Origin of the sequence: Bradyrhizobium sp. USDA 223 (assembly GCF_044909005.1) — a bacterium.
GTDB lineage: Bacteria > Pseudomonadota > Alphaproteobacteria > Rhizobiales > Xanthobacteraceae > Bradyrhizobium > Bradyrhizobium yuanmingense.
In genome coordinates, this window is record NZ_JBIYDR010000001.1 from 7603445 (window position 1) to 7831465 (window position 228021).

The window sequence follows — 228021 nt, forward strand, 5'->3', positions numbered from 1 at the left end:
GCACGCCGGCATTAGCGCAAAGGATATCGCCGCGATCGGCATCACCAACCAGCGCGAGACCACCGTGGTGTGGGACCGTGCGACGGGCCAGGCCGTGCACCGCGCCATCGTCTGGCAGGACCGCCGCACCGCCGACATCTGCGCCAAACTCAAGGCCGACGGCCGCGAGCCCGTGATCTCTGAGAAGACCGGCCTGATCATCGATCCCTATTTCTCCGGCACCAAAGTCGCCTGGATCCTTGACCACGTCCCCGGTGCCCGCGCCCGCGCCGCACGCGGCGAACTGATGTTCGGCACCATCGACTGCTATCTGCTCTGGCGCCTCACCGGCGGCAAGGTGCATGCCACCGACGCCACCAATGCCTCGCGCACGCTGCTGTTCAACATCCACACCGGCGATTGGGACGACGAGCTCCTGGAGACCATCGGCGTGCCGCGCTCGATGCTGCCCGAGGTGAAGGATTCCTCCGCCCGCTTCGGCGAGAGCACGCCCGATTTGTTCGGCGGCCCGATCGTCATTGCCGGCATCGCCGGCGACCAGCAGGCCGCTACCATCGGCCAGGCCTGCTTCCGCCCGGGCATGATGAAGTCGACCTACGGCACCGGTTGCTTCGCGCTGCTGAACACCGGCACAACGCCCGTCGTCTCCAAGAACAAGCTGCTCACCACCGTCGCCTATCAGCTCGATGGCAAGCGCACCTACGCGCTCGAAGGCTCGATCTTCGTCGCCGGCTCCGCCGTGCAATGGCTGCGCGATGGCCTCGGCATCATCAAGCACGCCGCCGAGACCGGACCGCTTGCCGATCAATCCGACTCCATGCAGAGCGTCTATCTGGTCCCCGCCTTCGTCGGCATGGGCGCGCCTTACTGGAATCCGCGTGTCCGCGGCGCGCTGTTCGGCCTCACCCGCAACACCGGCCCCGCCGAGCTTGCCCATGCCGCGCTGGAAAGCGTCTGTTACCAGACCTTCGACCTCTGGGCCGCGATGCGCGCGGACTGGCCGAGCTCGGAAACCGCCAGCGTCGTGCTCCGAGTCGACGGCGGCATGACGGCGTCGGACTGGACCATGCAGCGCCTCGCCGATCTCCTGGACGCGCCGGTCGATCGCCCGGTGATCCAGGAGACCACGGCCCTCGGCGCCGCCTATCTCGCCGGCCTCCAGGCGGGCGTCTATCCCGAGCCGACCAAATTCGCCGACAATTGGCGCCTCGAGCATCGCTTCAAGCCCAGCATGAGCCAGGCCACGCGCCAGCGGAAACTCGCGGGCTGGGCGCGCGCGGTGAAGGGCGTGCTGGCGAGCGACGAGGGGGAGGGGTAGCACGGACTCCTAGCTCCAACCTCGCGAGGCGCATTCCACTGTCTCGACCGTCATTGCGAGGAGCTCTTGCGACGAAGCAATCCAGACTGCCTCTGCGGAAAGACTCTGGATTGCTTCGCTGCGCTCGCAATGACGGAGTGTGGCGCTGCCGTGGTGCCTCAAACGGCGCCGCCCGCTAGCCCACAACAAAAGAAGCAAGAAACATGATCGTCCCCGACGGCTATTCCGACGTCCCGAACGGCAAGATCGCCGCAATCGTCACCCATCTGGAGATGACCACTCGCCCCGCGCGCCGCGATGATCCGCCCGGCGCCTGGACCTTGCGCAAGGTCGATGCGCCCGCGCTTCCCTGGTACCGCGACCTCTTCCGCCGCGTCGGCGAAGACTGGCTGTGGTTCTCCCGCGCCCGCATGCGCGACGCCGAACTCGCCGCAATCATCCACGCGCCCGGCATCGAAGTCTACGCCCTCGCCCTCGACGGCCGCGACGAAGGCCTGCTCGAGCTCGACTTCCGCGAGGCCGGCCAGTGCGAGCTGACCTATTTCGGCGTCACCGCCGGCCTCATCGGCACCGGCGCCGCCCGTTTCCTGATGAACCGTGCTCTGGAGCGCGCTTGGTCACACGACGTCCGCCGTGTCCGGGTCCACACTTGCACCCTCGACCACCCCTCGGCCGTCGCCTTCTACCAGCGCTCCGGCTTCCGCCCCTTCCGCCGCCAGATCGAAGTGGCGGATGATCCGCGCCTTGACGGCACGGCACCGCGCGATGCGGCGAGACATGTGCCGATCATTGAATAACGCGCGGCCGCTCCCTCACCGTCATTGCGAGGAGCCCTTGCGACGAAGCAATCCAGAATGTCTGTATGGAGAGATTCTGGATTGCTTCGCTTCCCTCGCAAGGAAGGAGTGCTGCGCTGCTGTCAATCTTCCAATTAGCGGCCGTGGATGGGGTAACGGGCTGACCCATTCGGATTGGTGCGCTCCGGACTACTGGAATGCACGAACACTCGGCTCCGGAAGCTCATAAGGAGCGAGACGCCATAATCGCTCGGGGAGCGGCTGCACGGGAGGAGCCTGAAGCTCTCCGTAGCTGGAAAGCAGTGGGAGGCTAGGCATCCACCGATGGATGACGAACACCACGCGATATTGCTTGGCCGCAGGCAGCCTTTGCCTGTAGTCGGTCCTGATCTCCGTCTCGCCGTCTGCCGTCAGGAACATCTCGTTCCACGTCATCTCCGAGTGGTCCTTGGGGTTGGCCGGGTCAATCTGAGCGAAGTCATGGGGATTAAATCGTGGGTCCGGATTCTTCACCAGCACCTCGAGAACCGCGGCGTCGTCCATATAGAAGCGCAGCTCGCTTTCCAGATCCTGTCGCTCCTCAGGAGTCAACGGCACCATCTCGTCACCCCTGCCGCCGAGACGGAGGATATCCTTAACTTCTTCGCTGAAATTAGGCGGATCGTGCGAATCGATCAGCTCCCGGATGAAGCGGGCATAGGTGGCCTTGTCGGCGCTGAACGAGTAGACGCCCAAGATACTGAGCGATGGATTCTCGTCGGCATTCTTGTTGTTCTGGTCGAGCATGCTCAAAACACATCCTGCTTCCCTCGCGCCAGCGAAAACCCCCGCTGCATGGCGTTGAAGCACGTCAGCCCGGTCTGCTCCGACCGGCACGTAAGTCCCCCGCGCTGCCACACTTCGCCATAGGCCAGCACCGGCAGCGAGGGGTCCATCACGGTGTCGCCGGCGCAGATGCGGCCGGCAGCGCCCTTCGCGCTCATCTCGAAGGCGTGGCCCCAGTCGAGCTCGCAATCGGCCGGCCGGCGCGGGCGCGCGTCCATGTTCATGATGTCGCAGCGGAGCACGCCCTGACCGTTGTCGGTGAAGAACTGGCAGGCGATGTTCTTCGACGGCGTCAGAAAGCCGATCGGACGGTCCTGCGCGTGACCAGCGCCGATCATCGGCAGCAGGATGGAGAGCAGGATCAGCCCGCGCGGTCCCGTCATGTCATTTCCCGCTCAGCTGTCGAGATTCACCGCCGTCGTATTCGCCCCGCAGACAAGAATCGCGACGCGTTCGCCGGCCGAGGGACGATAGCGGCCGGAGAGCACCGCGGCAAAGGCAGCGGCGCCGCCGGGCTCAGCGACGAGGCGCAAGTGCGACCACAGCGCGGCCTGCGCCTGGCGGATCGCATCGTCGCTGACCAGGACGACACGCTCCACATGGGCCCGCGCGAGCGGAAACATCAGCTCGCCGACCCGGCGCGGCGCCAGGCTGTCGGCGGCGAGACCGCCGGCCGGCGCATCGACCGGCGCGCCCGCCTCGAACGCGGCGTGCAGCGTTGGCGATTGCTCCGGCTCGACCGCGACGATGCGCGTCCTGCCGGCGTACCACGCCGCAATGCCGCCGATCAGCCCGCCGCCGCCGACGGCCACCAGCAGCGTGTCGATGCCGGGAGCATCCTGCTCCAATTCCAATCCGACGCTGCCCTGGCCGAGCAGGGTTTCGGCCTGATCGAAGGCATGGACGGCCAGCGCGCCGGTCTGCGCGACATGCGCCTCGCTCGCGGCGAGCGCATCGGCGTAGCGGCTGCCTGCGATCACGAGCTTTGCGCCATAGTTCCTGATCCGCTCGGCCTTGGCCGGCGAGGTGATGTCGGGCACGAAGATCGTGGCGGGAACGCCGAGTCGCTGCGCCGCATAGGCGACCGCCGCGCCGTGATTGCCGCCGGATGCGGCGACGACACCTGACTGCGGCACCTGCCGCAGCAACAGATTGGCGAAGGCGCCGCGCGCCTTGAACGATCCGGAATGCTGCAGCATCTCGAGCTTGAACGTGACCGGCGCGGCCGGCAGGCCGAAATCGGCGAGGTCGGCCTGAAGCAGCGGCGTGCGCCTGATATGCGGACGGATGACCGGCTCGGTCGCCGCGATCCGCTCCCGTGTGATGTCCATTGTCGCTGTCATGATGCCGTCCAGGATAGCCCAAGTGAGAGTTGACATCAATTAGGTAATTAGCAAAATGGCTAAATGAAGTTTGCCCTCGCATTGCGCGCGCTCGCCAACGAACGCCGCCTGCAGATCCTGGAATGGCTGCGGGATCCGCGGCGGCATTTTCGCGAGCAGGAAGACGGCGATCTGGTCGAGGACGGCGTCTGCGGATTGCTGATCGCCGAGAAGCTCGGGGTCAGCGCGCCGACATTGAGCGAGCACATGCGGGTGCTGACAGCGGCCAAGCTGGTGCGTGCCAAGCGCATCAAGCAATGGACGATGTACAAGCGCAACGAGACCGCCATCGCCGCGATCAAGCGCTCGATCCAGGACGGCCTTTGAGCGCAATGCCATCGCGGGCGTCGTTGCGGCAGGCGCAATGCTCCCTTTCCGAGATTTTTGTTGCGCCGCGCCGGGCTGGTCGTGGAGACTGATCGGCCCTGCGGTGTTCAATGATCGAGAAGAGCGAGAACCATGTTCCTGATCGGCCAATATGATTCCCCCTTCGTCCGCCGCGTCGCGATTGCGCTCCGGCTTTACGGGCTGGCCTTCGAGCACAGGCCATGGTCGACCTTCGGCGATGCCGACAAGATCGCGCCGTACAATCCGCTCCGCCGCGTGCCGACCCTGGTGCTCGACGACGGCGAGGCGCTGATCGAGAGCATGATCATCCTCGATTATCTCGACGACCTCGTCGGGCCTGAGAAGGCCATGCTGCCACGCGGCGGCACCGACCGGCGCAGGCATTTGCGCATCTGCGCGCTCGCTTCCGGCCTCGGCGACAAGGCGGTGAGCCTGCTCTACGAACGCGTGCTGCGGAAGGAGCAGCTCGCGCTCTGGGTCGAGCGTTGCCAGGCGCAGATCGCGGACGTGCTGAACGTGCTCGAAGCCGAGCGCGCCAAGGTGACGACACCATACTGGCTGGGCGACCGCATCGGCCACGCAGACGTTGCCGTCGCCTGCGTCGTCCGCTTCACCCGCGAAGCGCATCCGCAGCTGTTCGACGCCGCGCGCTATCCGGCGCTCGCGGCCCATAGCGAGCGTTGCGAGGCACTGGCCCCGTTCCAGGAGATCTTGCAGCCGCTGGCCCCGCCAAAGGGATGAGCCCCTCCGTCATTCCGGGGCGCGCCTCTTGGCGCGAGCCCGGAATCCATCGTGCAGCGGATAACGTGGAGAAATGGATTCCGGGCTCGCGCTACGCGCGCCCCGGAATGACGGCGCTGGACTTGGCGAGCTTTGTCAGTCCGCCACAACAGTCCGATGTTGCAATACTACCCCTGTTTTGCCCGACGCCGCAACGAAATTTCGCCAAAACAGAAATAACTCAGCTTTTTCAACCCCATCGCTACTGTGCATGGGGTTGTTTTCCAACTTTCGGTTTTGAACGCCCGCTTAACCCGCCCCCGCGCGCTTCTTCTGCCAGACCAAGTGCACCGCGCAGGTGCAGCCGGGCGGATGCGAGGCGAGGTCTTTCGGCATCTCGTCGTTCGCCGGCTTGGCGGGGAAGGGCTTGTCCTGGGAGGGGATGTAGTTCAGCACCGGCGCGAGCCAGCGCTCGGCTTCGGCCAGGCTCATGCCCTTGCGCGCCGCGTAGTCCTCGACCTGGTCGCGCTCGATCTTGCCGACGCCGAAATAGTAGCTTTCGGGGCTGGCAAAATAGAGGCCGGAGACGGACGAGCCCGGCCACATCGCAAAGCTCTCGGTCAGCTTCACCCCGGCGGTGGCCTCCGCGTCGAGCAGCTCGAACAGCGTCGCCTTCTCGGTGTGATCGGGCTGCGCGGGATAGCCGGGCGCCGGGCGGATCCCAGAGTACTTCTCCAGGATCAGCTCCTCGTTGGAGAGCGCCTCATCCGGTGCATAGGCCCAGAACTCACGCCGCACGCGGGCGTGCATGCGCTCCGCAAACGCCTCGGCGAGACGGTCAGCCAGCGCCTTGCACAGGATCGAGGAGTAATCGTCGTTCGCCATCTTGAAGCGGTCGGCAACGGCATCCTCGCCGATCCCTGCGGTGACGACGAAGCCGCCGATATAATCGGGCACGCCGGCCGGCGCGATGAAGTCGGAGAGCGCAGCGTTGAAGCGGCCCTCGCGCTTCTCCAGCTGCTGGCGCAGCGTGTGCAGCGTCGCGATGCACTTGGTGCGGCTCTCGTCGGCATAGAGCACGATGTCGTCGCCTTGCGCGTTCGCCGGCCAGAAGCCGATCGTCGCGCGCGCCCGGAACCACTTCTCCTTGACGATCGTGTCGAGCATCTTGCGCGCATCGTCATAGAGCGAACGCGCGACCTCGCCGACCTTGGCGTCGTCGAGGATGGCGGGGAATCGTCCGGCGAGCTCCCAGGTCTGGAAGAACGGCGTCCAGTCGATGCAGTCGACGAGCTCGGCGAGATCGTAATCGTCGAAGCTCCTAATACCGAGGAAGGTCGGCTTCACCGGCTTGCTCTTGGCAAAATCGACCGGCACGCGGTTGGCACGCGCGTCAGCCAGCCTCAGCCGCTTCTTGTCGGCCTGCGCGCGCAGATGCGCCTCCGAGATCTTGGCGTATTCGGCCCGCACCTCGGCCGCATAGGCCTCGCGCTTCTCCGGCGAGAGCAGCGCGGAGGCGACGCCGACCGCGCGGCTGGCGTCGTTGACATGCACGACGGGACCGGCGCGATAGCTCGGGTCGATCTTGACGGCCGTATGCACGCGGCTGGTGGTGGCGCCGCCGATCAGGAGCGGCAGCCTCAAGCCTTCGCGCTGCAATTCGCCGGCGAAGAACGCCATCTCGTCGAGCGAGGGCGTGATCAGGCCTGACAGCCCGACGATGTCGGCCTTCTCCGCCTTCACCGTCTCGACGATCTTGGCGGCCGGCACCATCACGCCAAGATCGATCACCTCGAAATTGTTGCACTGGAGCACGATGCCGACGATGTTCTTGCCGATGTCGTGGACGTCGCCCTTCACCGTCGCGAGCACGATCTTGCCGGCGGACGAGGAGCCCTCGGTGCCGATGCCGCTGGCGAGGTTGCGCGCCTTCTCCTCCTCCATGAACGGCATGAGGTAAGCGACAGCCTGCTTCATCACGCGCGCGGACTTCACCACCTGCGGCAAAAACATCTTGCCGTCGCCGAAGAGGTCGCCGACCACGTTCATCCCGGCCATCAGCGGGCCCTCGATGACGTCGAGCGGGCGCGAGGACTTCTTGCGGGCTTCTTCGGTGTCCTGCTCGATGAACTCGGTGATGCCGTGCACCAGCGAATGCGACAGCCGCTTCTCCACCGGCCATTCGCGCCAGGCGAGATCGGCTTCCTTGCCTTCGGTCTTCTTGCCGCGGAACTTCTCCGCGAGCGCGAGCAGCCGCTCGGAGGCGCCCGCGTCGCGGTTGAGGACGACGTCCTCGCACACTTGCCGCAGCTCCGGGTCGATGTCGTCATAAACGATCATCTGACCGGCATTGACGATCCCCATATCCATGCCGGCCTTGATGGCGTGATACAGGAACACCGAGTGCATCGCCTCGCGCACCGGCTCGTTGCCGCGGAACGAGAAGGAGAGATTGGAGACGCCGCCCGAGACATGCGCGCCCGGCAGGTTCTGGCGGATCCAGCGCGTCGCCTCGATGAAGTCGACGCCGTAATTGTTGTGCTCCTCGATGCCGGTCGCGATCGCGAAGATGTTCGGATCGAAGATGATGTCCTCAGGCGGGAAGCCGACCTTGTTCACCAGGATGTCGTAGGCGCGCTTGCAGATCTCGGTCTTGCGCGCGAACGTGTCGGCCTGGCCGACCTCGTCGAATGCCATGACGACGACGGCCGCGCCGTGGCGACGGGCGATCTGCGCCTCGTGGATGAACTTCTCCTCGCCTTCCTTCATCGAGATCGAGTTGACGACCGGCTTGCCCTGCACGCATTTCAGGCCGGCCTCGATCACCGAGAATTTCGAGGAATCGACCATGATAGGCACGCGCGCGATGTCGGGCTCGGCGGCGAGGAGATTGAGGAAGGTCACCATCGCCGCTTCGGAATCGAGCAGGCCCTCGTCCATGTTGACGTCGATGATCTGCGCGCCGTTCTCGACCTGGTCGCGCGCGACCTGGAGCGCGGCCGTGTAATCGCCTGATGTGATCAGCTTGCGGAAGCGCGCCGAGCCCGTGACGTTGGTGCGTTCGCCGACGTTGACGAAGGGGATCGCGTCGGTCAGCACGAACGGCTCGAGTCCGGAAAGCCGCAGGCGCGGGGTGATCTCCGGCACGATGCGCGGCTTGTGCGGGGCCACTGCCGCAGCAATCGCCGCGATATGGTCCGGCGTCGTACCGCAGCAGCCGCCGACGATGTTGACGAGCCCGTCGCGCGCGAACTCGCCGATCAGCCGCGCCATGTATTCGGGCGTCTCGTCATACTGGCCGAACTCGTTCGGCAGGCCGGCATTGGGATAGGCGCAGACCAGTGTGTCGGCGACGCGGCCGATATCGGCGATATGCGCGCGCAGGTCTTCCGCGCCGAGTGCGCAGTTGAAGCCGATGGTGATGGGCTTGGCGTGCCGCACCGAATTCCAGAACGCTTCCGGCATCTGGCCCGACAGCAGGCGGCCGGATTTGTCGGTGATGGTGCCTGACACCATCACGGGCACGTCGATGCCGAGCTCTTCGGTGATCTCAGCGATCGCATAGAGCGCTGCCTTGGCGTTGAGCGTGTCGAAGATGGTCTCGACCAGCAGGAGATCGACGCCGCCGTCGATCAGGCCGCGGATCTGCTCGCCATAGGACTTGCGCAGATCGTCGAAGGTGACGGCGCGGTAACCGGGATTGGAAACATCGGGCGAGATCGAGGCCGTGCGGTTGGTGGGGCCGATGGCGCCGGCGACGAAGCGCGGCTTGCCGTCCTCTGCCGCGACGCGCCGCGCGGCATTGCCGGCGAGGCGGGCGCCTTCACGCGCCATCTCGTAGACGATGTCGGTGAGGTCGTAATCGGCCTGCGCGATCGAGGTCGTCGAGAACGTGTTGGTCGCGACGATGTCGGCGCCGGCGCGCAAATAGGCGGCGTGGATGTCCTCGATCGCCTGCGGCTGCGTCAGGATCAGAAGATCGTTGTTGCCGCGCAAGTCGCGATGGAAGTTCTTGAAGCGCTCGCCGCGGAAGGCTTTCTCGTCGAGCTGCAGATTCTGGATCATCGTGCCCATGGCGCCGTCGAGCACCAGGATGCGCTCGCGCGCGGCAGCGAGGAGGGCGGTTCGCTTGGGCGAAGTGGTCACGGTCATTTTCTCTTACGCCGCCTTCTGCGCGCTCTTGGCGCGAATGCCGAGCAAATGGCTGATCGCGAACACGAGATCGGCGCGGTTCATGGTGTAGAAATGGAAGGTGTCGACGCCGTGCTTGGCGAGCTTCTGCACCTGGCCGGCCGCGACGGTCGCGGCCACCAGCTTGCGCGTTTCGGCATCGTCATCGAGGCCCTCGAACTTCGCCGCGAACCAGTCCGGCACCGTGGTGCCGGCACGCGTCACGAAATTGCGCGCCTGCTTGAAATTGTGCATGGGCATGATGCCCGGCACGATCGGAATGTCGATGCCGCGCGCACGCACGCGGTCGAGATAGCGGAAGTAGAGATCGTTGTCGAAGAACACCTGCGTGATCGCGCGCGTCGCGCCCGCATCGACCTTGGCCTTGAGCGTGTCGATATCGGCATCGAAGTCGCGCGCTTCGGGGTGCTTCTCGGGATAGGCGGAAACCGAGATTTCGATATCGCCGTGCCGCTTCTTGATCCCCGCCACGAGTTCGGCCGAGCTCTGATAACCCTCGGGATGGCTCGAATAGGGCGTGCCGATGCCACCGACGGGATCGCCGCGCAAGGCCACGATGTGGCGGACGCCGACCTCGTGATAGCGGTCGACGATCTCGTCGATTTCGCCGCGCGAAGCACCGACGCAGGTCAGATGCGCCGCCGGCAGCAGCGCGGTTTCTTTCAGGATGCGCGTGATGGTCGAATGGGTGCGCTCGCGCGTCGAGCCGCCGGCGCCATAGGTCACCGAGACGAATTTCGGCTCGAGCGGGGCCAGCCGGTTGACGGTCTCCCAGAGATTGCGCTCCATCTCTTCCGTCTTCGGCGGAAAGAATTCGAAGGAGATCGCAGCCCGCTTCAGGTGCCCGTCCTGCCGGTCGGCTGTCGCAGGCGTGGTCAGGTCAGTCATGGCACCACTCACTCCAATGTAGGCCGGTGATCGGGGTCTAGCCTCGGAGAGCTAAAATACGGCAAAGGCCCCTTGATCGACAGCCCATCATGCATGGGAAGTTGCCCATTCAGGTGCAGTCTGATGGGTAATTCTTGCGAATCATGTTTTGGGTGGGAAGCGCGCTGCACGACATAATGTGTTGAATTTTCAGATATTATCTCTCGTGAACATCTTTTATGGACCATTTTCTTGGTGGGCAGACCAGAATCGTCTGCAAAGTAGCGGCGGTTGTCCCAACTCCAGTGGCTGGCGTGCCCGCCCGTCCGTACACGTCAGGCCTGCGCAGCCTGCCCATTGCCGCTGCGACCGCCTCCATTAGGTTAAGCCGCCATGATCCCGCTCTCCGTCCTCGACCTCTCCGTCGTCACAACAAGCACCAAGCCCGCCGCGGCGCTGCGCAACAGCATCGATTTGGCGCGTCACGTGGATGGCCTCGGCTATGTCCGGTACTGGCTCGCCGAGCATCACAATCTCGCCTCCGTCGCGAGCCCCGCGCCCGACCTGATGATCGGGCAGATCGCGGCGGTGACGAAGCACCTCCGCGTCGGTTCCGGCGGGGTGATGCTGCCCAACCATGCGCCGCTGGTCGTCGCCGAGCGCTTCAAGATGCTGGAAGCACTGTTTCCCGGCCGGATCGATCTCGGTCTCGGCCGCGCCCCCGGCACCGATGGCGCCACGGCGTATGCGTTGCGGAGTCGGCTCGACCGCCGCGAGGGCGACGATTTCCTGGAACGGCTGCACGAGCTGATCCTGTGGGAGACCCGCGAATTCCCCGCAGGGCACCCCTACAACAACGTCGTCGCCATGCCCGACGACACCGCCCTGCCGCCGATCTGGCTGCTCGGCTCCAGCGATTATTCCTCGGAATTGGCCGCGCAGGTCGGCATGGGCTTCGCCTTCGCCCATCATTTCGCGTCCCACGACGCGATCGATGCGATGGTGCATTACCGCAATCGCTTTCAGCCCTCGGCCTGGCGTGCGAGCCCACATGCCATTCTCGCGGTCGCCGTCATCGCGGCCGATACCGACGAGGAGGCCGAAAGGCTCGCCTCGTCCTTCGACCTCAACCGTCTTCGCCGCGACCGCGGTCAATATCTGCCGCTGCCGAGCGTCGAGGAGGCGATGGCCTATCCGTATACGGACGCCGAGCGCACCTCGATCCTGCGTAACCGTTCGCGCCTGTTCGTCGGCAGTCCCGCGACGGTGCAGAAGAAGCTGCAGCCGCTAATCTACGCAAGCAAGCCGGACGAGCTGATGGTGATCACGGCGGTGTATGACCACGAGGCGCGAAAGAAGTCGTATTCGCTGCTGGCGGAGGCGTTCGGGCTGGCGCGAAGAGAAAACGCGTAACCGCTCTCGTGCCCCGGACGCAGCGCAGCACCATGAGCGCGTTTACGCGCGTCTTCGACGCACTACGGTGATGCGCTGCTGAGCCGGGGCCCATCGCAGCCTCGAGTATTGCCGCTCTTGGGTCCCGGCTCGCGCTTCGCACGTCCGGGACACGCCACTAATCCTGCACTTCGCTGAACGTGGCGCGGAACGGATGGCCCGGATAAACGCCGACGATGCGGAATTCGCGCGAGAAGAACTTCAGCTCCTCGATGGCGAAGGCGAGGCCCTTGTCATCGGGATGGCCGTCGACGTCGGCATAGAACTGCGTGGCGAAGAAATTGCCGTCGACCATGTAGCTCTCGAGCTTGGTCATGTTGACGCCGTTAGTGGCGAAGCCGCCGAGCGCCTTGTAGAGCGCCGCCGGCAAATTGCGCACCCGGAAAACAAAAGTCGTGACGAGCGGCCCGGTGCCTTGGGGCGCCCATTTCGGCTCGCGCGCCAGCACCACGAAGCGCGTGGTGTTGTGGGCCTCGTCCTCGATGTCCTCGGCGAGGATGTCGAGACCGTAGATCTTTGCAGCAAGGCGCGAGGCGATCGCGGCCACCGTCTTGTCCTGGCGCTCCGAGATGTCGCGGGCGCTGCCGGCGGTATCGGCATGCACGATCGGCTTGATGCCGAGCTTGCGGATGATGCGCCGGCACTGGCCGAGCGCATGCACATGGCTCTCGACGCTCTTGATGTCTTCGAGCTTGGTGCCCTTCACGGCCATCAGCTGATGCCGGACCGGCAGGAACCATTCGCCGACGATGAAGAGGCCGGACGCCGGCAGGAGGTGATGGATGTCGGCGACGCGGCCGGCGACCGAATTCTCGATCGGGATCATGCCGAGATCGGCCTCGCCCGACGAGATCGCCGACAGCGCGTCTTCGAATGTGGCGCAGGGCATCGGTTCGGCGTCGGGATAGGCCTCGACGATGGCGATGTGGGAATTGGCGCCAGGCTCGCCCTGGAATGCGATCTTCATCTTGCTCATGCTCGGCCTTGTAGCAGCGGCTCAGGATTTGGAAAGGATGCTGCGCGCGGTCTCGAGGTCCGCCGGCGTATCGACCCCGCGGGGCACGGTGTCGACGATGGTGAAATCGATGCGCATTCCGGCCTCAAGCGCCCGGAGCTGCTCGAGCTTCTCCTGCAATTCCAGCGGAGACGGCGGAAGAGAGACGTAGCGCTCCAGCGCGGCGCGGCGAAAGGCATAGAGGCCGATATGGTGATAACGCGGTCCGTCGCCGGTCGGGGCGGTCGCGCGGGTGAAATAAAGTGCGCGCATCCGCCTGCCGCCAACCGAGGTTCCGATCGCCTTCACCACGCTTGGGGCGAGATCCTCTTCCTCGGTGTGGATCCGCGAGGCCAGCGTCGCGATGTCCACGGCCGGGTCTTGCAGCGGCGGCAGCACCTCGCGGATGTTGTCGATCGTGATGGTCGGGAAATCCCCCTGGACATTGACCACGATCTCGGCTTTGCCCTCGGGATCGAGCTTCTGCATGGCCTCGTGGATGCGGTCGGAGCCGGAGGGGTGGTCGCCGCGGGTCATCACGGCCTCGCCGCCATGGGCGGTCACGACCGAGGCGATCTCGTCGGTGTCGGTGGCCACCGCGACCCTGCCGATTGCGGCGGCCTCGGCACGGCGCAGCACATGCACGATCATCGGCAATCCCGCGATATCGGCGAGCGGCTTGCCGGGCAGGCGGGTGGCGGCCATGCGAGCCGGGATCAGCACCAGGATGCGGGGATCGATCATCGGGTTCAAAGGTCTGAGGTCAAGAGCCTGAAAACGGAGCGTTTTCCGCACCGGGACATGGGATGGGGACGGGCCTGAAGCCGGGTCGCTTATACGGGTTGCCAGACCCCGGGCAAACCGATATCTCAATGGCAAAACTCGGGGAAACAATAAGGAACGTTTGATTCTCCGAGGCTCGTCCTGCGGCCATCCGGGCCGCTGTTTCCTTCTTGCGGTGGGGCCTGGCCGGAAATGGACTCTTTCGAACTCAATAAGATTCTCGGCGCCGTGTTCGGCACCTGTCTCTTCCTACTGGTGACGAGCTTCACCGCGAGTGCGCTGTTCTCCCCCAAGATGCCGGAAAAGCCGGGCTTCGAGATCGCGGTCAAGCAAGATGCCGGCTCCGGCAAGGAGGGCGCCGCTGCCGCCGCACCGTCCGAACCGATCGAAAAGCTGCTCCAAACCGCCTCCGTCGAGAAGGGCTCCGCGGCCGCCAAGAAGTGTGGCGCCTGCCATACCTTCGAGAAGGGCGGCCCGAACCGGGTCGGTCCGAACCTCTACGGCGTCGTTGGCGAGCCCAAGGGCCAGGGCCGTGGTGGCTTCAACTTCTCGGCCGCCATCAAGGCCAAGGGTGGCAACTGGAGCTTCGACGACCTCAACAAGTTCCTCGCCAATCCGAAGGGCTTCATTCCGGGCACCGCGATGGGCTTTGCCGGTGTTGCCAAGGATTCCGAGCGTGCCGATATCATCGCCTATCTGAATTCGCAGTCGGAGAAACCTCAGCCGCTGCCGACGGCGTCAAAATAAGGTCCCAAGAACCGGCGCTCGAATACGGCCAGGCTGAAAAGTCTGGCCGTTTCCTTATCCGGGCCTCGCGGCGACGTTATCGGGGCGTTTGGCCGCATCCGATAGGCCGGCCGGGCTTCCAAGATGAGGAAAAAGCAACATATTCGGTCGAAACCTCGCCTATATTGGGAACTTAAAGGAGTAGCCTCCTTCAAGACAGGGATGTTGATTTGGCCATTACCCGACGCGATCTCCTGCTCACCGGCACTGCAGCCGCAGCGCTTCCAGTCCTTGGCTCCGTTGCGGGCGTTCCCGTCGGCGTGGCGCATGCGCAATCAGCAACTGAACTGACTTCCGGCGGGTTGCCTTGGCGCCACGCGCTGTCGCTGTTCGGAAAGGTCAAGTACCCCGCCGACTTCAAGCGCTTCGACTACGTCAATCCGGACGCCCCCAAAGGCGGTGTCGCGCGCCAGATCGCCGTCGGCACGTTCGACAATTTCAACATCGTCGTCTCGGGCGTGAAGGGCCAGGTCGCCGGCGCCGTCGCATTCATCTATGAATCGCTCCTGACGCAGTCGCTCGACGAGGTCTCGACCGAATACGGCGCGCTGGCCGAAGCGGTCAGCCATCCCGACGACTTTTCCTTCGTCACCTATCGCCTGCGCGCGCAGGCGAAATGGCATGACGGCAAGCCTGTTACGCCCGAGGACGTGATCTTCTCGCTCGATTCCTTCAAGAAGAACCACCCGATGTACTCGGCCTATTACAGCCATGTGGTGAAGGCCGAAAAGGTCGGCGAGCGTGACGTGAAGTTCGTGTTCGACGCACCCGGCAACCGCGAGCTGCCGCTGATCGTGGGACAGCTGATCGTCCTTCCGAAACATTGGTGGGAGGGGACGGACGCGCAGGGCCGCAAGCGCGATATCGCCACCACCACGCTGGAAGTGCCGCTCGGCTCGGGCCCCTACAAGGTCAAGGAATTCGTCGCAGGACGCTCGATCGCGCTGGAGCGCGTCAAGGACTATTGGGGCCGCGATCTTCCCATCAATGTGGGCCGCAACAATTTCGACGAGCTGCGCTACGAATATTTTCGCGATGGCACCGTTGCGATCGAGGCCTTCAAGGCCGACCAGGTCGACTGGCGCACCGAGAACAGCGCGAAGAGCTGGGCGACCGCCTACGATTTCCCGGCCGTGACCGAAAAGCGGGTGATCCTCGAGGAATTCGTCAATCGCAGCTCGGGCGTGATGCAGGCCTTCGTGCCGAACCTGCGCCGCGCCAAGTTCAGCGATCCGCGCGTGCGTCGTGCGCTCAACTACGCGTTCGACTTCGAGGAGATGAACAAGCAGATCTTCTACGGTCAGTACAAGCGCATCAGCAGCTATTTCGACGGCATCGAGGAGCTGATGGCAACGGGATTGCCGCAGGGTAAGGAGCTCGAAATTCTCGAGACCGTCCGCGCCCAGGTACCGCCCGAGGTCTTCACGACGCCCTACACCAATCCGGTCGGGGGTAGTCCGGAGGCGGTGCGCGACAATTTGCGTGAGGCGCTGCGCCTGTTCAAGGAAGCCGGCTACGAGGTGCGAGATCGCAAGCTGGTCGACGTCAAGACCGGTGCGCAGTTCTCGCTGGAATTGCTCAACTCGGATCCCAGCTTCGAACGAATTACGCTGTTCTACAAGCCGTCGCTGGAGCGGCTCGGCATTGCGGTGAGCGTTCGGACGGTCGATCCGACCCAGTATGAGAACAGGACGCGCGAGTGGGACTTCGACATCGTGACGAACTCCTGGGGCGAGTCGCAATCGCCGGGCAACGAGCAGCGCGAGTTCTGGTCCTCCAAATCGGCCGACATCGCCGGCTCGCGCAACATCGCCGGCATCAAGAATCCGGCCATCGACAAGCTGATCGAGCGTGTGATCTACGCCACTGATCGCGACGATCTCGTCGCGGCCACCAAGGCCCTCGACCGCGTGTTGCTGTGGAATCACTACGTCGTGCCGCAATGGACCTACAACAAGGTCCGCACCGCGCGCTGGGATCGCTTCGGCCGGCCGGCGGAATTGCCCAGGTATGGTCTGTCCGGCTTCCCGTTCATCTGGTGGTACGACGCAGACAAGGCGGCACGGATCGCAAAGAAATCGTGAAGGACAATCCCCGCATGACGCAGATGTCACGCCGCCATGTGCTGGTCCTGGGTGTTGGCGGCGCCCTCGGGGCGTCCGTCGGCGCGCCGCTGGCGCGCAGCGCGCGAGCATCGGAAGCGGCGACCGAGGCGCACGGCATGTCGGCATTCGGCGATCTCAAATATCCCGCCGACTTCCGTCATTTCGATTACGTCAATGTCGACGCGCCGAAAGGCGGCACGTTCTCGCTGATCCCGTCGGTGCGGGCCTACAATCAGTCCTACCAGACCTTCAACTCGCTCAACGCCTTCATCCTGAAAGGCGACGGCGCGCAAGGTATGGGTATGACGTTTTCGCCGCTGATGGTCCGGGCAGCTGACGAGCCTGACGCAATGTACGGGCTGGCGGCCAAATCCGTGCAGATATCGCCGGACAAGCTGGTCTACCGCTTCACGATGCGGCCCGAGGCGAAATTCCACGACGGGACCAGGCTCACAGCCCACGATGCGGCTTTTTCGCTGACGACGCTGAAGACTAAGGGGCATCCGTTGATCATCGTGCAGATGCGCGACATGATCAGTGCGGAAGCCCTCGACGATGCGATGCTCGTCGTCACCTTCGCCAAGGGGCGCGCGCGCGACGTGCCGCTCTATGTCGCCAGTCTGCCGATCTTCTCGAAGGCGTACTACGCCTCCCGCCCGTTCGATGAATCGTCTCTGGACATTCCGCTCGGCTCGGGTCCGTACAAGGTCGGCAGGTTCGAGGTCAATCGCTACATCGAGTTCGAACGTGTGAAGGACTGGTGGGCCGCTGATCTACCGCCCTGCCGCGGCAGCTATAATTTCGATGTCGTCCGCTACGAGTTCTATCGCGACCGCGATGTCGCCTTCGAGGGCTTTACCGGCAAGAGCTATCTCTATCGCGAGGAGTTCACTTCGCGCATCTGGGCGACGCGCTATGACTTCCCCGCGGTGAAGGAAGGTCGGGTCAAGTTGGAGGTCGTGCCCGACGATACGCCCTCCGGCGCGCAAGGCTGGTTCATCAACACGCGGCGCGACAAATTCAAAGACCCCCGCGTGCGCGAGGCCCTGATCAACGCTTTCGATTTCGAATGGACCAACAAGACCATCATGTACGGCGCCTATGCCCGCACGGTGTCGCCGTTCCAGAACTCGGACCTGATGGCCGGCAATGCGCCGCCGTCGCCGGAAGAGCTGAAGCTGCTGGAGCCGTTCCGCGGCCAAATTCCCGACGAGGTGTTCGCGGCGCCGTTCACGCCGCCGGCCTCCGACGGCTCCGGACAGGATCGCAGCCTGCTCCGCAAGGCCCAGCAATTGCTGACGGAGGCCGGCGTGCCCATCAAGGACGGCAAGCGGGTGCTGCCGAACGGCGAAACGTTCAAGATCGAGTTCCTGCTGGATGAGCCCTCGTTCCAGCCGCACCACGCGCCTTACATCAAGAATCTCGCGACGCTCGGCATCGAAGCGAGCGTGCGCCTCGTCGATGCCGTACAGCACAAGGCCCGGCAGGAAGATTTCGATTTCGACATGACCATCCAACGCTTCAGCATGTCGGCGACACCGGGCGATGCCATGCGCGCGTTCTTCTCCTCGCAGGTCGCAAACACCAAGGGCTCGTACAATCTCGCTGGGGTCGCCAGTCCGGCGATCGACGCAATGATCGAGAAGATCATGGCGGCCGACAGCCGCGAAGAGCTGACCGTCGCCTGCCGCGCCTTCGATCGCCTGTTCCGCGCCGGCCGCTACTGGGTACCGCAATGGTACAACAAGACGCACCGGCTGGCCTATTGGGATCAGTTCGGCCATCCACCGAGGCTGCCGCGCTATGCCAACGGCGTCGGGGCCCCGGATATCTGGTGGTATGAACCGGCCAAGGCGGCCAAGCTCGAGCAGGCAAAATAGCCATGAGCGCCTATATCGCCCGCCGCCTGCTCCTGATGATCCCGACCCTGCTCGGGATCCTCTTCGTGTCCTTTGTCGTCGTGCAGTTCGCGCCGGGCGGCCCAGTCGAGCGCGTGATCGCGCAGCTCTCGGGCGCCGACACCGGCGGCACCTCGCGCATATCGGGCGGCAGCGATTTTGCGCAGCGCGCCCCGGGGCAGGTCGGTGCGGGCGGCGATTCCGTCAACTCGAAATATCGCGGCGCGCAGGGCCTCGACCCCGATTTCATCAAGAAGCTGGAAGTGCAGTTCGGATTCGACAAGCCGGCGCCGGAACGCTTCCTGCTGATGGTGTGGAATTTCGCCCGCTTCGATTTCGGCAAGAGCTATTTTCGCGACGTCAGCGTGCTGCAGCTGATCAAGGAAAAGCTGCCGGTCTCGATCTCGCTTGGCCTCTGGCTGACGCTTCTGACCTACCTGATCTCGATCCCGCTCGGCATTCGCAAGGCCGTGAATGACGGTGCGCGGTTCGACACCTGGACCTCGACGGTGCTCGTGCTCGGCTATGCCATCCCCGGCTTCCTGTTCGCGATCCTGCTGATCATCCTGTTTGCCGGCGGCTCCTTCTTCAACTGGTTCCCGCTGCGCGGACTGACCTCGGATGGCTGGTCGCAATTTCCTTGGTACTGGAAGATCATCGATTATTTCTGGCACCTGACGCTGCCGCTGATCGCCATGGGGTTGGGCGCGTTCACCACGATGACGTTTCTGACCAAGAACTCGTTTCTGGACGAGATTCGCAAGCAATACGTCATGACCGCGCGCGCCAAGGGCTGTAGCGAGAACCGGGTGCTCTATGGCCACGTCTTCCGGAACGCGATGCTGATCGTGATCGCCGGCTTCCCCGGCACTTTCATCCACGCCTTCTTTTCCGGCTCGCTGCTGATCGAGACCATCTTCTCGCTGGACGGGCTCGGACTGCTCAGCTTCGAGAGCGTGCTCAATCGGGACTATCCCGTGGTGTTCGGCACGCTCTACATCTTTTCGCTGGTCGGACTCGTGATCAACTTGATCTCCGACCTGACATATATGTGGATCGACCCCCGGATCGATTTCGAGGCACGGGAGGTCTGATGACGATCACCGCGCCGACGCCGATCGAGACTACCGCGAAGTCGCCGCTTGGCGATGCCGTTCCTATCACGCGCAAAGCCTTCGTGCCTTCACCGCTCAACAAGCGGCGGTGGCAGAATTTCAAGGCCAACCGCCGCGGCTACTGGTCGTTCTGGATCTTCATCGGCCTGTTCGTGATTTCGCTGTTCGCCGAGCTGATTGCCAATGATCGGCCCTTCCTGATCAAATTCGATGGCCGTCTCTATTGGCCGGCTTTCGTCACCTATTCGGAGACGACCTTCGGCGGGGATTTCGAGACGGCGGCCGACTATCGTGACCCCTACTTGCAGAAGCTGATCAAGGAGAAGGGCGGCAGCATCGTCTGGCCGCTGATCCGTTACTCCTACGATACCCACAATCTCGATCTGCCGACGCCGGCGCCGTCGCCGCCGACCTGGATGCTGACGGAGAAGCAGTGCAAGCCGGTGGTGGAGAAGAAGGGACTGAAGAGCTGCCGCGATCTCGAATACAATTGGCTCGGCACCGACGATCAGGGGCGCGACGTGGTGGCGCGGCTGATCTACGGCTTCCGCATCTCGGTGCTGTTCGGTCTTTGCCTCACCATCGTTTCGTCCGTCATCGGCATCGCGGCGGGAGCGGTGCAGGGCTATTTCGGGGGCCGGGTCGATCTGATCTTCCAGCGCTTTATCGAGATCTGGACGGCGATTCCCTCGCTCTATCTTCTCCTGATCCTGTCCTCGGTGCTCGTGCCGGGCTTCTTCGTGCTACTCGGAATCCTTCTGCTGTTCTCCTGGGTGTCGCTGGTCGGCCTCGTGCGCGCCGAGTTCCTGCGCGGGCGTAATTTCGAATACGTCCAGGCGGCACGTGCGCTCGGCGTCTCCAATCCTCTGATCATGTTCCGCCACCTGCTGCCGAATGCGATGGTCGCGACCATGACGTTCCTGCCGTTCATCGTCTCGAGCTCGGTGATGACGCTGACGGCGCTCGATTTCCTCGGCTTCGGCCTGCCACCGGGATCGCCCTCGCTCGGCGAATTGCTCTCGCAGGCCAAGGCCAATGTGCAGGCACCGTGGCTCGGCTTCTCCGGCTTCTTCTCGGTCGCGATCATGCTCTCGCTGTTGATCTTCATCGGTGAAGCCGTGCGCGACGCCTTCGACCCGCGCAAGACGTTCAGGTAAGGCCATGGATGCGATCAACCAGCCCCTGCTCGCCGTTCGCGACCTCTCGGTGGCCTTTCACCAGGGCGGCGCCACCACGCTCGCGGTCGACAAGGTCTCGTTCCAGATCAAGCGCGGCGAATGCGTCGCGCTGGTCGGCGAGTCCGGCTCCGGCAAGTCGGTCAGCGCACTCTCGATCCTGAAGCTGCTGCCGTATCCGAATGCCTCCCATCCGTCCGGCAGCATCCGCTTCAAGGGCCAGGAGTTGATCGACCGGTCCGAGCAGCAGATGCGGGAGATCAGGGGCAGCGACATCTCCATCATCTTCCAGGAGCCGATGACCTCGCTCAATCCGCTGCACACGATCGAGGCGCAGATCGGCGAGATCATCCAGCTGCACAATCCGACCAGCAATGCGCAGGCGCGCAAGCGGACGCTGGAGCTCTTGACCCAGGTCGGCATTCCCGACCCAGAGACGCGGCTGAACAGCTATCCGCACCAGCTCTCCGGCGGCCAGCGCCAGCGCGTGATGATCGCGATGGCGCTCGCCAACGAGCCGGACCTTCTGATCGCGGACGAGCCGACCACGGCGCTCGACGTCACGGTGCAGGCGCAGATCCTGGCGCTGCTCGCCGAGATCCGCGCGCGGCTCGGCATGAGCCTGCTGTTCATCACCCACGATCTCGGCATCGTGCGCCGCATCGCCGACATCGTCTGTGTCATGAAGGGCGGCCTGATCGTCGAGCAGGGTCCGGTCGAGCAGGTCTTCAAGTCCCCAAAGCATCCCTATACGCGTGACCTGCTCGCGGCTGAGCCCAAGCCCGATCCGGCGCCGCCGCAGCCGAATGCGCCGGTGGTGATGTCGGCCAATGATCTCAAGGTCTGGTTCCCGATCAAGCGCGGCCTGATGCGCAAGACGGTCGGTCACATCAAGGCGGTCGATGGGGTCAGTGTCGCCGTACGCAAGGGCGAGACGCTCGGCGTGGTCGGCGAATCCGGCTCGGGCAAGACCACGCTGGGGCTGGCGCTGCTGCGCCTGATCTCCTCGAACGGACGCATCGTGTTCTTAGGGAACGACATCCAGGGCCTGCGATTCAAGGAGATGCGTCCCTTCCGTCGCGACATGCAGATCGTGTTCCAGGATCCGTTCGGCTCGCTCTCACCGCGCATGTCGGTGGCCGACATCATCGCCGAGGGCCTGTCCGTGCATCAGCCGGCGCTCTCGCGCGAGGAACGCGAGGCGCGCGTCGTTAAGGCACTCGAGGATGTCGGACTCAACCCGGAGACGCGCTTCCGCTATCCGCACGAATTCTCCGGCGGCCAGCGACAGCGCATCTCGATCGCGCGCGCGATCGTGCTGGAGCCTGATTTCGTCGTGCTGGACGAACCGACCAGCGCGCTCGACATGCTGTTCCAGGCGCAGATGGTCGATCTGTTGCGCGAGCTCCAGCGCAAGCGCGAGCTCACCTACATGTTCATCTCGCACGATTTGCGTGTCGTCGCCTCGCTCGCCAGCCACCTCATCGTGATGCGCGGCGGCAAGGTGGTCGAGGAAGGCCAGGCTGCCGAATTGTTCAGGAATCCGAAAACGGATTATACTCGAGCGCTGTTCGCGGCCGCGTTCCGGTTGGAGACGGCCGGGAACGGGGCGGTGGCGACGTAGCGCTCCGTCAGAGCCGCTTGATCGCGACGACCTCGCTGCCAGCCGCCTTGATCCGCGCGATCGCTGGCTCGATCGGCTCGATCACCGTTGCCATGTCATGCGCATTGGCGTGAACCATGGTGGTGGCGTCGCGCACGATGGCGACATGACCTTTCCAGAAGATCAGATCGCCCCGCTGCAAGCTGCTCCATTCATGCGGCTCCAGTGTGCGGCCGAGACCGGCGAGCTGCATGTCGCTGTCGCGCGGGCAGCCGATCCCGGCTGATGTCAGCGAGACCTGGACGAGGCCGGAGCAATCGATGCCAAAGCTGCTCTTGCCGCCCCAGAGATAGGGCGTGCCGACGAAACGCTCGGCCACCGCGACGAAATCGGGCTCGCGATGATCGAGCAGAGCGAGATGCGTTCTTGGCAGATATTTGCCGTCGTGCGTCACGGCGAAGCCGCCGTCCTCGCGCACCACGGCGAGCTTCGATCCCATCACGAGCGCATCGGCAGGCGGCAGCTTGATCGAGGGGCCGGGAAACGCAAGCGTCCGCAGCGCGCCGACCACGTGCGTTGGCGCGGCCGACGGCCTTGCGAGCGCCGCATCCGGCAGCCAGCCGACATAGCCATCGTCATTGAGCTGGCCCCATGCCCAACCCTCGCCGTTGCGGTCGTAGATGGTGACGCGTTCGCCACGCAGTGCCTCGGTCATCAGCATCGCGTTCGAGGACGGTTGCTCGCGCACGGAGGCGATCGGCTCGACCACCTCGAATTCCTCGCCCGTGACGAAACGCTCCGCCTCGACCTTGCCTTCGAGATATTTGGCGGCAAGGTCGCCCCGCGCCGGCGTCAGCCTCGGGTCGTGTCCTGGATCAGGCATAGCGCTCGCTCAGCAGTGCGTAGATGGCGCGTGCGGCCTGGCATTCGCCGCCCTCGGGCCGCGCCGGCTTCGCCGACGGCGTCCAGCCATAGATGTCGACATGGAGCCAGCTCTTGGCGTGCTCGACGAAGCGTTGCAGGAACAGCGCGCAGGTGATCGAGCCGGCGAAACCGCCCGACGGTGCATTGGTGATGGTGGCGGTCTTGGAGTCCAGCCAGGCATCGTAAGGCGGCCACAGCGGCATGCGCCACAACGGATCGTTCTCCTTCATCGCGCAGCGCGCGACGTCGGCGGCCAGCGTCTCATCATGGGTGTAGAAGGGCGGCAGATCCGGCCCCAGCGCGACGCGGGCCGCACCGGTCAGCGTGCCCAGGTCGATCAGCAGATCAGGCTTCTCCTCGTCGGCCAGGGCCAGCGCGTCGGCGAGCACGAGGCGGCCCTCGGCGTCGGTGTTGCCGATCTCGACGGTGATCCCTTTGCGCGAGGTGAAGATGTCGAGCGGGCGGAAGGCATTGCCCGCGACAGCGTTCTCCACCGCCGGGATCAGCACGCGCAGCCGCACCTTCAGCTTTGCATCCATCACCATGCGCGCCAGCGCCAGCACGTTGGCGGCGCCGCCCATGTCCTTCTTCATGATCAGCATGCCGCTCGACGGCTTGAGGTCGAGGCCGCCGGTGTCGAAACACACGCCCTTGCCGACCAGCGTCACCTTGGGATGATCGGGATTGCCCCAGACGATGTCGATCAGCCGCGGCGCGCGGCTGGAGGCCATGCCGACGGCGTGGATCAGCGGAAAGTTCTTCGCCAGCTCTTCGCCGATGGTGCAGGAAAAGCTCGCGCCGAACTCGGCGGCGAGCGCTTGCGCGGCTGCGGCGAGCTCACCCGGGCCCATGTCGTTGGACGGCGTGTTGATGAGGTCGCGCGCGAGCATTGCCGCATCGGCAATCCGCTCGATCTCGGCCGCTTCGACCCCGTCAGGCGGCACCAGCCGGATCTCGGGGCGGTCTGCCTTGCGGTAGCGGGCAAAGCGGTAGCAACCCAGTGCGAAGGCGAGCGCGGCCAGCCGCGCATCGTGCGGTGCATTGGCAAACCGATAGGTGCCGGGCGGCAAGAGGCCGGCCAGGGCGCCGGGCCGAAACAGGTCGCGCGATCTTGCATCCTCTTCCTCCAGCCCGAACAGTACCTGCGCAATGGTGCCGTCGGTCGCGGGCAGCGCCAGATAGCTGCCCGGCTTGGCGGCGAAGGCGCTGGCACGCGCGAACTGGCGTTGCGCCGGCGGCAGCGTCTCGGCGACCTGATCCCAGCTCGATTTGGTGACGAAGGTGATCGGGGTGGCGGCGGATGACGTCTCGAAGACAGAAGGCATTGGCGGGTCCGGATCGTCAGTTCAGGCGAGTCATGCGAACGGACGAGACTTCGCAGAGTTTGGCCGCCGCTGCAATCGGCTTTGCCGTCACCGTTCAGCGAGCCGCTACGCGTCGCAAGGTGGGCATGCGGTTCGATGCGCTCGACGGGATCCGCGAGCGGCTTGCCATCGAATATCGACCGGGCGCGACGAAACCGTCCGCGGACAAATCTCGTATCTCGCGCCGAGAGCTGCCGTTCGCAACGCCACGGCCGCAGGGCTTTACTAGCGCTTCGGTTGTGGCATTATCAACGAACATTTTAGATTGTGTCGCTTGCTCTGCATGAACCCGAACGCAGACACGCGGCGGCATGGTGCCCGCCCAGGTTGGGTCGATACGGCTGAATCTGTTCGTCGAAGCATTTTTCTCATTGTTTAGGCGGCGCAGCATGTGCAGATGAGCGGCGCAAAATGGATAGATCGTTCGTTGTTGCGCAGATTTCCGACCTGCATCTGGACGGGTCGGGCCGGCTGCTTCCGGCCATCGAGACGCTCAGGGCCGCGATTTGCGAGAAGATGGCGGCTGCCGCGAATGTTCCCGATCGCATCCTGCTGATCACGGGCGATCTGGTGGACGACCCAACGCCGCGCGCGCTCGACGAGGCGCTCGCCGTCATCGCATCCTTCCGGCAGACAGGGCTGTTCACCGATATCCAGGCCGTGGCAGGCAATCACGACGTCAAGCGGCCGAGCCAGCGTGCGGGCCGTCACGACGCCTACGACTACCTGCACCTGCCGCGGACCGCGAAGAATGTCTATTACCCTCAGGCAGGCCTCGACCTGGTGCTGCTCGATTCCAATCGCGCCAACTTGAAGGCGCTCGCGAGCGGCAAGATCGACGAGAGCGCTTACAAGGCGATGGTCGCCGAGTCCGCCCGGCTGAGCGCCGAGGTCGCGGGAAGCATCGGTTCGACCGGGCGCGCCGACTACGCCGAGCCGGCGGAAAATCTGGTGCGTGTGCTGGCCCTGCACCATCACCCGCTGCCGCAGGCCACCGGCGAAGGAAAGCGCTTTCTAGGCATGCCGGACGAGCCGCTGATGTATCTCGCCGCACCCGCGACCTTCCTCGAGGCCGCCACCTCGCTCAACGTCGATCTGGTTCTGCACGGTCATCGCCATGTCGAGGGGCTGACCCGCTATTCCATCCCCGATCCGCGTGCGACGTCGAGCGAGAGCGGTGAGGCGTTCTGGCGCACGATCTACGTGCTCTCCTGTCCGTCCTCGACCGGGCAAGCCGGCGACGATGCCGGTTTCAACCTCGTTCATTTCGGCCCCGCGGCCGGCCGCAACGAGCACCGCTTCGCGATCACCCGCTACACGAGGCTCCGCAACGATGCGGCCTTCAGGCCGCTCGACTCCAACCTGCCGGGCGGCGTCATCAGGCTGTCGGCGGGGCGGGATTTTTCTCGCGATCCGGCCGTCCAGTCGGCGATCGAGGCGGCCTCGTCCCGCTCACTGAAACGCGACCAGGTCGCGGCGATCGTCCGCCGGCTGTTCATGCGTGGCAGCTTTTACGATGAGGCGGAGCCGAACTGGGCGATAGCGCTCTACACCTACATGGTCTCGGCCCATGCCTGGGCGGAGCTCGAGCGTAAGGCCGCGAGATCCCGGCCGGGATTCGACAGCGACGCGCTCGCCGCGGTGAAAACGCTGCTCAACCGATTGATCGAGCAATCCGCTGACGTGCTCGGCATTGATCGCGCTCGGCTCGATGAGCTCTACGGGAAAGGCCTGATCAATTGTAACGACTTCCTGCGTCAGGTGCCGCGGCTGCCTTGTGATAGTGTCGACGTTCAGCGGCGGGGGCGGCAGCGGCTGCAATTGCTGCGGGAGCTGGATCAGCAGGTGCAGGCGCTCGGCCTCGATCTCGGCCTCGGCGGCAAAGCGCCGCCGCAACCATCGCCGGCGTGAGAGAAGCGCGTCTGAGCGCTGTTAACCGGCCGTTAGGGTTAACATTCTACTGCTGACACGTTCGGCTCGATCGAGCAGCTCGAGAGTCAAAGCGTCATGCGTCAACGGATCAGGCTTACCCGGCTACTTGCTTCGACGTCGCTGGTCGCGACGGTGGCGATGAGCCTCGGCGGCTGCACGGCGATGTCGAAACTCTCGGAGGTGACGGGCTCGGTCGGCCCCCGGGCGGACGCGGCCTCCGCCGATCGCGCGCCCACCGATCCGGCGCGTGCGGTCGAAGCCTATGGCGAGCGCTACCGCGCCAATCCCAAAGATGCCGACGCCGCGCTCGCCTATGGACAGGCCTTGCGCGCCAACGGCCAGCGCGCCCAGGCCGCCGCCGTGCTCGAGCAGGCGACCATCGCCAACCCCGGCAACAAGGCGCTGCTTGCCCAGTACGGCCGCGCACTCGCCGACAACGGCAATTTCCAGCAGGCCTTCGACGTGCTGTCGAAGGCGCATTCGCCCGACAATCCGGACTGGCGCCTGCTCTCGGTGCAGGGCACCGCGCTCGACCAGATGGGCCGTCATGAGGAGGCGCGATCCTATTACGCGAGCGCGCTCAAGATCGCACCGGGTGATCCCGGCGTGCTCTCCAACCTCGGCCTGTCCTACATGCTGTCGAAAGAGCTGCCGAAGGCGGAAGAGGCGCTGCGGCAGGCGCATGCCTCGCCGCGTGCCAGCGCCCGGGTCCGGCAGAATCTCGGCCTGGTCGTCGGCCTGCAGGGCCGCTTCGCGGAGGCGGAGACCATCGTCAAGGCGGACCTGCCGCCGGACCAGGCTGCGGCCAATGTCGCCTATCTCAAGGAGATGCTGAGCCGTAGCGAGGTCCCGCGCGGCGCGCCGAAGCGGATGCCGGTCGCTTCGCTGAGCCAGCCCGGCTGATCATCTGACTTCCTGGCCTTGGTGGCGGACCGTATGGTCCAGCCCGGCTCATTGCATCTCGGTGACCTTGATGGCGGTGGGTCCGAGAATGACCACGAACAGCACAGGCAGGAAGAACAGGATCATCGGCACCGTGAGCTTCGGCGGCAGCGCGGCCGCCTTCTTCTCGGCCTCGTTCATGCGCATGTCGCGATTTTCCTGCGCCATGACGCGCAGAGAATGGCCGAGCGGGGTGCCGTATCGTTCCGCCTGTTGCAGCGCCAGACACACCGACTTGACGCCCTCCAGCCCGGTGCGCCGTGCCAGGTTCTCATAGGCGACCTTACGATCCTGCAGGTAGGACAGCTCGGCCGTGGTCAGGGTGAACTCCTCCGACAGCGCGATTGACTGGCCCACGATTTCGGTCGCAACTTTCCGGAATGCCATCTCGACCGACATGCCGGATTCGATGCAGATCAGGAGCAAATCGAGTGCGTCGGGAAACGCACGCTTGATCGAGAGCTGGCGCTTGGAGATCGCATTTCTGAGGAACAGCATCGGCGCCTGGAGGCCGAGATAGGCGGCGCCGATACAGATGCCGATCTTGATCGGCAACGCCTGTTGCATGTTTCCAATCACGAACACGTAGAGGGCCGAGCCGATCAAGAACACGATCGGGGCGACCATGCGGGCAAACAGGAAGGTGATGTAGGGCGCCTGTCCGCGGTAACCTGCCATGATGAGCTTGTCCCGCGCAGCCTCCTGCGCGAGCCATTTGGTCAGGTTGAAGTCCTCGACCACCTTGGAGACGAGTTGCTTGGGCGTCTGGCGCAGCGAAACCTTCTCGCTCTTGTTGAGACGCTCACGCTCGCGCTGCCGGATGCGTTCACGCTCGCTCGCCACCGCCTTCATGCGCTTGGAGAGGCCCTCGCCGGCGAACAACGGCATCACCAGCGTATAGACGGTGGCGCTCGCGGCGATGGCCGCGAGCAGCATGGTCATGAAACGGACGTCGTGCAGTTTCGAGACGAGGAATTCGACCATGCGACACCGTCAGAAATCGAAGTTGATCATCTTCTTCATCACCAGGATGCCGATCGACATCCAGACGACGCAGCCGACCAGCATCAGCTGGCCGGTGGGATGAGTCCAAAGCACCGAGATGTATTGCGGCGTCGTGAGATAGACCAGGAACATCACGATCGGCGGCAGCGAGCCGATGATGCCGGCCGAGGCCTTGGCTTCCATCGACATCGCCTGGATCTTTTCCTTCATCTTCTTGCGGTCGCGCAGCACCTTGGAGAGGTTACCGAGCGCTTCGGAGAGGTTGCCGCCCGATTTCTGCTGGATCGACACCACGATGCCGAAGAAATTGGCTTCCGGCAGCGGCATGCGCTCGTAGAGCCGCGCGCAGGCCTCGCCCAGCGGCATGCCGATCGCCTGCGTCTCGATGATGGCCAGAAACTCGCTGCGCAGCGGCTCGGGCGAATCGGCGGCTACGACCTTGATCGATTCGAACAAGGGCAGGCCTGCCTTGATGCCGCGGACGATCACGTCGACCGCGTCGGGCAGTGCAGCCAGGAACTTGGTTTCGCGACGCTTCTTGAGGAAGCCGAGTGCCCAGCGCGGCAGGCCGAAGCCGCCGGCAAAGGCAAGACCGGCGGCGCCGATCAGGCCGCCGCCCGCGAACATGGCGGCCGCGAAAAAAACGCCGGCCACCACGGCGGACACGGTCCAGAACTTCTGCGGCGTCCAGTCGAGCCCGGCCTGCGACAGGCGGACGCTGAGCGGGGCGCTCTTCTCCTGGGCGCGCCGCGCCTCGAGGTCCTTCAGCGTGGACTCGACCTGCTCGCGGCGCGAGCGCTGGGTTTTCTCGGCTTGCCGGGCCGTGGGCGCTTCGGCGCGTGCGACCGAGGCACGGCGGCTTTCCGCCTTTCGCTCCCCAGACAGCACCGGATAGAGGAATACCCAGGCGATGCCACCGACTGCTGCGGTGGCGAGGAAGGCGAGGGCGAGGACCTGCATGTTCATGGCGCTGCCGATCTGCTCACGTCTTCGGCGCGACTTCCGCCGCGTCGAGTGCCGCGGCGAGGCGCTTCTCCTCGCCGTAATAACGGGCGCGTTCCCAGAACTTCGGACGGCCGATGCCGGTTGAGCGGTGCCGGCCGATGATCTTGCCGTTGGCGTCCTCGCCGACCATGTCGTAGAGGAAGATGTCCTGGGTGATGATGGTGTCGCCTTCCATGCCCATCACCTCCGTGATGTGGGTGATGCGGCGGGAGCCGTCGCGCAGGCGCGCGGCCTGGATTATGACGTCGATCGAGGCGCAGATCATCTCGCGAATTGTTCGCGACGGAAGGGAAAAGCCGCCCATCGTGATCATGGATTCGCAGCGCGACAGCGCCTCGCGCGGGTTGTTGGCGTGCAGCGTGCCCATCGAGCCGTCATGGCCGGTGTTCATGGCCTGCAGCAGGTCGAAGGCTTCGGGTCCGCGGACCTCGCCGACGATGATGCGTTCGGGACGCATACGCAGGCAGTTGCGCACCAGTTCGCGCATCGTGACCTGGCCCTCGCCCTCGATGTTGGGCGGGCGGGTTTCCAGCCGCACCACGTGAGGCTGTTGCAACTGGAGCTCGGCGGCGTCCTCGCAGGTGATGACGCGCTCGTCGTGCTCGATGTAGTTGGTGAGGCAGTTGAGCAGGGTGGTCTTGCCCGAGCCGGTACCGCCGGAAATCAGCACGTTGCAGCGGACGCGGCCGATGATCTGAAGGATCTCGGCGCCTTCCGGCGTGATCGCGCCGAACTTGACGAGCTGATCCAGCGTCAGCTTGTCTTTCTTGAATTTGCGGATGGTGAGCGCGGGGCCGTCGATCGACAGCGGCGGCACGATGGCGTTGACGCGAGAGCCGTCGGCGAGGCGCGCGTCGCAGATCGGCGACGATTCGTCGACGCGCCGGCCGACCTGGCTGACGATGCGCTGGCAGATGTTGAGAAGCTGCTGGTTGTCGCGGAAGCGGATGCCGGTACGCTGGATCTTGCCGCCGACCTCGATGTAGACGGTGTTGGCGCCATTGACCATGATGTCGGCGATGTCGTCGCGCGACAATAGCGGCTCGAGCGGGCCGTAACCGAGCACGTCGTTGCAGATGTCGTCGAGCAGCTCCTCCTGCTCGGCGATCGACATCACGATGTTCTTGATCGCGATGATCTCGTTGACGATGTCGCGGATTTCCTCGCGCGCGGACTCCGAATCGAGCTTGGCGAGCTGGGCGAGGTCGATGGCCTCGATCAGCGCGCCGAAGATGGTCGCCTTGACCTCGTAATAATTGTCCGAACGCCGGCTCTCCATGGCCGGAGGCGGCGGAGCCTTGGCGGGCGCAAGCGGCGGCGAGGCGACGGCCGGCGGAGGCGGAGCGCGCGACACCGTCGACGCCTGAGCCGGGGCAGGCTCGAGCGACACGGCGCCGGGCTTGGGCGCCCGAAGGTCGGTGTCTGTTCCGCTACGCTTACCGAACACTTAACAACTCCATGCGGCGGCTTATCTTCCCCGCAACTTCTCAATCAGAGGTGAAAGCAGGGACGACTTTTGCTTCTTGGTCTCGCTACGGCCGGTCAGGCGCTGGGCGATCTGCAGGAACATCTCGATCGACCTGTGGTTGGCGGAGATCTCCGCAATCATCTGGCCGTTGTTGGCCGCCGAGCCGAAGATCTGCGGCTCGAACGGGATCGAGACGACCGGTTGGCTCTCGATCGCCTTGGCGAACTCCGCGGCGGCGATTTCGGGCCGTTTCGGCACGCCGACCTGGTTCAGGCAGTAGAGCGGCGGCCGGTCGTTGGGGCGGGCGGCCTTCAATAGATCGAACAGGTTCTTGGTATTGCGCAGATTGGCGAGGTCCGGGGCGGCCACGATCAGGATGTCGTCCGCCCCGATCAAGGCGCGCTTGGTCCAGCCCGACCATTGATGCGGAACGTCGAGCACGATGCAGGGCATGGTGGAGCGTAGCGTGTCGAATACGGCATCGAAAGCGTCAGTGCCGAAATCATAGACCCGGTCGAGCGTCGCAGGCGCCGCCAGCAGGCTGAGATGGTCGGTGCACTTCGACAGCAGGCGGTCGATGAAGGCGGTGTCGACGCGGTCGGGCGAGAACACCGCGTCGGCGATACCCTGCGGCGGATCCTGGTTGTAGTCGAGGCCGGCGGTGCCGAAGGCAAGGTCGAGATCGGCGACGACGGCGTCCATCGCGAGGTCGCGCGCGATCGCCCAGGCGACGTTGTGCGAGATGGTCGAAGCTCCGACGCCGCCCTTGGCTCCGACCACTGCGATGATGCGGCCGACTGCCTTGGCTTCGGGGGCCGAGAACAGGTTGCAGATCGAGCGTACGACGTCGATCGCGCCAACCGGCGCGAGCACGTAATCGCTGACGCCGCGGCGCACCAGCTCGCGATAGAGCGTGACGTCGTTGATGCGGCCGATCACCACCACGCGGGTCCCGGCATCGCAGACGGTGGCGAGCTGGTCGAGTCCGCCCAGCAGGTCGTTGCGGCCGTCGCTCTCGAGCACGATCACGTTCGGCGTGGGAGCCGAGCGGTAGGCTTCGATCGCGGCCGCCATGCCGCCCATCTGGATCTTCAGGTGAGCCTTGCCGAGACGGCGATCCTCGCCGGCCGACTGCACCGCGGCGGCCGTCTCCACGGTTTCGCAGAAGGCCTGAACCGAGACGCGCGGCGCAGGCGCAATATGCTCCTCGACCGGCGGAGGAGCTGCTGCCGGCTGCTCTTCGTGTGTCTGGCGCGCGTAACTGATCATTTGCCGGTGTCGCTGAGTTTGGCCCTGTCGGCCTCGGGATAGGTGGTCGCCGTCGTCGTTCCCTTGCGATACTTCTCGAACCCGGTGATGCGCCGCGGCGTGTATGACGGAGTTTCGGGCCGCGGCTGCTCAAGATCCGACGGATTGTCGACCATGGCCGCGAGGTTGCGCTGATAAGCGCAGCCGTAATTGTAATAGTCTTTGTTCTCGAACCAGCGCTTGTTCTTCATCGAGGGTCCGATGTCTTCCGGCCACAGGCCGCAGGGACCGGCGACTGCGGCAATCCTGGAATAGGTGAGCCGGATCGGGGGGAGGAAGCGCTTGTCTTGCGGCTGGTAGGGGTGAAGGCTGACGCCGCGCGGCGGAACGCCTGCCGCCGCCAGCATCGCCTGGATCTCACGCATCGTATCGGCGACCGGGCGAGCATTGGGCGTATTGGAAGGCACGTCGATGCGAATCGCGCCGGTGCCTTCTTGCAACCACGCCGATGCCACGCCCATCACGTCAGCGCGCTGGGCAGCGGTCAATCCCCCGCGGGCATGACCCACGAAGACGACGATCGAGCGATTCTGCTCCTCGACCGCGATCGGATGGCGCTGCTTGTAGTCGTCGGGAATGGACGCCGTGAGGACTTCGTCGTGCTGGCAGCCCCCGACCGCGAGCGCGAGGCCGATGAGCGCGCCACCGAGGCTGATGGCGCGCTTGCGAAGCTGGGGTGGTCTCGTGATCATCGTGAAATCCCCGTTCCGCCTCAGTCGGTAATGAAGCCGTAGGTGCCGCGGTAGTTCTTGGCCGGTTCGGTCCGGCCCGGCACGCCATAGATCCGATTGATATTACCGATCAGCTGCGCCTGCGGATCCGCAGGCGGGGCGAAGCCGTCATCCGGCCGCGACAGGTCCTTCGGCGCCACCGCGCGGACCACATAGGGCGTCACGATCACGACCAACTCGGTTGCATTGTTGACGAAGTCGCGGCTGCGGAACAGCGTGCCGAGGATCGGGAGCTGCATCAGCCCCGGCATTCCGTTGACAGCTTGCTTGGTCTGCTGCTGGATCAGGCCGGCCATCGCCATCGCGCCGCCGGACGGAATTTCCAGCGAAGTCTCTGCGCGGCGTGTTTTGATTGAGGGGACCGTCAGCGAGTTGACCGTGTTCGAGGTCACCGCCTGCGACAGCGTGATCGCATTCTCATTGGACAGTTCGGAGACCTCGGTCATCACCCGCAAGCTGATCTTGCCTTCGCTCAGGACCACAGGCGTAAAGTTGAGTGAGATGCCGAACTTCTTGAAGCTGATCTGAGTGGTACAGACGCGCGTGACGGGATCGCACGAATAACCTGCAGGCACCGGAAATTCGCCGCCGGCGAGGAAGGTGGCGGACTCTCCGGAGATCGCGGTCAGGTTCGGCTCGGCAAGCGTCCTGATCACGCCCGCGCTCTCCATCGCACGCAGGGTCGCCTGCACCGAAGGCGTCGCGCCGAAACTCGCAGTGAGATTGTTGCCATCCACCAGATTACGGCCGAGGGCCGTGAACGGGTTGGAGTTGCTGAAGCTCACCACCGAGGTGCCGTAGTTGAGGTTGGCGGTGAGGTCGATACCGAGCTGCTTGACGATCGTGCGCGCGACTTCGGCAACGGTCACCTTGAGCATGACTTGGTCGCGGCCGCGGACCACGATCGAGTTCACCACCTTGTCGACGCCGCCGGCCAGGCGCGCAGCGAGCTCGTTGGCCTGCTGCGCCTCCATAGGGTTGGCGGCCGTGCCGGACAGGACGATACCGTCGCCCAGGCCGTCGATCTGGATGTCCGAATTGGGCAGAACCTGCTTCAGCGCAGCCCGCACGCCGTTGAGGTCGCGCTTGACCGCGATGTCGTAGGCCGCAATCTGCTGTCCGGCGGAATCGAAGAACACGATATTGGTCTGGCCGACCGCGGCGCCGATGATATAGGCGCGCTGTGCGGAGCGGACCACCGCATTGGCGATCTTGGGATCGGCGACCAGCACGTCCTTGATGTCGCGCGGCAGGTCGATCACGACCGACTTGCCGATGCCGAGCGATAGGAAACGCGCGTTGATCTGGCCGTCCGCCGCGGCCTGCGGCACGGGGCGGTAATCGGCGGCGACCGCCGGGGCGATCGTCGGGCTGAGCGCCAGCGTGAGGGCGGCCGAAAACGACAGGGCGCGGACCAGTGAGGTCCGCATCGTCGCCGAATCTGCCCTGTATTTGATGTCGACTGTCTTCATCGTGCCTTAGCCGTCTGACTTGGAATGCCGTAGCGAATGATCGAGACACCCTCGCGCTTCTGCGCGGAGTCATCGAGCGTGATCTCGCTCATCTTGACGTCGACGATGCTGCGCAGCGCCAGCGACAGCGTGCCGCTCTGACGCGCCGCGGAGAGCGTTGCGGTCTGCGCGGGATTGAGCTCGAGGGTAACGGTCTTGCCGATCACCGCGTTCTGCCCGTCCTTCTCCTTGGGTGCCTGGTCGATGGCCAAGACCCGGATATTGGCCAGGATGATCTCGGAGGTGACGATGTCGGGAGCGCCGCTGCTCTGATCCGGGTTCTTCAGCCGGCGGGTGAGCAGGACGTCGACGCGGTCGTTGGGCAGGATGAAGCCGCCCGCGCCGGTCTCCGGCGAGATCTCGGTCGAGATCGCCCGCATGCCGGTGGGCAGGATTGCCGCCATGAAGCCGGAACCTTCGGCCTTGACCAGCTTCTGGTCGCGGATCGGCTCACCCTGGATGAAGGGCGCGCGCGCGATCGAGCCGGTCACCTGGGTCGCACCGTCGGGGCGCTCGTTGCGTCGGATGAAGGTGGCGCTGGCGGTCGCGGTCGGCCAGGTCTGCCATTGCACGTCTTCGGGCTTCACGGTCTGACCGAGGCCGATGTCGTTCTTGGCCACGAGGACGTCGACGGTCGGAAGCTGCGCGACCGGAACCGGAGGCGGCGCAGAATTGTCGGAGCCGCTCGCCAGGTACGCGGCGACGCCGCCGGCGCAGATGGCGACCGTCAGGACGACAATGCGTGCCCTATTCATACGCTTCAACTTTCCAACAATACGCCGCGACGCTGCCGCCGCCGTGATCGGCAGTTGACCAGCTATTCGTCAAAGCATGGTTAATGAGGCGTATCTAAATCGCCTTAACGCCGGGTTTACCCGGAGCGTTCAGCGCAGCGCGAGGCGAGCGAGGTCGATCGCCTTCACCCATTCGGTCTCCGGGTAGACCATCAGCGCGCTCAGCGCGAGCGCGATGCCGTAGGGAATGCCGGTCTCCTTGGCGTGCAGCCGTGCGAGCCAGGCCTGTCCTGCCAGCCCGTAAGGCAGCGGCCACTGCCGGAACTGCAGCAGGAGCAGCGTCAGCGCGCCGCCGAACAGCGAGGCGTAGAGCAGGAAGTTCATCAGATGGGGGAAGCCGAACCAGAGCGCGACGGAGGCCGCGACCTTGGCGTCGCCGCCGCCCACCCAGCCCATGGCGAAGCAGGTGAAGGCCACGACCAGAACGAGCGCACCGGCGCCGACATGACTCAGCATCTCGTAAGGTGCCATGCCCCCGGCGAGGGCGAGCGCGAAGAAGCCCGCCACCAGCGCCAGCGATACGCGGTTCGAGATCGTCATCGTGAAGAGATCGCTCGCGGCGGCGAACGCCATCAGGGCCGGGAAGAGCAGAAGGCGCGCAAGGTCGAGAATCATGGGCTGCGTCTTGAGGCCTGGGTTTGTCGCGGGAGCTGCTTCGGGCGATGCTAGCGCGCGATGCTAAACAAACCGACAACGGCGGCACGGGCGCGCCCGGGCCTCGGCCGACGAACGCGCTTTCACCAGAAGCTGGCAATACGTGCGGCGAGCGCGACCGTCGCAACCAGCAGCGCAAGGCAGATCCAATAGACCGGCGAGCCGGCCTGCGCCGCTTCCGCCTCGTGCGCCGCGACTGCGGCATCGGTTCTGAACTCGTGCAACGCCACTGGAACTCGCCGTCTTCAGAAAAACAAACGCCCCGGAGGTCCGGGGCTTTTGCCGTCGTTCGTGGACCCGCTTACTTCAGCGAGGTGCTGATCGAGCTGAACTTGGCGTTCAGCGTGGTGCCGAGATTGTTGACGACGGTGATGATGGCCAGCGCGATGCCGGCGGCGATCAGGCCGTATTCGATGGCGGTGGCGCCGGATTCATCCTTCGCGAAACGCGCAATCAAGTTCTTCATGAACAAAACTCCGTCTGGGTGGGGACCGCCTCGTTCGGCGCTGTCGTTGACGCGACGACCATGAGAGCCGAGCTCTTTCGGGAGAGTTAATTCGATCGGGTAATCCCACGTCCGGCGCGATGCTTTTGCCCAGAGTGAATTTCACCTTAAGACGGCACCTGCAAATTCGCTTCTGTTCCGGATGCGCCGACAACGCGACGCGCGCTTCACCCTCCCTTAAATTTCGCGGAGTAGGCCTTAAGCTACAGCGGAATTCGCGGAGAGAGGCGACGATGTCGAGCCTGCCCATGCAAGTTGCCTTGATGCTCGGCGAGACCATCGTCAAGGTGATCCCGGTCACCTTGGTGCTCGCGGCGGTCTTCACCGTGCTGGAGCATTTCTGGGCCTGCAATCCCGGCGCGCCGTGGTGGCGCAAGCGGGAGATCGTCACCGACATCTGCTACTGGTTCTTCGTTCCGGTGTTCGCCCGCACCATGCGGATCGGGCTGCTGGTCGTCGGCGCCAGCGTCGTCTTCAACATCCACGACGCCGACGAGCTCATCGCCTTTTACGACAATGGCCACGGTCCGCTGGCGCAGCTGCCGCTGTGGCTGCAGGCCCTGCTGTTCCTGGTGCTGTCCGATTTCATGCTGTACTGGCTGCACCGGCTTTTCCACGACGGCGGCTTCTGGAAATATCACGCCATCCATCATTCGTCGGAGGAGATCGGCTGGATCTCCGCGGCGCGCTTCCATCCGGTCAATCTCTTGCTCGGGACGATCAGCGTCGACGTCGTGCTGCTGATGGCAGGCATCTCCCCGAACGTCATGGTCTGGGTCGGCCCCTTCACCACCTTCCACTCGGCCTTCGTGCACGCCAACCTGAACTGGACTTTCGGACCGTTCAAATACGTCCTGGCGACGCCGGTCTTCCATCGCTGGCACCACACCTCGCTCGAAGAGGGCGGCGACACCAATTTCGCCGGAACGTTCCCGATCTGGGACGTGCTGTTCGGCACCTTCCGCATGCCGGAGGGCAGGCTGCCGCAGGATTACGGCAAGGACGAAGCGGCCATGCCCAAGGAGATCGGGGGCCAGCTCGCCTATCCGTTCCGGCACTAAAGCATGATCCGGAAAAGTGCGAAGCGGTTTTCCGGAAAGATCATGCGTAAACAACAACCTAAATCGCGATGACGATTCATCCAAAACTCATCGCGCTTTAGGGGCGAGCCCGCAAATGTCCGTCCGTTCAAACAATACTCGGCGAGTTTGCGGAACGTTCACGAATTAAAGGCAGGTTAGCCGGGTCGGGCACCGGCTCCGCTGTATTCGGTCGCTTCTGCCGGTCTGTGACGTCCCGGGGGTAAGAGTATGCGTAAAGAAATGCTGCGCCGTCATGTGCGCGTCTGTGTACTGGTTGCCGCTGCGGTGCTGGCCTCGCCGGCCGCCGGCCTCGCCGAGCCTGCCGCCGATACCATCGCCGTCAATGTCGACCAGGCCAAGCTGGTGCGGCTGCCCGGCAAGGTGGCGACCATCGTGGTCGGCAATCCCCTGATCGCCGACGTCACGCTCCAGCCCGGCGGCATGATCGTCGTGACCGGAAAGGGCTACGGGGCCACCAACTTCATCGCGCTCGACCGCGGCGGCGAGATTCTGGTGGACCGCCAGATCCAGGTCGAAGGTCCGAGCGACCGGCTCGTCACCGTCTATCGCGGGGTCGAGCGGGAGTCCTACAGCTGCGTGCCGCTTTGCCAGCGCCGCGTGACGCTCGGCGACAGCGACACCTATTTCAACAACGCGATGAGCCAGGCCGGTACGCTGAGCAGCAGCGCCAGCGGAGGTGCGGGTGCCGGCGCGGCTGCCAAGCCAAACTAGCCGACCGGCGGGCCTCGATCCTGCCAAGCCGCTCTATTCGAGGGCGGCACCTCGTTGCATGCCGTGCTTCCTCCCGCTTGCGGGCGCGCCTGGTTAACACGGTGTTAACGGCGCGGACCGCCGGAAGCGGATCGTCTGAAACACTTAGACAATCAGTTTCCGCTATTGAACGGGCAGATGATCGCCGGTCGCTGGGGAATTTGACGAGATGCCATCGCCTGCACCTACGAGGTTCACGCTCCGGAAAGCGCTGCTCCGGTTTCGCGGCAACCGCCGCGGCTCCGCAGCCGTCGAATTTGCGCTGGTCGCACCGATGTTCTTCGCGCTGCTGTTCGCGATCCTCGAGACGGCTCTCATGTTCTTCTCCAGCCAGGTGCTCGAGACCATCGCGCAGGACTCCGCGCGTGCGATTCTAACCGGCCAGGCTCAGGCACAGGGCGGCTCGGTGGCGGCCTGCCAGTCCGCGCCCAACACCGTCGCTGCATGCGATCAGACGACGTTCAAGACCTTCGTCTGCAGCAAGATTCCGGCGCTGTTCGATTGCAGCAAGCTGTACGTCGACGTCGTCAGCACCAGCTCGTTCGGGACGCTCAGCCTCACCAATTTCGGCAATTCCTGCACCTTCAATCCCTCCGGGATGCAGTACAGTGCCGGAACCTCCGGCCAGGTCGTCGTGGTGCGCCTGTTCTATCAATGGCCGCTCATCGTCACGGGCCTCGGCTACAACGCGGGATGCAGCAACAAGCGGCTGATGGTGGCGACGGTGGCTTTCAAGAACGAACCCTTCTGAGGCAGATGGATCTGGGCGGACCGATGCGGGCGATTGCGAACATCTGGAGGAATGCACGCGGCTCCGTGCGCGGCTTCGTCGCCGACAAGCGCGCGCTGGCGGCGACCGAATTCGCGATCATCGTCCCGCTGATGCTGGTGATGTTCTTCGGCACCGTCGAATTTTCGTCCGCCGTGGCGATCGACCGCAAAATCACGTTGATCGCGCGGACATTATCCGATTTGACCTCGCAGTCGACGACGCTCAACGATGCCGGCATGAAGGATACGTTCACGGCAAGCATCTCCGTCGTCATGCCTTACGACGCTGCGCTCGTGAAGGGCACGATCTCCCAGATCTACATCGACGCCAACAGCATCGCCAAGGTCCAGTGGAGCAGGGCCGGCACGATTGCGAGCGGCGCGACGCAAGCCACGCTTGCGACCTCGGCTCGGAACGCCGGCGACACGGTCACGACGATGATTCCCCCGGCACTCTTGATTCCGTCGAGCTATCTCATCCTGAGCGAAGCCAACTACACTTACACGCCGACTATCGGCTACGTGTTGAAGTCGAGCGTAACCCTGAGCGATCTCTCCTACACGCGGCCGCGTCAGGTCACCTGCGTGCCCTACAACAACGTGCCATCGACGTGTTGAGATTCGTCAGCCGTCGGTGACATGAAAAAAAGGCCGTGCGTCTCGCACGGCCTTTTTGCTTTGGCTCGCTGATCGGGCCGGCGCCCGGCGGGCTCAGCTCGCAGCGCGCAGGTTGTCCGCCGCCGACTTGCCGGAACGGCGGTCGGCCACGATCTCATAGGAGATCTTCTGGCCCTCGCGGAGCGAGCCGAGGCCGGCGCGTTCCACGGCGCTGATGTGAACGAACACGTCCTGGCCGCCATCGTCGGGCTGAATGAAGCCATAGCCCTTGGTTGCGTTAAACCACTTCACGGTTCCCATGCTCACGGGGGTAGTCCCTCTCAGATAACACTATGTCGGAGCCCGCTCGCGCGGGCAGGGTTAGATCGAATTTCTGGAAGGGTCGTCAGCGTGTCTGAACCGGCTGTACCGGTGGATGCCAATGTCGTCCGGCCGAAAATCGATTAATTCATTTTATCGGAAGCAACGGTTCGAAACAATCCGGACACGCACGATTTTTTGATCCGCCGTGATGTCAACGGCGGATCAATCTACAGATCGGAATTCGAACCCGCGCCGCAGCCGACTAGCGGCGGCGGAATTGGCCGCCGCGCTGTCCGGGACGGGGCGGTCCGCCCGGCGTGCTGGGACGTTCGTCCTTGTGGCGGAAAATCAGCCGGCCCTTCTCGAGGTCATAGGGCGACATCTCCACCGTCACACGGTCGCCCGCGAGCGTCTTGATGCGGTTCTTCTTCATCTTGCCGGCGGTATAGGCAACGATCTCGTGTCCGGCGTCGAGCTGCACGCGGTAGCGGGCATCGGGGAGGATTTCGGTGACCAGTCCTTCGAACTGGATCAGCTCTTCCTTAGCCATTGATATCTCCAGGTCGTGGACGGCTAGTGCGAATAGGGTTTGCGGTTCGGTTGGCTGTTTGGCCGACTCTGGCGGCGCAAAAAGGCAACGCCTTGTATCCCATCAGGGGTCCCGGCGCTATGCGCGGAACGCTGTTCCGGACGGTCGACAGGCGCTGAATGCATCTTACCACCGGAGCGGCGGCGGCGAGAACCCTTGGAGGCATTCGGGCCACTGCCGGGCCGTCCGTCGGCATGCCTTGCCTCGGCGTGGCGTCCCTCACCGTGCCTGCCGTCGCCTTGCTTGCCCGCACTATGGTGGCGCCCGTCGGCATGCCGTTCGTCGGCGCGACGTCCGTCACCGTGCCGTGCGCCTTGCGGGCGCTGGCCCGGACGACCGCCCGGCCGGCCCTGTCGTTGCTGCGACGGGCCGGGACCGGGATCGCGGCGGCCGGCGTCGGTGCGGTGGTCCTCCCGCGGCAGGGCGACGCGAATCAGCCGCTCGATGTCGCGCAGATAGCCGAGCTCCTCGCCGCCCGCGACCAGCGAGATTGCGGTGCCGTCGGCTCCGGCGCGCGCGGTGCGGCCGATGCGGTGGACGTAGGTCTCCGGCACGTTCGGCAGGTCGAAATTGATGACGTGGCTGATGCCGTCGACGTCGATGCCGCGGGCGGCGATGTCGGTGGCGACCAGGGTGCGGATCTCGCCCGAGCGGAACTGGGCGAGCGTGCGCTCGCGATGATTCTGCGACTTGTTGCCGTGGATGGCGTTGGCGGCGATGCCGGCCTTGGCCAGCGTCTTCACCACCTTGTCGGCGCCGTGCTTGGTGCGGGTGAAGACCAGCGCGCGGTTGATCGCCTCGTCCTGCAGCAGCTTGGTCAGGAAGGCGGGCTTGGCCGCGAAGTCGACCTGCAGGATGCGCTGGTTGATCCGCTCGGCGGTCGAGGACACCGGGGTTACCGCGACACGGGCGGGGTCGCGCAACATGGAATCGGCGAGTTCGGCGATGTCCTTCGGCATGGTGGCCGAGAAGAACAGCGTCTGCCGCTTGATCGGCAGCTTGGCGACGATTTTGCGGATGTCGTTGATGAAGCCCATGTCGAGCATGCGATCGGCTTCGTCGAGCACGAGGAACTCGACGTTTGAAAGCTTCAAGCCGTTGCTCTGCACGAGGTCGAGCAGGCGGCCGGGGGTGGCGACCAGCACGTCGACGCCCTGCATCAGCGCACGGACCTGGCGGCCCATCGGCACGCCGCCGATCGCGAGCGTCGAGGACAGGCGGATGTGGCGGCCGTAGGCGTTGAAGCTGTCAAGGATCTGGCCGGACAGCTCGCGGGTCGGCGACAGCACCAGCACGCGGGCGGTCTTGGGCTGCGGCTTGATGCGGTTCTCAAGCAGACGATGCAGGATCGGCAGCGCGAAGGACGCGGTCTTGCCTGTACCGGTCTGGGCAATGCCGACGACGTCGCGGCCGGTCAGTGCCAGCGGGATGGTTTGGGCCTGGATCGGGGTTGGGGTGACGTAATTCTCTTCACGAAGAGCGCGCGCGATGGGTTCGGCGAGGCCGAAGTCCTGAAACGAAGTCAAAAGAGGGGTTCTTTCCATGTCAAAAGCGAACGCCCGGCGCATCAGCGCGGCGCGCGCAAAAGGGTGTCGAGAAGACACCTGCGTGTTTGGGGTGTCGGATGGCTTGGATGATATGGGGCAAGCCAGAGGCCCGTAGAGGGCTTAAGAACACGCGGCTCGCTACGACCCCTTGATTCGCAAGAGGTCTCGGACGCTCATATGGAACATCGAGGGGGCGCTTTCAAGGCACTTGCCTCCGAAACAGCGGGTGCGGTGCAAAAATACTGCTGCCAGAAATTTAGCCAACATTGGCGATTTGCTTAGAAAGTAGTCTGACTGCCGCTTTCGCATACATTTATGTTGCCTATGATTTAGGCTGCAAGACTGCGGAGAAACTTCGATTTCTGCCAATTAGCTTTGCAAATTCAATCAGTTGATGGGTGCCCAGCCCATGGCATGGTTCTTGCGATTCCATTAACCGCAGGCGGCCGTGGGGCCGTTTCGCAGCGTTTTTCACGTCTGCGTCAGGGAGATGAGGCACTCATGTTTAACAAATCCACTCACGATATAGCGGCGTCATTTAGCCGCCGCGGCGTGCTCGCTGCGACCGCCGGACTGATGCTCGGTCTGGCTTCATTGACTGGCGCAAAGGCCGCCGACGACACCATCAAGGTGGGTGTACTCCACTCCCTGTCCGGCACCATGGCAATCAGCGAAACCACGCTGAAAGACACCATCCTCTTCCTGATCGACGAACAGAACAAGAAGGGCGGCGTGCTCGGCAAGAAGCTGGAAGCCGTCGTCGTCGATCCCGCATCGAACTGGCCGCTGTTCGCCGAAAAGGCGCGCGAGCTGATCACCAAGAACAAGGTCTCGGTCGTGTTCGGCTGCTGGACCTCGGTGTCGCGTAAGTCGGTGCTCCCGGTGTTCAAGGAGCTCAACAGCATCCTGTTCTACCCCGTGCAATACGAGGGTGAGGAGAGCGAGCGTAACGTGTTCTACACGGGGGCTGCGCCGAACCAGCAGGCGATCCCTGCCGTCGACTACCTCATGAAGGACGAGAAGGTGAAGCGCTGGGTGCTCGCGGGCACCGACTACGTCTATCCGCGCACCACCAACAAGATCCTCGAGGCCTATCTGAAGTCCAAGGGCGTCGCCCAGGAAGACATCATGATCAACTACACGCCGTTCGGTCATTCCGACTGGCAGACGATCGTGGCAGACATCAAGAAGTTCGGCTCGGCCGGCAAGAAGACCGCGGTGGTCTCGACCATCAACGGCGACGCCAACGTTCCCTTCTACAAGGAGCTCGGCAACCAGGGCATCAAGGCCAAGGACATCCCGGTGGTGGCGTTCTCGGTGGGTGAGGAAGAGCTCGCCGGCATCGACACCAAGCCGCTGGTCGGCCACCTCGCCGCCTGGAACTACTTCCAGTCGATCAAGTCGCCGGAGAACGAGAAGTTCATCAAGGCGTGGCAGGCCTACACCAAGAATCCGAAGCGCGTGACCAACGATCCGATGGAAGCGCACGTGATCGGCTTCGACATGTGGGTCAAGGCGGTCGAGAAGGTGAAGTCGACCGATCCCGACAAGGTCATCGACGCTCTCCCGGGCATCGAAGCCAAGAACCTGACCGGCGGCACCTCCAAGATGCTCCCGAACCACCATATCACCAAGCCGGTGTTCATCGGCGAGATCAAGGGCAACGGCCAGTTCGACGTGGTCTGGAAGACCCCGAGCCTCGTCCCCGGCGACGCCTGGTCGAAGGAGCTCGACGGCTCCAAGGACCTGATCGGCGACTGGGTCGGCAAGAAGTGCGGCAACTTCAACACCAAGTCCAACAAGTGCCTCGGCTCGGGCTCCTGATCCCGATCTGACGCTCCATTGCAAGACCGGAGAGGGCGGCGATCCCGCCGCCTTCTCCACTCATTTCTGCCGGGGTCATTCACAGTGCCAGCCCATTTGTCTGCTCGTCTCTGTTCGCTTGCACTCTCGTTGTTTCTGATTGCGTTCGCGCTGCCGGCCTTCGCCGGTCCTTTCGAGGATGCGGTCGCCAAATTCGCCAACGATGATTTTTCCGACACGGAAGAGGCGATCGGTGTGATCGCGGGCAGCGGCAGCAAGCTGGCTTTTCCGATCATCAATGCGCTTCAGGACGGTCGCCTCATGGCCGATCCCGACAGCAAGAAGGTGTACGTCACTGATGGAGACGGCAAGTCGATCGACGCTGCGACCGGCGAGGCCGTTGCCAGCGTTCCCGACAGTGCGAGCGCGGTTCGCCTCAACAACCGCCTGCGCCGCAGCGTCGATGCCGCGCTCGGCAGCCTGACGCTGCAGTCTCCGGACGTCGGCACGCGCCTGCAGGCCGCGCAGTCCGTCTTCAAGTCGCACGAGGAGACCGCGCTCGAGGCGGTCGATGCCGCGCTTGCCAAGGAAGCCAACAAATCCGTCAAGGTGGCGCTCGCTGAGGCCCGCGCCGCGATCCTACTGTTCAAGTCCGACGCCACCGAGGTCGAGAAGCTCGAAGCGGTCGCGACCCTCAAGGCGCGGGGCGACCAGGATGCGCTGGCGCTGCTCACCGGCATGGGCGACCAGCCGGCCTCGGTCACCAAGGCCGCCGCGAGCGCGATCGGCTCGATCCAGAATTCGCTCGCGGTCTGGTCGATGGTGCAGAATGCCTGGTACGGCCTCTCGCTCGGCTCGGTGCTGCTGCTCGCCGCGATCGGGCTCGCCATCACATTCGGCGTGATGGGCGTCATCAACATGGCGCACGGCGAGATGGTGATGATCGGAGCCTACACCACCTTCGTGGTGCAGGAGGTGATCCGCACCCGCTATCCCGGCCTGTTCGACTATTCGCTCTTGATCGCCGTGCCGCTTGCCTTCCTCGTCGCCGGCGCGATCGGGGTGCTGATCGAGCGCAGCATCATCCGCTTCCTCTACGGCCGCCCGCTCGAGACGCTGCTCGCGACCTGGGGCCTCTCGCTGGTGCTGCAGCAGGCGGTGCGCACCATGTTCGGCCCGACCAACCGCGAGGTCGGCAACCCCTCCTGGATGAGCGGCGCGTTCGAGCTCGGCCAGATCACCATCACCTATAACCGGCTCTGGATCCTTCTCTTCACGCTCGCCGTGTTCGCGATCCTGCTCGCGATGCTGCGCTACACCGCGCTGGGCCTCGAAATGCGCGCGGTGACGCAGAACCGCCGCATGGCGGCTTCCATGGGCATCGCCACCTCGCGCGTCGACGCGCTGACCTTCGGCCTCGGTTCGGGCATTGCCGGCATCGCCGGCGTGGCGCTGTCGCAGATCGACAATGTCAGCCCCAATCTCGGCCAGAGCTACATCATCGACAGCTTCATGGTCGTGGTGTTCGGCGGGGTCGGCAATCTCTGGGGCACGCTGGTCGGCGCCTTCACGCTCGGCATCGCCAACAAGTTCCTGGAGCCGGTCGCCGGTGCCGTGCTCGGCAAGATCGCGATCCTGGTTCTCATCATCCTGTTCATTCAAAAGCGGCCGCGCGGCCTGTTCGCGCTCAAGGGCCGTGCGGTGGAAGCATGACCCCTCACATGCTGACGCGATCGCTGGACCGCAGCGCGGCGATCTTTCTCGCAATCGTCGCCGCCTGCGGCATCCTCATCCCGCTCTCCAACCTGCTGCTGCCCGCGGGCTCGTTCCTGCAGGTGCCGACCTATCTCGTCGCGCTCTGGGGCAAGTATGTCTGCTACGCCATCCTGGCGCTGTCGATCGACCTGATCTGGGGCTATTGCGGCATCCTCTCGCTCGGCCACGGCGCCTTCTTCGCGCTCGGCGGCTACGCCATGGGCATGTACCTGATGCGGCAGATCGGCACCCGCGGCGTCTACGGCAATCCGATCCTGCCGGATTTCATGGTGTTCCTGAACTGGGAGAAGCTGCCCTGGTACTGGTACGGCTTCGACATGTTCTGGTTCGCCGCGCTGATGGTGCTGGTCGTGCCCGGCTTGCTCGCCTTCTGCTTCGGCTGGCTCGCCTTCCGCTCCCGTGTCACCGGCGTTTATCTGTCGATCATCACGCAGGCGATGACCTACGCGCTGCTGCTCGCCTTCTTCCGCAACGACTTTGGTTTTGGCGGCAATAACGGCCTGACCGACTTCAAGGATATCCTGGGCTTCAACGTGCAGGCGGAGGGGACGCGCGCCGCGCTGTTCGCGCTGAGCTGCCTGGCGCTGATCATCGGCTTCCTGATCTGCCGCGCCATCGTCTCCTCCAAGCTCGGCATGGTCTTGATTGCCGTGCGCGACGCGGAATCGCGCACGCGCTTCCTTGGCTACCGCGTCGAATCCTACAAGCTGTTCGTGTTCACGGTGTCGGCCTGCATGGCCGGCGTCGCCGGCGCGCTCTACGTGCCGCAGGTCGGCATCATCAATCCGAGCGAATTCGCACCGGGCAATTCGATCGAGGCGGTGATCTGGGTCGCGGTCGGCGGCCGCGGCACGCTGGTCGGCGCGGCGCTCGGCGCCGTCGTCGTCAACTACGCCAAGACGTTCTTCACCTCGGGCGTGCTCGCGCCGTACTGGCTGTTCATGCTGGGCGCATTGTTCATCCTGGTGACGCTGCTGCTGCCCAAGGGCATCGTCGGCACCTTCAATGCCTGGTGGGATCAGTCGAAGGAAAAACGCACCCCCGCGACCTCCGTGAGCGCTGCGGCCGAAGACGGCGTCACCGAACCCAAGATGGCGGAGTAAGCGGTCATGAACGTCATGGACACCCGCGCGACCTCCGCGATGCTCTATCTGGACGGCGTGCACGTCTCCTTCGACGGTTTCCACGCCATCAACAATCTATCGCTGACGCTCGAGCCCGGCGAGATGCGCGCCATCATCGGCCCGAACGGCGCCGGCAAGACCACGATGATGGACATCATCACCGGCAAGACCAAGCCGGATGAAGGCACCGTGCTGTTCGACGGCGTCACCGACCTGACGCGGCTCGACGAGACCCGCATCGCCGAGCTCGGCATCGGCCGCAAATTCCAGAAGCCGACCGTGTTCGAGAGCCAGACCGTGCAGGACAACCTCCTGCTGGCGCTCAATGTCGACCATTCGGTCCGCGGCACGCTGTTCTGGCGCGGCAGCAAGGCGGAGTCCGAGCGTATCGACAAGGTGCTGGAGACGATCCGCCTCACCGAGGCTCGCAATCGTCTCGCCGGCAGCCTCAGCCACGGCCAGAAGCAATGGCTGGAGATCGGCATGCTGCTGGCGCAGGATCCGAAACTGCTGCTGGTCGACGAGCCCGTCGCGGGAATGACCGACGTCGAGACGCATCTCACCGCCGAGCTGCTGAAGGAAATCAACAAGACCCACACCGTCATGGTGGTCGAGCACGACATGACCTTCGTGCGCGAGCTCGGCGTCAAAGTCACCTGCCTGCACGAAGGCACGGTGCTCGCGGAAGGGACCATCGACCAGGTCTCGTCCAACGAGAGGGTCATCGAAGTGTATTTGGGAAGGTAGCGAATGGCGAATAGGGAATGGCGAATGGACTGGCCGCTTCTCCTATTCGCTACTCGCCATTCGCTATTCGCCCGCAAAGGTGTTTCCGATGCTTGAAGTGAAAGACATCAACCTGTTTTACGGTGCTGCCCAGGCGCTGCGCGGCGTCTCGATCTCGGCCAAGCCCGGCAAGGTCACCTGCGTGCTCGGGCGCAACGGCGTCGGCAAGACCTCGCTGCTGCGCGCGATGGTCGGGCAATATCCGATCTCCTCGGGCGCAATCGTGTTCGACGGCAGCGATATCACCGGCCTCAGGCCGTACGAGCGGGCGCGCAAGGGCATCGGCTTCGTACCGCAGGGCCGCGAGATCTTCCCGCTGCTGACAGTCGAGGAGAACCTCAAGACCGGCTTCGGCCCGCTCAAGCGCGAGGACAAGCACATTCCGGACGACGTGTTCTCGCTGTTTCCGGTGCTGCAATCCATGCTCGGCCGGCGCGGCGGCGACCTCTCCGGCGGCCAGCAGCAGCAGCTCGCGATCGGCCGCGCGCTGGTGATGCGGCCAAAACTGCTTTTGCTCGACGAGCCCACCGAAGGCATCCAACCCTCGATCATCAAGGACATCGGCCGCGCCATTTCCTATTTGCGCAATCTCGGCAACATCGCCATCGTGCTGGTCGAACAATATCTCGACTTTGCCTGCGAACTCGGCGACAGTTTCGCGGTGATGGATCGCGGCGCGGTGAAGTTCACCTGCGACCGCTCCAATCTCGATCCGGCCGAGATCAGCCGCCAGATGGCGCTGTAGGCCATTCTGCCGCGACCGGCTGGGGGAGGCGGATGCGCAGCGAATTGTCGGCCACGTCCACGCTGTTCGAGGCCAACCGCGCCCGTGGCGCGGTGCGCTTCGACGTGCATGCGCGCGACGGCGTGACGCGTCGCGGCGCCTTGCATGAATCCGGTTCGCTCCGCGTCCGCTTTCCCTCGCCGGAAGATCAGGGTCTGTCCGGCGTGTTCGTCAACACGGCCGGTGGGGTCGCCGGCGGGGACAGTTTTGATATCAACATCGCGGCGGCGGATGGCGCGCGGCTGACACTGACCACAGCGGCCGCCGAAAAGGTCTATCGCACACCCGGAGCGGCAGCGCAGCTCAACATCGCCCTGAAGGTCGGCGCGGGCGCGCATCTTGCCTGGCTGCCCCAGGAGACGATTTTGTTCGACCGTGCCCGCGTCCAGCGCCGCTTCGATATCGATCTCGACGAGGCGGCCTCGCTCCTGCTGTGCGAGATCGTCGTGTTCGGCCGCACCGCCATGGGCGAGCGGATGCAGCAGGGCGAGTTCGTCGACCGCTGGCGGCTACGCCGCGGCGGGCGGCTGGTGTTCGCCGAGACGGTCCGGCTCGACGGCGATATCGGTGCCAAGCTTGCACGGCCCGCGGTCGCTAAAGGTGGCTCGGCGATCGGCACAGCCCTGATCGTGCCCGGCGACGAGGCTCTGGTCGAGCGTATCCGGGAGGCGTCGGAATCGTTCTCCGGCGAGGTCGGAATCTCGGCCTGGAATGGCTTTGCAATGGCGCGGTTCTGTGCCCAAGATGCGGCGCGCTTGCGCGCCGACATGATGACGGTGCTGGCGCGCACCGGTGCGGCCCTGCCGCGGCTCTGGCTGAACTAGACTGGTTGAATTGACGTGTTGAACGGAAGAGATGTCGCATGAATCTGTCTCCCCGCGAAAAGGACAAGCTTCTGATCTCGATGGCCGCGATCGTGGCCCGCCGCCGGCTGGACCGCGGCGTCAAGCTCAACCATCCCGAGGCGATCGCGATCATCTCCGATTTCATTCTGGAAGGCGCGCGCGACGGCCGCACCGTCGCCGAGCTGATGCAGTCAGGCGCGCAGGTGCTGACCCGCGACCAGGTGATGCCGGGCATTCCCGAGATGATCCACGACATCCAGGTCGAGGCAACTTTTCCTGACGGCACCAAGCTCGTCACCGTGCACGAGCCGATCCGTTGAAGCGCGAGATTGTATCAACATCGTCATGCCCGGGCTTGTCCCGGGCATCCACGACTATCAAACCAGACGCCAACACGTGGATGGCCGGGACAAGCCCGGCCATGACGCAGCGGAGCAAGACGAGGTAGCACATGATCCCCGGCGAACTCTTCATCCAGGACGGCGAGATCGAGCTCAACGCCGGCCGCAAGACCGTGACGCTGACGGTCGCCAATACCGGCGACCGCCCGATCCAGGTTGGCTCGCACTACCATTTCTTCGAGACCAACCCCGCGCTGAAGTTCGACCGCAAGAAGGCGCGCGGCATGCGCCTCGACATCGCCGCCGGCACCGCCGTCCGCTTCGAACCCGGCCAGACCCGCGACGTCCAGCTCGTCGCCATGGCCGGCAAGAAGACGATCTACGGCTTCCGCGGCGATGTGATGGGGAAGCTGTGACCTCCGCAGGAACGAGCACGCCGCGGCATGGTTGAGGCGGAAACGGAGGTATTTCCATGCTCTCACCAATCCGCCTCGTCTCGGAAGCTGCCGAGCTCGCCGCGCAGCGCCATAACGGCATGGCGCGCAAGGGCCGCGGCAACGAACCCTATATCAATCATCTCGCCGAGGTCGCGAACCTGCTCGCGACTGCGACCGACGGCGCCGATGCCGAACTGGTCGCGGCCGGCTGGCTGCACGACACGATCGAGGACACCGACACCACGCGCGAGGAACTCGCGCAGAGATTTTCCGATCGGGTCGCGTCCCTCGTTGCCGAGTGCACCGACGACATGAGCTTGCCGAAAGCGAAGCGGCGGCAGAAGCAGATCGAGGACGCGCCCCACAAGTCGCCGGGCGCCAAGCTGATCAAGATCGCCGACAAGATCAGCAATACGGGCGCGCGCATTCAAACCGATCCGAGTGCTGGGGAGCGCGAAGATCTCGCCGACTATATCGCCTGGGCCACGAAGGTCGTGGCTGGGTGCCGCGGCGGCAATGCGTGGCTCGACGAAAAATTCGATGACGCCGTGAAAGCAGCAAAGGCCTTGCTGTGACCAACCAGACATTCAATCGCAAACGGGGCTTGTGATGTCCGTCAAGATGAAGCGTTCCGTCTATGCCGACATGTTCGGTCCGACCACCGGCGACAAGGTGCGGCTGGCCGACACCGACCTCATCATCGAGGTCGAGAAGGATTTCACCACCTATGGCGAGGAGGTGAAGTTCGGCGGCGGCAAGGTGATCCGCGACGGCATGGGGCAGTCGCAGGTCACCAACAAGCAGGGCGCCGCCGATACGGTCATCACCAATGCGCTGATCGTGGACCATTGGGGCATCGTGAAGGCCGACGTCGCCATCAAGGACGGCATGATCGCTGGCATCGGCAAGGCCGGCAATCCCGATATCCAGCCGGGCGTCACCATCATCATCGGTCCCGGCACCGACGTGATCGCGGGTGAGGGCAAGATCCTCACCGCCGGCGGCTTCGACAGCCACATCCATTTCATCTGCCCGCAGCAGATCGAGCACGCGCTGATGTCAGGTGTCACCTCGATGCTGGGCGGAGGCACAGGACCGTCCCATGGCACTTTCGCGACCACCTGCACACCGGGGCCGTGGCACATGGGGCGGATGATCCAGTCGTTCGACGCCTTCCCGGTCAATCTCGGCATTTCCGGCAAGGGCAACGCGTCGCGCCCCGCCGCGCTGGTCGAGATGATCAGGGCCGGCGCCTGTGCGCTGAAGCTGCACGAGGACTGGGGCACCACGCCGGCCGCGATCGACAATTGCCTGTCGGTGGCCGACGATCACGACATCCAGGTGATGATCCACACCGACACGCTGAACGAATCCGGCTTCGTCGAGGACACGATCAAGGCCTTCAAGGGCCGCACCATCCACGCCTTCCACACCGAAGGCGCCGGCGGCGGCCATGCCCCTGATATCATCAAGGTGGCCGGGCTGAAGAACGTGCTGCCGTCGTCGACCAACCCGACGCGGCCCTTCACCCGCAACACCATCGACGAGCATCTGGACATGCTGATGGTGTGCCACCATCTCGATCCCTCCATCGCCGAAGATCTGGCGTTCGCCGAGAGCCGCATCCGCAAGGAGACGATCGCGGCCGAAGACATCCTGCACGACCTCGGCGCGCTCTCGATGATGTCCTCGGACTCGCAGGCCATGGGCCGCCTCGGCGAGGTCATCATCCGGACCTGGCAAACCGCGGACAAGATGAAGAAGCAGCGCGGCTCGCTGCCGCAGGACAAGGGCAAGGACAACGACAATTTCCGCGTCAAGCGCTACATCGCCAAGTACACGATCAATCCGGCGATCGCGCACGGCGTGTCGAAGCTGATCGGCTCAGTCGAGAAGGGCAAGCTTGCCGACCTCGTGCTGTGGTCGCCGGCCTTCTTCGGCGTCAAGCCGGATTGCATCGTCAAGGGCGGCACGATCGTCGCGGCGCCCATGGGCGATCCCAACGCCTCGATCCCGACGCCGCAGCCGGTGCATTACCAGCCGATGTTCGGCGCGTTCGGCAAGGCGCGTACGGCATCCTCGGTGGTGTTCACCTCCAAGGCCGCGATCACCGGTGGCCTCGCGCGCAAGCTCGGCATCGAGAAGAAGCTCTATGCAGTCCAGAACACCCGCGGCAAGATCTCCAAGAAGAGCATGATCCACAACGACGCGACGCCCAATATCGAGGTCGATCCGGAGACCTATGAAGTGCGCGCGGATGGCGAGTTGCTCACCTGTGCGCCGGCCGAAGTGCCTCCCGATGGCGCAGCGATATTTCATGTACTGAAATAGCGCCTCGACGCATGTCCCCGGCGGTGTCCGGGGACGGCTTTTTGCGGTTTTGCGTTCGGTCCCGCCTGGTCTAATGTCCCGCCCGGTATCGTAACCCTCAGAAGAAAAGCCGGGAGGATTTCTCGTGATCTACGTCGTTGCCACCCTGACCATCAAGCCCGAGACGCGCGCCGAATTCATCGCGGCCGCCACCGCCTGCATCAAGGAGACGCGGAAGGAGCCCGGCAATATCGCCTACGATTTGCATGAGAGCGTCACGGACCCCGCCAAGATGGTGTTCGTCGAGCAGTGGGAGAATATGGAGGCGCTGGGGCCGCATCGCGCTGCCGAGCACATGAAGACGTTCGGCCGCGTTGCGGTGAAATGCTTCACGGCGCCGCCGAAGATCGAATACATCACGCCCGAGAAGGTCGAGACACGGTAAAGAGGTAAGACGCATGATCCGGGCGACGCAGGTCAGGGGACAGCACCGCTTCACGGAAGCACCAGTGGACACGGTTGTGCTCGATTTCGACGACCGGCACCGCCGCCGCATGACGATGACCGGAACGCGTGGTCTCGAATTCCTGCTCGACCTGGAACATGCCGTCGCGCTGCGCGGCGGCGATGCGCTGGTGCTGGAGGACGGAAGGCTGATCGAGGTGGTCGCGGCGCCCGAGCCGCTGCTCGAAATCCGCGGCCGCGATCCGCACCACCTCGTGCGCGTCGGCTGGCATCTCGGCAACCGTCATCTGCCGACCCAGATCATGGCCAAGGCCCTGCGCATCCGCCGCGATCACGTCATCGAGGCGATGGTGAAGGGCCTTGGCGCGCGTGTGATCGAGATCGAGGCGCCGTTCGATCCCGAAGGCGGCGCCTACGCCGATGCCGGCCACGCGCATGGACACGACCATGCGCATCACGATCACGGCCATCATCACCATGACCATGGCCACCACCATGATCATGGCTCGCATGACCATGGCCACGAGCACCACCATCACCACGACGAGCATTGCGATCATCCCGATCATCACCACGGCCACAAGCATGCTCATGACCACAAATGAGCCGGTCGGCGCCGGTGATCTTGCCGAGGGCGAGGCGGCGGCGTTGTACCGGCTGATGACCTGGCTTTCGCCGGCATTTCCCGTCGGAGGCTTCTCCTACTCCAGCGGCATCGAATGGGCGGTCGAGGCGGGCGACGTCACCGACACGACGACGCTGGCGGATTGGCTCGATGCGATGCTCGGCGACGGCTCCGGCTTCTGTGACGCCACGTTTCTGGTCCACGCCTATCGCGCCACGGAATCGGGCGAGACGGCCGCATTGAACGAGATCGCCGAGCTCGCGAGCGCCTTCGTGCCGTCGCGCGAGCGGCAGCTGGAGACGACCTCGCAGGGTCGCGCCTTCATCGACATCTCGCGCGCCGCGTGGGATGCCGACGGACTGGATGCCACGGTCGCGGCATGCAGCGCGCCGCTGGTCTATCCGGTCGCGGTCGGTGTGGTTGCCGCGATGCACGCCGTGCCGTTGGCGCCGACGCTGCACGCCTTCCTGCATGCGCTGGTCTCGAACTGGATTTCCGCCGCTAGCCGGCTCATTCCGCTCGGCCAGACCGATAGCCAGCGTGTGCTGGTGAAGCTGGAAGCCGCCGTCGCCGCCACCGCCAATCGCGCGCTGAATGCGACCTTGGACGATCTCGGCAGCGCGACGTTCCGGGCCGATCTCGCCAGCTTGCAGCACGAGACGCAATATACCCGCTTGTTTCGGTCGTGAGCGGTGCGGCCGTCAAGTCATCAGGAGAGAACAAGTCACATGGCGAAATCTCACGGTCCCCTGCGTGTCGGTGTCGGCGGTCCGGTCGGATCGGGCAAGACCGCGCTGATGGACCTGCTCTGCAAGACCATGCGCGAGCGCTATGACATTGCGGCGATCACCAACGACATCTACACCAAATGGGATGCGGAGTTCCTGGTGCGTTCGGGATCGCTGACGCCGGATCGCATCGCCGGCGTCGAGACCGGCGGCTGTCCGCATACGGCGATCCGCGAGGATGCCTCGATGAATCTCGCTGCGGTCGCGGACATGCGCGCCAAGTTTCCCGGACTTGACCTCGTGCTGATCGAATCCGGCGGCGACAATCTCGCTGCCACTTTTTCCCCGGAGCTGGCCGACCTCACCATCTACGTCATCGACGTCGCCGCCGGCGACAAGATCCCGTCCAAGGGCGGCCCGGGCATCACCCGGTCCGACCTCCTGGTCATCAACAAGACCGACCTTGCGCCCCATGTCGGGGCGTCCCTGGAGAAGATGGAGACGGACGCCAGGCGCATGCGCGGCGAGCGTCCCTTCGTCATGACCAACCTCAAGAAGAGCGAGGGGCTCGACCGAATCGTCGGCTTCATTGAGGCCAAAGGCGGCCTGAAACGGGCGGGCTGACCGGACGCGACCAGTTGGCGCAGGCGTTTTTCGCCGTTAACGCCTGGGCCGTGCCGCAACCGCGGAACAAATTTCGGACACGGCGATTAACTACCTCCGGCGCCCGGGGCGAATTCATCCCGGCCAGACCATCGGCCGGACGGATTAAGCTTTCCAGGCGACCCAAGTTGCGTACTGATGCCTCCTCCTTCATTATCTCCGCCACTGGGATTTACCCTGCTTCGGCCTCTGGCCGTTCGAGCGGCGTTCATGTGCTCCGTGTTCATTGCCGACTTCCTGCTTTCGCCTGAGTAATCGCGTGGTCAGGCTGGGTTTCATCATCGGCTTCATCGCTCTGCTCGGGGCCTTGCTCTCCGGGCTTGCGGCTTATCGCGTCCACGACCAGGAGCTGGCGCTGGACCGGATCGCGCTGGCGCGTGCGATCGACGTGCATGCGAGCCTGGTTCAGGACCGCCTGACCGAGCGGGAGCTGCTCGCGCGTGTCGCCTCGGGCCTGTTCCGCGCGCCGTCGGTGATCAAGCCGAACATGCTGGAGCCGCTGCGCTCGGCGATCTACGCCTTCAAGACCGACTTTGTGGTGGCCGGCTGGATCGCCCGGCTGAAGCCGAACGAGCTTGCGGACGCGCAAGCCGCCATCGCCAGCGCCGGCTTCCCGAATCCGCAGATCCGCTCGTTTGACGACAAGCCGATCAATCCTGCCGATGTCACCCAGCCGATCGACGTGCTGTTGGATCTCGAGCCGCGCAGCAACGAGACCACGGCCTTGCCCGGCCGCAGCTACGATCAGGATCCGGTTCGCAGCGCGATGCTCACGCGGGCGCGCGCCCAAAAGAGGTCGGTTGCCTCCGACCCGGTGCCGTTGATCCGCGGAAACGGTCCGATCGGCATCATCGTGGCCGCGCCAGTCGTTCCCGAGGGTGCGACGGAGCCGGCCGGCTTCGTCACATTTTCCTACGAGCTCGCCTCGCTGATGCTGGCCAATGACGACATGTCGCTGTTCGCGGTGGCGCTCAGGGATCCGCGCAAGGACGGCGGCGAGCTGATCGCCAATGATCAGGGCGTGGTCTCGACGCGGATCGCGGCGGCGGACGGGGCGCCGTCGGCGACGCGCACGGTGAGCTTCGGTGGCCGCGATTGGCAGCTCGGCTATTACGCGAAGACCAATTCGGTGCGCCGCGCCGAGCAGACCGCCATCATCGTGGCGGCGATCGGCTTTGCCATCACCGCAATGGTGTGCGGCCTGTTCGGTTACGTCGCCTACAACAATCTGCGGCTCAGCCGGGAGATCCAGGTCAGGATCGGATTCGAGCGGCGGTTGACCGCGGTGATCGACGAGCTCAACCACCGCGTCAAGAACATCCTGGCGGTGATCCAGTCGATCGTGACGCGCACCTTGCGCCACGGCTCGGACATCGACATCGCGCGCGAGCTCCTGATCGGGCGCATCCACGCCATGTCCAATGTGGTGTCGCTGCTCAGCGAGAGCCAGTGGCAGGGCGTCAAGCTCAAGGGTCTGTTCGAGGCGCGCGCGATTCCGCATGCCGATCGCATCGCCGTCACCGGCCCCGACATCGCGGTCAGCGCGCGTGCCGCACAAAGCCTGTCGCTGCTGTTCTTCGAGCTCGCCTCGCATTCCGACGAGGGCCTGTCGCTGGTCGGCAAGCATCCGCACATCACCGCCAACTGGACGGTGACCGGCGAGGAGGGCGATGAGGTCTTCCATTTCCGCTGGGAGGAGTTCAACACCAGCGAGGCGACGCGCCGGCCCGATTCCGATTTCGGCCTGATCTTGCTCGACCGTGTCGCGCCCGAGGCGCTGGGGGGGACCGCCAAGCGCTTCTTCACCGACGTCTCCTACGTCTATGAATTGACCGCGCCGATGGAGACGGTGGTCGACATGACCGAGCGCGACCGCACGGATAAAATCTCGGCGCCGGTCAGGCCGGTGCGAAGCTAGCCCTTCGGCCGTAACACCAGATCGACGAGGCTGCGCGCGTAGCCGGGTGTGATCGGCGCGATGCCGAAGATATAGCGGTAGAACAGGCTGCCATAGATCGCGTCGTATAGATTCTCGGGGGGACCCTCGGCCTGAATGCTGCCGTCCTTCTGGCCGGCGGCGATCATGTCCACCAGCGCGTCGCGGCGGAATTGCAGGTACCGGGCGTAGAACAGCTCGGCCGACCCGGTCTTGGAGATGCATTCGGAGACGACGGCGAGCTGGACCTTGCCGAACTCGCCCTGCAGCGCCTCGGCATAGGCAGCGGCGTGGCGCCGCGCGCGCGCCGCGGGCGTGCCGGCGCTCGCGGGCGGCAGCGGCAGCATCTGCGACGCATGGAGGAGGAAGGCGTCGATCAATAGCGCTTCCCGCGACGGCCACCATTTGTAGATCGTCATCTTGGACACGCTGGAGTGCCGTGCGATCGCATCGATGGTGGTGGCGGCAAGGCCGGTGACCGCCATCAGCGCATAGGCACTTTCGAGGATGGCGTTGGTGGTCTCGATCGACCTTGGCCGGCCGCGCCGGGGCGCGTTCTCCGCCTCTTCACGCCCGTCTTTCGCCATCGCCACGCCCGGTCTCCTCACGCAGGGTCCCGGCATAGCGCAGGGGCGCCATTCGGCCTAGCAGAATCGCACGATTCGTCGCGAGAAGCGCTCAGCTCCGGGCCCGCTGCCGCAGGGCTGCCGGCAGATCCTGCCGTTTCGACCAGGCGATGTAGTAGGCGAGCCCGGTCATCGCCGCGAAGCCGGTGATGCTCACCGCCACCTGCATCACCACCAGGTTCGGCCCGGTGATTAGGATGAGGTGGCCAGCGAAGGATAGGAACACGGCGACGCAGAATACCGCGAGCCATTCCTCACCACATGCGATCACCGCTTGCAGCGGTTTCCATCTCAGGCCGGGGTGATCCGCCGGAATGAGATGGGTGGCAATGAACGCGAGGGCGAGGAAGTGGACCACCCGATAGGGAGCGAGGTTTTCCTTGTCGGTCGGAGCGATGCTGTTGAGGAGCAGATCGGGCAGGTAAGCGGACAGCGCCGGCGAATGGCGCATCAAGGTGACGGCCATCGCGAAGACCAGGTAGGCGCCGGCGAGGATCCGCAGCCAGGACATGCCATGCAGCGCACGCCCCGGCGCCCCCGTCACGGCGAACCAGCCGCCCAGCACCATCAGCATCTGCCAGCACAGCGGATTGAAGGTCCATTCTCCGTCGGGATAGATCCGAAAATTCCAGCCGAACCAGCGTGCGGCGAGATACAGCGCGACCGATGCTGCCAGCGTCAGGTTCGGTCCTCGCAGCAGACCCCACAGCACCAACGGAAAGAACGCCATCAGCGGGACCATCAGCTGCAGCAGGTCGAGGTTCAGCGGCTCTTCCTGGAGCACGAGACCGCGGACAAGGATGCGCAGCGGGTGCTCGAGAATTCCGGAGATGTTGTATTGGTGGATGATCTCCGGCGCCATCGATTGCCTGGCGACATAGGCGATGGCATCGATATAGATCACGAACAGCACGACATAGGCGGCATAGAGCCGCCAGACCCGGCGAAAGATGCGCGTCGCCGCGACCAGGTAGCCGCGTTCCAGCGCCATCCTGCCATGGATGATGGCAACCCCATACCCTACCACGAACACGAACAGGTCCGCCGCGCCGCTGAAGCCGAAATTGCGCAGCGTCAGCAGGTTGACGACGTTGTTGGGAATATGGTCGACGAATATGGACCAATTGGCGATGCCGAGCGTCAGATAGAGCCTGGCATCATGCTGGAATGCGGCGAGGTTCGCCTTGACGGACGGTTTCATTGAGCAAAATAGCTTTGGGAATCAGGATGATGCTTTTAACGGCAACCGCCTGCTCGTCCGAGTAGCGTTTGCGTGAGCGGGGAAGAACCGCGCCAAACGGCGTCAAATGTGCCGCTTGCTCGATGAAATGCAGATAGACGCGCGCGCAGTAATTATAATGCCGGACCTTTACTCGGCAGGTTCGGCCGACACCTCGTCGGACACGCCGGCGCGGCTCGCCAGGATGCCAAGGGCGACGCCCCCGATCGCCAGAATCGGCAGCAGCCGCTTGACGCCGATGGCACGAACGATTTGGAGCCCGGTGGCGAGGAGCATCGGGTCTGCAAGCATGCTCTGCGCGGCCGATTTCGCGGCGCGCTCGGCCGCGATCTGGGCGCGCTTCTGCACCTCGCGCTTGTAGCTCCAATAGGAGCCTGCCGCGGCCAAGGTCAACAGAAAGAAGATGCCGGCGCCGGCAAGACAAGCCTGCACCGGGCCATATTTCTGCAGCACCCAAATGAAGACGGCGGCACAGAGGAAGCCTGTGGTCACGAGCAGCGCGAAGGCAGCGCCCGCGGCAAGGGAGGTCAGCCGAACCGTCGTGCCGGTTGATGCGCTGATGCCGTCGATGATGCGCTGAAACATGACCTTGCTCCTCAATCCCCGCCAGCCGAATGGTCACGAGCCGGCAGCGGCGGCGTGCCGCCGCCGTAAATGGGCGTCGACATCCTTAGCGACGCCAGGCGACGCCGATCAGGAAGCCGATGCCGAGCGCCAGCCCGACGGTCGCCAGCGGCCGCTGCGTGATCGCCTCTTCCAGCGTCTCCTCGATCGAGCCGTAGGCGTCATGTGCAGCTTCCATCATCGCGCTGCCGCGCTCGGACATGTCGTCCATCGCGGAGTCCATGTTCTCGCGCGCCTGGCGATAGCCGCGGCGAGCCTGCTTGCTGGTGGAGTTGGCGAAAGTATTGAGCGCGTCGGTGATCTGGTCGGTGAGGGCGGCGATATCGCTTTTCACGGCTGCTACATCCTTTTCGAGGCGGTCTCGGGTGGCTTTGTCGGTCCAGTCTCTCATCCCGTCTTCGGCATTGGGCGTGGACATCGGGAGCTCCGAACTGTTGACGGCTGAGATGGGCGGAGAACGTTTCGTCGCCGGGTAAGTTCCGTTCGCTGAAACCGGTCAGGCTTGCGGCAGCTGCGGCGAATTCTCCGGCAGCAGGTGGTCCTTCAGGATCAGCGCGACGATCAGGAGCGGCGACGACAGGAACGCGCCCATCGGCCCCCACAGCCAGGTCCAGAACGCGAGCGCGAGCAGCACGGCGAGCGCGTTCAGGGCGAGCCGCCGCCCGATGATCGTCGGCGTGATGAAGTGACCCTCGAGAAAGGTGAGGCCACCGAAGGCGAGCGCGGCCATCAGGCCGCCGCCGAGGGTCGGGAAGGCGATCAGCCCGACTACGACCAGCACCACGAACATCGCCACGGGCCCGATGATCGGGATGAAGTTGAGCGTGGCCGCCAGTGCGCCGAGCCCGGCCGGATTGGGCATTCCGGTGAGCGCGCAGATCAGGCCGGTGGCGACGCCGACGCCGACATTGATGAGGGTGACGGTCAGCAGATAATTGCCGAGATGGACCTCGATCTCGTTGAGGATCCGGAGCGTGCGCAGCCGCGCGTCGTGATCGCTGAAGGTCATGATCATGGCCCGCCGCAGGTCGCGCCAGCTTGCGATGAACAGGATCAGGGTGACGAAAAACAGCAGGAATTCGGTAAAGGTCGGTGACAGGAATTCCAGCGTCGGCTGCACCCACTCGATCTTGGGCATGTGGAGGCTCGGCAATCCCTCCGAGCCGCCGAGCATGGCTTGCAGCTCCCGCCAGAGCGCAAGCGGCCGGTCGAATACGTGCAGCTTGTCCTTCAATTGCGCGCCGAGCTCCGGCAGGCGCGTGCTCCACGCCATGACTGGCGAAGCGATCAACGCGACGGCGAAAGCGACCACCGCGCTCACCGCGACCACGATCAGCACGGCGCCGACGCTGCGTGGGACCTTGCTTCGCTCCAGGAAGGTGGCCGCCGGAGACAGCATGGTCCCGATGACGAACGCCATAACGACCGGCAGGAAGAACGCCCGGCCGACATAGAGCACGGCGACGATGGCGATCAGCAACAGGCCGGCCAGCGCGAACGCGACGAATTCAGTGCGGCGGATAACCGGCGGCAGCTCGACATGGCTCTCGGGAAGCGGATCGCCTTCGCTGTTGCCGGAAATCAAACGTTCACTGGGTAGGACGCGCACAATCTCTCTCCCGCACGGAATCCGTGATCCGCGCGCCCATTGATGACCTGACTAATGCTTGGGCGGCGGGCTGGTTCCATCGCGGCCTCGTGAACAGGTGCTCGCTTGACTGTGACGTCGCTGCCGCACGCTGCGCCGGAACTTCGATCGACCCGGCGGAGTTTGTTGAGGCAGCGCATCACCTGATGCACATCCAACGGGGCAGCTCATGACAAAGTTGTTTGCAGTCCGTCGCAGCTTCTCGCCGCGCGCCGTCGGCGCGTTCGCCTTCGCAACCGCTCTTCTCGCAGTGCCGGTGGGCACCGCGAGCGCGCAAACCTTCGGCTATGCGCCGATGCAGCGGGTGTACCCGCAGGACCTTTACTCGCAGGGCCAATACTTGCAGGATCAAGGCTATTCGCAGGCTGACATCAACGAGGCGCCGCAGGTCGCCGATGAGGATGCCCAATTGCCCGACCGGCTGCGCAGGCAGATCGTCGGCTTCGACCGGAGCGAGCCGGCCGGTACCATCGTCATCGATACCAACAGCACCTATCTCTATTACGTGCTCGGAGGCGGCCGCGCGATCCGCTACGGCGTCGGCGTCGGCCGCGAGGGCTTTACCTGGTCGGGCGTGCAAAGCGTCAGCCGCAAGGCCGAGTGGCCGGACTGGCATCCGCCGGCCGAGATGATCGCGCGCCAGCCCTATCTGCCGCGCTTCGTCGCCGGCGGGCCCGGCAACCCGCTCGGTGCGCGCGCGATGTATCTCGGCTCGAGCCAATACCGCATCCACGGCACCAACGATCCCTCCACCATCGGCAAGTTCGTCTCGTCCGGCTGCATCCGCATGACCAACGAGGACGTCATGGATCTGTACAGCCGCGTCAATGTCGGAGCCAAGGTCGTGGTGCTGCCGAAGAACGTGCCGCTAATGGCGAAGGGAGGTGATCCCGTGCGCAAGCGTCCGGCCGTGACGACGCTGCCTTCGGGTCGGCAGGCGCTGAACATGACCACGTCGGCCGTGAATTAGTCTGCGAGGTCCTATGGCGAGACGGCTGATTGACAAACTGGCGGGCGGAGCGGCGATTGTCGTCGTCGTCTCCAGCGGGCTGGCGATGGCGCCGTCGGCGCATGCGCAGGATTTCTTCTCGGGCCTGTTCGGCGGCTTTCGGATGCGGCCGCCGCCGGAAATCCGGATGCCTTTCCCCACCGGCGATATGCCGCGCTATGAGGCGCCACGCCAGCGCGCGTCCTACGGCGGCGGCACCGCCTATTGCGTGCGCAGCTGCGACGGTCGCTACTTCCCGGCACAAGGCAATGATGCGGAGAGCAAGGCGCAATCTTGCAAGAGTTTCTGCCCTGCCTCGGAAACCTCGCTGGTCTACGGCGGCAACATCGACGATGCCACGACGGAGAAGGGAAAATCCTATTCGGATCTGCCCAACGCATACCGCTATCGCAATGAGATCGTCGCGGGTTGCACCTGCAACGGCAAGGACCCGGTGGGGCTCGCATCCGTCAAGGTCGAGGACGATCCGACCCTGCGCAAGGGGGATATCGTCGCCGGCGCCAATGGTTTAGTGGTCGCCAGCCGCAATGCCAACGACCGCCGCGGCGTTGCGATGAATTTCTCGCCGCTGCCGGATTCAGTGCGCGCGAGATTCCGCCAGGTCCCCGTGGTGGCGAAAGAGTAGGGAGCGCCGCATCTTCGGCCTCCGAACCTTGTCGGACGGCAAATGCCGGATTGGCCTGCCGCGGAGGCCTCATGAGATCGCGCGGCAGGGTTTCCGAGATGGAACCGGCTTGGGTGCAGCGCGTTAGAACAGCGTAGCAATTGCCTGAAGGGGGCCTCGCGATGCTGGTCGGCGTACTCGTCACCTTTCTCGTCGTCATTCTTGTGCTTTATCTCATCAACATGCTGCCAATGGACGGCCGCGCCAAGCAGATCGCGCGCGTCATCGTCATCATCATCGGCATTGTTTCGCTGCTGAAATACCTGGCGGTGTTCTAGCAATCGCAGCCCGGACAAGCGAAGCGGTATCCGGGCCGCAACGAAGGTCCCGGATCGCACTTCACGCCATCCGGGGCTACACCTTAAATCAAAAGCCCCGGCTTTCGCCGGGGCTTCGTTCGTGCTGCTTCAGTGCAGCGACTTCAGCCAGTCGTCGACATCCTGACGGACCTGGTCCTTGGCCTTGCCGTAACGCTCCTGCAACCGGCCCTCAAGCTGCTCGCGGCGGCCCTCGATCAGTTGGAGGTCGTCGTCAGTGAGCTTGCCCCATTTCTCCTTGGCCGATCCCTTGAACTGCTTCCAGTTTCCTTCGATCCGATTCCAGTCCATGACCATCTCCCGTTGGTTGATGGCCCGACAACGCAAGGCGCACGCAGCCTGTTCCGTGACACAGCGGGACGTTTCGCCCAACAAAAAGCCCCGGGTTCGGCCGGGGCTTTCGATGTTCCCGTGACTTTGCTCAGCCGAGCGCGCTTATCCAAGCGCCTCTCTATCCAAGAGCCTCTTTATGCAAGAGCCTTGGCCTCGCGGCGGCGCGCGGTGAGGATGTATTCGGTGTAGCCGTTCGGCTGCTCGCGCCCCTTGAAGATGAGGTCGCAGGCGGCCTTGAAGGCGACGCCGTCAAAGGCGGGTGCCATCGGCTTATAGATGGGATCACCCGCGTTCTGCTTGTCGACGACGACGGCCATGCGCTTGAGCGATTCCATCACCTGCGCCTCGGTGATGACGCCCTGATGCAGCCAGTTGGCAAGGTGCTGGCTGGAAATGCGCAAGGTGGCGCGGTCTTCCATCAGGCCGACATCGTGAATGTCGGGCACCTTGGAGCAGCCGACGCCCTGGTCGATCCAGCGCACGACATAGCCCAGAATGCCCTGGCAATTGTTGTCGATCTCCTGCCTGACGTCATCGGGCGCCCAGTTCGACTTCGACACCGGAATCGTGAGGATGTCGGACAGTTTTGCGCGCGGTCCGCCCTTGGCGAGCTCCTCTTGGCGCGCGATCACGTTGACCTGGTGGTAGTGCAGCGCGTGCAGCGTCGCCGCGGTCGGCGAGGGCACCCAGGCGGTGGTGGCGCCGGCCTGCGGATGGCCGAGCTTCTGCACCAGCATGTCCGCCATCTTGTCGGGGGCGGCCCACATGCCCTTGCCGATCTGGGCGTGGCCGGGCAGGCCACAGGTCAGGCCCATGTCGACGTTCCAGTCCTCATAGGCCTTGATCCAGGCCTGCGCCTTCATCTCATTCTTGCGGATCATCGGGCCCGCTTCCATCGAGGTGTGGATCTCGTCGCCGGTGCGGTCGAGGAAGCCGGTGTTGATGAACATGATGCGCTTGGAGGCGCGCTGGATGCAGGCCTTGAGGTTGACGGTGGTGCGTCGCTCCTCGTCCATGATGCCGACCTTGAGCGTGTTCTCGGGCAGGCCGAGCACCTTCTCGACGCGGTCGAAGATCTCGCAGGTCAGCGAGACCTCGTCCGGGCCGTGCATCTTCGGCTTGACGATGTAGGCAGAACCGGTGCGGCTGTTCTTGACCTTGGAATGGCCCTTGAGGTCGTGGATCGCGAGCAGGCCCGAGACGGCGGCGTCCAACAGGCCTTCCGGAACCTCTTCGCCCTTCTCGTCGAGCACGGCGTCGGTGAACATGTGGTGACCGCAATTGCGCATCAACAGCAGGCTGCGGCCGTGCAACTTGAGCTCGCCCTTGCCGTCCGGCGTCTTGTAGAGGCGGTCGGAATTGAGCGAACGCGTCAGCGTCTTGCCGCCCTTGTCGAAATCGGCCGACAACGTGCCGTTCATCAGGCCGAGCGTGTTGCGGTAGACCAGCACCTTGTCCTCGGCATCGACCGCGGCGACCGAGTCTTCCATGTCCAGAATGGTGGAGACCGCGGCCTCCATGATCATGTCGGCGACGCCGGCCGGATCGTCCTTGCCGATCGCGCTGCTGCGGTCGATCTTGACCTCGATATGCAGGCCGTTGTTGACGAGCAGCACGGCGCTCGGCGCGGCTGGATCACCCTGGAAGCCCGCGAACTGCGCGGCATTCTTCAGCGCGGTGGCGTTGCCGCTCTTCAGCTTCACCGCGAGCTGGCTCGCGACGACGCTATAGCCGGTCACGTCGGTGTGGCTGCCGGTCGCGAGCGGCACGGCGTTATCGAGGAACGCCTTGGCCTTGGCGATCACCTTGTCGCCGCGCGCCTTGTTGTAGCCCTTGCCGCTCTCGGACGGATCATGCGGAATCGCATCGGTACCGTAGAAGGCGTCATAGAGCGAACCCCAGCGCGCATTCGCCGCGTTCAGCGCGTAGCGCGCATTGGTGAGCGGCACGACGAGCTGCGGGCCGCAGATCTTGCCGATCTCCTCGTCGACATTGGCGGTCTCGACCTTCTGCGTCGCCGGCTCCGGGACGAGATAGCCGATCTCCTTTAGGAAGGCGGTATAGGCATCGAGGTCGAACGCCTTGCCTTTATTGGCGCGGTGCCAGTCGTCGATCTTGGCCTGCAGATTGTCGCGGAATGCGAGCAGCTCACGGTTCTTCGGCCCGAGCTCCTTAATGATGGCGGCGAGCCCAGCCCAGAACGCATCCGGCGCGATCCCGGTTTTCGGGGCCGCTTCCTTGGCGATGAAGTCAAACAGAACAGGGGCGATCTTCAATCCGTGGGCGTCGACGCGTTTCATGATGGGCTTTCTTGTTGGAAATGGCTGTTTTTGGCTGCTTTTGACCCGACAGCAGCAAAATGCGCCCGCGCGGGGCAGCTTTCCGGACCTATTAGCCCCAAAAAAGAGGCCGTGAGAAGACCCCCGGGGGCTTGTCAAAATGTCAAGGAGAGGGGAAGGCCCCACGCACCGGTGTCATTCCCCGCGACCCGGCTACGCTAAGGCTTCGCCGAGGTTGAGGTCTAGGGGCGCCGAAGCTTTAGCGAAGGCGGCAAGCGGGGAATCCAGTACGCTGCGGCTTCTACGCTGTCTCTGGAATACTGGGTCGCCCGGCCGAGCCGGGCGACGACTAGGGCGGCCTCAAATATTCGCAGCGAGGTCCACGAGCTCGTCGAACAGCACGCCTGATGCCTTCAGCATCTGCTCGATCTCGTCGGCCGCTTCCGCAACCGTTCGCTTCGACGTATCGATCACGAGCTCGGCGGCCTCAGGCTTCTCGTAGTCGTTGCCAATGCCGGTGAACGAGGCGAGTGCGCCGGCGCGGGCTTTCTTGTAATGGCCCTTGGGATCGCGCTCCTCGCACACCTCGGCGGGCGTCGCGACATGGATCTCGCGAAACACGGTGTCGGCGATGCGACGCGCGGCGGCGCGATCTTCGCGCGCGGGCGAGACCGCCGCGACGATGGCGATGTGGCCGTTGCGGGCGAGATGCGTCGCGACCTCGGCGAGGCGGCGGATGTTCTCGCTGCGATCAGTGGCGGAGAAGCCGAGATCGCTGTTGAGCCCGGCGCGCAGCGTGTCGCCATCGAGCAGGATCGGCGAGCCGCCATTGGTGAACAGGCGCCGCTCCAGCGCCCGCGCCAGCGTCGACTTGCCGGAGGCCGGCAGGCCGGTGAGCCAGACCACGGCGCCATTGTGGCGGTAGCGGGCCGAGCGCTCATCGCTACGCAGCGCCGATTCCACCGGCACGATGTCGACAGGCACGGCACGCTGACCGGCATCGACCGACAGCACCAGGCCACCGCCGGCGATGCGCCCGGACACCTCGATCACGAGGCGGCCGGTGCGCGGATTTTCGGTGTAGGGATCGGTCGCGATCGGATTGGACAGGGAGATGTCGATCTCGCCGACATGGTTGCGGCCGATCGCCTTGTTCTCGCTGCTCGAGAGCTCGCCGGGATCGACCGCCTTCTCGATGGCGACCACGGTGGCGCGGCTTTCCTTTGGCCCCGACCGCACCAAAAGCTGGTCGCCCTTGGCGAGCGGCTTGTCGTGCAGCCAGAAGATGCGCGCGCGGAGCCGCCGCGTCTCGCGCGGCGCAGTGCCGGCATGTGCGATGATGTCGCCGCGCTCGACGAACAATTCACGGTCGAGCGTGATGCCGACCGAGCGGCCGGCGCCCTGACGGCCCGCTACCGGCGTCGCCGGCCAGCTCTCGACCGTCTTGATCTTGGCGATCTTGCCGGCCGGCATGATCACGATCTCGTCGCCGGCAATCAGGCTGCCGGATTCAATGCGGCCGGCGACGATGCGGCGGTCGTCGAACTTGTAGATCGCCTGCACCGGGAGCCGCAGCGCCAGCGCTTCCAGCGGACGCGCCGGCTCAAGGTGATCAAGCGCCTCGACCACGGTCGGTCCCTTGTACCAAGAGATGCGGTCGGTGCGCATTGCGACGCCGTCGCCGTCACGCGCGGAAATCGGGATCACGGCCGTGGGCGTCACGCCGAGGCCGTTCAGATGCGCGGAGATCTCGTCGCTGATGTCCTTGAAGCGTGCGGCGGAGAAATCGACGCGGTCCATCTTGTTGACGACGACCGCGACCTGCTTCACCCCAAGCAGATGCAGGAGATAGCCGTGCCGCCTGGTCTGGTCGCGCACTCCCTCCAGCGCGTCGATGATCAGCACCGCACCGTCGGCCTGCGAGGCGCCGGTGATCATGTTGCGGAGGAATTCGGCGTGGCCGGGCGCATCGATCAGCACGATGTCGCGCGAATTGGTGCGGAAGCGGATTTGGGTGGTGTCGATGGTGATGCCCTGGTCGCGCTCGGTCTGCAGCGCGTCGAGCAGGAACGACCATTCGAACGGCATGCCGCGCCGCGCGCTGACGGCCTTGAGCATTTCGAGCTTGCCCTCGGGCAGGCTGCCGGTTTCATGCAGGAGGCGGCCGACCAGGGTCGACTTGCCGTGGTCGACATGGCCGACGATGACGATGCGGACCTGGGGACGCGTGGTGCCGTTCGGCGTGCCGGGCGAGGCTGACGTGACGAACATGTTCATGGCCGCGTCCTTGATCAGAGATAGCCGGCGACGCGAAGGCGCTCGAAGGCGTCCTCGGTCTCGTGGTCGAGTGCGCGGCCCGAGCGCTCCGGCACTTTGGTCTGCTCGAGCTCGATCAGGATCTCGTCGATGCTCGCAGCGTTCGAGGCAACCGGATTGGTGATGTCCTGGTCACCCAGCGAGCGATAACGCTTGCCGTCCTTGGCGAGGTACAGCGGAATGATCGGGATGTTCTCGCGCTTGGTGTAGGCCCAGATGTCGGCCTCGGTCCAATGCAGGATGGGATGGATGCGCAGATGCGCGCCTTGCGGCGGCGAGGCGTTGAAATGATCCCAGAACTCCGGCGGCTGGTCGCGCACGTCCCAATTGCCCTCCAAGCCGCGCGGCGAGAACACCCGCTCCTTGGCGCGCGTCGCTTCCTCGTCGCGGCGGATACCGGCGATCAGGCCGTCGAAGCCATACTTGGCGAGCGCCATCTTGAGGCCCTCGGTCTTGCGCGCGGCGGACCGGGCGGCCGGCGGCAACGTTGGGTCGACGGCATCGATCGGCGGGCAGGGCTCGACGCGCAGATCGAGATCCCATTCCTTGCCGTAATGATCGCGGAAGCGATACATCTCCGGAAACTTCTTGCCAGTATCGACGTGAAGGGCCGGGAACGGCATCTTGCCGAAGAAGGCTTTCCGCGCCAGCCAGATCATGACGTTGGAGTCCTTGCCGAGCGACCACAACAGGGCAATCTTCTTCAGCCGGGCAAAGGCCTCACGGAAGATGTAGATGCTCTGCGCTTCGAGCTGGTCGAGATGGTCCATGCTCGGGGCAAGTTCGGCAGAAAATTCTTGGGCGCGCACGCGCTCAGCCAGCGCCGGATTGCTCAGTCGATCAGCAGCGGAATCGTCCTTGAGAAGATGCATCTCTGCCACTTTGCGTTTGGAGGCGAAAATTCTATAGTTGCGGTGCGGAAGAGAAGAAAAAATTTTCTCTTTGCGCGCTCGAAACGAGACATATATAGAAAATAATTCCAGTCAACCCCGTTTGTGGGGAAGCGAGTATCACATGCGGTTCTTGCCGGTGTTTCTCGATCTCAAGGCCGGCCCGGTGGTCCTCATCGGGGCGGGCGAGCTTTTGCGCGCCAAGCTGCGCGTGCTCGCCGCTGCCGGCGCGCGCCTGCGCGTGCATGCGATCGATGGCAATCATGACCTCGGCTTGGGCTCCGAAGACGGAGCGCGCATCGAGATCGCGGCGGGCGATCCGCTCACGGCGGATCTTTCCGGCGTCATCGCCGTCGTCTGTGCGGGCGCAGGCGATGTCGGTGTCGCCATGTCGGCTCGCGCCAAGGCGGCTGGCCTGCCCGTCAACGTCATGGACGACCTCGAGCATTCCAGCTTCATCTTTCCGGCCATCGTCGATCGCGGCGATGTCGTGGTCGCCGTCGGCACCGGCGGCACCTCTCCAGTGGTGGCGCGGCGCGTGCGCGAGAAGATCGAGGCGCTGCTGCCGGCGCGCATTGGCGAACTCGCCGAGTTCATCGGCACCTTCCGCAAGTCGATCAACGAGCGCATCGCCGAGTTTCCGCTGCGCCGCCGCTTCTGGGAGCGCGTCATCGACGGTCCGATCGGCGCCGCCGTGCTCGCCGGCCGCAACAGCGAAGCCGATGCATCGCTCAAGGCGATTGCCGATCCCACCGCATTCGCGCGCGCCGACAAGACGGAAGGCTCCGTCGCACTGGTCGGCGCCGGCCCCGGCGATCCCGATCTGCTCACCATCAAGGCGCTGCGCGCGCTGCAGGACGCCGACATCGTCTTCCATGACGAGCTGGTCTCGCCCGAGATTCTCGACCGCATTCGCCGCGACACCACGCGCGTTGCGGTCGGCCGCCGCGTCGGCAAGCCCGGCATCGGCCAGGACGCCATCAACGAGCGCATGATCGAGGCCGCGCAATCGGGCCAACGCGTCGTGCGGCTGAAGGGCGGCGATCCCTTCGTGTTCGGCCGCGGCGGCGAAGAGGTGGAAGCGCTGCGCGCCGCCGGCATCGCCTATTCGATCATTCCCGGCATCACCGCAGGGCTCGGCGCCGCCGCCGATTTCGAGGTGCCGCTCACTTATCGTCACGAAGCGACCCGCATCACCTTCCTCACCGCACACAAGGCCCGCGATGCCGAGAACGTGGATTGGTCGACGCTGACCGACACGAGGATGACGGTCGTGGTCTACATGGGCATGACCGCAGCGCCCGCCGTGCGCGCAGGCTTGTTCGCGGCCGGCCGCTCGCCGGAGACGCCGGTCGGCGTGTTCGCCCGCGTCACGCGGCCGGATGCGCAAGGCGCAATTGGCACGCTGCGCGATCTGCCGGAACTGGTGCGGCGGATCCATGGCGGTCCCGCCATCCTCATCATCGGCGACGTCGTCCGGCATGCCGGCTCGCTTCGCCGCCAGACACCCAAACAAATCATCTCTGACCTATTGGATGCAGCCGAATGACCTCTCCGCTCGAACAAAAGAAGATCCGTATCGCAGGCCCCTCGGTCGTGACTGCCAACCGTACCTGGGACGGCATCGTGGTCTACCGCACCGCCGCCAAGAGCTGGTCCGCCGAGCTGTCGGAAGCCGCCATCGTGCGCAACTCCGACGAGGCCAGGGCGTTGCTTGCGGAAGCCGTGGCCGATGACGTCGGCGCCATCGGCCCCTATATCGCGCCGGTGCAGATCGGCGACGATGGCAAGGTCCTGCCCGGCAATCTGCGCGAACAGATTCGCCGCACCGGCGTCACAATCGGGCAGCCGGCCCAGGTTTAAGGCACCCACTTATGTATGCTTACGACGAAATCGATCGCACGCTCGTCAACGAGCGCGTCTCGGAGTTCCGCGACCAGGTGAAGCGGCGCCTTTCCGGCGAGCTCACCGAGGACGAGTTCAAGATTCTGCGGCTGCAGAACGGCGTCTATCTGCAGCTGCACGCCTACATGTTCCGCGTCGCGATTCCCTATGGCACGCTGGCGACGAACCAGATGCGGGCGCTCGCCCATGTCGCGCGCAAATACGATCGCGGCTACGGCCACTTCACCACGCGGCAGAACATCCAGTTCAACTGGATCAAGCTCGCCGAGCTGCCGGATGCGCTCGAAGACCTCGCCAAGGTCGGCATCCACGCGATGCAGACCTCCGGCAACAACATGCGCAACGTCACCTCGGACCAGTGGGCCGGCGTCGCGCCGGGCGAGATCGAGGACCCCCGCATCTGGTCGGAGCTGATCCGCCAGCACACCACGCTGCATCCGGAATTCTCGTTCCTGCCGCGCAAGTTCAAGATCGCGATCACCGCCTCGGACCACGACCGCGCCGCGATCAAGATCCACGACATCGGCCTGCGGCTGATCAAGAACGAGAAGGGCGAGACCGGCTTCGAGGTGCTGGTTGGCGGCGGTCTCGGCCGCACGCCGTTCATCGCCAAGACCATCAAGCACTTCGTGCACGGCCGCGACATCCTCAGCTATATCGAGGCGATCTTACGCGTCTACAACCAGTATGGCCGCCGCGACAACATCTACAAGGCGCGCATCAAGATCCTGGTGCACGAGCTCGGCATCGAGAAATTCTCGCGCGAGGTCGAGGACGAGTGGCAGCAGATCCGCAACTCCTCGCTCCAGATCGACGACGAGGTGATCGAGGACATCCGCTCGCGCTTCACCTACCCTGCTTACGAGAAGCTGCCGCACATGCCGGACGAACTGCGCCAGGCCGCGGCCGACCCTGATTTCGAGGCATGGCGCAAGAACTCGGTGGCCCCGCACAAGGTGCAGGGTTACTCCATCGTCACGATCTCGCTGAAGCCGACCGGCGGGCCTCCGGGCGATGCCACCGCCGAGCAGATGGACGCGCTGGCAGATCTTGCCGACAAATATTCCTTCGGCGAGATCCGCGTCGGCCATGAGCAGAACCTGGCGCTGCCGCACGTCGCCAAGCGCGACCTGCCGGCGCTGTGGAAGGCGCTCGACAAGCTCGGGCTGGCGACGCCCAACGTCAACCTGATCACCGACATCATCGCTTGCCCCGGGCTCGATTATTGCTCGCTGGCGAATGCGCGCTCGATCCCGATCGCGCAGGAGCTGACGCGGCGCTTCGCCAATCACGAGCTCGCCAACCTGATCGGCCGCCTGCACATCAACATCTCCGGCTGCATCAATGCCTGCGGCCATCACCATGTCGGCCATATCGGCATTCTCGGCGTCGAGAAGAACGGCGAGGAGGTCTACCAGATCACCATCGGCGGCCGTGCCGACGAGAACGCCGCGCTCGGCACCCTGATCGGTCCCGGCGTCAAGTTCGACGAGGTCGCCGACGTGGTCGAGGACATCGTGGAAGCCTATCTGGCGCTGCGCGAGCGGCCTGAAGAGCTGTTCATGGACACGGTGAAGCGCCTCGGCGTCGAACCCTTCAAGGAGCGCGTCTATGCCACTCGTTAATGGCGGAAAGATCACGGACGACCGCTTCGTCAAGCTCGCCGTCGACACGCCGCTGCCCGAGGGCGGCGACATCCTGGTGCCCGCCGAGCGCTTCCTCGGCGAGGCCGAGGGCTTGCTCAAGCGCGCCGGAAAGGTCGGCGTGATCTGGCCCAACAATCGCGACATCGCCGAACTCGTGCCGTATCTCGGCCAGATCGCCGCCGTCGCGCTGGTGTTCCCGACCTTCCGTGACGGGCGCGCCTACAGTCAGGCGCGGCTGCTGCGCGAACGTTACAATTATCGCGGCGAATTGCGCGCGACCGGTCAGGTGCTGCGCGACCAGTTCGTGTTCATGCTGCGCGCCGGCTTCGATGCCTTCGAAGTCAAGAAGCAGGCCGACGCGGAGGCCTTCATGCAGACCGCCAAGCGCTATTCGGTGTTCTACCAGCCGACCGGCGATGGCCGCATCACCGCGCTGCACCGGCGCATGCAGCTGCGCCATTCCGAAGGGGTCGGCACGTGAACGCGATCGCGCCTCAGGTTTCGCCCGTGTCTGCGCTACCTTCGGCGGACGAGCTCGATCGCGCCTTGCGCGATGCCTCGCCCGCGGAGGTCATTGCCGCGGCGCTGAAGACGGTCGGGCGCGAGAAGCTTGCGCTGGTGTCGTCCTTCGGCACGGAATCGGCGACGCTGTTGAAGGTCATGTCGGATGTCGATCCCGCAATCCCCGTGATCTTTCTCGACACCGGCTGGTTGTTTGAGGAGACGCTGGCTTATCGCGATACGCTGATTGCGACGCTGGGCCTGAAGGACGTTCGCTCGATCAAGCCGGCCGAGGAGACGCTGTTGCGCGAAGATCCCGACCGCGACCTCTGGTTCTCCGATCCCGACGCCTGCTGCCGGATCCGCAAGGTCGAGCCGCTGGCGCGTGCGCTGAAGCCGTTCGACGCCTGGCTCAACGGCCGCAAGCGCTTTCAGGGCAATGCGCGCGCCGACATTCCGGTCGTCGAGGACGACGGCGCGCGGCTGAAGTTCAATCCCTTCGCCAACGTCTCGCGCGAGGAGATCGAGGCGATCTTCACCCGCGCCAAATTGCCGCGGCACCCTCTGGTTGTGTCAGGATTCCTGTCGGTTGGGTGCATGCCTTGCACCAGCAGAACGACTGAAGGTGAGGATGCACGCGCCGGCCGGTGGCGCGGCCGGGCCAAGACAGAATGCGGCATCCATACGATGAAGACTTCGTAGCACAGTCACGCTGCGAGCTAGCGAACAAGAAAATCGGGTTCCGTTGACACAAGAGCGTTTCGCCAGGAGTTATGCCTGCCGTCGACGACGCCGATGTCGTCGAGGTGAATGGAGATGGACATGATGCGCCGTATCGTTCCGCTCGCCGCAGGATTGCTCGCGACGGGGCTCTGGGCAGGCTCGGCTCTGGCCGCCGAAATCAATCTGCTGAACGTGTCGTACGATCCGACGCGCGAGCTCTATGTCGAGTTCAACAAGGCGTTCGCGAGCGCCTACCAGAAGGAAACCGGCAAGAGCGTCGAGATTAAGCAGTCGCACGGCGGCAGCGGCTCGCAAGCACGCGCGGTGATCGACGGCTTGCAGGCCGATGTGGTGACGCTTGCGCTCGCCTATGACATCGACGCCATCGCGAACAAGCGCCTTACCGCGGCGGATTGGCAGAAGCGGCTGCCGCAGAATTCATCACCCTATACCTCGACCATCGTTTTCCTGGTGCGCAAGGGCAATCCCAAGGGCATCAAGGACTGGGACGATCTGATCAAGCCGGGCGTTGCCGTCATCACGCCGAACCCGAAAACGTCGGGCGGCGCGCGCTGGAATTATCTTGCCGCCTGGGGCTTTGCGCAAAAGAAATACGGTTCGGCCGACAAGGCCAAGGACTTCGTCGGGAAGCTCTTCCAGCAGGTGCCGGTGCTCGATACCGGCGCCCGGGGCGCCACCGTGACCTTTGTCGAGCGCGGCGTCGGTGACGTGCTGCTCGCCTGGGAGAACGAGGCGTTCCTGGCCCTGAAGGAATTCGGTGCGAACAAGTTCGAGATCGTTGCACCGCCGCAGTCGATCCTCGCCGAGCCGCCGGTCGCGATCGTGGACAAGGTTGCCGACAAAAAGGGCACCCGCAATGCGGCTGACGCCTACCTTCAATACTGGTACACCAAGGAAGGGCAGGAGATCGCCGCGCGCAATTTCTACCGTCCGCGCGATGCCGAGACCGCCAAAAAGTATGAAAATTCCTTCGCCAAGGTCGAACTGTTCACGATCGACGACGTCTTCGGCGGCTGGACCAAGGCACAGAAGGAACATTTTGCAGACGGCGGCGTTTTCGATCAGATTTACAAGAACTGATCGGGCGCTGTCGTAGGGGGCTTTAGCAGGGGGCCTGGTGAGCGCACTCGCAGCACGACGCCGGACATTGCCGGGCTTCGGTCTCACCATGGGACTGACGCTTTCCTGGCTGTCCGTGATCATCTTGATTCCACTGGCCGGCCTGTTCCTGAGATCGCTCGAGCTCAGCCCCGAGCAGTTCTGGAACATCCTCTCCAGCCGCCGCACCCTGAACGCGCTCCGAGTCTCGTTCGGCCTCGCCTTTGCGGCGGCCTGCGTCAATCTGGTGATGGGCAGCATCATCGTCTGGGCGCTGGTCCGCTACCGCTTCCCCGGTCGCCGCATCTTCGATGCCATCGTCGACGTGCCGTTTGCGCTGCCGACGGCGGTGGCCGGCGTCGCGCTGACGGCGCTGTTCGCCGAGAAGGGCTGGTTGGGAGCTCCGCTCGCCGCGCTCGGCCTCAAGGTGGCGTTCACGCCGGTCGGCATCTTCGTCGCCATGATCTTCATCGGCATTCCCTTCGTTGTCCGCACCGTGCAGCCGGTGCTGCAAGATCTCGACCCTGAAATCGAGGAGGCCGCGGGCAGCCTGGGGGCCAGCCGCTTGCAGACCATCGTTCGCGTGATCCTGCCTTCGCTCGCGCCGGCGCTGCTCACGGGCCTCGCGCTCGCCTTCGCCCGCGCGGTCGGTGAATACGGCTCGGTGATCTTCATCGCCGGCAATCTGCCCAACGTCTCCGAGATCGCGCCGCTCTTGATCGTGATACGCCTGTCCGAATTCCGTTACGCCGATGCGACCGCGATTGCGGTGGTCATGCTGGTCGTCTCCTTCGTCATCATCTTCGCGGTCAATCGGCTCCAGCGCTGGGCGCAGAGCCGGATCCCGGCGCGCTGAGGGCGGACCATGACGATGCAGATCGCAGATTCCGTGTCGCTCTCGGCCTCCGACTCGCAGGCACGCGCGCACGCGGCGGCGGCGCGGAACAATTTGCGCACAGAGCCGCGCGCCGTCCGCATCGTCATCATCACGCTGGCGTTGCTGTTTCTCACCGTCTTCGTCGTGCTGCCGCTGGTCGTCGTGTTCGCGCAGGCATTTTCGCGCGGCATCCTCGCCTATTTCGCCGCGCTCGCCGAGCCGGAGGCGATGGCGGCGATCAAGCTGACATTGATCGTCGCGGCGATCTCGGTCGGGCTCAATCTGGTGTTCGGCCTCGTCGCCGCCTGGGCGATTGCAAAATTCGAGTTTCCGGGCAAGACCTTCCTGATCACGCTGATCGACCTGCCGTTCTCGGTCAGCCCGGTGATCTCGGGCCTCGTCTTCGTGCTATTGTTCGGCGCGCAAGGCTATTTCGGCAGCTGGCTGCGCGAGCACGACATCCAGATCCTGTTCGCGGTCCCCGGCATCGCGCTCGCCACCACCTTCGTAACCTTCCCCTTCGTGGCGCGCGCGCTGATCCCCCTGATGCAGGAGCAGGGCACGCAGGAGGAGGAGGCCGCGATCTCGCTCGGCGCCTCCGGCCTGCAGACCTTCTTCCGCGTCACCCTGCCCAACATCAAATGGGGTGTGCTCTACGGCGTCCTGCTCTGCAACGCGCGCGCGATGGGCGAGTTCGGTGCGGTCTCCGTCGTCTCCGGCCACATCCGCGGCGAGACCAACACCATGCCGCTCTTGGTCGAGATCCTCTACAACGAATACCAGTTCGTCGCCGCTTTCGCGATCGCCTCGCTGCTCGCAATGCTGGCGCTGATCACGCTGATCGCAAAAACCGTTCTCGAACGTCATCTCGACGAAGGACAAGACGCCAGTGACCATTGAAGTCAAGAATCTCGTCAAGAAATTCGGCAGTTTTGCAGCCCTCGACGGCGTCGATCTCAAGGTCAATGACGGTGAGCTGCTGGCGCTGCTCGGCCCGTCCGGCTCCGGCAAGACTACCTTGCTGCGGATCATCGCCGGCCTCGACTGGCCGGACTCAGGCGAAGTCTCCTTCAACGGTGAGGACGCGCTGGCGCAAGGAGCCCGCGAGCGCCACGTCGGATTTGTGTTCCAGCATTATGCGCTGTTCCGCCACATGACGGTGTTCGAGAACGTTGCCTTTGGCCTCCGCGTGCAGCCGCGCGCGGTCCGAAAGGATGAGGCTGCGATCCGCTCGCGCGTCAAGGAGCTGCTCGATCTGGTGCAGCTCGACTGGCTCGCCGACCGCTATCCGAGCCAGCTCTCCGGCGGCCAGCGTCAGCGCATCGCGCTCGCCCGTGCGCTTGCGATCGAGCCGCGCATTCTGCTGCTCGATGAACCCTTCGGCGCGCTCGACGCCAAGGTGCGCAAGGAGCTGCGCAAATGGCTGCGCTCGCTGCATCACGAGATCCACGTCACCTCGATCTTCGTCACGCACGACCAGGAGGAGGCGCTGGAAGTCGCCAACCGCGTCGTGGTGATGGACAAGGGACGGATCGAGCAGATCGGCTCGCCCGACGATGTCTACGACAATCCGGCGACGGCGTTCGTGCACGGCTTCATCGGCGAATCCATCGTGCTGCCGATCCAGATCGGCGATGGTGCGATCCGGCTCGGCGACCGGCAGCTCGATCTCGCGGCCGATGGGCTTGCGCCTGGCGCGTCGAAGCTGTTCGTGCGGCGACATGACATGCTGGTCGGCCCGCCCGGCAGCGGCGCCTTCGAGGGCGCGGTCCAGCACGTCCGTAATTTCGGCCCGGTGCAGCGGGCGGAAGTAGCCCTGTCCGGCGGCGAGACCATCGAGATCGACGCCCCCCGCGACAAGGAACTGCGTGCCGGCGACACGATCGGCCTCAATCCGCGCCGCTACCGGATTTTTGCGGGCTAGGCCCGCCGTCATTCCGCCCCCGGAATGACGGCTCAAATTCTCTTCAAAATTCACCTTTCAGCCATTGTTGGTATGCAACAACAGCCCCTCATTTGGGGGCCCCGATTCATGCGCGCTGCGGCCGCAATTCTCATCATGTTGCTGCTTGCCGGCTGTGCCGGCAACGAAGCTCCGGTCCAGCAGCCGTCGATGTATGCCGACATGGCGGTCCCGGGCTCCAAGCTCGACGTCCAGGCAGCTGCGATCATGATCTCGCAATACCGCCAGAACAACGGGCTCGGTACGGTCGTGGTGGACCCGGATTTGACTCGGCTCGCCGAATCCCAATCGGGCGCCATGGCGGCGGCCAACAAGATGGACCACGACGTCCGCGCGCCGCTCGCCAAGCGTCTGGCCTCTGGCGGTTATCCTGCCACCGTGGCGGTCGAGAACATCTCGGCCGGCTATCATACGCTGGCGGAAGCGTTTTCCGGCTGGCGCGACTCGCCTCCGCACCGCGCCAACATGCTCAAGAGCGGTGTCACAAAATTAGGCATCGCGGCGAGCTATGCTCCAGGCACCAAATACAAGGTGTTCTGGACCATGATCCTGGCCTCCACGGAGCCTCGATAAGCCAGACTTGATCCCGGGGATGCATTGACGTCGCGGCGGAGTGTCGCCACGGTGGCCAGCCTTTTGCTATTGTTCCCGCATGAGCGATCACAGTCCGGAAACCGCAACAATCCCCACGAATGCGCAACGCGTCCTGGTCCTCCAGGGCGGCGGCGCGCTCGGCTCGTACCAAGCGGGCGCCTTCCAGGCGCTGTGCGGCTACGGCTTCGATCCGGAATGGGTCGCCGGCATCTCGATCGGCGCGGTCAATGCCGCCATCATCGCCGGCAACGAGGGGCACACCCGCGTCGAGCGGCTCAAGGAATTCTGGGAAATGGTGTCGGCCCCGGTGCCGTGGAAGCCGGTCGGCAAGAGCGACCGCAGCCGCGAGCTGTTCAATTCCACCAGTGCCGCGCTGATTGCGACGTTCGGCGTGCCCGGCTTCTTCACGCCACGCATTCCGCCGGCGCCGCTGTGGCCGCCGGGGCATCCCGAGGCCGAAAGCTATTACGATACCTCGCCGCTGAAGAAGACGCTGGAACGTCTCGTCGATTTCGACCGCATCAACGATCTGAAGACACGCCTGTCGGTCGGCGCGGTCGGCGTCACCTCGGGCAATTTCAGATATTTCGACAATTACGCGTTCAAGAAGCTCGGCAAGAAGATCGGCCCCGAGCACATCATGGCCTCCGGCGCGCTGCCGCCGGGCTTTCCCTCCGTCGTCATCGACGGCGAGCATTATTGGGACGGCGGCATCGCCTCCAACACTCCGCTCGACTACGTGCTCGATGCCGAGGTCGAACGCGACATGCTGATCTTTCAGGTCGATTTGTTTTCCGCGCGGGGCGACCTGCCGAACTCGCTGCTGGAGGCGGCCGAGCGCGAGAAGGACATCCGCTATTCCAGCCGCACGCGGATGAACACCGACAAGAACAAGCAGCTGCACAACGCCCGCAGGGCCGTGCGCGATCTGATCGGCAAATTGCCGGACTATCTCAAGAATGATCCTTCCGTCGAATTCCTGGCGAAAGTGTCGCGCGAAAGCACCGTCACCGTGGTGCACCTGATCTATCGCAGCAAGAACTACGAATCCTCGTCCAAGGATTACGATTTCTCGCACATTGCCATGGTCGAGCATTGGGAAGCCGGCGTGCGCGACGTGCATCTGTCGATGCGCCACAGGGACTGGCTGGAGCGGCCGCAGTCCGGCGAGACCATGGTGACCTACGATCTCACGGGGGACGTCACCGCGCCCCCGGCAAAAAGGAGCGAATAGAATGGGTACTCTGTCAGGCAAGAACGCCGTCGTGACCGGATCGACCAGCGGCATCGGGCTCGCTTACGCGCGCGCTTTCGCCGGCGCCGGTGCCAACGTCGTCATCAACGGTTTCGGCTCGCCGGAGGACATCGAAAAGGAGCGCGCCAAGATCGAATCCGATTTCGGCGTCAAGGCGGTCTACTCGCCCGCCGACATGACCAAGCCCGCCGAGGTCGCCGGCATGATCGCGCTCGGCGAGAAGACGTTCGGCTCGGTCGACATCCTCGTCAACAATGCCGGCATCCAGTTCGTCTCGCCGATCGAGGAATTCCCGCCGGAGAAATGGGACCAGATCATCGCGATCAATCTGTCCTCGGCCTTCCACGCCATCCGCGCCGCGGTGCCCGGCATGAAGAAGAAGGGCTGGGGCCGCATCATCAACACGGCGTCGGCGCACTCGCTGGTGGCCTCGCCATTCAAGTCGGCCTACGTCTCGGCCAAGCACGGCATCGCCGGCCTCACCAAGACCGTGGCGCTGGAAGTCGCGACCCACAAGATCACCTGCAACTGCATCAGCCCCGGCTACGTCTGGACCCCGCTGGTCGAGAAGCAGATCCCCGACACGATGAAGGCGCGCAATCTGACGCGCGAGCAGGTCATCAACGACGTGCTGCTCGATGCGCAGCCGACCAAGGAGTTCGTCACCTCCGAGCAGGTCGCCGCGCTCGCCCTGTTCCTGTGCAGCGACGACGCCGCCCAGATCACCGGCACCAACCTCTCGATCGACGGCGGCTGGACCGCGGAGTAATTCGTGCCGACCTGACAACTCTCGGTCATGCCCCGCGAAGGCGGGGCATCCAGTACACCGCGGCCTCTCGGTTAATCACAGCCGCCTCGAAGTACTGGATCGCCCGGTCAAGCCGGGCGATGACAGTGAGAGTAGCGCGGCCTTTTCGATCGTCGCCTATTTACCGAACGCCAGCACGTGCAGCCCGAGCCGCTGCCGCACGATCCAGAACAGCAGCACCGTCTCGAAGGTGAGGGAGATCGAGGTCGCGGCCGCCGCGCCATGGCCGCCGTAGCGCGGGACCAGCGCGATGCAGAGCACGAGGTTCATCACGAAGGCTAGCGCATAGGCAAGCGCGCAGATCTTCTGCTGGCCAAGCATGTTGAGAAGGCGCTCCACCGGACCGATCGCGGCGCGCACGACGAGGCCGATCGCGGCCACGAACATGATGTCGTAGCCGATCACGAATTGTGGTCCGAACAGCCAGAGCAGCGGCTTGCCGAGCGCGAGCAGCACGATGGTCGCGGCCAGCGACGGCCAGAACGTCCAGGTGATGGCATGCGCGACGTAGGCCGACAGGCGCGCCTTGTCGCCGCTGGCATTGTATTCGGCGAAGCGGTGTGCCGTCGTGGCTGACATCGCGTAGTGGATGAACGAGACCAGCGCCAGCGTCTTCACCACGGCGAAATAGACGCCGACCTCGTCCGAGGGACGGAATTGCTGCAGCACCAGCACGTCGGTGTAGGACAGGAGCAGGTAGAAGCTCTCGACCAGCAGGATCGGTAGCGAGACGGCGAGCCAGCCCTTGACGTCATAGGCCTTCGGTCCCGGTGTGATGTGATCGGCGAGCTTGCGGTTCAGCACCACCATCTGCCCGGCCATTGCGATCCATACCGCGCAAAGGCTTGCCACCATCGCGGCGACCGCGCCGAGGTGATAGCCGAGCAGGAAGGCGAGCGCCGTGATGCCGATGATCAGCGCCTGACGGATGATGAATTGCGGCATCAGGCCGAGTTGCATCCAGTCGTGCGAGCGCGCGATGCCGTCCTGGGTGTTCGCGACGACGAAAGCGGGCAGCGTCATGCAGCCGATATAAAGCGGCAGCACCTCGGCCGGATCGATCCAGGGCGACAGCAATTTGACGATGCCGGCAAGGCCGAGCGACACCAGCGTGGACACGGCAAAGGTCAGCCAGCGGCTGCCGGACAGGAAGCCGCGCAGCAGGGCGTGCGCGCCGCTGGCGCGGTACTCCGGAATGATTTTTTGCGCGGAGGCCGAGATGCCGAAATCCATCATGCTGCCGAGCAGCAGCACCCAGGTCCAGACATAGACGTAGATGCCGTAATCGGACGTGCCCATCCAGCGCGCGAGCAACACCTGCGAGACATAAGCGAGGCCGGCGCTGATGACGCGAATGATGAAGATGGTGCCGGCGAGCCGCCGGGTCAGCGACGCCTCGCTCGATCCGCCCGCGAGCTTGGCGCGCAGCCGCGCGACCAGCCCGGCCGGTCGGGTCGTTGCGGGTGGTGCATCCATCACGGCCAATTCGAACAATCCCCAGCGACCTGCGGCGGCAGGCGAGGGATTAGCAACCATTCGTTAAGATTCGGTTGGGCGGACGCTAGTTCAAATTCGTGTTGAACTCGTACGCCTTCTCCGGCCCGACCAGCGTGAACTTCAGCGCGGCGCCCTCGGGCTTGGCGCCCGGCGGCAATCCGTCGAGCTCGAACGAGAAGCGCACGACTCCCGGCGCGCCGTGCTGCACCGGCGCCGGAATCGGCAGCGCCCAATCGGGTGTCGGGCCTTCCACGAACAGATTGACGTTGCTTCTGTCCGGCGCCACCACGTCGACCACCACGTTCTTGGGCCCGTCACGCTTGACGTCACGAATGGTGAGCGGATTGGGATCGCCGATATTGGCGGGCTTCGGCACGGTGTCGAGCGCGGCTCGCAGGTTCGCGTCCTCGGTCGAGGCGACGCTGTTGAAGCCGAGCTCGGCGCTGGCCTCCACGGGAATGCAGAGCTTCTCGCACACCGCGTAGTTGATCTCCGCGCGCAAGGTCACCGGCTTGTCCGCGGCCTTGGCGACGATGCGCAGGGGCAGCACGACCTGGTCGCGATAGCCGATCGAATGGCCGCCCGCGCCGTCGTCGAACTTCAGCGGGGCCGGCCACATCACCGTCACCGCCTCGACATTGTCGGACTTGGAGAAGTCGAACCGGGGTGGAACGCCGGAATCGCCGGGCGACCGCCAGTAGGTCTTCCAGCCGGGCTGCAGCTGGAAGGCGATACCGCCGAGCAAAACCGCTCCGCTGCGCGATCCCGCCAGGAGCCGCACCGCGGAATGTCCATCGCGCTGCCAAGGCGATGCGTCATCGGCACGGGCGGCGATGGCCAACGACGACGCGAGCAGGGTTGTCGCGACGCCAATCGCCGCACGCAGGGGAACAATGCTGGACATGGCACGTCTTTACAGGGTCGCCCAGGGCCAAACCATTGAATTGCTTGTGATGGATGCACTCGAATCAAGTCGCCGCAAGCCTTGATTTGACAGCCGCCCGGCCCGACATCAGGATAGGAATTGAAACCGGAGTGCTCGAGCGATGGCTCCCACAGGCAAGAGGACGGGCGAAAGCACCCGCAGCTCGGGCGCCGCGCTGCCCAGTTCCGGCGGCTATCTCGACGGCCGGCTCCTGATCGCAATGCCCGTGATGGGCGATTCCCGCTTCGAGCGCTCGGTGATCTATCTCTGCGCCCATTCGGCGGAGGGGGCGATGGGCATCATCGTGAACCATCCCGCCGGCAGCATCGACTTCCCCGAGCTCTTGCAGCAGCTCGGCATCATCAAGAAGGGCGAGCACATCAAGCTGCCGGAGAACGCCGAAAGCATGAAGGTGCTGCGGGGCGGGCCGGTCGACACCGGGCGCGGCTTCGTACTGCATTCCAGCGACTTCTACATCGAGAACGCCACGCTGCGGATCGATGACGGCGTCTGCCTGACCGCGACGGTCGACATTCTGCGCGCCATCGCCAACGGCTCCGGCCCCAAGCACGCCATCCTCGCGCTCGGCTATGCCGGCTGGGCGCCGGGCCAGCTCGAGACGGAGATCCAGAGCAACGGCTGGCTGCATTGCGACGCGGACGCGGATCTGATTTTCGGCGACGACGTCGACGACAAGTACAACCGTGCTTTGCAGAAGATCGGCATCGACCCCGGCATGCTCTCGAACGAGGCCGGGCACGCGTAGGGGGTGTGGCATCCTTCCGATGTCGTACATCCTCTCCGCTGTCATGCCCCGGCTTGACCGGGGCATCCAGTACGCCGCAGCCTATCGTTTCGATCACGACCATCACGGAATACTGGATCGCCCGGTCAAGCCGGGCGATGACACCATTTGCTGAGCGGAGCTGTGCGGCGCCTACTCCGCGGCCTGCTGCTGCACCGTCGGCTCCGTCCCCGCCACCGTCGCGCGGCGCATGTCGCGGGGCTGGGACTGGTCGTAGCGGCGGACGCGGTGCATGGTCTGGCGGTTGTCCCACATCACGAGGTCATGCAGCTTCCATTTGTGCACGTAGACGAACTCGGGTTGCGTGGCGTGCTCGTTCAGATCGCGCAGCAGCAGCCGCCCCTCGGGCACGCTCATGCCGACGACCTTGCCGGCATGCGATGACAGATACAGCGACTTGCGGCGGTGCACGGGGTGCGTGCGCACCAGCCGTTGCAGCACCGGCTTGAACATCTCCTTCTCTTCGTCGGTGTATTCGGTGAAGCCGAGCGATCCCCGCGAATACATCAGCGAATGCTCGCAGACGAGATCCTCGATCTCCGCCTTGGTCTCATCGTCGAGCGCGTCATAGGCCGCGCGCATGTCGGCGAACTCGGTGTTGCCGCCCTTCGGGTTCACCACCCGCGCCGACAGCAGCGAGAACTTTGCGGGGATAGGCCGGAACGAGCTGTCCGAGTGCCACAGGCAATTGCCGAGGTTGAACAGATTGGCACGGCTGTCCTTGGGCAGCGGCTTGCCGTCCTTGCCGAGATTGGAGACGTCGTTCAGACCCGAGGTGAGGCGGTACTCGTCCGCCTTGGTGATGTTGCCGCCGCGCACCTCCTCCCGCTGGCCGAAATTCAGCGCGAACGCCATCTGCTGCTCGTCGGTGATGTCCTGATCGTGGAAGACGAGCACCGCGTATTTGTCCATGGCAGCCTCGATCTCGCGCGCCTGATCCGGCGTGAGCGCCTTGCGCAAGTCGAGGCCGGACACCTCGCCGACGAAATGTTTCTGAAGCTGCCGGATGGCGATGGTCATTGCGTTCCTCCCGCATCTACGAGCGGTTTCCCCGCTCTGTTTGTGGAAAAAATGACTCCCGCATCCGGCGATGTCAACGCGCCGCGCGCATGCCTCTCACGCGTTCCGCGCCATCAGCCCGCCATCGACCGGGATCACCGCGCCGGTGAGGAAGGACGCCGCCGGCAGGCACAGGCTCAGCGTCATATGCGCGACCTCTTCAGGGTCGCCATAACGGCCGAGTGCGGTGCGGCGCTTGGCGTAGATGGTCTTGTGCTCCTCCGGGATGCGGTCGGTGATTCCCGTGCGGATCGGTCCGGGGCAGATGCAGTTGACGGTGATGCCCTCACGGCCGAGCTCCACCGCCAGCGAGCGGGTGAGGCTCACGACGCCGCCCTTCGCGGCCGAATACGGGCTGTGCAATGCGGTGGCGCCGAGCGCCTCGGTCGAGGCGATGTTGACGATGCGCGGGCTCTTCGACTTGCGTAAGTAGGGCAGCGCGGCGCGGATGATGCGTGGGTGCGCCGTCAGCATCACGGCGATGCCCTTCGCCCAGGCGTCCTCAAAGCCCTCATCGTCGATCGCGACGCGCACGGAGATGCCGGCATTGTTGACGACGATGTCGAGGCCGCCGAAATGCGCGGCGACGTCGCCGACCACGCGCTTGATCTCGCCGCCGTCGGCGACGTCGAGCTTCCACGCCCTTGCCGCGCCACCGCTTGCCGCAATCTCCCTGGCGACGTCCTGCGCGCCTTGCTCGTCGAAATCCGTGACGGCGACGTTCGCACCTTCGTTTCCGAACACACGCGCAGTGGCGCGCCCCATGCCGCTGGCTGCGCCAGTGACGAGTACGGTGAGCCCCTTCACGGACCGGCTGAGCTCCCTGACGTCGGACATGCTGTTCCCTCGCGCCGAGCTGGTTCTTATTGTGATTGACAAGGCTGGCATCGATCCGCAGACAGGTCAAACAAGCAGAAAACAAAAGGGGAGGCCGACAATGGCAAACGAGCTCGATTTCTCAGGCAAGCAGGTGCTGGTGGTCGGCGGTTCCAGCGGCATCGGCAACGGCATCGCGCAGGCCTTTCGCGCCAAGGGCGCAGCTGTTGCCGTCTGCGGCACGCGTGCTCGCGCAACGGAATATTCAGCCGACGAAGGCTCCGATCTCGAAGGTCTTGCTTACGCGCAGCTCGACGTCAGCAATCCCAATGCCATCGAAGCATTCAGGCCGCCGTTCGACCGTCTCGACATCCTGGTGCTCGCGCAGGGCGCGGTGATCTACCGCCGCGGCGAATTCGAGATGGCGGGTTTCCGCAAGGTCGTCGAGGTCAATCTGATGAGCCTGATGGCCTGCGCGACGCGCTTTCATTCCATGTTGCGGGACGCGAAGGGCGCGCTGATCATCGTGTCCTCGACCGCGGCCTATCATTCCACCATGGGCAATCCGGCCTACAACGCCTCGAAGACCGGTGCGGTCGGATTGACGCGCACGCTGGGCGAGGCCTGGGCCGAGGACGGCATCCGCGTCAACGGCATCGCGCCAGGGCTCGTCGACACCAAGATGACGAAGGTGACGACCGACAATCCGAAGCGGCTCGAAGGCGCGCTCGCGCGCATCCCGCTGCGGCGATTGGGCACGCCGGCCGACATGGCGGGCGCGGCGCTGTTCCTGGCCTCGCCGCTGTCGTCCTACATCATCGGCCAGACGCTGGTCGTCGATGGTGGCCTGATTCTATAGGAGAGCCTAAGGAACCGCGCTGCGTCTGATCGGTTACTTCGGCTGACCACCGAGGAGGATCATCATGGACACGGATCGGATTGTTGGATCGGCGAAGGAATATGCCGGACGCGCGGAAGGCGCGATCGGAGACATGGCAGGCGATGCCAAGACGCAGGCGTCGGGCAAGGCGCGGGAAGCCGCGGGCACGGTGCAGAATCTCTACGGCCAGGCCAAGGATGCCGTGCGCGACGCCACGGACACCGCCGCGGGCTATGCCAAGGACGCCTACGAGAACAGTGGTGAGACTTTCCGCGACGGCTCGAAGGCCATTGCGCAGAAGGTGCAGGACAATCCGCTCGGCGCGCTGCTGGTTGCCGGCGGCATCGGCTTCGCGCTGGCGCTGCTGATGTCGCGTCCCGCCCGCCGCCCGCCGTCACGCTGGCGCTATTAGGGCTAGTTGCCGAACGCCTGTCACGCGTGCCCCGGCTCAGCGATGCTGCGTGAGACGCTGCATCGCTGAGCCGGGGCCATCTTTTCTGAATGCCGCACGAATTGGGTCTCGGCTCTGCGCCGCATCACCAGAAGGTGCTGCGTCGCGTCCGGGACACGAGATCTTACCTTACCGGAACACCTCGGCGGAACGGCCGACGTTAGCCGGCGGACGCGGGATCCCAGGATTGGGATTCGGATTGCGCGGCCCGGGCGGCGGCGCCATTTGGCGCGGCGGCGGGGGCTGCGGCGAGCCGAAGCCGAAGAAATCACGGAATGTGGGCGTTGCCTGGGCCGGCAGTTGCGGGGCGACCTGCGGCTTCTTCGGCGCGAGCTTTGGCGGCGCGATTGCAGCGGCCGCGCCCGGTGCGCCCTGAGCCGCCCCGCCGTCCGGCGTCGTTGCCGCCATCGGCGTATCGCCCTTGGCCTGCTCGCGGCCGACTTCCCGGCGCGGCCAGGCATAATCGTCGGCGCGGCCGGCAGGAGCTGCCAGCGGCTCACCCTTCACCATCGTCTTGGCGGCGAGCGCATCGACGGCGGCGGGACGCGTGCCCGGTCCGCCCAGCAATTGATCGGTCGAGATCGAGGCTGCAACCAGCGGCACGATCGGCCCGGCCAGCGGCCGCGGCGCAGGCTTGCCCGGCTCGGCGCTGGTGTCGGGCGTCGCGGGCTCGCTCGGCAGCGCGATCGGGCCGGAGCGTCCGGCAAGCAGGCGCGTGATCTCGCGCTCGACATAATGCGCGAGCTTGCGCGCGCCGGCCTTGGTGAAATAGATGCCGTCGGAGCTGCGCAGCTGGCGGATCTGGCCTTCGAAGTCCGGGCCCTTCTGCAGGAAGCGGCCGGCTTCGTCGACGAAGCCGTCCCAGACGTCGACATAGGTGATGCCGGCCTTGGCCGCGCCTTCACGGTACAGCGAATCCAGGAACAGCGTGTCCGCGGTGCCCTTCGGTCCGCGGACCGCGGGCAGGCCGACCCAGAGCACCGGCACGCCCTTGGTTTTGAGGACGGCCGCGAGCTCCTCGATCTTCTTGCCGTAGAGCTCGACCCAGCGCTCGTCACGGAATTCGTAGAGGCCGTTCGGATTGCGCGCGGTCTTTTCCGGGGCGGCCGCCGGCGTGTCGGAATTGTCGGCGTCGTCCTGCGGCAGGTCGGCATCGGCAGGCTTGTCGTCCGGCTTGGCGGCGCTGTCGCCGGGTTTGGCGTCGCCCGGCTTGCCAGGCGGCTTGGCGCGCGCACCCTTGTCGTTCTTCTTGTCCTTGTCCTTTTCCGCGGCCTGCTTGTCGGGTTTGTCGGCGGCCGGCTCGCGGATCGCGACGCGGTCGTTGAGGCCGAGCATGACGACGATCACGTCCGGCTTCTCTGTCTCGAGAATGCCCTTGGCCGCCGCGGCCCAGTCCGCGGGCTCGCCCTTGGGCTGATACCTGATCAGGCCGGACGTGGTCTTGTGCTTGCGGATCACGCCCATGTCGGGCTGCTCGGCGTAGGCGTCTTCTAGGCCATAGGCGAGCCAGTCGGCCATGGCATCGCCGATCACCAGCACGTTCTTCTCGGGAATCGTGTCGCGCTTGGCCGGTGCCGGCGCGCGCGAAAAATCCTGGCGCGGCGCCTGCGGCGGTGGCTGGAATGGTGAGAAGAAGTCGCCGCCGAACCAGCCGCCACCTCCGCCGCCCCGTGGTGGCGGTGGTGGGGCCGAACGCTGCGGCGGACCGCCGAAGCCGGGGAAGTTGAAGAACTGCGCCGAAGCGGGTGCCGCCACCGACACCAGGATCGCAAGCGCCGTCCCCAGCGCGATCAACGGGCCGGTCTCGGTTAGCGCCTTGAACAGGGACTTCTTCGACATGCGATCTCGGGCACGCGCAATGGGGGATCGAAGTTAGCTCAATATAATAACGGAATCAGGCGCCAAACGGGCAAATTCCATCTCAGATTCTTGTCCATAGACCGGGGAACACCAGTCCCGGTCAAGGCTATCAGCCAAAATCCCCCTTCAAGATTACTTCAGGCGCGATTTTACCGCCCGCGCAGCCGGTCCAGCACGTCGGAGGAGGCAAAACCGTCGGCGGGGACCCCGATCGAGGCCTGGAAATTACGCAGGGCCTCCCTGGTCAGGCCGCCGAATTGGCCGTCCGGGGTGCCCTTGTAGTAGCCGCGCTGAGCCAGCAGCTGCTGCAGCTCCAGCCGTTCGGTACGGGACAGCTCGCGCTCTTGCCGCGGCCAAGGCTGCACGAAAGGCTGTCCCCCGCGCAGCCGGTCGGCGAAATGGCCGATCGCCAGCGCATAAGCCTCGGCCGGGTTGTACTTCATGATGACGCGGTAATTCTGCAGCATCAAAAAGCCCGGTCCCTGCGCGCCGGCGGGTGCCAGCAGGTAAGCCTTGTCCGCAGGATGCGGGAAGGCCTGGTTGTTCGGACGCTTGAGCCCGAGCTTCTCCCAATGCGCGATCGGCATCGCCTTGGCACGGTCGGCCAGCATGTAGTTGAAGCCTTGCGGCACCACGACCTCGTAGCCCCAGGTCTGGCCGGGCTGCCAGCCGTCCTTCTTCAGATTGTTGGCGGTCGACGCGATCAGGTCGGTCGGATTGTCGACGACGTCGCGCCGGCCGTCGCCGTCGCCGTCCACCGCGAAGCGCTTGAACGCGGTCGGCATGAACTGGGTCGGGCCGAAGGCGCCGGCCCAGGAGCCGCGCAGCTGCTCCGGACGCAAATCGCCGCGGTTGAGGATCTCCAGCGCGGAGAGGAATTCGTCCTTGAAATAGGCTTGGCGGCGGCCGATGCAGGCGAGCGTCGCGGTCGATTGCAGCACGCTGCGATCGCCGATCTGCGTCGAGTAATTGGACTCGATGCCCCAGATCGAGGCGATGATGTAGCGGTCGACACCGGTGGCCTTTTCGGTGGCGTCGAACTGCGTCTTGTATTTGGCGAGGACCTCGCGGCCCTTGGCGAGGCGGTTGTCGTTCACCAGGATGTCGAGATAGGCCCAGATCGACTTGGTGAATTCCGGCTGCGAATCCATGAGGTCCATGATGCGCAGGTCGGGCGAGAGTCCGGCGGTGAAGCGCTGAAAGTTCTCCTGCGTAACGCCGCGTCGTGCGGCATCGGGCCACATCGCAGCGACGCAATTGTCGAAATTGCCGGCAGCCTCGCGGATCGCGGCGGCCGTCATCAAGGGATGGCCGGAGGCGCCATCCTCGCCGCTCCACGGCAATGGACCCGTCGGCGCGCCGCTCGGGCCAGGTGTGGGTTGCGCCGGTGCCGGGTTCGATCCCGAGAAGATGCCGCCGAACAGGTTGGACAGGCCGTTCTGCGCCTGGGCGTGCGCGCCAGCCGGCAGCAGCAAAGCGGCCGCAACGATTGCTCCGCCAGCCCGTCTCGCCAGTCCTGCCATTGATCGCATCATATTCCACCCGTCGGCCTAAAAACCCGCCACAGGAGGCCTGGTTAGCGTTGCCAATAGCTTAACAAAGGTGAAATTTTGGTGGCGGCCTTTTTCTTAACTCCGTCGGGGCGAGGCCCCACATCCGCCTTTGTTGGCGGCTGCAAACAGGCTAGCAAGGATGCCATTGCTCCCGTCCCATGTGCCCCCAAGGTATTCGATCGATCCCATGAAGATTCGCAAAGCCGTATTCCCCGTCGCCGGCCTCGGCACCCGCGTTCTGCCTGCCACCAAGGCGATGCCGAAGGAAATGCTGACCATCGTCGACAAGCCGCTGATCCAATACGTCTATGACGAGGCGAAGGAAGCCGGCATCGAGCACTTCGTCTTCGTCACCGGCCGCAACAAGGCTGTCATCGAGGATCATTTCGACCGGATGTTCGAGCTCGACGCGACGCTTGCCGCGCGCGGCAAGAAAGCGGAGCAGGACATCCTGGCGCAGAACCAGCCCGAAGCCGGCGCGGTCAGCTTCACCCGCCAGCAGGCGCCGCTCGGCCTCGGCCACGCGGTCTGGTGCGCGCGCGACATCGTCGGCAACGAGCCGTTCGCCGTCGTGCTGCCGGACGAACTCGTGCTCAACACGCCCGGCTGCCTGAAGCAGATGATCGAGATGGCGTCCTCGCTCGGCGAGAAATCCAACCTGATCGCGGTCGAGGCGGTGCCCGATCACCTGACCCATCAATACGGCATCTGCGGCGTCGGCAAGCGCAACGGCAAGATGTTCGAGGTCGATGGCATGGTCGAGAAGCCGGCCAAGGGCACCGCGCCCTCCAACCTTTCGATCACCGGCCGCTACATCCTGCAGCCCGAGATCTTCAAGATCCTGGAGACCCAGGAGCGCGGCGCCGGCGGCGAGATCCAGCTCACCGACGCCATGATCGGGCTTGCCAAGACGCAGAAATTCTACGGCGTCGAATTCGAAGGCGAGCGCCATGATTGCGGCTCCAAGCCCGGCTTCCTGCGCGCCAACATCGCCTATGGCTTGAAGCGCCCGGAATTGCGCGACGGCCTGGTCGCGGAGATGAAGAAGTATCTGGGGCAGTAGCGGGCCGCTCGTCATTGCGAGCGAAGCGAAGCAATCCAGAATCCTTCCGCTGAGGAAGTCTGGATTGTTTCGTCGCAAGAGCTCCTCGCAATGACGACGGGGAGAGACCGCCTCACGCCACCAGCGACAGCTGCGGCAGGCTCGCCACCACCGACTGGTTGCGCCCGCCGGCCTTGGCGGCGTAGAGCGCCTTGTCGGCGGCGGCAACCAGCATCGGCCAATCCATGCCGGCATCCGGGACCAGGCTGGCGATGCCGCAGGACACCGTCGACGTCGCTTGCTCGTCGGACCAGCCCTGCACCTTGCGGCGGATCGTCTCCGCCACCTTGAAGGCCTCGGCGGAGGAGGTGTTCGGCAGCAGCACGGCGAATTCCTCGCCGCCATAGCGCGCCGCGCAATCGCCGGCGCGGCTCACCGAATCGGAAATGCAGATGGCGATGCCGACCAGCACCTGATCGCCGGCCTGATGGCCGAACGTGTCGTTGTAGGCCTTGAAGTGATCGGTATCGATCATGAGCAGCGCGATCGGCGCCTTCTGGCGCATGGCGCGTCGCCATTCGACGTCGATGACGGAATCGAACTTGCGGCGGTTTTTCAGGCCCGTGAGCGCGTCGGTCGTCGCCAACTCCTCGAGCTTGCGCTCGGCCTCGGCGCGCCGGCCGATCTCGCGCGCGAGCACGAGGGTCGATCCCAGCACGAACAGGATGAGCGCCAGCACCACGGTGCCGATGCGGAGCGCCTCCCTTTGCCAGAGTGCGAACACCGCGGCCAAAGGCTTGCCGGCGACCACGAACAGCGGACCATTGTTCTTGCTGCGGACATAGAGCCGCGGCGTCGCATCGACCGGGCCCTGTCCCGAATAGGCGGCGCCGACCCTGAGATTGTCGGCCTTCCAGTTCTGACGGTCGTTCAGGTTCGTGCCGATGATGTCGAGATCGAACGGTCGCCGCATGATGATGGTGCGGTCGCGCTTGAGCACGGTGATGGTGTCCTCAGGGTCGAGGGTGAGCCGATCGAACAGCTCGTGGAAATAGCTGAAGCGGATCGAGCCGGCGACGACGCCCATGAAGCCGCCGTCAGCGTCACTGATGCGCCGGCTCAGCACGATCGAGTAGGCGCCGCGAAACAGCATGGGACGGCTGATGAACAGGCCTGCGCCGGGACTGTCCCGGTGAACCCTGAAATAATCCTCCTCACTGCGGTCCTCGGGCAGGGGATCGAGCGTGGAGGCATCGATGGTCAGCCGGCCCTCGGCGTCGAACACCTGGATGGCGCCGAAATGCTTGGCGGTGGTCGCGTGGTCGAACAGGATCAGGTGACGGATCGTCTTTGAGACCGTCGCCAGCTCGGGCAGCAGCATGTTGCTGGCGACCGCCTTCAGCGACAAATCGTAGATCTCGACGTTGCGGCTGACGTCGGACTCGATCGTGGTCGCGAGGTTCTCCAGCGTCTGGCGGGCGAGTGCCTCCTCGCCGCGGCGCATGTCGAGCATGACGTTGACGCAAATGGCGGAAAAGCCGATCACCGTCACCACGGACGAGATGATCAGCAGCTTCGCCGAAATCCGCAACGGCCGGCGGGCCGCAACGTCGCGCCATCCAGAGAACATTGTTCGCTCCTGTCCATAGTGGATGCGCCCGAAAGCTTGCGTAGTGTTTAAGCCGCGACGGCGCTGCCGCAATGAGTTAAGAATCGGTTTATGCGGCTGACGGTTTTGAGCAACCTGACATCGCCCCTGACGAGAGGACGAGTGTGAACGACTACGACGCGTTGCGCGATTATCTGCTGCGGCAGAAGCAGGAGGAGCTCGTGCTGAGCTTCGAGCAGATCGAGGAGATCATCGGCGCGGCGCTGCCGCGCGCGGCCCAGCGCGCCTCATGGTGGGACAGCCTGCGCAGCCCCGACATCCAGATGCCGCAACGCGAAGCCTGCCTCGCCGCCGGCTTCGTGGCAACGCGCATGCCGGACGGCCAGAGCGTACGGTTCAGGAAGCAGAAGGGCGAGCGGCGGCGATAGTATCGTAGGGCACGCCGTCCACTCTCCCCCTCCAGGGCAGGGCGATCGCATATGACTTGTCGCGGCGCCGGTGCGCACGCCTCGTCCTTCGAGACGGCGCTTACGCGCCTCCTCAGGATGAGGCTAATCTACCGTCAGTGCTCGTTGAAACTGTTGCCGCGAACTCCGCCCTCATCCTGAGGGCCCGCCAACGGCGGGCGTCTCGAAGGATGGCCACAGGCGAGTTCGCCTATATGCGATCGCCCTGCCCTCCAAGAGAGGGTAAGAGAGCCTAGCTCGCCGCTTCCAGCCGCACTTCCGTGAGCAGCCGCATCGCCGCGTCCGCGTCCATCGGCTCGCCGAAGGCAAAACCTTGCGCGTATTCGCAGCCCATCTGGTAGAGCTCGACGGCGTCCGAATCGGTCTCGGCGCCTTCGGCGACGACGTCCATGCCGAGATCGTGGGCGAGCGCGATGATCGACTTCAGGATCACGGGGCGGGTGCCGCGGCTGGTGGTGCGCACGAACGACTGGTCGATCTTGATGGTGTCGAACGGGAAGCGCTGCAGATAGGCCAGCGAGGAGTGGCCGGTGCCGAAATCGTCGAGCGACAGCCCGGTGCCGAGCTCGCGGATCCGGGTCAGCATCTGGGCCGCGTGCTCCGGATTCTCCATCACCAGCGATTCCGTCAGCTCGAGCTTGAGCGTGCCGCGCGCCACCGAGGAGCGCGACAGCACGGTACGGACATCGTGGATCAAATCGTGGCGCAGCAGCTGCCGCGAGGAGACGTTGACGGAAGCGAAGATCGGCTCGCGCGAGCGCATCGCCCGCTGCCACACCGAAAGCTGCTTGGCGGTCTGGTCGAGCACGAACATGCCGAGGTCGACGATCAACCCGGTCTCTTCGGCGATGGTGATGAACTCCGAGGGCGCCATGCGTCCGAGCTTCGGGTGGTCCCAGCGCGCCAGGGCCTCGAAGCCGGCGATGGAGCGATCCTCCAGCCGCACGATCGGCTGGTACAGGATCGTGATCTCCTGGCGCTCGATGGCGCGGCGCAATTCGCTCTCCAAGGTCAGGCGGTCGGTCTTGCGCGCCCGCATCGCCGGCTTGTAGACGTCGATGCGGTCGCCGCCGATCCGCTTGGAGTGATACATCGCCAGCTCGGCGTCCTTGATGATCTCGTCCGTGAGCTGGGTTTGCGGATCGGACAGCGCGAGGCCGATCGACGCCGTGAGGAAGATCTCGCGGTCGTTGAAGGCGATCGGCGCGCGGATGGTCTTGCGGATGGTCTCGGCGAAAGCGGTGATGCGGGCCGGGTCCTGCTCCGACAGCAGGATCAGGCCGAACTGGTCGCCGGCCATCCGCGCCAGCGTGTCCTGCGGCTTCAGGATGCGGGTGAGGCGGCGCGCCAGCGTGAGCAGGATGGAATCTCCGACCGCGATCCCGACGGAATCGTTGACCTGCTTGAAGCGGTCGAGGTCGATCACCATCAGCGTCGGCCGCAGCGTCGGCATGGTCTTGGCGAAATGCGCGACCGCGCCCAGCCGGTCCATGAACAGTTTTCGGTTGGGCAGGCCGGTGAGATTGTCATGCACGGAATCGTGCAGCAGGCGCTCCTCGGCGTTGCGCAACTCGGTGACGTCGGTCAGCGTGCCCACCACGCGCGAGACCTCGCCGTCCGAGCCGACCACCGGGCGCGCCTTGAGCGCGAACCACATGAAATGACCGTCCGGCGTGCGCAGACGGAAATCCTGCACCAGGCGGCCGCGGCGCTGGTCGAGCACGCTGTCGAGCGCGGCGCGGAAACGGTCCTGGTCGAGCGGATGCAGCACCTCTAGCCAGGACGCCGCCGGGCCTTCCAGCGTGCCGCGCTTCAGCCCGAGCAGGGCTTCGGTCTCGGGACTGGTGAACACCTTGTCGGCGGAGACGTCCCAGTCCCAGATCAGGTCGCCGGAGCCGGCCAGCGCCAAAGCGCGCCGCTCGATGTCGGAGACGACGCCCGTGCTGGCACCGCCGCCGGCAAAGGCGTGCTGCATCACCGTGAAGCCGATCAGCATCACGATCAGCACGAGGCCGCCGAGCAGGGCAGGGCCGACGATGTCGTTGGTGACCGAGCCCGCCACCGTCATGCCGGCCGCGACCACCCAGACCACCAGGAGGAACCAGGTCGGGATCAAGAGCACGGCGCGGTCGAAGCCGTGGGTGGAGAGATAGACGATCAGCGCGAAGCCGGCGAAGGCGATCAGCACCAGCGAGATGCGTGCGATGCCGGAGGCCACCGCCGGGTCGAACAGCGCGAGCGCGACCAGCGAGCCGAGGAACGCGAGCCACCCGACCGTGATGTGCGAATAGCGCACGTGCCAGCGGCTGAGATTGAGATAGGCGAACAGGAACACCAGGAGTGTCGCCGCCAGGATCGCCTCGCCCGCCGCGCGCCAGATGCGCTCGGCGTTGTTCGACATGTCGAGCACCTTGCCCCAGAAGCCGAAATCGACGCCGATATAGACCAGCACCGCCCAGGCCAGCGCCGCCGCGGCCGGGAACATGATGCTGCCCTTCACCACGAACAGGATGGTCAGCACCAGCGCGAGCAACCCGGAGATGCCGATCACGATGCCCTGGTACAGCGTGAAGGAGTTGACCTTGTCCTTGTAGGCTTCCGGCTCCCACAGATAGAGCTGCGGCAGCTTGTCGGTGCGCAGCTCCGCAACGAAGGTGACGACGGCGCCGGGGTCGAGCGTGATGCGGAACACGTCCGCGGTGGCGCTTTCCTGCCGTTCCGGGCGGTCGCCGATCGAGGGCGTGATGGTCGCGATGCGTGACAGGCCGAGGTCGGGCCACAGCAATCCCGAGGAGACGATGCGGTAATGCGGAGCGACGATCAGGCGGTCGAGCTGGTCGTCGGTGTTGTTGGCGAGCGCGAACACCACCCAGTTCTGTCCGCCCTCGCGGGCGCGCACCTCGATGCGGCGGACGATGCCATCGGTGCCGGGTGCGGTGGAGACCTGGATACGATCGGCATCGCTGCGCTGATGCTCGAGCACGCCGGTGAGGTCGATCGCGGGCGCGTCGCTACGGACGCTGACGGCGTCGAGCGCGCGCGCGGGATACGCGGCGACAAGAATCATGAGGCCCAGCGCGATGGGCGCGAGGCACCTGATCAGACGCAAGGTCAGTTCTCCGCGTTCGACGCAAACTCGTCAGTGCAAGGCAAATCTAGAAGACGATTCAGACCGGACCGATATGGTTCGGTGCGTCGCGATAGATGCCACGAAAGCGAGGAAAATCAAAGGGTTTCCGGCTTGCCCTGTGGGCCAGCGGCCTAGGCCTCCAACACAATTTTGCCAATATGTGCGCTCGTTTCCATGCGCCGGTGGGCGTCTGCCGCCTTTTCCAGCGGGAAAGTGCTGTCCATCACCGGCTTGACGCGGCCTTCGCGCAAAAGCGGCATCACTTTCTGCTCGATCGCGGCCACCATCGCCGCCTTGTCCGCATTACTACGGGGGCGCAAGGTCGAGCCGGTATGGGTCAGGCGCTTGACCATCACCTTGGCGATGTTGACGCTGACCTTGGGGCCGTTGAGGGTCGCGATCTGGACGATGCGGCCGTCGACCGCGGCGGCATCATAGTTGCGATCGACATATTCTCCGGCGACCATGTCGAGGATCAGGTTGACGCCAACGTTGTTGGTCTCCGCCTTCACCACGGCGACGAAATCTTCGGTCTTGTAGTTGATGGCGCGGTCGGCCCCCAGTTTGAGGCAGGCGTCGATCTTGTCCTGCGATCCCACGGTGACGAACACTTTCGCACCGAAGGCTTTGGCGAGCTGAATGGCCATGGTGCCGATGCCGGACGAGCCGCCATGGATCAGCAGCGTCTCGCCGGCCTTGAGGCCGCCGCGCTCGAACACATTGTGCCAGACCGTCATCAGTGTTTCCGGCAGCGCGCCGGCTTCCTTCATCGACAGCGCCGGCGGCACACTCATCGCCTGGGCGTCCTGGGCGATGCAGTACTGCGCATAGCCGCCGCCGGCGACCAGCGACATCACCTTGTCGCCGACCTTGTGCCGCTTGGCGTTGCTGCCGACCGCGACGACTTCGCCTGATATCTCGAGGCCGGGCAGGTCGCTGGCGCCGGGCGGCGGCGGATAGGCGCCGGAGCGCTGCGCCACGTCGGGCCGGTTGACGCCGGCAGCTTCGACTTTGACCAGGATCTCGTCGGGCCCGGGCTGCGGAACACTGCGTTGCTCCGGCACCAGCACCTCCGGCCCGCCGGGCTTGGAGATGGCGACCACGGTCATTTGCGCGGGCAGCTTGTCCATGATGTGTCCTTGAGCAAAAGTGCGGGGGGAAACGAGGCCCTTGCTTAGCCAGCGCGGTGCAGGCTGGCAACCGCCTCAGCCATGTGGTCCGACCCGCGGACGGAGAGGAGGAACGACGATGCCGATCGAAGACGACGACCGCCCGCGCAAGAAGATCAGTCATGAAATTGGGCAGGACCTCTCACTTTTGTCAGTGGAGGAACTGACCGAGCGCGTGGCGCTGCTCAAGACCGAGATCGCAAGACTGGAAGAAGCCGCCGCCAAAAAGCGCGCCTCGCGCGATGCGGCGAACAGTATTTTCAAGTCGTAGCAGTCGCCACACAGCGACTGTCGTCCCGGACGCGTGGGCCGGACTTTCTCCGTCTCGTCATTCCGGGGCGGCGCGTCAGCGCCGAGCCCGGAAATCCATAATCACAGGCTCTGCAAAAGGGCGCGCTAAGAGAGCCGGGCCGTTCCATCCGCTCGTGGTTATGGATTCCGGGCTCGCGACTTCGTCGCGCCCCGGAATGACGACGGAGACGTCTGTTCCCGCAGCACACTCGGCCACTGGCTCACATGACTAATGAACTCTGAAAAAATTAGCTCGTTTACTTCAGATTAAGCTTTCGGGTTTATGACTGGAACTGTCCTCGTTTGGACACCGAGTGGCTCCTGTCCACTCTGTTTGACGCCTCCCTGTTATCAACTTTCAAAGCCGCCGGTCTCCGGCGGCTCTTTTTTGCGTTCACTTGACCGGTTTGGGCCTCTCATCCCGGTTGCATTTGAAAGGATTGACCCGCGGAAACCATATCCGCGCTTGTCACTGGACTCCGCGTCCCGCCCGCGCAATGATTTGTTCATCATAAGCCGGCGCTAAAGCCGGGCAGTCAAACAGTTGCGTAAGAGGCGTTAACCATGGAACGTTTGCAGGCCGACGGCGCGCTCGTTCAGCTCAGTGAGCGATTCACCAATTCTGCGGCGTTCGGCAATTTGTTCCGTGAGGGCATGGACCTCGTCGAGGAGACCGCCGCCTATCTCGACGGCGCCGGCCGCGTCGAGGCCAAGGCGCTCGACCGCGCCGTCAGCCTCACCTATGCGACCGAGAGCATGCGCCTCACGACGCGCCTGATGCAGCTCGCCTCCTGGCTGCTGCTGCACCGCGCGGTCAAGGAAGGCGAGATGACGCTGAGCCAGGCCAATCGCGAGAAGACCAAGGTCAAGCTCACCGCCGCCGATCCCGGTCCCGCCGACACGATCGAGAAGCTGCCCGCGCAGCTTCAGGACCTGATCCATCGCTCGATGAGCCTGCAGACGCGCGTCCGCCGCCTCGACAGCACGATCCACACCCCGCCGGCCGAGCAGGCCACGATCGGCAACCCGCTGGTGCCGCACCTCAACGCGCTGAAGGCCGCGTTCGAGCGGTAAGTCTATCTGCCGTCATTGCGAGCGAAGCGAAGCAATCCAGAATCCCCCGCAGGGGCAGTCTGGATTGCTTCGTCGCAAGCGCTCCTCGCAATGACGGTGGCCCAAAAACAAAAACGCCCCCGGTCTCCCGGGGGCGTTTTCGTCTCCAGCCTTGCGGCCGGCTCAATCCTTCTTGAGGAAGCCCGAAAACTTCTTCTGGAAGCGCGAGACGCGGCCGCCGCGGTCCATGATCTGGGCGGAGCCGCCGGTCCAGGCCGGGTGCGACTTCGGATCGATGTCGAGGTTCAGCGTGTCGCCTTCCTTGCCCCAGGTCGAGCGGGTCAGGTACTCGGTTCCGTCGGTCATGACGACCTTAATCGTATGATAATTCGGGTGAATTTCGGCTTTCATGGCAATTCCTCGGCGCTCCGGCGCCTTCTTGGGTGGCTCGCGAATGACGGATTTGGGCGGCTCTATACCTCACGAAACCCCGCAAAACAAGCCATGCCGGCGCGCTGGACCGGGTTTGCCCTTAAGGGACTTCCCGGATTTGCCACTACTCCTGCACCGGCCTATTGGGAGCAGATCAATGCAACGGGTCGGATCTCATGAGCGCAGTGGAACGGCTGGATGACCACGATGTCGAACGGCCCGCAATGAACGCCGCAGACACTCCCTCAATCGAGGCCGAGCTGATCGAAGCGCCGGCCAAGGGCCGCGCCAAGTTGCGGCCGCTGCTCGCGCTCGCGCCTTATGTGATCCGCTATCGCGGCCGGGCGGCGCTGGCCTTCGTCGCACTCACGATCGCGGCGTTGACCACGCTGCTGGTGCCGGTCGCGGTGCGCCGGATGATCGATTTCGGCCTGACGCCCGAGGGCATCGAGCTGATCAACAGCTACTTCTCGGTCATGCTCGCGGTCGTCGCCGTGCTCGCGATCGCCAGCGCCGCGCGCTACTACCTCGTGATGACGATCGGCGAACGCATCGTCGCCGATCTCCGGCGCGACGTCTTCGCCCATCTCTTGTCGCTCTCTCCCGCCTTCTTCGATTCCGCCCGCAGCGGCGAATTGATCTCGCGCCTCACTGCCGACACCACCCAGCTGAAATCGGCCGTCGGCGCCTCCGTCTCGATCGCGCTGCGCAATCTGATGATGTTCCTGGGCGCGACGGCGATGATGGTGATCACGAGCCCGAAGCTGTCGGGCTTCGTGCTGCTGGCCATCCCTTTGATCGTGCTGCCGCTGGTGGCGTTCGGGCGCTGGGTGCGGCGCCTGTCGCGTAATGCGCAGGATACGCTCGCCGATGCCTCCGCCTATGCCGGCGAATTGGTCGGCGCGATCCGCACCGTGCAGGCCTATACCAGCGAGCAATTTGCCGAGAAGCGTTTCGGCGGCGAGGTCGAGCAGGCCTATGAAGCCGCGCGCACCTCGACCCAGGCCCGCGCCGTGCTGACGGCGATCATCATCTTCATCGTGTTCGCAAGCGTGGTCGCGATCCTCTGGATCGGCTCGCATGACGTGCTCACCGGCGCGATCACGCCGGGCCGGCTTGGCCAGTTCGTGCTGTATGCCGTGTTCGCGGCAGCGGGCCTCGGCCAGCTCAGCGAGGTCTGGGGCGAGGTCTCGGCAGCATCGGGCGCGGCCGAGCGCCTGTTCGAGATCCTCCACGTCGAGCCCGAGATCACCGCGCCTGCGACGCCGCTTGCGCTGCCGGTGCCCGCGCGCGGCGAGGTCGGCTTCGATCGGGTCAGCTTCGCCTATCCGGCGCGGTCCGACGTCAAGGTGCTCGACGCGGTGTCGTTCACCGTGCGCCCTGGCGAGAAGGTCGCGATCGTCGGTCCCTCCGGCGCCGGCAAGAGCACCATCTTTCATCTGCTGCTGCGCTTCTACGATCCGCGCAGCGGGACGATCTCGCTCGACGGCGTGCCGGTCAAGTCCGCCGCCCCGGGCGGCTTCCGCGCGCGCATCGCTCTGGTGCCGCAGGAATCCGTGGTGTTCGCCGCGAGCGCCCGCGAGAACATCCGCTTCGGCCGGCCCGATGCGACCGATGCCGAGGTCGAGCGCGCTGCCGAGCTCGCCCATGCCGCCGAATTCATCCGCCGCCTGCCCGAAGGTTTCGAGACCGCGCTCGGCGAGCGCGGCGTGACGCTATCCGGCGGCCAGCGCCAGCGCATTGCGATCGCACGCGCCATCCTGCGCGATGCGCCACTGTTGCTGCTGGACGAAGCCACCTCGGCACTCGACGCCGAAAGCGAGACGCTTGTGCAGACCGCGCTGGAAGAGCTGATGCGCCACCGTACCACGCTCGTCATCGCCCACCGCCTCGCCACCGTGCTCTCCTGCGATCGCATCCTGGTGATGGACCAGGGCCGGATCGTCGAGCAGGGCACGCATGCCGAGCTCGTCGCGGCGAACGGGCTCTATGCGCGGCTGGCGCGGCTGCAATTCGAGGGCGCGTGAGGGGCAGAGCGGCGTGAGGTCCTCGATTGCCGTCCCAATCACGGTGTCATTCCCCGCGAAGGCGGGGAATCCAGTACGCCGCGGCGTCTCGGTTCGATCACTGCCGTCTCTGGAATACTGGATTACCCGCCTTCGCGGGTGATGACAGCTCAGTTTGCGTTTGGCGATTACGCCCGCCACACCATCTTCAACACCGGCCGCCCCGAGGTGGGGTTCACATCGTCGCCCGCATGGGCGAAGCCGTTGCGCTCGTAGAAGCGGATCGCGCGGGCATTGTCCTTGTTGACGAGCAGCGTGACGCCCGAGGGCGACAGGCGCTTGGCCTCGTCCACCAGCAGCCTTGCCGCGTCGGAGCCCCAGTGCGCGGGATCGACGACGAGCTGGTCGAGATAGCCTTCGCCGTCGATGGTGACGAAACCGACCAGCGCGCCGTCCTGCTCCGCCACCACGATCTGGGCCTTCGGCACCAGATCCCTCAGCCAGCGCTCGCGCCACCATTCGAGCCGTGCGGCGAAGTCGATCTGCGGATAGGCCTGCTGCCAGGTGCGATGCCAGAGATCGATCGCGACGGCTTCGTCTTCGGGTCGGTAAAGGCGGAGGTGGAGCGCGCTCATTTTACGAAGGTCGTCATGCCCGGGCTTGTCCCGGGCATCCACGCCTTTCTGTCGCGGCGGGCCAAAGATCGTGGATGGCCGGGACAAGCCCGGCCATGACGTTGAGGTCGTGTGTCCCTCACCACTACCGCTCCGTCAGCTTCAGCTCGATGCGGCGGTTGCGCTTGTAGGCCTCTTCCGTGTTGCCGGTATCGAGCGGCTGAAATTCGCCGAAGCCGGCCGCGACGAGGCGCTGGGCGGGCACGCCGAGCGAAACCAGATATTGCACCACCGAGATCGAGCGCGCTGCGGACAGGTCCCAGTTCGACTTGAAGTTCGCGCCGCTCACCGGCCGCAAATCGGTATGGCCGTCGACGCGCAGCACCCAGGGGATGTCGCTCGGGATCTTCTTGTCGAGCTCGATCAGCGCCGCTGCCAAGGTGTCGAGCTCGGCGCGGCCCTCGGGCAGCAGCACCGCTTGTCCCGTGTCGAAGAACACTTCGGACTGAAACACGAAGCGGTCGCCGACGATGCGGATGTCGGGGCGGTTGCCGAGGATGGCGCGCAGGCGGCCGAAGAATTCCGAGCGGTAGCGCGACAATTCCTGCACGCGCTGCGCCAGGGCGACGTTGAGGCGAGAGCCGAGGTCGGCGATGCGGTTTTGCGATTCCTTGTCGCGCTTCTCGGAGGCATCGAGCGCCTCCTCCAGCGCCGCCAATTGCCGGCGCAGCGCGCTGATCTGCTGGTTCAGCACCTCGATCTGCGCCAGCGCCCGCGCCGAGACCGCCTTCTCGGAGTCCAGCGCCTTGCCGAGCTCGGCGGTCTTGCCTTGCGCGTCGTTGCCGGCGGCAGCCAAGCCGTCATAGAGGCCCTTGATGCGGTCGCGCTCGGATTCGGCCGAGGCGAGCCCGGCTTTCAGCGACGAGACCTGGTCGTCGAGGGTGAGCTTGCCGAGCTTCTCCAGCGACAACAGCTCGTTGAGCTGGGCGATCTTGGCGTTGAGCTGCTCCAGCGCCTTGTCCTTGCCGGTGACCTCCTGCGACAGGAAGAACTGCACCACGAGGAACACCGACAGCAGGAACACGATCGACAGCACCAGCGTCGACAGCGCGTCGACGAAGCCGGGCCAGTAGTTGAGACCGCCTTCGCTGCGGCGGGCGCGGGCAAGGGCCATTTAGTTCTCCGCTTCTGCTCTCGTGTCCCGGACGCGGTGCAGCGTGCAACGCTGCTGCGCAGAGCCGGGACCCATTCCTCGTTTCTCTGGGCCCCGGCTCAGCAGCGCATCACTACGTGCTGCGCTGCGTCCGGGGCACGATGGTTCGGCGAGCCCTCAACTCTTCTCGGGCTGGCGCGCGATCCGCTCCAGCAGGCGGCGGATCTCGCGATTCTGCTCGCCCTGGCCGTCGGCCCATTCGCGGATCATCTGCTGCTCGGTGCGCATGTGCGAGACCAGCGCCTGGATGGCTTCGGCAAGGCTCGCCATCGCCGCGGTGGTGCCGCGGCCGGCGCTGCCTTCCTCGAGCACGGACCGCAGCCGTTCGACCGCGGCCTGAAGCTCGCCGCTGGCGACGCCGCCGCCGGTCGCGACAGGCGCCTCGCCGTTGCCATACTCGCGCACTGTGGTGGCGAGCCAGTCCTCGAGATCGGTGTAGAAGCGGTTCTGCGCCTGGCTCGATTGCAGATCGAGGAAGCCGAGGATCAGCGAGCCGGCAAGGCCGAACAGCGAGCTGGAGAAGGAGATGCCCATGCCGCCGAGCGGGGCGGCGAGGCCTTCCTTCAGCGTGTCGAACAGCGCCCCGGAATCGCTCCCGACCTTGAGCCCGTCGATCACCTTGCCCACCGAGCCCACCGTCTCGATCAGGCCCCAGAAGGTGCCGAGCAGGCCGAGGAAGACCAAGAGGCCGGTCATGTAGCGGGAGATGTCGCGGGCCTCGTCCAGGCGGGTCGCGATCGAATCGAGCAGGTGCCGCATCGTGGTCTGGGTGATGGTCATCCGCCCCGAACGCTCCCCGCCGAGGATCGCAGCCATCGGCGCCAGCAGCTTGGGGTGGCGGGCCGGCGCCAGGCCGGGATCGGCGACGCGGAAATTGTTGACCCAGGAGACTTCGGGATAGAGCCGGATGACCTGGCGGAAGGCCAGGATGATGCCGATGAACAGCACCCCCCCGATCAGGGCGTTGAGCCCGGGATTGGCGAAGAAGGCCTGGACGATCTGCTTGTAGAGCACCACGCTCACCAGCGTGCACAGCACCAGGAAGACCAGCATCCGCACCAGGAAGACGCTGGGCGAGGACAGTTTGGTGTACTCGATGTCCATGGTGGATCGGGAAGTGCCAGACCGCATGCCGGTATCATCCGTTACGTAAAGCTTGCTTGCGGCGCGCACTATGGCACAGCGCCGGCCCAAAAAAAGCGCCGGATGCGCCGATTTCGGGGACAGCTCGGGAACCCGGACCGGAAGCGGCGCTTTGATAGCCAAGTCTCTGCAGAAGTTCGCCATTCGGGGGGCGCATGAGCGTCGTTTCCGCGATCATCGGGACTGCCGAGCGCGTGCCGCTGCCGGACGTGGTGGTCCGCGCCGCGATCCAGCGCCTGTGCTCCCGCATGGCGACGCGCCTGTCCGGGCTCGGCCCCGGCGACGATGCCGCCTTCGCTGGGCGGATGATGCTACGGCCGATCGCCGAGGGCGCGGCAGCGGGCCATGACGAGGTGCCCGCGGCCTTCTTCGCCGACTTGCTCGGCCCCAAACGTAAATTCTCCTCCTGCTTCTACAAGACCGACGCGACCACCTTGCGGGAGGCGGAGGAGGAGGCGCTGCGCCAGACCGTCGAGCATGCCGGCCTGGCCGACGGCCAGGCCATCCTGGAGCTTGGCTGTGGCTGGGGCTCGCTGGCGCTGTGGGTGGCACGGCAGTTTCCGCACGCGACGGTGACGGCGGTCGCGGCCTCACAGGCTCAGCGTGCGTATGTCGAGGAGGAGGCGCGGCGGCGCGGACTGCTGAATCTGCGCGTGGTCACGGCCGACATGAACGTGTTCGCGCCCGAGGGCCAGTTCGACCGGATCGTCTCGGTCGAGATGTTCGAGCGGATGTGCAACTGGCGCAAGCTGATGACACGCGCGCGGTCATGGCTCGCGCCGGAGGGGCGGTTCTTCATGCACGTCGTCACCCACCGGTCCGGCTCGCATCTGCCTGACCCGGCCGATCGCGACGACTGGATCGCGCAATACGTCTACACGGGCGGGCTGATGCCGAGCCATCACCTCGTCAGGCAGTTCGACGATATCTTTGCCATCGAGAAGGAATGGTGCTGGAGCGGCACGCACTACCAGCGCACCGCCGACGACTGGCTGGCCAATTTCGATGCGCATCGCGACCCCATCGAAGTCTCCTTGCGCAGGGTCCACGACGAGGAGACCGCTCTCTGGATGCGCCGCTGGCGCTGGTTCCTGCTCGGGACCTCGGGCCTGTTCGGTCACGCCGACGGAACGGAATGGGGCGTCAGCCATTACCGGATGAAGGCCGCCGAGTAATTGCGATGTTCGGCCGCACACGCGGCGGTGGAACTTAGATTCACAATCAAGTTACACCGCAAAAGATCTCTGATTTCAACAGGATAAGCTGTGTGACAATGAGCCGCCCGCGCCATGCGTTGCATCGCAGCAGATGCATTCTATCTTGGCGGCATCAGCCGCGTGCAAAAGGTCCAGAACGGGCTTCGCGCGAGCATGATCAGTTTCAACAATCGGGGCATCCCACTTCATGTTTGGAATTCGAGCGCGATCGGCATGCGTTGCAATGATGCTCGCGGCCCTTGCGCCGCTGCTGGGTGCTTGCGAGGAATCCAGTTCCGCGGTGTCCGCCGCCCAGCCGCCTGCCCCTGACGTCAGCATCGTTATCGTCAAGCCGCAGCCGCGCGCCGTAGTGCGCGAGCTGCCGGGCCGCATCGCCCCGACCCGGGTCTCCGACGTGCGGCCGCGCGTGTCCGGCATCGTGGTCGAGCGCCTGTTCCGCCAGGGCAGCGAGGTCAGGGCCGGCGATCCGCTCTACCGCATCGATCCGCGCCCGTTCGAGGTCGAGGTCATGGCCAACGAGGCCGCGCTGGCCAAGGCCGAAGCGGCATTGGCGCAGGCCAAGCAGCAGGCGCATCGTATCGCCACCTTGACCAGGGATCGCGCCGCCCCCGAAGCCGAGAACGAGAAGGCGATTGCGGCCGAACGCCAGGCCCATGCCGAGGTCGAGGGCCGCAAGGCCGAGCTCGCGCGGGCCAGGCTTAATCTCGACTACGCCACCGTGCGTGCGCCGATCGACGGCGTGGTCGGCGCGGCCCTCGTCAGCGAGGGCGCGCTCGCCGTGCAGAACGAGACCAATCTCGCCACCATCCAGCAGCTCGATCCGATCTATGCCGACTTCACCCAGTCGGTGACCGAGCTCAACCAGCTCCGCCGCGCCTTCGAGACCGGCGACCTCGATCGCATCGCCGCCGATGCCGCCAAGGTGCGCCTCGTGCTCGACGACAACACCATCTATTCGCTCGACGGCAAGCTGCTGTTCTCCGACGCCAAGGTCGACGCCCACACCGGGCAGGTGACGTTGCGCGGCGAGTTCCCCAATCCCAAGCGCGAGCTGCTCCCGGGCATGTATGTCCGGGTCCGCATCGACCAGGGTCTCGATTCCGACGCGATCGCGGTGCCGCAGCAGGCGATCCAGCGCAATGGCGGCGGCGGCAGCGAGGTGTTCGTCGTCAAGGACGACAATCACATCGCGGTGCAGCCGGTGCGCACCGGCTCGGTGCAGGACGGCCTCTGGTTCATCACCGAAGGCCTGAAGTCCGGCGACAAGGTCGTGGTCGAAGGCTTCCAGAAATTCGCGGCCGGCGACAAGGTCAAGCCGCAATCCTGGTCGGAGGCGGAAGCGACCGCAGACAACCGGCACGCTCAGCAGCTCACGCGGTAACGCTCCGCGCAGCAAGTGTCGTCCTTAACCTGAGGAGCCCGCTGCAAGCGGGCGTCTCGAAGGATGGCCGCGGGAGAGAGCCGGGCCTTCATGGTTCTCGCGGCGATGCGCGGCATCGTCCGGAGCGCGCGTTCCGCGCTCCTCACCATGAGGGTCTAACCGAACAACGAGGATAAAACGGCCAATGCCGAGTTTCTTCATCGACAGGCCGATCTTCGCCTGGGTGGTCGCGCTGTTCATCTGCTTGATCGGCGCGATCGCGGTGCCGCTGCTGCCGATCGCGCAATATCCGATCATCGCGCCGCCCTCGATCTCGGTCTCGACCAGCTATCCCGGCGCCTCGCCGGAAAACCTCTACAACAGCGTCACGCGGCTGATCGAGGAGGAGCTCAACGGCGCCGCCAACATCCTCAATTTCGAATCGACCAGCGACTCGCTCGGCCAGGTCGAGATCATCGCCAACTTCCAGCCGGGCACCGACACCAGTGCCGCCTCGGTCGAGGTCCAGAACCGCATCAAGCGCGTCGAGGCGCGCCTGCCGCGCGCGGTGATGCAGCAGGGCATCCTGATCGAGGAGGCCTCGAGCGCAGTGCTGCAGATCATCACGCTGAACTCGACCGACGGCAGCCTGGATGAAGTCGGCCTCGGCGACTTCATGATCCGCAACGTGCTCGGCGAGATCCGCCGCATTCCCGGCGTCGGCCGCGCCACACTGTACTCGACCGAGCGCTCGCTTCGTGTCTGGGTCGATCCGGCCAAGCTGGTCGGCTATGGCCTGACCGCCGACGACGTCAACAAGGCCATCACCGCGCAGAACGCGCAGGTCGCTTCCGGCAGCATCGGCGCCGAGCCGTCGACCTCGAACCAGCGCACCTCTGCGCTGGTGCTGGTCAAGGGCCAGCTCTCCTCGCCGGACGAGTTCGGCGCCATCATCCTGCGTGCCAATGCCGACGGTTCGACCGTGCGCCTGCGCGATGTCGCGCGCGTCGAGGTCGGCGGCCTCAGCTACCAGTTCAACACGCGCCTCGACGGCAAGCCGACGGCGGGCCTGTCGGTCCTGATGTCGCCGACCGGCAATGCGCTGGCGACCGCCAGCGCGGTCGAAGCGAAGATGAAGGAGCTGTCGCGCTTCTTCCCGGCCAACATCACCTACGAGATCCCCTACAACATCACGCCTGTGGTCGAGGCCTCGATCGAGAAGGTGCTGACGACGCTGGTCGAAGCCGTGGTGCTGGTGTTCGTGGTGATGTTCTTGTTCCTGCAGAACATCCGCTACACCATCATTCCGACCATCGTGGTCCCGGTGGCGTTGCTGGGCGCCTGCTCCACGCTGCTGCTCGCCGGCTATTCCATCAACATGCTCTCGATGTTCGGCATGGTCCTCGCGGTCGGCATCCTCGTCGACGACGCCATCGTCGTGGTCGAGAACGTCGAGCGCATCATGGCCGAGGAAGGCCTGCCGCCGAAGGAAGCGACGCGGAAAGCCATGTCGCAGATCACCGGCGCCATCATCGGCATCACGCTGGTGCTGATGGCGGTGTTCGTGCCGATGGCGTTCTTCCCGGGCTCGGTCGGCATCATCTATCGCCAGTTCTCCGTCACCATGGTCGCCGCGATCGGCTTCTCCGCCTTCCTGGCGCTGTCGTTGACGCCGGCGCTGTGCGCGACGCTGTTGAAGCCTGTGGCAAAGGGGCACGGTCATTCGACCAACTTCGTGTTCGGCTGGTTCAACCGCATGCTCGAAGGCGTCAAGGAACGCTATTCGCGCACCGTCGGCTTTTCGCTGAATCGCACCGGCCGCTTGATGCTGGTCTATGCCGCGCTGCTGGTCGGCCTGTCCTGGGCCTTCGTCAACCTGCCCGGCGGCTTCCTGCCCGTCGACGACCAGGGCTTCATCACCACGGACGTGCAGACGCCGTCGGATTCGTCCTATGCCCGCACCGAGGCCGTGATCGAGAAGGTCGAAAAATATCTCGCCGCGCGGCCGGGCGTCGACAACGTCACCTTCCTCACCGGCTTCAGCTTCTCCGGCCAGGGCATGAACACCGCCCAGGCCTTCATCACGCTGAAGGACTGGTCGGAGCGCGGGCCGAAGGACTCCGCTGCCGCGATCGTCAACGACGTCAACCGCGACCTGGGCTCGTCGATCCGCGACGCAAAAATCTCGGCGCTGCAGCCGCCGCCGATCGACAATCTCGGCAACTCCTCCGGCTTCTCGTTCCGCCTCCAGGATCGCGGCCAGAAGGGCTATCAGCAATTGATGCGCGCCGCCGACCAGCTGATCGCGGAGGCCAATGCCAGCCCGGTGCTGCAGAAGGTCTATATCGAAGGCCTGCCCGAGGCGGGCGTGGTCAATCTCATGATCGACCGCGAGAAGGCCGGCGCGTTCGGCGTCACCTTCGAGGACATCAACAACACCATTTCGACCAATCTCGGCTCGAACTACATCAACGACTTCCCGAACCGCGGCCGCATGCAGCGCGTCGTGGTGCAGGCGGACGCGCGCGACCGCATGCGGGCCGAGGACATCCTCAACTACAACGTCAAGAACAGCCGCGGCCAGCTGGTGCCGCTCTCGTCCTTCACCACGATCGAATGGGCGCGCGGCCCGACGCAGATCGCCGGCTTCAACTATTATCCGGCGGTGCGCATCTCCGGCGAGGCCAGGCCCGGCTTCACCTCGGGCGATGCGATCGCCGAGATGGAGCGGCTCGCCGACCGATTGCCGCGCGGTTTCGGCTATGAATGGACCGGACAGTCGCTGCAGGAGAAGCTGTCGGGCTCGCAGGCGCCGTTCCTGCTCGCCCTGTCGGTGTTCGTGGTGTTCCTGTGCCTCGCCGCGCTCTACGAGAGCTGGACCATTCCGCTCGCGGTGCTGCTCACCGTGCCGCTCGGCATCGTCGGCGCGGTCACTGCCGCTATGCTGCGCGGCCTGCCCAACGACGTCTATTTCACCGTCGGCCTGATCACGATCATCGGCCTCGCCGCAAAGGACGCGATCCTGATCATCGAGTTCGCGAAAGATCTGCGGAAAGAAGGCAAGCCGCTGGTCGAAGCCACCATCGAAGCCTGCCGCCTGCGCTTCCGCCCGATTTTGATGACCGGCCTTGCCTTCATCTGTGGCGTGCTGCCGATGGCCATCGCCCACGGCGCCGGCGGCGCCAGCCAGCAGGCGCTCGGCAGCGTGGTGATGGGCGGCATGATCGCCGTGGTGATCCTGGCGCTCTTGATGGTGCCGGTGTTCTTCGTCTCGGTGCAGCGCGTGCTGGCGGGGGATCGCGAGCCGGCGCCGGCGCGGGACGCTGAAGCGCATGGCCGGCCGGCGCGGGCGCACACCGGCCACTGACGCTTCTCTCTGTCATTCCGGGGCGTGCGAAGCACGAGCCCGGAATCCATCGGGCCGCGTTCACGGTCGATGAATGGATTCCGAGCTCGCGCCAAGAGGCGCGCCCCGGAATGACGGGGAATGTGGAGTGCGAGCTTCCGCCTTACGCCGGTTTCCGCAAAATCTTCACCAGCTCCCCGTGCACGTACTCGTTGCCGCACACCACATGCCCGGTGATCAGCGGATCCCCCGGGGTCGCGATATCGCTCACCGTGCCGCCGGCTTCCTTCACCATGATCTGCCCGGCCGCGATGTCCCAGGGCGACAAATTCCGCTCCCAATACCCGTCAAGCCGGCCGGCCGCGACGAAGGCGAGATCGAGCGAGGCGGCGCCGAAACGGCGCAAGCCGGCGACGCGGTCCTGGATCGCGGTCATCTCGCGGCGGAATTCCTCGTGGTCGCCGCGGCCGATATGGGGCAGGCCGCAGGCCACCACGCATTCGCTCAGCTGGCGGCGGCCGGCGACGCGCAGGCGCTGGTCGTTGAGGAAGGCGCCCTTGCCGCGCTCGGCGATGTAGAGCTCGTCATTGGCGGGATTGTAGATCACGCCCGCGATCACGGTGCCCTCGCGCGCGAGCCCGATCGAGATCGCAAATTGCGGGATGCCGTGCAGGAAGTTGGTGGTGCCGTCCAAGGGATCGACGATCCAGGTGTGGCTCTTGTCGGTGCCCTCGCGGGTGCCGCCCTCTTCGCCGATGAAGCCGTAGCCGGGCCGGGCCTTGGCGAGGTCCTGGTAGAGGATCTCCTCGGCGCGCTTGTCGGCGAGCGAAACGAAATTGGCGGGCCCCTTCAGCGAGACCTGGAGATGCTCGATCTCGCCGAGATCGCGCTTGAGGCTGCGGCCGGCGCGGCGCGCCGCCTTGACCATGACGTTGATAGTGGCGGAATACAGCATATGCTTTTTGGTCTTGATCGGGGGGAGGGGCGCGGAAACGCGCCTGTTTGGGGGATTGGGTGCCCCGTGAGGGGCCCCGCGTCAAGTCATTTGGACCCGAGCCACTTCCTGGCGGCGGCCTCGGCCTTGGCGCGCTCATCCGCCGGCAGATCGGAAAGCTGCTTGTCGAGCTCGGGGTCGCCCTTGCCAGCCGTCTTGGCCACCAGGTGCCATTTGAAGCCTTCGATCTTGTCCACGGGCGTGCCGACGCCGTTGATCAGCACCCAGGCCAGCCGGTTCTGCGCGATCGCGCTGCCCTGGCGGGAGGCCTTGCGAAGCAGGGCGACGGCTGCCGGCTGGTTCTTCGGCGTGCCGGTGCCGTTGAACATCGCGATGGCATATTCGACCTCGGCATCGACATTGTCGGCGATCGCGGCGGCCTGAAGCAGCCGCACCGCGCGTTCGGGGTCCTTCGGCACACCGGTGCCTTCCTTGTAGAAGGTCGCGAGCGCGTATTGCGCTTCGGGCAGGCCTGCATCGGCGGCCTGGCGCAGCAGTTCCGCCGAACGCCGGACGTCCTGCGGCAGCGTCTGGCCGTCCAGGTAGAGCAGAGCGAGGTTATAGGCCGCCTTGGGCTCGCCGAGCTTGGCAGCCGAGGCCATCAGCCTGACCGCCTCGTTTTTGTCGACCGGGCCGCCGCGGCCGGAGATGCGCAGCATGGCGAGCGCGAACATCGCCTCGCGATCGCCGGCATCGGCGGCGCGCTTGTACCATTCGGCCGCCTTGGCGTAATCGCGCCGGATGCCCATGGCGTTGGAATAGAGCTCGCCGAGCATGGTCATCGCCTTGGCATCGCCGGCTTGCGCGCGCACGGTGGCGAGCTCGAACGCGGTCTTGTACTGGCCGCGCTGATAGGCGCCGAACACGAGGTCGACGTTGGGATCGTCGGACGGCGGCGCGGGGATCACGGTTGCCGGCTTGGGCGAAGCGGACGGCTTGGGAGATGCCGTAGGCTTCGGCGCCGGCGCCGCCTCCTTCTTCTTGGCAGGTGCGGGCGGCTTTGGCTTCTGCTTCTCTGCCGGTGCGCTCGGCGTCGTCGCCGGCGGGGTGATCTGCAGCTGCGCGGCCGCGGGCACTGTCAGCAGCAGCGTGGCCAGCATGGTGATGCACGGGAGCTTCATGTCGGGCGCTGGCCGTGCTCCTGGCCCGCAGGATCCTGGCCGGCCAGCGCCGTCGCATGGGCCTTCTTGATCGCGGCATCGACCTCGATCAGTGCGGCCTTGGGCCCGCGCGGATCGGCCCAGATGAAGTCGCCGACCAGCACGAAATCGGCGCCGCTGGCGGCGAAATCGTAGGCCTCGTCCAGCGTGGTAGCAAAGCCGACGCAAGGCGGCTCGAACAGCTCGGCCCACCAGTCGAGCCGCTCGGCGATCGCCTGCGACGACGGCCGCTGGCCTTTCGCATCGGGCTCGCCGAACAGCACGTAATCCGCGCCCATCTCGCCCGCATCCATGGAATGGTGCCGCGTCGTCAGCCCGCCGACACCGGCGATGCGATCTGGCTTGAGCGACGGCAGCGCCTCCTTCAGCGCGGCGATGCCGGGCAGGTGCGCGCCGTCGGCGCCGCCGCGCGCGACGATATCAGGATGGCCGTCGACGAGGAGTGCCGCGCCCGCCTTCTGCACCGGCGGCGCCAATGCCTTGACGCGCGAGATCATGCTGCGCTGATCGGTCTCCTTCAGCCGCAGCAGCACGGCGGCAATGTCGGCGGACGCGATCAGCCCCGGCAGCTCGGCGACCAGCGTCGCGGGATCATCGACGACGGGCGTCGCGAGATAGAGACGCGGCGCCGGGCGCGGCGGAGGCGGTTTGTTCGACAAGGTCTAGGCTGCCTTCTGTTCCAAGCTGCTTTGCCATTCGCCCTTGGAGGCGAGGCCGTTCATGCGGGCGCGATGACTGAAGGCGCGCTGGCCGGCCGCGACGTTCTCAGGCTTGCCCGACCAGGCCTTCTGCGGCGCGGCCTGCAGCGCGCGGCCGTAGGAGAAGGTCAGGCCCCAGGGCAGCGGCCCAAGCTTGTGCATGGCGTTGAGATGCGCGGTCGCCTCTTCGTCCGACTGGCCGCCGGACAGGAAGGCGATGCCGGGCACCGCCGCCGGCACGCAGGCCTTCAGCAGCCGTATCGTCTTCTCCGCGACCTCCTCGACTGAGCCCTGCTTCGGACATTTCTTGCCTGATATCGCCATGTTCGGCTTCAGCACCATGCCTTCCAGCGCCACGCGCTGCACGCGCAGTTCCTGGAAGGTCTTGTTGAGCACGCGGCTCGTCACCTCGTAGCAGCGCTCGATGTCGTGGTCGCCGTCCATCAGCACCTCCGGCTCGACGATCGGCACGATCTGCGCGGCCTGGCACAGCGCGGCGTAGCGCGCCAGCACGTGGGCATTGACGCTGATCGCCGTCATCGAGGGAATGCCGCTGCCGATGTCGATCACCGCGCGCCATTTGGCAAAGCGCGCGCCGCGCTCGTAATATTTCTTCAACCGCTCGGCGAGCCTGTCGAGCCCGACCGTGACGAGCTCTCCGGGACACATCGGCAAGGCCTGCGTGCCTTCGTCGACCTTGATGCCGGGAATGGCGCCGGCCTGCTCGATCAGCTTGACCAGCGGCGTGCCGTCCTTGGCATTCTGCCAGATCGTCTCGTCATAGAGGATCACGCCGGAGATGTACTGGCTCATGGCGTCCTTGGCTCGGAACAGCATCTCGCGATAGTCGCGGCGGTTCTCCTCGGTCGATTCCACGCCGATGGCGTCAAAACGCTTCTTGATGGTGCCGGAGGATTCATCGGCGGCAAGGATGCCCTTGCCCGGCGCGACCATGGCGGTCGCGATCTTGTTGAGCTCAGTCAGATTCATCGAGAGGTCCTCCCAAAACGATTCTGCCCTTGCCCGTGAAAATAGACCGTTCTCGGGCAATTGCCGAGTTATCGTTCGTCGCAGGGGGTCGGGGAGGTCTGTTGGGTAAAATGGCTGGCCGGGCTGGGCGGACCTTCACCTCGCCCCCGCTTGCGGGGAGAGGTCGGATTTTACGCAACGCGTAAAATCCGGGTGAGGGGGTACAAGTCTGTCGATAGGGCACAACTCGCGGAGAGAGCCCCTCACCCCGACCCTCTCCCCGTAAGAACGGGGAGAGGGAGGAGAGATCACGCAACCTCGCGATCGCTTACGCGACGCGGGGATCGCTTACGCCACCTTCGGATCCAGCTCGCCCTTGGCGTAGCGCTTGGCCATCTCGGCGGTGGTCAGCACCTTCTTGATCTTGGAGGCCTGGCCTGCGGTGTTGAACTCCTGCAGGCGCTGCTTGCACAGCTTGGTCATGGCTTCCATCGCCGGCTTCAGGTACTTGCGCGGATCGAACTCTTCCGGGTTGTCCTTGAGAACTTTCCGGATCTGGCCGGTCATCGCCATGCGGTTGTCGGTGTCGATGTTGATCTTGCGCACGCCGTTCTTGATGCCGCGTTGGATCTCGGCCACCGGCACGCCCCAGGTCGGCTTCATCTTGCCGCCATAGGCATTGATGATGTCTTGCAGGTCCTGCGGCACCGAGGAGGAGCCGTGCATGACGAGATGCGTGTTCGGCAGCTTGCGGTGGATCTCCTCGATCACGTTCATGGCGAGGATGTCGCCGTCGGGCTTGCGGGTGAATTTGTAAGCGCCGTGAGACGTCCCCATCGCGATCGCGAGCGCGTCGACCTTGGTCTCCTGCACGAACTTCACGGCTTCGTCCGGATTGGTCAGCAGCTGGTCGTGGCTGAGCTTGCCTTCGGCGCCGTGGCCGTCTTCCTTGTCGCCCATGCCGGTTTCGAGTGAACCGAGCACCCCGAGCTCGCCTTCCACCGAGATGCCGCCGAGATGGGCCATGTCGGTCACGGTCTTGGTGACGCCGACATTGTAGCCCCAGTCGCCGGGGGTCTTGCCGTCGGCCTTGAGCGAGCCGTCCATCATCACCGAGGTGAAGCCGGCCTGGATCGCGGTCATGCAGGTCGCCGGCTCGTTGCCGTGGTCGAGATGCACGCAGACCGGAATGTGCGGATAGATCTCGGTCACCGCGTCCATCATGTGCTTGAGCATGACGTCGTTGGCGTAGGAGCGCGCGCCGCGCGAGGCCTGAATGATGACGGGCGCGTCGACCTGGTTGGCCGCGTCCATGATGGCCAGCGCCTGCTCCATGTTGTTGATGTTGAAGGCCGGTACGCCGTAATCGTTCTCCGCCGCGTGGTCGAGCAATTGACGTAACGTGATCCGAGCCATCTGTCTTTGTCTCCCGTTGGGGCCTCAAAGGCCGCTTGATTACTTGCTACGCAGAAACTTCAACGCCGGGCAGGGGTTTGCCTTCCATCCATTCAAGGAACGCGCCACCGGCGGTCGACACATAGGTGAAGTCTCCGGCCACATGGGCCTGGTTGAGCGCCGCGACGGTGTCGCCGCCGCCCGCGATCGAGATCAGCTTCTTGGCCTTGGTGCGCTCGGCGGCATGCTTGGCCGCCGCGACCGTGCCGCGGTCGAACGGCTGCATCTCGAACGCGCCCAGCGGGCCGTTCCAGACCAGCGTCGCGGCATCGTCGATCGCGGCATGGACGCGCGCGATCGATTGCGGGCCGACGTCGAGGATCATGCCGTCGGCCGGGATCGCGTCGAGCCCATAGGCATGCGAGGGCGCGTTGGCCTGGAAATGATAGGCAACCGTTGCGTCCACCGGCAGGATGATGGCGCAATTGGCGGCTTCCGCCTTCTCCATGATGCGTAGCGCGGTCGCGGCGAGATCCTTCTCGGCCAGCGACTTGCCGACCGCAACGCCCTGCGCGTGCAGGAAGGTGTTGGCCATGCCGCCGCCGATCACGAGCGCGTCGACCTTGGTGACGAGGTTTTCCAGCAGGTCGATCTTGGTCGAGACCTTGGCGCCGCCGATGATGGCGATGACGGGCTTGCTCGGCGAGCCCAGCGCCTTCTCCAGCGCGTCCAGCTCGGCCTGCATGGTGCGGCCGGCATAGGCCGGCAGCTTGTGGCCGAGGCCTTCGGTCGAGGCGTGGGCGCGGTGCGCGGCCGAGAACGCGTCATTGACCCAGATGTCGCCGAGCTTCGCGAGTTCCGCGACGAAGGCGGGATCGTTCTTTTCTTCCTCTTTGTGGAAGCGGGTGTTTTCCAGGCACAGGATGTCGCCATCCTTCAAGCCGGCGACGGCCTTGGCCGCGGGCTCGCCGATGCAATCCTCGGCAAACGCGACGGGCTTCTTCACCACCTTCGCCAGCGCCTCCGCGACGGGCCTCAGCGAGTCCTTGGCATCGCGTCCCTTCGGGCGGCCGAAATGCGCGAGCAGGATGACCTTGCCGCCCTTGTCGGCGAGCTCGGTGATGGTCGGTGCAACGCGCTCGAGCCGGGTGGCGTCGGTGACGCGCCCGCTCTCCATGGGCACGTTGAGGTCGACGCGCAGCAGCACGCGCTTGCCCTTCACGTCGACGTCGTCGAGGGTGCGGAATTTGTTCGTCATCTCACGCTTCCTTGTCCCGGGCGCGCTGCGGCGCAGGGCGCCGCTGCGCTGAACCGGGACCCACGTCACGGCGAGCCCCGCGGTTAAGATGGGTCCCGGCCCTGCGGAGCAGCGCAAGCGCGCTGCACCGCGTCCGGGACACGAGACTCTGGTCAGATCACCTTCGCCATCGCAACGGCGGTGTCCGCCATGCGGTTCGAGAAGCCCCACTCGTTGTCGTACCAGGACATCACGCGCACCAGCGTGCCGTTCTGCACCTTGGTCTGGTCCTCGTGGAAGGTCGAGGAGTGCGGGTCGTGGTTGAAGTCGATCGAAACGTTGGGCGCGCTCGTGTAGCCGAGGATGCCCTTGAGCTGCTGCTCGCTGGCGCGTTTCATCGCCGCGTTGACTTCCTTGGCGTCGGTTGCGCGCTTGGCGACGATCTTGAGGTCGACGACCGAGACGTTCGGGGTCGGCACGCGGATCGCGACGCCGTCGAGCTTGCCTTTCAGCTCGGGCAGCACGAGGCCGATCGCCTTCGCAGCGCCGGTCGAGGTCGGAATCATCGACATCGCCGCGGCGCGGCCGCGGTACAGATCCTTGTGCAACGTGTCCAGCGTCGGCTGGTCGCCGGTATAGGCGTGGATCGTGGTCATGAAGCCGGTCTCGATGCCGACGAGATCGTTCAGCACCTTGGCGACCGGGGCGAGGCAGTTGGTGGTGCAGCTGCCGTTGGAGACGACGAGGTGGTCCTTGGTCAGCGTGTCGTGGTTGACGCCGTAAACGATGGTGGCGTCGGCGCCGTCGGCGGGCGCGGAGACCAGCACGCGCTTGGCGCCGGCCGTCAGGTGCGCGCTAGCCTTGTCCTTCGAGGTGAAGATGCCGGTGCATTCCACCGCGATGTCGACGCCGAGATCCTTCCAGGGCAGCTTCGAGGGATCGCGCTCGGCGGTCACCTTGATCTTGCCGTTGCCGAGGTTGATGGAGTCGCCGTCGACGGTGACGGTGCCGGGAAAGCGGCCGTGGACGCTGTCGAAGCGGAGGAGATGGGCGTTGGTCTCGACCGGGCCGAGGTCGTTGATGCCGACGACCTCGATATCCTTGCGGCCTGACTCGGCGATAGCCCGCAGGACGTTGCGGCCGATGCGGCCAAAACCGTTAATTCCGACGCGGACTGCCATGTTTCGTCTCCTTCAATGACCGTTGTCATCCCGCACAACGCGCTTTGCACGCCTGCGAGGTTTTTTAGGGGCGGGCGCCCGGTTCGGCCGGGCGGTGCTTGATCATATGGGAGATTAGGTAGTCCTTTTTTGCGGCAAGCTCAACTCTCAGGAAACGCGCTTCAGCACAGCGTTAACCGCGGCCTCGGCGGTAATGCCGAAATGCTTGTAAAGCTCCTTGGCAGGGCCGCTTTCGCCGAACGAATGCATGCCGATGAATTCGCCATCCTGGCCGATCACGGCATCCCAGCCCCAGCGCACGGCGGCCTCGATCGCGATCTTGACCGGCGCGTTGCCGATGATGGCGGCGCGCTTGGCCTCTGGTTGCGCTAACAACAGCTCGAGCGAGGGAACGGAGACAACGCGCGAGGCGACGCCGCGTTCCGCCAGCTGCTTCTGGGCCGCGACCGCGATCTCGACCTCGGAGCCGGAGGCGAACAGCGTCGCCTTGGCTTCGCCCTGGGCGGCGACCAGTTCGTAGGCACCGACGGCGCAAGGATTGTCGTTCGGTGCCGTGGTCCGCAGCTGCGGCAGGTTCTGGCGCGTCAGCGCCAGCACGGTCGGGCCGTCGACGCGGTTGAGCGCGAGCTCCCAGCACTCGGCGACCTCGATGGCATCGCAGGGACGGAATACGCGCATGTTGGGAATGGCTCTGAGCGCGGCGAGATGCTCGACCGGCTGATGGGTCGGGCCGTCTTCGCCGAGGCCGATGGAATCGTGGGTCATCACGTAGACGACGCCGGCGCCCATCAGCGCGGCAAGGCGCATCGCCGGACGCGCATAATCGGTGAACACGAGGAAGGTCGCGCCATTCGGCGCAAAGCCGCCGTGCAGGAAAATGCCGTTCATCGCGGCGGCCATGCCGTGCTCGCGGATGCCGTAATGGATGAAGCGGCCCTTCGGCGTCTTGGCCGAGAAGGCGGTCGCCGACTTCGCCTTGTTGTTGTTGGAGCCGGTGAGGTCGGCCGAGCCTGCCAAAAATTCCATCGGCATTGCGGCTGCGATCGCCTCGATCGCTGCCTCCGAGGATTTGCGCGTGGCAGCCGTCAGCGGCTTCTCCAGCAGCTCCTTCTTGTGCGCCTTCAGCGCCTTTGCCAGCGAAGCCGGACGCTCATGGCGCAGGCGGCGCTCGAACTCGGCGCGCTTCCGGCTGCCGAGCTCACCGAGCCGGGCTTCCCATTCCTGCCGTGCCGCGGCGCCGCGGCTGCCGGCAGCGCGCCATGCCTTCAGCACGTCGTCGGCGACCGCGAACGGCTCAAGCGAAATGCCGAGATTTTCCTTGGCGGCCTTGAGCTCGTCGGCGCCGAGTGCTTCGCCGTGCACCTTCGAGGTGCCTTGCTTGTGCGGCGCGCCGAAGCCGATGGTGGTGCGGCAGGCGATCAGCGTCGGCTTATTGGATTTCTTCGCGCGCGTGATGGCGTCGGCGATCGCAGCCTGGTCATGGCCGTCGATCTTTTCGGCGGCCCAGCCCGCCGACTTGAAGCGCTTCACCTGGTCGACGGAATCGGAGATCGAGGTCGGGCCGTCGATCGAGATGCCGTTGTCGTCGTAGAGCACGATCAGCTTGTTGAGCTTCCAGTGCCCGGCCATCGCGATCGCTTCCTGCGACACGCCTTCCATCAGGTCGCCATCGGAGGCGAGCACATAGGTGTGGTGGTCGACGATCTTCTTGCCGAATTCGGCGGCGAGCATCTTTTCGGCCAGCGCCATGCCGACCGCGGTCGAGATGCCCTGGCCGAGCGGGCCGGTGGTGGTCTCGATGCCTTTGGTGCGGAAGTTCTCGGGGTGGCCGGGGGTGAGCGAGTCGACCTGGCGGAACTGCTTGATCTGGTCCAGCGTCATTTCGGAATTGCCGGTCAGATACAGCAGCGAATAGAGCAGCATCGAGCCGTGGCCGGCCGAGAGCACGAAGCGGTCGCGGTCCGGCCAGGCGGGCGCGGTGGCGTCGAATTTCAGGAACTGCGTGAACAGCACGGTGGCGATGTCGGCGGCGCCCATCGGCAGGCCGGGATGCCCCGATTTCGCCTTCTCGACAGCGTCCATCGAAATGCCGCGGATCGCGTTGGCCATACGGGTGTGATCGACCTGCGTCATGTCTGAAATCCGTCTGAAATGAAGCGCTTGGCGATGGTTGCCCGCGCGGGGAGAAGCCTGGCGGCCACTGAAGGTTGGCGCTGGGATAGCACCTCGGTTCCGGGAGTCCAAGGCAATCGAACGCCGGTTTGGCCGCAAAAGTTGCCGGTGTGGACATCGGTTTTCCGCCGGAATCGCACCGTGCGGAAGCGACGCAGCGGCACGCCGCCCCGATTGATCGGTGCATAGTTTTGCGGCGGCGTTGCGCTTGGCTAGCTTGCTTTGTAAATTTCTGCTTCTAACCGCTTGCCGAACCGAGTCTTTTGCCGGACGGCAAGCTCCAGGGAAAGGCCACTGGGCAAAGGCCGCCAGGTTCCGCCGCTGACTGCATGAACGATCGCGTATCCAACAGTTCCGCCATGACGGAGTCGTCCGCCATCGAGATCGAGATTGCGACCCGCAGACTCACGGCGGCGCTCGACGCGCTCGAAAGTGCGGTGGAGCGGCGGCGCGACGCCGATCGCGACGAGAACGAGCTTGCGGCGCGAATCCAGGCGCTCGGCGCGGATCGCTCGCGTCTTGCCGACGAACTCGACGGCGCGCTGGTGAAGGCACGCAAGCTCGAGCGCACCAATCGCGAGATCTCCGACCGGCTGGATTCCGCGATCGTCACGATACGCTCGGTGCTCGATACCGGAGAGGACGGATGAGCCACATCAACGTCACCATCAACGGCCGGCAATATCGCATGGCCTGCGAGGAGGGCCAGGAGGTGCGGCTGCTCAAGCTCGCCGAGACGCTGGAGACGCGCATCCAGTCGCTGCGCGGAAAGTTCGGCGAGATCGGCGATGCGCGCCTCACCGTCATGGCTGCGCTCACCGTGTGCGATGAGCTGATCGACACCAGCAACCGCGTCCGCACCCTGGAGCAGGAATTGATCGAGCTCAGGGATTTCCGCAACGCCGCCGTCGAGCGCGCCCGCATGACGCAGACCGCCGTGGTGAATGCGCTCAACGCCGCCGCCGAACGCATCGAGAAATCGACCCAGGTCCTGAACCGCACCGTCGGCAATGGGATCGCGATCGGCTGAAGCTCGATAGTAGCCACGCGGCCAGTGCGCTCCCTCCCCCGCTTGCGGGGGAGGGTTGGGGAGAGGGTGTCTCCGCTGGGCGAGAACCCCCAAGAGGTGAGAGCCCTCTCCCCAACCCTCTCCCGCAGGCGGGAGAGGGAGTTCACCTCCGTCGTGGCTCGCCGCCCGCTTCACTACACCGAAGCTCGGCACTCTCGCCGCACTGGCGATTCGTCAGTATCGTTGTTACATTGCCTCCGCGAGGCTGCGACGTGCGTCAGGAGCCATATATCCCCGGGGCCTTATCGATCCTTTAGGGAACTGTCCCTGGCCGGGCCCGTGGGCTCGGACATATGGTGCCCACCTACTTTCGTAGGGAACTCCGGGATCGAGTGCTTCAACGGCGTTCGCGGCTTCGCACTTTTGTTTGCTTGCAGTTATGTTTGCTTGCAGTGCGTTCTTGTCGAGTGGGGTCTACGACAACCGGCAGTGTCATGTCCCGCCTAGTGCGCAATTGCGCACGGGGGGCGGGGCATCCAGTACGCCGCGGCGTCGAGGTTTTTGCACTAGCGTCTCTGGAATACTGGATCACCCGCCCCAGTGCGCAGGGCGCACAAGGCGGGTGATGACAGCGGAGCAAAGACTTCGCCTTCGGGGGAAAACGCACATGCCCAACACCAAAGCCGAGCTCCGTGCCAAGGCCCTCGCCAAGCGCGACGCGCTGAGCGAGAAGAAACGCATCGCGGCCGCCGCAAAGCTCGCCAAGCGTGGCCTGCCGTTCAAGCTGCTGCCCGGCAGCATCGTCTCGGGTTATTCGCCGATCCGCAGCGAGATCGATCCGATGCCGCTGTTGAAGGTGCTCGCGGAGCAGGGCGCGCGGCTGGCGCTGCCTTGCGTCACCGCGCGCGGCCAGTCGCTGATCTTCCGTCTCTTCCATCCCAACGACCGCCTGATGCTCGGCCCGCTCGGCATTCCCGAACCTTCACCTGCTGCGGCCGAAGTCATTCCCGACATCATGCTGACGCCGCTCGCCGCCTTCGACCGCCTCGGCCATCGCATCGGCTATGGCGCGGGGCATTACGATTTCACCTTCGCGCATCTGCGCAAAACCAAGCAGATCGTCGGCATCGGGCTCGCATTCGCCGTGCAGGAGATCGAGGCGGTTCCGGCACTATCCCACGACGTGGCGCTGGATTATGTGCTAACGGAATCGGACGTGTTCGATTTCCGGAGTTCTGAAGTTGCGCATTCTCTTCGTGGGTGATGTCGTCGGCCGTAGCGGGCGCGAGGCCGTCTCCGAATATCTTCCCGGCATGGTCAAGGACTGGTCGCTCGATCTCGTCGTCGTCAACGGCGAGAATTCGGCCGGCGGCTTCGGCATCACGGAAGCGATCTACCAGGAATTTCTCGAGGCCGGCGCCGATGCGGTGACGCTCGGCAATCACTCCTGGGACCAGCGCGAGGCCCTCGTCTTCATCGAGCGCGCCGACCGCCTGGTGCGCCCCGCCAATTATCCGCGCGGCACGCCCGGCCGCGGCGCCGCCCTGGTCGAGACCAAGAACGGCAAGCACGCGCTCGTCGTCAACGCGCTGGGCCGCGTCTTCATGACCCCGTTCGACGATCCCTTCGCCGCGCTCGAGCGCGAGTTGGGCGCCTGTCCGCTCGGCGTTGCCGCCGACGCCATCGTGGTCGATTTCCATTGCGAGGCTTCAAGCGAGAAGCAGGGCATCGGCTTCTTCTGCGACGGCCGCGCCAGCCTCGTCGTCGGCACGCACACCCATGTGCCGACCGCCGACCACCAGATCCTGTCGGGCGGCACCGCCTACATGACCGACGCCGGCATGACCGGCGATTACGATTCCATCATCGGCATGCAGAAGGAAGAGCCGCTGCGGAGGTTTACATCGGGAATCCCGTCGGGCCGCTTCGAGCCGGCTGCAGGCGCGGCAACGCTCAGCGGCGTCGCGGTGGAAACGGATGACGCGACGGGCCTCGCGCTCCGCATCGCACCGGTGCGGATGGGCGGAAGGCTGGAGCCGACGACGCCGAAGTTCTGGTTGAGCTGAAGCGCGAAGCCAAATCACCCGGTGTCGTCCCCGGGCGATTATATCAACTTTGCCTCAGCAGCGGACATTGGCGGGCAACCAAGGGACATCCGCTTTGGGCCAAAAACGGAAATCACATTCTTCGCCCAATCGTCCACTGCGGTGCGCTGCACTAGTCTCGCGGCTTCTTGAAAATGAAGTCTAACGTTGACGAAGCGTCTTGCTTGCTCTTCCAGTCAGCAAGTTTTTCCTCTTCCGCGTGCAATTGACGATACAGTTTGGACATCCTACCAAATATCGAGCGAAGTGTCGTGTCGCTCGTGGTCTGCGAAATTTGAGCACACCGCTCGGCCATGTCGAGATTTTCGTTCATGAACACTGCCTCTACGCTTCCGCTAGAGCCGACCGATCGATACAGTTAGAAATGACCAACCTTGATCTGCCTGTCGAGAGCTTTGTCATCGAGCGTCTGGTCGAGGGCGGCTGGCGGGTTAGTGAGCGTCGCCCCGACCGCGAGGACATTCCTGTTGCGGACTTCGTGTCCCTTCGTGACGCCGAAGAATGGGTGAACTGGAAGCAGGGCGTTCCGAAGCTCAACCCTTATGCCGTTGAATAGGCCAAGAGGAGCGACTTCGGGTTTAGGTCAAAATGCGAAGAACTCAACCCGAGCAAATCTGGTCCGCCATGCTTCACCCTCAACGAGGGGGGCTGCTACTTCGCTGATGGGCCTTTGGACTAAACCGCTCGCGCTCTGGGTTGATTAAATGTGTGGTTGTCGCTGCACTTCATGAGTCCGGTTGTGGCCTGTGGCTGACGTTAGCCTCGTCGGCCAATGGTCAGCACACATCGCCGACTGAGATAGTGAAGTCGCGCTGGGTCACGTTGTCCGATCGCGTGGTTGAGCAGTCCCCGCGGTTGGGGTGCCCCAGCTCCAACATAGGCCCAGAGGGGCCGCCCCCAGAGGTTGGACCTTCAAGCCTTGAACAAAGTCGCAACATAGAACACGCCAGCCAAAACGATGCTGGTACCGATCACCGTGAAGGCGGCCTGTCTGGTTGAGAGCGCGCATGTCAACGCCTCCTCTAGTTGGACACGCCTAGCACCGTCAACGACCGCTTGTTGTGCCCCGGCGTTTGGAACTCAATGGTTTGGCCAACCGTCAGGCCGATCAACGCAGCTCCGACCGGCGTAAGAACTGAGACGCGCTTTAGCGTTATGTCTGCTTCGTGTGGATAAACCAATACCACGTCCCGGACCTCACCCGTCTTGTCATCGCAGTACCGGACCTTCGAGCCCATGCGGACTACGCCGGGAAGATCGGAATTGTCCGCCACCACGTTTGCACGCTCTATCTCCTGCGCAAGGAAATGGGCCACGCGCGGGAAGAGCACCGCGCTCGAACTGGCCAGAGCGTTGAGACGCCGCGCCTCATCCTCCATCACTGTGATGGGCGGCAACACGATTTCAGGTTTGCCTTTGCGATTGGTCTTGCTCATTACCTTCTCTCCTTTCCTAAGCGGCTGATGGTCCTGGATCGCCGTCATCAAAGAGCTTCTTGCCCTTGACCTCTCGATTGCTAAACAGAACCCTGACAACATCGTTCGGATCACCTCGGCTGACACGTTCGACCTTGACAACGTTGGTGCGCCCAACGGTGAAGAAGGGGATTTCGCTTCCGACCTTCAGCCCGACCAACGCTGCGCCCAACGGCGACATCACGGGGATTTGGGTTCGCTCGGACGTGTAGTCTTCGGGGTACACCAGTTGCCTTGTCTCGCGTGGGAAGCCCCAGGTGGTCCAGAACGTCACCCACGAACCCATGGTGACGATGCTGTCCAATCTGGCTGCGCGATCAGGGACGACTTCCGCACGGTTGAGTTCACTCAACAGAAAACGTGCGTCCACGTCGCCTTGATCTGCGCCCGCCTGCGCGAGCCGTTGCAAGCGATGATGATCAGACGCTGGAAGAGTGACGTTTGGGAAAAAGGGGGTGTTCACGACATGCCTCCTTGCTTGGGCTTCCCTCGCGGGAGCGCCACACACCAAATCTTTGATGAAGGAAGGGGTAATCCGGACGGCAGCAACTACCGTCCGGCTAAGCTCCTGCTTGGAGCCGTCCGGCGTGCAAGCAACGCCGCGCAATGCGCGGATCGATGTCGAGGACGTGGATCATGTCGCGACCATCATAGGATCTTCCGCTGTCCCCGTAACGCGACTAAAGAGCACACACGTAGCAAGAGAGCTAAAAGGATTGTCAACGTTCCGGATGGGGTCACGAGCGGCCCTCAGCGGGTCGAGACCGAATGTCTGCAACGGGCCAGCAACGGGCGCATGCACCACAGCAACCTACGCCGTCATTCGATCACTTCGTCGGCGCGGGCGAGCAGCGATGGCGCCATGGTCAGCCCGAGCGCCTTGGCAGCGCTGAGATTGACAATAAACTCGAACTTGGTTGGCTGTTGAACTGGAAGATCCGCAGGCTTGGTGCCCTTCAGGATCTTGTCTACGTAGGTCGCAGCGCGCCGGGACAAATCCGATAGGCTCGCGCCATAGGCGATGAGGCCTCCAGCCTCCACAAATTCCCGAACGCCGTGGATGGCAGGCAAGCGATTTCCCGCTGCGAAGTCTACAATCTGTTTTCGATAACCAACGGTGAGTGGGTCTTCGACCGTAATCAGGCCCTCTGGACGTCGGACTTTGGCAGCCTCGAATGCTGTATCAAAATCATCGAGACTGCGCACCTCAAGCGATTGGAGCGTAATTTGCAATGTCCGGGCGGCACGGTCCGTCTCTCTGAACACATCCGCCGCATAGGGATTGGCAGCATTCCACAGGATGGCCGCTCTGGAGACGTCGGGCAGAAGCTCCTTGAGTAGCTCCAACCGCTTCCCGCCCAAATCCGGAGCCATTAGGCTCAAACCTGTGACATTGCCGCCTGGGTGCGCCAAACTCCGAACAAGCCCGCTCCCGAGTGGATCGCCAGCAGGCGCCGTGACAATGGGGATCGTCGAGGTGGCTTGCTTGGCGGCGAGTGATGCCAATGTTCCGTTTGCAACGATGACATCGACCTTGAGATGCACCAGCTCTGTGGCCATGCCGGGTAGCCGATCCGAATGACCTTCTGCGAATCGGTACTCGAAGGCAATATTCGTCCCTTCCATCCAGCCCAACTCACGGAGGGCTTCAGCGAAAGCTCGTTCGAGTCCGACGCCACCCTGCGCAGCTGCGGCGCCCGCGTTGAAATAACCAATACGGTATAACTTGCCCACCGGCTGCGCTCCGGCACTGAGCGGCCAAGCAAGTGCAACGCCGCCAATGAATTTAACAAATTGCCGCCGCCGCATGGCTGTCTCCCGGACCAGGAGAACGTTAGTCCCAATTTCAATTATCGCACTGAACGGGGTTCGGGGATAGCGTCAGCCGCGGTCGGCGCGAGATGGCTGATGTCTCAAACGGGTCATTTGCAGTCGTTCCCAGCCGGGCAAGCCACGTCTGCTCGTCCCTTGGAAACGGGCAGTCCCGAATGATGAGTGTACGCCTTGGCCCGCAATTGCGAACGAGGGGCCAGAACCATGATTCCGAGCGCGAGCGCGCAGTTGTTTTGCGAAGCTTGTCACTCCGCGTTTTCGCCAAACCAATGCTGCGGCGCATGGGTCTTGGATCTGTGCTTCGCTTGTCCGTGGCAATGGCGGAGATCGGCGCGCGCAATCACGCGTCAATCTCAGGTGATCGCGCCCCGCGCCGCGACTGGCCAAAGTGCCTCCACGCGGGCATCCGGCGTGTTGAAGCCGCGCACGCCGACATACCAGTCGTAGAGATTGACGGTTGGGTCGCAATGGCCGGGGATCAGCGTCACCTTGTCGCCGATCGCCAGTCGCGACGAAGCGCTGTCGAAATCGAGCAGGCCATGCTCGTCGGAGGGCCGATGATAGCGCAGGTCGGGCCGGCCGAGCACGACCGGAAATCCGCTGTCGTTCGACAGGGCCTTGTGGCCCGCATCGATGACGGCGCGTTCGCCGGCGCCGGTGCTCATCACGGTCGCGATCACGAACAGCGCATGCTCGAACGGATTGGCGTTGCGCGTCCCGTCGGCGAGGTTCTTGGCGTAGTCGGCGTCCATGAAGATATAGGAGCCCGCCTGCAATTCGTTCCAGATGCCGCTCGCGCCTTCGAGCTCGAACGTGCCGGTTCCTGCACCTCCAATCGTCCGGCACTGAAAGCCCGCGTCCTTGAGCACGCGCAATGTTTCCGAGGTCGCATCGGCGGCGCTCGCGATGGCAGCGCGCCGCTCCTCCGGCGTGCGCAAATGCTGGGCAGAGCCGTGATAGGCCTGCAAGCCGCCGAACGACAGGAAGCGCGAACCCGCCACCTGCCGCGCCAGGGTGGCCGCCGCCGGCCCCGGCCTGACGCCGCAGCGACCGGCACCGACGTCGATTTCGACCAGGACTTCGATTTGCGATCCTGCCCGCTCCGCGGCGTGCGACAGTTGCTCGACCATGATCGCATCGTCCACGCAAACGCTGATGCGTGCGTGGCGCGCGAGGCCTGCGAGACGTTCCAGCTTCCGCGGGCCCACCACCTCATTGCTGACGAGCACGTCGCTCACCCCACCCGCAACCAGGATCTCGGCCTCGGCGACCTTCTGGCAGCACATGCCGATTGCGCCGCGCGCGATCTGCTTGGCCGCAATGATCGGCGACTTGTGGGTCTTCGCATGCGGACGCAGGCGAACGCCGAGCTTGCCGACCCGTGCCGCCATCGTATCGAGATTGCGCTCGAAGGCGTCGAGGTCGATGATCAGCGCCGGTGTGTCAATCTCGGAAAACGGCGCGCCGATTTGGGCAGGTGGACAGGACATCAAAAAACCAGCTTGCTGTGTTCGGGTTCGAATGCGCGGCGGCACTTCTACGGCAACGTCGGCCGCCGCACCAGTGCAGGCGCGGGGCGAACCGAATGCCTTCCAATTTTCGGAATATTAGCATTCTACCCCTGTTTTGCCCGACGAGTCAAAGCGCGCCACGGTCTGCCGGCGCAAGCCATTGATTCCACACACCCGGGCTACTGTGCATGGGGTTGTTTTCGAGCTTTTTGTTTTGAGGACGTCGGAGCGCCCTCGTCAGCCCTGCCGGAATCCCATCCGGAAAGCGCCCCAGTGCTTGCCGCGGATCATGATCGGCGAGGACAGGTCCTTCATCAGCACGAACTGCCCGCCGCCCATGTCGCGGCGATAGGTCTGGAGCAGGAAGGGCTTTGTGCTGGCCGCGACCTTCTTCACCGCGCGGTCGGTGAACAGGCGGCGGTTGCGGCAATTGGCGTTGTTCCAGACCGGGTCCTTGCCCTGCGGCAGGCGGTAGTTCGGATTGTGGGTCGGAAGGTACCCGCCTTTGGCCCAGGCGACGCAGAACACGATGCGCGGATCGGACTTCTGGATCGGGTCCTGGATCGCGGGCAGCACGCGGTCGGTGAACGCGACGTAGTTGGTCAGGTACTGCTTCGGATCGGTGCCCGGGATCTCGCGGTAGGTCTCGTCCATGAGCTGGTCGAGCGTGATCTCGCCGCGGTCGATCGCAGCTTCGAACTCGGCCGAGATCCGCTTCGCGGTGTCGACGACGATGCGGATCAGCGGCGCGTCCGACGTCTCGACGCCGCTGTCGGCGATCAGCGCAATCAGGCCTTCGGAGGCGTCTAGCAGCTTCGCCACCCGCTCGTCGGCGCTCCGGAGGTCGCGCGAGGAGAGGTCGACGCCCTTGGCGAGCTCGTTGAGCTCGCTGATCACGGTGTCGCAGTGGCCGAGGTTGGAGGTCGCCGCGCGCGCGACGCCGTCGATCTCGGCTTCGACCGAGGCGAAGCCCTGCTGGACGCGCGAGATGATGCCGGAGATCGCTTGCGCGCCTTCGCCGGCGGTCTTGGCGCGCTGCGAGGCGTCGCTGCTCTCGCCGATCAGGCCTTCGATCTGGCCGTCGAGATCGCGCACTGTGTCGGAGATCTCATGCGTGGCCTGGCGCGTGGCCTCCGCGAGGTTCTTGACCTCGCTTGCGACCACCGCGAAGCCGCGGCCGGCAGTGCCGGCGCGCGCCGCCTCGATGGTGGCGTTGAGCGCGAGCAGATTGGTCTGCTTGGCGATCGCCTCGATCGAGCCGGAGACCTTCGCCACCTGCGCCAGCGCCGAGCCGACGGCGGACAGGCGCGCCTCGATCCGCTCCACCGCGGCGACGAGTTCGGAGATGTGGCTGACCGCGGTGTCGACGGCGCCGCGCGACTGCGCGATCTCGCCGACCGCGGCCGACGTCGTGGTTTGCACCGCCTGCGAGGCGTTGGCGATGTCGTGGTTGGTCGAGACCATCGTCTCGGCCGTCTTCTGCAGATGGTGAAACCGTTCCGACTGGCTCGCGACGCGGTTTGCGACGTCCTGGACATTGCCGGCGATGTCGGCGAGCTCAACGCCGAGACCGCCGATGCGGTCAGCGAGCTGGTCGATCAGGCGTTCGGCGAGCGTCCGGTTGGATGCGGTGTCCAATACGGCAAGTTGTGCAGAGGACATGTACGGGCTCTCTCCAGTCGGAGCCGTTGATCGGCTCCTTGGCGGCATTCCGATTCCAGGTCCGACCTTAGAGGATGATTCGCGCCCGGCGTCTTGCCCAGGAGTGCAGGTGCGTGCAGGTGCGTGCACGCGTGGGGGCGCTACAGCTTGTAGGCCGTGCGGAAGCCGCCCCAGTGCCGGCCCTGCACGCGGATCGGGACGTCGATCTCGCGCATCATCACCGTGTTCCCGTTGCCCATGTCGCGCGCATAGCTCTGGACCAGGTACGATCGCAGGTTGCGCGCGGCAGCTAACCCCGCCGGATCGTTGAAGATGCGCCGGTTGCGGCTGTTGGCCGTGTTCCAGGCGACGTCGCCCGGCCGCTGCGGATGCGAATAGATCTTGTTGTGCACCGGCAAAAAGCCGTTGCGGTCGACCATGGCGCAGAACGCCATCCGCGACTCCCGCGCCAGAAAGGCTTCCTGGAACGGCGGCAGGGCGCGATCCGCCCAGTCGAGATATTTGGTGCGGTATTGCTGCGGATTGGTGCCGGCGATTTCCAAATAGTCCGTGTCGAAGAGGTCGTCGAGCTTGACCTCGCCGCGCGCGACCGCCTGCTCGAATATCTGCGTCAGTGCATTGCCCGCTTCCATGGCGCGGGTGACGAACTCGGTGTTCTCCTCATGGATCGACCAGAGCTTGTCCTCGATCTTCTCGCTGAGCGCAGCGGTGGCGCCTACGAATTGCGCGCGGGCGCCGGCCTTGGATTGTTCGATCACGCGCAGGCGGCAGGCGCCGATGTCCTCCAGGCTGCCTTCGATCGTAGACTGCGCGGCGAGCCGGCTTGCGTCCGCGCCGCCGATCAGCACGCCCTCCATCGCGATTTCATAGACCGGCATCACGCCGCGCGCGGTCTCGAATTTGAGGTGGCAGGGCAGCCGCTCGGTCTTGCGGCGGTCATCGTGCTCGCTTTGGCGCAGCAGCACCGCGCAGCGCGATTTCAGCTTGCGGGCGAAGGTGGTGACGGCCTTGCCGGCGCTGGCGACGCTCTCGCCATGGGACTCGGCGGCTTTGGTCGCCGCGTCGATCTCGGCTGCGCTCTCGCCGACCGAGATGATGAACTCCGAGGCGCTGGCGGCATTGCCGGAGACTTCGCTGGTTGTGGCATTCTGCTCGGCGACCGCGCCGTTGACGGTGTCGAACACCGGGCGGATCGCCTCGATCGCCTGCGAGATGCGGTGCACGGCGTCCGCCGAGCCGGCGGCGTCGCGCTGGAGCGCATCGATCTTCTTCGTGATCTCTTCGGTCGCGCTCTGGGTCTGCACCGCGAGCGCCTTGACCTCGGTGGCGACGACGGCAAAGCCTTTTCCGGCTGCGCCCGCGCGCGCGGCCTCGATCGTCGAGTTGAGCGCGAGCAGCGTGGTCTGCCGCGCGATCTGCGCGATCAGATTGACGACGTTGCCGATCGCGGCGGAGGATTCGCGCAGGCGGTCGACATTGGCGCGGGCTTCCTGGGCGGCGGCGCTGGCCTCGTCGGCGAGCTTGCCGGCTTCCCGGACCTGCGCGCCGATCCCTTGCGCGGACTGGGTGAACTTGTCGGCGGCATGGGCGAAGGTGGAGGCGGTGGATTGCGCCGCGTTGGTCCGGCCGGTCAGAGCGTCGGTGCGGTCGCGAATGGCGGCAAGGGTCGCCGCGGTCGCCTCGGCGCCGCCGGCCACCGAATTGGCGGCGCGCTCGAGCTGGCGGATCATGGCGCCGAGCTCGAGTTCCAGCAATTCCAGGATTTCCCGGGCCGAATCACTTTCGGCGGTCGGGGCGGGTGCGGCAGGGGCTGCCGGCTGCGCAGCCTCCGGGGCTGCCGCAGGCGCGGCCGTGTCCGGCAGACGCTTCCGAAATAGTCCGAACGCCATCGGGTCTCTCTTGTCGGGGAACGGTCGGGCGCTATTTTCGCAGTCCGGAATGAAATCAGGGTTAACGGTGCCTGACATCTAGGCGGGCGCCATTGCGGCGGTTACCTTTACAGGGCTACCTCAGGACAAGCCGAGCCCTTTGATTCCGGTGGGTGGGCGGCCTATAAGGCCGCGCTTCCCGCATTTGCCTTGACGCACGCTTCCATCACGAGACCACGCATGGCCGGACATTCTCAATTCAAGAACATCATGCACCGCAAGGGGCGGCAGGATGCCCAGAAGTCGAAACTGTTCGGCAAGCTGGCGCGGGAAATCACCGTCGCTGCCAAGCTGGGCACCCCCGACCCCGCGATGAACCCGCGCCTGCGCGCCGCCGTGATCGCGGCGCGCCAGGAGAACATGCCGAAGGACAATATCGAGCGCGCCATCAAGAAGGCGCTTGGCAGCGACGGCGAGAACTATGACGAGATCCGCTACGAGGGCTACGGCCCCGGCGGCGTCGCGGTCATCGTCGAGGCGCTGACCGACAACCGCAACCGCGCCGCCTCTGACATCCGCTCCTTCTTCACCAAATCCGGCGGCAATCTCGGCGAAACCGGCTCAGTCTCCTTCATGTTCGACCGCACCGGCATCATCGAATACGACCGCAGCGTCGCCTCCGACGATGCGGTGCTGGATGCCGCGATCGAGGCCGGCGCCGACGACGTCGTCTCGGGCGAGAACCGTCACGAGATCTACGCTTCGACGGAAAGCTATCGCGATGTCGCCAAGGCGCTGGAAGCCAAGTTCGGCGAGCCGCGCAAGGCCGCGCTGATCTGGAAGCCGCAGAATACGGTTACCGTCGACGACGAGACCGGCGAGAAGCTCCTGAAGCTGATGGACTTGCTCAACGAGCACGACGACGTGCAGAACGTCTACGCCAATTTCGAGGTGTCGGACGCGCTTGTTGCGAAGATGGGCGGGTAGGGCTCGACGGCCCTACTTCCCTTGTTACTTCCGTTCTGTTTCTGTTTCCTCCAGGGCAGCCAGCCGCTATCACTGGCGCATGACTGCGCTCCCGATTCGTGGCCCCGTTCGCATCATCGGCATCGATCCCGGCCTGCGCCGCACCGGCTGGGGCGTGATCGAGGCCGAGGGCAATCGCTTGGCCTACGTCGCCTGCGGCTCGGTGGAACCGCCCGACGATTTGCCGCTGTCGAGCCGGCTGCTCGCGATCCATGAAGGGCTCGCTTCCGTCTTGTCCAATCACCAGCCGGTGGAAGCCGCGGTCGAGCAGACCTTCGTCAACAAGGACGGCGTCGCGACGCTGAAGCTCGGCCAGGCCCGCGGCGTTGCCATGCTGGCGCCCGCAATGTTCGGCATCTCTGTCGCCGAATACGCGCCGAACCAGGTCAAGAAGACCGTGGTCGGCGCCGGCCACGCCGACAAGCAACAGATCGCGATGATGCTGAAAATCTTGCTGCCGAAGGCCGAGCCGCCGTCCGCGGACGCAGCCGACGCGCTCGCCATCGCCATCACCCACGCCCATCATCGCCAGAGCACCGCTCTCAGGCTGAAGGTGGTGGGGATATGATTGGTCGTCACGCGTTCTCGCCGTCATGCCCGGGCTTGTCCCGGGCATCCACGTTCTTTCTTGTCGGCGTTGAAGGCGTGGATGGCCGGGTCAGGCCCGGCCATGACGATGGAGAAGTCTCTGCCGCGAATGAGGTCTTGATATGATCGGCAAGCTCAAGGGCTTGATCGATTCCTACGGCGAGGATTTCGTCATCCTCGACGTCGGCGGCGTCGGCTATCAGGTACATTGCTCCTCGCGCACCCTGCAGCATCTGCCTTCGCCGGGCGAGGCCGCCGTGCTGTCGATCGAGACTTATGTCCGCGAGGACCAGATCAAGCTGTTCGGCTTCCGCACCGATCAGGAGCGCGAATGGTTTCGCCTGCTCCAGACCGTGCAGGGCGTCGGCGCCAAGGTCGCGCTGGCCGTGCTCGGCACGCTGTCGCCAGCCGATCTCGCCAATGCGATTGCGCTGCGCGACAAGGCCGCGGTGGCGCGCACGCCGGGCGTCGGCCCCAAGGTCGCCGAGCGGATCGTCACCGAATTGAAGGACAAGGCGCCGGCCTTCGCCAGTGTCGATCCCGCCGTCGTGCATCTTGCCGGCGCCGTAGACGACCAGCGCGCGCCGCGCCCCGTCGCGGATGCGATCTCCGCCCTGGTCAATCTCGGCTACGGCCAGCCGCAGGCCGCCGCCGCGATTGCCTCGGCCTCGCGCAGTGCGGGTGAGGGCGCCGAGACGGCGCAGCTCATTCGCCTTGGCCTGAAGGAGCTCGCGAAGTGAGCGACCCCAAGGCCAGCCGCATGGTCTCGCCCGAGCGGCGCAGCGACGATGTCGGCGACACCGCGCTGAGGCCGCAATCGCTGTCCGACTTCGTCGGCCAGCAGCAGGCGCGCAAGAATCTCTCGATCTTCATCGAAGCGGCGCGCAAGCGTGGCGAGGCGCTGGATCACGTGCTGTTCGTCGGCCCGCCCGGCCTCGGCAAGACTACGCTGGCGCAGATCGTCGCAAAGGAGCTCGGCGTCGGCTTCCGCGCCACCTCGGGGCCTGTCATTGCCAAGGCCGGCGACCTCGCTGCGCTGCTGACCAATCTCGAAGAGCGCGACGTGCTCTTCATCGACGAGATCCATCGCCTCAGCCCCGCGGTGGAAGAGGTGCTCTATCCCGCGATGGAGGATTTTCAGCTCGACCTCATCATCGGCGAAGGACCGGCGGCGCGCTCGGTGAAGATCGAGCTGTCGAAATTCACCCTGGTCGGCGCCACCACGCGCGCCGGCCTTCTCACCAATCCCTTGCGCGACCGCTTTGGCATTCCGGTCCGGCTCAACTTCTACACGATCGAGGAGTTGGAGAGCATCGTCAGCCGCGGCGCGCGCGTGCTCAACGTCGGCATGAGCGCGGACGGCGCCAACGAGATCGCGCGCCGCGCCCGCGGCACCCCGCGCATCGCCGGCCGCCTGCTCCGCCGCGTGCGCGATTTCGCCTCCGCGGCCGATGCCGACAAGATCGACCGCAAGATTGCCGACCACGCGCTGAGCGCGCTCGAGGTCGACGCCGCCGGCCTCGACGCCATGGATCGCCGCTATCTCTCGACCATTGCGACGAACTACGGCGGCGGCCCGGTCGGCGTCGAGACCATGGCCGCAGCGCTTTCCGAGCCGCGCGATGCCATCGAGGACATCATCGAGCCTTATCTGATCCAGTGCGGCTATCTCCAGCGCACCCCGCGCGGCCGCCTGCTGACCTCGCACGCCTTCCGCCATCTCGGCCTCGCCGAGCCCACGCGCGATGCGGCGGCGCAGTTCGGCCTGTTCGGCACGGATGACAGCGACGAGTGATCTGCTGAACCGCTCGCCGTTCCGCCTATGATGAATTTCCGTTAATCTCGTGCAGACGATCTGCACGAACGCACCCCAATTCCGCTCCAATCGGATATCATCAAGACGCCGCATCACCATCGGGCTTCCATGATCACGCGCCGTCATCTCATCCGTTCCATCGGCGGTCTGTCCGCCCTCGGCGTCTCGACCGCCGCCTACGGCGTCGGTGTCGAGCCGGTGCTGCGCCTCCGCGTCACGCGCTATCATCCCACGCCGCGGCAGTGGCCGGCGGATTTTCCGCTGAAGATTGCCGCCATCGCCGACATCCATGCCTGCGATCCCTGGATGTCGCTGGAGCGCATCGAGGGCATCGTCGACCGGACCAACGCGCTCAACGCCGATCTCATTGTGCTGCTCGGCGACTATGTCGCCGGCCTTCACCATGTCACGCGCTTCATTCCGTCGAGCGAATGGGCGAGGGTGCTGGCGCGCCTGAAGGCGCCCCTCGGCGTCCATGCCGTGATGGGCAACCACGATTATTGGGATGACAGAACAGTGCAGCGGGCAGGGCAAGGGCCGACCATCGCGCATCGGGCGCTGGAGGCGGCCGGCATCCCCGTCTACGAGAATGATGCCGTCCGCCTCACCAAGGACGGACGTCCGTTCTGGCTTGCCGGCCTCGGCGATCAGCTCGCCTTCCTGCCGGCGCGGCGCTTCCGGAGCATGGCGCACTTCGGTGCCGACGATCTCAACGCCACGCTGGCCAAGATCACCGACGATGCACCGGTCATCCTGCTCGCGCACGAGCCCAATATCGCACCGCTCGTGCCTGCGCGCGTCGCACTGCAACTGTCCGGCCATACTCATGGCGGCCAGGTCCGCCTGCTCGGCTGGTCGCCGGCCGTCGCGCCCAGGAACGGCCTGCGGCTCGCCTATGGCCATTTCCGTCTGAAATGCGATCTCATCGTCTCCGGCGGCCTCGGTTGCAGCATCATGCCGCTCCGCTTCGGCGTGCCGCCCGAGATCGTCGAGGTGACGCTGGGAAGGTCAGGGCTGGTTGTGTCCTAACACGCTTGCGCGTCCGGCTGTTTTTGCGCACAACGAGCCGGTTACCGACCAGTGAAGAGGCTCGCGACGTGACAGCTCATCTCGACGGCGAGATCCGCGACGGCCGCCACCACATGCAGGTCCGCGTCTATTACGAGGACACGGATTTTTCCGGCATCGTCTATCATGCCAATTACCTGCGCTACATGGAGCGCGGACGCACCAATCATCTCAGGCTGATGGGCGCCGAGCAGCAGGTGCTGTTCGAGCAGGCCGAGACGGACGGCGCCGGCTTCGCCTTCGTGGTGCGCTCGATGCATCTGGACTTCCTGAAGCCCGCGCGAATGGACGACGTGCTCGACGTCGTGACCTGGCCGGTCGCGGTGAAGGGGGCATCCATCATGCTGGCGCAGGAGGTGCGGCGCGGTGATGACGTGCTGGTGAAAGCCGAGGTCCGCGTTGCCTTCATCAGCGGCGGCCGCGCCCAGCCGATCCCGAAATCGATCCGCCAATTGATGAAGGCCGATCTGGTTTCGTGATCGCTCGATAGTGGATGGCCTATCGACTCCGCTGATTGCGACGATACATTCGCGGTCCCGATCAACCGATGAGGCCATCATGTCGCGCCCGCCACTTCCACCCTTCACCCGCGAGACCGCCGCGCAAAAGGCCCGCATGGCCGAGGACGCCTGGAATTCACGCGATCCGGTGCGCGTCTCGCTCGCCTATACCGAGGACAGCCGCTGGCGCAACCGTTCGGAAGTGTTTCAGGGCCGCGAGGCCATCGTCGCCTTCCTCACCCGCAAATGGGAGAAGGAGCAGGATTACCGCCTGATCAAGGACCTCTGGGCCTTCGACGGCAACCGGATCGCGGTGCGCTTCCAGTACGAATGGCACGATGCAAGCGGCCAGTGGTACCGCTCCTACGGCAACGAGCAATGGGAGTTCGACGAGCACGGCCTGATGAAGCGGCGCGAGGCCTCGATCAACGACATCGCCCTTGCGGAGAAGGATCGCCGGTTTCACTGGGCGGCGCCGGGCCCGCGACCGGCCGATGTGCCGGGATTGGGAAGCGATCCGTTCTGAACCGCTTCCTCTCCCTCTCCTCGTTCTTACGGGGAGAGGGGTGGGGTGAGGGGCTGTCTCAGCAAACTCGATGGCAGACGGACTCGCGGAGAGTCCCCCTCACCCGGATTGCGCAGACGATGCTTCGCATCGCCGCGCGCAATCCGACCTCTCCCCGCAAGCGGGGCGAGGTGAACTCACCGTTTCGTCAGGAATCTTGTAATCGCCCCGCCGAGCTTCGCATTATCCATCGGCTCCGCCAGCGACGCCCTCGCGGTGGCGACGACTTCATCAGGTGCCTTGCCGTCGCGCAGATCGCAGCACACTTGCGCGAACCCGACATCGAATTCCGGATGCGGCTGCACTGTCAGCGTCGCGCCATTGGCATAGAGCAGGCCGGCATGCGGGGTGAACTCGGAGGAGAGGATCGTCAGCGCATCGCTTGGCGGCTCGATCACCTGGTCCTGATGCGAGGCGGCGACCGCAACCGCTTCACCGTCGATGAGGCCGTTCTCCGGCAGCACCTGATAGACATGCCGGCCGATGCCCCAGCCATGCTCCGATTTGCGCACGGTGCCGCCGAGCGCCTGCGCGATCAGCTGGTGGCCGAAGCAGACACCGACCATCGGTGTCTTGTTGGCGTAAGCCGTCCGCACGAAATCTTCCAGCGGCGCGATCCAGTCGAGCCCGTCATAGACCCCGGCCGCCGCGCCGGTGATCAGGACGGCCTCGAGCTTGCTCGGATCGGGAAGTGCATCGCCGTTGGGGATGCTGACGACCTCGATCGTCGCGGCCGGCTCCTCGGCGCGGATCATGCGCGCGAACATGTCCGGAAATGAACCGTGGCGCTCGCGGTATTTTTGCGGCACCTCTCCGGTCTCGATGATGGTGATGCGTGCCATGGGCCTCCCGCTCAAAAGGTTGCGAAGCTCAGCCGCTTTCTGCCCCATGTTGCTGGTGCGGCGCTGCGCGCTCGAGCAGAGCGCTCTCCTTGCGGATCTCGTTGAGAAAGGCCTTGGCCAGACGCGACAGCGGCTCGGCTTCAGACCATAGCATATAGGCGACCGCCTGCGTCGTCGGCGTGAACGGACGGACGACGAGGCCGCTGCCGCCGTTCTGCCGCGGCGAGAAGGGATCGACCACCGCCGCGCCGACGCCGGCGGCGGCCAGCACGCAGGCCGTGTTGCAGTAGCGCACCTCGACCGTCGGCCGGAACGGCGCACCGGCACGGGCAAAGCTGTCGCGCACGGCTTCGCCCAGCCGCGTGCCGCGTTCGAGCCCGATGAAGGGCAGGCCGGAGAGATCAGCGGCCGAGATCACCGGTCGTTCCGCGAGCGGATGCTGTGGCGGCAGCACGCAGACCATCTCGCCGGTGTGCACCACCTCATGCGCGATGCCGGGATGATGCGTGAGGCCGAGCGCGAAGCCGAGCTCGGCGACGCGGCTCAGCACACCCTCGATGATGCCCTCATAGCGCCGTACGTCGAAGAACACCCGCGTCTCCGGGCGGCGGCGCAGGAAGCCCGACAGCGCGGACGGAATGATGCTGTAGGCGAGCGGCGGCGTCGCCACGATGGCGAGATGCCCGGCGCGGTTCTCGCGCAAATCGCGCATGCGGTTCTCGAGCTTGGCGTGCAGCGCAAAGATCGCCTCGCTCTCCTTGTAGAGCGCCATCGCTTCGGCGGTTGGAAACAGCCGGTTGTTGACGCGCTCGAACAGCGCAAAGCCCGCCTGCGCCTCCATCGTCTTCAGCGCGTTGCTGACCGCCGGCTGCGACAGCGCCAGCTCGTCCGCCGCCGCCACCGTGGTGCGGTGGCGGATCACGGCGCGAAGGATCTCGAGCTGACGCAGGTTCATATCACTGCCGATTATAGTCAGGGCCAAAACATCATAGCAACGCGAATTGATTTTGCAGCAGCGCTTGCCCGTAATGGCAGCGGATTTGCGCGTCGCATCAAAGGGTTCGTTCGCCCATTGAGGCGGCAACGCGCACAGATTGGAGGCAAACTTGGTTCGTGTCCTTCGCGCCGCCGCGGCTCAGATGGGGCCGACGCAAAAAGCCGATACGCGCGAGCATACGTTGTCGCGGATGCTCGACATGCTGGAGGAGGCGGCCGGTCGGGGTGCGAGCCTCGTGGTGTTTCCGGAGCTCGCCTTCACCACCTTCTTCCCGCGCTGGCTGCTCGAAGGCGAGGCCCTCGACCGGTATTTCGAGCGCAGCATGCCGAACCCCGCGGTGGCGAAGCTGTTCGATCGCGCACGTGCGCTCCGCGTCGGCTTTTACGTCGGCTATGCCGAGCTGACGGCGGAGGGGCGGCGCTACAATTGCGCCATCCTGGTCGATCGCGACGGCGAGGTTCTCGGCCGCTATCGCAAGGTGCATCTGCCGGGCTCGGTCGAGCCGCGTCCGGGCGCGCGCTACCAGCAACTCGAGAAGCGCTACTTCGAATATGGCGACCTCGGCTTTCCCGCCTTCCGCGCCGGCTCGTCCTGGGCCCATGCCATCATGGGCATGATGATCTGCAATGATCGTCGCTGGCCGGAATCCTGGCGCGTGCTCGGTCTGCAAGGCGTCGAGCTCGTCTGCATCGGCTACAATTCGGCGGCCTACGATCCCAACGGCGGCACGACCGAAGACGGAGCCTTGCGCACCTTCCACTCGACGCTGGTGACGCAGGCCAACGCCTACATGAACGCGACCTGGGCGATTTCGGTGGCGAAGGCGGGCGAGGAGGACGGCTCCGGCCTGATCGGCGGCTCCTGCATCGTCGATCCCAACGGCCGCATCGTCGCGCAGGCGCAGACGCTGGCCGACGAGGTGATCGTCGCCGACATCGATCTCGACCTCTGCCGCCAGGGCAAGGACAAGATGTTCAACTTCGCCGCCCATCGGCGGCCCGAGCAATACAGGGTGATCACCGAGCGTGCCGGCATCATCGAGCCGGCCGTTCTCGACGCAGATTGACCAACGGCCGGTCGCGGCGTTGGCAAAAGGAGCTGACATGACACGCCTCTCGTATTTGCTTGCCTGCGCGGCGCTGGCCGCGGTGACGTCGGCGCGAGGCGCCGAGCTCCCGGCGGAGATCAAGCAGGCCGGCACGCTGAAGCTGACAGTCAACTCCACCTACGCGCCGATGGAATATCGCGATCCCGCAACCAACGAGCTGGTCGGGCTCGACATCGATCTGGCGAAAGAGCTCGCCAAGCGGCTTGGCGACCTCAAGATCGTCTGGAGCGAGACGCCGTTCGCCGAGTTGATCCCCTCGCTCCAGACCAAGCGAGCCGACTTCATTATTTCCGGCATCTCCGATCGTGCCTCGCGGCGCGAGACCGCCGACTTCGTCGATTACCTCGCAACCGGCCCGCAGTTCTTCGTGATGGCGGAGAGCGCGGCCAAGGACGCCCCCGATCTCTGCGGCAAAAAGGTCGGCACCACCCGCAGCACCAGCTTCCCGGTCGAGATCGAGAAGTGGAGCAAGCAAAATTGCGAGCCGGCCGGCAAGCCCGCGATCCAGTACGTTCCGGGCGAGAATTCCATCGACGTCCGCAACCAGCTCAAGCAGGGCCGCATCGACGCCGCCGTGCAGGGCAGCGAGACGTTGCCTTATGCGCAGCAACAGGAGCCCGGCAAGTATCGCATCGTCGGCGAGCCCTTTGCCAGGGGCTATCAGGGCATCATGTTCCGCAAGGACGATGCGGTCTTGCGCGAGGTCGTGACGGAGAAGCTCGCGGCGATGATCGCTGACGGCTCGTACAAGGCCATTCTCGACAAATGGGGCTTGGGGACCAATGCAGTCGCCCAGCCCATGCTGAACGCGGCGCCGCAATGAAGCAGGCGCCGGCACTCGCGCAAGGATTTCCCGATCTGTCGGGCATGCGGATCGCGCGCGAACCGCACTGGTTTCGCTGGATCAGCGCGGCCCTGATCGTCCTCGTGCTGGCGGCGATCGCGCGCGCCTTTGCGAACGGCCAGATCGAATGGTCCTATGTCAGCCGCTTCCTGACCGCAAAGGTCATCCTCGAAGGCATCGTCAACACCATGGTAATGGCGGTGCTGGCGATGATGCTCGGCATCTTCCTCGGCATCGTCGTCGCGATCATGCGGCTGTCGCCCAATCCGGTGCTGAAGTCGGTCGCCGCCGGCTACACCTGGCTGTTCCGCGGAACGCCACTGATCCTGCAGCTGCTGCTGTGGTTCAACCTCGCGCTGGTGTTCCCGACCATCGGTATCCCCGGCCTGTGGTCCGCGCGCGCCGTCGACGTCATGACGCCGTTCCTTGCCGCGCTGCTCGGGCTCGGCATCAACCAGGGCGCCTACACCTCCGAAGTCATGCGCGCCGGCATGCTGTCGGTCGATATCGGGCAATATGAGGCGGCGCAGGCCATCGGCATGGGACGGCTGCGCGCGCTGCGCCGGATCGTGCTGCCGCAGGCGATGCGCGTGGTGATCCCGCCGCTCGGCAACGAGTTCATCGGCATGGTGAAGGCGACCTCGCTCGCCAGCGTGATCCAGTATCCGGAGCTGCTGCACAATGCCGAGAACATCTACTACGCCAACTCCCGCGTCATCGAGCTCCTGATCGTCGCCGGGCTCTGGTACCTGCTCGCGGTTTCGATCCTGACCCCGCTCCAGATGTTGCTCGAACGCCGCTTTGCGCGCGGCACATTGCGGCTGGCGCGATGACAAAACCGCTCGTCGCGATCCGCTCCGTAGCCAAGAACTTTGGAGAGTTTCAGGCTCTCAACAACGTCTCGCTCGACGTCTGGCCCGGCGAGGTGATGTGCCTGATCGGCGCCTCCGGCTCCGGCAAGACGACGCTGCTCCGCTGCATCAATCAGCTTGCCACGATCGATGCCGGGGGCATCTGGCTCGACGGCGAGCTGCTCGGCGTGCGCGAGCAAGGCGGAAAACTCCATCGCCTCAGCGAGCGCGAGATCGGGCGGCAGCGGCTCAAGACCGGCATGGTGTTCCAGCGCTTCAACCTGTTTCCGCACAAGACCGCGCTGGAGAACATCACGGAAGGTCCGATCCAGGTTCAGGGGCGCAAGCCGGACGAGGTGCGCGCCGAGGCGATCGAACTGCTTCGTCGCGTCGGGCTGGCGGCCAAGGCGGATTCCTATCCGGCGCAGCTCTCCGGCGGCCAGCAGCAGCGTGTCGCGATCGCGCGGGCGCTCGCCATGAAGCCGATGCTGATGCTGTTCGACGAGCCCACCAGCGCGCTCGATCCCGAGCTCGTCGGCGAGGTGCTCGCGGTGATGAAGGAACTGGCGCGAAGCGGCATGTCCATGATGGTGGTGACGCACGAGCTCGGCTTCGCCCGCGAGGTCGCCGACCGCGTCGTCTACATGGATCAGGGCGCGATCGTCGAGCAGGGCCGCGCCTCCGACGTGTTGGGCGCGCCGCGCGAGGAGCGCACCAAGGCATTTCTATCGGCAGTGATCTGACATTGGGGGTATGTGATGAAGAGACTTTTGCTTGCGGCGGCGTTCCTGGGCGTCATGAGCGCGTCGGCAATGGCGGCCGAATTGCCGCCTGAAATCGCAAAGCGCGGCAGCATCAAAGTGGCGGTCGTGCCGAATTATCCGCCGATGGAGTTCCGCGATCCCGCCACCAACGCGCTCTCCGGCTTCGACGTCGATCTCGGTGAAGCCATCGGCCGCAAGCTCGGCGTCAAGATCGAATGGACCGAGACCAGTTTTGCCGAGTTCATGCCCTCGATCTCGACCGGGCGGGTGGATGCCATCCTGTCCGGCTTCACCGACTATGCGAGCCGGCACGAGGTCGCGACCTTCGTCGATTATTTGCGCAGCGGCCCGCAGTTCTTCGTGCAGGCGTCGCGCAAGCCGGAATTCAAGGGTGCGACGTCACTGTGCGGCAAGAAGGTCGGCTCCAGCCGCCGCACGATGTTCCCGGCCCAGATCACCGCGTGGAGCGAGAAGAACTGCGGCAGCAATCCGATCCAGGTCGTCGGCACCGACGGCTCGGCCGACGCGCGCACCCAGCTGAGGCAAGGCCGCATCGATGCCGCTGCCCAGGGCAACGAGACGCTGCCCTACATCATGGACCTCGAGCCCAACACCTATGCGACCGTGGGCGAGCCCATCGCACAGCAATTCACCGGCATTGCTCTGCCGGTGAAGGAGAAGGCATTGCAGCAGGCAATGCTGGAAGCCGTCGACGCACTGATCGCGGACGGCACCTACAAGACGCTGCTGGCGAAGTGGAAATTGAGCGACAACGCAATCGAGAAGGCGACCATCAATGCTGGACAGTAAGGCACTCCAGAGCATTCCGCTCGTTCCGGCCAACACCGCGGATCCCGCGCCCGAATATCCCTGGCCGAAGCCGTACACATCCGCGATGTTCCTGTCGTTCGACGTGGACGCCGAGAGTGCCTGGACCAGCAAGGACGCGGCGCATGCGCAGCGGCTCATCACCATGAGCTATGGCGGCTACGAGGCGCGCGTCGGCACGCCGAAGCTGCTGGAGCTGCTCGGCCAGCTCGATCTCAAGGCGACGTTCTTCGTCACGGGGTGGTCGGTCGACGCGCATCCGGCGATGGCGGAATCCATCTTGAAGGCCGGTCACGAGATCGGACATCACGGCTATCACCATCTGCTGCCGGATCCCGGCGATCCCTGGATCGAGGAGGAGCTGGAGCGCGGTTTCGAGGCTTTGAAGCGCCGGCTCGGCGTCAAGCCGACCGGCTATCGCGCGCCCTATGGCGAGTTCACGGAGGAACTGCGCGTCGCGCTGGTGCGGCACGGTATCGTCTATACGTCCTCGTTCCGCGACGACGTCAGGCCCTATCGCCATCGTCTCGCCGACGGCAGGCCCGGCACGATCGAGCTGCCGGTCACCGCGAGCTATGACGACTGGATGCACGGCCTGTCCGCGCGCTTCAGTCCGCGCTCGATTTTCCCGAAGGAGCACGTGCTCTCGATGTGGAAGGACGAGCTGGACGAAGTCCGCGACTGGGGCGCGATGGTGACGACCGTGCTGCATCCGCAATGCAGCGGGCCGCCCGATGCGGCTGCGTCTGCTGCGCGAGTTCCTGAGCTACGCAAAGTCGTGCCCGGATGTCTGGATCACCACCGGCGAGAACATCGCGGAAAACTTCCTGCGCCACGAAGCCGGTCACCGCTGATGTCCATCTCCCGCCGTTCGCTCCTCAAGGCCGGCGCGGCGCTGCCGGCGCTGTCGCTGCCGGGCATCGTCCGCGCTGAATCGCAATCCACGCTGCGCTTCATTCCCGTCATCGATCTCGCCTTCGTCGATCCCATCTATTCGACGGCACAGGTGTCGCGAAACCACGGCTTCATGGTTTACGATACGCTGTACGGCATGAGCTCCTCGCTCCAGGTCTCGCCGCAGATGCTGTCGGGCCAGGCCATCTCCGCCGACCAGCTGCAGTGGGACCTCACGCTTCGTGATGGTCTGTTCTGGCACGACGGCGAACGCGTGCTGGCGCGCGATTGCGTCGCCAGCATCCGCCGCTGGGCCGCGCGCGACGGCTTTGGCGGCGAGCTGATGGAGGCGACCGCCGAGCTCACCGCTGCCGACGACCGCACCATCCGCTTTCGTCTGAAGCGTCCTTTTCCGCTGCTGCCGCAGGCGCTCGGCAAGGCCGCGATCAACGCTTGCTTCATGATGCCGGAGCGGCTGGCGAGCCAGGATCCGTTCAAGCCGCTCACCGATGTCATTGGCAGCGGCCCGTTCCGCTATCTCGCCGACGAGCGCGTACAGGGCGCGCGCAACGCCTATGCCAAATTCGAGCGCTACCAGCCGCGCACCGACGGCAAGCCGGATTGGACCGCGGGGCCGAAGATCGTGCACTACGATCGCGTGGTCTGGACCACTACGCCCGATGCCGGCACCGGCGTCGCCGCGCTGCAGACCGGCGAGCAGGACTGGCAGGAGACCACGCCGCACGATCTCTTGCCAGTGATCAAGGCGGCCGGCGATATCGAGACGCGCATCCTCGATCCCAGAGGCTACGCCTGCATGCTGCGCCTCAACCACCTGCAGCCGCCGTTCGACAATCCCGCCATCCGCCGCGCGCTCCTGGGTGCGATCGATCAGTCCGCGTTCATGACCGCTGTCGCCGGCACCGATCCGGCGTTCCAGGTCTCGCCGGTCGGCTATTTCGCACCCGGCACCCCGATGGCAAATGAGGTCGGCCTCGACGTGTTCCGCGGCCCGCGCGACTACGCCAAGGTCAAGGCTGACCTCAAGGCCGCCGGCTATAACGGCGAGAAGATCGTGCTGCTGGTCCCCACCAATTCGCTGGCGCAAAAGCCGCTTGGCGAGATCGCGGTGGACTCGTTGCGCAAGGCCGGCATGAACGTCGAATATGCCGGCCTCGATTTCGCCGTGGTGCTGCAGCGCCAGCTGAAGAAGGATCCGCTTCCGCAGGGCGGCTGGAGCGCCGCGGTCGGCAACTGGCAGGGCATCGACTGGCTCAACCCGGCCGGCAACACCAACATCCGCGGTGAAGGCAAGGTCGCCGGCTGGTACGCGAGCACGAAGATGGGCGAGTTGCGCAGCCAGTGGCTGGCGGCCTCCGAGCTCGCCGAACAGCAGCGCATCTGCCGCGAAGTCCAGAGGGTGGCGTTCGAGGAAATCCCCTATATTCCGATCGGCCTCTACAAGCAGCCGACGGCCTATCGCAAGGCCATCACCGGCATTCTCGACGGCACCGCCGTGTTCTGGAACGTGCGCCCCGCATGAGCACCACAGCAATCTTCGGCAGCTATGTGCTGTCACGCAAAGACGGCGCGCAGGATGTCTTGCGCGACCACTGGGTTCTCGTCCAAGGCAAGAAGATTGCAGCGATCACGCGCGACAAGCCGCGCGCCGATCAGGTCTATGATCGCCCAGGCCGCTTCGTCCTGCCGGGCCTGCTCAACCTGCACAATCATTGCTTCTCGGAAGCAGTGGCGCGCAGCCACACCGAGGACGGCAACGGCCGCAAGAACAACCAGAGCATCGTCTACACGGTGCTGCTGCCGCTGACCAAGCGCGGCGCCGATATCCTCTCCGCAGAAGAGCGGCTTGCGGTGGCGCGGCTCGGCATCCTCCAGCTGCTCAAGGGCGGCGCCACCACGGTGATGGAGCCGTTCCGCAACTCGATCCCCGAGATGTTCGACGCGGCGGAGGAGATGGGCATCCGCTTCTACGGAGCGCCCTATCTGTTCTCGACCTCCGACGCCAAGGCCGGGCCTGACGGTGTGGTCCAATATTCCGGCGATGACGGCGCTGCTGATATGGCGACGTGGGACGCGCTCTATCAGCGCTGGAATAGTCGCGGCGACGGCCGCATCAAGCTCGCCATGAGCCCGCATGCGACCGACACCTGCGGCCCCGATCTGCTGAAGGCCTGCGCCAGCCGGGCGCGCGAGCTCGGCGTTCCCATCACGACGCACATGGCGCAGAGCCGCGCCGAGGTCGAGACCATCGCCAAGCGCTATGGCGGCCGCACCCCGGCGCAATATCTCGATTGGCTCGGCCTGCTCGCGCCCGATCTGATGGCGGCGCATTGCATGTTCTCGAGCGACGACGATCTCAGGCTGATGGCCGCGCGCGGCATGACCGTCTTGAACTGCCCGCGCGTGTTCGCGCGTGCCGGCATCACCGCGCCGTTCAGCCGCTTCGCCGCGCACGGCGTGCGCACCGTGGTCGGCACCGACGGCTACAACATGGACCTGCTCGGCGAGCTCAATGCGGCGTCGCTGATCTCCAAGATCATTTCGGCGCGCCCTGACGTCGCGAACTCACCCGAGCTGATCGAGGCGAACACGAGGGTCGCCGCCGACGTCATCAAGCGGCCCGATCTCGGCCGCATCGAGCCGGGCGCGACCGCCGATCTCACTATCGTCGATCTCACCCATCCGCATCTGCAGCCGCTGTTCGACCCGCGCCGCGCGCTGATCGCACTCGCCAACCGCGCCAATATCGATCAGGTCATGGTCGACGGCCGGGTCCTGGTCGATGAGGGGCGCTATCTCGGCGCGGATGAAGCTGCGATCATTGCGGCGGGCACCGCCGCGATCGGCAAGATCTGGGATCTGCCGGAGGCGCAGGCGGCGTTCAGTGGTTGAGCGCTACTGGCGCCACGAAGACGGTGCGCTCCCTCTCCCGCTTGCGGGAGAGGTGGCAGCGAGCATGGAGCTGCACTGTTCGAACCGAAGCCCTAATCCTCGAACTCCACCAGCGCCTTGCGCATGGTCTCGACCAGGTCCAGCGCCACCGGTGATGGACTGCGCTGCGCCGGAAAGACCGCGGAGAATTCGAAGTCGATGCGCGGCAGGAAGCGGCGCACGACGACGCCGCGCGTTGCAAATTCCTGCGCCGTGAAGGGATCGCAGATCGCGACGCCAAGGCCCGACGACACCATGCCGCACATGATCTCCGACAGCGTGGTCTCGACGCGCAGCACGCGGCGGACATCGTGGCGGTGGAAGACCTGGTCGACGAGATGCCGGCTCGAGGATCCCGCCGACAGCGAGATGAAGGTCTCGCCCTCGAAATCGCGCGGCTCCAGCACTTCCTTCTCCGCGAGGCGATGACCGGTCGGCAGCACTGCGACGCGCGCTGGCGCCGGCAGTCTCTGGCTCGGCAGACCGGAATGCGCGATCGGCACCTCGGCAAAGCCGACGTCACATTGATTGTTCAGCACCCAGTCGACCACGATCGGCGAGATGACACCGAAGAAGGCCAGGTTGAGGTTGGGCCGCTCCTTCAGGAAGTGACCGGTGAGCCGCGGCAGATAGCCGTTCGACAGCGCCGGCAGTGCTGCGATGCGTAGCGAGCCCGTGCGGCGTCCGCGGATTTCTTCCGCCGCCGCCGTGATGCGTTCAAGGCCGACGAAGGAACGCTCGACCTCGGTGTAGAGCGCCATCGCCGCGGCGGTCGGCACCAGACCGGTGCCGCGCCGCTCGAACAGCTCCATTTTGAGCAGGGCCTGGAGGTCGCGCAGCAAGCGGCTGACGGCCGGCTGCGTCACCTTCATCAGCGCCGCCGCCTCGGTCACGCTGCCAGTCAGCATCGTCGCGCGGAAGGCCTCCACCTGCCGCGAATTGATCCGCGCCATCCCCAGTCCCATCCATAACATTTCGGCATGCAGAGGGTGCCATTATTCATTGGACGATGGAAGCTTGGGTCTGCGATCTTTTTCATCAGGACTGGAGACAGCCCGCTTTTTCGGCAGATTGGAGGGGTTCAAACCTCCAGATCGCGCCAAAACCCACCGAATGGGGGCCGGAGCCCTGATCGGAGAGGGATTCGCGCGGAAGGGAATGCGGCAACGCGCTTCAGCCAAGCGAGACTCGTCGGCACGTCACCTCATTCCGGTATTGGAGATCGGTCCACATGAAGACTTTTCGCCTTCTGACCGCGGTCAGCATCGCAGCGCTCATTGCCGCTCCCTCGGCCGCCTCGGCCCAGCAAAAGACGCTCTACGTCGCCGGCTATGGCGGCTCGTTCGAGAAGACCATCCGCGACGAGGTGATCCCGGCCTTCGAGAAGGAGAACGGCGTCAAGGTCGAATACGTCGCTGGCAACTCCACCGACACGCTGGCCAAGCTCCAGGCCCAGAAGGGCAACCAGCAGATCGACGTTGCCATCGTCGACGACGGCCCGATGTACCAGGCCATCCAGCTCGGCTTCTGCGGCAAGCTCGACGGCCTGCCCGCCGATCTCTACGACACCGCGCGCTTCAAGGACGATCGCGCCGTCGCGATCGGCATCGTCGCTACCGGCCTGATGTACAACACCAAGGTGTTCAAGGAGAAAGGCTGGGCGCCGCCGACCTCGTGGAACGATCTGAAGGACACGAAATACGCAAAACAGCTCGTGATCCCGCCGATCAACAACACCTATGGCCTCGAAGCGCTGGTGATGCTGTCGAAGATGAACGGCGGCGGCGAGACCAACGTCGAGTCCGGCTTCAAGATCTTCAAGGAGCAGATCAATCCGAACGTGCTGGCCTATGAGCCGTCGCCGGGCAAGATGACCGAGCTGTTCCAGTCCGGCCAGGCCGTGATCGCGGTGTGGGGCACCGGCCGCGTGCAGAGCTTCGCCAATACCGGCTTCCCTGTCGACTTCGTCTATCCCAAGGAAGGCGCAGCGACGCTGCTGACCACGGCGTGTCCGATCAACAAGCCCAATGCTTCGCCGCTCGCTGCGAGCTTCGTCAAGATGCTGCTCGATCCGAAAACCCAGCTCGTGATGCTGAAGGATTACGGCTACGGCCCGGTGCTGAAATCGCTGGTGATCCCGCCCGAGCTCGGCAAGATGGCGCCGATCGGCGAGCGCGCGGCCAAGCTCTACAATCCGGACTGGACCGTCATCAACGAGAAGCGCGAGGAGTGGACCAAGCGCTGGAATCGCGAGGTCGAACGCTGATCGGTCGCCGCGGAGACAGCGTCATGGCCTATCTCGAGCTCGATCGGGTCGCAAAGCAGTTCGGCACGCAGACCGTGGTCGATGACTTCAGCCTGTCGGTGGGAAAGGGGGAGTTCATCTCCTTCCTCGGCCCGTCCGGCTGCGGCAAGACCACGACGCTGCAGATGATCGCGGGCTTCCTCGATCCGACACGCGGCGCGATCCGGCTCGAGGGCAAGGACCTGACCGCGATCCATCCGGCCAAGCGCGGCCTCGGCATCGTGTTCCAGAGCTACGCGCTGTTTCCGCACATGACCGCGGCGGAGAACGTCGCCTTCGGCCTGGAGATGCGTGGCGTGCCGCGCGCTGAAAGGTCCGAACGCGTCCGCGCCGCACTCGCGATGGTGGGCCTCGCCGGATACGAGGACCGTCACCCCCGCCGCATGTCCGGCGGCCAGCAGCAGCGCGTGGCGCTGGCGCGTGCGCTGGTGATCAAGCCGAGCGTGCTGCTGCTCGACGAGCCGCTGTCCAACCTCGACGCCAAGCTGCGCGAGGAGATGCAGATCGAGCTGCGCCAGATCCAGCGCACCGTCGGCACCACCACGATCCTGGTCACGCACGACCAGAACGAGGCGATGTCGCTGTCCGACCGTATCGTGGTGATGAGCCAGGGCAAGATCGAGCAGATCGGCACGCCGCAGCAAACCTATGAGAAGCCGGCCTCGGCCTTCGTCTCGCAATTCCTCGGCAAGACCAACGACTTTGCCGGAATGATCGACCGGACCGTGGCGCCGACGCAACTGGTGGCCGGCTCCTGGCGCGCACCGGCGCCGGCCGGGCTTGGCGGTCCCGTGACCGTCAGCGTGCGTCCCGAAAGAATCGGCTTCGGCGATACGGGGCTCAGCGCAAAGATCATCACGCGCATCTTCCAGGGCAATCACTGGCTGTTCCAGTGCGACAGCGAATGCGGCCCGGCGATCGTGATCCGCCAGAACGACGGCAAAGCGCAGCCGGCCGAAGGCGACGCGGTTCGCCTCACCTGGCGGCCCGAGGACATGAGCGTGCGCGCGAGGGCCGGCGCATGAGCATGGCGGCCGAGGAGCGCAGCCTGCGCGCGCCGTGGGTGCTGACCGCGCCCGCTTTGATGCTATTCGTTGGCGTGCTGCTGATTCCGCTGGCGATGACGGTGATGCTGTCGTTCCACGATTGGGGCCAGTACAAGGGCATCGAGCCGGTCTTCATCCTCAAGAACTGGCACGAGATCGCGACCGATCCCTATTACGCCGAGATGTTCTGGCGGACCTTCCGCATCGCGATCCTGACCACGCTGCTCACCGCACTGCTCGGCGCGCCCGAAGCCTATATCCTCAACCGCATGAGCGGCCGCTGGAAGAGTTTTTTCCTGCTGGTCATTCTCGGGCCGCTTCTCATCTCGGTGGTGGCGCGCACGCTGGGCTGGGCCCTGCTGTTTGGCGGCAACAACGGGCTGGTCAACAAGCTCCTGATGTCACTCGGGCTAATCGGCTCCCCCATTCCCTTCATGTTCACCGAAACAGGCGTGGTGATCGCGCTCGCGCATGTGATGATGCCGTTCATGGTGCTCTCGGTGTGGGCGGCGCTGCAGCGACTCGATCCGCAGATCGAGAATGCCGCGATGTCGCTCGGCGCGGGCCCTGCGACCATCATCCGCCGCATCATCATGCCCCAGATCATGCCCGGCGTGCTGTCGGGCGCGATCATCGTGTTTTCGCTCTCGGCCAGCGCGTTCGCAACACCCGCGATCATCGGCGGGCGCCGGCTCAAGGTCGCGGCAACGCTCGCCTATGACGAATTCCTCAACACCCTGAACTGGCCACTCGGTGCCGCCGTCGCGACGCTGCTGCTGGCCGCACTGGTGCTGATCGTCGTCGGCAGCAACGCGCTGATCGAGCGCCGCTATGCGGAGGTGTTCCGATGAGCCGGAACGGACCGCTCGCGCTGATCTTCCACACCGTCTTCGTCATCGTCATGGTGGCGCCAATCTTGGTGGTCTGTCTTGTCGCCTTCACGCCCGAAGGTTTTCTGTCGCTGCCGACCAACGGGTTTTCGCTGCGCTGGTTCAGGACCATCGCGAACTACCCCGAGTTCATCCATGCGTTCTGGGTCAGCCTCGGCCTTGGCGCGCTGTCCTCGCTCGTGGCGCTCCTGTTCGCGGTGCCGGCGGCGCTCGCAATCGCGCGCTATCGTTTCCGCGGCCGTGATGCGCTGGCGGCGCTGTTCCTGTCGCCGCTGATGATCCCGCACGTCGTGCTCGGCATCGCCTTCCTGCGCTTCTTCACCTCGGTGGGACTAGGCGGAGGCTTTGCCGCGCTGATCATCGCCCATGTCATCATCGTGTTCCCGTTCGCGCTGCGGCTGACGCTGGCGGCGGCGATCGGCATGGACCGCACGGTCGAGATGGCGGCGGTCTCGCTCGGCGCCGGCGGCTGGACGCTGTTTCGCCGCGTGACCTTGCCGCTGATCCTGCCCGGCGTCATCAGCGGCTGGGCGCTCGCCTTCATCCAGTCCTTCGACGATCTCACCATGACCGTCTTCCTTGCTGCGCCAGGGACCGAGACGTTGCCGGTCCGCATGTTTCTCTACATCCAGGACAACATCGATCCGCTTGTGACGTCGGTCTCGGCCTGCGTGATCGCAATCACCATGGCCGCCCTCATTCTGCTCGACCGCTTCTACGGGCTCGACCGTGTGCTCGCCGGCAAGGGCGATACGGGACGATAGGAGAACTCATGCCAGGAGAATACGACGTCGCCGTCGTCGGCGGCGGATTGCTCGGCTCCGCCATTGCCTGGGGCCTCGGCCGGCTCGGCAAGAAGGTCGCCGTGCTCGACGAAGGCGACATCACCAAGCGCGCCTCGCGCGCGAACTTCGCGCTGGTGTGGGTGCAGAGCAAAGGGCTCGGCATGCCTGCCTATACGCGGTGGACCGTGCAGGCCTCGCAAGCGTGGGGCCGGCTGGCCTCCGAGCTGAAGCAGCAGACGGGCCTCGACGTCGCCCTGCAGCAGAACGGCGGTTTTCATCTTACGCTCGGCGAGGACGAATTCGGCCAGCGCACCGAGCTCGTCAAGCGCATGCACAACCAGGTCGGCGCGGCCGACTACAAGATGGAGATGCTGCGGCCGTCCGAGGTGAAGAAGGCACTACCGCTGATCGGCCCCGAGGTCTCCGGCGGCAGCTATTGTCCGCTCGACGGCCACGTCAATTCGCTGCGCACTTTCCGCGCCTTCCACACCGGCTTCATTGCGTTCGGCATCGACTATTTTCCGGAGCGCCCGGTATCGGCGATCAGCAAGAGCGGCGGCGAATTTCGCCTGACGACGCCGCAGGGCGAGCTGCGTGCCGCCAAGATCGTGCTTGCCGCCGGCAATGCCAACCAGACGTTGGCGCCGATGGTCGGCCTCTTTGCGCCGATGGGCCCGACTCGCGGCCAGGTCGTCGTGACCGAGCGCACCATGCCGTTCCTGCCGCATCCGCTGACCACGATCCGCCAGACCGACGAGGGTACGGTGATGATCGGCGACAGCAAGGAGGACGAGCTCGACGATCGCACGTTGAAGCCGTCGATCAGCGGCGTCATGGCCGATCGCGCGCAGCGCATGTTCCCGCATCTGGCGCGGCTCAACGTGGTCAGGAGCTGGTCCGGCATTCGCGTCATGCCGCAGGACGGCTTCCCGATCTACGACCAGTCGGAGACGCATCCCGGCGCCTTCGTCGCCTGCTGCCATTCCGGCGTGACGCTCGCCTCCAACCACGCCTTCGAGATCGCGCGCATGGTGGCACAGGGCGCGCTCGAGCCGGAGCTGGTCGGCGCGTTCTCGGCGAGCCGTTTTGGCGGCGCAGGTGCTGCCAACAGCAGCGGTTACTGAAGATTTTGAGAAGGAGCCAAGAGGCATCCCCATGTTCAAGCGATCCGAACAGGACAACCGGCCAGAGGTGCAGATCTTCGTCGACGGCGTCGCCGTCGCAGCGCGCCAGGGCGACACCGTCTCTGCCGCGCTGCTGGCCTCGGGCTGCGACGCACGGCGTTCCACCGCTGTCAGCGGCGCGCCGCGTCTGCCTTATTGCATGATGGGCGTCTGCTTCGACTGCCTCGTCACCATCGACGGCGTCGGCAACCGGCAAGGGTGCCTTGTGCCCGTCGCCGAGGGCATGCAGATCGAAATTCAGAAGGGCAAGCGGGAGATCGGAAAATGAGCGTGGCTCCCAAGCGCGAAAACTATGACGTCGTGGTGATCGGCGCCGGGCCTGCCGGCCTTGCTGCTGCCGCAACATCCGCTGAGGCTGGCCTCTCGACGCTGCTGCTCGACGAGAACATCGGCCCCGGCGGTCAGGTGTTCCGTGCGATTTCTTCGACTCCGGTCACCGAGCGCAATCAGCTCGGCGCCGATTATTGGGTCGGGGCCGAGCTCGTGCAGTCGCTGCGCGCGAGCAGCGCGGAAGTCATCCAGCGTGCGACTGTCTGGAGCCTCGACCGCAATCTCGATATTGCCGTCTCGATCGGCGGCGCCTCGGCCTTCGTCAAGGCGAAACGCGTGATTCTCGCGACCGGCGCGCTGGAGCGGCCCTTCCCAATTCCCGGCTGGACGCTGCCGGGCGTGATGACCGCGGGCGCGGCGCAGACCATGCTGAAGTCCTCGGCGCTGGTGCCCGACGGACGCACGGCGATCGCAGGGCAGGGGCCGCTGCTGTGGCTGCTCGCCGCGCAGATCCTGCGGCTTGGCGGCCGCATCGATCGTATTCTAAACACCACCGAGCGCGGCAATTATTTCGCCGCGCTGCCGTATGCCTTCGCGTTCCTGACCTCGCCCTATTTCGCCAAGGGCCTGTCGATGATGCGCGAAGTGAAGGCAAAGGTGCAGGTCGTCTCTGGCGTCACCGAGCTTGCGGCTTCCGGTGATGGCCAGCTTGCCAGCGTGAGCTATGTCGCCGGCGGCAAGCGCGAGACCATTCCCACCGATCTGTTGCTGCTGCATCAGGGTGTCGTGCCCAACGTCAATCTGGCGATGTCCGCCGGCATCGAGCATCGCTGGGATGATCTGCAGCTCTGCTGGTCGCCGGTGCTGGACGCGAGCGGCAATTCGTCGGTCGCCGGCATCGCGATCGCCGGTGACGGGGCCGGCATCGGCGGCGCGAGTGCAGCCGTGGTGCGCGGTCGCATTGCCGCGCGCGCCGCGGTCGAAGCACTGGCGCCCGCTTCTGCCGCAAAACTTCCCGCAATGGCGACGCTCCGTTCCGACCTCGCCAAGGCCGAGCGTGGCCGCCTGTTTCTCGACACGCTGTTCCGCCCCGCGCCGCACTTCCGCGTTCCCTCGGGCGATACTATCGTCTGCCGCTGCGAGGAGGTGACCGCGAAGGACGTGCTCGATTCCGTCGCGATCGGCGCGACCGGACCGAATCAGCTCAAGGCCTATCGCCGCACCGGCATGGGCCCGTGCCAGGGCCGGCTCTGCGGCCTCACCGTCACCGAGCTGATGGCGCAGGCGCGCGGCAAGACCCCGCAGGAGATCGGTTACTACCGCCTGCGCGCGCCGGTGAAGCCGATCACGCTGGCCGAGCTCGCCGCCGTTCCGAAGAGCGAGGCCGACGTCAAGGCCGTGGTGCGCGGATGAGCACAAACGTGGATGCGATCGTCATTGGCGGCGGCATCCACGGGTGCTCGACCACGCTGCATCTGTGTCTCGCCGGCCTGAAGCCGGTGTTGATCGAAAAGGACTATGCCGGCCGCCACGCCTCGGGCGTCAACGCCGGTGGCGTTCGTCAGCTCGCCCGGCACATCCCGGAGATCCCGCTGTCGATCCGCTCGATGGGAATCTGGGAGAAGATTTCGGAGCTCCTCGACGACGATTGCAGCTTTGAGAGCTACGGCCAGGTTCTCGTCGCTGAGAACGAGGACGAGCTCGCGGCCTGCCGCGCGCGGGTCGCCGAGCTCAACGCACTGGGCTTCACCCACGAAGAGCTGATCGGCGCCGCCGAACTGCGCCGGCTGGTGCCGGCGGTGGCCGAGACCTGTCCCGGCGGCGTGGTCTCGCGCCGGGATGGCGCGGCTAATCCGGCGCAGACGACGACAGCGTTCCGCCGCAAGGCCGAGCAGTTAGGTGCGACCGTGCGCGAAGGCGTCGCGGCCGGCAACATCCGCCACAACGACGGTCTCTGGCACGTCGATGCGGGTTCGGAGAGCTTTGCCGCGCCGGTGCTGGTTAATGCGGCCGGCGCCTGGGCGGGCAGGATCGCGGCTGATCTCGGCGAGCCGGTGCCGGTCGAGACCGTGGCGCCGATGCTGATGATCACTTCGCGCGTTCCGCACTTCATCGACCCCGTCGTGATCCTGCGCGGCCGGAAGCTGTCCTTCAAGCAGTTCAAGAACGGCACCGTGCTGATCGGCGGCGGCCATCTGGCTACGCCTTATCAGGACCGCAACGAAACGGTGCTGGACTGGAAGAGCCTTGCGACCAGCGCGCAGATCGTGTTCGAGCTGTTTCCGGTGATGCGTAGCGCCACCATCGTTCGCGCCTGGGCCGGCATCGAAGCCAAGATGAAGGACGACATTCCCGTGTTCGGGCCGAGCTCGCGTCACAAGGGCCTCTATCACCAGTTCGGCTTCTCGCTGCACGGTTTCCAGCTCGGCCCTGGCGCCGGCGCCGTGATGGCGGAGCTGATCGTCAACGGCGGCACCCAGACCCGCATCAGTGATCTCGGCATCGACCGCTTCCACCCTTCCGCACTCTAGCATGATCCGAATAGCCGAAAAGATCATGCTCAAACAAAGGAACAAGAGGACATCATGAGCATCACCCGCAGCATCCGCACGCCCATCATGCACCGCGCCGTCGAAGCCAATGGCTTCGTCTTCCTCGGCGGCACGATCGCCGACGACACCTCGGTCTCGATGGGTGAGCAGACCCGCAACATCCTCGGCAAGATCGCCGGCTATCTGAAGGAGGCGGGAACCGACAAGTCGCGCGTGGTCAGCGCCTCGATCTTCGTCACCGATCTCTCCAAGAAGAAGGAGATGGACGCGGCCTGGACCGAATTCTTCGGCGACAATCTGCCGACCCGCGCCACCGTCGGCGTCGCCGATCTCGGCGGCGGCGCGCTAATTGAGGTGGTGGTGACCGCGCTCAAGGGCTGATGGCGCACGGCGAGGAAGGACGACAGCGCCCATCACGCTGTTGCCTCCTCGTGCCGCGCCTTGATCTCGCCCTTTGATGGGACTAGTTAGAGAATTCCTCAATCAGGATCTTCGCAGCCATGGATTTCACCCCGACCGCAACGCCCATCCGCCTTGCTCACGGGGAACTCCATGCCCGCTTCAATCATCCTGTCGAACTTGTCGCTGTCCACGCCTGACGGCCGCTCTCTCTTCTCAAACCTCGATCTGACATTCGGCGCCGAGCGAACTGGTCTCGTCGGCCGTAACGGCGTTGGCAAGACGACGCTGCTTGCGTCGATGCTCGGAGAACATATTCCTCAGTCGGGACGCGTTCTGATCAACGGCACTATCGGCTTGTTACGCCAGGACGTGCAGGTTCTTGCCGGCGCGACCGTGGCGGATATGTTCGGTGTGCGGCCAGCGCTCGAGTTGCTGCGCCGTGCCGAGCGGGGCGACGCCTCCGCCGACGAGGTCGCTGCGGTCGACTGGACGCTCGAGACGCGGCTTGGGGCCGCGCTGGCGCGCCTCGGGTTCGATCCGTCTCCCGATACGGAGCTGTCGTGCCTGTCCGGTGGCCAGATCACGCGGGTTCGTCTCGCCGCGCTGGTGTTCGCTGCGCCTGACTTCCTGCTGCTGGACGAGCCCACCAACAATCTCGACCAGGACGGACGCAAGGCCGTCACCGATCTGCTGGCTGCCTGGCGCGGCGGCGCGATTATCGTCAGCCACGACCGGACACTGCTCGACACCATGGATGCGATCGTCGAGCTGACGTCGCTCGGCGCGACACGATATGGCGGCAATTGGAGCAGCTTTCGAACGCAGAAGGCCATCGAGCTCGCGGCTGTGAGGCACGATCTCGCGCTTGCCGAGAACCGCCTGTCCGAGATCGACGGGAGGGCGCAGGAGGCCGCGGAGAAGAAAGCGCGCAAGGACAGCGGCGGCAGAAAGAAGCGCGCCAAGGGCGACATGCCGCGCATCCTGGCCGGCGCCCGCAAGGATCGCAGCGAGGACACCGGCGGCAAGAATGCGCAAATCGCCGAGCGGCAGCGCGCGGAAGCACTTCAAGCCATCGACACGGCGCGCCGGCGCATCGAGGTTCTTCAGCCGCTCTCGGTCAAATTGCCCGCAACCGACCTGCCGGCGGGGAGGGAGGTGCTTTGGCTTGACGGTGTCAGCGCTGGCTTTCGGCCGGAGCAGCCTGTCCTGCGCGACCTCTCATTTGCGGTGGTCGGGCCGGAGCGCGTCGCGCTGCTCGGGCCCAATGGCTCCGGCAAGACGACGCTGCTGAAGCTCATCGTGGGCGAGCTGCGTCCGCTTGCGGGCATCGTGCGGGTCAGGCCGGATTTCGCGTTGTTCGACCAGAAGGTCAGCCTGCTCGAACCGGCGCGCTCCATCCTGGACAATTTTCGGCGTCTCAATCCGAAGGCCGGTGCGAACGAGTGCCATGCCGCGCTGGCCCGGTTCATGTTTCGCGCCGATGCCGCCTTGCAAATCGTCGGGAGCCTGAGCGGTGGGCAAATGTTCCGCGCGGGCCTCGCTTGCGTGCTGGGCGGGCAGCCGCCGCCGTCGCTGCTGATCCTGGACGAGCCGACTAATCATCTCGACTTCGAGTCCATCGAAGCCGTCGAGGCCGGCTTGCGGGCCTATGACGGCGCTCTGCTGGTCGTCAGCCATGACGAGGCGTTCCTGCAGGCGATCGGGATCACGCGGCGGATCGAACTTGCCGCCAATTTGCCGCGCATCGATGGCGGGATCGTCTGATCCCGCCTGGCGCTCTGGATCTGGCTGTGATTATCAAAAGCCCGACGCCCTGCCCCCAGCGCGTCGGGCGGAAAAAATGAGTATAAATCCGTGATCCCAACGCCAGTGTTGTGACGCGGGCCGCATCGATTTTCTACTCCGGGAAACTACCGCATCGGAACCAGGCTTCGTCTGCTCACCGACTGCGCGGCCTACGAGGCCGCGCCTCCACTCGGCTCCAGCGCCTCGCCGATCTCCAGCGGATGCGCCATGGTCTCGTGCAGCGCGTCGCGGTCGAGCTCGCCTTCGGAGATGCTGATGACCACGCAGGCAACGCCATTTCCAATCAGGTTGGTCAGCGCGCGGCATTCGCTCATGAACTTGTCGATGCCGACCAGGATCGCGATCGACTGGATCGGGATATCAGGCACGATCGACAGCGTCGCGGCGAGCGTGATGAAGCCGGCGCCGGTCACGCCCGAGGCCCCCTTGGAGGTGATCATGGCGATGCCGAGAATGCCGAGCTCCTGCCAGATGGTCAGATGGGTGTTGGTCGCCTGCGCCAGGAACAGCGTCGCCAGCGTCATGTAGATGTTAGTGCCGTCGAGATTGAAGCTGTAGCCGGTCGGGATGACGAGGCCCACCACGGAGCGTGAGGCGCCGAGATGCTCCATCTTCTGGATCATCTGCGGCAGCACGGTCTCGGAGGACGAGGTGCCGAGAACGATCAAAAGCTCGTCCTTGATATAGGCGATGAAGCGCAGGATCGAGAAGCCGGCGAGCCGGGCGATCGAACCCAGCACGATCAGCACGAACAGGATACTGGTCAGATAGAACGTGCCGATCAGCGCGGCGAGATTGAGCAGCGAGCCGAGGCCGTAGGCGCCGACGGTGAACGCCATCGCGCCGAAGGCGCCGATCGGCGCGACGCGCACGATGATGCGGATGATGCCGAAGAACATCTTCGCCGCCTTGTCGATAGCGTCCGCAATAGGCTCGCCGGCCTTGCCGAGAAAGGCGATGGCGAAGCCGGACAGGATCGAGATCAGCAGCACCTGCAAGAGGTCGCCGCGCGCAATGGCGCCGAGATAGCTGTCGGGAATGATCGCCATCAGATGGGCGACGATGCCCTCTTCGTGGGCCTTGGTGACGTAGGTCGCCACCGATTTCGGGTCGATCGTGGTTGGATCGATGTTGAAGCCGTGTCCGGGCTGGAGAATCTCCCCGACCAGAAGGCCGACCGCGAGCGCCACGGTCGAGACCGTCTCGAAATAGATCAGCGACTTCAGCCCGACCCGGCCGACCCGCTTCAGATCGCCCATCGAGGAAATGCCGTGCACCACGGTGCAGAAGATCACGGGCGCGATCATCATCTTGATCAGCGCGATGAAGCCGTCGCCGAGTGGCTTCAAGGCCTTGCCGAGATCGGGATAGACATAGCCGATGAGCACGCCGAGTGCGATCGCGATCAGCACCTGGACGTACAGGATCTTGTACCAGGGCTGGTGCCGGCGCTGGATGGCTGACGGGATCGCAATCTGTGTCATAATGTAGGCTCGGGAACGGATTGATCGTGCATGATTTGCATCATGTGATGGGCGCCGCAGAAGCGACAATCACGTTTTTGTCTGTTGGCACGACCATCGGTCGTTGCGCCGAACTTGGGTGGAAACATGACGATCGCAACAGGCTCGGACGAGCAGAGCTATTTTCCACGTTGGAAGCTCAAGACCTCGGGCGTGATCATGCCGGAGGAGCGGCTGTCCTGGGGCCAGACCATCGTCTCGGGTCTTCAACATTGCGTCGCGATGTCCGGTGCGACGATCATCGCGCCGCTGTTGATGGGGTTCGATCCCAACGTTGCAGTTCTGTTCTCCGGCGTCGGCACGCTGATCTTCTTCGTCATCGTCGCCGGGCGCGTGCCGAGCTATCTCGGCTCGAGCTTCGCCTTCATCGCCGTCGTCATCGCCGCCACCGGCTATGCCGGGCAGGGGCCGAACCCGAACCTGTCGGTTGCGCTCGGCGGCATCGTCGGCGCCGGAGTGCTGTATGGCCTGATTTCGCTGGTCGTGATGTGGTCCGGTGTCGGCTGGATCGAGCGGCTGCTGCCGCCGGCCGTTACCGGCGCCGTCGTCGCCGCGATCGGCCTCAATCTCGCGCCGGTTGCGGTCAAGGCAGTTAGCGCCAATGCATTCGACACCTGGATCGGCCTCGCCACCGTCTTGATCATCGGCGTGGTCGCCGTTGCAGCACCAGGCCTGTGGCGCCGCCTACCGATCATCCTCGGGGCGCTCGGCGGCTATCTCTTGTACCTGCTGTTCGCGAACGGCCTCGGCTTCGGCAAGCCGATCGACTTCACGCAATTGTCGGCCGCGCCGTGGCTCGGGCTGCCGAACTTCACTGCGCCGAGCTTCCATGCCGATGCGATCTTCCTCATCGCGCCGGTTGCCGTCATTCTCGTTGCCGAGAACCTCGGGCACATCAAGGCCGTTGGCGCCATGACCGGCCGAAGCCTCGATTCTTATCTTGGCCGCGCCCTTTTCGCCGACAGCTTAGCTACCATCGTGGCGGCGTGCGGCGGTGGTACCGGCGTCACCACCTATGCCGAGAACATCGGCGTGATGGCGGCGACCAAGGTCTATTCGACACTGCTGTTTGCGTTCGCAGCCCTGGTGTCGATCCTGCTCGGCTTCTCGCCGAAATTCGGCGCGCTCATCTTGTCCATCCCGGGTCCCGTCATCGGGGGGCTTTCGATCGTGCTGTTCGGATTGATCGCGGCGATGGCCGGACGAATCTGGGTCGAGAACAAGGTCGACTTCGCCAATCCTGCGAACCTCATCACGGTCGCGGTGGCGCTGATCGCAGGGGCCGGCGACCTCACGCTCAAATTCGGTGCATTCACGATCGGCGGCATCGGCACCGCGACGTTCGGCGCGATCATCCTCTATCAGATCTTGACCTCGCCGCGCGCGCAGCGAGCCGACTAGATGCCGGCATCTGCGAGGGATGGAACAAAACGCCGGTTCCATCCATGATGATGCATCCCGGAGAAAACACATGCCGCAAACCGAACGCTCGACCCCGTTTCCCTCGCGCCTCGTCGGCCAGTACGCGCTGGTGACCGGCGCCTCACAAGGCATCGGTCGTGCCGTTGCCATCCGGCTCGCCCAGGAAGGCGCGACCGTCGCCATCAATTATTTCGGCAGTCCCGAGGGGGCGGACGAGACGCTCGCGCTCGCACGAGCCGCATCGAGCGATCGCGGCCATGGCAGGCTCGACCATATCGTCGTCAAGGCCGATGTCGGCAATGAGCAGGACATCGCCGCGATGTTCGAGACGGTCCTGGCGCGCTTCAAGCGTCTCGATTGTCTCGTCAACAATGCCGGCTTCCAGCGGGAATCGCCGAGCGAGGCGCTCGACGTCGAAACCTATCGCCGCATCATCGACGTCAACCTGAACGGCGCCGTGCTGTGTGCCCAGAAGGCGCTGGCGCATTTCGTCGCGCGCGGCGCAGGCGGCAGCATCATCAACTGCTCCAGCGTCCACCAGATCATCCCCAAACCCGGCTATCTCGCTTACTCGATCAGCAAGGGCGGCATGGCCAATCTCACGCGCACGCTGGCGCTGGAATTCGCCGGCCAGCGCATCCGCGTCAATGCGGTTGGTCCCGGCGCGATCGACACGCCGATCAATGCGGCCTGGACCGGCGATCCGGAGAAGCGCGGCGTCGTCACCTCCCACATTCCGATGGGGCGCGTCGGCACGCCGGAAGAGATCGCCGCGGTGTTCGCCTTCCTCGCCTCGGAGGACGCCAGCTACATCACCGGGCAGACCATCTATGCCTGCGGGGGCCTGACGCTGTTTCCAGAGTTTCGGGAGAACTGGGCAAGCTGAAAACCGGCTTGGGGTTGCGCGCGCCTCGCGTGGGATAGAGGGGCGCGACCGGTTGGGGGTCTGCGGCGCCGTGTGCTATCGACCGTGGATGGCGCTGCCGCTATTGGCGAGCGCCGACACGTGAAGGGCCCGTGACCACAACCATCAACATCAATGCCTATAGTGACGCGCTGGTGGTCCTCGGCACCGCCGGCGTCGTGGTGCCGATCGTCCGGCATTGGGGCATCAATCCGGTGCTGGGCTATCTCGGGGCCGGCGCCATTCTCGGTCCGCTCGGGCTCGGCTCGCTCGTCAAGGACCTCCCGTTCCTGTACTGGTTCACCGTGACGGACGCGAAGAACGTCGAGGGTATCGCCAATCTCGGCATTGTGTTCCTGCTATTCCTGATCGGGCTCGAGCTGTCTTTCAGACGGCTGATGACGATGCGGCGTCTGGTGTTCGGGCTCGGCGGCCTGCAAGTCCTCGCGACGTCGGCGATGATTTTCGGCGTGGCGCTTCTCTTCGGGCAGAGCTCCGATACGGCCGTGATCCTCGGCGCGAGCCTTGCGCTGTCCTCGACGGCGATCGTGCTCGAGCTCCTGTCCGCCGAGAGGCGGCTTTCCACCTCGGCTGGGCGCGCCAGCTTCTCGGTGCTGCTGGCTCAAGACCTCGCAGTCGTCCCCATTCTGGTTTTCGTCTCGGTGCTCGGCGCGGGAAGCGGTGGCTCGGTCGTGGCGCATATCTCCAGTGCGGTCCTGAAGGCGGTGCTAGCGGTAGCCTTCCTCACGCTGGTCGGACGGCTATTGATGCGTCCGCTCTTCCAGATGGTTGCAGGCACCCATTCGACGGAGTTGTTCGTTGCCGCGACCCTGTTCGTCATTGTCGGCGCAGGGCTTGCCGCCCACCAGGCCGGCCTGTCGATGGCGCTCGGAGCCTTCGTTGCAGGACTGATGCTGGCGGAGACCGAGTATGGCAAGGCCATCGAGGCCACCGTGGAGCCGTTCAAGGGCCTGCTGCTGGGCATCTTCTTCTTCACCGTCGGCATGGCCATCGACGTCCGCGTGTTCCTGCGCGAGCCCGTCTGGCTGCTGGCCGCCGTCGTCGGCATTCTCGTCGGCAAGGCGATCGTGCTCATCATCCTGGGGCGCCTCTTCAGGCTGTCATGGCCGGCGGCGATCGAGATCGGCTTCCTGCTGGGCCCCGTCGGCGAGTTCGCCTTCGTCAGCATCGGAATGGCGGCGGCCGGAGGCATGATCGAGCCCCGCGTGTCGAGCTTTGCCGTCGCCGTGACCGCCGTGACGATGGCCCTGACGCCGCTTCTGAGCATTCTTGGACGAAAATTGGCCGCGAAACTGAGCAGCGAACGCACGCCCGATCCCGAACTCGCGGTGCGGCCGCCCGGCGACCGCGCGCACGCCATCGTGGTCGGCTATGGCCGTGTTGGGAAGGTGGTCTGCTCCCTGCTGACCAGCCATGGCCTGAACTACATCGCAGTCGATCACGCGGCCGTCGACGTGGCGCGTGATCGCCGCGACGGTCACAAGGTCTATTTTGGCGATGCGACAGAGCCGGGTTTCCTCGAAGCCTGCGGCTTGATGCAGACGACCGGCGTGATCATCACCATCCAGTCGCGGCCGGCGATCGATGCCGTCGTCGAGCGGGTCCGGGCGGTGCGGCCGGACGTGCTGATCGTCTCGCGTGCGCGGGATGCCGATCATGCCCGGCACCTCTACGCGATCGGCGCAACCGATGCGGTGCCGGAAACCATCGAGGCGAGCCTGCAGCTCTCCGAAGCCGCACTGGTCGGCCTCGGCGTTGCGGTCGGGCATGCGATCGCCTCCGTGCACGAGAAGCGGGACGAGTTCAGGCTGACGCTGCAGCAGGCCGCGCGGATCGCGGGACAAGAGAAAGCTCGTCCGCTCGATCTCACGGGACGGCGGTCGCCGCGATAACGGCTATGCGGCCGCCATGCGCCGGGATTGTCGTTATCTGGCAAAACGGGCCGGCGCGAACTACATCATGCGCCATGACGAATGCCCCTCCGGCAAAACCTCCGCTCCAGGATTTCATCGGCCGGCACGAACGCCTGTTCGTGCTGACGGGCGCCGGCTGCAGCACCAATTCGGGCATTCCCGACTATCGCGACAGCCAGGGCAACTGGAAACGGACCCAGCCGGTCAATTTTCAGGCCTTCATGTCGGAGGAGCCAACCCGCCGGCGCTATTGGGCACGCAGCCTGATCGGCTGGCGGCGGTTCGGCCAGGCGAGGCCGAACGATGCTCATCGTGCGCTGGCCCGGCTCGAGGCGAACGGCCGGTGCGGGATGCTGCTGACCCAGAACGTCGACCGGTTGCATCAGTCGGCCGGCCATCGGCAGGTGATCGACCTGCACGGCCGGCTCGATCTGGTCCGCTGCATGGGCTGCGGGGCGAAGACGCCGCGCGAGGAGTTTCAGCACGCGCTCGGCCGCGCCAATGAGGCATGGCTGACGCTCGATGCCGCCGATGCACCCGACGGCGATGCCGATCTGGAGCACGAGGATTTTTCCTCCTTCGAGGTGCCTCCTTGCGAAGCCTGCGGCGGCATCCTCAAGCCCGACGTGGTGTTCTTCGGCGAGAACGTGCCGCGTGAGGTGGTGGCCACGGCGCAGGAGCATCTGGCGCAGGCCGATGCCATGCTGATCGTTGGCTCGTCATTGATGGTCTATTCCGGCTTCCGCTTCGTGCAGGCCGCCGCGAAACGGCAGATTCCGATCGCCGCGGTCAATCTCGGCCGCACCCGCGCCGACGATCTCCTGACGCTGAAGGTCGAGCAGCGCTGCGAGGCGGCGCTTGCATTCCTGCTCTGATCGCTCAGGCGCGAACACGCCTTGCCTATTGCATAGGTGCCGCGCAAAATAGCCGGGCACAGCGTTACAGGCATGCGTCATGGCACGGGAATTGCTGCGCTTTTGGACCCGGTCTTGACGACCAGCACGGAGAAATTGGAATGCTCGAGGGAGCCGAGGTACGGCTTGCCGTTGATATCGGTGGCACGTTCACCGACATCGTGCTGGACGTGGGACAAGACCGCAAAACCCGCAAGGTGCTGACGACGCCGCAGCGGCCTGAGCAGGCGGTGCTGGACGGCATGCGGCTCATTCTTGCCGATGCGCGCGCGCATATCAGCGATATCGACGTCTTCATCCATGGCACGACGCTCGCGACCAACGCGATCATCGAGCGGCGCGGCGCCAGGACGGCGCTGATCGCAACCGAAGGCTTTCGCGACGTGCTCGATATCGGCACGGAGAGCCGCTACGACCAGTACGACCTCAGCATCGACAAGCCGAAGCCGCTGGCGCCGCGCGGCCTCCGCTTCACCGTGCCCGAGCGCATCGACGCTCACGGCGCCGTCCGCCTCCCGCTCGACGAAGCTTCGGTGCGGGCGCTCGCGCCGAAATTGCGCGAACTCGAGGTCAAGAGCGTCGCCATCGCCTTCCTGCATTCCTATGCCAATCCCGAGCACGAGCGGCGCACAGCGGCGATCCTGGCCGAGGAGATGCCCGGCATCTCCGTCACATTGTCTTCCGCCGTCTGTCCCGAAATTCGCGAGTATGAGCGCACATCGACTGCGGTCGCGAACGCCTATGTGCAACCCCTGATCGACGGCTATCTCGCCCGCATGGCCGACGCCCTGCAGGTCGAGCAGTTCCGCGGCTCGATCTATCTCGTCACGTCAGGCGGCGGCGTCACCTCGATCGAGACGGCGCGGCGCTTTCCGGTGCGTCTCGTCGAATCCGGTCCTGCGGGCGGCGCGATCTTCGCGGCGCAGATCGCGGCGCGCCTTGGCGAGAGCAAGGTGCTCTCTTTTGACATGGGCGGCACCACGGCAAAAATCTGCCTGATCGAGAAATACCAGCCCGAGACCTCACGCGTGTTCGAGGTCGATCGCGCGGCGCGCTTCCTCAAGGGCTCCGGCCTGCCGGTGCGCATCCCCGTGATCGAGATGGTCGAGATCGGCGCCGGCGGCGGCTCGATTGCCCATGTCGACGCGATGAAGCGCGTCACCGTCGGCCCGGAGAGCGCCTCGTCGGAGCCGGGGCCGGCCTGCTATGGCCGCGGCGGCCAGCGTCCGGCAGTGACGGATGCCGACGTTGCGCTCGGCATGATCGATCCCGATACCTTTGCGGCCGGTACGATCAAGCTCGATCCGGAGCTGTCGAAAGAGGCGCTGCTGCGCGATGTCGGTGCGCCGCTCGGCCTGTCGGCGGAAACCGCGGCTTATGCCGTGCACGAGGTGGTCTGCGAGAACATGGCGAGCGCGGCGCGCGTGCACGCTGTCGAGCGCGGCGCGGTGGTCGGCCAGCACACGCTGATCGCCTTCGGCGGCGCCGCGCCGCTGCATGCGGCCCGTGTCGCCGAGAAGATCGGCGTGTCCCGCGTGATCGTGCCCTCGAATGCCGGCGTCGGCTCGGCGGTCGGATTTCTGGCGGCTCCCATCGCGTATGAATTGGTGCGCAGCCGGCACGTGCGCCTCGATGATTTCGACACCGAGGCTGTCTCCGACCTCTTGCGGGAGATGGCGACCGAAGCGCGTGCGCTGGTCGAGCCTGGCGCCGCTGGCGCGCCGGTGCGCGAGCGCCGTGCTGCCTTCATGCGCTATGTCGGCCAGGGCCACGAGATCTCGGTCGAGCTGCCGAACCGGCCGCTGACGTCGGCCGATCTCGCTGGCCTGCGGCAAAAGTTCGAGGCCGACTATTCGGCGATGTTCGAGCGACCGATCCCGGGCGCGGCGATCGAGGTGTTGAGCTGGTCGGTGCTGGCGACCACCGAGGCGCGCAATCCGCCTGCCGTTGCGGCGGTCGCGCGCAAGCCCGCGGCCAAGGCGTCCGGCAGCCGAAAGTTCTTCGACGGCCGGGCCGGCGAAGTGATCGAGATCCCGCTCTATCGGCGCGAGGACATGGCGCCAGGGGCAACCATCGCAGGCCCCGCCGTGATCGCGGAAGACGAAACCTCGACGTTCGTCTCCACCAGTTTCGACGCCCATATCGACGGTGCCGGCAGCATCGTCATGGAACGAAAGGCGGCCTAATCATGAGCAAGGCAAATGGCGCGAGCCTGATCGACCTCCAGATCATGTGGCACCGGCTGATCGCCGTGGTCGAGGAGCAGGCCCAGGTGCTGCTTCGCACCGCCTTCAGCCCGATCGTGCGCGAATGCGGCGACCTCTCGGCCGGCGTGTTCGACCTCAAGGGGCGGATGCTGGCGCAGGCGGTGACCGGCACACCCGGCCACGTCAACTCGATGGCCGAATCGGTCAAGCACTTCATCGCTCACTTCCCGATCGAGACGATGAAGGAGGGCGATGCCTACATCACCAATGATCCCTGGATGGGCACCGGTCATCTCAACGATTTCGTCGTCACCACGCCCTGCTTCAAGGACGGCAAGGTCGTCGCGCTGTTCTCCTGCACCAGTCATCTCATGGACATCGGCGGCATCGGCTTCGGGCCCGACGCCACCGACGTGTTCATGGAGGGGCTCTACATCCCCATGCTGAAGCTGATCGACCAGGGCGTCGTCAACGAGACGCTGATGGCGATGATCCGCACCAACACGCGCCTGCCGATCGACACCGAGGGCGATACCTATTCGCTCGCCGGCTGCAACGATGTCGGCTGCGAGCGCCTGGTCGAGATGATGAGCGAGTTCGGCATCGACACGCTCGACGAGCTCGGCGACTACATCTGCGACCGCTCGCGCGAGGCCGTGCTGGCCGAGATCGCAAAGCTGCCGAAGGGCAGCTGGCGCAACACCATGGTGGTCGACGGTTATGATGCGCCGGTGACGCTGGCGGCGACGCTGACGATCTCGGATACCGGCATCCACGTCGATTTCGACGGCACCTCGGCGGCCTCGAAGTTCGGCATCAACGTGCCGCTGTCCTACACCACCGCCTATACCGTGTTCGGCCTCGGCTGCGTCGTTGCCTCGCAGATCCCCAACAATGCCGGCTCGCTCTCGCCGCTGACGGTGTCTGCGCCGGCTGGTGCCATCCTCAATGCGCCAAAGCCGGCGCCTGTGGCGTCGCGCCACGTCATCGGCCAGATGCTGCCGGACGTCGTGTTCGGCTGCCTGCGCCAGATCATTCCCGAGCGCGTGCCTGCGGAAGGCACCTCCTGCCTGTGGAATCTCAACGTGCGCGGCCAGACCCGCTCCGGCGCCGGCGGCAATTACGGGTTCTCGATGGCAGTCACCTCCAACGGCGGCACCGGTGCGCGCTTCGGCAAGGACGGGCTGTCGGCGACCGCTTACCCAAGCGGCGTGCGCGGCACGCCGGTCGAGATTGCCGAAACGCAGACGCCGCTGATCTTCTGGCGCAAGGAGCTGCGTCCGGATTCCGGCGGGGCGGGGCGCACCCGCGGCGGCCTCGGCCAGATCATCGAAGTCGGCAGCGGGGTCGATGCGCCGTTCGACATCCTCGCCGCGTTCGACCGCATCGACCACCCGCCGCGCGGGCGGGACGGCGGCCAGAACGGCGAGGCCGGCTATGTCGGTCTCAAATCCGGCAAGAAGCTGCGCGGCAAGGGCTTTCAGCAGGTGCCGCCGGATGACCGGCTGGTCGTGCTGACGCCCGGCGGTGCCGGCATCGGCGATCCCAGGGAGCGCGATCGCGCGGCCGTCAACGACGACGTCGCAAGCGGTCTCGTGTCTTCGGAGAACGCAGTCAAGGTCTATGGGTACGCGCGTTGATGCATCAACACGCTCGGTAAACGGAGGGGAGCAATGATTACGCGACGGAACTTCACTGTGGGCGCAGCGACGCTGCTCGCCGCCGGCCACATCTCGACTCGCGCCCGGGCGGCAACGAGCTGGGATATGTCGACGGTCTGGCCCGACGGCAATTTCCACACCCAGAACGCGATGGCGTTTGCGGAGGAGGTGAAGAAGCAGAGCAATGGTGCGGTCGCCATCACCGTGAAGGCCGGCGGCCAGCTCGGCTTCAAGGGGCCCGAGCACTTGCGGGCCGTGCGCGACGGCCTGGTGCCGCTCGCCGACGTCCTCAACATCCAGCAGGTCGGCGACGAGCCCTTCATGGGCGTCGAGAGCATCCCCTTCCTCTGCGGCTCCGTGGACGAGCTCAAGGTGCTGCACAAATATGTGCGGCCCGAATACGAGAAGATCGCCGCGCGCAACAATCAGAAGATCCTCTACGTCGTGCCATGGCCGACGCAATATCTGCATCTGAAGACGAAGGTCGCCGACGTCGAGGGCCTCAAGAACATCAAGATCCGCGTGCCCGACAAGAACGCGGTCGAGATGCTCAATGCCGTCGGTATGGCGGCGGTGATGATCCCCTGGGGCGAAACAATCCCCGCACTCGCCTCAGGCGCCGTGGCCGGCGTCTCCACCTCGTCGGTGTCGGGCGTCGACGGCAAGTTCTGGGAGTTCCTCAAATACGTCTACCCGACCAACCATGTCTGGTCGTCGCAGATGCTCACCGTCAATCTCGATGCCTGGAAGGCGCTCGGCGCCGATCAACAGAAGCTGGTCGCTGACATCGCGGCGAAGATGGAGCCCGGCTTCTGGGCCAATTCGCTCAAGGCCGACGTTGACAGCCTCAATCGCCTCAAGGAAGGCGGCATGGAGGTGGTGCCGGTCTCGGACGCCATGATGAAGGACATCCGGGCCAAGACCGCGCCGCAGTTGGATGCCTTCCTCAAGCGCGTGCCGGCGGCGGACAAGCCGGTGCGAGCCTATCTCGCTGAAATCAAGCGCGGCTGAGGACGAGGCGTGGTGAGCCTTTCGCCCGAAGCATCGCAAAGTCTCAACGCAGCGGCGCCCGCGCCGCTGCGCATCGTCCTCGACGGCATCGATCGCCTTGGCCGGCTCGACGGCTGGATCGGCGGCTTCTGTCTCCTGATGCTGACGCTGTTGATGCTGTGCGAGGTCGCAACCCGCTTCCTCTCGAACTTCCTGCCGCTCTTCCCGCCGACCATCTCGATCGCGTGGGAATACTCCTCCTATCTGATGGCGGCGGCCTTCACTTTCGGCGCCGCCATGACGCTGCGCGTCGGCGGCCACATCCGCGTCGTGCTGCTCCTGAAGAACGCACCCGTGCCGGTGCAGCGCGCGCTCGAGATCCTCTCGGCGGCGGCCGGCTTCGCCTTCATGGCGTTCCTGACCATGGCCATGGCGAAATTCGCCTGGAGCGCCTTCGTGCGCGGCCAGGTCTCGACCTCGAGCGACACGCCGCTGTGGTTTCCGCAAGCGATCGTCACCTTCGGCATGTTGCTGCTGACGCTGCAGTTCCTGGCGCGTGCGATCCAGGCCGCGCTCGGCCTGCCGCTGGAGGATCATCGCATGAAGGCCTCGCCCGTCGAATGATCGCCTTGCCCGCATCCGGATCCAAGATCGCATGACCATCGAAGTCGTTGCCCTGTTCGCGATCCTGTTTGTGCTGCTGGCTTGCGGCGTCTGGATCGGCCTCACCCTTGCGCTGACCGCGACGCTGCTGCTCGCGATGTTCCGTTCGGTCCCGCTCGACAAGCTGCTGCCGCAATACGCCTGGAACATCCTGACCACGCAGGAGCTGCTGGCGCTGCCGCTGTTCATCCTGATGGGCGAGCTCTTGTTCCGCACCCGCCTGTCGCGCTCGCTGTTTCAGGGATTGGCGCCCTGGGCCGGGCTGCTGCCCGGCCGTCTTCTGCATGTGAACGTGATCGGCTGTACCATCTTCGCGGCGATCTCGGGCTCGTCGGCGGCGACGACGCAGGTGATCGGCCGCATGTCGCTCAACGAGCTCACGCGCCGCGGTTATTCCCGCGACATCGCGATCGGCTCGCTCGCCGGCGCCGGCACGCTCGGCTTCCTGATCCCGCCCTCCAACATCATGATCATCTACGGGGTGCTCGGCGACGTCTCGATCCTGAAGCTGTTCACCGCCGGCGTGCTGCCGGGCTTCCTGCTGGCCGCGACGTTCATGGCCTGGGTGATGCTGCACACCACCCTCAAACCCGCGATGGTGCCCGAGACCGAAGCCAAGCTCTCGCAGGTGCCTTGGAGCGAGCGCTTTGCAGCACTGAAGGATCTCGCGCCGGCGCTGTTCCTGATCGCATGCGTGCTCGGCTCGATGTATGGCGGGCTCGCAACGCCCTCGGAAGCTGCCGCGGTCGGCGTGCTCGGCGCGGCCCTGGTTGCCTGGGCGCAGGGCGCAATGTCGCAGCAGGTGATCCGCGACGTCTTGATCGGCTCGGTCGTCACTTGCTCGATGATCGCGCTGATTGTGCTGGGGGCCTCGATCCTCGGCAATGCCGCGGCCTTCCTCGGCATCCCGCAGGCGGTGGCCGCGTTCGTCAAAAGCCTCGGCCTGTCGCCGTTCATGCTGATCGTGGCGCTGATCGTCTTCTATCTCGTGCTCGGCTGTTTCCTCGACGGCTTCTCGATGATCGTGATGACGCTGCCGATCGTGCTGCCGATCGTGAAGGGTGCCGGCTTCGACGAGGTCTGGTTCGGCATCTTCCTTGTGCTCGCCGTGGAGATGGCGCAGATCACGCCGCCCGTCGGCTTCAACCTGTTCGTCATCCAGGGCCTCACCGATGACGGGCTCGGCTACATCGCGCGTGTCACCTTGCCCTATCTCTTGATCATGATCGGCTTCGTGCTGCTGCTGACGCTGTGGCCGGGCATCGTCACGATACTGCCGAAGGTGCTTTACGGATAAGACGACCTGTTCCGGGATCGGCGGATCGAAAGCAAAAACGGTCAGCGCCGCTGCCGTTTCAAGTCGCCCTGCATCGAATCGGCTTCGGTGCGCATTCCATATTTGCAGGCCCTGTGATCCGTCGTACAGTGTGACGGCAAGCAGAAGTACAACAGCAACCACTCCGGTGAACGTGGCTCCTCGGCGCGATGCGCCGAGGAGGGGAGGTCTGTTGACGATTCGGTCCGATGGAGGACGATCGACGCACACTGAACTGCAAGTACCCCTCGCAAGCCGCATTCACGAGACGCAATCAACAAACACAAGAGCGGGAGGAAGTGCAAATGAGGAAGCAATGGCTCAGCTCGGCCTTGGCTGTCGTTGTCGTTGCGACACTTGCAGCGACGGCGGCATTGGCTCAGTCCGTGGATACGGCCCGTATCGAGGCCGCCGGCCAGAACGATTGGCTCACCTATCACGGTTCGTACAAATCCCATCACTACAGCCCGCTTGCACAGATTAATACGAGCAATGTCGGCAATCTGGGCGTGGCATGGATGCACATTCCCGGGCGATCGACGCGCGGCCTGCAGTCGATGCCGCTCGTCGCCGACGGCGTGCTGTACTATTCGGGCTCTTACAGCCGGGTCTTCGCGCTGAACGGCGCCAGCGGCGAGGTCATCTGGTCGTTCTTTCCGGAGCTGGATGAGGCGCTGATCAGCCGGCAGACGCACTCTCCTTACAACCGCGGCGTCGCTCTCGGCGAAGGCAAGGTCTTCGTCGGCACCATGGACGGTCGTGTCTTCGGGCTGGATGCCAAGACCGGAAAGGTTCTCTGGGAGACCAGGCTGATCGACTCGCAGAAGCTGACTGTCGGCTTCACCGGCGCGCCGCTCTACGCCAAGGGCAGCGTGATCATAGGCGCGCAAGGCGGCGAATGGCCGGGCCGCGGCCCGATCTTCGCGCTCGATGCCGCAACCGGAAAGAAGAAGTGGGAGTTCCTCACGGTCGCAGGCACCGAAGAGGCGATGAAGACCTGGGGCAACGAGTCCTGGCGCACCGGTGGTGGTGGCGGCTGGATGCCGGGCACCTACGATTCCGAGACCAACACCATCCTGTGGGGCACTGCGAACCCGGCGCCGCTCTACGATTGGTCGGGTCCGGACTACAAGACCCAGGGGGCGCGTCCCGGCGACAACCTCTACACGAGTTCGGTGATCGGGCTCGACATCGATACCGGCAAGCTGAAATTCTACCATCAGGAACTGCCGCACGATGCCTGGGACTTCGACAGCTCGGTCGGCGAATTCGTGATGCTCGAGCGTGACGGCCAGAAATACGTCGTCCATCCGAACAAGGGCGGCTTCGTCTTCGTCTACGACCGCAATCTCAAAGTGAAGAACGTCTGGCGGCTGGTCGAGAACATCAACTTCGTCAAGGATATCGATCCCAAGACCGGCGCGCTGATCGGCCGTCGCGATTTCCCGGTCGGCAAGGTCACCGAACCACCGCTGTGTCCGTTCATCGGCGGCGGCATCAGCTGGAACGCCGGCTCCTACAGCCCCAAGACCGGTCTCTATTACAAGATCGGACAGGAATGGTGCATGACGCTGGATATCCAGAAGACGACGCCGGTCACCACGCCGCAGGTCCAGCTCAACATCGGTGCCGATTTCAAGATGGTGCCTCCTCCGGGTGGCGAGATCTACGGACATCTCGACGCGCGCGATCCCATCACGGGCGCGAAGAAATGGGAGGTTCGCTATCCCGAGCCTCCGCTCGGAAGCGTGCTGTCGACCGCGGGCAACCTCGTCTTCGTGCCTGATTCGCGTGGCGTGCTGCACGCCTATGATGCCGAAACCGGCGCCGAGCTATGGAGGCACAACAACGGCACCGGCCATCAGGGCGGCATCGTCAGCTACTCCGTCGGCGGCAAGCAATATATCGCGGTGACGGCGGGCTTCGGCGGGATGCTGGCGGACGAATATGCGCCGAACTTCGGCGGCGTCTACAAGAGCATGCCGCGTGACGACGGCGCCTTGGTCGTCTTCAGCCTGAAATAGTCTGCCGCAGATGTTCTGATCATGGAGCGGGCGCAAGCCCGCTCCTCGATCGATGTCGCGGCCGCGTGGCTCAGGAATGGAGCGTAGCTGTTGAGACTGTCTTGCAAGACGATCTTGGCGGGGCTGGGCGCCTCGTTGCTGTGGGCTGCGATGGCCCAGGCCCAATCCGCCACACCGGCGCCGGAGAACGCGGCGTTCGAGGTCGAGCAGGTGTTCGCCGGGACTTGCGGCTTCTGTCACTCCGACGGCGGCCGGGCCGCGGGCAAGGGGCCGCAATTGATGAATTCGCCGCGCGACGACGACTACATCCGCAATCGCATCAAGCACGGCAAGCAAGGGGCGATGCCGGCGTTCGACGGCGCGTTCACCGACGCCCAGATCGACCAGATGGTCAAGTACATCCGCGCGCTGAAACCGCGCGAGGGTTGAACCGCAGAGAGCGCGGAATGAAGGCATATGTTCCCGTCATCGTCGCTGCCGCCATCGCTCTGTCCGGGCAGGCGGCGGCGCGACCCCTGGAGGCGATCCGATCCAGCGGCGTGATCGGGCTCTGCGCACATCCCAATTCGCTTCCCTTCGCGCACAAGACCGGCGATCCGCCCGGCTTCCAGGTCGAACTCGGTCGGGTGCTGGCACGCGAGCTCGGTGTCTCGCTGAGGCTCGATTGGATCATCACGCAGTACCAGATGCGCAGCGCCGGCTGCGACATTCTTCTGGACGTCATCGCCGATCGCGAAGCGCAAGGCGAAACCCGCCTGAGAATCTCCAAACCGTATTATCGCACAGGCGTCGCGCTCGCCGTGCCCGCATCTAGCACGCTCACGTCCTTCGCCAGCCTCAACGAATCGACCAAGGTGGGCGTGCAGGTTGGATCGATCGCAGCCATGATCATCGCCCGGCGGCGCGTGCCGATATCGACCTTCGGCTTCGAGAGCGACAGCCTGGAGGCCGTGTCGAACCGCGAGATCGACGCCGCGGCGGTGACGCCCACTGCGGCGAGCTATTTCAATCTGACCCATCCGGACAATCCGCTCCGGATCCTGGATCGTGACGAGAGCACGGCCGATCTGAACTGGAACGTCGGCGTCGGCATGGTCCGTCCGGACGATGCGTTCCGCGAAGCCATCGACGCAGCCGTCGAACGGCTGCGCAGCGACGGCACGATCGACCGCATCTATCGCCGCTACGGCATCGCGCTGCAGCCGCCGAGATAGCGCGCAGGTCGAATCGATTGCCACGGCTCGTTCACCTCTCCCGCTTGCGGGAGAGGTCGCGCCGGAGGCGCGGGTGAGGGCTTTCTCCTCTTGGGGATTGTCCCATTGGAGAAGCACCCTCTCTCCAACCCTCTCCCGCAAGCGGGAGAGGGAGCGCACCTCCGTCGGTGCAGCGATCGAGCCTCATTTCGTCATGCCTCAGGCCGCCGCCTTCTTCCGCGCGAGCTCGGCCTTGTACAGCTCGAACTCCTCGGCGATCGCCTTGGCAATCGATGGTCGCTGACGCAGCCGCTCGTGATACGCCTTCAGGTTCGGCCATTTCGCAAGCTCGATCGGCGGCGTCGCCATGGTCCAGTTGATGACCGTGACGAGATAGGCATCGGCCACGCTGAAATGGTCGAGCAGGAACTCGCGTCCTTTCAGGTAATTGTCGAGATAGTCGAGCCGCGACAGGTTCTTCTCCAGGGCATAGGCCTTGGCTTCCTGCGGCGCCTTGCGGTCGAGCATGGGGATGAACAGACCCTTGTGCAGCTCGGTGCCGATGAAGCAGAGCCATTGATGCAGCCGGGTGCGTTCCATGCCGGCGCTCGCGCCGAGGCCGGCTTGCGGGAAACGGTCCGCGACATATTGCAGGATCGCAGCGTTCTCGGTCAGCACCATGCCGTCGTCGGTGCGCAGCGTCGGCACGAGGCCGATCGGATTCACGGTGCGGAAGTCGGAGCCGTCGCTCAGCACCTTCTTGGTCGGCGGATCGACTTCGAGGTAATTCGCCTCGGCGCCGGCTTCATACAGCGCGACGCGTGTCGCCATCGAGCAGGCAAGCGGCGAGAAATAGAGATCCATCTGTAGCCTCCTTGGGCAATTCCTCTTTGGGTGTCGCTCAACCTGGCCAGATTGATTTTTGTACCATCTTGCATAATATGGGTGAGGTCAAGGAATAACTTGCGGAATGGTACAAAAATCGAAGCCGCCAGCTGCTGCCAATCAGCCCGAACGCCACGGCGAACCCGAGGGTCGCGGTGGGCCTAAGCGCCGCGGCCGTCCGCGCGCCTACGAGCCCGATATCGCGCTCGGCAAGGCGCTCGATCTGTTCCGCAAGCAGGGTTTCGCGGCCACCTCGCTCGACGATCTCAGCGCCGCCACCGGCATGAACCGGCCGAGCCTCTACGGCGCCTTCGGCGACAAGCGCGAGCTCTACATCAGGAGCTACCAGCGCTATCGCGACGAGGCGAGCGCGGCGATGGTCGCGATCTTCCGCGAGGAGATGCCGCTGCGCCGGCGGCTGGAGCGCATCTACGCGGCCGCGCTGGACATCTATCTGTCCGGTGACACCGGGCCGCGCGGTTGCTTCACGGTCGTCACCGCGGCCTCCGAGGCGGTCGGCGATCCCGAGATCCGCGCCATGGTGCTGGACGGCCTCACCGGGCTCGACAAGGCCTTTGCCAGTTGCTTCCGCCGCGCCAAGGAGAAAGGCGAGCTGCCGGAGAGCGCCGATACGTTCGCGCTGGCGCAGATCGCATCGGCCACCATCCACACCATCGCCATCCGCTCCCGCGCCCGCGTGCCGCGCAAGGAGCTGGAGGCGATCGTGAAGGGCGCGATCGACGTGATGGTGGGAGCTAAAAGCTAGAGCATGATCCGGAAAAGTGTGCAGCGGTTTTCCGAAAGATCATGCTCAAACAATAGCCTAAAGCGAAGCCTCAATACCCCCTTGCGCGGTCCACCACGTTCTCCAGCGCGCCGCCCGCCTCGAACCGGGCGATCTGCTCGGCGACATAGGCCGAGATCGCATCCGCGTCGGTGTCGGCGGCATTGTGCGGCGTCAACACCACCTTGGGGTGGGTCCAGAACCGGCTGTCCTTCGGCTGCGGCTCCTGCACGAAGACGTCGAGCGAGGCGGCGCCCAGCGTGCCGTCGTCGAGGCAGGCGAGAAGATCAGCCTCGTTCTGCAGGCCGCCGCGGCCGGCATTGATCAGCACCGGCGCGCCGAGCGGGCTGCTGCGATTGAGCTTCTTGAAGACCTCGCGGTTGAGGATGCCGTGCGTGTCTGATGTCAGCGGCAGCAGGCAGACCACGATATCGGTCTTGCGCAGGAACGCGTCCATGCCAGCGGCGCCATGGAAGCATTCGACGCCCTCGATCGTGCGCGGGCTGCGGCTCCAGCCGGCGACGCGAAAGCCGAGCCGCCGCAGCACGTCGGCCGCATCGGCGCCGAGCGTGCCCAGCCCCATGACGCCGACCGTGATCGCGCTCGCCGGCCACTGATATCTGGGCTCCCAGCGCTTCTCGCGCTGCGATTGCCGGAGGTAAAGCTCCTGGCGGTGATGCATCAGAACGTGCAGCACGACATATTCGGTCATGCGGTTGGTGAGATCGGGCACGGCGACGCGCACCAGCGGCACCTCGGGCAGGCTCTTGTCGGCCATCAGCGCGTCGACGCCGGCGCCGAGGTTGAAGATCGCCCGCAGATTTGGGAACGCCCCGAAATCGCCCGGCACCGGCTTCCATACCGCCGCATAATGCACCTCCGCCGGATCGAGTCCGGCGTCCGGCAGCAGCACCACGCGGCGGTCCTCGCAGACGGCTTCGAATCGGGCCTTCCACCGCTCCGGCAGCCAGTTCTGCTGCGTGCTGTTGATCAGGACGGCCAGTGTGCCCATGGTCATTCGAAGTGCCTCTTTCGGGTTCCGCTCGAGAAAGCCCTCCTTGGCACGATCTGCCGGATTTTTCTTGCAAATTTTTTCCGCAGCGCTGTCGGCGCGGGGCATATTGGCGCGTCTTCAGTACAGACGAGGGAAGTGCCGCCCATGCTTTACGCCATACTTTGCTATCACGATGAGGATTTCGTCGGCTCCTGGAGCAAGGAGCAGGACGAGGCCGTGATGAAGAAGCTCGCCGTGGTGCAGGACAAGCTCACAAGGCAGGGCCGGCTCGGGCCGGTGGCGCGGCTGTTGCCGACGACCGCGGCGGCGACGCTGCGCAAGGAGGATCCGCCGCTGGTGCTCGACGGTCCCTATGCCGAGACCAAGGAGCAGCTGCTCGGCTTCTACATCGTCGACTGCAAGAATCTCGACGACGCGCTCGACGTCGCACGCGAGCTGGGTGCCGCCAATCCCGGCGGCGCCTATGAGGTGCGTCCCGTCGGCGTGTTCCGGCCTGGAGGAAACCTGACGTGAGCGAGGCCGATACCGCCTGGATCGAGACTGCGCTGACTTCGGCGCGACCCCAGGCGGTCGGCGCGCTGCTGCGCTATTTCCGCGATCTCGACACCGCCGAGGAGGCGTTTCAGAACGCCTGCCTGCGCGCGCTCAAGACCTGGCCGCAGAATGGGCCGCCGCGCGATCCCGCGGCTTGGCTGATCATGGTCGGCCGCAACGTTGCGATCGACGAAGTGCGACGCGCGCGCAGGCAGCAGCCGCTGCCGGAGGACGACCAGGCGATCTCCGATCTCGACGACGCCGAAGGTGAGCTGGCCGAGCGGCTCGACGGCTCGCACTATCGCGACGACATCTTGCGGCTGATGTTCATCTGCTGCCATCCAGGATTGCCGGCGACGCAGCAGATCGCGCTGGCGCTGCGCATCGTCTCGGGCCTCACGGTGAAGCAGATCGCCCGCGCGTTCCTGGTTTCGGAAGCGGCGATGGAGCAGCGCATCACGCGCGCCAAGGCAAAGGTGGCCGAGGCCGGGACGCCGTTCGAGGCGCCGGGCGCGGTCGAGCGCTCTGAACGGCTCGCCGGCGTCGCGGCGATGATCTACCTGATCTTCAATGAAGGCTATTCGGCGAGCGGTGACACCGCGGAGATCAGGAAGCCGCTGTGCGAGGAGGCGATCCGGCTGGCGCGGCTGCTGCTGCGGCTGTTTCCGAGCGAGCCGGAGATCATGGGCCTGACCGCGCTGATCCTGTTGCAGCACGCGCGCAGCGCCGCGCGCTTTGCCGCGGACGGGTCGCTGATCCTGCTGGACGATCAGGATCGTTCGTTGTGGAACGGCACCATGATCGCGGAGGGCCTCGCGCTGATCGACAAGGCGATGCGCCACCGCCGCAGCGGGGCCTATCAGATTCAGGCCGCGATCGCCGCACTGCATGCGCGCGCGGCGACGCCGGAGGAGACCGACTGGACGGAGATCGACCTGCTTTACGGCGCGCTCGAAGTGGTGCAGCCCTCGCCGGTGGTGACGCTCAACCGGGCGGTCGCTGTCTCCAAGGTGCGCGGGCCGCAGGCCGCGCTCGAGCTGATCGAGCCGCTGGCGCCGAAGCTCGCCAATTATTTTCATTTCTACGGCGTGCGCGGCGCCTTCCTGATGCAGCTCGGCCGCAATGACGAAGCCCGAATCGCCTTCGATCGCGCCATCGCGCTCGCCAACACCTCGGCCGAAGCCGCCCACATCCGCATGCATCTCGATCGCCTGATCCGGGACAGCCAGCCGAAGCGCAGCGATGGCAGCGTGAAGTTGGGTACGAAGGCAAAGTAGGCCCGTCTGCCTCCACATCGTCATGCCCGGGCTTGTCCCGGGCATCCACGGTCTTTCCATCTACGCCAAGAACGTGGATGGCCGGGACAAGCCCGGCCATGACGAGCGGCGGGCAGTGCGCCAAAGAATTTCTCTCCCATTGTCGGCCCCCGCCGTTCCCCTTCGTCTTAATCCCGTACCAGGGGAGTCATCCATGCTGAAAGCCGTTGCCGTCATCGCCATCGTTCTCGCCGCCGGCGTTGCCGCCGTCCTCGTCTTTGCCCTGACGAAACCCGATACCCTCCGTGTGGAACGCTCGCTCGCCGTCAACGCACCGGCCGCTGCGATCTATCCGCTGGTTGCCGATTTCCATCGCTGGACCGCCTGGTCGCCCTATGAGACCCGCGATCCCGCCATGAAGCGGACGTTCGGCGGAACCTCGGCAGGGAAGGGTGCGACCTATGCCTGGGACGGCAACAACAAGGTCGGCGCCGGCCATATGGAGATCCTGGAGGCGACCGGGCCCTCCAAGCTCCGGATCAAGCTTGATTTCGAGCGGCCGTTCGAAGGCCACAACACCGCCGAGTTCACCTTTGTGCCGCAAGGCGATGCCACACTCGTCACATGGGCGATGTACGGTCCGGCCCCGTTCATGTCCAAGCTGATGCAGGTGTTCTTCAACATGGACAGCATGATCGGCAAGGATTTCGAGACCGGCCTCGCCGGCCTGAAGAAGCTCACCGAGAAGCGATAGGTCTCAAGGCAAACGAAGAGGAGAGAAACGATGCTCAATCCCTATCTGTTCTACCAGGACAATTGCGAAGCCGCGTTCAACTATTACGTCAAGGTTCTCGGGGGCAAGATCGATGCGATGATGCGTTCATCGGACGCGCCGCCGGAGGTGCCGGCTACGCCCGGCCGTGAGAAGATGATCATGCATGCGCGGATGTCACTGCCGGACGGCACGGTATTGATGGCCTCCGACTCGCCGGCCGAGCATTTCCAGAAGCCGCAGGGCTTTGCAATCTCGCTTACAGTCAAAGACCCCGCGGATGGCGAGCGCAAGTTCAACGCGCTGGCCGACGGTGGCAGCGTCACCATGCCCTTCAGCAAGACGTTCTGGGCCAAGGGCTTCGGCATGTGCGTCGACAAGTTCGGCATTCCCTGGATGGTGAATTGCCCGGCCGAAGGCATGTGATAGAGCATGATCCGGAAAAGTGTGAAGCGGTTTTCCGAAAAGATCATGCTCAAACAACAACCTAAAGCGCGATGACGATTTATCCTATCGCATCGCGCTTTGGGCGCGACCGTCGCGTTGCGATCCCCTCTCTCCAATGCTGAGGGAGAGGGGACGTACGTTTCGTTACGTCAGGCGCCGATCGGCCGTTTGTCCTCTCACCGGATTGATCCGGTGACGTCCTCGCGCGGCGCTGACGATTCCACGCAGCGAGGGCAGATCACGAGCTTGGCGCCGAGCGTCCTGTCGTTCTCCGCCTGTATCTCGTCCTGGACCGCCCACCACGCCTCGGAATAGGGGCGCAATGTGCCGAGCACTTTTTCGCGCTCCTGATTCGGATCACTTGCAGCCGGCGCGCCGGTCGTGACGCGCCGCTTGGCGACATGCGGACGGTTCGGATCCTTGCCGAGGCCATCCCATGCCATGGCGCGGCGTTCCTGCGCTGGCGCCTCTGCGCATCCGATCAGCGCTGTGCAAAAAGTGAGCACGATCAAGCCGTGTCGAATCATGCCGGGCTTTTGCCTCCATAATCGGCGCGCAGAATCTGCATGAGACACGCGCATCGTCGGTTCAATGGAACTCAAGGCAAAACAAGCTTGCCGGCATGGCCGAATATGAGTCGTGCTTTCGCATCACTTTGCGGACGCAGTGAGGCCGCTTCGTGAAGCGAGCTGCATCGCACAACAATTGGCGCAATATTGGGCTGTGCTCTGCACGCCAGAATCGTTATTGGTGAGTCATAAAAGCTACAAACTGGGATGGACGTCACTTGCAAGGGGAGCGACCGATGGCGGCGGCGCTACAGATCAACTTTGCTCTTTGGGGAATGCTCATTTGCGCCAGCGCGAAGCTGGCGCCAGTGATCCAGACGCTGTTTTGAAAGCGGTTGGCGGCTGCCGGCTGTATCAGCGGCAACGCGGATAGATCGCGGCGAGATCGCGCCCCTTCAACAGCAGCAACCGCGAGGTCAGGCCGCCACGGCGGCTGATCCAGTCGCGCACCGGACCGGGATAGGCGGCAAGCACCGCGACCGATGCTTCCGGCTCGGCATAGAAGCGGCCGCGCCGATCGACCGAGCGTGCGGCATGGAAGCCGAGCACGGCGCGCTTGGTGACGCAGATGCGCTCGCCCGGCACGATGCTCAGCACCAGCGTGCAGGCGGACAGGCAGGGGCCGTCGATCACCACGCGCTCGCCACTGTCGCGGACCTTTTCGAACAGATCGAGGAACGGCCCGACCTGTCCGCCCGGGGACTGGATGATGCGGATCTCGGCCGCCGCGGGCGCGGCGGCGAGCAGCGCGGATGCAAGCATCAGAGCTTTGAGGAAGGTGATGCGTTGCATGAACTCTCCACCAAACCGCTTTCGTGGGGTGGGCAAAGCGTAGCGTGCCCACCATCCGCACCGCAAACTTGCGATAGTGGTGGGCACGGCGCGTTGCGCCTTTGCCCACCCTACAAATCCTGTGCCTACCCGTTGCGCCTCTGCCCGCGCAGCGTCGGCAGGCCGATGCCCGCCGCATCGAAGCCGCCGTCCACGGCCAAAATTTGGCCGGTGATGTAGCTCGCGCGGCCCGAGCACAGGAAATAGATCGCTTCCGCGAGTTCCTCTTCCAGGCCGTAGCGGTTGAGCGGAATGGCGTCGTGATAGTCGGCTCGGATCTCCTTGGTGTGCACCTGCTTCGCCATCGCGGTGTCGACGGGTCCCGGTGCGACCGCGTTGACGCGGATGTTGAGGGAGGCGAGCTCGACCGCGAGCTGCTTGGTGAGGTGTGCAAGGCCTGCCTTGCTGGTGCCGTAGGCCGAGCGCAGCGTCGAAGCGCGCACGGCCGAGATCGAGGTGATGTTGACGATGGCGCCGCCATTGCCGTCGCGCATCAAAGGCACAGCCGCCTTGGTGCAGAGGAACGGTCCGGTGAGGTTGACCTCGAGCACGCGGCGCCAGTCGGCATCCGACGTCTCCATCAGCGGCGCGAACACCGCGATGCCGGCATTGTTGACCAGCGCGTCCAGCCGGCCGAACCGCCGCTCGATCGCCGTCATTGCGGCGCTGACTGCGGCCGCGTCGGCGATATCGCAGGTCAGCGCCAGCGTCGCCTCGCTCTGGCCGATGTCCGCGACCGCGTGGCCGAGCAGTTCGTGCTCGATGTCGAGCAGGGCCACGCGCCAGCCCTCGGCCAAGAATTTCTTCGCGGTCGCAAGCCCGATGCCGCGGGCGGCACCGGTGACGAGGGCGACTTTTTGCGGGGCTTGCGGCATTGGCTGATCTGTCCTGCGTCCGGGAGCGGCGTGCGAGAGCGCCGGCCCCTTTTACTGCGCTTTGGTTCCGGCATGAAAGGCCTCGCCGAGCCGATCGAGCCCGATGCGGCCCAGAATGCGCCAGCCGCGGCTGCGCTGCGGCCTCGAAATAATTTCTGTCCCACTGTCGGCCGGGCAGAATGCCGTTCGTCTTGGAGGTGAGCGCGGGCCAGCCGTTTCCGCCCGCAGGACATATCGGAGCGACTGAGACAGCAAGGAACTCCCATGCGATTCATGATGCTGATGATCCCGCTCGGCTACGAGAACGCGCCGCCGGAGCTTCAACTCGATCCCGAGCGCGTCGCCGCGATGATGCGCTACAACGAGGCGCTGAAGGATGCGGGCGTGCTGATCACGCTCGATGGGCTGCACCCGCCGTCGACCGGGGCGCGCGTCTCGTTCGCGACCGGCAAGCCCGTCGTCACCGACGGGCCCTTTGCCGAAGCCAAGGAAGTCCTGGGCGGCTATTGGATGATCGAGGTCGCCTCGCGCGAGGAAGCGATCGCGTGGGCCAAGAAGTGCCCGGCTTCAGCCAACGAGATCATCGAGGTCCGCCAAGTGCAGGAGATGGCCGACTACTCGCCCGAAGTGCAGGAGATCGTCGCCGGGTTTGGCGACCTGAAGACGTAGACGAGACGGCGGCTGCGCGATTCCCAATCAACCTGAAGGAGAAAACCCATGAGCGCCGAACATAAATTTCTCGCCGTCTATCTCGGCAGCATGAGCGGATCGAAAATGGCGGCGTGGCGGGCGCTGCCCGAGGCCGAGCGGAAGGCGAAGGAGCAGGCGGGCATGGCCGCTTGGCATGGCTGGGTCGAGAAGCACAAATCCGTGATCGTCGAGATGGGCGGCCCGCTCGGCAAGACCCGCAGGATCGACGGGAGCGGCATCACGGAAGTCAGCAACGCGCTGACCGGTTTCACGGTGGTGCGCGCCGCCTCGCAGGAGGACGCTGCAAAGCTGTTCGAGAACCATCCGCATTTTGCGATCTTCCCCGGCGAAGCAATCGAGGTCATGCCCGTGCTGCCGATTCCGGAGATGTAGCCCCGGTCACCCGTCATTCCGGGTTCGATACTCCGTATCGCCCCGGAATGACGTGAAAATACGGGTTAACCAGTCCGGCCGCCGCTAGTGACCTTCACGCCCGGCTCATGTAAAGGTCGTTCACATGAGCTGGCGCAAGGAGCAGCGCCGCGCCGAGCGCGGCTATCACCACGGCAATCTGAAGGAAGCCCTGTTGCAGGCGGCCCTCGGGCTGATCGCCGAGAAGGGGGCGGCCGGCTTCACCTTCGCCGATGCCGCGCGCATGGCCGGCGTCAGTGCGGCGGCGCCCTACCGGCATTTCCGCGACCGTGACGAGCTGCTGTCCTCGATCGCCCAGCGCGGTTTCGAGCAGTTCGAGGCGCGCCTGGCCGCGGTCTGGGACGACGGGCGCCCCGATACGGTCACCGCGTTCGAGCGCGTCGGCAAGGCCTATCTGGCCTTCGCCCGCGAGGAGCCCGCCTTCTACAGCGCGATGTTCGAATCGGGCGTGCCGGTGGATGCCAATCCTGCGCTTCAGGCGGCCAGCGAGCGCGCATTCAACATCATTCGCGCCGCCGCCGAGCGGCTCGCGGCCCTGACGCCGCCGGGCACGCCGCGGCCGCCGGCCATGATGATGGCCTTGCACATCTGGTCGATGGCCCACGGCGTGGCCTCGCTGTTTTCCCGCGGCGATGCTGCGCGCCGCAAGCTGCCGATGTCGCCGGACGAGCTGCTGGAGGCCGAGGTGCTGATCTATTTGCGCGGCCTCGGCTTCCCGACCGACCGTCGTCCCTCAGGCAAGGGCGCCGAGCCGCCGCCGGTGCCACCGGAGGCTTCCTCCGGTTCGGGCCTGCCGCCCGGCAGTCCCTGGGGCAAGCCGAAATAAGATTGCTCGAAGAATCACGCGGGCGTGTCTGGCGGTCGGCTTGACAAAATCGCGGGATAGTCTAGCTATGTAAATGTTATTTACATTCACAACGGCGCTGGTGCCGTGATGGAGATGGGAAATGGCCTATACCGCTGACGTCAATCGCTGGCGCGGCCCTTCGGACCAATACCAACAGTACGAGCGTCCCCGCATGCTCGATACGCCTTGGCATCCGGGCTGGATCGCCGTGACCATCCTCGGCTTCATCATCTGGTGGCCGATCGGACTTGCCCTTCTCTTTTTCACACTCGGGAGCAGAAGAATGTCGTGCTGGAGCCATCAGGACCGCTGGCAGAACAAGATGGAAAAGATGCAGTACAAGATGGATCGCATGCGCGACCGCATGGAGCGCCGCGGCTTCGGCTTTGGCTTCGGGCCGCCGTCCTCCGGCAACCGAGCCTTCGACGAGTATCGCAGTGAGACGCTGCGCCGGCTCGAGGAAGAGCAGGTCGAGTTCAAGAACTTCCTCGACCGCCTGCGTCACGCCAAGGACAAGGAAGAGTTCGACCAGTTCATGGCGCAGCACAAGACGCGCCCGACTCCGCCGCCGACCGACCAGCAGCAGGGCTGATCTGAAGAAGTCCACCTCTCAAGCCTTCAGGCGCATGCCCCCAAAGTCCTGATGGCCTCGAGCCGCCCGTCTGCGCAACCCGCAGGCGGGCGGTTTGGTTTATGTCAAACTTCGATGGTCGTCCTGGCGATGCGAAGCGCCTGCGAGGGCTTTGCGAGGCCCATCACGCAGATGTGCAGGGTCGATAGAACCCGGACCGCGCGAGCACCGACCAAGCCTTGACTGCGCCTCCGCGGCGCCGACGGGCACGATCATGACCAATATTGAACGCAAACAAATCGGCCAGCGCCTCGGATTGTTCGAGCGCGCGGCCGTGTTGTTCGAGCGCTTCGGCCCTGTGGTGCCGGTGGCGATTGCGTTCCTCAGTGGGTGGCCCACGGAAGTTCAGCTCTACCCGGAATGGCAGCTCGGTGAGTCCTGGCGGTTGTTTCTCAGCGCCAATCTATATTGGGGCGCATCGTACGCACTCAGCCGCGCGGTGTCGTTCGCGAAGGGAAGTATCGTCCCATGATCCTGCTCCGCGATTTCGCGCTTTTCGTCCTGCCGGTGCTGATCGCCGCAGGCGGCTGGCTCTATGCGCTCAGCCTCCGCAAGCAGGCTGACCCCGGCCGCGCCCGCGATGGACGCGCCCCGGCAGCATGACCGCTGCCGGCCGGTGTCGCATGGCGTGAAGTTTCAGCGCACTGCGGCGAGTTGCGCGTGAACCGAGGCCAGGAAGTATTCGTAGGCGTGGTCGACGATCTCGTTGAGCGATCGCGTGCGCGCGAACATCGCTTTGGCCTCCGCGAGAAACTCCTCGCGGGTCGGGATCTTCGGCAGATGCAGATGCGTCAGCGCGTCGACACCTTCATGCGCGCGATTGAGAATGTCGTGCAGCGACGGCAGCTGCAACTGGGCGAGATCGGCACGGCGGCGTGCCGACGAAATCGCATGCGCCAGGGTCTGCGCATCGAACCGTCCGGCGAGCTGGCGGGCGGCCCGCTGGATGACCCGCGCGCCGAGCGGCTGCTCGTTGCGCAGCACCTGTTCGGGCGGCGCTTTCATGTTCCAGACGACGCCGATCCACGACAGCAGCGTCAGGATGTAATAGGTCACGTCGACTTCCCACCAGCGAAAGCCCTGTCGCACGCTGCTCTGATAGGCGTGGTGATTGTTGTGCCAGCCCTCACCCAGCGTGAACAACGCCAGCAGCCAGTTGTTGCGGGAATCATCGCCGGTCACGTAGCGCTTGCGCCCGTGCACATGGGCAAGCGAATTGATGCAGAAGGTCGCGTGATAGACCAGCACAGTGCTCCAGAGAAAGCCGACCACCAGACCCGACCATCCTGCGACCAGGAAGCAGAGCCCTGCCAGCACGAACGCCGGCAGCAGCTCCAGCCGATGCAGCCACATCAGCTCGGGATAGGCGGCGAGATCGCCGACCTTCACGAGGTCGGTTGCGTCGTGCTGCCGGTAAAAGATCCAGCCGAGATGGCTATAGAGGAAGCCGCGGTGACGCGGTGAATGCACGTCGTTTTCGGTGTCGGAATGCAGGTGATGGTGGCGATGTTTGGCCGCCCACCACAACACGCTCTTCTGGGCGCTGCTTTGCGCAAGGCAGGCCAGGATGAACTGAAACACCCGGCTGGTCGCAAACGCCCGATGCGAGAAATAGCGATGGTAGCCGGCTCCGATCGCGAACATCCGCAAGCAATAGAGTGAGACGCAGATCGCGACCGCCTGCCAGGTGACGCCCGACCAGATTGCCGCAAGGCAGCCGAGATGGACCAGCAGGAACGGCAGGGCGGATGGATACATGATGTCGTCGTGCTGGTCGTCGGCGGGGGCGTTGGGCGACATATTTGAGCGTGACCTCGGATGACGTGGATTCGGAACTGGATCCGGCAGCTTGACGTCCGGCGGGTACCAAAACCCGCGGATGCCACCGCGGGCTTCGGCCGAAGGGTGGCCGCAGCTCTCTGGCAAGCAAGCCCGTAGCCTTACGGGGAGCATGGCGCACAGGTGGCCGCGCGTGTTGCCGACGCCAATTGGCGCGCAGGCGGCCTGGGTCCTATATTCGACAGCGAGAAGCAAGCGTCAAAACACCGCAGGCGGCAATGCGGACGGAGACTGCGATCATGGCGAGCGACATCCTCTGGCAGGAGATACGCGGCGAGGCGCGGCGCGCCGCAGCGGCGGATCCCGTCTTCGGCAAGGCTGTCGCCGATGCCATCCTTGCCCATGACGATTTTACCGCTGCCTTGGCCGATCTGATCGGGCGTCGGCTGGGCGGCAGCGCCGCCGATCGCGAGCGCTTCACGACGTTTTCCCGCGATGCCTTTCGCGGCCAACCGGATCTGGTCGAAGCGGCCGGCCGCGACCTAACCGCCATCGTGCTCCGCGATCCCGCCATCGCCGGATTGTTGCCGCCGCTGCTGCACTTCAAGGGCTATGTCGCGCTGCAGTCCTGGCGCGTCTCGCACTGGCTATGGCGTCATGACCATCGTGATGCGGCGCTGCTGTTGCAGAACGAGGCTTCGAACGTCCTGCAGGTCAGCATTCATCCGGCCGCGAGCCTCGGCTCGTCGGTTTATCTCGACCATGCCACCGGCATCGTGATCGGTGCCAATGTCGTCATCGGCGACGAGGCGACCATCCTTCAGAATGTCAGCATCGGACGCCATGGCGACCTGCCGATGCGCTCGCCTCGCATCGGTCGCGGCGTGTTCATCGGCTCCGGCGCGACCATCCTCGGCGACATCGAGATCGGCGACTTCGCCAAGATCGGCGCCGGGACTGTCGTGACCGGTGACGTGCCTGGCGGCTGCACCGCAATCGGCAATCCCGCGCGGCTCACCAATTGCCTTGCGGCCGCTTCGTCCGCTTGACTGTCGCTCAGGCGGCGCGGCGGTGGCTTTCGCCGCCATGATGCGGGTTGACCGGCTCCGAGCTGGTCTGGCCCGGCGCGTCCAGCACCGCGACGTGGTGGCGGTAGACCATTTCCCAGCCCTTCCATCCCGTGAACAGGAGGATGCCGACCACGACCAGGGACAGCACGACGCCCCAGGGGTTGATCGCCGCCTCCGCGCCTTGGGCGTAGCGGAGATAGAAATTGACCAGGGCCAGCACCACCGCCGCGAGATTGCCGATCATGTGGTACCAGGCGTCGTTCAGGCGGCGGATGCGCGGCTCGCTGAAGAAGTCGGTAAAGCCGGCTGCGGCGGCAACCAGCGCCATGACGATGCCGGCGCCGATCAGCCACATCGCGGCGCGTGCCCAAAAACCGTCGCCGGTTCCGATGAAGGCGAGATCGGCGATGGGGGCGCCGACCAGGAACGCGACGGGGAACGGGATCAGCATGGGGTGGAGCGGGTGATCGCCGATCGCGGCGGTCGTCTTGGGGTTGATGGACATGGCAGGACCTCGCTGAGAGTGATTTTCCGGACAATTTTTGGCGCGAGAGCAGGTTCCTCCGGCCGGTGCGTCCGGAACACGGGATCCGGGGTCCATCCCCCTGCACGGACTGCCTTTCCTGCAACCAAATGCGCCGCCGGTAACCCCGCATTAACCATCGGCGGGCTCTGGTATGTGCGGACAGGCGTGCCCGGAGCCCGACGTCAAGGCCTGGGGTCGAGGCCCCTTAGTTTTGACATCTTGGCGGGGAATGCAGGCGGCCGGCTTTTGACGAGCCTTTGGACGAGCCCTGCACCCCAGAAAGACAAGGCTTTGAGCGGGCTTGCCCGCCGCGCGGGTCCAGCGCGGCTGTTGGGGAACACCGGCCGCGATTTGCTGGCCGAAGGACATTAGGTAACGATCGCCTTGAGAGGATACTGCTTATGAATCCGGCCGAATTGGCTCAGTCAGCCCTTCCGGTTGCTGCCTCCGCCGACGTGTCGCTGATCGCGCTGTTCTGGCAGGCTCACTGGATCGTGAAAGCGGTGATGCTGGGGCTTCTGGCCTGCTCGGTCTGGGTCTGGGCGATCGCCATCGACAAGATCTTTCTCTACGCGCGCACCCGCCGCTCGATGGACCGGTTCGAGCAGGCGTTCTGGTCCGGCGAGTCGATCGAGGAGCTCTATCGCACGCTGTCGGCCAAGCCGACGCATTCCATGGCGGCCTGCTTCGTGGCGGCGATGCGCGAATGGAAGCGCTCGTTCGAGAGCCATGCCCGCTCGGTCGCAGGGCTTCAGATGCGCATCGACAAGGTGATGAACGTCTCGATTGCGCGCGAGGTCGAGCGGCTGGAACGGCGCCTTTTGGTGCTGGCGACCGTCGGCTCCGCCGGCCCCTTCGTCGGCCTGTTCGGCACGGTCTGGGGCATCATGTCGAGCTTCCAGTCGATCGCGGCCTCGAAAAATACCTCTCTGGCGGTGGTCGCCCCCGGTATCGCCGAGGCGCTGTTTGCGACCGCCGTCGGCCTTATCGCCGCCATTCCTGCCACTATTTTCTACAATAAGTTCACCTCCGAGGTGAACCGGCAGGCCCAGCGGCTCGAGGGCTTTGCTGATGAATTTTCAGCCATTCTGTCTCGTCAGATCGACGAGCGGGGCTGACGGACGGCATGTATAGTGTGAAGGGCAATCTGGGCACGCGATCATGGCCATGAACGTTGCGAGTTCGTCCGGCGGCGGCGGGCGCCGCGGCCGGCGCAAGCCGGTCGTGGCCGAGATCAACGTCACGCCGATGGTCGACGTCATGCTGGTGCTGCTCATCATCTTCATGGTGTCGGCACCGATGCTGACGGTCGGCGTCCCGCTCGACCTGCCCCAGACCAGTGCCAAGAGCCTCGAAAACAACGACCAGAAGCCGATCCAGATGTCGGTCGACATCAAGGGCAAGGTGTTCATCAACGACACCGAGATTGCGCTGAACGAGCTGATCCCGAAGCTGAAGGCGATCACCGATGCGCGCGGCGGCCTCGAGGAACGCATCTATCTGCGCGCCGACAAGAAGGCGGATTACGGCACCGTGGCCAAGGTGATGGGCCAGCTCTCGGGCGCCGGATTCAAGAAGCTGGCGCTCGTCACGGAAGCGGATCAGGGGTCTTGAGGCCGTGAAGGTGAACGTCGACAAGACACTCGTTGCGTCGATTGCCCTGCATGTCCTCGTGCTGGGATGGGGGCTCGTCACCTTCAGCAGCAAGGCCTACATCGCTACGCAGGAATCGCTTCCGATCGACATCATCTCCTCCGATCAGCTCGCCAAGATGATGGCGGGGCAGAAGACCGGCAAGAAGGAGGAGCCGAAGCCGAAGGTCGAGAAGATCGCGGAGCCCAAGCCCGAGGAAGACGCCGTCGGCAAGGTCACCGAGAAGAAAGAGCTGATCAAGACCAACTCCCAGCCGGAGCCGCCGCCGAAGCCGGTCGAGAAGCCGGTGGAGAAGAAGCCGGAGCCGCCGAAGCCCGTGGCGGAGGCCAAGCCGAAGGAAGAGCCGAAGCCGCAGGAAAAGAAGCCTGATCCGGCCAAGGAAGATCCGATCGCCGAGCTGCAGAAGAAGATGGAGACCAAGAAGCCGCCGCCGAAGCCCGTGGAGCAGAAGGTCGCGGCGGTGCAGCCGCAGCAGCAGCCCAAGCCCAAGGAGCGCACGTTCGACCCCGCGCAGATCCAGCGCGACCTCGACAAGCGCGCCGCGACGCGGCACGAGCAGACCGGCGCGGCGCTGAATGCATCGGCGTCGCTGGGAGCAGCAACCGGGACGGCCGCCAACAATGTTGCGACCTGGCAGGGCGCGTTCATGTCGGCGGTCAGGCGCTGCTTCACGCCCACCTACAACGGGCAGGATGCCGACCAATACGAAGTCGACATCGATATTTTTATGAAGATCGATGGAACACTGGCATCCGAGCCGGTTGTCGTTGCAGCGCGTGGACCGTCCAGGTCGATCGCTCAGGCCGTGGCGGAGAGTGGCAAGCGTGCCATCGTCCAGTGTCAAGTCTATTCGTTCCTGCCGAAGCAGCAGTATGACACCTGGAAGACCATTCCGATGCGCTTCGGCCTGAAGGATATGTTGTGACATCCGAACAAAAGAATTTTGCGATGAATGACATTCGATCGATGAACCGCCGCCGCTTCATGACGCTGACCGGATCCGCGCTTGCGACGCTTGGGGCTGGACATGCGCTCGCCCAACCGCAAAAGCGGCTTGAAATCAATCCCACCGAATTCCAGCCGATCCCGATCGCGATCAGCAACTTCCTGCCCGGCTCGCCCTCCGATGGCGACGTCGGCAACGGCGTCACGCAGGTCATCACCAACAATCTGAAGCGCTCGGGCCTGTTCGCGCCGATCGATCAGGCCGCCTTCATCGAGCGCATCAACAACATGGATGTCGCGCCGCAATTCCAGAACTGGAAGACCATCAACGCGCAGGCGCTCGTCACCGGCCGCATGACGCGGCAGCCGGACGGGCGGCTCAAGGCCGAATTCCGTCTATGGGACGTCATCTCCGGCCAGCAGCTCGCCGGCCAGCAATATTTCACCTCGCCGGAATATTGGCGCCGCATCGCCCACATCATCTCCGACCAGATCTACGAGCGCATGACCGGCGAGAAGGGCTATTTCGACAGCCGCGTCGTGTTCGTGGACGAGACCGGGCCGAAGGAGCGCCGCGTCAAGCGCCTCGCGATCATGGATCAGGACGGCGCCAATGTGCGCTATCTGACCCGCGGCTCCGATCTCGTGCTGACGCCGCGCTTCTCGCCGAACTCGCAAGAGATCACCTACATGGAGTTCGGTCAGGGTGATCCGAAGGTCTATCTCTACAACATCGAGACCGGCCAGCGCGAGATCGTCGGCAATTTCCCGGGCATGACCTTTGCGCCGCGCTTCTCGCCGGACGGCCAGCGCGTCATCATGAGCCTGCAGCAGGGCGGCAATTCCAACCTGTTCGTGATGGATCTGCGCTCGCGCTCGACCACGCGTCTCACCGACACGCCGGCGATCGACACCTCGCCGTCCTATTCGCCCGACGGCAGCCGCATCTGCTTCGAGTCCGATCGTGGCGGCAGGTCGCAGATCTACGTGATGAGTGCGGGCGGCGGACAGGCGCAGCGCATCTCCTTCTCCAAGGACGACACCAACGCCAGCTATTCGACGCCGGTGTGGTCGCCGAAGGGCGACTACATCGCCTTCACCCGGCAGGGCGGCGGGCAGTTCGCGATCGGCGTCATGAAGCCCGACGGCTCGGGCGAGCGGCTGCTCACCTCCGGCTTTCACAACGAAGGCCCGACCTTCTCGCCGAACGGCCGCGTGCTGATGTTCTTCCGCGATCCTGGCGGCAATGGCGGACCGTCGCTGTACTCGGTCGACATCTCCGGCCGCAACGAATTGAAAGTGCCGACGCCGGGTTTTGCCTCGGACCCGGCATGGTCGCCACTGTTGTCCTCGACCTCGGGCTGACAACGGCGCAGTTGAAACATCGCGCGTTCAGACGCGCGATGTTTTCGAAAAACCGCGCCGATTTTTTCCGAGTTTGCCGTGAACGGCAACACTTCCTTCACCTTGCGCCCGGCAAGGCTTGCCTACCTGCTTGATATTCCAGCAGAAATCATTTCGCTATTGCCGAAAAACAACCCGACTTTAACGATGTTCCCTCAGAAAAGCTTCATCTCGGCTGGGTAAGACTACGCGCTGAACAGGACGCGCGTACAAACCAAAATGCAGTTCGCAAGCCAGAGCGGAGAGCAGGGGCAGCCGCCGCCGGTCAATCCGGCGGCGCAGATCGATTCGCTCTTTGAAGCGCCCGGACCGCTGCTGGCCGGTCTCATCTTCGTGTCGATCGGTGCTGCGCTGACTGCGCTGAAGACAGGTGAGCCCCTGATTTGGGCGTGCGTGGCGCTGCTTGTCTTGGCCGGAACGGTGCGGGCGATCGATTTGCGGCGCTATCAGGGACGCAAGTCGAGCGTGACCGCCGAGGCGGCCAAACGCTGGCAGGCGCGGTATCAGATCGGCGCGAAGATCCAAGCTGCAGCGATCGGCATCTGGTGCGGCACGACTCTGCTCGCCACCGACGACGCGGTCGCGCATATGATTGCCCTGTCGGTCACGACAGGCATCGCCGCAGGGGGAGCGGGAAGGGCGTACGGACGACCGTCGATTTTCCATCTGCAGGCGCTGCTCATTTTCGCCCCCGCGGTGTTGGCATTGGCGTGGCGCGGCACGCCCTACTACATCGCGATGGCCGTTGTGAGCGCGGCCTTCCTGCTGGCCATCATGCAGCTCTCGGTCAACTTGCACCGGATCTTCATGGGCGCCGTGGTGGCGCGCGAACGCGAAGCCGCACTTGCGGGCCAGTTCGATACCGCCCTCAACAACATGCCGCACGGTCTTTGCATGTTCCATCGCGATGGCCAGCTCGCGGTGATGAATCACCGCTTCGCGGCGATGATGAACCTGCCCGACCATCTGCCTCGGAGCGGCGCCAGTGCGCGCGACATCATCGCGGCGTGCGTGCAGGCAAGATCCATCTCGAGCGCGGACGGCGAGCATATCGTCGCCGGCATCGAAAGTTCGCGAGAGAAGGAGATCATCACCGCCGAGGCGAACCTGGAGCGAAATCGGTCGCTGTGCTGGACCGTTCAGCCGATGGCGGACGGAGGGGCGGTGCTGCTGCTCGAGGACATCACCGAGCGGCGCAACGCAGAGGCCAAGATCACCCATCTTGCGCGATACGACGACCTGACGGCGTTGCCGAACAGGGTCAACTTCCGCGACCAGATCGAGCACCTGCTGGCTGTCTCCCACGATGCGGCGCAGCTCTCTGCGCTGCTGTTCATCGACCTCGACCAGTTCAAGCAGGTCAACGACACGCTGGGCCATCCCTGCGGCGACCAGCTCCTGTGCGCCGTCGCCAACCGCCTGCGCGAGATGCTGCGCCCCGAGGATTTCGTCGCCCGGTTCGGCGGCGACGAGTTCGTCGTGTTCCAGCAGAACCTCACGGCGCCCGAGGACGCCGCGGCACTCGCCCGCCGCATCGTCGAGCGGTTGAGCGAGCGGTACCGCATCGACAATCATCTGGTCGAGATCGGCGCCAGCGTTGGCATCGCGCTGACCTCGCCGGAGGGCACCAGCGCCGACACGCTGCTCAAGAACGCCGATATGGCGCTGTACCGCGCCAAAGCCGACGGCCGCGGCACCTATTGTTTCTTCCGCGACGAGATGGCCGCGACCGTCGAGCAGCGCCGCATCCTCGAGCTCGACCTGCGCAAGGCGCTCGCCAACGAGGAATTCGAGCTGTTCTTCCAGCCGCTGGTCAATCTGAGGTCCGGCAAGATCACCACCTGCGAAGCGCTGCTGCGCTGGAATCATCCGGTGCGCGGCACGGTCTCCCCGGTCGACATCATCCCGGTCGCCGAGGACATGGGCCTGATCGTCGATCTCGGCCGCTGGATCCTGCGCCGCGCCTGCATGGAATGCATGAAGTGGCCGGAGGGTGTCAGCGTCGCCGTCAATTTCTCGCCGCAACAATTCCACCAGCGCGACGTCCTGAACGAAATCCGCTACGCGCTCGAAGTGTCGGGCCTGCCGGCGCATCGTCTTGAGATCGAGATCACCGAGTCCTCGCTGCTGCGCAACACCCAACTCACCCACGACATCCTGTCGCAATTGCATGCGCTCGGCGTGCGCATCTCGCTCGACGATTTCGGCACCGGCTATTCCAGCCTCAGCTACCTGCACAATTTCCCGATGCAGAAGGTGAAGATCGATCGCTCCTTCCTCGAAGGCATCGATTCCGACCGGCCGCTGACGCTGCTGCGCGGTGTCGCGCGGCTGTCCGCCGATCTCGGCATGGCCGTCGTGGTCGAAGGCATCGAGACCAATGAGCAGCTCGAGCTGATCAGCGCCGACGGCACCGTGACCGAAGGGCAGGGCTACCTGTTCAGCCGGCCCGTACCGGCGGTGCGGATCCGGCAATTGCTCAACGCCTCGCATGGTCGTCGCGTGCCCGACGACCAGCTCGCCCTCGTGTCGTCGCGATAGGCCCGATCCCTTCCCGGCAGCTCCGCTCCCGCAATCGGCTCCCATCTGCACCGTAGTCTTGCGGGCTCGCAAAGGTTAACCCTAACGATTCTATAGCTTTGCAATTCCGTTAAGGAACCATTAAGGTCTGGCTACTCGTGGAAGTTGCTTGGAGTCAGAGGTTGCAGATGAAGTCCGGAGCCGAACCGAACACGGCGCTCCTTCCACGAGGCGCCGCGTTGTTTGACCGCATCGATTATCGGCTCATCGAAACGCCCGAGGACAAGGACAACCTGTATCTGATGCGCTACCGCGCCTATCTGCAGGCCGGTCTGATCGAGCCATCACCTTCACTGCGCGTCAGCGATCGTTTCGACGAAACGCCCAACACCTGGAATTTCGGGGTCTACGTTGACGGAGAGCTTTTGCAGCTCTGTCCGCATCCATCTGCTGACGTCGGAATGGCGGATGTCCTATACCACCGAGGTGTTCGGCGACATCCTGCATCCCCGCCTCGATCGCGGCGAGGTTTTTGTCGATCCGTGCCGGCTCGTTGCAGATCCCGACAAGCACCACCGCTTTCCCGAGCTGCCCTATTTGACCGTCCGCCTCGCCTTTGTCGCGTGCGATCATTTCAACGCCGACACCGGCCTTGCCATGATCCGGACCGATCATCAGGCGTTCTACCGCCGCATCTTCCTGCACGAGACCATTTCGCCGGAGCCGCGGGGCTTTCCGGGCTGGCCCACCAAGAAGGCGGTCCTGATGGCGACAGACGTCCGGCGGCAGCGCGACAAGGTGCTGGCGCGCTTTCCGATCATGCGCTCCAGTGCGTTCGAGCGGCGCATGCTGTTTGAACGCAGCATCCCCCGCCAGGCCGCCACGCGGCCGATTCTGCTCACCACGCCGCGGACCCTGGACGTGGCCTCTCAAGCGCTCGGTTCGGTCTAGGCGGGCGCTCCCCAGTCATTTCGGCCCAAAATTCCAGCAAGTGCCGGCTCTTTTGCCGGCCGACGCGGCTTGCCTTCACCCTCGCGCCACATTTACAACCCATTAACCATGACGTTTGCTTTTCGCTGGTTGGGGGCATTTGACCGGCTGAGGCAAGGTTCCGTCAAGGTTGACGGAACGTTCGCTTAACCAACCCCCTGTAGACCGGACAGCAGTGGACTAACGTGAGCGTGGAGGCTCCGGAATGAGACATCCTATGCGTATCCTCCAGGGATTGAAGCTGGCCGCGGTGCTCGCCGTCGCGCTGTCGATGGGCGCCTGCGCCAACAAGAATGCCGCGACGGATGCGATGGCCAATGCGGCGACGCCCGGCAGCCAGCAGGACTTCGTCGTCAACGTCGGCGACCGCGTGTTCTTCGAAAGCGACCAGACCGACCTGACCCCGCAGGCGATCGTGACCCTGGAGAAGCAGGCGCAGTGGCTGCAAACCTATCCGCGCTACGCCTTCACCATCGAAGGTCATGCCGACGAGCGCGGCACCCGCGAATACAACATCGCGCTCGGCGCCCGCCGTGCCCAGTCGGTGCGTTCGTTCCTCGCCTCGCGCGGCATCGACCCGAACCGCATGCGCACGATCTCCTACGGCAAGGAACGGCCGGTCGCCGTCTGTAACGACATCTCCTGCTGGTCGCAGAACCGCCGCGCCGTCACTGTCCTGAACGCCAGCTCCTGACGATCAGTCAGGTCCCCGGCGATCAGTCAGGCCCCGTTCAGCTTTGCAATTGGATGATGCCGGCGCCCTCTCGGGCGCCGGTTTCGTTTCAGCATTCTGTGACTGAAAACCCCTTGGTATCAGTCACATTTTTGGCGTACTCCACTTCAATGTGTGGCGCGTCGAGGGTTCCGTCGCAGGCCATTTCGCTTTCGTCGTCAGGGCAAGATGTCATCCAGATTTAAGGCTTTTACCGGTACCGCGGCGACCGCCGCGCTGCTCTCCTTGTGCTCGCCCGCGCTTGCGCAATCGGTCTACGGGCAGTCGGATGATGCCGACCCGGAGATGCGGATCGAGCGGCTGGAGAACCGGCTGCGCCAGCTCACCGGCCAGAACGAGGAGCTGCAATATCGCAACCGCCAGCTCGAAGAGCGCCTGCGGGCGCTCGAGGGCGGCGCGCAAGGGGCGCCCGGGCAGGCACCCAACGTCGCGGCGATGCCGCCCGCGCAGATCGCACCGAGCCAGATTGCACCAGGTCAGGTCGCGCCCGGCTATCGCCAGCCGCCGCCGCAACAGCAAGCCGCGCAGCCGAGCTACGAGCAGCCGCAGATCGCCGCGCCCGCACCGATCGTTCAGGAGCAGCCGGCGCCCGGTGCACCCGGCACGCGCCGCCGCGGCGATGCCTTCGACCCGAACCAGAACCCGAATGCACCCGGCGCGCCGCGCGCACTCGGCGGCGGGCAGCAGCCGATGCCGGCGGTCACGCCTGGCGGCGGCCGCAATGCGGGCGAGCCGCTCGATCTCGCCAACACCAGCCCGCGCTACCAGCAAGGTGTGCCGCCGGCCGCGCAGCCCGGCTATCCGCCGGCACAATCGGGTTATCCCGCACCGGCCGGTGGCGCTGCTTTGGCCACCCTGCCGCCGTCGGCGACGCCCCGCGACGAGTTCGACCTCGGCATTGGCTACATGCAGCGCAAGGACTACGCGCTGGCCGAGCAGACCATGAAGAACTTCACGCAGAAATTTCCGAGCGACCCGCTGGTCGGCGACGCGCAATACTGGCTCGGCGAGAGCTATTTCCAGCGCCAGCAATATCGCGATTCCGCCGAAGCGTTCCTCGCCGTCACGACCAAATACGAGAAATCGGCCAAGGCGCCGGATGCGCTGCTGCGGCTCGGCCAGTCGCTCGCCGCGCTGAAGGAGAAGGAGGCCGCCTGCGCCGCCTTCGGCGAGATCGGCCGCAAATATCCCCGCGCCTCCGCCGGCGTCAAAGCCACCGTCGATCGCGAGCAGAAGCGGGTGAAGTGCTGATCCGCTGACAAAGCGGATGGCGTTGCGCTAAACATTCGATCCATCCGCGGATGATTGCAGCGTCATGTCAGACGACGACGATTCACCGATCTCGGCGCGCGAGGCGAGGCGGCTCTTCGCGGGCCTGAGAGATGCCCCCGCGCTGGTGCTCGCGGTCTCCGGCGGGCCCGACTCGGTTGCCCTGATGTGGCTCGCGGCGCGCTGGCAGCGCAGCCTCGCGCGAGGCCCGCAAATCACGGTCGTCACGATTGATCACGGCCTGCGCCCGGAGGCCGCCCGCGAGGCGCGCGAGGTCAAGCGGCTCGCCGCAGCGCTCGGATTGCCGCACCGGACCCTGCGCTGGCGCGGTGAAAAGCCGAAGACGGGGCTGCCTGCCGCTGCGCGCGAGGCCCGCTATCGCCTGCTCGCACAGGCCGCGCGTGCCGCCGGCGCGAGCCATGTCCTGACAGCCCACACCCGCGACGATCAGGCCGAGACCCTGTTGATGCGCCTGTTCCGCGGCAGCGGACTTGCCGGACTCTCCGCCATGGCTCCATTCACCGATCGCGACGGAATCGTGCTGGCGCGTCCGTTGCTCGACGTTCCGAAATCGCAGCTGATCGCGACCTTGCGGCGGGCGAGGATCGGCTTTGCCGAGGATCCCACTAACCGCGACACCGCCTTCACACGGCCGCGGCTGCGCGCGCTGCTGCCGCTCCTCGCGGCCGAGGGCGGCGATGCCAGAAATCTGGCCCGGCTCGCGGCAAGGCTGGCGCGGGCCAATGCGGCGGTCGAGGTGCTCGCCGACGGCGCCGAGCGCTTCCTCCGCCTGCGGGCTCGCGGCGATGCGCCGCAGGCGGGCGTCAGGAGCTTCGAGGCCTCGGCCTTTGCGGCCCTGCCGGAGGAGGTGCGGCTGCGGCTCCTGCTGCGGGCCATCGACGCGCTCGGCCATGAGGGGCCGGCGGAACTCGGCAAAGTCGAAACCCTGATGTCCGTCCTTGATCGGGCGATCGCCAGCCCCCGCGCGGCCGCAAATGGCCGGCCGGTCCTGAAGCAGACCCTCGCAGGAGCCTTGATCAGCCTTGCCGGCGGGCGTATCCAGATCGCGCCGGCGCCGGCCCGGCGGCGCAAGGGCAGATGAGCGCGACGAGAGCGGATCATGACACTGGTCAATTCGCGTCCGTGCCGTCAGGCCACCTTAACCAGGCAGGAAAAACCCGGGTTCGGACGCCATGATTTCAGCGGGAATCGCGCTAAGATGGGATAAATAGTCCCATCTCGTTCCCTTGGCAGCGACCGGGGCGGCACCTAAATTGTATCCGTCTAACGATGAGGATTCCTTGGGATTTCCTCGCATTGACCAAATCAACTGCCCAAGGATCACGGCCGCGATCCGCGCGACCACGAAGGAAGATCGATGAACGCCAATCTGCGCAATTTCGCCCTCTGGGTCATCATTGTCTTGCTGCTGTTGGCGTTGTTCACGCTCTTCCAGAATCCGGGTCAGCGGGCCTCCTCGCAGGACATCGCCTTCTCGCAGCTGCTGAGCGAAGTTGACCGCGGCAATGTGCGCGACGTCGTGATCCAGGGGCCGGACATCCACGGCACCTTTACCAACGGCTCCAGCTTCCAGACTTACGCGCCGAACGACCCGACGCTGGTGAAGCGCCTCTATGACAGCAAGGTGCAGATCACCGCGAAGCCGCCCGGCGACAACGTGCCGTGGTTCGTCTCGCTCTTAGTCTCCTGGCTGCCCTTCATCGCGCTGATCGGCGTCTGGATCTTCCTGTCGCGGCAGATGCAGGGCGGCGCCGGCAAGGCGATGGGCTTCGGCAAGTCGCGTGCGAAGATGCTGACGGAGGCCCATGGCCGCGTCACCTTCGAGGACGTCGCCGGCGTCGACGAGGCCAAGCAGGACCTGCAGGAGATCGTCGAGTTCCTGCGCGACCCCGGCAAATTCCAGCGCCTCGGCGGCCGCATTCCGCGCGGCGTGCTGCTGGTCGGCCCTCCCGGCACCGGTAAGACCCTGATCGCGCGCGCGGTCGCGGGCGAAGCCAACGTGCCGTTCTTCACCATCTCCGGTTCCGACTTCGTCGAGATGTTCGTCGGCGTCGGCGCGAGCCGCGTCCGCGACATGTTCGAGCAGGCCAAGAAGAATGCGCCCTGCATCATCTTCATCGACGAAATCGATGCCGTCGGTCGTCACCGTGGCGCCGGTCTCGGCGGCGGCAATGACGAGCGCGAGCAGACGCTGAACCAGCTGCTCGTCGAGATGGACGGCTTCGAGGCCAACGAGGGCGTGATCCTGATCGCCGCCACCAACCGTCCCGACGTGCTCGATCCCGCGCTGCTGCGTCCGGGCCGCTTCGACCGTCAGGTCGTGGTGCCGAACCCCGACGTCGTCGGCCGCGAGCAGATCCTGAAGGTGCATGTTCGCAAGGTTCCGCTGGCGCCCGATATCAATCTCAAGACCATCGCGCGCGGCACCCCGGGCTTCTCCGGCGCCGACCTGATGAACCTCGTCAACGAGGCCGCTTTGACCGCCGCCCGCCGCAACAAGCGGATGGTGACGCAGGCCGAGTTCGAGGAGGCCAAGGACAAGGTGATGATGGGCGCCGAGCGCAAGTCGCTCGTCATGACCGAGGAAGAGAAGCTGCTCACGGCCTATCACGAGGGCGGCCACGCCATCGTCGGCCTCAACGTGCCCGCGACCGATCCGATCCACAAGGCGACCATCATCCCGCGCGGCCGTGCGCTCGGCATGGTCATGCAGCTGCCCGAGCGCGACAAGCTGTCGATGTCGCTGGAGCAGATGACCTCGCGCCTCGCCATCATGATGGGCGGCCGCGTCGCCGAAGAGCTGATCTTCGGCCGCGAGAAGGTGACCTCGGGTGCGGCCTCCGACATCGAGCAGGCCACGCGCTTGGCCCGCATGATGGTGACGCGCTGGGGCCTGTCGGAAGAGCTCGGCACCGTCTCCTATGGCGAGAACCAGGACGAGGTCTTCCTCGGCATGTCGGTGTCGCGCACGCAGAACGCCTCCGAAGCCACCGTCCAGAAGATCGATTCCGAGATCAAGCGCCTGGTCGAGGAAGGCTACAAGGAGGCGACGCGCATCCTCACCGAGAAGCGCGCCGATCTCGAGACGCTGGCCAAGGGCCTGCTCGAGTTCGAGACGCTGACCGGCGATGAGATCGTCGACCTGCTCAAGGGCAAGAAGCCAAACCGCGAGTCGGTGCTCGAGCCGACCACCCCGCGCGCCTCCGCCGTGCCCCCGGCCGGCAAGCCGCGCCCGCGTCCCGATCCGGATCCGGGCCTCGAGCCGCAGCCGCAGGCGTAATTCCAAGCGGCAGTTGAGAATCGAAAAGCGCGGCGGTAACGCCGCGTTTTTTATTGTCCGAGCGCGCCTTCGCGAGCTGGCATGCGCTGGCCCATCCCGCAACGCAGGCGCCGCCGAACCAGAGCGTTCTGTTCCGGCGCATCGTTCGAGCCTGGGCCGTTTTGCCACAGCCATCCGGCTGAATCGGTTGCGGTGGGTCAAGAAGGAGCATCTCGACGGCGTTAGGTTCCGCCTCGTCAAAGGAGGCACACATGGCTTTCAAGGATGTTCTGTTGACCCTGGCGAGCTATCCGGAGCCGACGCCGGTTTCGGTGATCGACGGTGCCGTCTCGGTGGCCGCCGCCCTGGGTGCGCACCTCGCAGCCATTTCCTGCGAGGTCCATGCGGAAGTGCGCGCAAGCCTGCTCGGCGATCTCATCCTGGACATACCCGCGCTTGTTGCTCGCGAGGCCGCCAAGAGCCGCGGGAATGCGAAAGCCCTGCTTGCCGCATTCGAAGCCTCCGCCGACAAATCCGGCGTCCGGCATGAGACCATCTTCGAGCAATGTGCAACCGCCAGCGAGGCCGCGCTGCTGGTCGACTATGCAAGGCTTCGCGATCTCACGATCATGGCGGTGCCGGACTCCCATGATCTGGGATACGCCGAGGAGGTGATCTTCGAATCCGGCAGGCCGACGCTGATCCTTCCCACCGGCCCGCGGTCGCGTCCGTTGCGGCTCGATGCCATCTGCGTGGCTTGGGACTTCAGCCGCACCGCTGCGCGAGCGGTTTCCGACGCACTTCCTTTGCTCGAAATCGCAAGAAGTGTGCGCCTCGTGACTGTCACCAATGAAAAGCCCCTGGATTCCAGACATTCCGGCCAAGAACTGGCGAAGAACCTCGCTCGTCATGGCATCGAGGTTGTGCGCGATGAGATCGATGCCGAGGGCAAGCCGATCGACGAGATCCTTGCATCTTACGTGCTATCCCACGGCATCGACGTCCTCGTGATGGGCGCGTACGGAACGCCGAGGTGGCGGGAATTCGTGCTCGGCGGCGCGACCAGGGGCCTGCTGTCCAAGCCGCCGATCCCGATCCTGTTTTCGCATTGACGGCTGGTGATGCAGGAGGTGGCGCCGCTCGGGTCTACGAAACTGGTCAGATCGCTGACGCTCACGCACGCGGTCCTCTACGGGCTCGGCGTGACGATCGGCGCCGGAATCTACGTCCTGGTGGGCGCGGCCGCCGCCCGGAGCGGAATGCATGCACCTCTGGCGTTCCTCGCTGCCGCGGTCGTGATGGGCGTGACGGCCGGGAGCTTTGCCGAACTGGGCACGCGACTGCCGGTTGCGGCGAGCGAGGCCGCCTATGTCCAGGCCGCGTTTCATCGAAAATGGCTCAGCGGTGCCACAGGGTTGCTCGTGGTGGCTGCAGCGACGATTTCGGGCGCGACCATCACCGTTGGGAGCGCCGGCTACATCAGCGTGTTCCTGCCGCTGCCGGCCAGCTGGATCATCGCCAGCGTCGTGCTCGCGATGGGAGCGATCGCCTGCCTGTCCGCGGTTCAGTCCATCAGCTTCGCCGGCTTGATGACGGTCGTGGAGATCGGAGGATTGGTCCTCATTGTCGGAGCCGGGCTGTTTGAGGGCGACGCCCTGGTCTCCCGGCTGCCCGAACTGTTGGCTCCCTTGAGCGATAAAGCAGCGTGGACCGGGATCGCACAGACGTCGCTGCTCGCCGTGTTTGCGTTCATCGGGTTCGAGCACCTCGTGAACATCTCCGAGGAAATGAAGAATCCGTCCCAAACGTTGCCTTGGGCGCTCTTCATCACCCTCGGCGTGACCGCGCTCCTCTACATGATCGTCGTCTGGGTTGCGGTGGTCGCGGTGCCCCCGGCCGAGCTCGCGCACGCCTCGGCTCCGCTTGCACTTGTCTTTCAGCGGTTGACCGGTCTTCCCCTCTCGGTCTTGAGCGTCATTGCGATCGTTGCGACGGTCAACGGGATCATCGTTCACATGCTGATGATCGGACGTGTGCTGTACGGGCTTGCGGACCAAGGCAGCCTTCCGGCCTTTCTGGCCCGGGTGAACGCCAGAAGCGGCGCGCCGGTGGTTGCAACCCTCTTCGGCGTGGGCGCCATCCTGATCCTCTCCCTTGGCGTTCCCTTGACCGGATTGGCCGAATGGACCTCACGCCTGACGCTCGGGATCTTCGTCCTGGTCAACCTGGCGCTTCTTCGCATCAAGACGAGAGAATCCAAGCCTCCCGCCGGCGTGTTCCTCGTGCCCATTTGGGTGCCGATCGCAGGACTGTTCACAAGCGCCGCATTGCTCCTGATCGATCTCGTGCGATAGCGCCCGCGTGGCGTTTCGGCGGAGGACCCGGGCGTTGCGATGGCGGTTCTCTCGCTTCCGCACGCGCGTTCGGTGAAACATTAAAGAACACCTTAACAATTAAGGCCTAGCTTGGCCCGCCATGACTGATCAGGTCGTCTCCAGCGCGGTTCAACCGTTTTCGGCGCGTGCAGTGCTCCCTTGGGCTGTGGGGCTCGCCGTCTACGCTGTGTTGCTGGCTGTCGGCCCGAAGCTGCTCGGAGATCCCGACAGCTATTCTCACGTCGAGCTCGGGCGCTGGATCATGGCGCATGGGACCCTGCCGACGAGCGATCCATTTTCGTTTTCGAAGCATGGCGCGCCCTGGATCACGTTCGAATGGCTGTCGGAAGTCATCTATGCCGGAGCCTACGTCCTGTCCGGCTGGCCCGGCGTCGTCGTCGTCGCGGCCGCGGCGATCGCACTCGCCTTTGGTCTGCTCACATACTTCCTGCTGCGCGAGCTGTCGCCGACCCAGACGCTGATCATGGTGATCGCGGCCGTCATCCTGACGGCGCCGCACATGCTGGCGCGGCCACACGTGCTCGTGATGCCCATCATGGTGATCTGGGCGGCTGCCCTGGTGCGTTGCATGGATCATGGCAGGCCGCCACCATACTGGGCCCTGCCGCTGCTGGTCGTGTGGGGCAATCTGCACGGCAGCGGAGTGTTGGCGCTTGGCTTGATTGGACCCGTGGTGCTCGAGGCGCTGCTGCGCGAGGAGCGAAGCCAATGGCCACGGGTGCTGCTGCGCTGGGTGCCATTCACACTGCTTGCCGTCGCCGCATCCTGCCTGACGCCGCATGGGCCGGAACCGCTGCTGATGCCGATCACGACACTCGGCCTCGGTCCCGCGCTCGCCTGGATCGCGGAATGGCGGCCGCAGGATTTCAGCCGCATCGGCGGCTTCGAGCTGCTGTTGCTGGGGGGCATCTTCGCGCTCTCGCGCGGCGTCACGCTGCCGGTCGTGCGGACCCTGGTGGTGATCGGCTTGCTCCATTTCGCGCTGGCGCAGATGCGCAATGCGGATCTGCTGGCCATGCTGGCGCCGCTCTACCTCGCGGCCCCGCTGGCCCGGAGGTTCGGCGGGCCGAGCGGGAACGAGACCGACCGCTCCTCGCGCGGCTTGAACCTGGCGGCATTCGGCATCTTGGCCGCGATGAGTGGATTGGCGCTGGCGCGCGACATCCGGCCGGCTCACCTCATTACCCCCGAGGCGGCCGTCGCTCGTGCCGACCTCGCCAAGGCGGGGCCGCTGCTCAACGATTATTCCTTCGGCGGCTATTTGGTCTTTGCCGGCATTCCCACCTTCATCGACGGCCGCGCGGAACTGTTCGGCGGACCGTTCATCGAACGCTACAATCGCGCCCTGGCGCTGATTGACCTCGGAGATTTTCTCAAGCTGCTCGACGACTACAAGATCCGCGCGACGCTGCTCGCACCGAATACGCCCGCCACAGCGATGCTTGACCGGCTGCCGCACTGGCAGCGCGTGTACAGCGACGATGTGGCGGTCGTCCACAAGCGCCGGGAGATGCAGTAAAGCCCGCTCGGCAGCAGCATCGAAGACCAGGTGTTGGCCTCACGTCCGAGATGATTGCGGCGGATCACTCGTTGATTGCGTGCTTGGCAGGTACAGTCGCCGCCTCGTTGCGATCGAAGCCGGCTCGCTTCTGGACCACGTACAGTGGACGGCGCTTTACTTCGGCATGGATGCGGCCGACGTAAAGGCCCACGATCCCCGTCATCAGCATGTTCATTCCACACAACAGCGAGAGGAGGACGATGGTCGAGGACCAGCCGGTCACGAGATGAGTGTCGTTGCTCAGCCACATCACGATGACCCAGCCGCCGTAGAGCAGTGCGAATGCCGAGACGGTCAATCCGCACCAGATCGCCAGGCGCAAGGGCAGATCGGAAAAGCCGAGCGCGGCGTTCACCGCGAGTCGGATCATCTTGAACAGGGGGTACTTGGTCTCGCCCGCGGCGCGCTCGAGACGATGGAAGGCGACCTCGGCTTGGCGGAAGCCGAGCCAGGCGATCATGCCGCGTACGAAGCGATCCTGCTCCGGCATCTGCCTGAGCGCGTCCAGCACCTTGCGATCGATCAGGCGGAAGTCGCCGACGTCGGCGGGGATGCCGACGGAGGACATCTTGCCGAGCAGCCGGTAGAACAGGTGTGCGGTCGCGCGCTTGAATGGGCTCTCTCCCTCGCGCGACAGGCGGCGGGCGTGGACGACGTCATTGCCTTCGTGCCATTTCGCGATCAATTGCTCGATCACTTCGGGCGGATCCTGCAAATCGGCGTCCATGACGATGATCGCGTCACCCTGCGCGGCGTCCATGCCGGCGGTGATGGCGACTTGATGGCCGAAATTCCGCGACAGGCCGATATAGCGAAAGCGGGCGTCGCGCACAGCGAGTGCCTGTAGCACGATCGAGCTGGAATCGCTGCTGCCGTCGTCGACGAAAATCGCCTCTGCCGGCCCGTCGAGCCGGGACAGCAGCAAGTCGAGCCGGCGTAACAATATCGGCAGTACGGCTTCCTCGTTGAACACGGGAATGACGAGGCTGTAGCGGATCGGTCCGGAATTGGCCGCCATGCGAAGGAGTCCAGCTGGGTTGCAGGGGCGGAAGTCTATGGGCAGGTGGTTAAGGTCGCCTTTCTCAGGACTTGCGGCGAATCCTATAGAGGACGAACCGATCCGAGGTCTGCAATAGTTCCAGCAGATCCGGCAGCGGGTTTGCGGCCCGCGGTCCCAGCACATAGAGGTAGTCGAAATCCCGGTACCAGGTGCGGACACAGCGCGGCGAGTCCGCCGGCGGGCGGCCCGCTGCTATCGCGGTGAGAAGGCCTGAGGACACCAATCCGCCATCCGGAGTGGCAAGATGGCGCACGGCCTCGACGGCCCGAACAGGCTGCTTGCCCGCCTCCGTGAAGAGATTGGGCACGAACGCGTTGGCATAGTGCACCGCCAGCGTTGGCGCATAATACATCGGATACGCGGTGAGATCGGCGAAGGGCGGGTCGCCCGCTTCGTCCGCATTGCTGACGAGGACGCGCGAGCCGCGTTCGACCTTGCGGAACGACTCGACAATGGCCGCGTAGTCAGCGCGGTAGGGCAGCCATACCGTGAAGACAACGGCGAGATTGATCAGCGTGATGCCGCTGATCGCAGCGAGTGCAGCCATCCGCCAAGCCCGGCTTGGCAGCGACAGCGAGCAGAACGCCGGCAGGATCAGCGCCGCAGCAGGAAACACGCGGAGGTCGGCGAAAGAGGTCCCGAACAGTCTCGAGGGAATGGCCACGTACAGGAGCGCAAGACCGAGCGCGATCCAGATCCCGGCGGGCTCGAGCCTGAGCACGCCGCGCCTTGCGGCGAACAGCAACGCGGTCATGAGGGTCAGCCCGGTCACCGCCGCGGCCGTCAGGTTGTAGCCGTTCATGATGCGGAGCGGCCAGACCGGCTTGAATGCGAGGAACCAATCGTTGCCTTGGCTTCCGATCGCGCCTGCCGTGACATGCATGATCGCAAGCAGCGCAAGCGCCGGTAGGGCCAGCGCGCCCAGCCGCGCGGCCGCGACGGGATACGCGACCCGCCCTTGGCGGATGCGCGACAGCTCGAAAAGGCCGAGCGTTGCGCCATAGATGCCGAGCGAAAAGAAATGCGCCACATAGAGCGCGGCGACGAAGATCAGATTGGCCATGAAGCGCAGCGGCCAGGGGCCTTCGGCCAGCATCAGATAGACGGCGATGCCCCAGAGCGCGAGGCCGAGCCCGAACTCGAAGTTCACGAAACCCCAGCTGAACGGCAGGCAATAGAGGAAAGCGAGCGCGGCGAAACCGGCGAGATGGATGCGTCCCTTCTTGACCCATTCGAGCAGAAGCGCACCGGTGACGATCAGGCATTGGCTCAGCAACAGAAACAGCCGCGTCGCGTTCTCGACGCTCATCAACCGCGCCAGCTGCGGGACCAGCAGGTCCATTCCGAGGTTGGGATAGAAGGCCCACCTCACCTCGTAGTACGGATTTGCACCCGCGGTGCCGTTCTGGCTCAGAACAGACATGCGGGCGAGGTGATTGGGATAATCGACCATCGCCGGAATGGGCGTCAGCAGCACCGGAACAAACGAGACCACAGCCAGCATCGCAAGCACGATCATCGCCACGGCTCGGTCCGGGTCGGGACGCGCCGGATCTGTCAGGATCGGCTTGCTGGAAGGAACCATCTGATGAAGTCGCTGAGGCCGAAGACGCGCGCTGGAGCGGGTCGTCACTTCGAAGGCGCCTCGGTCGCGCCGTCTGCGGTGTCGCGCACGTGGATCACGGCGATGTCGTCCGCATAGATCCGCTTCCAGCCCTTGAGCTGGTCGAGGATCTGCGGGCCCGGCGCATCCGCGCCCAGCAGTGTCGCATCGATCTTGTGCTCGTCGAGCAGGCGTGGCAGCAGCTCGGGCTTCTTGCCCTCGGTCGCCTTGAAGAAGTCCATGATGAATTTCTCGCCGTAGAGCTCGGCGCGGCCGTCGACGAAAACAGGGATATTGCGCGAGATCAGATAGCCGCCGAACTGGTAGGCGTTGAAGACGCGCTGCAACTTGCGTTGCTCGAGCAGGTCGACCGCCGCAACCGGCGTCTGCGTCATCGTGAAGGTGAAGCGGTGGTGCCCCAGATAGAGCGAGGTCGAGGTCCAGCTTGCCGCCACGATCATCAGTGCGCCGAGCGCCGTGACGTAGCGGCCCGGCCAGCTTTCGGCACCGGCGGCGGCCTCTGGCTGTGGCTGCGGGAACATCTCGCCGAGCGGCTTTGCCAGCACCAGCGGCACCAGGAATGCAAATGCGTCGATGCTCCTGACATGGCTCAACGCGCTCCAGGTCAGGAACAGGATCAGGAAGATCCGGGGTGCCGACAGCACCAGGCCGCGATAATAACCGAATGCGATCAGGGCGAGCAGGGCGCCTTCGAACGGGGTGAACGTGGCGAAGTTCGCCGGCATCCATTCGACGATCAGTGTCAGCAGCTCGCCGAGGCTGAGAATGTTGGTCGCGCCCTGCAGCGTTCGCCAGCCGTACGGCGTGCAGCAGCTCGCGATCAGCGCCCCGATTCCGAACAGCACCCAGCGCATGAACAGGGCAAGCCGCCGTCCCTTCTCGGCATGCTCGACCGCTTCGAGCGAGATCGGGCCGATCAGCGCGAGCCCGAGCACGAAGCCTCCGTGCAGGTTCGCCCACAGCGCCATCAGCGGCAGCCAGGTCCAGGACGGCGCGCTCCTGCGGCTCGCAGCCGCCATCAGCAAGCCGACCCACGCCACCATCACCGGCAGCGCGAGAATATGCGGGCGCGCCAGCACGTGATGAATCGACAGCAGCAGCGCCAGCATCGCGAACAGCACCGCGCGCGGGGCTCCGATGTGCGCCTCGAGCAGATGGACGAAGATCGCGACGGTGAGCGCGACGGCGGCCGCGGTAAGGATGACAGGACCTGCCCAGCCCCATTGTGCATGCGAGAAGGCGAACGCGACCTGCGACAGCCAGGACGTCGAGATCCACGGCGCGCCCGTCCGCGTGAAGGAATAGAAGTCGATCATGGGCATGGCGCGGTGATCGAGGATCCATTGCCCGATCTTGATCTGCCAGAACGAGTCGGAATCCTGAAGCAGCGTGTCGCCGAGAAAAAGGAAGAACAGATAGGCGCCGGCGCCGACGCACAACGGCACCAGGGCACGCGCGCGACCTTGCACCGCGATGCTGTTGGCGAAGGAAAGGGACATGCCGTCTCGTCGTCCTGGTTGTTCTTGCCGGCCCGAGCGGGCGGCATTGGACCACGCCGGTCATAACTTCGGGTAAACCGGCCGCGCTAGGCCGGCGTCAGATGCTTACAATTTAACGGATTGTTTCGAACTTGGATTTACCATGGGCCGATACACGCAATCCGCTCGGTGTTTACGCAGCCGAATTAACTGCGGTGCAATTCTTTGCCTCTACGTTCCGTTGCCATGGTCGGGCGGCGCTGGGAAGCCGAAGAGACCAGATCAGTTGTAGCCTCGTGTACTCATTTGGAGCACTCTATGAAGAACCTCGTTGCGCGTTTCATGAAGGATGAATCCGGCGCCACCGCCATTGAATACGGCCTGATCGCTGCCGGCATCGCGCTGGCGATCATCACCGTCGTCAACAACCTCGGCACCACGCTGAACACGAAGTTCAGCTCGATCTCGACCAGCCTCAAGTAAGGCCGGACGACCAGCGGAATAGCGAAGGGCCCCGTCATCGACGGGGCTCTTTTGCGTTGCCCGGGAATTCGGCGCGGGGCGTTCGACGATCAGGCTTAAGCCTCCTTCAAGTCACTCGGGTGTATGGCTTGGGCGCATCCGCCTCACATCATCGCGCAAGGAAGCCGCATGGCCGAAGCCTCCTCCGTCCCGTCTGCCGTCGGCCGTCACGGTGCGGTCCCCGCGATCCTCGTCAACATCTCCTTCGTGCTGGCGATCGTCACGCTGGCGTATTTTCCGACGGCCTATCTCGCCCATCTCTGGATCTTTGACGCCGACGGGCGCGGCATTCCCACCGATTTCGTCAACGTCTGGGCGGCCGGAAGACTGGCGCTCGAGGGGCATCCCGCGCAGGCCTGGGATTGGGACATTCAGAAGCAGGTCGAGCTTGCGCTGCTCAAGCAGGATTTCGTCGGCCATTTCGCCTGGCACTATCCGCCGCCCTTCCTGTTCGTCGCGTCCTTCCTCGCGCAGTTTCCCTATACGGTGGCTTTCATCGGCTGGGCCGCGTTCAGCATGGTGCCCTATCTCGCCGTGATGCGCGCGATCATCGGGCGCAATGCGGGCCTTGTGATTGCGGTTGGATTTCCGGCCGCCTTCCTCAACATCCTGGTCGGGCAGAACGGTTTCCTCACGGCCTCGCTGATCGGCGGCATGTTGTATCTGCTGCCGACGCGGCCGGTGCTGGCTGGAATCTGCGTCGGGCTGCTGAGCTACAAGCCGCAATACGGATTGTTGTTTCCGCTGGTTCTGCTCGCCGCCGCCGAATGGACCGTGCTGTTCACCGCCGCAATCGTCACCGTTGCGATCGCTGCACTATCCTGGCTCGCCTTCGGCACCGAGAGCTGGCAGGCGTTCTTCCACTGGATCCCGATGTTCTCCCAGGCCTTCCTGACCGAGGGCCGGGCGCCCTGGTTCAAGATGCAGAGCATCTTCGCGCTGGTGCGCTATGTCGGCGGCACCGAGCAGCTCGCATGGATATTCCAATGGGTGTTGACCGCTTCTGTGGCCGTCGCGCTGGTCGTGGTGTGGCGGAGCCGGCTGCCCTACGCCCTCAAGGCAGCGATGCTCGCGACGGCGACGCTGCTCACGACGCCCTATCTTTTTATGTACGATCTGGTTGTGCTGGGCGTCGCGGTGGCCTTCCTCATCCGCGCCGGGCTCGATGAAGGTTTCGCGCGCCACGAAGTGATGGCGCTGGCGCTCGTCTTCGCGCTGCTTGCGAGCTTCCTGTTTCTCGGGCAACCGGTCGGCTTCCCGGCAATCCTGATCGTGTTCGGGATGATCCTCGGACGCTGCGCAGCCTGGCGGAGTGCCGAGGCCGCATCGGCGCAGCTCGCTCTCACGCGAACGAGCTGAGAAGCGCGATCATGCTCTGATCGGGCTCCGGGTGAGACGCTGGGGCGTGTACTCGTTGACGCTCGCCGTCAGCGCGCCGGTGTTTGCTGCACTCTCGATGGCGCCGGACAAGTTGACATTTCTCAACGGCCGCGATGGTCGATGAATGGACATGGCGGAATTATTCGATCACCTCGTCGGCGCGGGCAAGCAACGCCGGGGGCAGGGTCAGGCCGAATGCCTTTGCCGTTTTCAGATTGATCAGGAATTCAAATCTGGTCGCCTGATAAATCGGAATGTCACCCGGTTTGGCACCTTTCAGGACCTTGTGCACGTCGTCGGCCAACCGCCTGAACAGCTCCGAGAGATTGAGAGCATAACCCATCAGCACGCCGGCTTCGACGTAGTCGCGGTACGGACATATCGTCGGCAGGCGTTTTTTCACGGCGAGCTCGGCGATGAATTGGCGATTGGCGTAAAGATCGCCCTCTCCGCTCACAAGCACGGCGTCCGGCCGTTGCTCGGCTATAGCATCGAAGACGCGCTCAATCTCCGAGGGTTTCCCTTCCTGTGGGAAGACAAAGGTCAGTGAGATTCCCAGGCGGGTGGCGGCATTCTGCAAGACCTGGCCCACAGACCCATCCCAACCGCCGCGCATCCCGAGGAATACGGCCTTCTGCATCGAAGGAATCGCTTCTTTCAAGAACTCCAGCCGCTTGCCCCAGATCTCGATGCCGGCATCAAGCGTGATGCCGGTGAGGTTGCCGCCGGGCTGCTGAAGGTTGGTCACCAGTCCCGCCTGCAGCGGATCCAGCATGAAAGCAACGATCGGTATCGTATCGGTTGCCGCCTTGAACATGGTTACGACGGGATTCGTTCCGGTGACGATGACATCCGGCTTGCGGCTCACGATTTCACGGATCACTTCGGCATAACGATCATGACGCCCCTCGGCCCAGTAGCGCTCGATGATCAGATTTTGTCCTTCCAAATAACCCAAATGGCGCAACTCGCCGAAAAAGGCGCGCCATGGGCTGCCTCCGCCCGTTTCAGTCAGGAGCGCCGGCGGGATTGCCGGATGGAACATCGCCAGCAGCGGCGGTCTGGCCGCTTGCTGCGCGTGCGCCGCCAGCGGCCACACCGCCGCGGCGCCTAGCAGAGTAATGAGCTCGCGTCGCCTCACAGCATTGCCTCCGCGCGCTGACCAAAACAATAGCACACCTCGGCAACGTGGGAGAGCGCTGCGCTGCGGAATTCCGGCCCGGCTCGGGACTGGGTTGGGTTATTCTCGACGGTTGGGCCTGGACTCCGTTGCGCCCGGTCTACCCCTCACAGGCGACGTCGAGGCGGCAGACGGTGTTGGCCGCGATGGGCGCCGGCTGAGAGCCGGAGATTGTCGGCCGAGCGCCGGAGATGGAACGCGGCTGGCAATTTACCGAAGCTTAGCGCTCGTTGCTGCACAACCGACAGATGTTGCGCCTTCGCACGAGGGATGTCCGCGCGTGAGAACGCTGCTCAAAATTGCCCTCGTGGCTGCCTGCGCTGCAATCCTCGCCACAGTGCTCCTGGTCATCGTCTTGGCTGGCGTCCTTGGGATGCAATGGAGCAGGACGTCGCAAATACTGAGCTCTGAGACGGGGCTCTATGTTTTGCCGACCATCATCTTCTTCGAGTTCTGTTTCCTCACGAACGACCTTTTGGCCTATCTTTGTGAGAAATACGAGCTGGACTTCGGGCTACGTTTCTCCGAGGTGCCATTCGAGTTCGACCTCGACAACCGTGGCACTCCCATTCCGCTCAGGACGAAGCTCGCTCGGCTGTATCCCCTCTCCATTCTGCTGACTCTGCTTGGGTTCGCTGTCGCGCTGATGACGCGGCAATGAGGTCGGTCCTTCAGGTCCGCAGCGGCTCAAAGGCGGCCCTGGCCAGCTTGCATTGCCTCGTTCGGATCACCATCAGGAAGCCGGCTTCGTGCATTTAGTTGCGCGCGCTCCCGCGGCACTTGAAGGCCGCCTTATCATCTTCCAGCAATTCGATGGTGCATCGGATCATCGCCAGACTAAGCGCGTCCATTCCCGGTGCCATCAACCTGCGGAACTGTTCAATCTCGTTGTCTATCTTGACGCATTTGTTGCACATGTTCATCCCGCGGCTTGGAGGCGGGAGCAACCAGCTCTCAGTCACCGATAGTAGCCCACGGATCCGAAAAGGTGATTAAGCTTAAAGCCGTTCGCCCAGCGGCGTTCCCAGAAAGCCACATGGAAATCACGATCAGCAGCAGGACGTCCCGTCAATGGCATACCAACTCGAGCAAAAACGCCGCCCGCTTAAATGAAGCGCAGGCGGCGGCTTACCAGCCCCGGGAGGGTGAGAGTAAAATCCCGATAGACGTTGGTCTCCACGTGGCATGCTGAAGTTCATCACGCCGCACAAGAGCGAGACTTAAATTCACGAGGGCGCCTGTAGTCCCGGTGAGGACAGCCAATTGTTAATCTCCCCCGCAACATCGATCTGCCGGGCTTTTCGCAGAAGCTCCGTGCGGCGGAGACCAACGGGCATCCCCTCGGCCTGTAGGCGCAGGTTGATCGCCTCTTGCGCGAGGCGGTATTCAAGTGTCGAGAATTGTCCTGGGGACCGTTGAGGCGGCATGTTTGACGCTCCGCTTGGGGTTGAGCGGGAGCGCAACTTTGCGTTCACACCACCGATAGATGCTAAGGGCCGCTCGATGGTAGTGAGACAGTGCGCCTTTATCTGCCGAATAGCGAGCGCTTTGTTCGGTTCCTGGCAGGAACTATTGCGAATTGCTGGAAGCTGACGCCGGGGTCGAGAGGCAACGTGCCGAGGACAGAGACAGCTGCAAACCGAGCGCTTCTATTGGCGTTGCTGATCTCTGAGCGATCGGCTGATCGCTCGTTCAGCTGCGCTGACGGCCTCCGCTCGATTGAAGGCAATTCCCGTTCGGGGTGACCGACCGTCTCGCTCAAACGACCATTTCCAGCCGGGCGGGTTGATCGTCTGGACCACCGTGTATCTAATCCCAAGATGTTCCATGCGTCATCATGACTCCGGGCCGAAGCAACCATGCGCGGTGACAAACCTCGATCACTCAGCATCGTTTGAAGTCTTCTTCGAACGATCGACGCGGACCGCTTTGAATTCCGCTGGCCCCTCAAGCAGGCGCTGCTTTCTGGCCGATTGGTCCTTGGAACTCGCAGAGCGGTCTGCCTTGCCATCCAAAACCGTGCCCGCCAGATGAAGAGCGCGCTTTCGTTGGCGGCCCACTCGGCGATCATTAGCATCGTTCGTCATCTTACAGGGTCTCGTAATGGGCGCGTATGTCGGAAGCGAAGCTCAGCAACCGCGGCAAATATTCTTGAGCTTCGCGGCGGTTCGGGCTTCTTCCGCAAGGAATGGATCCTTGTAGCCTGACGATGGATCGACGCCGGCTTCGGCGGGCTTCCTGGCTTTTGGAGGAAATGCCGCATCGTAACAGGAAAGGCGGGCGCTGGTGCTTTCAATCGCACGGCAATTCGGCTCCGCAGCAACAGCTGCTGGCGTGAATGTGCCCAGTGCGGATGTCAGCAAAAGCGCCGCGGTCAATATGCCGGTTCGAACCATCTTCATGCTGAGCACTCCTAGCTAATTGGTTTTACTCGCCCAGGTGGGACTCTCGCCGGTCCAGGCCGGAAGAGCATCCCATTCGGACCAACGCATCCGGCGCTCCTCACCTCCGACCCTCACGAAAACAAAGGGAGCATCGTCCCGGCCAGTCTTCGAACCAACGAAGATCGCCGGAACCCCGTAGGCATCCCTGATGATTGCCGTGTTTGCCATTTTTGGGCTCCCGTTTGGCTTGAACTGGCGCAACGCCCCGGTTTGCAGTTCTGACGCATGGTGATTGAACGGACTTACCGCTATAGAATGGCCGTGACCGCAATCAGCAGTACGAGGAAGACCGGTACCAACAAAGGTGGTACGAGCCACTCACGAATGTCGAATTTGTCGGAATTTGCCATCTGACCGCCTTCTCTTGGGTTGAGGGCGGGAGCGCAAAGCTCTCAGTCACCGATAACAGCCACGTAGCGCGCGGTGATGCGAACTCTGTAGCAGTCTTCTAAGCAATTAGCGAGATCAATCTCAGCCGGCTGGTACCCAATCGCCCAAGGCGAGCGCTTTACACAAGCTCGTCAGTCCACACCTTGAAGCTGACGAGCGTATTGGGTCCGAAAGTATGGACGATCGGAACATCCGCCGCATCGCGGCCTTGCGCGATCAGGACGCGCCCGATTCGCGGAGTGTTGTTGCGGGCATCGAACGTGTACCAGCGGCCGCCAAGATAGGCTTCGAACCAGCCTGCAAAGTCCCCGGGGGCATGGGGCGGCGGGATCCCGATGTCGCCGAGATAGCCGGTGCAATAGCGCGCTGGAATGTTCATGCAACGGCAGAATGCAATGGCAAGATGCGCATAGTCGCGGCAGACGCCCTTGCCCTCGTTGAATACGTCCCAAGCCGTCATGGTGGCCCGCGCGTGCTCGTAGCCGAACGCGATGTGATTGTGCACGAAATCGCAGATCGCCTGGACCCGTGGCCAACCCGGCGCCGCTTTCTCGAACAGCTTCCATGCGATGTCGGAAAGCCGATCGGTTTCGCAGTAGCGGCTGCCAAGCAGATAAACGATGGTATCAGGTGGAAGATCCTCGACCGCGTATTGTGTCGCGGAAGGTGCGATCACATCAGGCAAACCGTTATCGCGCACTGCACCGTTGGCGGAAAGGCGCATGCGGCCAGCAGGCGCAACGAACCGACTGCACCAGTTTCCAAAGCCGTCGCGGTATGGCGAGATCGGCACGGAAGGCTCGGTGATGAGGTAATCCGGCACAATGATGTCGGACGCGCGGGTGAAGTGCATGCCGACGACAGCAATCAATGGTGTGACTTGCTGGAAGTCGTAGGTCATTTCGAAGCCAACCTGTATTTTCATGCTTGGGGCCTGTCTCGACAAAACTCGAATTGGCCGCGGGGGTGATCGTGCTGGCAACGGCGGGCGGCGGTCCGGTGACAAGCCTAGTCGAGCGTGCCCGAGGTCTGCAACGGGCCAATAGGCCACATGGCAAGTTTGCCCGGAGAAGAGATTTGCTCGGAGAAGAGAGAAGGCGCCAGCTGAAGATGCCCCTTGGCGCCCATTGAAGAGATCGAGCCTGCCAAAGCTTCGAAAACATCATCCAGGAGCAAAGTTCGTTCGCCTTGGCTGGGCTCTCAAGTCTGCGTTCCGCGCGCGGCCCGCGCGATCACCATAGAAGCAGCCAAGGCTGCCCTTCTTCGCCTGCGGGAGGTTCCCGTGCGAACCGTTGACGTCTCGGCCGCGATCGAACGGGCACTCGATGTCTTCATCGAACTCGATGGTGTCACGCAACAGGAAATGTCGCCCCTCAAGCTAGAGCCGGCAACGTCACTGACGAGGCCTGCTTTGATTTGTCATTGGACAACCGCCACAGGAGACGAGCGGCGAACAAGGGGAGGATCAGTAAAGCGATCGGTATTTGCGCGAAGCCGAATGGAAACATCAGAATAGGCAACATCCACAACGCAAGTGAAAGAATTTGATCGGCGAACGCTTCGTTTCCGCGCTGACGCAGGAGCGCGACAATCCATCCGAATACGACCATGTCGTAGTTCATGATCCAGGGTGAAAACAAGAAGGTGGCGGTAACGAAGAGCGCTAGTGAGAGGACCGGATCGCGCTTGCGCCAGAACGTCCAAACCACCGCACCGACGGCGCATACCGACGCCGCTCCTTGCACCACCCAGGCTAGATCAGCCGGAAGACCCGCAAGGCGTGCGTTAATCAAGGCCGAGGCGACGATCGGCCAGCCCATGATACCTGCCACATCGAGCAGTTCGTTCTGTTGCGGCAAAACCTTATGCAAATACGCTGTCCAGATTTCTGGCCCAAACCATGCTGCAGTCGCGGCGACAAGAAACACCGTCGTGACGACGGCTGAACCAATGACTCGCCAGTGCCCACCCAGCACCAGCACGATCGGAAGCAGGAGTCCGAGTTGCGGCTTGATGGTCAGGATACCAAACAAAATTCCAGCGAGTATCGGCCGTCGCTCGAGGTTTGCAAGACCGCCGATCAAGAGCGCGGCGGTCAAGAAACCATTCTGGCCGAGGAAGACGTTAACCGTGACGGCAGGTGCGACGGCCAGAAACACCCAGTATTTTCGTTCGACACCGCACGATGTTGCCGTCCAAACATACAGGGCGAGCCCGGCGACGCACGACGAAATGTACGACGGCAGAAAACCAAGCAAGCCAAGGGGCCAAATGAAGAACAGCAGATGCGGCGGATACGACCAATACAGAGGTGCCAGATCGGGGATGCCGGTCACCTTCGTTATTGCAGCCATGTAGGCGCCGGAATCAAACCAGTCAGCAGGGCCGCCGGAAAAAGCCGATCGGCCGCCCATCCAGGTGTTCATGAAATCTCGACCAACCGGAAAGCCGCCTGGGTCAAGTACGAACGATGGGAACGACTGGGCTGCTGCCAGTTGGAAGTCAAATATGACGATCGCTAGCAGAATGGCCGCAGCGACCACGGTGAAGGCCGCGTAAATCCTGACTGATGTGGAATTGCCTGTGCCAAGCTCGCCATGATTCATTGTACAGCTCAAAGGGGTAAAGCCTCTGTTCAAGGAAGGGCGGTGGTTTTCAAAGTGAGCCCCGCGCGATCAGCGGGCAGCTTTCGATCACCGTGCCGGGGCGGGCGCCCTCGATGGTGACGCAGGGCCGTGAGCGATCGATGGTGAGCTCGTAGCGACCCAAGAGCGCGCTGCGGTCCGGTTCGCCGCGCATGTGCAATTCGCGGACGCCGCCGGGCAGCGGCGCCTTCAGCCCGGCGCGAATGCGCTGGTCGAAGATGCCGCCGGGGACGATTGGCACGGCGATATCGGCGAGCAGGTAGAAGCGCGACTGGGAGGGGAGCTGCGGCGCGATATAGGCGAGCGGCTTGCCGAGGATGAAATAGGTCGCGGGCTGATCGAGCTCGTAGGCGATCTTCGGCCGGTAGACGTCGGACCAGGGGCGGTGCCACCAGTCCGCCGGCTGCGACCACGCTGCGATCGCGACTGCGACCGTCAACGTCAGCGCGGCGAGCGGTCGAGGGGACGTCGTCAGCCATGTCGGCCCCACGCTTCCGGCGAGGCGCGCGAGCAACAGAACGATCAGCGGGCCGCACAGGAGCTCCAGAACCACCACATAGCGCTGGATCGAGAACAAGCCGAGCCATGCGAGGTAAGAGGCCGCAAACAGCACCACCAGCTGCAAGTCACCCCGGGTGAGGATCGCGCTCTTGCGCCTCGCGCGGACCCACAGGCCGAGCGCGAGCAGGACCATCACCACCGCGAAGCGCGCGTCGCGGAACGGATGCTCCGCGCCTCGGTGGTCGCCGATCAGCCAGTAGAAGGGGTAGGCCAGTGCGTCGAGCACGCCATGCGGCATGAACTGCGCATCCATCAGATTGACGTCGGCTACCTCGCTCGACTGAAACAGTGCATTGAACAGCGGGAAGATCGGATTGCCGGTGTCGCGCCACGTGATCAGGCACCATCCGCCGCCGGTGAGCGCCGCGCCGAAAATCCCCCCGATTCCAAGAAGCGTGATCGCCCGCAGCGGACGCGCAGAGACGAGCAGCGCCGCGGCAGCGCCGATCGCGTAGACGACATTAGTCAGCTTCAGCCCGACGGCGGCGCCGATCAGCAATCCCGCGAGCAGGAAACAGATCGTGGGTCGGCGATCCGCAGTCAGGATCAGAAGGCAGCCGACGATCACGGGCAGGGCCAGCAGCACGTCGGAAAAGCTGGTGCCGACTTCCGAGAGCGTCATCGGACCTGACGCCGCGATGACGACCACTGCTGCGACCGACGCGATGGTTGCGGCCTGGCGCAGCACCAGACGTGCGAACAGCCAGATCAGCGCAAGGTTGAGGCCGTGAACGGCGCCGATGATCATCAGCCCGTAGGGCGCCGGCAGGACATGGCGGAAATGGTAGACGGGAAAATAGACGAGCGGATTGAAGTAGGTCTGAAAGCCCGGTGGAATCACATCGACGCCATAGCGGCCGTTGAGAACGGCCCAGACATTGTATTCGTGGTAGTTCTGCCAATCCCAGTTGACGTCTTCGCCCATGGCCAGGGTGTAGAGCGCGCCTGCCAGCATCGAGCAGACGACAATGGCGATCGCTGCAAGCGCATTGCCGCGCTGCTTCGCCCTCCACGATCGCCGCAGCCTGTCGGCCGCGGATATGGACATCACCTCTCGCAGATCGCTGGAAATCGCCGCGCGTTCCAGCATCAAGGCGCCATGTGCGCCGGCAACTTCACGAGCAGAGTCGGGTCGCTGAACCGCAGGAAGCCCGCTCGTGAAACGCATTGCCGAATTCCAATTTACAACCGTATGACTACGGATAGCCAGTTAAGGTTGTATGAATCAATGCGGGAATTCCTCGGTACTACACGTAAAGGTCGCGTTCGGCCGATCAGTTTGCGGGAGAGGGCAGGGAGGGTGTTTCCACAATGGGATGATCCCAAGCCGAAGCTATTCACGCGCCCGCGCAGTCCGCTCACGCTGCGCAGCCTGGCGGGGGGCCGGCGGCCGACCTCAACTGCTTCGGCCGGCCGTCCAAATGCGCGCCCGCGGACGGTCGCTGCGCGTGCGTGATCCGCGTTTGCGTCCATCCTGACGGCTTGCAGTTATCGTCTCGGCAGAGCCGTAAGCTCTCGAGGCGGCTTGATCGGCCAGAACGAATATGCCGCCAGTTCTTTCGAATGCTGCGCGAACATTTTGACCTGTCTGCTTGTAAACTCCGTCATGACGCCGAAAAATTCAGTTGGTGACCTGATCGTCGCAAGTCTCAGGCCCAATTCAAAAGCAAATTGCGCGTTGATCCCGGCTATCTCAAGAAGCTTCGTTTGAAACGCCTGCATGTTTGCCGTCGCTAGAGCAGAGCCTTCCGTTGCATCGCTATCCGTCATTCTCTGACTGAGGTCATCTACTAAGGAATCCGGCAGAGGCTCAATGATAGTGACCTCGTGTTGAGGATCATCTTGAAGCTCAGGAAGCGGTTCGACCGAGTCTGCCGCAGCAGAGTGAAGTAAATTCTCTTTCGGGCTTCTAACAATGGCCTGCTTGTTCCGTTGGGCCCGCGAGGGCATTTTCGGATTGCGGGCGCGCTTTGGCGCTGCCGCTGGTTTGCGCTTGCTCATCTGACGCTCCAGGAAAATGGGGGGCGACCACAACGGTCATGTCTGAAATGACAACAGGCTTGGTGACGTGGCGTTCCAATTCCGTGCTGTTGGGTGCCGCATGAACTGAGACCAATCGCACATTCTACGATGTCGACCCTGATCTTTGGTAGCAAACATCGGCGTCAGTCTGAGAACAATCAGCCCTCCGCTCGTTGTTCTCTCCAGATCGCCTTAAATTGCGGCGACCATGATGGGCCATATCGCTGGAGCGAGTTGGTGCTCTAGCACTAGCAGTAGTACCAGCGGTTCTTGGTGGAGGAGAGGAAGAGTACGAGGTCATCCATGTGGCTGACGGCGCAGAGCCGTAGGCGTGGTACGCAACGGCGGGTCGCCGACCCTCATCACGGACGTCAAGCTGCCCGAAGGCATCGACGGATGGCAGATCGCCGAACGTTGCCGCGAGGATGGCCCCAACCGACCGGAGATCTATGCGATCTGTTTCTCGCCGTCGCGCCCGCGCTGGCGGATACAGGCCGGCTTCGGACGCCAAACTGATCCGGGAGCTCGGCGATGTGCTCGAGGACAACCTGAGCGCCCTGACTATCCACTGAGCGAATGCTCGAGGAAGAAGCGCAATATTTCCCTGGTCGCATCCGGCCCTTGCGGATCAGTGTAGGACCCAGCGGGGCTACCGCCTGACCACGCGTGTCCGGCGCCATCGATGTTCCAGTGTTCGGAAATCGCCCGGCCGGCCCCGTCGATCAGGATGGTGCGAGTATAGGAATGGCCGTGGGGTACGCGTCCGCGAAGCACCTTCCTAGTCGACCTCGTTGCGCTGGCGGACTGCTCGATAATCTGATCGCCATTATTTGGATGCACCGTTGTGTCGCGATCGCCATGGAAAACGATGGTCGGCACAGAAATGTCCGCAATTGCCCTGGAGCCGCCTCCCTGCCGCATGGCGATGAACGCGGAGGAAAGATCACTCGCGGCTCCGCACGCGAGGCCTGAATGAATACCGACGGCCGCATACAGGTCGCTATACGTTGCGCCCATGATGGCGGCGGCGGCCCCGCCGGCCGACAGACCCGCGACGTATACGCGCTTCGGATCGATCACATGGTCGCGCATGATCTGGCGGGTAATGCCGGCGATTATCGAGGGCTCGCCCCCGCCGCGGCGCTGGTCGCTCGTGCGAAACCAGTTCCAGCACTTCGACTGGTTGGCTCCGCTCGGCTGCTCAGGATAGGCCACCAAGCAATTCTGCTCTTCCGCCAGAAAGTTCATCCGGGTGCCGGCCGCGAAATCGTCCGGCGACTGGGTGCAGCCGTGAAGCATGACGATCAGGGGAAGCCGTTGTCCCTGATAGCGGCTTGGGATGAACAGCTTATAGGTCCGGCTTCCCGCGACGTTACTGAACTGGCCGGCGATGAACCGTGTGCCCTCCGGCACGATGTCCGATGGGGACAGAGGAGCGCGTGCGATCGGACTTCGCAGGCGGAGCCCGGAAACATCCCGCATGCCGTCGCGCAGTAAGGAGGGTCTGAGTCCCTGACCAGAGCGGGCCGGCGCAATCTGCGGAGCTTTCCGCTCCTCGACAACGTCGGCCGTGGCGTCGATGGTAAGCGGATCGCACCGCGGGAGCTGAGCCTGAGTGGCGCTGCGCCAGTCCGGTGTTGGTGCAATGCCGCCCTGGAGCATGCGCTGCAGCAGTGCGGTGGCCTCAACTAGTTGGCCGGCACGCGTGAGGCGGGTTGCTTCGCGGACTATGTCTTGATTCAGCATCATTCACCTTGTTCTGTCGGCGAGAGCGGCCTTGACCGCGGGAGTGGCGTGAAGCGCCCCCAGCACCGAGACCGACGCGATTGTGGCGCGAGCCAACGCGGGAGTGACGTCCTGGGCGATGGTGGCCAAGCCCAAAACATTGATTTGCAGCATCTCGCCGGCGCGCCGCGCCGCTTCGAGGTCCTCGCGAGTGTAATGGCGGAGCCCGAGGTCCAGGTTCTTCCGGGCCGTGGACTGTCTGACGACCTCTCTGTGTCGCTCGAGCTGGTTGCGGATTGCTGTCCGGATGAAATCGGTCCGGTTCGAATAGAACCCTTCCTGCACCATAAGATCGACATGACCGAGGTCAACGTAGCCAAGGTTGATCGTGATCTTCTCGGTGTCGGGGGCCTTGGGTCGCAGCTCGTGCACGTTAGCAGCCATAGCGAAACATCCCCTTACCATCCATCTGGATGGTGATTGGATGTTAGTTGGATGTTCGCCAGCGTTTTTCAAGGGAAGCCATTCAAATGATCCTGGACGAGCAGCTCGCGTGGGTGGGCCGTCTCACGTCGAGAGCGGTCGCCGCTTCATGGAGGCCAGACAAATTCCTGGCGAAACTAGCTTCCACGCGGCGTTGCGGGCACTCTCTGGCTTCTCCTTGCGGCTAGGAGCTTTCGATTGGGCCCCGCTTGCCTCATTCTGTTCCTCTCGAGAAATCGCCGGGCTAGGCGGATATTCTCATGTGAATGACGCGCTCCATGGCAGGCCTCCTTAGACGCGGCCACAGAATTCAAATTAGGACAGCGCTGCGCCTTTGGTCGGATATGCCGCCCAATCCTTTCCCATGCAGGCGAGTACATTGGCGGCGAGCGACAGGTCTTTGAAGTCGTCGTTCGCTGTAGAACTAACAAAGGGAGATCGCCGCGCATCAGGGTGCACGATGAAGTGCATACCGCTACGGGGTGATGATTCAGATGCAGGTTCGATCCTTGGTGGACCTTGTTTCTTCTGCCGAGAGCGTCGAGTCCTCGCATCCGCCTCGAGGGACGTCGTCGATTGCAGCACTGTCACCTTCGCGAAACACCTTGCGGTTGACCTACGGAACAACATTACATCTGGAAAATCGCGGAACGAATTGACTCATCAGTCTTTCTCTGACTTCGGGGGGTGCCCATGACTTCTCAGGCCATAGAAGGCGCATGTGCGTTTGCTTGGCGGAACTACTTGCTGCTCCATAGTGGCATCAGTGAGGACGATAACAGGCGTTCCGCCCTCTTTCGCTACGTCACCAATCTTCGTGATTCCGGCGAATATGATTTCGATCTCTTGCAAACAGCAGCGGTCGCTTACTTGAAAAAGCTGGACGAACTGCATGACGACCGACGCGCTACACTCGCGGCAGATCAGGCTTTGGCCGAACGGTTAGCATCACGTGGTGCACAACCTGGCAACTAGCTTTGGGGTTAATCACCGGACAAGGAGCAAGTCATGGCAGACAACACCTCTAACTCAGACCGTCTCGCGCGCGACGCACAAAAGCGCACAACCGCCGCGACAGAAATCGGTATGATTGCCTTGAAGCCGATTATGCACTTTCAGGTCTCAATGCTGAGGATGTGGGCCGACAGCATCGAACGGTTTGCGGGCAATTACGAAAAGGGGTTCGAAGAAACCGCGACCGCAGTCAAGGAACAGTCCGACAAGGATCGCGCCGCGTAAATCAACCTAATCCTTCGACGGAGTTGGGTCAAAGGCTGCCCGTGAGCTCGCATCACGGTGGTCGGCTCACCTACCGGAAGCAGACGACACGGTGCTCTGAGCTATGGTCGGTGACGGGCCAAAATGCGACATTCTTTATTGGTCTGATATCCTACTCGCCAGCGGAGACCATCGATTCAAGCCCATGAACGGACATTAAGCAGGGATTGCTGATTGTGGATTTGCGCACTATGCGCGCCTGCCGCTCGGACATGAGCTCGACCCCTAGCGTCGCCAGTGCTGCCGCCTTTTCAAAGTCCATGTGTCGCCGTCCCACGGGGCTCTCGTACAGGTCGCCAGGCTCAGAGTTCAGCCAGAGCCGCGAGCAAGATTCTCTCCGAATAGGTTATAAGAAGAGCCAAGCCCGGCGCGACCACATCGATCCCAGACATTGTATTCGTGGTAGTTCTGCCAATCCCAGTTGACGTCCTCGCCCATGGCCAGGGTGTAGAGCGCGCCTGCCAGCATCGAGCAGACGACAACGGTGATGGCGGCAAGCGCATTGCCGCGCAGCTTCGCCGTCCATGATCGCCGCAGCCTCCCGGCCGCGGATATGGACAACACCTCTCGCAGATCGCTGGAAATCGCCGCGCGTTCCAGCATCAAGGCGCCATGTGCGCCTGGAACATCGCGAGCAGAGCCGGGTCGCTGAACCGCAGGAAGCCCGCTCGTGAAACGCATTTCCGAATTCCAATTTACAACCGTAGGACTACGAATAGCCAGTTAAGGTTGTATGAATCTTTGCGGGAATTATTTGACGTTGCACGCAAAAGTCGCGAATTGTCGAGAAGGTCGAATGGGTTCGTGCGGGCCCACCCGAAGCGTTCAGTGCTTGGCGTTGATACCCATGCGCTCGCGCTCGTGGCTGCCTCGACCGGGATACTGCTGACGCAGCTTGGCGCTCCCGTCCGCCCACCATGGCGCTTCACGCATTTGCATCTTGTCATTCACCCTGAATAGTTGTTCAGTCCTTGCGGGGCGATTTGCATCTATTGCGTGAGAAGCGTCGGGCCGCAGGGCGTGCGGCCGGCGTGTGGGACAGGAAGCGCGCCATGGTTTATCGGCGGACGCATCAAGTGGTGAAGCGCCTTGCGGCGCGGCGCAGCGCCATTCTGGCGGCAGCGCGGGAGGCGGCGGCGGAAGGCGGGATGGCGGCGGTGCAGATCGCGCCGGTCGCGGTCCGGGCCAATGTCGCAGCGGGCACGGTCTACCGTTATTTCCCTTCTAAGGCCGAGCTGATCTCCGAGCTCATTGCCGAGGTCTCCCGCGACGAGCTCGCGGCGATCCGAAGGGCGGCCGATGCCGCGCCGGGGCCGTCCTCGGCGCTGGCGGCCGCGGTGACCACCGTGGCGGTGCATACGCTGTCGCAGCGCAGGCTGGCCTGGGGCATCCTGGCCGAGCCTGTTGATGTCGATGTCAGCGCCTCCCGGCTTGCCAGCCGGCGCGAGATCGCCGGGGAGATCGCTGGCCGGATCGACGCAGCCGTGCGCGCCGGCCATCTGCCGGCGCAGGACACCGCGCTCGCCGCCACCGCCTTGCTCGGCGCGCTGCATGAGGCGCTGGTCGGCCCGCTCGCGCCCGACAATCTCGATGATCCCGTCAAGATGCGCGATGCGGTGCAGACCGTGACGCTGCTGGCGCTGCGCGCCGTCGGCGTCATGGACGCCCGCGCCCGCGGCCTCGTGGTCCAGCAGACGCTGCTGCCGACGACCAAGGCTTTGGTCGGGGCGTAAAGATCGCCCCGCGTGCGCGGTGGCGGCCACGCTCAGGCCATTGCCTGAGCGTGCCTTTTCGTAAAATCCCGGCAAAACCGGCCAGAGCGGCCGGCTACTGTGCATGGGGTTGTTTTTCGACTTTTTGTTTGGCCGCCCCGGGGGGCCTCACATGTTGGCGTCGCCCTCGGGGCCGACCGAGGCGATGCGCACCATGTTGGTGGTGCCGGGGATGCCGAGCGGCACGCCGGCGACGATGATGACGCGCTGGCCGGCGCGGACGAAACCGTCGCGGAATGCGATCTGCCCGGCGCGGCCCACCATGTCGTCCTGGTCGCGCGCGTCCTCGGCCACGACGCAGTGCACGCCCCAGACCACGGCGAGCCTGCGGCCGGCGGTGATGTTCGGGGTGATCGCCACGATCGGCGGCTTCGGCCGCTCGCGCGCCACGCGCACGGCGGTCGAGCCCGATGAGGTCCAGCAGATCAGGGCGGGCAGGTCGAGCGTCTCGGCGATCTGCCGCGCGGCGTCGGCGATGGCATCGCCCGCGGTGGATTCCGGCGCCGGGCGCTGGGCCATGATCACCGAACGGTAGGTCGGATCGCGTTCGACCTCCTCGCCGATGCGGTTCATGGTGGAGACCGCCTCGACCGGGAATTTGCCGGCCGCCGATTCCGCCGACAGCATGATGGCGTCGGCGCCCTCATAGACCGCGGTGGCGACGTCGGAGACCTCGGCGCGGGTCGGCACCGGCGACTGGATCATCGATTCCAGCATCTGGGTCGCGATCACCACCGGCTTGCCGGCGCGGCGCGCCATCCGCGTCATCTGCTTCTGCAGGCTCGGCACCCGCTCCAGCGGCAGCTCGACGCCGAGGTCGCCGCGCGCCACCATCAGCGCATCGGAAGCCTCGATGATGTCGGCGAGGCGGTCGATCGCCTGCGGCTTCTCGATCTTGGCCATCACGGCGGCCCGGCCGCGGATCATCTTCTTGGCCTCGATCACGTCGTCGGCGCGCTGCACGAAGGACAGCGCGATCCAGTCGACGCCGGTGACGAGGGCGGCCTCGAGGTCGGCGCGGTCCTTGGGCGTCATCGCCGAGACCGGCAAATCGGTGTCGGGCAGGCTGACGCCCTTGCGGTCGCTCATCTTGCCGCCGACCACGACACGCGTCACCGCATGCTCCTTCGAGGTCTCCTCCGCGATCAGCCGCACCTTGCCGTCGTCGAGCAGCAGCGCATGGCCGGGCCTGAGCGCCGCCAGGATCTCCGGATGCGGGAGCTGGACGCGCGTGGCATCGCCGGGCGTCTTGTCGGAATCCAGCGTGAAGGTCTGCCCGTTCTGGAGCTGGATCGCCCCTTCGGCAAAGGAGCCCAGTCTCAGCTTCGGGCCCTGCAGGTCGACCAGGATGCCGATCGGCCGGCCGTAGCTGCTCTCGACGTTGCGGATCGTCGCCACCAGCTCCCGCATCTTGTCATGCGGGGTGTGGCTCATGTTGATGCGGAACAGGTCGGCGCCGGCCTCGAACAGGCGGCGGATCATCGCGAGGTCTGAAGAGGCTGGTCCCAGGGTCGCGAGAATCTTGATACGGCGAAGGCGCCTCATGGCTTATTTCCAGACGGGGGTGGCAGGCCGGGCGAGCCCGGGGGCGTAGCACCGGGCGGGCTATTGGGCAAACCCGGAACGCCGCCCGGGCCCACCGGGCCGGGCAGGCCAGGCACGCGCTGCTGCGCCGGCTGTTCGTTGGCGTCGGTCAGCTGCACCGTCCAGGCGCGCTGCTCGCCGGTGTCGACCTCGAAATAGCCGGTGCGGTCATAGCCGCGCGCCAGGCAATCCTCGG

General features: G+C 64.7%; 213 protein-coding genes, 1 other RNA gene and 3 pseudogenes (2 of these 217 only partly in view). 133 read left to right on the plus strand and 84 right to left on the minus strand.

From position 1 onward, the window contains the following. Together glpK and ABIA40_RS35395 are read left to right on the plus strand one after the other, a co-directional pair. A protein-coding gene (gene glpK / locus ABIA40_RS35390; protein WP_404545860.1) for a glycerol kinase GlpK crosses the window boundary here: on the plus strand, positions 1 to 1318 show its 3' portion. The gene continues 188 nt to the left of window position 1, outside the view; only the last 1318 of its 1506 coding nucleotides appear in the window; its start codon lies off the left edge, out of view; its stop codon occupies positions 1316 to 1318. A gap of 203 nt (positions 1319 to 1521) precedes the next feature. Beyond that, the gene (locus tag ABIA40_RS35395; RefSeq protein WP_271542819.1) at positions 1522 to 2115 is read left to right on the plus strand and encodes a GNAT family N-acetyltransferase; all 594 of its coding nucleotides are present in this window, start codon (positions 1522 to 1524) and stop codon (positions 2113 to 2115) included. Between the two features lie 189 nt (positions 2116 to 2304). Here the strand turns inward: ABIA40_RS35395 and ABIA40_RS35400 are convergent, their stop codons facing one another. Genes ABIA40_RS35400 through ABIA40_RS35410 form a run of 3 tightly spaced genes read right to left on the minus strand, consistent with a single transcriptional unit; the run spans position 2305 to position 4319 of the window. After that, complete coding sequence (locus ABIA40_RS35400; protein WP_271542820.1) at positions 2305 to 2901, minus strand: hypothetical protein; 597 nt, start codon at positions 2899 to 2901, stop codon at positions 2305 to 2307. A gap of 2 nt (positions 2902 to 2903) precedes the next feature. Further along, positions 2904 to 3323, minus strand: coding sequence for a DUF6636 domain-containing protein (locus ABIA40_RS35405; protein WP_271542821.1), 420 nt, complete (start codon positions 3321 to 3323; stop codon positions 2904 to 2906). Positions 3324 to 3335: 12 nt separating this feature from the next. Beyond that, positions 3336 to 4319 carry a threonine/serine dehydratase gene (locus ABIA40_RS35410; RefSeq protein ID WP_404545863.1) on the minus strand — a complete coding sequence of 328 codons (984 nt, stop codon included), beginning with the start codon at positions 4317 to 4319 and terminating at the stop codon, positions 3336 to 3338. Positions 4320 to 4346: 27 nt separating this feature from the next. Between ABIA40_RS35410 and ABIA40_RS35415 the strand changes: the two genes are divergently transcribed. Then, positions 4347 to 4649, plus strand: coding sequence for a helix-turn-helix transcriptional regulator (locus tag ABIA40_RS35415; protein ID WP_271542823.1), 303 nt, complete (start codon positions 4347 to 4349; stop codon positions 4647 to 4649). Between the two features lie 132 nt (positions 4650 to 4781). After that, positions 4782 to 5411 (plus strand): glutathione S-transferase family protein, encoded by a 630-nt coding sequence (locus ABIA40_RS35420; RefSeq protein WP_404545865.1) that lies wholly within the window; start codon positions 4782 to 4784, stop codon positions 5409 to 5411. 288 nt (positions 5412 to 5699) lie between these two features. On the opposite strand, the gene metH is transcribed toward ABIA40_RS35420, so the two are convergent. Both metH and metF read right to left on the minus strand, forming a co-directional pair. Further along, positions 5700 to 9542 (minus strand): methionine synthase, encoded by a 3843-nt coding sequence (gene metH, locus ABIA40_RS35425; protein ID WP_404545867.1) that lies wholly within the window; start codon positions 9540 to 9542, stop codon positions 5700 to 5702. Positions 9543 to 9548: 6 nt separating this feature from the next. Continuing rightward, entirely contained in the window at positions 9549 to 10469 is a 921-nt protein-coding gene (gene metF, locus ABIA40_RS35430; protein ID WP_404545869.1) for a methylenetetrahydrofolate reductase [NAD(P)H], read from the minus strand. 372 nt (positions 10470 to 10841) lie between these two features. Between metF and ABIA40_RS35435 the strand changes: the two genes are divergently transcribed. After that, entirely contained in the window at positions 10842 to 11861 is a 1020-nt protein-coding gene (locus tag ABIA40_RS35435; RefSeq protein ID WP_404545871.1) for an LLM class flavin-dependent oxidoreductase, read from the plus strand. 157 nt (positions 11862 to 12018) lie between these two features. On the opposite strand, the gene ABIA40_RS35440 is transcribed toward ABIA40_RS35435, so the two are convergent. After that, on the minus strand, positions 12019 to 12876 hold the full coding sequence (locus tag ABIA40_RS35440) for a prephenate dehydratase (RefSeq protein ID WP_404545873.1): 858 nt from the start codon (positions 12874 to 12876) through the stop codon (positions 12019 to 12021). 21 nt (positions 12877 to 12897) lie between these two features. After that, positions 12898 to 13638, minus strand: a complete 741-nt coding sequence (locus ABIA40_RS35445; RefSeq protein WP_035998024.1) for a 3-deoxy-manno-octulosonate cytidylyltransferase — start codon at positions 13636 to 13638, stop codon at positions 12898 to 12900. 231 nt (positions 13639 to 13869) lie between these two features. On the opposite strand from ABIA40_RS35445, the gene ABIA40_RS35450 reads away from it, so the two are divergent. From ABIA40_RS35450 to ABIA40_RS35475, 6 genes are all read left to right on the plus strand, one after another. Next, positions 13870 to 14424, plus strand: a complete 555-nt coding sequence (locus ABIA40_RS35450) for a cytochrome c family protein (RefSeq protein WP_109142421.1) — start codon at positions 13870 to 13872, stop codon at positions 14422 to 14424. Between the two features lie 209 nt (positions 14425 to 14633). Further along, positions 14634 to 16547, plus strand: coding sequence for an extracellular solute-binding protein (locus tag ABIA40_RS35455; protein ID WP_271542829.1), 1914 nt, complete (start codon positions 14634 to 14636; stop codon positions 16545 to 16547). A 14-nt stretch (positions 16548 to 16561) separates the two neighbouring features. Further along, complete coding sequence (locus ABIA40_RS35460; RefSeq protein ID WP_404545876.1) at positions 16562 to 18448, plus strand: extracellular solute-binding protein; 1887 nt, start codon at positions 16562 to 16564, stop codon at positions 18446 to 18448. A gap of 2 nt (positions 18449 to 18450) precedes the next feature. Then, positions 18451 to 19560, plus strand: a complete 1110-nt coding sequence (locus ABIA40_RS35465) for a microcin C ABC transporter permease YejB (RefSeq protein ID WP_035998032.1) — start codon at positions 18451 to 18453, stop codon at positions 19558 to 19560. After that, entirely contained in the window at positions 19560 to 20738 is a 1179-nt protein-coding gene (locus ABIA40_RS35470; RefSeq protein WP_271542831.1) for an ABC transporter permease, read from the plus strand. The genes ABIA40_RS35465 and ABIA40_RS35470 overlap by 1 nt, the downstream gene beginning before the upstream one ends. Before the next feature lie 4 nt (positions 20739 to 20742). Continuing rightward, positions 20743 to 22380: an ABC transporter ATP-binding protein gene (locus ABIA40_RS35475; protein WP_404545878.1), complete on the plus strand. Its 1638-nt coding sequence runs from the start codon at positions 20743 to 20745 to the stop codon at positions 22378 to 22380. A gap of 7 nt (positions 22381 to 22387) precedes the next feature. Here the strand turns inward: ABIA40_RS35475 and ABIA40_RS35480 are convergent, their stop codons facing one another. Both ABIA40_RS35480 and ABIA40_RS35485 read right to left on the minus strand, forming a co-directional pair. After that, positions 22388 to 23242, minus strand: coding sequence for an NlpC/P60 family protein (locus ABIA40_RS35480; protein WP_404545880.1), 855 nt, complete (start codon positions 23240 to 23242; stop codon positions 22388 to 22390). Continuing rightward, entirely contained in the window at positions 23235 to 24608 is a 1374-nt protein-coding gene (locus ABIA40_RS35485) for a leucyl aminopeptidase family protein (RefSeq protein WP_404545882.1), read from the minus strand. The genes ABIA40_RS35480 and ABIA40_RS35485 overlap by 8 nt, the downstream gene beginning before the upstream one ends. 450 nt (positions 24609 to 25058) lie before the next feature. On the opposite strand from ABIA40_RS35485, the gene ABIA40_RS35490 reads away from it, so the two are divergent. Further along, complete coding sequence (locus ABIA40_RS35490; protein ID WP_404545884.1) at positions 25059 to 26558, plus strand: metallophosphoesterase family protein; 1500 nt, start codon at positions 25059 to 25061, stop codon at positions 26556 to 26558. A gap of 96 nt (positions 26559 to 26654) precedes the next feature. Beyond that, positions 26655 to 27482 (plus strand): tetratricopeptide repeat protein, encoded by an 828-nt coding sequence (locus ABIA40_RS35495; protein ID WP_271542835.1) that lies wholly within the window; start codon positions 26655 to 26657, stop codon positions 27480 to 27482. Between the two features lie 48 nt (positions 27483 to 27530). Here the strand turns inward: ABIA40_RS35495 and ABIA40_RS35500 are convergent, their stop codons facing one another. The 10 genes from ABIA40_RS35500 to ABIA40_RS35545 all read right to left on the minus strand — a co-directional run bounded on the left by ABIA40_RS35500 (position 27531) and on the right by ABIA40_RS35545 (position 36463). Continuing rightward, positions 27531 to 28505: a type II secretion system F family protein gene (locus tag ABIA40_RS35500; protein WP_271542836.1), complete on the minus strand. Its 975-nt coding sequence runs from the start codon at positions 28503 to 28505 to the stop codon at positions 27531 to 27533. Between the two features lie 9 nt (positions 28506 to 28514). Then, a complete protein-coding gene (locus tag ABIA40_RS35505) occupies positions 28515 to 29492 on the minus strand; it encodes a type II secretion system F family protein (RefSeq protein ID WP_057028159.1) in 978 nt (325 codons plus the stop codon). A gap of 16 nt (positions 29493 to 29508) precedes the next feature. Next, the gene (locus ABIA40_RS35510) at positions 29509 to 30978 is read right to left on the minus strand and encodes a CpaF family protein (RefSeq protein WP_128264290.1); all 1470 of its coding nucleotides are present in this window, start codon (positions 30976 to 30978) and stop codon (positions 29509 to 29511) included. 21 nt (positions 30979 to 30999) lie between these two features. After that, entirely contained in the window at positions 31000 to 32268 is a 1269-nt protein-coding gene (locus tag ABIA40_RS35515) for an AAA family ATPase (protein WP_036036832.1), read from the minus strand. After that, positions 32265 to 32999 carry a CpaD family pilus assembly protein gene (locus ABIA40_RS35520; RefSeq protein WP_035998073.1) on the minus strand — a complete coding sequence of 245 codons (735 nt, stop codon included), beginning with the start codon at positions 32997 to 32999 and terminating at the stop codon, positions 32265 to 32267. Before ABIA40_RS35520 ends, ABIA40_RS35515 begins: the two co-directional genes overlap by 4 nt. Positions 33000 to 33019: 20 nt before the next feature. Then, positions 33020 to 34510, minus strand: a complete 1491-nt coding sequence (locus tag ABIA40_RS35525; protein WP_271542837.1) for a type II and III secretion system protein family protein — start codon at positions 34508 to 34510, stop codon at positions 33020 to 33022. After that, positions 34507 to 35304 carry a Flp pilus assembly protein CpaB gene (gene cpaB, locus ABIA40_RS35530; RefSeq protein WP_193760478.1) on the minus strand — a complete coding sequence of 266 codons (798 nt, stop codon included), beginning with the start codon at positions 35302 to 35304 and terminating at the stop codon, positions 34507 to 34509. Before cpaB ends, ABIA40_RS35525 begins: the two co-directional genes overlap by 4 nt. 129 nt (positions 35305 to 35433) lie before the next feature. After that, the gene (locus ABIA40_RS35535; RefSeq protein ID WP_271542838.1) at positions 35434 to 35958 is read right to left on the minus strand and encodes a prepilin peptidase; all 525 of its coding nucleotides are present in this window, start codon (positions 35956 to 35958) and stop codon (positions 35434 to 35436) included. Positions 35959 to 36080: 122 nt separating this feature from the next. Further along, positions 36081 to 36221 (minus strand): hypothetical protein, encoded by a 141-nt coding sequence (locus ABIA40_RS35540; protein ID WP_193760509.1) that lies wholly within the window; start codon positions 36219 to 36221, stop codon positions 36081 to 36083. Positions 36222 to 36298: 77 nt separating this feature from the next. Further along, on the minus strand, positions 36299 to 36463 hold the full coding sequence (locus ABIA40_RS35545) for a Flp family type IVb pilin (RefSeq protein WP_025033956.1): 165 nt from the start codon (positions 36461 to 36463) through the stop codon (positions 36299 to 36301). A gap of 272 nt (positions 36464 to 36735) precedes the next feature. Between ABIA40_RS35545 and ABIA40_RS35550 the strand changes: the two genes are divergently transcribed. The 4 genes from ABIA40_RS35550 (at position 36736) to ABIA40_RS35565 (ending at position 39744) form a co-directional block, all read left to right on the plus strand. Further along, complete coding sequence (locus tag ABIA40_RS35550; RefSeq protein WP_271542839.1) at positions 36736 to 37563, plus strand: sterol desaturase family protein; 828 nt, start codon at positions 36736 to 36738, stop codon at positions 37561 to 37563. A 249-nt stretch (positions 37564 to 37812) separates the two neighbouring features. Continuing rightward, positions 37813 to 38316: a pilus assembly protein N-terminal domain-containing protein gene (locus ABIA40_RS35555; protein WP_036036842.1), complete on the plus strand. Its 504-nt coding sequence runs from the start codon at positions 37813 to 37815 to the stop codon at positions 38314 to 38316. Between the two features lie 208 nt (positions 38317 to 38524). Next, entirely contained in the window at positions 38525 to 39106 is a 582-nt protein-coding gene (locus tag ABIA40_RS35560; protein WP_035998094.1) for a TadE/TadG family type IV pilus assembly protein, read from the plus strand. Positions 39107 to 39129: 23 nt separating this feature from the next. Next, positions 39130 to 39744 carry a TadE/TadG family type IV pilus assembly protein gene (locus tag ABIA40_RS35565; protein ID WP_036036873.1) on the plus strand — a complete coding sequence of 205 codons (615 nt, stop codon included), beginning with the start codon at positions 39130 to 39132 and terminating at the stop codon, positions 39742 to 39744. Positions 39745 to 39837: 93 nt separating this feature from the next. Here the strand turns inward: ABIA40_RS35565 and ABIA40_RS35570 are convergent, their stop codons facing one another. From ABIA40_RS35570 to ABIA40_RS35580, 3 genes are all read right to left on the minus strand, one after another. Next, positions 39838 to 40050, minus strand: coding sequence for a cold-shock protein (locus tag ABIA40_RS35570; RefSeq protein WP_027573722.1), 213 nt, complete (start codon positions 40048 to 40050; stop codon positions 39838 to 39840). Positions 40051 to 40309: 259 nt separating this feature from the next. Further along, positions 40310 to 40597 carry a translation initiation factor IF-1 gene (infA, locus tag ABIA40_RS35575; RefSeq protein WP_035998101.1) on the minus strand — a complete coding sequence of 96 codons (288 nt, stop codon included), beginning with the start codon at positions 40595 to 40597 and terminating at the stop codon, positions 40310 to 40312. A gap of 23 nt (positions 40598 to 40620) precedes the next feature. Further along, positions 40621 to 42204, minus strand: coding sequence for a DEAD/DEAH box helicase (locus ABIA40_RS35580; protein ID WP_271542840.1), 1584 nt, complete (start codon positions 42202 to 42204; stop codon positions 40621 to 40623). Between the two features lie 480 nt (positions 42205 to 42684). Here ABIA40_RS35580 and urtA point away from each other — a divergent pair, with 480 nt between their 5' ends. The 15 genes and pseudogenes from urtA to ABIA40_RS35655 all read left to right on the plus strand — a co-directional run bounded on the left by urtA (position 42685) and on the right by ABIA40_RS35655 (position 56788). Further along, positions 42685 to 44007, plus strand: coding sequence for an urea ABC transporter substrate-binding protein (gene urtA, locus ABIA40_RS35585; protein WP_035998103.1), 1323 nt, complete (start codon positions 42685 to 42687; stop codon positions 44005 to 44007). 84 nt (positions 44008 to 44091) lie between these two features. Then, positions 44092 to 45699, plus strand: a complete 1608-nt coding sequence (gene urtB, locus ABIA40_RS35590) for an urea ABC transporter permease subunit UrtB (protein WP_271542841.1) — start codon at positions 44092 to 44094, stop codon at positions 45697 to 45699. After that, positions 45696 to 46865: an urea ABC transporter permease subunit UrtC gene (gene urtC, locus ABIA40_RS35595; RefSeq protein ID WP_404545892.1), complete on the plus strand. Its 1170-nt coding sequence runs from the start codon at positions 45696 to 45698 to the stop codon at positions 46863 to 46865. The genes urtB and urtC overlap by 4 nt, the downstream gene beginning before the upstream one ends. Positions 46866 to 46871: 6 nt before the next feature. Continuing rightward, complete coding sequence (gene urtD, locus ABIA40_RS35600) at positions 46872 to 47633, plus strand: urea ABC transporter ATP-binding protein UrtD (protein ID WP_018646608.1); 762 nt, start codon at positions 46872 to 46874, stop codon at positions 47631 to 47633. A gap of 88 nt (positions 47634 to 47721) precedes the next feature. Beyond that, complete coding sequence (urtE, locus tag ABIA40_RS35605; protein ID WP_271542843.1) at positions 47722 to 48417, plus strand: urea ABC transporter ATP-binding subunit UrtE; 696 nt, start codon at positions 47722 to 47724, stop codon at positions 48415 to 48417. A 32-nt stretch (positions 48418 to 48449) separates the two neighbouring features. Beyond that, positions 48450 to 49280, plus strand: coding sequence for an urease accessory protein UreD (locus tag ABIA40_RS35610; RefSeq protein WP_271542844.1), 831 nt, complete (start codon positions 48450 to 48452; stop codon positions 49278 to 49280). 38 nt (positions 49281 to 49318) lie between these two features. Next, on the plus strand, positions 49319 to 49621 hold the full coding sequence (locus tag ABIA40_RS35615; protein WP_007605424.1) for an urease subunit gamma: 303 nt from the start codon (positions 49319 to 49321) through the stop codon (positions 49619 to 49621). 131 nt (positions 49622 to 49752) lie between these two features. Beyond that, entirely contained in the window at positions 49753 to 50058 is a 306-nt protein-coding gene (locus ABIA40_RS35620) for an urease subunit beta (RefSeq protein ID WP_026202067.1), read from the plus strand. Between the two features lie 56 nt (positions 50059 to 50114). Next, positions 50115 to 50654, plus strand: coding sequence for an HD domain-containing protein (locus ABIA40_RS35625; protein ID WP_157283712.1), 540 nt, complete (start codon positions 50115 to 50117; stop codon positions 50652 to 50654). Positions 50655 to 50688: 34 nt separating this feature from the next. Further along, positions 50689 to 52405, plus strand: a pseudogene (gene ureC / locus ABIA40_RS35630) (urease subunit alpha). Between the two features lie 129 nt (positions 52406 to 52534). Beyond that, positions 52535 to 52834, plus strand: coding sequence for a putative quinol monooxygenase (locus ABIA40_RS35635; RefSeq protein ID WP_035998129.1), 300 nt, complete (start codon positions 52535 to 52537; stop codon positions 52832 to 52834). Between the two features lie 13 nt (positions 52835 to 52847). Further along, entirely contained in the window at positions 52848 to 53459 is a 612-nt protein-coding gene (locus tag ABIA40_RS35640; protein ID WP_271542846.1) for an urease accessory protein UreE, read from the plus strand. After that, positions 53440 to 54168 (plus strand): urease accessory protein UreF, encoded by a 729-nt coding sequence (locus ABIA40_RS35645; RefSeq protein ID WP_404546441.1) that lies wholly within the window; start codon positions 53440 to 53442, stop codon positions 54166 to 54168. Before ABIA40_RS35640 ends, ABIA40_RS35645 begins: the two co-directional genes overlap by 20 nt. 39 nt (positions 54169 to 54207) lie before the next feature. Then, on the plus strand, positions 54208 to 54831 hold the full coding sequence (ureG, locus tag ABIA40_RS35650) for an urease accessory protein UreG (protein WP_025033975.1): 624 nt from the start codon (positions 54208 to 54210) through the stop codon (positions 54829 to 54831). A 298-nt stretch (positions 54832 to 55129) separates the two neighbouring features. Next, positions 55130 to 56788 carry an HWE histidine kinase domain-containing protein gene (locus ABIA40_RS35655; protein WP_225126407.1) on the plus strand — a complete coding sequence of 553 codons (1659 nt, stop codon included), beginning with the start codon at positions 55130 to 55132 and terminating at the stop codon, positions 56786 to 56788. On the opposite strand, the gene ABIA40_RS35660 is transcribed toward ABIA40_RS35655, so the two are convergent. The 5 genes from ABIA40_RS35660 to ABIA40_RS35680 form a co-directional block, all read right to left on the minus strand. Next, positions 56785 to 57393, minus strand: coding sequence for a TetR/AcrR family transcriptional regulator (locus ABIA40_RS35660; protein WP_404546443.1), 609 nt, complete (start codon positions 57391 to 57393; stop codon positions 56785 to 56787). The two genes, ABIA40_RS35655 and ABIA40_RS35660, sit on opposite strands and share 4 nt — an antisense overlap. Before the next feature lie 91 nt (positions 57394 to 57484). After that, positions 57485 to 58633, minus strand: coding sequence for an OpgC domain-containing protein (locus tag ABIA40_RS35665; RefSeq protein WP_404545895.1), 1149 nt, complete (start codon positions 58631 to 58633; stop codon positions 57485 to 57487). A 168-nt stretch (positions 58634 to 58801) separates the two neighbouring features. Next, on the minus strand, positions 58802 to 59257 hold the full coding sequence (locus tag ABIA40_RS35670; protein WP_057028148.1) for a hypothetical protein: 456 nt from the start codon (positions 59255 to 59257) through the stop codon (positions 58802 to 58804). An 85-nt stretch (positions 59258 to 59342) separates the two neighbouring features. Beyond that, positions 59343 to 59714 (minus strand): YqjD family protein, encoded by a 372-nt coding sequence (locus tag ABIA40_RS35675; protein WP_404545897.1) that lies wholly within the window; start codon positions 59712 to 59714, stop codon positions 59343 to 59345. A gap of 78 nt (positions 59715 to 59792) precedes the next feature. After that, a complete protein-coding gene (locus ABIA40_RS35680) occupies positions 59793 to 60905 on the minus strand; it encodes an AI-2E family transporter (RefSeq protein ID WP_404545899.1) in 1113 nt (370 codons plus the stop codon). 208 nt (positions 60906 to 61113) lie between these two features. Here ABIA40_RS35680 and ABIA40_RS35685 point away from each other — a divergent pair, with 208 nt between their 5' ends. From ABIA40_RS35685 to ABIA40_RS35695, 3 genes are all read left to right on the plus strand, one after another. Beyond that, positions 61114 to 61914, plus strand: coding sequence for a L,D-transpeptidase (locus tag ABIA40_RS35685; RefSeq protein WP_271542850.1), 801 nt, complete (start codon positions 61114 to 61116; stop codon positions 61912 to 61914). A 13-nt stretch (positions 61915 to 61927) separates the two neighbouring features. Then, complete coding sequence (locus ABIA40_RS35690) at positions 61928 to 62578, plus strand: DUF2865 domain-containing protein (RefSeq protein WP_271542851.1); 651 nt, start codon at positions 61928 to 61930, stop codon at positions 62576 to 62578. 161 nt (positions 62579 to 62739) lie between these two features. Then, a complete protein-coding gene (locus ABIA40_RS35695; protein WP_008546817.1) occupies positions 62740 to 62895 on the plus strand; it encodes a Thivi_2564 family membrane protein in 156 nt (51 codons plus the stop codon). Between the two features lie 129 nt (positions 62896 to 63024). Here the strand turns inward: ABIA40_RS35695 and ABIA40_RS35700 are convergent, their stop codons facing one another. The 4 genes from ABIA40_RS35700 to cysD form a co-directional block, all read right to left on the minus strand. Continuing rightward, positions 63025 to 63225: a CsbD family protein gene (locus ABIA40_RS35700; protein ID WP_008546815.1), complete on the minus strand. Its 201-nt coding sequence runs from the start codon at positions 63223 to 63225 to the stop codon at positions 63025 to 63027. A 176-nt stretch (positions 63226 to 63401) separates the two neighbouring features. Continuing rightward, positions 63402 to 65567 carry a malate synthase G gene (locus ABIA40_RS35705; RefSeq protein WP_404545901.1) on the minus strand — a complete coding sequence of 722 codons (2166 nt, stop codon included), beginning with the start codon at positions 65565 to 65567 and terminating at the stop codon, positions 63402 to 63404. A gap of 339 nt (positions 65568 to 65906) precedes the next feature. Then, entirely contained in the window at positions 65907 to 67823 is a 1917-nt protein-coding gene (gene cysC / locus ABIA40_RS35710; protein WP_404545903.1) for an adenylyl-sulfate kinase, read from the minus strand. A gap of 14 nt (positions 67824 to 67837) precedes the next feature. Further along, positions 67838 to 68632 (minus strand): sulfate adenylyltransferase subunit CysD, encoded by a 795-nt coding sequence (gene cysD / locus ABIA40_RS35715; protein ID WP_128264420.1) that lies wholly within the window; start codon positions 68630 to 68632, stop codon positions 67838 to 67840. Positions 68633 to 68876: 244 nt separating this feature from the next. On the opposite strand from cysD, the gene cysG reads away from it, so the two are divergent. The 12 genes from cysG to ABIA40_RS35775 all read left to right on the plus strand — a co-directional run bounded on the left by cysG (position 68877) and on the right by ABIA40_RS35775 (position 80104). Continuing rightward, positions 68877 to 70301: a siroheme synthase CysG gene (gene cysG, locus ABIA40_RS35720; RefSeq protein WP_404545905.1), complete on the plus strand. Its 1425-nt coding sequence runs from the start codon at positions 68877 to 68879 to the stop codon at positions 70299 to 70301. Beyond that, positions 70298 to 70615 (plus strand): DUF2849 domain-containing protein, encoded by a 318-nt coding sequence (locus ABIA40_RS35725; protein ID WP_275516099.1) that lies wholly within the window; start codon positions 70298 to 70300, stop codon positions 70613 to 70615. Before cysG ends, ABIA40_RS35725 begins: the two co-directional genes overlap by 4 nt. Positions 70616 to 70626: 11 nt before the next feature. Then, a complete protein-coding gene (locus ABIA40_RS35730) occupies positions 70627 to 72282 on the plus strand; it encodes a nitrite/sulfite reductase (RefSeq protein WP_404545907.1) in 1656 nt (551 codons plus the stop codon). Next, complete coding sequence (locus tag ABIA40_RS35735; RefSeq protein ID WP_035998199.1) at positions 72269 to 72784, plus strand: DUF934 domain-containing protein; 516 nt, start codon at positions 72269 to 72271, stop codon at positions 72782 to 72784. The genes ABIA40_RS35730 and ABIA40_RS35735 overlap by 14 nt, the downstream gene beginning before the upstream one ends. Next, complete coding sequence (locus ABIA40_RS35740; RefSeq protein WP_271542858.1) at positions 72781 to 73506, plus strand: phosphoadenylyl-sulfate reductase; 726 nt, start codon at positions 72781 to 72783, stop codon at positions 73504 to 73506. The genes ABIA40_RS35735 and ABIA40_RS35740 overlap by 4 nt, the downstream gene beginning before the upstream one ends. 108 nt (positions 73507 to 73614) lie before the next feature. Continuing rightward, on the plus strand, positions 73615 to 74628 hold the full coding sequence (locus ABIA40_RS35745) for a sulfate ABC transporter substrate-binding protein (protein WP_404545910.1): 1014 nt from the start codon (positions 73615 to 73617) through the stop codon (positions 74626 to 74628). 37 nt (positions 74629 to 74665) lie between these two features. Further along, complete coding sequence (cysT, locus tag ABIA40_RS35750) at positions 74666 to 75502, plus strand: sulfate ABC transporter permease subunit CysT (RefSeq protein WP_074447692.1); 837 nt, start codon at positions 74666 to 74668, stop codon at positions 75500 to 75502. A 9-nt stretch (positions 75503 to 75511) separates the two neighbouring features. After that, complete coding sequence (gene cysW / locus ABIA40_RS35755) at positions 75512 to 76423, plus strand: sulfate ABC transporter permease subunit CysW (RefSeq protein WP_036021670.1); 912 nt, start codon at positions 75512 to 75514, stop codon at positions 76421 to 76423. Then, positions 76413 to 77447, plus strand: coding sequence for a sulfate/molybdate ABC transporter ATP-binding protein (locus ABIA40_RS35760; RefSeq protein ID WP_035998225.1), 1035 nt, complete (start codon positions 76413 to 76415; stop codon positions 77445 to 77447). The genes cysW and ABIA40_RS35760 overlap by 11 nt, the downstream gene beginning before the upstream one ends. Before the next feature lie 108 nt (positions 77448 to 77555). Next, entirely contained in the window at positions 77556 to 78059 is a 504-nt protein-coding gene (locus ABIA40_RS35765) for a CAP domain-containing protein (protein WP_035998228.1), read from the plus strand. 79 nt (positions 78060 to 78138) lie between these two features. Then, positions 78139 to 79314, plus strand: coding sequence for a DUF3734 domain-containing protein (locus tag ABIA40_RS35770; RefSeq protein ID WP_404545913.1), 1176 nt, complete (start codon positions 78139 to 78141; stop codon positions 79312 to 79314). A 1-nt stretch (position 79315) separates the two neighbouring features. Beyond that, entirely contained in the window at positions 79316 to 80104 is a 789-nt protein-coding gene (locus ABIA40_RS35775) for a 3-hydroxybutyrate dehydrogenase (protein ID WP_057028138.1), read from the plus strand. A 156-nt stretch (positions 80105 to 80260) separates the two neighbouring features. Here the strand turns inward: ABIA40_RS35775 and ABIA40_RS35780 are convergent, their stop codons facing one another. Then, positions 80261 to 81628 (minus strand): flippase, encoded by a 1368-nt coding sequence (locus tag ABIA40_RS35780; protein WP_404546445.1) that lies wholly within the window; start codon positions 81626 to 81628, stop codon positions 80261 to 80263. A 76-nt stretch (positions 81629 to 81704) separates the two neighbouring features. Next, positions 81705 to 82544, minus strand: a complete 840-nt coding sequence (locus ABIA40_RS35785) for a protein-disulfide reductase DsbD domain-containing protein (RefSeq protein WP_404545915.1) — start codon at positions 82542 to 82544, stop codon at positions 81705 to 81707. 142 nt (positions 82545 to 82686) lie between these two features. On the opposite strand from ABIA40_RS35785, the gene ABIA40_RS35790 reads away from it, so the two are divergent. Continuing rightward, positions 82687 to 83331, plus strand: coding sequence for a YqgE/AlgH family protein (locus ABIA40_RS35790; protein WP_036021679.1), 645 nt, complete (start codon positions 82687 to 82689; stop codon positions 83329 to 83331). Between the two features lie 171 nt (positions 83332 to 83502). Here ABIA40_RS35790 and ABIA40_RS35795 read toward each other — a convergent pair whose 3' ends face one another. Next, positions 83503 to 84390 carry a TauD/TfdA family dioxygenase gene (locus tag ABIA40_RS35795; RefSeq protein WP_271542864.1) on the minus strand — a complete coding sequence of 296 codons (888 nt, stop codon included), beginning with the start codon at positions 84388 to 84390 and terminating at the stop codon, positions 83503 to 83505. A 96-nt stretch (positions 84391 to 84486) separates the two neighbouring features. Next, the gene (locus ABIA40_RS35800; RefSeq protein WP_404545918.1) at positions 84487 to 85266 is read right to left on the minus strand and encodes an SDR family NAD(P)-dependent oxidoreductase; all 780 of its coding nucleotides are present in this window, start codon (positions 85264 to 85266) and stop codon (positions 84487 to 84489) included. Positions 85267 to 85366: 100 nt separating this feature from the next. Between ABIA40_RS35800 and ABIA40_RS35805 the strand changes: the two genes are divergently transcribed. Beyond that, the gene (locus ABIA40_RS35805) at positions 85367 to 86104 is read left to right on the plus strand and encodes an SDR family NAD(P)-dependent oxidoreductase (RefSeq protein ID WP_128264256.1); all 738 of its coding nucleotides are present in this window, start codon (positions 85367 to 85369) and stop codon (positions 86102 to 86104) included. Between the two features lie 64 nt (positions 86105 to 86168). Further along, complete coding sequence (locus ABIA40_RS35810; RefSeq protein ID WP_128264255.1) at positions 86169 to 86537, plus strand: CsbD family protein; 369 nt, start codon at positions 86169 to 86171, stop codon at positions 86535 to 86537. A 168-nt stretch (positions 86538 to 86705) separates the two neighbouring features. Here ABIA40_RS35810 and ABIA40_RS35815 read toward each other — a convergent pair whose 3' ends face one another. Together ABIA40_RS35815 and ABIA40_RS35820 are read right to left on the minus strand one after the other, a co-directional pair. Then, the gene (locus ABIA40_RS35815; protein WP_404545921.1) at positions 86706 to 88415 is read right to left on the minus strand and encodes a DUF459 domain-containing protein; all 1710 of its coding nucleotides are present in this window, start codon (positions 88413 to 88415) and stop codon (positions 86706 to 86708) included. A 170-nt stretch (positions 88416 to 88585) separates the two neighbouring features. Next, a complete protein-coding gene (locus tag ABIA40_RS35820) occupies positions 88586 to 89968 on the minus strand; it encodes a lytic murein transglycosylase (protein WP_271543089.1) in 1383 nt (460 codons plus the stop codon). A 208-nt stretch (positions 89969 to 90176) separates the two neighbouring features. Between ABIA40_RS35820 and ABIA40_RS35825 the strand changes: the two genes are divergently transcribed. Further along, entirely contained in the window at positions 90177 to 91052 is an 876-nt protein-coding gene (locus ABIA40_RS35825) for a UTP--glucose-1-phosphate uridylyltransferase (RefSeq protein ID WP_225111690.1), read from the plus strand. A gap of 112 nt (positions 91053 to 91164) precedes the next feature. Here the strand turns inward: ABIA40_RS35825 and ABIA40_RS35830 are convergent, their stop codons facing one another. Next, complete coding sequence (locus tag ABIA40_RS35830; RefSeq protein WP_404545923.1) at positions 91165 to 92661, minus strand: diguanylate cyclase; 1497 nt, start codon at positions 92659 to 92661, stop codon at positions 91165 to 91167. Positions 92662 to 92804: 143 nt separating this feature from the next. Here ABIA40_RS35830 and ABIA40_RS35835 point away from each other — a divergent pair, with 143 nt between their 5' ends. Beyond that, positions 92805 to 93068: a hypothetical protein gene (locus ABIA40_RS35835; protein ID WP_035998268.1), complete on the plus strand. Its 264-nt coding sequence runs from the start codon at positions 92805 to 92807 to the stop codon at positions 93066 to 93068. 271 nt (positions 93069 to 93339) lie between these two features. Here ABIA40_RS35835 and ABIA40_RS35840 read toward each other — a convergent pair whose 3' ends face one another. Then, positions 93340 to 96216, minus strand: a complete 2877-nt coding sequence (locus tag ABIA40_RS35840; protein ID WP_035998272.1) for an EAL domain-containing protein — start codon at positions 96214 to 96216, stop codon at positions 93340 to 93342. Between the two features lie 152 nt (positions 96217 to 96368). Further along, positions 96369 to 97367, minus strand: coding sequence for an NAD(P)H-quinone oxidoreductase (locus ABIA40_RS35845; protein ID WP_157283734.1), 999 nt, complete (start codon positions 97365 to 97367; stop codon positions 96369 to 96371). Positions 97368 to 97485: 118 nt separating this feature from the next. Here ABIA40_RS35845 and ABIA40_RS35850 point away from each other — a divergent pair, with 118 nt between their 5' ends. Together ABIA40_RS35850 and ABIA40_RS35855 are read left to right on the plus strand one after the other, a co-directional pair. After that, entirely contained in the window at positions 97486 to 97677 is a 192-nt protein-coding gene (locus tag ABIA40_RS35850) for a DUF1192 domain-containing protein (RefSeq protein ID WP_035998277.1), read from the plus strand. A 584-nt stretch (positions 97678 to 98261) separates the two neighbouring features. Then, positions 98262 to 98771, plus strand: a complete 510-nt coding sequence (locus ABIA40_RS35855) for a DUF1465 family protein (RefSeq protein ID WP_035998279.1) — start codon at positions 98262 to 98264, stop codon at positions 98769 to 98771. Between the two features lie 162 nt (positions 98772 to 98933). On the opposite strand, the gene rpmE is transcribed toward ABIA40_RS35855, so the two are convergent. Then, the gene (gene rpmE / locus ABIA40_RS35860; RefSeq protein ID WP_027573780.1) at positions 98934 to 99161 is read right to left on the minus strand and encodes a 50S ribosomal protein L31; all 228 of its coding nucleotides are present in this window, start codon (positions 99159 to 99161) and stop codon (positions 98934 to 98936) included. 197 nt (positions 99162 to 99358) lie between these two features. On the opposite strand from rpmE, the gene ABIA40_RS35865 reads away from it, so the two are divergent. Next, positions 99359 to 101209 carry an ABC transporter ATP-binding protein/permease gene (locus tag ABIA40_RS35865; RefSeq protein ID WP_404545927.1) on the plus strand — a complete coding sequence of 617 codons (1851 nt, stop codon included), beginning with the start codon at positions 99359 to 99361 and terminating at the stop codon, positions 101207 to 101209. A gap of 167 nt (positions 101210 to 101376) precedes the next feature. Here ABIA40_RS35865 and ABIA40_RS35870 read toward each other — a convergent pair whose 3' ends face one another. The 3 genes from ABIA40_RS35870 to ABIA40_RS35880 all read right to left on the minus strand — a co-directional run bounded on the left by ABIA40_RS35870 (position 101377) and on the right by ABIA40_RS35880 (position 104146). After that, positions 101377 to 101823: a GNAT family N-acetyltransferase gene (locus ABIA40_RS35870; RefSeq protein ID WP_404545929.1), complete on the minus strand. Its 447-nt coding sequence runs from the start codon at positions 101821 to 101823 to the stop codon at positions 101377 to 101379. 124 nt (positions 101824 to 101947) lie between these two features. Beyond that, positions 101948 to 102976 carry a peptidoglycan -binding protein gene (locus tag ABIA40_RS35875; RefSeq protein ID WP_128264247.1) on the minus strand — a complete coding sequence of 343 codons (1029 nt, stop codon included), beginning with the start codon at positions 102974 to 102976 and terminating at the stop codon, positions 101948 to 101950. Between the two features lie 156 nt (positions 102977 to 103132). Further along, entirely contained in the window at positions 103133 to 104146 is a 1014-nt protein-coding gene (locus ABIA40_RS35880; protein ID WP_036021706.1) for a hypothetical protein, read from the minus strand. A 167-nt stretch (positions 104147 to 104313) separates the two neighbouring features. Between ABIA40_RS35880 and ABIA40_RS35885 the strand changes: the two genes are divergently transcribed. The 3 genes from ABIA40_RS35885 (at position 104314) to ABIA40_RS35895 (ending at position 110102) form a co-directional block, all read left to right on the plus strand. Further along, positions 104314 to 105333 carry an SAM-dependent methyltransferase gene (locus ABIA40_RS35885; RefSeq protein ID WP_404545932.1) on the plus strand — a complete coding sequence of 340 codons (1020 nt, stop codon included), beginning with the start codon at positions 104314 to 104316 and terminating at the stop codon, positions 105331 to 105333. 229 nt (positions 105334 to 105562) lie between these two features. Continuing rightward, complete coding sequence (locus ABIA40_RS35890; RefSeq protein WP_157283739.1) at positions 105563 to 106756, plus strand: efflux RND transporter periplasmic adaptor subunit; 1194 nt, start codon at positions 105563 to 105565, stop codon at positions 106754 to 106756. Positions 106757 to 106940: 184 nt separating this feature from the next. Further along, positions 106941 to 110102, plus strand: coding sequence for a multidrug efflux RND transporter permease subunit (locus ABIA40_RS35895; RefSeq protein WP_157283740.1), 3162 nt, complete (start codon positions 106941 to 106943; stop codon positions 110100 to 110102). Between the two features lie 142 nt (positions 110103 to 110244). Here the strand turns inward: ABIA40_RS35895 and ABIA40_RS35900 are convergent, their stop codons facing one another. From ABIA40_RS35900 to tkt, 8 genes are all read right to left on the minus strand, one after another. Beyond that, positions 110245 to 111036 carry an inositol monophosphatase family protein gene (locus ABIA40_RS35900; RefSeq protein ID WP_157283741.1) on the minus strand — a complete coding sequence of 264 codons (792 nt, stop codon included), beginning with the start codon at positions 111034 to 111036 and terminating at the stop codon, positions 110245 to 110247. Positions 111037 to 111122: 86 nt separating this feature from the next. Beyond that, on the minus strand, positions 111123 to 112196 hold the full coding sequence (locus ABIA40_RS35905; protein ID WP_271542872.1) for a tetratricopeptide repeat protein: 1074 nt from the start codon (positions 112194 to 112196) through the stop codon (positions 111123 to 111125). Further along, positions 112193 to 112894 (minus strand): thiamine phosphate synthase, encoded by a 702-nt coding sequence (locus ABIA40_RS35910; RefSeq protein ID WP_275497987.1) that lies wholly within the window; start codon positions 112892 to 112894, stop codon positions 112193 to 112195. The genes ABIA40_RS35905 and ABIA40_RS35910 overlap by 4 nt, the downstream gene beginning before the upstream one ends. A gap of 3 nt (positions 112895 to 112897) precedes the next feature. Continuing rightward, entirely contained in the window at positions 112898 to 113923 is a 1026-nt protein-coding gene (locus ABIA40_RS35915; protein WP_271542874.1) for a class I fructose-bisphosphate aldolase, read from the minus strand. A 327-nt stretch (positions 113924 to 114250) separates the two neighbouring features. Then, positions 114251 to 115318 (minus strand): class II fructose-bisphosphate aldolase, encoded by a 1068-nt coding sequence (gene fba, locus ABIA40_RS35920; protein ID WP_025034030.1) that lies wholly within the window; start codon positions 115316 to 115318, stop codon positions 114251 to 114253. Between the two features lie 46 nt (positions 115319 to 115364). Next, positions 115365 to 116555: a phosphoglycerate kinase gene (locus tag ABIA40_RS35925; protein ID WP_404545936.1), complete on the minus strand. Its 1191-nt coding sequence runs from the start codon at positions 116553 to 116555 to the stop codon at positions 115365 to 115367. Positions 116556 to 116707: 152 nt separating this feature from the next. Continuing rightward, the gene (gene gap, locus ABIA40_RS35930) at positions 116708 to 117715 is read right to left on the minus strand and encodes a type I glyceraldehyde-3-phosphate dehydrogenase (protein WP_404545938.1); all 1008 of its coding nucleotides are present in this window, start codon (positions 117713 to 117715) and stop codon (positions 116708 to 116710) included. Between the two features lie 147 nt (positions 117716 to 117862). Beyond that, positions 117863 to 119848 carry a transketolase gene (gene tkt / locus ABIA40_RS35935; protein WP_404545940.1) on the minus strand — a complete coding sequence of 662 codons (1986 nt, stop codon included), beginning with the start codon at positions 119846 to 119848 and terminating at the stop codon, positions 117863 to 117865. Positions 119849 to 120216: 368 nt separating this feature from the next. On the opposite strand from tkt, the gene ABIA40_RS35940 reads away from it, so the two are divergent. From ABIA40_RS35940 to ABIA40_RS35965, 6 genes are all read left to right on the plus strand, one after another. Continuing rightward, a complete protein-coding gene (locus ABIA40_RS35940) occupies positions 120217 to 120537 on the plus strand; it encodes a DUF4164 domain-containing protein (RefSeq protein WP_404545942.1) in 321 nt (106 codons plus the stop codon). Then, positions 120534 to 120917 carry a cell division protein ZapA gene (locus ABIA40_RS35945; RefSeq protein ID WP_404545944.1) on the plus strand — a complete coding sequence of 128 codons (384 nt, stop codon included), beginning with the start codon at positions 120534 to 120536 and terminating at the stop codon, positions 120915 to 120917. The genes ABIA40_RS35940 and ABIA40_RS35945 overlap by 4 nt, the downstream gene beginning before the upstream one ends. Before the next feature lie 238 nt (positions 120918 to 121155). Next, positions 121156 to 121316: non-coding RNA, 6S RNA (ssrS, locus tag ABIA40_RS35950), on the plus strand. Positions 121317 to 121563: 247 nt separating this feature from the next. After that, entirely contained in the window at positions 121564 to 122160 is a 597-nt protein-coding gene (locus tag ABIA40_RS35955; RefSeq protein WP_404545946.1) for a 5-formyltetrahydrofolate cyclo-ligase, read from the plus strand. After that, positions 122138 to 122962: a TIGR00282 family metallophosphoesterase gene (locus ABIA40_RS35960; protein WP_404545948.1), complete on the plus strand. Its 825-nt coding sequence runs from the start codon at positions 122138 to 122140 to the stop codon at positions 122960 to 122962. The genes ABIA40_RS35955 and ABIA40_RS35960 overlap by 23 nt, the downstream gene beginning before the upstream one ends. A gap of 403 nt (positions 122963 to 123365) precedes the next feature. Continuing rightward, entirely contained in the window at positions 123366 to 123557 is a 192-nt protein-coding gene (locus ABIA40_RS35965; protein ID WP_157283751.1) for a hypothetical protein, read from the plus strand. 466 nt (positions 123558 to 124023) lie between these two features. Here ABIA40_RS35965 and rnk read toward each other — a convergent pair whose 3' ends face one another. The 6 genes from rnk to ABIA40_RS35995 all read right to left on the minus strand — a co-directional run bounded on the left by rnk (position 124024) and on the right by ABIA40_RS35995 (position 131371). Next, positions 124024 to 124437, minus strand: coding sequence for a nucleoside diphosphate kinase regulator (rnk, locus tag ABIA40_RS35970; protein WP_404545950.1), 414 nt, complete (start codon positions 124435 to 124437; stop codon positions 124024 to 124026). A 16-nt stretch (positions 124438 to 124453) separates the two neighbouring features. Next, positions 124454 to 124939: a GreA/GreB family elongation factor gene (locus ABIA40_RS35975; protein WP_404545952.1), complete on the minus strand. Its 486-nt coding sequence runs from the start codon at positions 124937 to 124939 to the stop codon at positions 124454 to 124456. A 356-nt stretch (positions 124940 to 125295) separates the two neighbouring features. Continuing rightward, the gene (locus ABIA40_RS35980; protein ID WP_404545953.1) at positions 125296 to 126285 is read right to left on the minus strand and encodes an ABC transporter substrate-binding protein; all 990 of its coding nucleotides are present in this window, start codon (positions 126283 to 126285) and stop codon (positions 125296 to 125298) included. A gap of 377 nt (positions 126286 to 126662) precedes the next feature. Next, positions 126663 to 127799: a DSD1 family PLP-dependent enzyme gene (locus tag ABIA40_RS35985; RefSeq protein ID WP_271542883.1), complete on the minus strand. Its 1137-nt coding sequence runs from the start codon at positions 127797 to 127799 to the stop codon at positions 126663 to 126665. 258 nt (positions 127800 to 128057) lie between these two features. Continuing rightward, entirely contained in the window at positions 128058 to 129482 is a 1425-nt protein-coding gene (locus tag ABIA40_RS35990) for a methyl-accepting chemotaxis protein (RefSeq protein WP_404545955.1), read from the minus strand. A 140-nt stretch (positions 129483 to 129622) separates the two neighbouring features. Beyond that, a complete protein-coding gene (locus ABIA40_RS35995; protein ID WP_404545956.1) occupies positions 129623 to 131371 on the minus strand; it encodes a methyl-accepting chemotaxis protein in 1749 nt (582 codons plus the stop codon). A gap of 219 nt (positions 131372 to 131590) precedes the next feature. Here ABIA40_RS35995 and ABIA40_RS36000 point away from each other — a divergent pair, with 219 nt between their 5' ends. The 7 genes from ABIA40_RS36000 (at position 131591) to ABIA40_RS36030 (ending at position 136874) form a co-directional block, all read left to right on the plus strand. Further along, on the plus strand, positions 131591 to 132337 hold the full coding sequence (locus tag ABIA40_RS36000) for a YebC/PmpR family DNA-binding transcriptional regulator (protein WP_404545958.1): 747 nt from the start codon (positions 131591 to 131593) through the stop codon (positions 132335 to 132337). A gap of 79 nt (positions 132338 to 132416) precedes the next feature. Continuing rightward, positions 132417 to 132944 (plus strand): crossover junction endodeoxyribonuclease RuvC, encoded by a 528-nt coding sequence (ruvC, locus tag ABIA40_RS36005; protein ID WP_275498008.1) that lies wholly within the window; start codon positions 132417 to 132419, stop codon positions 132942 to 132944. A gap of 142 nt (positions 132945 to 133086) precedes the next feature. Next, the gene (ruvA, locus tag ABIA40_RS36010) at positions 133087 to 133704 is read left to right on the plus strand and encodes a Holliday junction branch migration protein RuvA (protein ID WP_271542887.1); all 618 of its coding nucleotides are present in this window, start codon (positions 133087 to 133089) and stop codon (positions 133702 to 133704) included. Positions 133705 to 133724: 20 nt separating this feature from the next. Then, on the plus strand, positions 133725 to 134759 hold the full coding sequence (ruvB, locus tag ABIA40_RS36015; RefSeq protein ID WP_275511021.1) for a Holliday junction branch migration DNA helicase RuvB: 1035 nt from the start codon (positions 133725 to 133727) through the stop codon (positions 134757 to 134759). 129 nt (positions 134760 to 134888) lie between these two features. Beyond that, positions 134889 to 135809 carry a metallophosphoesterase gene (locus tag ABIA40_RS36020; RefSeq protein WP_404545960.1) on the plus strand — a complete coding sequence of 307 codons (921 nt, stop codon included), beginning with the start codon at positions 134889 to 134891 and terminating at the stop codon, positions 135807 to 135809. 68 nt (positions 135810 to 135877) lie between these two features. After that, a complete protein-coding gene (ybgC, locus tag ABIA40_RS36025; RefSeq protein WP_156447009.1) occupies positions 135878 to 136327 on the plus strand; it encodes a tol-pal system-associated acyl-CoA thioesterase in 450 nt (149 codons plus the stop codon). Between the two features lie 79 nt (positions 136328 to 136406). Continuing rightward, the gene (locus ABIA40_RS36030) at positions 136407 to 136874 is read left to right on the plus strand and encodes a nuclear transport factor 2 family protein (protein WP_271542890.1); all 468 of its coding nucleotides are present in this window, start codon (positions 136407 to 136409) and stop codon (positions 136872 to 136874) included. 176 nt (positions 136875 to 137050) lie between these two features. Here the strand turns inward: ABIA40_RS36030 and ABIA40_RS36035 are convergent, their stop codons facing one another. After that, positions 137051 to 137755 carry a type 1 glutamine amidotransferase gene (locus ABIA40_RS36035; protein ID WP_157283761.1) on the minus strand — a complete coding sequence of 235 codons (705 nt, stop codon included), beginning with the start codon at positions 137753 to 137755 and terminating at the stop codon, positions 137051 to 137053. Positions 137756 to 137783: 28 nt separating this feature from the next. Further along, positions 137784 to 138710: a LysR family transcriptional regulator gene (locus tag ABIA40_RS36040; RefSeq protein WP_404545963.1), complete on the minus strand. Its 927-nt coding sequence runs from the start codon at positions 138708 to 138710 to the stop codon at positions 137784 to 137786. Positions 138711 to 138861: 151 nt separating this feature from the next. Between ABIA40_RS36040 and ABIA40_RS36045 the strand changes: the two genes are divergently transcribed. The 8 genes and pseudogenes from ABIA40_RS36045 to ABIA40_RS36080 all read left to right on the plus strand — a co-directional run bounded on the left by ABIA40_RS36045 (position 138862) and on the right by ABIA40_RS36080 (position 146954). Further along, positions 138862 to 139818 carry an N-carbamoyl-D-amino-acid hydrolase gene (locus ABIA40_RS36045; protein WP_271542893.1) on the plus strand — a complete coding sequence of 319 codons (957 nt, stop codon included), beginning with the start codon at positions 138862 to 138864 and terminating at the stop codon, positions 139816 to 139818. A 37-nt stretch (positions 139819 to 139855) separates the two neighbouring features. Next, entirely contained in the window at positions 139856 to 140683 is an 828-nt protein-coding gene (locus ABIA40_RS36050; protein ID WP_271542894.1) for an ABC transporter substrate-binding protein, read from the plus strand. Then, positions 140680 to 141537, plus strand: coding sequence for an amino acid ABC transporter permease (locus tag ABIA40_RS36055; RefSeq protein WP_036021759.1), 858 nt, complete (start codon positions 140680 to 140682; stop codon positions 141535 to 141537). Before ABIA40_RS36050 ends, ABIA40_RS36055 begins: the two co-directional genes overlap by 4 nt. After that, positions 141534 to 142298, plus strand: a complete 765-nt coding sequence (locus tag ABIA40_RS36060) for an amino acid ABC transporter ATP-binding protein (protein WP_271542895.1) — start codon at positions 141534 to 141536, stop codon at positions 142296 to 142298. The genes ABIA40_RS36055 and ABIA40_RS36060 overlap by 4 nt, the downstream gene beginning before the upstream one ends. 15 nt (positions 142299 to 142313) lie before the next feature. Further along, positions 142314 to 143129 carry an ABC transporter substrate-binding protein gene (locus ABIA40_RS36065; RefSeq protein ID WP_404545964.1) on the plus strand — a complete coding sequence of 272 codons (816 nt, stop codon included), beginning with the start codon at positions 142314 to 142316 and terminating at the stop codon, positions 143127 to 143129. Then, a pseudogene (locus ABIA40_RS36070) lies at positions 143116 to 144001 on the plus strand (polysaccharide deacetylase). Before ABIA40_RS36065 ends, ABIA40_RS36070 begins: the two are co-directional and overlap by 14 nt. After that, complete coding sequence (locus ABIA40_RS36075; protein WP_404545966.1) at positions 144001 to 145584, plus strand: ABC transporter substrate-binding protein; 1584 nt, start codon at positions 144001 to 144003, stop codon at positions 145582 to 145584. The pseudogene ABIA40_RS36070 and the gene ABIA40_RS36075 overlap by 1 nt, the downstream one beginning before the upstream one ends. After that, complete coding sequence (locus ABIA40_RS36080) at positions 145581 to 146954, plus strand: amidohydrolase family protein (RefSeq protein ID WP_271542898.1); 1374 nt, start codon at positions 145581 to 145583, stop codon at positions 146952 to 146954. The genes ABIA40_RS36075 and ABIA40_RS36080 overlap by 4 nt, the downstream gene beginning before the upstream one ends. Before the next feature lie 92 nt (positions 146955 to 147046). Here the strand turns inward: ABIA40_RS36080 and ABIA40_RS36085 are convergent, their stop codons facing one another. Beyond that, on the minus strand, positions 147047 to 147946 hold the full coding sequence (locus ABIA40_RS36085) for a LysR substrate-binding domain-containing protein (protein ID WP_128264216.1): 900 nt from the start codon (positions 147944 to 147946) through the stop codon (positions 147047 to 147049). Between the two features lie 278 nt (positions 147947 to 148224). Here ABIA40_RS36085 and ABIA40_RS36090 point away from each other — a divergent pair, with 278 nt between their 5' ends. From ABIA40_RS36090 to ABIA40_RS36135, 10 genes are all read left to right on the plus strand, one after another. Next, the gene (locus tag ABIA40_RS36090) at positions 148225 to 149259 is read left to right on the plus strand and encodes an ABC transporter substrate-binding protein (RefSeq protein WP_271542899.1); all 1035 of its coding nucleotides are present in this window, start codon (positions 148225 to 148227) and stop codon (positions 149257 to 149259) included. Between the two features lie 23 nt (positions 149260 to 149282). Continuing rightward, entirely contained in the window at positions 149283 to 150323 is a 1041-nt protein-coding gene (locus tag ABIA40_RS36095) for an ABC transporter ATP-binding protein (RefSeq protein WP_271542900.1), read from the plus strand. Continuing rightward, complete coding sequence (locus ABIA40_RS36100; RefSeq protein WP_036041395.1) at positions 150320 to 151195, plus strand: ABC transporter permease; 876 nt, start codon at positions 150320 to 150322, stop codon at positions 151193 to 151195. The genes ABIA40_RS36095 and ABIA40_RS36100 overlap by 4 nt, the downstream gene beginning before the upstream one ends. Beyond that, positions 151192 to 151998, plus strand: a complete 807-nt coding sequence (locus ABIA40_RS36105; protein WP_404545969.1) for an ABC transporter permease — start codon at positions 151192 to 151194, stop codon at positions 151996 to 151998. Before ABIA40_RS36100 ends, ABIA40_RS36105 begins: the two co-directional genes overlap by 4 nt. A gap of 8 nt (positions 151999 to 152006) precedes the next feature. Next, on the plus strand, positions 152007 to 153143 hold the full coding sequence (locus tag ABIA40_RS36110) for an FAD-binding oxidoreductase (RefSeq protein WP_271542902.1): 1137 nt from the start codon (positions 152007 to 152009) through the stop codon (positions 153141 to 153143). Positions 153144 to 153174: 31 nt separating this feature from the next. Next, positions 153175 to 153471, plus strand: a complete 297-nt coding sequence (locus ABIA40_RS36115; RefSeq protein WP_271542903.1) for a (2Fe-2S)-binding protein — start codon at positions 153175 to 153177, stop codon at positions 153469 to 153471. Continuing rightward, complete coding sequence (locus ABIA40_RS36120; protein WP_271542904.1) at positions 153468 to 154886, plus strand: NAD(P)/FAD-dependent oxidoreductase; 1419 nt, start codon at positions 153468 to 153470, stop codon at positions 154884 to 154886. The genes ABIA40_RS36115 and ABIA40_RS36120 overlap by 4 nt, the downstream gene beginning before the upstream one ends. Further along, complete coding sequence (locus ABIA40_RS36125; RefSeq protein ID WP_271542905.1) at positions 154883 to 156004, plus strand: FAD-binding oxidoreductase; 1122 nt, start codon at positions 154883 to 154885, stop codon at positions 156002 to 156004. Before ABIA40_RS36120 ends, ABIA40_RS36125 begins: the two co-directional genes overlap by 4 nt. 54 nt (positions 156005 to 156058) lie before the next feature. Next, entirely contained in the window at positions 156059 to 156406 is a 348-nt protein-coding gene (locus ABIA40_RS36130; RefSeq protein ID WP_028138431.1) for a RidA family protein, read from the plus strand. A 171-nt stretch (positions 156407 to 156577) separates the two neighbouring features. Then, positions 156578 to 158191, plus strand: a complete 1614-nt coding sequence (locus tag ABIA40_RS36135; protein WP_271542906.1) for an ABC-F family ATP-binding cassette domain-containing protein — start codon at positions 156578 to 156580, stop codon at positions 158189 to 158191. A 191-nt stretch (positions 158192 to 158382) separates the two neighbouring features. Here ABIA40_RS36135 and ABIA40_RS36140 read toward each other — a convergent pair whose 3' ends face one another. Further along, positions 158383 to 159717 (minus strand): dicarboxylate/amino acid:cation symporter, encoded by a 1335-nt coding sequence (locus ABIA40_RS36140; RefSeq protein WP_404545973.1) that lies wholly within the window; start codon positions 159715 to 159717, stop codon positions 158383 to 158385. Positions 159718 to 159843: 126 nt separating this feature from the next. Here ABIA40_RS36140 and ABIA40_RS36145 point away from each other — a divergent pair, with 126 nt between their 5' ends. The 12 genes from ABIA40_RS36145 to ABIA40_RS36200 all read left to right on the plus strand — a co-directional run bounded on the left by ABIA40_RS36145 (position 159844) and on the right by ABIA40_RS36200 (position 175004). Next, on the plus strand, positions 159844 to 161157 hold the full coding sequence (locus ABIA40_RS36145) for a solute carrier family 23 protein (protein WP_404545975.1): 1314 nt from the start codon (positions 159844 to 159846) through the stop codon (positions 161155 to 161157). A 70-nt stretch (positions 161158 to 161227) separates the two neighbouring features. Continuing rightward, complete coding sequence (locus tag ABIA40_RS36150) at positions 161228 to 162064, plus strand: SDR family oxidoreductase (protein WP_404545977.1); 837 nt, start codon at positions 161228 to 161230, stop codon at positions 162062 to 162064. A 131-nt stretch (positions 162065 to 162195) separates the two neighbouring features. Next, positions 162196 to 163995 carry a cation:proton antiporter gene (locus ABIA40_RS36155; protein WP_271542910.1) on the plus strand — a complete coding sequence of 600 codons (1800 nt, stop codon included), beginning with the start codon at positions 162196 to 162198 and terminating at the stop codon, positions 163993 to 163995. 74 nt (positions 163996 to 164069) lie between these two features. Then, a complete protein-coding gene (locus ABIA40_RS36160) occupies positions 164070 to 164891 on the plus strand; it encodes an NAD-dependent protein deacetylase (protein WP_271542911.1) in 822 nt (273 codons plus the stop codon). A 140-nt stretch (positions 164892 to 165031) separates the two neighbouring features. Continuing rightward, positions 165032 to 167116 carry a hydantoinase/oxoprolinase family protein gene (locus ABIA40_RS36165; RefSeq protein WP_404545980.1) on the plus strand — a complete coding sequence of 695 codons (2085 nt, stop codon included), beginning with the start codon at positions 165032 to 165034 and terminating at the stop codon, positions 167114 to 167116. Between the two features lie 2 nt (positions 167117 to 167118). Then, positions 167119 to 168777 carry a hydantoinase B/oxoprolinase family protein gene (locus ABIA40_RS36170; RefSeq protein WP_275510556.1) on the plus strand — a complete coding sequence of 553 codons (1659 nt, stop codon included), beginning with the start codon at positions 167119 to 167121 and terminating at the stop codon, positions 168775 to 168777. 33 nt (positions 168778 to 168810) lie between these two features. After that, positions 168811 to 169809, plus strand: coding sequence for a TRAP transporter substrate-binding protein (locus ABIA40_RS36175; protein ID WP_404545982.1), 999 nt, complete (start codon positions 168811 to 168813; stop codon positions 169807 to 169809). 9 nt (positions 169810 to 169818) lie between these two features. Further along, positions 169819 to 170412: a TRAP transporter small permease subunit gene (locus ABIA40_RS36180; protein ID WP_404545984.1), complete on the plus strand. Its 594-nt coding sequence runs from the start codon at positions 169819 to 169821 to the stop codon at positions 170410 to 170412. A 31-nt stretch (positions 170413 to 170443) separates the two neighbouring features. Next, on the plus strand, positions 170444 to 171748 hold the full coding sequence (locus tag ABIA40_RS36185; RefSeq protein WP_275498045.1) for a TRAP transporter large permease: 1305 nt from the start codon (positions 170444 to 170446) through the stop codon (positions 171746 to 171748). A 323-nt stretch (positions 171749 to 172071) separates the two neighbouring features. Next, positions 172072 to 173790, plus strand: coding sequence for a PQQ-binding-like beta-propeller repeat protein (locus ABIA40_RS36190; RefSeq protein ID WP_271542917.1), 1719 nt, complete (start codon positions 172072 to 172074; stop codon positions 173788 to 173790). 90 nt (positions 173791 to 173880) lie between these two features. Beyond that, a complete protein-coding gene (locus tag ABIA40_RS36195) occupies positions 173881 to 174219 on the plus strand; it encodes a cytochrome c (RefSeq protein ID WP_271542918.1) in 339 nt (112 codons plus the stop codon). 17 nt (positions 174220 to 174236) lie between these two features. Beyond that, positions 174237 to 175004 carry a substrate-binding periplasmic protein gene (locus tag ABIA40_RS36200; RefSeq protein ID WP_404545987.1) on the plus strand — a complete coding sequence of 256 codons (768 nt, stop codon included), beginning with the start codon at positions 174237 to 174239 and terminating at the stop codon, positions 175002 to 175004. Positions 175005 to 175202: 198 nt separating this feature from the next. On the opposite strand, the gene ABIA40_RS36205 is transcribed toward ABIA40_RS36200, so the two are convergent. Further along, positions 175203 to 175847 carry a glutathione binding-like protein gene (locus tag ABIA40_RS36205; protein WP_157283790.1) on the minus strand — a complete coding sequence of 215 codons (645 nt, stop codon included), beginning with the start codon at positions 175845 to 175847 and terminating at the stop codon, positions 175203 to 175205. A 106-nt stretch (positions 175848 to 175953) separates the two neighbouring features. Between ABIA40_RS36205 and ABIA40_RS36210 the strand changes: the two genes are divergently transcribed. Then, positions 175954 to 176634: a TetR/AcrR family transcriptional regulator gene (locus ABIA40_RS36210; protein ID WP_404545989.1), complete on the plus strand. Its 681-nt coding sequence runs from the start codon at positions 175954 to 175956 to the stop codon at positions 176632 to 176634. Between the two features lie 70 nt (positions 176635 to 176704). Here the strand turns inward: ABIA40_RS36210 and ABIA40_RS36215 are convergent, their stop codons facing one another. After that, positions 176705 to 177670, minus strand: coding sequence for a 2-hydroxyacid dehydrogenase (locus ABIA40_RS36215; RefSeq protein WP_404545991.1), 966 nt, complete (start codon positions 177668 to 177670; stop codon positions 176705 to 176707). A gap of 141 nt (positions 177671 to 177811) precedes the next feature. Here ABIA40_RS36215 and ABIA40_RS36220 point away from each other — a divergent pair, with 141 nt between their 5' ends. From ABIA40_RS36220 to ABIA40_RS36235, 4 genes are all read left to right on the plus strand, one after another. Further along, a complete protein-coding gene (locus ABIA40_RS36220; RefSeq protein ID WP_157283793.1) occupies positions 177812 to 178180 on the plus strand; it encodes a YciI family protein in 369 nt (122 codons plus the stop codon). Then, positions 178177 to 179478, plus strand: coding sequence for an RNA polymerase sigma factor (locus ABIA40_RS36225; RefSeq protein WP_404545993.1), 1302 nt, complete (start codon positions 178177 to 178179; stop codon positions 179476 to 179478). Before ABIA40_RS36220 ends, ABIA40_RS36225 begins: the two co-directional genes overlap by 4 nt. A 193-nt stretch (positions 179479 to 179671) precedes the next feature. After that, a complete protein-coding gene (locus ABIA40_RS36230; RefSeq protein WP_404545995.1) occupies positions 179672 to 180211 on the plus strand; it encodes an SRPBCC family protein in 540 nt (179 codons plus the stop codon). A 30-nt stretch (positions 180212 to 180241) separates the two neighbouring features. Next, complete coding sequence (locus tag ABIA40_RS36235) at positions 180242 to 180655, plus strand: VOC family protein (RefSeq protein WP_271542924.1); 414 nt, start codon at positions 180242 to 180244, stop codon at positions 180653 to 180655. Positions 180656 to 180852: 197 nt separating this feature from the next. Here the strand turns inward: ABIA40_RS36235 and ABIA40_RS36240 are convergent, their stop codons facing one another. From ABIA40_RS36240 to ABIA40_RS36250, 3 genes are all read right to left on the minus strand, one after another. Continuing rightward, on the minus strand, positions 180853 to 181203 hold the full coding sequence (locus ABIA40_RS36240) for a hypothetical protein (protein WP_157283795.1): 351 nt from the start codon (positions 181201 to 181203) through the stop codon (positions 180853 to 180855). A gap of 396 nt (positions 181204 to 181599) precedes the next feature. Next, positions 181600 to 182037, minus strand: a complete 438-nt coding sequence (locus ABIA40_RS36245) for a hypothetical protein (RefSeq protein WP_035998510.1) — start codon at positions 182035 to 182037, stop codon at positions 181600 to 181602. Between the two features lie 125 nt (positions 182038 to 182162). Further along, positions 182163 to 182951, minus strand: coding sequence for an SDR family NAD(P)-dependent oxidoreductase (locus tag ABIA40_RS36250; RefSeq protein ID WP_157283796.1), 789 nt, complete (start codon positions 182949 to 182951; stop codon positions 182163 to 182165). Between the two features lie 264 nt (positions 182952 to 183215). On the opposite strand from ABIA40_RS36250, the gene ABIA40_RS36255 reads away from it, so the two are divergent. From ABIA40_RS36255 to ABIA40_RS36280, 6 genes are all read left to right on the plus strand, one after another. Then, positions 183216 to 183620: a YciI family protein gene (locus ABIA40_RS36255; protein WP_128264189.1), complete on the plus strand. Its 405-nt coding sequence runs from the start codon at positions 183216 to 183218 to the stop codon at positions 183618 to 183620. A gap of 48 nt (positions 183621 to 183668) precedes the next feature. Further along, positions 183669 to 184034 carry a YciI family protein gene (locus ABIA40_RS36260; RefSeq protein WP_128264188.1) on the plus strand — a complete coding sequence of 122 codons (366 nt, stop codon included), beginning with the start codon at positions 183669 to 183671 and terminating at the stop codon, positions 184032 to 184034. A 124-nt stretch (positions 184035 to 184158) separates the two neighbouring features. Beyond that, the gene (locus ABIA40_RS36265; RefSeq protein ID WP_128264187.1) at positions 184159 to 184899 is read left to right on the plus strand and encodes a TetR/AcrR family transcriptional regulator; all 741 of its coding nucleotides are present in this window, start codon (positions 184159 to 184161) and stop codon (positions 184897 to 184899) included. A 121-nt stretch (positions 184900 to 185020) separates the two neighbouring features. Next, on the plus strand, positions 185021 to 185512 hold the full coding sequence (locus tag ABIA40_RS36270) for a DUF2852 domain-containing protein (protein ID WP_025034098.1): 492 nt from the start codon (positions 185021 to 185023) through the stop codon (positions 185510 to 185512). A 253-nt stretch (positions 185513 to 185765) separates the two neighbouring features. Further along, positions 185766 to 186023 (plus strand): hypothetical protein, encoded by a 258-nt coding sequence (locus ABIA40_RS36275; protein WP_404545999.1) that lies wholly within the window; start codon positions 185766 to 185768, stop codon positions 186021 to 186023. Further along, positions 186020 to 186154 (plus strand): hypothetical protein, encoded by a 135-nt coding sequence (locus ABIA40_RS36280; RefSeq protein WP_271542926.1) that lies wholly within the window; start codon positions 186020 to 186022, stop codon positions 186152 to 186154. The genes ABIA40_RS36275 and ABIA40_RS36280 overlap by 4 nt, the downstream gene beginning before the upstream one ends. 33 nt (positions 186155 to 186187) lie before the next feature. On the opposite strand, the gene ABIA40_RS36285 is transcribed toward ABIA40_RS36280, so the two are convergent. Continuing rightward, positions 186188 to 187351, minus strand: a complete 1164-nt coding sequence (locus ABIA40_RS36285; protein WP_404546001.1) for an acyl-CoA desaturase — start codon at positions 187349 to 187351, stop codon at positions 186188 to 186190. A 278-nt stretch (positions 187352 to 187629) separates the two neighbouring features. Here ABIA40_RS36285 and ABIA40_RS36290 point away from each other — a divergent pair, with 278 nt between their 5' ends. Beyond that, positions 187630 to 188379: a DapH/DapD/GlmU-related protein gene (locus ABIA40_RS36290; RefSeq protein WP_404546003.1), complete on the plus strand. Its 750-nt coding sequence runs from the start codon at positions 187630 to 187632 to the stop codon at positions 188377 to 188379. Between the two features lie 7 nt (positions 188380 to 188386). Here ABIA40_RS36290 and ABIA40_RS36295 read toward each other — a convergent pair whose 3' ends face one another. Beyond that, positions 188387 to 188905 carry a DUF2231 domain-containing protein gene (locus tag ABIA40_RS36295; RefSeq protein ID WP_157283799.1) on the minus strand — a complete coding sequence of 173 codons (519 nt, stop codon included), beginning with the start codon at positions 188903 to 188905 and terminating at the stop codon, positions 188387 to 188389. Between the two features lie 422 nt (positions 188906 to 189327). Between ABIA40_RS36295 and tolQ the strand changes: the two genes are divergently transcribed. The 14 genes and pseudogenes from tolQ to ABIA40_RS36365 all read left to right on the plus strand — a co-directional run bounded on the left by tolQ (position 189328) and on the right by ABIA40_RS36365 (position 205635). Then, entirely contained in the window at positions 189328 to 190044 is a 717-nt protein-coding gene (gene tolQ, locus ABIA40_RS36300; protein WP_008546343.1) for a protein TolQ, read from the plus strand. 43 nt (positions 190045 to 190087) lie between these two features. Further along, the gene (tolR, locus tag ABIA40_RS36305; RefSeq protein WP_036021864.1) at positions 190088 to 190540 is read left to right on the plus strand and encodes a protein TolR; all 453 of its coding nucleotides are present in this window, start codon (positions 190088 to 190090) and stop codon (positions 190538 to 190540) included. Positions 190541 to 190544: 4 nt separating this feature from the next. After that, on the plus strand, positions 190545 to 191504 hold the full coding sequence (locus tag ABIA40_RS36310) for a protein TolA (RefSeq protein WP_128264182.1): 960 nt from the start codon (positions 190545 to 190547) through the stop codon (positions 191502 to 191504). Between the two features lie 41 nt (positions 191505 to 191545). After that, positions 191546 to 192889, plus strand: coding sequence for a Tol-Pal system beta propeller repeat protein TolB (gene tolB, locus ABIA40_RS36315; protein WP_035998559.1), 1344 nt, complete (start codon positions 191546 to 191548; stop codon positions 192887 to 192889). A gap of 78 nt (positions 192890 to 192967) precedes the next feature. Beyond that, positions 192968 to 193111 carry a hypothetical protein gene (locus ABIA40_RS36320; RefSeq protein WP_193760487.1) on the plus strand — a complete coding sequence of 48 codons (144 nt, stop codon included), beginning with the start codon at positions 192968 to 192970 and terminating at the stop codon, positions 193109 to 193111. Between the two features lie 36 nt (positions 193112 to 193147). Then, entirely contained in the window at positions 193148 to 195469 is a 2322-nt protein-coding gene (locus ABIA40_RS36325) for a bifunctional diguanylate cyclase/phosphodiesterase (RefSeq protein ID WP_157283801.1), read from the plus strand. Positions 195470 to 195636: 167 nt separating this feature from the next. After that, positions 195637 to 196399 (plus strand): annotated as a pseudogene (locus ABIA40_RS36330) (N-acyl amino acid synthase FeeM domain-containing protein). A gap of 244 nt (positions 196400 to 196643) precedes the next feature. Continuing rightward, positions 196644 to 197132: a peptidoglycan-associated lipoprotein Pal gene (gene pal, locus ABIA40_RS36335; protein ID WP_157283802.1), complete on the plus strand. Its 489-nt coding sequence runs from the start codon at positions 196644 to 196646 to the stop codon at positions 197130 to 197132. Positions 197133 to 197339: 207 nt separating this feature from the next. Next, positions 197340 to 198422, plus strand: coding sequence for a tol-pal system protein YbgF (gene ybgF, locus ABIA40_RS36340; RefSeq protein WP_404546007.1), 1083 nt, complete (start codon positions 197340 to 197342; stop codon positions 198420 to 198422). A gap of 64 nt (positions 198423 to 198486) precedes the next feature. Further along, positions 198487 to 199542 carry a tRNA lysidine(34) synthetase TilS gene (tilS, locus tag ABIA40_RS36345; protein ID WP_271542935.1) on the plus strand — a complete coding sequence of 352 codons (1056 nt, stop codon included), beginning with the start codon at positions 198487 to 198489 and terminating at the stop codon, positions 199540 to 199542. 276 nt (positions 199543 to 199818) lie between these two features. Further along, positions 199819 to 201741 carry an ATP-dependent zinc metalloprotease FtsH gene (gene ftsH, locus ABIA40_RS36350; RefSeq protein WP_035998585.1) on the plus strand — a complete coding sequence of 641 codons (1923 nt, stop codon included), beginning with the start codon at positions 199819 to 199821 and terminating at the stop codon, positions 201739 to 201741. Positions 201742 to 201992: 251 nt separating this feature from the next. After that, entirely contained in the window at positions 201993 to 202832 is an 840-nt protein-coding gene (locus tag ABIA40_RS36355) for a universal stress protein (protein ID WP_404546010.1), read from the plus strand. Between the two features lie 9 nt (positions 202833 to 202841). Continuing rightward, positions 202842 to 204074, plus strand: coding sequence for an APC family permease (locus ABIA40_RS36360; protein ID WP_404546012.1), 1233 nt, complete (start codon positions 202842 to 202844; stop codon positions 204072 to 204074). Between the two features lie 121 nt (positions 204075 to 204195). Beyond that, positions 204196 to 205635 (plus strand): hypothetical protein, encoded by a 1440-nt coding sequence (locus ABIA40_RS36365; RefSeq protein ID WP_404546014.1) that lies wholly within the window; start codon positions 204196 to 204198, stop codon positions 205633 to 205635. A gap of 64 nt (positions 205636 to 205699) precedes the next feature. On the opposite strand, the gene ABIA40_RS36370 is transcribed toward ABIA40_RS36365, so the two are convergent. From ABIA40_RS36370 to ABIA40_RS36380, 3 genes are all read right to left on the minus strand, one after another. Then, positions 205700 to 206695: a glycosyltransferase family 2 protein gene (locus tag ABIA40_RS36370; protein WP_275498063.1), complete on the minus strand. Its 996-nt coding sequence runs from the start codon at positions 206693 to 206695 to the stop codon at positions 205700 to 205702. 64 nt (positions 206696 to 206759) lie between these two features. Then, the gene (locus ABIA40_RS36375) at positions 206760 to 208322 is read right to left on the minus strand and encodes a hypothetical protein (RefSeq protein WP_404546015.1); all 1563 of its coding nucleotides are present in this window, start codon (positions 208320 to 208322) and stop codon (positions 206760 to 206762) included. A gap of 44 nt (positions 208323 to 208366) precedes the next feature. Then, the gene (locus ABIA40_RS36380) at positions 208367 to 209860 is read right to left on the minus strand and encodes a hypothetical protein (RefSeq protein ID WP_404546017.1); all 1494 of its coding nucleotides are present in this window, start codon (positions 209858 to 209860) and stop codon (positions 208367 to 208369) included. A 297-nt stretch (positions 209861 to 210157) separates the two neighbouring features. Here ABIA40_RS36380 and ABIA40_RS36385 point away from each other — a divergent pair, with 297 nt between their 5' ends. Together ABIA40_RS36385 and ABIA40_RS36390 are read left to right on the plus strand one after the other, a co-directional pair. Continuing rightward, positions 210158 to 210322 (plus strand): Flp family type IVb pilin, encoded by a 165-nt coding sequence (locus ABIA40_RS36385; RefSeq protein WP_035998610.1) that lies wholly within the window; start codon positions 210158 to 210160, stop codon positions 210320 to 210322. A 168-nt stretch (positions 210323 to 210490) separates the two neighbouring features. Beyond that, positions 210491 to 211720, plus strand: coding sequence for a glycosyltransferase family 87 protein (locus tag ABIA40_RS36390; protein WP_404546018.1), 1230 nt, complete (start codon positions 210491 to 210493; stop codon positions 211718 to 211720). Between the two features lie 160 nt (positions 211721 to 211880). On the opposite strand, the gene ABIA40_RS36395 is transcribed toward ABIA40_RS36390, so the two are convergent. After that, positions 211881 to 212882 carry an ABC transporter substrate-binding protein gene (locus tag ABIA40_RS36395; RefSeq protein ID WP_404546020.1) on the minus strand — a complete coding sequence of 334 codons (1002 nt, stop codon included), beginning with the start codon at positions 212880 to 212882 and terminating at the stop codon, positions 211881 to 211883. A 319-nt stretch (positions 212883 to 213201) separates the two neighbouring features. On the opposite strand from ABIA40_RS36395, the gene ABIA40_RS36400 reads away from it, so the two are divergent. Continuing rightward, complete coding sequence (locus ABIA40_RS36400; RefSeq protein ID WP_271542951.1) at positions 213202 to 213582, plus strand: hypothetical protein; 381 nt, start codon at positions 213202 to 213204, stop codon at positions 213580 to 213582. Between the two features lie 1219 nt (positions 213583 to 214801). On the opposite strand, the gene ABIA40_RS36405 is transcribed toward ABIA40_RS36400, so the two are convergent. From ABIA40_RS36405 to ABIA40_RS36440, 8 genes are all read right to left on the minus strand, one after another. Then, positions 214802 to 215008 (minus strand): hypothetical protein, encoded by a 207-nt coding sequence (locus tag ABIA40_RS36405; protein ID WP_271542955.1) that lies wholly within the window; start codon positions 215006 to 215008, stop codon positions 214802 to 214804. Positions 215009 to 215050: 42 nt separating this feature from the next. Then, complete coding sequence (locus ABIA40_RS36410; protein WP_271542957.1) at positions 215051 to 215323, minus strand: hypothetical protein; 273 nt, start codon at positions 215321 to 215323, stop codon at positions 215051 to 215053. A gap of 550 nt (positions 215324 to 215873) precedes the next feature. Next, positions 215874 to 216680, minus strand: a complete 807-nt coding sequence (locus ABIA40_RS36415) for a transglutaminase family protein (RefSeq protein WP_271542959.1) — start codon at positions 216678 to 216680, stop codon at positions 215874 to 215876. 448 nt (positions 216681 to 217128) lie between these two features. Next, complete coding sequence (locus tag ABIA40_RS36420) at positions 217129 to 218361, minus strand: glycosyltransferase family 87 protein (protein ID WP_404546023.1); 1233 nt, start codon at positions 218359 to 218361, stop codon at positions 217129 to 217131. A gap of 49 nt (positions 218362 to 218410) precedes the next feature. Then, positions 218411 to 220009, minus strand: coding sequence for a glycosyltransferase 87 family protein (locus tag ABIA40_RS36425; protein WP_404546025.1), 1599 nt, complete (start codon positions 220007 to 220009; stop codon positions 218411 to 218413). 440 nt (positions 220010 to 220449) lie between these two features. Next, positions 220450 to 220962 (minus strand): Phasin protein, encoded by a 513-nt coding sequence (locus ABIA40_RS36430; RefSeq protein WP_271542964.1) that lies wholly within the window; start codon positions 220960 to 220962, stop codon positions 220450 to 220452. A gap of 582 nt (positions 220963 to 221544) precedes the next feature. Next, on the minus strand, positions 221545 to 222729 hold the full coding sequence (locus ABIA40_RS36435) for a PHB depolymerase family esterase (RefSeq protein ID WP_275511019.1): 1185 nt from the start codon (positions 222727 to 222729) through the stop codon (positions 221545 to 221547). Between the two features lie 3 nt (positions 222730 to 222732). Then, positions 222733 to 223152, minus strand: a complete 420-nt coding sequence (locus ABIA40_RS36440; protein ID WP_271542966.1) for a CopG family transcriptional regulator — start codon at positions 223150 to 223152, stop codon at positions 222733 to 222735. Between the two features lie 732 nt (positions 223153 to 223884). Here ABIA40_RS36440 and ABIA40_RS36445 point away from each other — a divergent pair. Together ABIA40_RS36445 and ABIA40_RS36450 are read left to right on the plus strand one after the other, a co-directional pair. Further along, positions 223885 to 224166, plus strand: coding sequence for a hypothetical protein (locus tag ABIA40_RS36445; RefSeq protein WP_271542967.1), 282 nt, complete (start codon positions 223885 to 223887; stop codon positions 224164 to 224166). A 33-nt stretch (positions 224167 to 224199) separates the two neighbouring features. After that, positions 224200 to 224430 (plus strand): hypothetical protein, encoded by a 231-nt coding sequence (locus ABIA40_RS36450; RefSeq protein WP_271542969.1) that lies wholly within the window; start codon positions 224200 to 224202, stop codon positions 224428 to 224430. Positions 224431 to 224778: 348 nt separating this feature from the next. Here the strand turns inward: ABIA40_RS36450 and ABIA40_RS36455 are convergent, their stop codons facing one another. Beyond that, the gene (locus tag ABIA40_RS36455) at positions 224779 to 225150 is read right to left on the minus strand and encodes a hypothetical protein (RefSeq protein ID WP_404546028.1); all 372 of its coding nucleotides are present in this window, start codon (positions 225148 to 225150) and stop codon (positions 224779 to 224781) included. A gap of 371 nt (positions 225151 to 225521) precedes the next feature. Between ABIA40_RS36455 and ABIA40_RS36460 the strand changes: the two genes are divergently transcribed. Then, a complete protein-coding gene (locus ABIA40_RS36460; RefSeq protein WP_025034128.1) occupies positions 225522 to 226202 on the plus strand; it encodes a TetR/AcrR family transcriptional regulator in 681 nt (226 codons plus the stop codon). 147 nt (positions 226203 to 226349) lie between these two features. Here ABIA40_RS36460 and pyk read toward each other — a convergent pair whose 3' ends face one another. Both pyk and ABIA40_RS36470 read right to left on the minus strand, forming a co-directional pair. Next, the gene (gene pyk, locus ABIA40_RS36465; protein WP_404546030.1) at positions 226350 to 227786 is read right to left on the minus strand and encodes a pyruvate kinase; all 1437 of its coding nucleotides are present in this window, start codon (positions 227784 to 227786) and stop codon (positions 226350 to 226352) included. Continuing rightward, positions 227783 to 228021, minus strand: the 3' end of a protein-coding gene (locus tag ABIA40_RS36470) for a DUF1036 domain-containing protein (RefSeq protein ID WP_035998649.1). The gene runs 343 nt beyond the window's last position; the window shows 239 of its 582 coding nt (coding positions 344–582); its start codon lies beyond the right edge, outside the window; its stop codon occupies positions 227783 to 227785. Before ABIA40_RS36470 ends, pyk begins: the two co-directional genes overlap by 4 nt.

Coding starts and splice junctions, on each gene's coding strand:
- ABIA40_RS35395 (WP_271542819.1), top strand. CDS start 1,522: ATGATCGTCCCCGACGGCTATTCCGACGTCCCGAACGGCAAGATCGCC.
- ABIA40_RS35400 (WP_271542820.1), bottom strand. CDS start 2,901: ATGCTCGACCAGAACAACAAGAATGCCGACGAGAATCCATCGCTCAGT.
- ABIA40_RS35405 (WP_271542821.1), bottom strand. CDS start 3,323: ATGACGGGACCGCGCGGGCTGATCCTGCTCTCCATCCTGCTGCCGATG.
- ABIA40_RS35410 (WP_404545863.1), bottom strand. CDS start 4,319: ATGTCAACTCTCACTTGGGCTATCCTGGACGGCATCATGACAGCGACA.
- ABIA40_RS35415 (WP_271542823.1), top strand. CDS start 4,347: ATGAAGTTTGCCCTCGCATTGCGCGCGCTCGCCAACGAACGCCGCCTG.
- ABIA40_RS35420 (WP_404545865.1), top strand. CDS start 4,782: ATGTTCCTGATCGGCCAATATGATTCCCCCTTCGTCCGCCGCGTCGCG.
- metH (WP_404545867.1), bottom strand. CDS start 9,542: ATGACCGTGACCACTTCGCCCAAGCGAACCGCCCTCCTCGCTGCCGCG.
- metF (WP_404545869.1), bottom strand. CDS start 10,469: ATGACTGACCTGACCACGCCTGCGACAGCCGACCGGCAGGACGGGCAC.
- ABIA40_RS35435 (WP_404545871.1), top strand. CDS start 10,842: ATGATCCCGCTCTCCGTCCTCGACCTCTCCGTCGTCACAACAAGCACC.
- ABIA40_RS35440 (WP_404545873.1), bottom strand. CDS start 12,876: ATGAGCAAGATGAAGATCGCATTCCAGGGCGAGCCTGGCGCCAATTCC.
- ABIA40_RS35445 (WP_035998024.1), bottom strand. CDS start 13,638: ATGATCGATCCCCGCATCCTGGTGCTGATCCCGGCTCGCATGGCCGCC.
- ABIA40_RS35450 (WP_109142421.1), top strand. CDS start 13,870: ATGGACTCTTTCGAACTCAATAAGATTCTCGGCGCCGTGTTCGGCACC.
- ABIA40_RS35460 (WP_404545876.1), top strand. CDS start 16,562: ATGACGCAGATGTCACGCCGCCATGTGCTGGTCCTGGGTGTTGGCGGC.
- ABIA40_RS35465 (WP_035998032.1), top strand. CDS start 18,451: ATGAGCGCCTATATCGCCCGCCGCCTGCTCCTGATGATCCCGACCCTG.
- ABIA40_RS35470 (WP_271542831.1), top strand. CDS start 19,560: ATGACGATCACCGCGCCGACGCCGATCGAGACTACCGCGAAGTCGCCG.
- ABIA40_RS35475 (WP_404545878.1), top strand. CDS start 20,743: ATGGATGCGATCAACCAGCCCCTGCTCGCCGTTCGCGACCTCTCGGTG.
- ABIA40_RS35480 (WP_404545880.1), bottom strand. CDS start 23,242: ATGCCTGATCCAGGACACGACCCGAGGCTGACGCCGGCGCGGGGCGAC.
- ABIA40_RS35485 (WP_404545882.1), bottom strand. CDS start 24,608: ATGCCTTCTGTCTTCGAGACGTCATCCGCCGCCACCCCGATCACCTTC.
- ABIA40_RS35490 (WP_404545884.1), top strand. CDS start 25,059: ATGGATAGATCGTTCGTTGTTGCGCAGATTTCCGACCTGCATCTGGAC.
- ABIA40_RS35495 (WP_271542835.1), top strand. CDS start 26,655: ATGCGTCAACGGATCAGGCTTACCCGGCTACTTGCTTCGACGTCGCTG.
- ABIA40_RS35500 (WP_271542836.1), bottom strand. CDS start 28,505: ATGGTCGAATTCCTCGTCTCGAAACTGCACGACGTCCGTTTCATGACC.
- ABIA40_RS35505 (WP_057028159.1), bottom strand. CDS start 29,492: ATGAACATGCAGGTCCTCGCCCTCGCCTTCCTCGCCACCGCAGCAGTC.
- ABIA40_RS35515 (WP_036036832.1), bottom strand. CDS start 32,268: ATGATCAGTTACGCGCGCCAGACACACGAAGAGCAGCCGGCAGCAGCT.
- ABIA40_RS35520 (WP_035998073.1), bottom strand. CDS start 32,999: ATGATCACGAGACCACCCCAGCTTCGCAAGCGCGCCATCAGCCTCGGT.
- ABIA40_RS35525 (WP_271542837.1), bottom strand. CDS start 34,510: ATGAAGACAGTCGACATCAAATACAGGGCAGATTCGGCGACGATGCGG.
- cpaB (WP_193760478.1), bottom strand. CDS start 35,304: ATGAATAGGGCACGCATTGTCGTCCTGACGGTCGCCATCTGCGCCGGC.
- ABIA40_RS35535 (WP_271542838.1), bottom strand. CDS start 35,958: ATGATTCTCGACCTTGCGCGCCTTCTGCTCTTCCCGGCCCTGATGGCG.
- ABIA40_RS35545 (WP_025033956.1), bottom strand. CDS start 36,463: ATGAAGAACTTGATTGCGCGTTTCGCGAAGGATGAATCCGGCGCCACC.
- ABIA40_RS35550 (WP_271542839.1), top strand. CDS start 36,736: ATGTCGAGCCTGCCCATGCAAGTTGCCTTGATGCTCGGCGAGACCATC.
- ABIA40_RS35555 (WP_036036842.1), top strand. CDS start 37,813: ATGCGTAAAGAAATGCTGCGCCGTCATGTGCGCGTCTGTGTACTGGTT.
- ABIA40_RS35560 (WP_035998094.1), top strand. CDS start 38,525: ATGCCATCGCCTGCACCTACGAGGTTCACGCTCCGGAAAGCGCTGCTC.
- ABIA40_RS35565 (WP_036036873.1), top strand. CDS start 39,130: ATGCGGGCGATTGCGAACATCTGGAGGAATGCACGCGGCTCCGTGCGC.
- infA (WP_035998101.1), bottom strand. CDS start 40,597: ATGGCTAAGGAAGAGCTGATCCAGTTCGAAGGACTGGTCACCGAAATC.
- ABIA40_RS35580 (WP_271542840.1), bottom strand. CDS start 42,204: ATGCGCCGGGCGTTCGCTTTTGACATGGAAAGAACCCCTCTTTTGACT.
- urtA (WP_035998103.1), top strand. CDS start 42,685: ATGTTTAACAAATCCACTCACGATATAGCGGCGTCATTTAGCCGCCGC.
- urtC (WP_404545892.1), top strand. CDS start 45,696: ATGACCCCTCACATGCTGACGCGATCGCTGGACCGCAGCGCGGCGATC.
- urtD (WP_018646608.1), top strand. CDS start 46,872: ATGAACGTCATGGACACCCGCGCGACCTCCGCGATGCTCTATCTGGAC.
- urtE (WP_271542843.1), top strand. CDS start 47,722: ATGCTTGAAGTGAAAGACATCAACCTGTTTTACGGTGCTGCCCAGGCG.
- ABIA40_RS35610 (WP_271542844.1), top strand. CDS start 48,450: ATGCGCAGCGAATTGTCGGCCACGTCCACGCTGTTCGAGGCCAACCGC.
- ABIA40_RS35615 (WP_007605424.1), top strand. CDS start 49,319: ATGAATCTGTCTCCCCGCGAAAAGGACAAGCTTCTGATCTCGATGGCC.
- ABIA40_RS35620 (WP_026202067.1), top strand. CDS start 49,753: ATGATCCCCGGCGAACTCTTCATCCAGGACGGCGAGATCGAGCTCAAC.
- ABIA40_RS35625 (WP_157283712.1), top strand. CDS start 50,115: ATGCTCTCACCAATCCGCCTCGTCTCGGAAGCTGCCGAGCTCGCCGCG.
- ABIA40_RS35640 (WP_271542846.1), top strand. CDS start 52,848: ATGATCCGGGCGACGCAGGTCAGGGGACAGCACCGCTTCACGGAAGCA.
- ABIA40_RS35645 (WP_404546441.1), top strand. CDS start 53,440: ATGCTCATGACCACAAATGAGCCGGTCGGCGCCGGTGATCTTGCCGAG.
- ureG (WP_025033975.1), top strand. CDS start 54,208: ATGGCGAAATCTCACGGTCCCCTGCGTGTCGGTGTCGGCGGTCCGGTC.
- ABIA40_RS35660 (WP_404546443.1), bottom strand. CDS start 57,393: ATGGCGAAAGACGGGCGTGAAGAGGCGGAGAACGCGCCCCGGCGCGGC.
- ABIA40_RS35665 (WP_404545895.1), bottom strand. CDS start 58,633: ATGAAACCGTCCGTCAAGGCGAACCTCGCCGCATTCCAGCATGATGCC.
- ABIA40_RS35670 (WP_057028148.1), bottom strand. CDS start 59,257: ATGTTTCAGCGCATCATCGACGGCATCAGCGCATCAACCGGCACGACG.
- ABIA40_RS35675 (WP_404545897.1), bottom strand. CDS start 59,714: ATGTCCACGCCCAATGCCGAAGACGGGATGAGAGACTGGACCGACAAA.
- ABIA40_RS35685 (WP_271542850.1), top strand. CDS start 61,114: ATGACAAAGTTGTTTGCAGTCCGTCGCAGCTTCTCGCCGCGCGCCGTC.
- ABIA40_RS35690 (WP_271542851.1), top strand. CDS start 61,928: ATGGCGAGACGGCTGATTGACAAACTGGCGGGCGGAGCGGCGATTGTC.
- ABIA40_RS35695 (WP_008546817.1), top strand. CDS start 62,740: ATGCTGGTCGGCGTACTCGTCACCTTTCTCGTCGTCATTCTTGTGCTT.
- ABIA40_RS35700 (WP_008546815.1), bottom strand. CDS start 63,225: ATGGACTGGAATCGGATCGAAGGAAACTGGAAGCAGTTCAAGGGATCG.
- ABIA40_RS35705 (WP_404545901.1), bottom strand. CDS start 65,567: ATGAAACGCGTCGACGCCCACGGATTGAAGATCGCCCCTGTTCTGTTT.
- cysC (WP_404545903.1), bottom strand. CDS start 67,823: ATGAACATGTTCGTCACGTCAGCCTCGCCCGGCACGCCGAACGGCACC.
- cysD (WP_128264420.1), bottom strand. CDS start 68,632: ATGGACCATCTCGACCAGCTCGAAGCGCAGAGCATCTACATCTTCCGT.
- cysG (WP_404545905.1), top strand. CDS start 68,877: ATGCGGTTCTTGCCGGTGTTTCTCGATCTCAAGGCCGGCCCGGTGGTC.
- ABIA40_RS35725 (WP_275516099.1), top strand. CDS start 70,298: ATGACCTCTCCGCTCGAACAAAAGAAGATCCGTATCGCAGGCCCCTCG.
- ABIA40_RS35730 (WP_404545907.1), top strand. CDS start 70,627: ATGTATGCTTACGACGAAATCGATCGCACGCTCGTCAACGAGCGCGTC.
- ABIA40_RS35735 (WP_035998199.1), top strand. CDS start 72,269: ATGCCACTCGTTAATGGCGGAAAGATCACGGACGACCGCTTCGTCAAG.
- ABIA40_RS35745 (WP_404545910.1), top strand. CDS start 73,615: ATGGAGATGGACATGATGCGCCGTATCGTTCCGCTCGCCGCAGGATTG.
- cysW (WP_036021670.1), top strand. CDS start 75,512: ATGACGATGCAGATCGCAGATTCCGTGTCGCTCTCGGCCTCCGACTCG.
- ABIA40_RS35765 (WP_035998228.1), top strand. CDS start 77,556: ATGCGCGCTGCGGCCGCAATTCTCATCATGTTGCTGCTTGCCGGCTGT.
- ABIA40_RS35770 (WP_404545913.1), top strand. CDS start 78,139: ATGAGCGATCACAGTCCGGAAACCGCAACAATCCCCACGAATGCGCAA.
- ABIA40_RS35775 (WP_057028138.1), top strand. CDS start 79,316: ATGGGTACTCTGTCAGGCAAGAACGCCGTCGTGACCGGATCGACCAGC.
- ABIA40_RS35785 (WP_404545915.1), bottom strand. CDS start 82,544: ATGTCCAGCATTGTTCCCCTGCGTGCGGCGATTGGCGTCGCGACAACC.
- ABIA40_RS35790 (WP_036021679.1), top strand. CDS start 82,687: ATGGCTCCCACAGGCAAGAGGACGGGCGAAAGCACCCGCAGCTCGGGC.
- ABIA40_RS35795 (WP_271542864.1), bottom strand. CDS start 84,390: ATGACCATCGCCATCCGGCAGCTTCAGAAACATTTCGTCGGCGAGGTG.
- ABIA40_RS35800 (WP_404545918.1), bottom strand. CDS start 85,266: ATGTCCGACGTCAGGGAGCTCAGCCGGTCCGTGAAGGGGCTCACCGTA.
- ABIA40_RS35805 (WP_128264256.1), top strand. CDS start 85,367: ATGGCAAACGAGCTCGATTTCTCAGGCAAGCAGGTGCTGGTGGTCGGC.
- ABIA40_RS35810 (WP_128264255.1), top strand. CDS start 86,169: ATGGACACGGATCGGATTGTTGGATCGGCGAAGGAATATGCCGGACGC.
- ABIA40_RS35815 (WP_404545921.1), bottom strand. CDS start 88,415: ATGTCGAAGAAGTCCCTGTTCAAGGCGCTAACCGAGACCGGCCCGTTG.
- ABIA40_RS35820 (WP_271543089.1), bottom strand. CDS start 89,968: ATGCGATCAATGGCAGGACTGGCGAGACGGGCTGGCGGAGCAATCGTT.
- ABIA40_RS35825 (WP_225111690.1), top strand. CDS start 90,177: ATGAAGATTCGCAAAGCCGTATTCCCCGTCGCCGGCCTCGGCACCCGC.
- ABIA40_RS35830 (WP_404545923.1), bottom strand. CDS start 92,661: ATGTTCTCTGGATGGCGCGACGTTGCGGCCCGCCGGCCGTTGCGGATT.
- ABIA40_RS35845 (WP_157283734.1), bottom strand. CDS start 97,367: ATGGACAAGCTGCCCGCGCAAATGACCGTGGTCGCCATCTCCAAGCCC.
- ABIA40_RS35850 (WP_035998277.1), top strand. CDS start 97,486: ATGCCGATCGAAGACGACGACCGCCCGCGCAAGAAGATCAGTCATGAA.
- ABIA40_RS35855 (WP_035998279.1), top strand. CDS start 98,262: ATGGAACGTTTGCAGGCCGACGGCGCGCTCGTTCAGCTCAGTGAGCGA.
- rpmE (WP_027573780.1), bottom strand. CDS start 99,161: ATGAAAGCCGAAATTCACCCGAATTATCATACGATTAAGGTCGTCATG.
- ABIA40_RS35865 (WP_404545927.1), top strand. CDS start 99,359: ATGAGCGCAGTGGAACGGCTGGATGACCACGATGTCGAACGGCCCGCA.
- ABIA40_RS35870 (WP_404545929.1), bottom strand. CDS start 101,823: ATGAGCGCGCTCCACCTCCGCCTTTACCGACCCGAAGACGAAGCCGTC.
- ABIA40_RS35875 (WP_128264247.1), bottom strand. CDS start 102,976: ATGGCCCTTGCCCGCGCCCGCCGCAGCGAAGGCGGTCTCAACTACTGG.
- ABIA40_RS35880 (WP_036021706.1), bottom strand. CDS start 104,146: ATGCGGTCTGGCACTTCCCGATCCACCATGGACATCGAGTACACCAAA.
- ABIA40_RS35885 (WP_404545932.1), top strand. CDS start 104,314: ATGAGCGTCGTTTCCGCGATCATCGGGACTGCCGAGCGCGTGCCGCTG.
- ABIA40_RS35890 (WP_157283739.1), top strand. CDS start 105,563: ATGTTTGGAATTCGAGCGCGATCGGCATGCGTTGCAATGATGCTCGCG.
- ABIA40_RS35895 (WP_157283740.1), top strand. CDS start 106,941: ATGCCGAGTTTCTTCATCGACAGGCCGATCTTCGCCTGGGTGGTCGCG.
- ABIA40_RS35900 (WP_157283741.1), bottom strand. CDS start 111,036: ATGCTGTATTCCGCCACTATCAACGTCATGGTCAAGGCGGCGCGCCGC.
- ABIA40_RS35905 (WP_271542872.1), bottom strand. CDS start 112,196: ATGAAGCTCCCGTGCATCACCATGCTGGCCACGCTGCTGCTGACAGTG.
- ABIA40_RS35915 (WP_271542874.1), bottom strand. CDS start 113,923: ATGAATCTGACTGAGCTCAACAAGATCGCGACCGCCATGGTCGCGCCG.
- fba (WP_025034030.1), bottom strand. CDS start 115,318: ATGGCTCGGATCACGTTACGTCAATTGCTCGACCACGCGGCGGAGAAC.
- ABIA40_RS35925 (WP_404545936.1), bottom strand. CDS start 116,555: ATGACGAACAAATTCCGCACCCTCGACGACGTCGACGTGAAGGGCAAG.
- gap (WP_404545938.1), bottom strand. CDS start 117,715: ATGGCAGTCCGCGTCGGAATTAACGGTTTTGGCCGCATCGGCCGCAAC.
- tkt (WP_404545940.1), bottom strand. CDS start 119,848: ATGACGCAGGTCGATCACACCCGTATGGCCAACGCGATCCGCGGCATT.
- ABIA40_RS35940 (WP_404545942.1), top strand. CDS start 120,217: ATGAACGATCGCGTATCCAACAGTTCCGCCATGACGGAGTCGTCCGCC.
- ABIA40_RS35945 (WP_404545944.1), top strand. CDS start 120,534: ATGAGCCACATCAACGTCACCATCAACGGCCGGCAATATCGCATGGCC.
- ABIA40_RS35955 (WP_404545946.1), top strand. CDS start 121,564: ATGCCCAACACCAAAGCCGAGCTCCGTGCCAAGGCCCTCGCCAAGCGC.
- ABIA40_RS35965 (WP_157283751.1), top strand. CDS start 123,366: ATGACCAACCTTGATCTGCCTGTCGAGAGCTTTGTCATCGAGCGTCTG.
- rnk (WP_404545950.1), bottom strand. CDS start 124,437: ATGAGCAAGACCAATCGCAAAGGCAAACCTGAAATCGTGTTGCCGCCC.
- ABIA40_RS35980 (WP_404545953.1), bottom strand. CDS start 126,285: ATGCGGCGGCGGCAATTTGTTAAATTCATTGGCGGCGTTGCACTTGCT.
- ABIA40_RS35985 (WP_271542883.1), bottom strand. CDS start 127,799: ATGTCCTGTCCACCTGCCCAAATCGGCGCGCCGTTTTCCGAGATTGAC.
- ABIA40_RS35990 (WP_404545955.1), bottom strand. CDS start 129,482: ATGTCCTCTGCACAACTTGCCGTATTGGACACCGCATCCAACCGGACG.
- ABIA40_RS35995 (WP_404545956.1), bottom strand. CDS start 131,371: ATGGCGTTCGGACTATTTCGGAAGCGTCTGCCGGACACGGCCGCGCCT.
- ABIA40_RS36000 (WP_404545958.1), top strand. CDS start 131,591: ATGGCCGGACATTCTCAATTCAAGAACATCATGCACCGCAAGGGGCGG.
- ruvC (WP_275498008.1), top strand. CDS start 132,417: ATGACTGCGCTCCCGATTCGTGGCCCCGTTCGCATCATCGGCATCGAT.
- ruvA (WP_271542887.1), top strand. CDS start 133,087: ATGATCGGCAAGCTCAAGGGCTTGATCGATTCCTACGGCGAGGATTTC.
- ruvB (WP_275511021.1), top strand. CDS start 133,725: ATGGTCTCGCCCGAGCGGCGCAGCGACGATGTCGGCGACACCGCGCTG.
- ABIA40_RS36020 (WP_404545960.1), top strand. CDS start 134,889: ATGATCACGCGCCGTCATCTCATCCGTTCCATCGGCGGTCTGTCCGCC.
- ABIA40_RS36030 (WP_271542890.1), top strand. CDS start 136,407: ATGTCGCGCCCGCCACTTCCACCCTTCACCCGCGAGACCGCCGCGCAA.
- ABIA40_RS36035 (WP_157283761.1), bottom strand. CDS start 137,755: ATGGCACGCATCACCATCATCGAGACCGGAGAGGTGCCGCAAAAATAC.
- ABIA40_RS36040 (WP_404545963.1), bottom strand. CDS start 138,710: ATGAACCTGCGTCAGCTCGAGATCCTTCGCGCCGTGATCCGCCACCGC.
- ABIA40_RS36050 (WP_271542894.1), top strand. CDS start 139,856: ATGACACGCCTCTCGTATTTGCTTGCCTGCGCGGCGCTGGCCGCGGTG.
- ABIA40_RS36055 (WP_036021759.1), top strand. CDS start 140,680: ATGAAGCAGGCGCCGGCACTCGCGCAAGGATTTCCCGATCTGTCGGGC.
- ABIA40_RS36060 (WP_271542895.1), top strand. CDS start 141,534: ATGACAAAACCGCTCGTCGCGATCCGCTCCGTAGCCAAGAACTTTGGA.
- ABIA40_RS36065 (WP_404545964.1), top strand. CDS start 142,314: ATGAAGAGACTTTTGCTTGCGGCGGCGTTCCTGGGCGTCATGAGCGCG.
- ABIA40_RS36075 (WP_404545966.1), top strand. CDS start 144,001: ATGTCCATCTCCCGCCGTTCGCTCCTCAAGGCCGGCGCGGCGCTGCCG.
- ABIA40_RS36080 (WP_271542898.1), top strand. CDS start 145,581: ATGAGCACCACAGCAATCTTCGGCAGCTATGTGCTGTCACGCAAAGAC.
- ABIA40_RS36085 (WP_128264216.1), bottom strand. CDS start 147,946: ATGGCGCGGATCAATTCGCGGCAGGTGGAGGCCTTCCGCGCGACGATG.
- ABIA40_RS36090 (WP_271542899.1), top strand. CDS start 148,225: ATGAAGACTTTTCGCCTTCTGACCGCGGTCAGCATCGCAGCGCTCATT.
- ABIA40_RS36095 (WP_271542900.1), top strand. CDS start 149,283: ATGGCCTATCTCGAGCTCGATCGGGTCGCAAAGCAGTTCGGCACGCAG.
- ABIA40_RS36100 (WP_036041395.1), top strand. CDS start 150,320: ATGAGCATGGCGGCCGAGGAGCGCAGCCTGCGCGCGCCGTGGGTGCTG.
- ABIA40_RS36105 (WP_404545969.1), top strand. CDS start 151,192: ATGAGCCGGAACGGACCGCTCGCGCTGATCTTCCACACCGTCTTCGTC.
- ABIA40_RS36110 (WP_271542902.1), top strand. CDS start 152,007: ATGCCAGGAGAATACGACGTCGCCGTCGTCGGCGGCGGATTGCTCGGC.
- ABIA40_RS36115 (WP_271542903.1), top strand. CDS start 153,175: ATGTTCAAGCGATCCGAACAGGACAACCGGCCAGAGGTGCAGATCTTC.
- ABIA40_RS36120 (WP_271542904.1), top strand. CDS start 153,468: ATGAGCGTGGCTCCCAAGCGCGAAAACTATGACGTCGTGGTGATCGGC.
- ABIA40_RS36125 (WP_271542905.1), top strand. CDS start 154,883: ATGAGCACAAACGTGGATGCGATCGTCATTGGCGGCGGCATCCACGGG.
- ABIA40_RS36130 (WP_028138431.1), top strand. CDS start 156,059: ATGAGCATCACCCGCAGCATCCGCACGCCCATCATGCACCGCGCCGTC.
- ABIA40_RS36135 (WP_271542906.1), top strand. CDS start 156,578: ATGCCCGCTTCAATCATCCTGTCGAACTTGTCGCTGTCCACGCCTGAC.
- ABIA40_RS36140 (WP_404545973.1), bottom strand. CDS start 159,717: ATGACACAGATTGCGATCCCGTCAGCCATCCAGCGCCGGCACCAGCCC.
- ABIA40_RS36145 (WP_404545975.1), top strand. CDS start 159,844: ATGACGATCGCAACAGGCTCGGACGAGCAGAGCTATTTTCCACGTTGG.
- ABIA40_RS36150 (WP_404545977.1), top strand. CDS start 161,228: ATGCCGCAAACCGAACGCTCGACCCCGTTTCCCTCGCGCCTCGTCGGC.
- ABIA40_RS36160 (WP_271542911.1), top strand. CDS start 164,070: ATGACGAATGCCCCTCCGGCAAAACCTCCGCTCCAGGATTTCATCGGC.
- ABIA40_RS36165 (WP_404545980.1), top strand. CDS start 165,032: ATGCTCGAGGGAGCCGAGGTACGGCTTGCCGTTGATATCGGTGGCACG.
- ABIA40_RS36170 (WP_275510556.1), top strand. CDS start 167,119: ATGAGCAAGGCAAATGGCGCGAGCCTGATCGACCTCCAGATCATGTGG.
- ABIA40_RS36175 (WP_404545982.1), top strand. CDS start 168,811: ATGATTACGCGACGGAACTTCACTGTGGGCGCAGCGACGCTGCTCGCC.
- ABIA40_RS36185 (WP_275498045.1), top strand. CDS start 170,444: ATGACCATCGAAGTCGTTGCCCTGTTCGCGATCCTGTTTGTGCTGCTG.
- ABIA40_RS36190 (WP_271542917.1), top strand. CDS start 172,072: ATGAGGAAGCAATGGCTCAGCTCGGCCTTGGCTGTCGTTGTCGTTGCG.
- ABIA40_RS36200 (WP_404545987.1), top strand. CDS start 174,237: ATGAAGGCATATGTTCCCGTCATCGTCGCTGCCGCCATCGCTCTGTCC.
- ABIA40_RS36205 (WP_157283790.1), bottom strand. CDS start 175,847: ATGGATCTCTATTTCTCGCCGCTTGCCTGCTCGATGGCGACACGCGTC.
- ABIA40_RS36210 (WP_404545989.1), top strand. CDS start 175,954: ATGGTACAAAAATCGAAGCCGCCAGCTGCTGCCAATCAGCCCGAACGC.
- ABIA40_RS36215 (WP_404545991.1), bottom strand. CDS start 177,670: ATGACCATGGGCACACTGGCCGTCCTGATCAACAGCACGCAGCAGAAC.
- ABIA40_RS36220 (WP_157283793.1), top strand. CDS start 177,812: ATGCTTTACGCCATACTTTGCTATCACGATGAGGATTTCGTCGGCTCC.
- ABIA40_RS36230 (WP_404545995.1), top strand. CDS start 179,672: ATGCTGAAAGCCGTTGCCGTCATCGCCATCGTTCTCGCCGCCGGCGTT.
- ABIA40_RS36235 (WP_271542924.1), top strand. CDS start 180,242: ATGCTCAATCCCTATCTGTTCTACCAGGACAATTGCGAAGCCGCGTTC.
- ABIA40_RS36240 (WP_157283795.1), bottom strand. CDS start 181,203: ATGATTCGACACGGCTTGATCGTGCTCACTTTTTGCACAGCGCTGATC.
- ABIA40_RS36245 (WP_035998510.1), bottom strand. CDS start 182,037: ATGCAACGCATCACCTTCCTCAAAGCTCTGATGCTTGCATCCGCGCTG.
- ABIA40_RS36250 (WP_157283796.1), bottom strand. CDS start 182,951: ATGCCGCAAGCCCCGCAAAAAGTCGCCCTCGTCACCGGTGCCGCCCGC.
- ABIA40_RS36255 (WP_128264189.1), top strand. CDS start 183,216: ATGCGATTCATGATGCTGATGATCCCGCTCGGCTACGAGAACGCGCCG.
- ABIA40_RS36260 (WP_128264188.1), top strand. CDS start 183,669: ATGAGCGCCGAACATAAATTTCTCGCCGTCTATCTCGGCAGCATGAGC.
- ABIA40_RS36265 (WP_128264187.1), top strand. CDS start 184,159: ATGAGCTGGCGCAAGGAGCAGCGCCGCGCCGAGCGCGGCTATCACCAC.
- ABIA40_RS36270 (WP_025034098.1), top strand. CDS start 185,021: ATGGCCTATACCGCTGACGTCAATCGCTGGCGCGGCCCTTCGGACCAA.
- ABIA40_RS36275 (WP_404545999.1), top strand. CDS start 185,766: ATGACCAATATTGAACGCAAACAAATCGGCCAGCGCCTCGGATTGTTC.
- ABIA40_RS36280 (WP_271542926.1), top strand. CDS start 186,020: ATGATCCTGCTCCGCGATTTCGCGCTTTTCGTCCTGCCGGTGCTGATC.
- ABIA40_RS36285 (WP_404546001.1), bottom strand. CDS start 187,351: ATGTCGCCCAACGCCCCCGCCGACGACCAGCACGACGACATCATGTAT.
- ABIA40_RS36290 (WP_404546003.1), top strand. CDS start 187,630: ATGGCGAGCGACATCCTCTGGCAGGAGATACGCGGCGAGGCGCGGCGC.
- ABIA40_RS36295 (WP_157283799.1), bottom strand. CDS start 188,905: ATGTCCATCAACCCCAAGACGACCGCCGCGATCGGCGATCACCCGCTC.
- tolQ (WP_008546343.1), top strand. CDS start 189,328: ATGAATCCGGCCGAATTGGCTCAGTCAGCCCTTCCGGTTGCTGCCTCC.
- tolR (WP_036021864.1), top strand. CDS start 190,088: ATGGCCATGAACGTTGCGAGTTCGTCCGGCGGCGGCGGGCGCCGCGGC.
- tolB (WP_035998559.1), top strand. CDS start 191,546: ATGAACCGCCGCCGCTTCATGACGCTGACCGGATCCGCGCTTGCGACG.
- ABIA40_RS36325 (WP_157283801.1), top strand. CDS start 193,148: ATGCAGTTCGCAAGCCAGAGCGGAGAGCAGGGGCAGCCGCCGCCGGTC.
- pal (WP_157283802.1), top strand. CDS start 196,644: ATGAGACATCCTATGCGTATCCTCCAGGGATTGAAGCTGGCCGCGGTG.
- ybgF (WP_404546007.1), top strand. CDS start 197,340: ATGTCATCCAGATTTAAGGCTTTTACCGGTACCGCGGCGACCGCCGCG.
- tilS (WP_271542935.1), top strand. CDS start 198,487: ATGTCAGACGACGACGATTCACCGATCTCGGCGCGCGAGGCGAGGCGG.
- ftsH (WP_035998585.1), top strand. CDS start 199,819: ATGAACGCCAATCTGCGCAATTTCGCCCTCTGGGTCATCATTGTCTTG.
- ABIA40_RS36355 (WP_404546010.1), top strand. CDS start 201,993: ATGGCTTTCAAGGATGTTCTGTTGACCCTGGCGAGCTATCCGGAGCCG.
- ABIA40_RS36360 (WP_404546012.1), top strand. CDS start 202,842: ATGCAGGAGGTGGCGCCGCTCGGGTCTACGAAACTGGTCAGATCGCTG.
- ABIA40_RS36365 (WP_404546014.1), top strand. CDS start 204,196: ATGACTGATCAGGTCGTCTCCAGCGCGGTTCAACCGTTTTCGGCGCGT.
- ABIA40_RS36370 (WP_275498063.1), bottom strand. CDS start 206,695: ATGGCGGCCAATTCCGGACCGATCCGCTACAGCCTCGTCATTCCCGTG.
- ABIA40_RS36375 (WP_404546015.1), bottom strand. CDS start 208,322: ATGGTTCCTTCCAGCAAGCCGATCCTGACAGATCCGGCGCGTCCCGAC.
- ABIA40_RS36380 (WP_404546017.1), bottom strand. CDS start 209,860: ATGTCCCTTTCCTTCGCCAACAGCATCGCGGTGCAAGGTCGCGCGCGT.
- ABIA40_RS36385 (WP_035998610.1), top strand. CDS start 210,158: ATGAAGAACCTCGTTGCGCGTTTCATGAAGGATGAATCCGGCGCCACC.
- ABIA40_RS36390 (WP_404546018.1), top strand. CDS start 210,491: ATGGCCGAAGCCTCCTCCGTCCCGTCTGCCGTCGGCCGTCACGGTGCG.
- ABIA40_RS36405 (WP_271542955.1), bottom strand. CDS start 215,008: ATGACGAACGATGCTAATGATCGCCGAGTGGGCCGCCAACGAAAGCGC.
- ABIA40_RS36410 (WP_271542957.1), bottom strand. CDS start 215,323: ATGAAGATGGTTCGAACCGGCATATTGACCGCGGCGCTTTTGCTGACA.
- ABIA40_RS36415 (WP_271542959.1), bottom strand. CDS start 216,680: ATGAAAATACAGGTTGGCTTCGAAATGACCTACGACTTCCAGCAAGTC.
- ABIA40_RS36420 (WP_404546023.1), bottom strand. CDS start 218,361: ATGAATCATGGCGAGCTTGGCACAGGCAATTCCACATCAGTCAGGATT.
- ABIA40_RS36425 (WP_404546025.1), bottom strand. CDS start 220,009: ATGTCCATATCCGCGGCCGACAGGCTGCGGCGATCGTGGAGGGCGAAG.
- ABIA40_RS36430 (WP_271542964.1), bottom strand. CDS start 220,962: ATGAGCAAGCGCAAACCAGCGGCAGCGCCAAAGCGCGCCCGCAATCCG.
- ABIA40_RS36435 (WP_275511019.1), bottom strand. CDS start 222,729: ATGCTGAATCAAGACATAGTCCGCGAAGCAACCCGCCTCACGCGTGCC.
- ABIA40_RS36440 (WP_271542966.1), bottom strand. CDS start 223,152: ATGGCTGCTAACGTGCACGAGCTGCGACCCAAGGCCCCCGACACCGAG.
- ABIA40_RS36445 (WP_271542967.1), top strand. CDS start 223,885: ATGACTTCTCAGGCCATAGAAGGCGCATGTGCGTTTGCTTGGCGGAAC.
- ABIA40_RS36450 (WP_271542969.1), top strand. CDS start 224,200: ATGGCAGACAACACCTCTAACTCAGACCGTCTCGCGCGCGACGCACAA.
- ABIA40_RS36455 (WP_404546028.1), bottom strand. CDS start 225,150: ATGCGTTTCACGAGCGGGCTTCCTGCGGTTCAGCGACCCGGCTCTGCT.
- ABIA40_RS36460 (WP_025034128.1), top strand. CDS start 225,522: ATGGTTTATCGGCGGACGCATCAAGTGGTGAAGCGCCTTGCGGCGCGG.
- pyk (WP_404546030.1), bottom strand. CDS start 227,786: ATGAGGCGCCTTCGCCGTATCAAGATTCTCGCGACCCTGGGACCAGCC.